The following is a 166,026-nucleotide window of genomic DNA, read 5'->3' on the forward strand; positions in this document are numbered from 1 at the left end:
CTTTGTGGAGGCTGCCACCGGTGAGCGCCAGACGGTGACGGGCTATCAGCTTAACTCGGGGATTTTTTGATGATGACGTTCAAGAAGACGCCGCCCGGCGCGGCAATCGAGGTTGTGATGCAGACGTTCAACCCTCTGGCCCCGGCGCTTGCGGCGCTGGTGCTTGCGCTGATGACCACGGGCTGCGGCCCGATGGAGCCCCAGCCCTGGACCGAGGTCCGGAGTACCTTTGGTCCGCTTCAGGTCGGCGAGCAGTTGGTCTATTACGATGCGTCTCGCGCGGAACTGATCAGGGTGGAACCGACCCGAGAGGCGCTCGCCGGCGAGCTCACTACCGAGCGGGTGAAGACACTGAGCCAGGTCTATGTGCTCGATACCCCTGGCGATGATGAGAGCGTCTATGTCCTCGGCGGCGGCGCAACCCCGCAGCTTCGTCTGCATAACCTCGTCGAGGGCGGCACCCGCACGATCGCGCTCAATAGCCCTTACGACCGCGCCCACAGCGATCCTTACGGGGAGTTCATGGTGCTACGCCACTCCGGCAACCAGAGCGGCGATGAGGCGCGTAACCTCAATGAGGTCGCGGTTGTGGATCTTCGCGAGGGGGCCGACGAGAGCGCCGAAGTGCTCACGCTCTTTAGCCGCGCGAACGCTGTGGTTTTTGCGCCGCCCTTTGAGCTTGAGGGCCAGGAGTACCGCATCGCGCTGGGGCTTTCGACCAGTGAGATCACGCTGATGGATCTCGACGCCGAACAGTCCGCCGACAAGCTGCGCGCCATTCCGCTGACGGTCAGCCAGGCCGACACCCCTCGCACACCCGTGCAGGTGGAGGTGGTGGTTGAGGAAGACCCGCAGATGCCGGGCGCGGTGAGCATCTTTGTACTGACCGATGTGGGCAGCGACATTACCCAGATCATGGTGCAGCCGGCGGCGCGCGCCGACAGTAACCGTCGTCTGGATATTGCGATCAATCAGCTTTACGCCGGCGCGCGACCCGTGAGCTTTGAGGTGCTGGATCTGGAGGGGGTGGGGCGGAGGCTCTTTGCCATCGATGGGGCGCAGCCCCGCTTTACGATGGTCGATGTGCTCAGCGGGGAGTCCGATACCTTTGCGCTACCGTTGGGGCGCGCGGCCACGGACCTTGTGCGCTTTGAGACGCCGGCCGAAAGCGGTGCGGGCAGTGAGGCGCGCTTGATGGCGTACAGCGCGAGCGATGCGCTGGTGGCGATGATTCGTCCGGAGCTCATCACGTTGAGCAGTGAGACCCCGACGGTCGGGAAGAGCGTCGAGGCGATTCGCCTGCAAGCAGCGCCGCAGCATGTGTGGGTCGATGAGGCCGAGCGACTCCAGCGGGTACTTGTGGCGCATAACGCCGGGTTTTCGCTGATCGATTTGAGCGTGAGTCGGGCCAGCTACATTAGCGGCGCCGGTACGCTCAGCGGGGTGGTGGTGCATGAGGGGGAGGCCTTCGGGGTCTATGAGAACGCCGCAGGGGTGGTGCGGTTGGAGATTGAGAGCGGTCGCACCAGCAGCGCGAGTCTCGATCTTGCGGCGCGCTCGGTGGCGCTGATGCCCTCCCGGGATCTTCTGGTGATCGATCACGGTGGTGCCGGCGGCACGCTCACCGTGATTCCCACTGACGATCTGCAAACATCGCAGGCGCGCTCGTTCTTTGAAGTTACGCGCCAGCGCGTGCTCAGCCGATGAGCCTGACTTCTTTTGAAGTAGAGATGAGGTTGATGATGAGAGAGACGACGAAGAGCGTGCTGACGCTGGGGATGCTGGTGGCCGGAACGCTGGCTGTGGGCATACCGCAGGCGCAAGCGCAGGAGGTGCAGGCGCAAGCAGCTCCGGGGTACGAGGCACCGGCCTATCAGGCTCCGGCGGTGGCCGATGGACCGCGCTACAGCGTGAGCTATGCCGGGCGTTTTATGCCGGCCACCGACGATGCGGTGGCGATGGGCGTGGGCGCCGGTCCGGCCCTGCGTCTGGGGGTGGAGGGCCTCGGTATCGAGGAACTCGGCCTGGGCGTTGTGGTGCACAGCGACGCGCGCAGCGCCACGCCCTTTGAAAACACCATGAAGTTGGACTGGAAGCGCACCGCGGTGATGGTGGAGCTCGATTACGGGATGCGCTTCGCCGACGAGCGCTTACGCCCGGCTGCTCGCCTGGGGCTTGGCTATATGCACCACAGCCTCGACCTTTACGCCGACGGGGGCACTTCCGCCGATTGGAGCAACCGCTTCGAGGGCAGCGCCGGTTCGTTTGCGTTTACAGCGCAGGCGGTCCTGGATCTGACCCTCTTGCGAAGCTCCAGCCGGGCCTGGGCCTTCGGGGTGTACGGAGCCTGGGGCCTTGCGGGCCACACACGCGCCAACTTCGATGCGATGGAGCCGGTCTACGCGGATGGCGAGCGGGTGGAGCGCGCGCCGATCGATGCCGGTTCGGCCGGGGCTCTTCGCCCGGGCGGGGAGATTGGTTTTTCGCTGGTCTGGCAGCCCCGATGAGGGCCCGGTCAGGTGGCAGGTCTCGCCGCGGAGCGACGGCCTGCACACTTGACACTTAGCCTCGAAGTTTTCAGATTGTGCGGGCCGGACTCGCCGCCACGACATCCTGTGGTGAGTGTGGACTCGGAGCGCGGTTACGGCCCGCCGCGCCATCTTTTTTAATCTGGAACTTTTTGAGGAGTCCACACCCCATGGCGAGCGCAGAGAACGTCCCCACCCCTGAGAAAGCCCCGAAATCCCATGCCGCACCGCCCGCCGAGCGTAAGGCTCGCCCGCCGGTCGATCCCTCGGTGCTCCGTCACCGTGAGCTCAAAGGTGGCGAGTTCTGGCGGGAGATCCCGGCCTTTGCCAACGTGAGCGAGGAGGAGTTCCTCGACTACAAATGGCAGATGAAGAACTCGCTTTATGGTGAGGATAAGCTCCTTGAGTTGATGGAGGGGCTGGCACCCAAAGCGTTCGTCGACGATGTGCTGCGCGGCTTTCATCTGGCGCCGATGGCGGTGCGCGTCACTCCGTATCTGTTCAGCCTGATCGATTGGAACGATCCGCTGCATGATCCGATTCGCACCCAGTTCATTCCGGTGGCCTCGCGGTTGACGATGGACCACCCGATGCTCACGCTGGATTCGCTCCATGAGCAGGCCGACGCGCCGGTTGAGGGGCTGACCCACCGCTACCATGATAAGGCGCTCTTTCTGCCGCTGGACACCTGTCCGGTGTACTGCCGTTTCTGCACGCGAAGCTACGCCATCGGCGTGGACACCGACGTGGTCGAGAAGGTCAGCCTGAAAGTCAGCCCGAAGCGCTGGGAAGAGGCGTTTGCCTACATTGAGAGCCGCCCGGAGCTTGAGGACATCGTCATCAGCGGGGGCGACGCCTACAACCTGGCGTTTAAGCATATCGAAGCGATTGGCATGCGCCTCCTTGAGATCCCCAACATCCGTCGCATTCGTTTTGCGACCAAGGGGCTGGCGGTGATGCCGATGAAGATCTTGAGCGATGAGCGCTGGCTCGATGCGGTGACCCGGGTGGCCGAGCACGGGCGTAAGCTGCACAAGCAGGTCGCCATTCACACCCACTTCAACAACCCCAACGAGATCACTGAGATCAGTCGCCGGGCCACCAACACGCTTTTTGAGCGGGGAATCACCGTGCGCAACCAGTCGGTGCTCCAGCGCGGGGTCAACGACGAGCCCGAGACGATGCGTCTTCTGGTCAAGCGCCTGGGTGAGATCAACGTCGAGGCCTATTACGTCTACCAGCACGATATGGTGCAGGGGGTTGAAGATCTGCGCACGTCGCTGCAGACCAACCTCGATATTGAGAAGTTCGTGCGCGGATCGACGGCCGGCTTCAACACCCCGACCTTCGTGGTGGATGCCCCCGGTGGTGGCGGCAAGCGTGAGGCGCACTCCTATGAGCATTACGATCGGGAGACGGGCGTGAGCGTCTACAGCGCGCCTTCGGTCAAGCCCGGCCAGCTCTTCACGTACTTCGATCCGCTTCACAGCCTCAGTGACGCGGCGCGTGCCGACTGGAAGGACGCCGATAAGCGCGAGCAGATGGTGCAGGATGCGCTTTCGGCGGCGCGCAGCCATCAGGGACAGCGCTAAGCCCTACGCAGCGCCTCGCCAGAGGTTGACGTGGCGAGGACGGCGATAAGATTTGAGGAGACGGCGCGGGGAGATTCCCCGCGCCGTCTTTTTTTGTGGCGACGCAGCCCGGGCGGTATCACATCAGAGTGTGCTAAGTGCGCGTTGGATTGATTAAAACGTGCGCCGGGTGCGTCGAAGCAGTCCGAGCGGTTGAAGCGTCGCGCCGCTGGCGAGTTTATCTTTCGAAGCTCTGGCGAGTGAGAGGTCGGTATGCGTTGGATTCAGGTGTGGTTGGCGACGGTGGTCACGACGGCGGTGCTGGTGGGATCGGTCACAGACGCGCAGGCGGTCGTGCGCGCCGGGGTCGACGTGCGCTGGATGCCGGTGGCCCTGGAAGACACCAAACTCGAAGAGGTGGAGTTGGGCGGCAGTCAGCGCCAGCTGGAAAGCCTGGGGGCCGGCGCCAGGTTGATGCTGGGGTTTGATGCCTTTGCGATCGGGGCCAAGGTCAACATTGCGCGTCACACCTTTGCCGACCCCGACCTTAGTTACACGCAGGTCGATACCAACCTGCAGGCGCGCTTCATCCTGCCGAGCACCCGTCTGGCGCTCTATGTGGAGGCCGGGCCTTCGATCGCGCTGGACCTTGCCAGTACCGGCTACAACGCCGGGATAGGCGCGGAGGTCGATGTGCTGGGCTGGCCGCTGGTCGACCTCAACTTAGGGATCGGGGCTCAGTACGCCCGGGTGCCGGTCAACGCAGGCCCGGGGTTGGAGCGGATCAACGAGGGATTGAGGGCTATCGTCTACGTGGGCTTCGATTTTTCGATGTGAGGCGGTCGGAGCGCCGGGCTGCCGGGTGGCGAGCGCGGCCTCTTTTCTGCTAATTTCTTGCGGGCGTCCCCGCTGCGATCAAGGCTCGTGCGTCCAGAGCCGGGAGACACGATGTCTCCGTGACCGCAGCATCAGACACGGACGCCTTGCATGCAGCGAGAGTGGTATTTGATCGACGATGAGGGGATTCATCGTCTGGATTTAGGGGAGCAGAACCCAGTGGAGTTCTGGGACGGCGCGAGCATCCGGGATGAGGAGAGCGGCCAGTGGCCGGGCTTCTCCCAGGTGGTCTTTGACGCGTCGCCATCGCGGGTGGTCGAGGCGCTTAAGCGCACCGCTCCGATGATGGAGATCGGATTGAAGGAGGTCACCGCCAGTCCGAAGCATTGGGAGGGCGGGGTGCTTGTGGCCACCGATGGCACGCTGACGCTGGTGGCGGAGCCGGGAGTCGACCTGGATGAGCGTTTTTTAGGCGCGGAGTGGGCCGAGGAGCTCTTTAGCGAGCTACGCTGCAGCGGCGCCTTCTTTGGCTATGAGCCGCATCTGGGAAGCCTGCACCTGACGATGTACGAGGAGGGGCACCCGCGCTTTGCCTGGTGCGACTCGTTGTTGCCCGGGCCCAGTTATGCGATGGTCTTCGAGTCCGACGGGCGGTGCACCAACGAAGACCCGCGTCAGTTTGCGCTGCGCGAGTTGGAGCTGCCGCCGACAAGTCCCCTGCTGGATCGCTACCACTTTGTGTGGGCGAACCTTCGCGCGCTGGGCGTTGAGGAGTTACGTCCAGAGCTCGAAGATCTGCCTATTGTGGCGGCAATGCAGATTCGAGAGAGCGATGAGGAGAGCGCATGATCAAGCGTATGTTGAGCGTGTCGGCCCTGATGGTCAGTGTGATGATGGTCTCGGGCTGCGGGAACTTCGGCGGTGCCGTGGTGGGTGCGGAGTGCCGCGACGATCGTGACTGTGACCCGGATAGCCGCTGCCTGCGTGGCGACAACTACCCCTTCGGGATGTGCACCTACTCCTGCAACCGCCACGACGAGTGCCCGCCAAACACCGCCTGTGTGGACCGCAGCGGCGGGGTGTGTCTGCCGATGTGCGAGCGCTCGCTGGATTGTCGCGAAGACTACTACTGCGATGACGTACGCGATGAGCGTGGCGACCGACGCTCCAACGTGTGTGTGGGCGACTGAGCCTCCAACACATTAAAAGCCTTTGAGCCGGCCTCCTTTTAAAGGAGGCCGGTTTTTTTGTGGGCGCTCCCTTGTCGCTCAACGATCTGGGAGTAAGGTGTCGACGGTCGATCCCCCCCGGGTCGGGCGGCCGCGCCGGCCCTCGCCCCCCGTTGTCCCCCTCCCTGAAGCGAGTGAACCCGATGCATCTTTATATTAGCCCGCGAATTGAGCAGCTCATCGATCTGGCGATCGATGAGGATGAGATCGGCTTTGATGTGACCTCTCAGGCGTTTTTTGCCGGGGAGTGGGGTAAGGCGGAGTTGGTGGCCAAGCAGGACTTTGTGTTGGCCGGTGCGCCGGTGGTTCGCGCCGTTTTTGCTCGGGTGGACCCGAGCATCAAGGTTGAGTTCGAGCGTGAAGATGGCGCGGCGTATCAGAAGGGCGAGGTGGTCGCGCGACTTCAGGGGCCGACCGTGTCGCTGTTGAGAGGGGAGCGCATCGCATTGAACTTCATGCAGCGCATGAGTGGCGTGGCCACGCTCACCGCCTCGTTCGTCGCGGCGTTGGGAGACTCGCCGACCCGGGTTGTGGACACGCGCAAGACGCTGCCCGGCTGGCGTGCCCTCGATAAGTATGCGGTGCTCTGCGGGGGCGGGGCCAACCATCGCTACAACCTGGCCAGCGGGGTGATGATCAAAGACAACCACATCGCCGCGGCCGGCTCGGTGGCTGAGGCGGTCAAGCGGGTGCGCCTGCAGGCACCGCATTCGGTGCGTGTGGAGGTCGAGATCGACGAGGTTGAGCGCGTGACTGAGGCGCTGGAGGCCGGCGCTGAGATCATCATGCTCGATAATATGAGCCGTGAGCAGATGGTTGATGCGGTGGCGATCATTCGTCGTCATGAGCGCGGCGCGCATGTTGTGATTGAAGGCAGCGGGAACATGACCCGCGAGCGCCTCAAGGGCCTGGGTGATGTCGGGTTGGATATCATCTCGGTGGGCGCGCTGACGCATTCGGCCAGCGCGGTGGACGTCTCGATGAAGTTGCGTGAGAGCAGCGGGAGCAAGGGATGAACGGCCAGGAACAACCTCCTATCGTGGTGCACGCTGAGGTGGGCTCAACCAACGATGAGGCACTCACAGCGCTGCGCCAGGGGGCTGCCCACGGCAGCGCTGTGGTCGCTGAGCAGCAGCTTGCCGGGCGCGGCCGTCGCGAAGATCGTGGTGAGCGTCGGGTGTGGTACTCCCCGGCCAACGCCAACGTGTACCTCTCGGTGGTCTTGCGGCCGCAGCTCGACCCGTCGCGGGTTTCGGGCATCACGCTGGCCTGCGGCGTGGAGATCGCCCGGGCGTTGCGAGCGCTGGGCGCGGGCGATGTGCAGCTGAAATGGCCCAATGACCTTTATATTGGCGAGCGAAAGCTAGGCGGAATCTTAAGCGAGGCGGCCACCGGCGCAGGCGGGTTCGAGGGCGTGGTGGTGGGGGTGGGAATCAACATCAATGTGCCTGCCGACGCGTTTCCCGAAGATCTTCGCGGGCAGGCGACGAGTCTTTTGCGGGAGACGGGACGAACCTTTGATCGTCTCAGGATCATTCAAGAGGTGCGCGAGGCGATGTTGAGCGCATGCGCCCGTCTGGAGGCCGGGGGACTGAAGGACTTCGCCGAGGCGTTTGACGCGCTGGATGCCACCCGTGGACGCGAGGTTCGTTTTGAGCAGGAGGGCGTGGCGATGCGGGGCATGGCCGATGGCCTCTCGTCGCAGGGGGGGCTCTGGGTCAAGCGCGATACTGGCGAACGGGTGGAGGTGATGGCCGGTGAGGTCGTGATCTGCGGGCTGGGTCGGGGGAAGGTGGCCGGAGGCCCCGCGCCTGCGGCGCGGCCTGCCGCCGAGATTGAGGCCCATGTGGAGCGGCTGCTCACCGCCCAGCCCGGTTCACCGCCGCAGGCACGCCGGGTAAGGCGGCGTTTTGCGCTGCGCGCCAATGAGCGCGTTGGCGCACGCTACTGCCGGCTTGAGGTGGAGGTCGACGCCGAATTTGAGTCGAGCTACCTGCGCCCGGGCCAGTACATTACGCTGGGGCTTGCGGGGCATCCTCCCAACTTCTACGCGATCGCCGGGGTGCGCGGGCGAGTGTGGGAGTTTCTGATCGAGGCGGAGGGGGACCTGGGCAGTGCGCTCTCGGAGCTGGAGGTGGGGGCCGAGGTGGAGGTCAGTCTGGTGGAAGGCGGAGGCTTTGAGCCGGCCACGGGGCAGGGAAAGACCGCGTTGCTCTTTGCGAGCGGAAGCGGCGTGGCCGCGGTGCTTCCGCTGGTGGATCGCTGGCTCTCGGAGCCGGGCGGTCCCGAGCGGATCGCGCTCTTTTATGGCGAGCGTCAGGAGGAAAACCGGGCGTACGCCGAACGTTTAAAAAGGCTTGAGGAAGCGGGCGTGGCGGTCTACCTCGCCGCCGAAGAGGGGGGAGCGTATCGCTACGTCCAGGATGCCTTTGAGGCCACCGGGTTGCCGGTGCATGATGCCGTGGTGTACGTGAGCGGCGCGGCGGTGATGCTCAAGGCGGTGACCGAGCGGATGATGGCCGCCGGCGTTGATGCCAGCCGCGTGCATATCAACATCTGAGCGTCGGCGCTGGTCCGTGCTGTGTTCGCTGGCCCATCTTGTGGAGGTGGGGGGGCTGGGCTATGCTGGCGCGCCCGTTCGGGGCAACTTTCTTGAAGATTCGTGCGCCTGTCGCACACCTGCTTGAGTGAGGAGATGTCATGTCGACGCCCGTATACCGTTTGATGGCGCATGCCTTTGTGGCGACGCATACCTGGGAGGCGTATCCGGATGTGCGCGAGGCGATGAGCAAAGCGGGTCTGAACAAAGACGGGGTGGAGCGCGGCAGGGCGCTGCTGGCCGAGGCGGAGGCGCTGGTCGCTGCGCGCAAAGAAGAATCGGCCGAAGATCGCATCAGCGAGCACGCCATCCATATGGCCGTGGCCGAGCTGGAGATGTGGTTGCAGACGGTGCGCGTCTCGTTGCGTCATAAGGTCAAAGCCGAGGAGGTGATCAAGCGCGCGCTGGATCATCACCTGCACGCCAGCGAGCACACTCTCAGCGCCGTGGCCGGTGCGCTGCGTACGCTGGCGGTGCTCCGAACCGACCCGCGCGTGGCCGAAGGGTTTGCCTCAAAGCGCGCGCTTCACGACCTGTTGATTCATGGTCAGACGCTCTTGACCAAAGTCTTTACGCTGACGCGCCAGCGCCTGGAGCCGGGTCTGGGCACCACGGTGGCCCCGGCCTACGATGCGCTCGAGGTGCATCGAGGAAAGCTGCTCGACTGGTTGATGGAACTGGATCGGGCGGTAAGCAACGTCGGCGACCGCCCCGATGTGGTGGGTCTTATCGCCTATGTGCCAGCGGGCGTCGGGCTGCCCCTGGGGGGTGCCTCCTTTGCTGTCACGCTGCACCAGCGCGCGCAGCAGAACCCGCCGGATCTGACCTCGGCCAGCGCCGATTGTGCCGGGTGGTCGCTGGGGCGCCAGGGGCGCAACCGCGAGAACCTGGGGCCGGGCTTTATCGAGCCCTCCTTCGACTGAGCGTGTGTGAGCGGGGGGGATGTCGTGGTGTGGAGACGGGCTGACCTGTGAACCTGAACCTGTGGTGGCGATGAAAGACGATCTTTACGGCATCCTGGGCGTCTCGAAAAAAACGGACGCGGCCACGATCAAAAAGGCGTATCGGAAGCTGGCACGGGAGAATCACCCGGACGTCAACCCGGGGGACGCCGCCGCTGAGGAGCGTTTTAAACGCATCTCGGCAGCGTTTGACGTGCTCAGCGATCCTAAAAAGCGCAAACTTTACGATGAGTTCGGCTTTGAAGGGCTTCGCGAGGGCTTTGACGCCAAACGTGCCCGGGCCACCCGTCGGCGAGGCGGGGCGAGCGCGGCGGGGTTTGAGGGGGGCGCGAGCTTTGAGGATATTTTTGGCTCGATGTTCGGTGGCGGGGCCGGTCCGGGTTTTGGAGGGGCTGGTTTCGGGGGCGGAGCCGTCAACCCGCTCAAAGGGCGGGATAATGTGATGCCGGTGGAGCTCGACTTTATGCGCGCGCTCAAGGGCACCGAGCTGACCTTTTCGGAAGGGGAAACCAAGACCTTTAAGGTGCGCGTGCCGGAGGGGACCGGCACCGGGGATCGCCTGCGAGTCAAGGGTAAAGGCGGCGCCGCGCCTCGTACCCGGCAGGGAAAGGGGGAGCGGGGCGACCTCCTGCTGGAGTTTAAGGTCTTGCCGCATCCGAAGTTGCGGCGCGAAGGGCTCGATCTCTATCTGGACGTGCCCATCACCGTTCCCGAGGCGGTGTGCGGTGCTTCGATCTCGGTGCCCACGCCCCACGGAGACTACACGGTGAAGGTGCCCGAGGGGGTGAACTCCGGGGCGAAGTTGCGACTGAAGGGTCAGGGGGTCAAACGCGGCACCCACCAGGGTAACTTCTATGTGGTCTTGCAGGTCCACACCCCCGACCGCATCGATGATGCAACGCGCAAGGCGGCCACGCAGCTGGCCGGAGGCTACAGCCAGGATGTGCGCGCCGGGCTGAAGCTGTAAAGGCGGGCGGCGGCGCTTAGGTTTAGATGGGTACGCCGTGAGCTAGTGTTGCTGCCGTGTTGGTCTGCGGCGTTGAGGGCCGCAGCGGCTGCGTTGCAAAGGCTTGACGATGCGAAGCCATCGCCTTGCGTTTTGCGCCTTGCCCGTGCTGCCCTCAACGTCGCGGCCATCGACATCAACATCTGCTCTCGGCGTCGTAAGGGCGCCGCTGAGGCGCCGTATGCGAATCGACAACCCGGGGGGGAGCGATGAGACGCTGGCTGGTGGCGTGCGCCTTGTGGGCGTGTGTGTTGACGCAGATCGGCTGTCAGACGGGGCCGGCCTGTGGAACGTTTCCGCTCGATGCCGATACCCGACGCTGTATGGTCTCGACGATCGACACGATGGTGCGCGAGCATTACCCCTTTGCGGAGCAGAAAGGGGTCGATATGACCATGTTTTTCAAGGGGTTATGGTCTTCTCTTGATGAGCCTGAGCTTGACGACGAGTCGTTTGTCCTCTCCCTGGCGCAGTCGTTGGCGATGCTTGAGGACGGTCATACCCGGCTGGAGCGTTTTCGCCTGGACGAGGTCGGTGCCCCGCCGGTGAAGCTGGCATTACGAGAGGGGCAGGTGGTGGTGCGCAGCGCGGCACCCGGGGCGGGGCTAAAGCCCGGGGAGGTGATTGAGACCATCGACGGCAAGCCCGCCCTCCCGGTGCTTCGCAGCGCTTTGGCTTCGGCCGAACGCGGCTCCGCTGGTGAGGTCTTGCTTCTCGGCGCTGACGCTGCGCTCGCCGGCGAGGTGGGAAGCGATGTGAGGCTTGAGACGGCTTCGGGGCGCGTGGTGCAGCTGACCCGCCAGACGGTGCTTCATGAGCCTTTCATCCGCCGCTTTGGCGAGATCGGCTACCTGCGCGTCAAAACTTTCGGCTTTATCGATGATCTCGACCGTCTCGACCGCCTTATGAACGAGTTGATGGACACCCGGGGGTTGATCATTGACCTGCGCGACAATGGCGGGGGCTACCCCTCTGTGAGTGACGGGCTCTTCGGGCGACTTGTTACCGAAGACGGCGCGCTCTTCGCGCTGGTCGATCGCCAGGGGCGCGTGCATCGCCATATGCAGGCTCACTCTCGTGGAGAGACCTACACCGGCCAGGTGGTCGTGCTTGTGAATGAGGGCACGTTCTCCGCCGCCAACTACTTCGCGCACCGTATTCGCGAAGAGCATCGCGGTGTGCTCCTGGGAGGGCGCACCGGCGGCGGCGCGGCCTCGCCAGACCGCGGGTTGATGCTGGTCGATGGACTCTGGTTTCAGGTCTCGACCTATGTCGTGGAAACCTTAAGCGGGCATAACACCGAAGAGGGGATGGCGCCCACAATACGCCTGGATGATGTCGGTGCCTGGTACGAGGTGCCACCGGAGCAGGGGGCGTTGAGCGAGGATAACGATAGGATGCTGCGCCGCGCGCGCCGCTACCTGGAGGGGGTGCAATGAGCCTGCGACACGCAGTGGCCGCGAGCCTGATGTTGGGGCTCTCTCTGGCAGCGGGGGAAGCGCAGGCCGGGGAGCCAGAGCGCCCCGCATCCGAGCTCACGCAGTCTTCAAGCGCCAACGACCAGGAGGGCGCAGAGGAAGGGATGGGGTCTGAAGGACAACGTGCGCGCCTCTTCGGCCTCGGGGTGTTTACGCGCGGGGGGATGGCGGCGTACCGCTCGATGGGGTGCGCATGTATCGATCGAAAAACCTGGCGAGCTGGCCTGGGTGCCAGGCTGCATGTGGGGCCCTACCTTGCGGCTGAGATCGGTGTGACTGTGGGCATGATGATGCTCGGCGGGAACTTCCCGCTTAACGGCTGGGAGGTGGCTGCACGCTGGCAGCCGGCCCCCCACGCCGACGCTCGCGCTGTGGCCGGGCTCTACACGCGTCTGGGTTATACCTCGATGCAGGTCATGGGCATGCGCTCGGTAGGCGCGCCCGGAGTGAGCGCGGCGTTAGGCTGGTCGATGCAACTTGTGCCCATGCTCTCGCTGGAGGTCGAAGCCGGTGCTCAGCGCCATTTCGGTGCGATGGCGCACTGGCAGCTGGGGGGGCAGCTGGGGCTGGCGACGCGTTTTTAAGCACGTTAACGCAAAAAGCCGCCCCTTGCCGGGCGGCTTTTTTAGCTCATCGCGGTGATATCACATCACCGCGATGTCTTTGCGCGTGACTCTTAGAGGGGCAGGCAAGCCGAGGCGTCGGCCACCGCGCCAAAGAAGTCTTCGCCGGCGCTGCCGCTGATGTTCAGGCCGGTGCAGCCCACAAGCTCGCCGCCAGTACCGACGAATACGCCGTGGAGGCCGCTGCCGGTGACGGTCACGTCGGTGACCGTGACACGAGAGTCGCCGTCGATGAAGAGCGAGGCCTGGTGATCCGAGTTGCCGGTCCAGCGGTCGGAGCCAGCGTTGATCAGCTCGACGTTGATGAGCTTGTTGTCGGGGAAACGACTGTCGGCAAAGCGCAGGCCCTGCCAGTAGCCGGAGAGCTCTTCGGTACCCTTGAAGACAATCGCGTCGCCGCTGGAGGCGTCTGCGGTGAGGCGGCCACCGGAGACGTCGATGTTCCGGTCGCTCTCGGCTTCAAACGTCGAACCCGGGCTCAGCGTGAGGTGGCCCTCGACGATGATGTCGGCACTCAGGCGTACCGGAACCTCGAACGCAGGCCAGGTCTGGTCGCGGGTCAGCTTGGTGACCGCGCCGGTGCTGTTGTAGAAAACCGTTACAGCCTGGCGATCGTTGTCGACAAACGCCAGATCAGCGCTGAAGCCGCCGATCTGATTGGGGCGCGTAAGCAGAGGATTGGCGTTATTGCTAAACGTCGATCCGCTTACGTTGACTTCTCCCTCGCGGGTCGCCGCGTGGAGCGCGGCGTAGTCGTTGTTGTCGAAGGTCGTGTTCTCGATGGTCAGGCGCGAGGCGTCACCATCAATAAAGACCGCGCCCCGAGCATCACCGTTACCGCTGTAGGCTTTCCCGCCACCGTGAGCGATGAGCGCATAGCTGATCCGGTTGTTAGCTGAGGACGCATCCGAGAAGTGAATTCCACCCCAGCCGCCACGCTCCCCATTGACGGCTTGAAGGGTAACGCGGGCGCTTTCGGTGCCGGCGATATTCAGAGAGCCGGTGTCATCAGCGATGGTGATCCGCACATCCTGAGCAAGCTCCAGCGTGGCACCGGCAGCAATGGTGATGTCGGCGTTCATCGAAATGTCGTATGGAATGCGGTAGGCGTAGCCCGGCCAGGTGCCCGAGATGGTAGCGGTCGCCTGGGTGCCCGTCATCAAGATATGATCCGCGTCGTTCTCGCTGATCGTCAGATCGCCAGCGAGCGCCGCGAAGTGGTCGGGGCGCAGGCGCAGCGGGAGCTCATTGTCGGTAAAGGAGGTGGTCTCGACGCTAAGGGTGCTCGAGGCGCCGTGGGCGTGAATGCCGGCGAAGGCGTTCTGTTCAAAGGCGCAGTTCGACACGCTCAGACGCGACTCCCCGCCCACGTAGACCGCCCCTTTGGATTCGCTATTGCCGGTGAACCGATCGCCACCGGCGTGGCGGATCGTCACGTATTCGAGCACGTGGTTGGAGGTGCCCGTATCGTTGATGTAGATGCCGGCCCAGTAGCCGCGCTCTTGTTCTTCGCCGCGGATGAGGATTTCTTTTCCTTCCTCGCCCACCGCCTCAATCGTGCCGGTGCCGCTGAGTTGGATGGAGCTGCCCGCGCCCATAAAGACGGTCGTGCCTGCCTCAATGACCAACTTGCCCGAGGAGACATTGAGGCTACCGTCGATCTTGTAGCAGCTATCGCTCGAGAGCGTCGCGCCACTGGAGACCTCACCGCTGTTGATCTCCTCACAGACATCGGGGTTATTGGGGCGATCCTGAGGCTCATCGTCGGGCCCAACACAGCCCACGCCTACGCTGAGGCAGACGCCGCCGACAAGAGTGAGGTTGGCAAGTCGTTTGATCAAGGCGTTCATCGTACCCTCCCAAAACATCAAGGTAGAGAAAAAAGTCACCCACATGGGTGAAGGACAATAGCGATGTTGCGCGCTTTAGACGGGGTCGCAAGCGCGATATTCAACGATTGGGAGGATGTATCAAGACTTTCTGTACGAAGCAAAAACAAAGTGCTTCGCCCTGCGCTCAGGTGTCTGCGTCGAGTTTGCGTGCGCAGGCGGCGATGGCCGAAGCCAGTGTGGCCGGCGGATGCAGCAGCCTGGCAAGTTCGGGGAGCGTGAGCCCGGAGCGGAGGGCGACGGCCAGCTCCATGATGGCGTTGGCAGCCCCGGGAGCCAGCAGGCGCGCGCCCAGAAGCTGGTTGGAGCGTCGGTCGCTCACCAGGTGGATAAGCCCGTCGGGGGCGTCACTGAACGAGCCCGGGGGGTGTTCACGAAGATCGAGGGTGAAGCAGCGCGCGTCGAAGCCAGCCTGGCGCGCCTGCGCTTCATCCCAGCCCACCCCGGCCAGAGGTGGGTCGGTGTGGATGACAAAAGGAACCGTGGGGGTGTAACCGGCGGTGCGCGAGGGCATCACCGCGTTTTGGGCGGCGAGTATGGCGTCGCGGGTGGCGGCGTGGGTACGGGTGCCCCGGCCGATGATGTCGCCGGCGGCGAAGATCGCGTCGTGGGTGGTGCGGAAGGACTCATCGACACGCACAAACCCGCCCGGGTCGCGCTCAACCCCGAGAGCTTCCAGGCCCAGGCCCTCGGTGGAGGGTCGACGATGATCGACGATCACCACCCGGGCAGCGCTCCAGTGGGTGGGCGAGCCCTGGTGGGTGCCCAGGGCTCGGGTCTGGTCTTTGCGCCGCTCCAGGTGGGTGACCGTGGCGTCGAGCACCACTCGGATGCCTTCAGCTTGCAGGGATTCCAGAAGGCGCGATTCGAGCGCCGGGCTGTGGTCGGCGTCGAGGAGCCGGTCTTCTTCGTGCAGGATGGTGACCTCGGCACCCAGTCGTGCGAAGGCCTGGGCGTAGGTCAGGCCGATGTCGTGGATGCCTGCGAAGATCAAAGAAGAGGGGAGCTCCGTGCAGGCGATGAGGTCGCGCAGGCTCCAGGTTTCAGCGTCTTCGATGCCTTCGATCCGGGGGGGCTGGGAGGTCGCGCCGCAGGTCAGTAAGACCCGGTCGGAACGCCAGCTACGCTTGCCGACGACGACGTGCAACGTCTCGCTGCTGGCGGCGTCGGAGCGGCTGGCGAGACTGGCGCGGCCGTCGATGAGCTCCAGCCCGCGCCGCCGGCGAAGTGCCGAGACCAGGCTTGTATGTGCGCGTTCAATGCACTCCTGCACATGCGCGCTCAGTGCCTTGAGGTCCACCTTGAGCGCGGCACCGCTCAGCCCCGGCAGGGTGGGATGAGCGGCGCGGTGGCGAAGCGTGGCAGCGCGCATGTAGAGGCGCGCTGGAAACACCCCCACGTGCAGCGCGTTGCCGCCCAGGGGCAAGCCGTCGTTGACCAGGGTGACGCGCGCGCCGTGGTCGGCCGCCCACATCGCCGCGGCGCAGCCCGCCGAGCCGCCGCCGATAATCGTCAGATGAAGAGGAGCTTCCTGCGGATCGTCTGTCGCCATGATTCGGGGCCCCCGACCCCCGGGGCCACCCGTCGCGCCGAGCTCACGAGATACCGCTCGTCACCCGGCGCGCACGCCCCCTCGAAGATGGTTGTTTGCGATGATGCGTCGGCCCCAACGGACCGCCGCGATGCTGCCCCGAGCTCCGCGGACTGTCCTGAGTTCCGAAGCGCATAAAGGCCCCCAAAACAAGCGCACCCGAGCCCTGTTTTCAAGGCACCCTGAGCAAGATCCGATCGATGGCCGCGGCCTGATCCTGGCGGGCCATGCTCAGCCACTGGCTGCGCGCGATCTGCAACGCGCGCCGCGCCCGGCCATGTTCGCCAGCGCGCAGCGCCCGCTCCCCGGCGTCGCGTGTGATCACCGCCAGATCCGCGTCCACAAAGCCCGTGCTCTCCAGCAGCGGCTCACCCTGGGCCAGGTGGTGGTCCCACTGCTCCCAGCGTCCGTGATGGGCGGCCGCCGAGAGGTTCGCCAGGTGCGCAAAGGCCAGATACCCCCCGCGCTGGGAGCCCTCCACAAGCGTGAGCACCTTGCGAAAGAGCGGCGCCGCATCGTCGACGTGGTTCTGCACCAGGCGCACCATCCCTAAGTTGACCAGCACCACCACGTCGTCGGCCATGCCGATGCGCTCAAGCATCGCCAGTGACTCCAGATAGGCCCGTTCGGCCTGGTGCAGATTCCCCACCTGACGATGCACCTCGCCGAGGTTATTGAGCACGCTGGCGACCTCGCCGACGTCGCCGTAGCGCTCGAAAACTTCGCGGGCATGCAGAAGCATGGCCGTGGCGCGCTGGGGGTTGCCCAGCGTGGTGTAAAGTGCGCCGAGCGCCATCTCCACACGCGCAAGCTCCAGATCCTCGCCGGCCTTGCGAAAAAGCTGGCGGGCGCGGCGGAAATGCTGTTCGGCCTCGTAGTACTCTCCGGCCCAGTAGCGCAGCTCGGCCAGGATCTGGGAGGTGCGGGCCTGGCCGATGACTTCCCCGGTAGCCTCAAAGATGGCGCGGGCTTCTTCAATGTAGGTGAGTCCCTCAGGGATCTGGCCGCGGCGGTTGGCCACGTCGGCGCGCAGCTGCATCGCCCAACCCACCAGGCGCTGATCGGCGCGGGTTTGTCCCACGGTCACGGCCCGCTCAAGGATCTCGTCGGCTCCGGCGAGCTCGTCCTGTCGGATGAGGATCATGGCACGCTCCAGCCAGCCCTCGGCGCGGCGCACGTCGTCGTGGGGCACGCACAGCTCGTCGAGCAGCGCCTGGTGGCGTTGCAGGTGGGCGTGGGCCAGCTCAAATTCGCAGCGCACCCGGGCCTGGCCAGCAGCCTGAAGCATCGGGCCGAGCGCCTCCTCGGGAAGTCCCGCAGCGATGAGGTGGCGTGCCCGACGCAGCGCCAGACCGGGCTGGGCAGTTGGATAAAGCTCCTCGAGAGCCCGGGCGCAGTGGGCGTGATGGGTGGTCAGACGTCCCTGCTCCTCGGCCAGGCGCACGAGCGTCTCGCGCAGAGCCTCGTGGGTGAAGCTCCAGCCCTTGCCGGCAAGGGTGGCCAGATCGGTGGCGACCATCTGATCGACGGCCAGAAGCGGCAGCGGCACGCCTTCCTTGCGGCAGACCGCCTTCCACTCTCGCCGGTGCACCTCGGTGCCGAGCACCGCGGCCAGCTCCAGCCCCAGCAGTGCGTCGGAGGGGGGCTCGCGCAGATCGTGGCGCACGATCTGACGCAGGCGCTCGCGAAAGACCTGATGCAGATCGGTGGGCATCGCGCTCGATTCCCCCTCGACCAGGCGAAAGCCCCCGGGACCCAGCTGGAGCACGCCTCGCTCTACCCAGTCGCCGACCAGCTGCACCGCATAGAGAGGGTTTCCGCTGGTACGGTCGGTGACCTGCTCAATGAGCGCGGCATCCAGCCCCAGAAGCTGGCTGACCAGCGCGCGTTGATGCGGGTCGCTCAGCGGCCCGACCTCGATGGTCGAGATAGGCTCCTGAGCGGTGAGCTCACGCAGGCGCTGGCGCGCCAGCGGCCGATCCAGAAGCGCGTCGGTCTGCACCGTGCCCACCACCAGCAGGGCCAGGTGTCTGGCCTCCGAGGAGCGCATAAGGTGCTCCAGCCAGGCCAGCGCGTCGTTGCCCCATTGCAGGTCATCGAGCACGACCAGCAGCGGGCGAGTGCGAGCAAAGCGACGCAGGAATCGCTCGATCACCACATAGCGCTCCGCCGGGGTGCGAAAGCGAATACGCGCCTCATCCTCGCGGTAATCGGGCAGGGTGGCCGCGCAGATGATCTCGGTGAGTGCCAGGCAATCGTGCAGATCGTCGGGGCCCAGCGCGGTGTCCGAGACGCTCTGGCGCACCCGCTCCAGCACCCGCTCGCGGGGCAGCCCGACGCAGCGCAGGTGGTTGGCCATCATTCCGCCCAGGCCGTCGGCCGGACCCTCCAGCGGGCTGTGGGTGGCGATGAGCGGGGTGGCCGCGCCCAGCTCGTGGGCGCGCTCGGCCATCCAGCTCGCCAGGCGGCTCTTGCCGGTGCCGGTGCCTCCGCGCAAAAGCGCCACCCGGGGGTTGCTGTGGTGGGCGACCTGGCGCAGCGATTCCCAGAGCGCGTCGCGCTCGGCGTCGCGGTTGACCAGGGGAACCTGGCGCAGCCCGAAGAGCCCCAGCCCCACGCCGACCATCTCCAGAGAGAGGGGCGGGGCCTCCTTGCGGTGCCAGGTGCGCGGCACGTTGTACGCCGCCCCCACTGCCCGGTGGCGCGGTGAGGAGGGCGGGCGCTCCAGCGCACGCAGCTCGGGCACCGAGGGCGGGGAGTTGATGACGTCGCTGATGATCTCGGTCATCCCCAGGTCGTCGATGCTCGGTGAGGGCGCAAGCGTGGGGTTCAATGGCACCACAAAGCCCAGGGGGCTGGGCTGGACGGGGCGCTCCTCGCCATCGGGCTCGCCAAGCGCGAAGAGAGCCTGGGCGGCGTCGGCCGCACGCTGAAAGCGGTCCATGGGACTTTTGGCCAGAAGCTGCCCCAGCCACACCCCGAACTCCCGCGGCACCGCAAAGGGCGCGCGCAGCGGCGGAAGTACTCCCTGGAGATGCCCGCGCAAGATCGCGTCGGTGTCCCCGTCTCGAAAGGGCGGCTCGCCGTCGACCAGCCAGTAGGCCAGGCACCCCAGAGCGTAGAGATCGGTCCAGGGGCCGTGATCGCGCCATTGCCCGGTGATCTGCTCCGGCGACATAAAGCGCGGGGTGCCCGAGATCGTGCGTGGGGTCTCCTCGTTCTCCATGTGCTCATCGTCGAGCGCGTGGGCCAGGCCAAAGTCCGAGAGCTTGAGCTGGCGGCCCTGGGCGCCGTCGACAAAGAGCACGTTGGCCGGCTTTAAGTCGCGATGGATCACCCCGCGGGCGTGGCTATGCGCCAGCGCGTCGAGGATGCGCACCAGAATGTTGCGCACATGCCACCAATCCAGAGTGCTGCGGTTGAGATCCTGGAGGCTGTAGCTGGCAAGCTCCATGGCCAGCCAGGAGGAGCCGGCTACAAAACGACCGCCGGTCTCCTCTTCGATCTGCGGGCTGACCTCCCCGCAGTCAAAGACCATGATGATGCCCGGGTGGTGCAGCCTTGCCACCGCGCGCACCTCCGCCCGCAGCGCCGAGCTAAAATGCGGGTCGCGGGCGCGTCGGGCGGACATCACCTTGACGGCCACCTCCACCTCCCGATCCAGGTGCACCGCACGAAATACCTCTCCCATGCCACCCTTGCCGGCGCTGGCAAGAATGCGAAAGGGGCCAAAATGGGTGGGATCTGCGGCAGAAGGCAAGGCAAAGGTCCGCGGCGAGGTGGTTCGTGGCATCGAGTGGTGGAGAGCGGGCAGTGTAGACCAGGAGGGCAGCGATGGGAAAAGGGAAGGTGCTTCATGACGAAAATCATGCGCAGGTCGTCCCGCACCCCCGATGCCATGCCAGAAGTGTGCCAGACTCCCCACAGGAGTCGGGAGACGAGCCTCACCTCCCCGTATCACTCGCCGCGCCGGCCTTCGGTGGCCTCCCGGGGCGCGATGGCGCGTCGGGTGAACGAGGGGCAGATGGGCGATCGTTGAGCGTTTATGCGCTTCAACGACCTTCATTTAAAATGAAATTTTGATTGCGAAGCCTTCGCCTCACGCCGGGCGAGGCGCGTGCGCGTCGCGAAGGCTTCGCAGCGTGTCGGGGGGCGGGTCATGCGCTTGCGAAACGTTGATCATGGCGATCGCCCGCCAGACATGGCGAGCGAAGCGGCTCGCTACGTGCTCGCGCGTTAAAACCCGGCCGACAAAGGCTTTGTTGAAGGTGTGGGATACAAAAAAAGCGCCGCGAAGGCTTCGCGGCCTCCCGACGGCCGCCAGATGGCGAGGCGAAGGGTAAGGCCGGGGCGTTTGATGCGGAGAAACGCTCTCGAACGCCTGTTGCGCGGCGCGTGGACGGGTTTCATGCGTCGCAAGAGCGTTCGGGCGGGACGATGGGAGTGCTGGCTCGCCACGGCGACCGAGAAAGCCCGGGCACGCAGCTCGCCACGACGCCAGAGGGGCGGTTCAGCCCTTCTCCAGAAAGTCGCGGCCCGAAAAACGCATCGGCAAGAGCGCGTCGAGGGTGGTGAAGCGACGCTCCCCGTGGGGATTGATCATCAGGATGGGGAGGTCGTCGCAGAACTCGGCCAGCACCTGGCGGCAGATGCCGCAGGGGGCCGAGGGCTCCTCGACGTCGGTGACGACGCAGAGGGCGATAAACTCGCGCTTATCGGAGGCGACAGCCGTGCCGATGGCGTTTCGCTCGGCGCAGACGGTCGCTCCGATCGTGGCGTTCTCCACGTTGCAGCCCACCACGATCTCCCCCTCGGGGGTGAGCAGGGCGGCGCCCACCGGGAAGCGGGAGTAGGGGACGTAGGCGCGCTCGCGCACGGCGATGGCCGCCTCCTCCAGTCGCTGCCAGTCCTTCTCAGAGATGGCGTTCAAGGGTTCGTCCTGCTCTCGCATGCTGCCTCCTCCCGTCGGTGGGTTTTGAGCCGCTGGTTTTGAACCGCCGGGGGCTCAGAGGGTTTTGCCCAGGGCTTTGACAAGCCCGCGCACAAGGCCGGTGAAGGTCTCGCGGACGCGGTCGGCGGTCTCTTTGACCTCGTCGTGGTGGAGTTTGGTGTCGCTCAAGCCGGCGGCGAAGTTGGTGATGCAGCTGATGCCGGCGACCTTCATGCCGCAGTGGTTGGCGACGATGACCTCGGGAACCGTCGACATGCCCACGGCGTCACCGCCCATCGTGCGCAGCATGCGCACCTCGGCCGGGGTTTCGTAGCTGGGGCCGGCCACCCCGGCGTAGACGCCTTCTTTGACCTCGATGCTCTCCTGGCTGGCCACCGCGCGCAGAAGCTCACGGAGCTCCTTCGCATAGGGATCGCTCATGTCGGGGAAGCGCGGACCGAAGGCGTCTTCGTTGGGACCGTGCAGGGGGTTCTGGCCGGTGAAGTTGACCTGATCGCAGATGATCATCAGGTCGCCGGGGGCGTAGTCGGCGTTGATGCCGCCGGCGGAGTTGGTGACCACCAGGTGATCGATGCCCATCAGGTGGAAGGCGCGCACCGGGAAGGTGACCTCCTGCATCGTCCAGCCCTCGTAGAAGTGCGAGCGGCCCTGCATCACGACCACCGGCACGCCTTCGAGCGTGCCGAAGACCAGGCGACCCTTGTGGCCTTCGACGCCGGAGACGGGGAAGTGGGGGATCTCGCTGTAGTCGATGGCGATGGCGTCGTCGAGCTGGTCGCCGATGGCGCCCAGGCCGCTGCCCAGGATCATGGCGATGCGGGGGCTCTCGGTGATGCGGGACTTGAGAAAATCAGCGCTGGCCTGAGCGCGCCGGGCCAGGTCGGAGGTATGCGTTGCCATGGTCGATCTCCAGTGAATTCAAAGGGGCTATCAGGGGGCCTGGCGAGGGGCTCTAAGAGGGGCGCTCGCCAGATGTAGCGCGGGAAGCGCTCGCCAGGCCCGAGAGAGGGGAGGGCCTGGCGAGCGACGACGTGATGCAAAAGAATCAGATGAGAATACCGGCGATGGTCGCGGTCATGAACGCGGCCAGGGTGCCGCCGAACATCGCGCGCAGCGCGATGCGGGCCAGGTCACCCTTGCGCTCGGGGGCGATGCCGCCGATGCCACCGAGCTGAATGCCGATGGAGCCGAAGTTGGCAAAGCCGCAGAGCGCGTAGGTGGCGATGATGATGGAGCGCTCCGAGAGCACGACGTTCGGATCCAGGAGCAGCTGCTGGAGGCTTCCGTAGGCGACGAGCTCGTTGATGACCATCTTCTCACCGAGCAGGCGCGCGATGGTGTAGCAGTCCTCGGCCGGCACACCCATCACCCAGGCGAAGGGCCAGAAGATGTAGCCGAAGATGTCCTGCATCGTGACCACCGGGGCAATCCAGGAGGCGGTCATTCCCGGGGCGGCCTGCATCGTCTCGATGCAGCCCACGACCGCGGCGTCGGCGACGGTGGCCGGGTCGCAGCCCTCGGGCAGCGCCATGTTGCCGGCGGCGAAGGCCTCGGCCAGCGAGCCCAGGGTGGAGGCGTTGATCATCAGGCTGGGCCAGGTGATCAGGTAGTTGACGAGCTCCATCAGCGCGATGAAGGCGAGCAGCATGGCGGCGACGTTGAGCGCGAGCTTCATGCCTTCGGCGGCGCCGCGGCTGGCGGCGTCGAGCACGTTGACGTCCTCACGCAGGTCCTCCATCTCGAGCTTGCCGGCGGTCATGGGGTGGTCGGTTTCCGGGTAGATGATCTTGGCGATCACCAGGGCGGCCGGGGCGCTCATCACAGACGCGGCCAAAAGGTGGCCGGCGATATCGGGGAAGGAGGGCTCCATCATGCCCACGTAGATGGCCAGCACGCCGCCGGCCACCGTGGCAAAACCGCCGGTCATCACGACCATCAGCTCCGACATCGTCATGTTTTTGACGAAGGGTTTGACCACCAGCGGGGCCTCGGTCTGGCCGACGAAGATGTTGGCGGCGGCCGACATGCTCTCCGCTCCGCTGATGCCCATGGTGCGCTGCATCACCCAGGCAAACATGTGCACGAGCTTCTGCATGATGCCCAGGTGGTAGAGCACGGTCATCAGGGCGCTGAAGAAGATGATGGTGGGGAGTACGGCGAAGGCAAAGTTGATAAGCCCGCCCTCGACCGAGCCTGTGACGTAGCTGGAGAAGATGAAGTCGGCGCCGGTGTTGGTGAACTCCAGGAGCTTGCTGACGGCGACGGTGGCGACCTCAAAGACCTTCTGTCCGCCGGGGACGTAGAAGATAAAGAGGGCGAAGACCAGCTGCAGGCCGGTGCCGATGCCCACGAGCTTCCAGTCGATTTTGCGGCGGTTGGTCGACATCAGCCAGGCCACGCCCAGAAGGGCGAAGATGCCAAAGAAGCTGACGAACTTTTCAAGAAAGCTCGACTTTTCGCCTTTCATGCGGCTGAGCTCGAAGGTTTCCTGCTCAGCGGCCTGGGCGTCGACCGCGTCAGCCGCGGCGTTTTCCGGCGCGCTCTCTTCGGCGGCCTCGCCATGAGCGGCGGCGACCGGCTCGGCGGGATCCTCGTCGAGGGCCTCTTCGAGCTGAGCGGCCTCGGCGGGGGGCGGGGAGGCCGCCGCCTCATCGAGGGCGGTGGGGCCGCCATCGCTGGTATCGGCCCGCTCACCGGATTCGTCTGCGACGGAATCGGGCTGCGCGATTTCCTGAGCGACCGAGGGAGAGGTGCGCCCGACGACCATGCCGGTGGCGATGACCGATGAGCAGAAGAGAAAGACGAACCACGCCATCGCGTAAAGGATGCGACGCTGCGCCAACTGGCGGGGGCTATGCATAGGTGCTGCTCCACGAAAAGGGGCCGAGAGACGCGCCACTCTATGCCCAAAGTCTTCCCTGTGACAAGGCAGCCTGTGCGGGCAGGAATGTTGGCAAAGGCGGTCTCGTTGGCTATACCGAAGCCGGCCGGAAATCCCGGGCGCGCGGGCGCCTTCGATAAGGCGGCGGCCTCCTGCAGTCGGGGAGGGTGATCCCGGAAGCGATGCCTCAGACGATGTTTTTTAAGCGGAGTTGCGACGATGCGACGACAGATTCAGAAACTTATCGACGAAGAGATCAACCCCTTTGTCGCCGGACACGGCGGGCGCATCGAGCTTGTGGACTACCTCGATCGCAATGTCTACATCCAGATGATGGGCGGCTGCCAGGGGTGTGCGGCTTCCTCGGCCACGCTCAAGCAGGGGGTGGAGCGCCTGCTGCGCGAGGCGTTCAACGAGGAGATCGCTCAGATCATCGACGTGACCGACCATGGCTCGGGTGATAACCCTTATTATACCGAGAGCCCCTTTTAATCCGGGGGAGCTGCGCCCTTTGGAGCGGGCGCACGACACGTCGAGGGCGCGCGACCGGTTGCGGTCCGCGCCCGTTTTTGTTGGCGCATCGCGATGGTGTTGGATGATGGGATGAAGTGCGGGAGGACGGCGTCGGGTGATTTACCGCGCGCTCCCGATGGTGTGCGGCGCCCGGTGGCGTCGCCGTGTCTATGTCTGCTTGCCAGGTGACCTGGTGAGAGGCCGCCGCCCGGGTGAGACGGGGGGCAAGGAGTGGTGGGATGGAAGAGTCGAAAGTCGGCGGAGTTGAGGCGGCGCTCAAGGAGCGCATTCTGGTGCTGGACGGGGCGATGGGAACGATGATCCAGCGCCACCGCTTAGAAGAGGCCGATTTTCGGGGGGAGCGTTTCGCCGACCACCCGAGCCCCTTGCAGGGCAATAATGACCTTCTGGCGATGACGCGGCCGGATATCATCGGCGCGATTCACCGGGAGTATCTGGAGGCCGGCGCCGACATCATCGAGACGAATACGTTTAACGCCCAGCGCATCTCGATGGCGGATTACGACCTGGAAGACATCGTCTATGAGCTCAACGTGGCCGCCGCAACGCTCGCGGTGGAGGTGGCCCGGGAGGTGAGCGCGCGGCCGGGGGAGCGCCGGCGTTTTGTGGCCGGATCGGTGGGACCGACCAACCGGGCGCTCTCGATGTCGCCGGATGTGAACCGCCCGATGTACCGCGCGGTGAGCTTTGACGCGATCCGCCAGGCCTACGCCGAGCAGATCGAGGGGTTGATGGACGGGGGCGTCGACCTGCTTTTGGCCGAGACGGTCTTTGATACGCTCAACCTCAAGGCCTTCATCGTAGCGATGGAGGAGGTCTTTGAGCGGCGAGGGGAGCGGCTTCCGCTGATGATCTCGGTGACGATTACGGATCGCAGTGGGCGCACCCTCTCGGGGCAGACCATCGAGGCCTTCTGGACGTCTGTGGCGCACGCGCGGCCTTTAAGTGTGGGCATCAACTGCGCGCTGGGCGCCGAAGAGATGCGCCCCTTTATGGGGGAGCTCGCGCGCATCTCGCCGATCTATACGAGCTGCTACCCCAACGCCGGGCTGCCCAATGAGTTCGGGGAGTACGAGCAGTCGGCCACGCAGATGGCGACCATCATTGAGGAGTTTGCTCAGCAGGGCTGGCTCAACGTGGTGGGGGGCTGCTGCGGGACGACCCCGGAGCATATCGGCGCCATCGCGGAGCGCGTGGCCTCCTACGCCCCGCGTGTGCCGCCGGCCGGCGATACGCTGACGCGTTTCTCGGGCCTGGAGCCCTGCGTGCTGCGTCCCGACGCCAATTTTACGATGGTGGGTGAGCGCACCAACGTCACCGGCTCGCGTAAGTTTGCGAGGCTGATCCGCGCCGAAGATTACGAAGAAGCCCTCTCGGTGGCCCGCCATCAGGTCGAAGGCGGTGCCAATATCCTGGACATCAACGTCGACGACGGGATGCTCGACTCCGCAAAAGTGATGACGGACTTTTTGAACCTCATCGCCACCGAGCCGGAGATCAGCAAGCTGCCGATCATGATCGACTCCTCGCGTTTTGAGGTGATCGAGGCCGGGCTCAAGTGCGTGCAGGGCAAGGCCATCGTCAACTCCATCAGTTTGAAGGAGGGCGAGGAGGTTTTCAGGCGTCAGGCCGAGACGATAAGGCGTTACGGGGCGGCGGTGGTCGTGATGCTCTTTGATGAAGAGGGGCAGGCTGTGACGCTTGAGCATCGTCGGCGCATCGCGCACCGGGCCGTGGGGATTCTGCACGATGTGGGCTTCGCATCGCAGGACATCATCTTCGATGCCAACATCCTCACCGTGGGCACCGGCATGGCCGAGCACGACGACTATGCGGTGGGCTTTATTGAGGGCGTGCGCGCGATCAAGACGGAGATCGAGGGGGTCAAGACCGTGGGCGGGGTGAGCAACGTCTCCTTCTCGTTCCGGGGGCAGGACGCGGTGCGTGAGGCGATCAACGCGGCGTTTTTGTACCACGCGATCAAAGCCGGTCTGGATATGGGCATCGTCAACGCCGGGCAGATCGAGGTGTATGACGAGATCAACGCCGAGCTCTTAGAGCTGGTCGAAGATATGCTGCTGAACCGACGTCTCGACGCCACCGAGCGTCTGGTGGACTTCTCGGCGCGCTACACCGCCGACCCGCGGCGCGCGGCCAGTGAGGCCAAATGGCGCGAGGGCACGGTTGAGGAGCGTCTCAAGCATGCGCTGGTCAAGGGCATCGTCGATTATGTGGACGTCGATGTGAATGAGGCGCTGGAGCTCTATCCGCGGGCGCTCGACATCATCGAAGGTCCGCTGATGGCGGGGATGGGCGTGGTGGGCGATCTTTTCGGGGAGGGCAAGATGTTCTTGCCCCAGGTCGTCAAGAGCGCCCGGGCGATGAAGAAGGCTGTGGCGATCTTGTTGCCCCGGATGGAGGCCGAGAAAGAGGATGGCGAGGCCGAGGGGCGCGGCACCATTGTGATGGCCACGGTCAAAGGCGATGTGCATGACATCGGTAAAAACATCGTGGGCGTGGTGCTGGGGTGCAACAACTACAAGGTGGTGGATCTGGGGGTGATGGTGCCCGCCGAGCAGATCCTGGATGCGGTGGAAGAACATAAGGCCGACATCCTGGGCTTGAGCGGGCTGATTACGCCCTCGCTCGATGAGATGGTGCATGTGGCCAGCGAGATGGAGCGGCGCGGCATGAAGGTGCCGCTGCTGATCGGAGGGGCGACCACGAGCCGCAGGCATACCTCGATCAAGATTTCGCCCAATTACAGCGGGGCGGTGGTGCATGTGGTGGACGCGTCGCGGGTGGGCGGGGCGGTGGGAGGGCTGCTCGGCGACGATAAGGAGGCGTACATCGAGGAGAACCGCGCCCAGCAGGCCCGAGACCGTGAGATCTACAAGCAGCGCGGCCAGCGCCCGCTCTTAAGTCTTGAGGAGGCGCGCGCCCGGCGTACGCCCATTGCGTTTAAGCCTGAAGATATCGCCACACCGAGTTTTCTGGGCGTGCGCCAGATCGACGATCTCTCGCTGGAGGCGCTGATCCCCTACATCGACTGGACGCCCTTCTTTGTGGCCTGGGAGATCCGCGGGGCGTATCCGCAGGTGCTCGACGATGAACGCTACCGTGAGATTGCGCGCGAGACCTTTGATAACGGTCGGCGGATGCTCGATCAGATCGTGGCCGATCGCTCGTTGCGCGCCAGCGCCGCCTGGGGCTTCTTTCCGGCCAATGCCGAGGGCGACGATATTTTGCTCTTTGAGGATGAGACGCGTCAGAGGGTGCAGGAGCGCCTCTGCATGCTGCGTCAGCAGCGAAAGCGCCACGGGGAGGAGCAGGCCAACCGCTGCCTCTCTGACTACGTCGCGCCGGTGGAGAGCGGGCTCAACGACTATATCGGGGCGTTTGCGGTATGCGCCGGCCACGGCGTCGACGAGCTGGTGGCGCGCTATCACGCCGATCACGACGATTACCGCGCGATCATGGTCAAGGTTCTGGCCGATCGCCTGGCCGAAGCGTTTGCCGAATACCTTCACCGTCAGGCCCGTGAGGCCTGGGGCTATGGTCGCGGGGAGTCGTTGAGCAATGAGGAGCTCATCGCCGAGGCGTACCGCGGGATTCGACCGGCGCCGGGCTACCCGGCCTGCCCGGATCATACCGAGAAGGCCAAACTCTGGGAGCTGCTCGACGTGGAGCGGCGCGCGGGGCTCAAGCTCACCGAGAGCTTTGCGATGTGGCCGACGGCCGCGGTCAGCGGCTGGTATTTTGGCCACCCCGAAGCGCGCTACCTGCGCGTGGGAGATGTGGGCGAAGACCAGATCAAAGATTACGCGCGGCGAAAGAAGATGAGCGTGGCCGAGGTCGAGCGCTGGCTTGCGCCCAACCTCGGCTATTGAGGCCGATTCGGCCGGCAGGCTTTATTCTCCGGCCTCGACCTGAGCGTCGAGGTCGGAGGCAGCTTCCAGATTGAGGCCCACGGCCAGGCGGTCGGCCTGCAGGCCGTGCACATCGATCTGAGGATCGCCGATGCGCATCCACTCAAGCTCCGCCCCGCTCTGTACGTTTAAGTTGGAGGCGGCCAGGGAGGGAATGAGCTCAATGAGCTCGGTGATAAGCCCGGTGACGCGCGCGGCGTTGAGGTCGAGAAGGGGGGAGTCGGCCAGATCGCCCTCGGCCTCAATGTCGAGGTCGAACTTCAGGGTATCGGCCTCGACCGTGGGCACCACATCGAGATTGATGAAGAGGGCGATGGTTACCACCAGCTCGCGGGGCTTGTCGGCGTGCAGCAGAAAGATGTCGATCATGAAGTCGCCCATGCCCACTTCAATCGAGCCGCCGACCTCTTCGTCGGCGTCGACGAGCTCGGCCACCGGCGGAAGCAGGGGACGCAGCCCCAGCCCCACCGGGGTGCCCGGCGCGGCAAGATCGCGAATGCGCTGATCGGAGAGGAGGGCGGCCAGTCCGTCGACGGTCAGGTCAAAGGGAAGGGCGATGGCATCGAGATTGTCGCCGCCGATCACCTGGTGAAAAAGGCCGCTTCGCCAGACCCCGTGAAGCGCGCGGTCAAGCGCGGTGTTGTTGGTGTGCATGCGCAGCGGGCTGGCCAGGTTGGAGCCCCCCGTCGATCCAAGCTCGCGCATCAGCACCCCGGCGACATCTTCCACGTCTGCGTGAGCGTCGGGCGGAAAGACCATCGAGACGTCCACCAGCATGCCCTGCGGGGTCACCAGCAGGGTCTCAAATCCCAGGGTCAACTCCACGCTGCGCCCTAAGAACTCAAAGTTCTGGGTGAGGATCGCCGGGTCGTAGAGGCTCTCCACGATGAGATCACCCACAAACTCGGCGAAAGCCACCTGCAAAAGGTTGCCGACGAGGTTGCGCAGGGTGTCGTTGTCTTCGATGAGGTTGCTGGTGATGTCGCTGTTCTCCAGCACCAGCTCGGAGTTGAGGATGCGCAGCTCCAGGCTGTTGTCTTCGCGCGGGCTGAGCTCGATTTGCAGGTTGACGCCGACGGTGGCGATCGCGACGTAGCCCGCAAGAGGCTCGTTACCGTTGATCGAGAAGAGGCCATCGAGGCGAAGCGCGTCGAGTTGCATGGCGATGTCGAAGTAGCCGTCCTGCGGGGTGATCGCCAGGTCGAGGTTCTCAAAGGCGACGTCGGTGATCTCGACGTTCCCGGGGAGCTCAGCTCCGGCCACAAAGGTCATGATGCGCTCGGGGGTCACAAAAGCCTCAACCACCTCGCTGATGCGCTCAAAGCCGGTGCGGCTGACTTCCACGCGCAGGGCATCCTCAATGATCGCATCGGGCTCGCCGAGGGGGCCGAAGTTGATGCCGCGGCGCGTGGCGCTCTCGTTGCCGGCGCGGTCGATGGCGGTCACGGTGACCACGTTGAGCCCCGGCGTCAGCGCCAGCTCGTAGCTGAAGTTACCCGCCTCATCGACGTCGATGATCTGCTCGCCAACCTTGACCAGAAAGAGCCCGGTGCCTTCCTCCACGACGTTGCCGTTGACCATCACCGAGGTGGTTGTGGTGGCGTCGAGCACCGTGGCGCGCTGCGGGCTGCTTAAGGAGAGCTGTGGGGCGAGGGAGTCGACCCTGAAGTCGACCTGGTCCTCCTGGCCGCCGCCGCTGACCGTGACGCTGGCCTCACCCTCGGCGAAGGGAAGGAGCACCTCCCAGCTGCCGCCGGTGACGTCGACAGGCTCTCCATTCACGTTGACCTGGTCGATGTTCTCGGCCGTGCCGCGCACGCGCACGTTGCTCGTCGAGACGATTTCGCCGGCGGTGGGAGAGGTGATGCTCAACGAGCGCTCGGTGGTCTCGGCGGGTTGATCGTCGCCTGAGCAGGCCAGGGGGGAGGCGCAGAGGGCGCCAACAAGCGCGAGAGTCCCGAGGGCGCGGCCGTTAAAGAAGGTCATCGGTGGTGCTCCAGAAGAGATGGTTCGAGGGGAAGACATCGTGCGGGTGTTCAACCCGCTGGTGATAGCGAGTTTGGACGGCTGAATCAATCAGGGGGGAGGGGGGGAGACGATGTGCCACAATGTCGCGCCGCGTGGGTCTGTGTGCCTCAGGTGTCTACATCGTCCTACATCATGGGGGCCGGATCGGTGGCGTCATCGCGCAGGTGGTATGAGCTAGCTCTCGTTAAATAAGGGCTCGCTCATTGCGGATCGTCGAGGTCGGTTGGCATCACCGCCGATGATGGCCCGGAACTTGAAGTGAGGTCGTCGCGAACGAAGCGCGTTTCTCTGTTAATCTGCGAGAATTGCTGGCCACAAGGGCGCTCCAGGGCCATACTTCGGGCGCGGCAATCCTGCGATAATTTAGAACGCGGTGAGCTATCGATGATGTGGCATCCAGCGATATCACGTTCTGCTCACGGCGTTGAGATGAGGCGATGCATGTTGAATCGGGCCAGTGCGAAGTGGGTGATGTGGGCGTGTGCGATGATGTTGGGCGCGAGCGGCTGCGCCGGTGAGGATGCGGCAGAGGCCGCCAGCGAGCGCGGAGCGTTGGAAGAGGGCGCGAGCCTGCCTTCTGAGGGGCGCGAGCTGGTTGACGGCCATCACGCTGACCACCGCCACCACAGCTCGGTGGTGCTGGCAACGCCTGAGGCTGTCGCCGAGGTCTTCGACGAAGAGGCCAACCTCGCTCGCCTGGAGTATCCGGACGCGTTTCAGCAGGTCGGCTGGATGATGGACGCCGACAGCCTGGCGGGCATGGAGTATCGCGTGGCCCGCGCCGACGGCAGCTTCTCGAAGTGGGAGCCGGTGGAGGTCTACTGGAACGAAGGGCGCATGTTTAACGCCCGAGTGCGCCTCAACTCGCCAGCGCATGTGATGGAGCTGCGCGGCTTTGAGGGTATCACCTTTGCCGAGATCGAGTTTTTTGAGGAGGTCGTTGCTCCCGAGCAGCTCCAGCGCCCGGAGCGTCCGCTGCCGCCGGAGGCTGGCGATAGCGGTCCGATCGGCACGCGCCGGCAGGCCTCGGTGGCGCCGAGCAGCCTGGTGATCCCGCGCTCGGAGTGGGGCGCGATCAACCCGGGTAAGATCTGCGGCAGCGTGGTCGCGCCCTACCGTGCGAGTATTCACCATACCTATGCGCCATCCGGTGACGGCGGTGATGCTGCGGCGCGGGTGCGCCAGATGCAGAGCTACCACATCAACACCCGGGGCTGGTGCGACATCGGCTACCACTTCATCGTCAGCCAGGCCGGCAACATCTACCAGGGGCGTTCGCGCTCCGATCGCCCCGGCGCGCACGTTGGTAACCAGAACTCGGGTAATGTGGGCATCAGCTTTATTGCCGACTTCACCACGCAGACTCCCAGCCAGACCCAGCTCAACGCCGGCGCGCGCATGCTCAAGTGGGTTCATGAGACACACGGGGTGCCGATGACACGCACCGCGGTCAAGGGTCACCGCGAGTGGCCGGGGCAAAGCACGAGCTGCCCGGGCGGCAACATGATCAGCAGCCTGGAGACGCTGCTTCAGAAGACCCGCGACCTGATCAACCCGCCGGCGCCGCAGACCTATGAGGTGGCGCTGGATGTGACGCTTAAAGGCGGAGAGGCGATGGTCGACCAGGGCTCCAGTGAAGGGGTGGTCGATGCGCTTCCTGGAGCCGAGTTCAGCGCGGAGATCCTGTTGAAGAACGCCTCCTCCTCGGCGATCCGCGGGGTGCGCCTGGGCTATGCTTTTGATGAGCTGGGGCTGACGCCTTTGAGCTACACCATCGAATCGGATCACCCGGGGCTGGATCAGAGCAGCTGGAGCACCAACGATGCCATGCAGGTCGAGAGCAACCCGGAGCCCGCGCAGATGGGCAGCTCGGGTGAACTCGTGATGAACGCGTTTTCGGCCGGTGAGTCCAAACGGGTGGTGGTGACGCTGCGAGCTGATTCGTACAGCTTCGCGATGGCACCTTTTGGCGGTGTGCGCGCCTTTGTGACGCATATCGACGATGTGTATGCGCAGAGCACGTTTGACGCTTCACCCGGCGTCAACCGCACCGGCACGACGCTGCGCGCGCATGCGGGGCTGGATATCTTCGCCACCGATGCGTGGTTCTTTGAAGGGCCCGAAGGGCCGGACGTCGAGGGTTGGACGGCCGAAGGCGTGGACGCCTTCGATGAGTTTCGGCTCAACACCTCTCACGGCTTGCTTGCCCTGCATCTGGTCGGCGAGGGAGCCACGGTGAGTTCGCCGGCATGGACTGCGATTGATGCGGATGCCTTCCCCGAGCTTGTGTTGCGAGCGCGCTCCCACGATGGCGAGCACGTCAAGGCGGTGTACTGGTCGCGAGAGGGCGAGGCGTTTAGCGAGGAGCGCAGCGTACGATTTGAGGCTTCGGGCGACGGTGAGTACCACGACCTTATCGTCAACCTGAGCGAGCATCCGGAGTGGTCCGGGGAGGTCAAGGCGCTGCGCATCGCGCTGCTGGCCGAAGGTGCGCCGGGCGAAGAAGCAAGCGGTTGGTACGACGTCGACCACATCTACTTCCAGAATCGCGCGGCCGGGACGACGACCACCGAGTTTGGCCCCGTGATCGATCAGGCGGCGGTGGCGCTGCTTCCTGAGGGGGGTGGGGGCGAAGCGGAGCCCGACGGTGAGGGCGGAGGTTCTCCGGGGCTCGGCGCGAATGATGGGGAGCAGCCCGGCGTACGCACCGCCTCGGGTTGCGCGACCACCGGGCAGCAGGGCGGTGGAACGCCGGCGGCGATCCTTCTGCTGCTGGGGTGGGTGCTGGCCTCGTGGCGGCGTCGCGCGACTTAAGACGCCGTGGGCTCTATGGGCATCAGCGTTTGTCTACGGCGCCGTAGGGCTATCGGAGCGCCGGGGGTGAGGCAACACCCTCGGCCTCGCGCTTACTACGCCCTGAGCCAACGTTGACGCCATGTTTGTTGCATTGAGAGCACCCTGAGCAGCGTTGCAAATCCTCGATGATGCCAGAGCATCGCCTGCGCTTTGCGCTTTGCTCCGGTCACGTTCAATCTCGCATCTAAAGGCGTCAATATGGCCTCAGGTGTTACAGGTGAAGATGTTCTAAGTTCCTGAAAAGACATCGAAAAAGAAAACCGCCCCCTTGCGAAGCAAGGGGGCGGTTTTTTGTTGCCAGATCTGCGGCACGAGTATTGTTCGGCCTGTGAATCGGGCCGCGTTATTCGGCGACCGCCAACGCGGCAACCCGTGCGGCGTCTTCCGGAGCCAGGTTTTCAAAGCGGGTATAGGGTCCGAAGAAGCGCATATGCACCGTCCCGATCGAGCCGTTACGGTGCTTGCCGATAATAAACTCCGCCAGCCCCTTGGCCTCACTTTCGGGGTAGTAGACCTCATCGCGGTAGATGAAGCCGATGAGGTCGGCGTCCTGCTCGATGGCGCCGGATTCACGGAGGTCGCTCATCATCGGGCGCTTATCGGCGCGCTGCTCGACGCCACGGTTGAGCTGGGCGAGCGCGATGATGGGTACGTTGAGCTCCTTGGCCACGCCTTTGAGTCCGCGGGAGATCTCACTGATCTCCTGCTCACGGGAAGCGGACTTGCTGCGCTGGGAGCCCGACATCAGCTGGAGGTAGTCGACGAAGATCATGCCGATGTCGTGCTCGGCTTTAAGCCGGCGGCATTTGGAGCGGAACTCCATAATGGAGAGTCCCGGGGTGTCATCGAGGAAGATCTTGGACTCGGAGAGGGTGCCGGCGGCCTTGATCAGGCGTGCCCATTCCTGCTCGGTCATCGAGCCGCGGCGCAGGTTAGACTGGTTGATGCGCGCCTCGCTACAGAGCATACGAATGGCGAGCTGCTCGTTACTCATCTCCAGGCTGAAAAAGACCGCGGGAACCTTGCGCATGATCGCGGCATGGGCGGTCATGTTCAGCGTAAAGCTCGTCTTACCCATGGCGGGGCGCGCGGCGACGATGATGAGGTCGGAGGGCTGCCAGCCGGCGGTGATCTCGTCGAGGTCAATAAAGCCGCTGGGTACGCCGGTGATCGTCTCGCTCTTCTGGTAGAGCTTCTCGATCTGGTCAAAGGCGCTTTTGACGACCTCGCGCATCGAGGTGTAACCGCGCTTCTGCCCGCTCTGGGTGATGGAGAAGAGACGCTGCTCGGCATCATCCATGAAGGTTTCGACGTCGTTGACGTCGTTATAGCACTCGCCGACCAGCTCATCGGCGGTAGCGATGAACTGGCGTAGCGCCGACTTTCGGCGCACGATCGCCGAGTACTGACCCACATTGGCCGCCGAGGGGACCTCGCCGGAGAGCCGCGTGAGGTAGGTGGCCCCTCCGGCAGCTTCCAGGTTGTCTTCGGCGCTTAAGAAGTCTGCGAGGGTGAGCACGTCGACCGGCTCGGAGCGGCCGTGCAGCGCACTCATCGCCCGGAAGATGTGTCGGTGGGCCTCCCGGTAAAAGTCCTCCGGCTTGAGCGTGCCGGAGAGCTCGTCGAGGACGCGATTGTCGAGAAGAATCGCACCGAGCACGCTGCGCTCGGCGTCCTCGTTATGGGGAGGCACCCTTAAGGGCGCCTGGCTCATCCTTCAGTGCTCACGTAGTCGTTGCGGATCAGGTGCAGAAGTCCTTGCATCGTCTCGAGGTCGCCGTGGCTGCTCTTGTTGAGCACCATTGAGACCGAGCCGTTGTTGAGCACCAGCTGGAAGGTGTCGAGTTGCTCGGGGTTGAGCTGACTCAGGGGAGCGATAAGCGGGCTGGGGATACTCAGACGCGCGTGAATCTGGGGGACATCGGGGCCCAGGTTCTGAATTTCGTCGAGGATGCGCATCCCCTCCATCATCAAGGACTCGATCGACTCGTCGATCTCGTTCTCAAAGCTCTCGTCGGTGGGCTGCTCCAGCGAGAAGGTACCTTCGCGCCAGGCGATCAGCCGGTAGAAGGCTTTGTAGGGATCGAGCTCGTGGTCGTCGTTGATGGTGGCGAAGTAGACACGGCCCTGACGCAGGTAGATCTTGCCGATGTCGTCGCCCATGATCACCAGCACGCCGGATTTTCGGCTGGTGCTGAAGAGCTGGAGAAGATCGGGGAGGGGGACCTCTTCGATCAAGCCGGAGATCGAGCCTGTGAGCGTGCCGCCCATCGTGCGGTTGACCGCGGGGGATGCCATGGTGCGGTTGGGTTGCACCGGCGGGGCGGTCGGGGAGTGATGATCATCGCCGGCCATCGGGGTGCTGAGCTCAGGGCCGGTGTCCTCGGTGCCGCTGTCGCGGTGGACCAGCTTGATGATGTTGGTGCCGATGAGGATGCGGTCGCCCTCTTTGATGCGCGACTTCGAGATCTTCTCACCGTTGACAAAGGTGCCGTTGGTGCTGCCGAAGTCCTCGATCATCAGCTCGCCACCATAGCTGGTGATGCGGGCGTGACGACGCGAGACCATATCCTCGACCAGGACCATGTCGAGTTCGCTGCCACGGCCGATCTCGATCTCGGAGTCCAATTCGAGCGGAAATTCACCGCCCTGGTACTTGCCAGAGATGAACTTCAGGACGTAGCCGCCTGTATGGGAACGATTCAAGATGACCTCTCCTCAATCACCAGCAATCGAGGCGCGGGAAGTGCGTGAAGTAGGGGACCAGGCTGAGAATGGTCGACGGATGCGCCTACGTTACGAGACGTAATGAGCGACCGTCAACCGCGGGTCCGCGCGCCACGGTGCGAAGCCGCGCCCCTGTTCTATCAGAGGGTTGTTTCAGGGCGCAACGTCCAAGGTGGGGTGAATCGACCTCAGCCCCCATGCGAATGAGGTTCTGAGGTGGACCGACCTCGAACGGAGGCGATGGTACGCCAGAGAGCGGCGGGAGCAAATAATTTCAGGGAGATAAGGGAAAAAAGAATCACCCCGCCCGGGCGCTGCGGCCCGGGCGGGGTGATTGGTGTGGGCGGGGGCCCGGGCCGAGGGATGGGCCCGTCTCAAAGCGGTGGTGCTTAGAAGTAGAAGGAGGCGTTGAGCCCCAGCGACTCCGAGCGCGCGCTTAAGCCGTCGGAGAAGGAGAGATCGTTGCCGAAACCATAGACGTTGTAGAGGTAGCGCAGGCCGAGCCCAAAGCTGTTGAAGCGAAGGTCGAGGCCGCCGCCCAGGCGTACCGCGCCGCCCAGGGCGGTTTCCTGGAGGATAGCGTCCTGATAGTGGTAGCCGCCCAGACCCGCCATCACGTAGGGCTCAAAGATGCCCAGCGAGGGCTGCAGCTTGAGATCGCCGCTGAGGCCCATCACGGCGATGTTGGTGCCGGAGACGCCCGGGTCGAAGGAGTAGCCACCCGCGTGGAAGCCCAACTCGAAGCCCAGCAGTTCACCGCGCACCCCCAGGCCCAGGTTGAATTCGTTGCCGGGCAGGGCGCTTTCCGAGAGCTGGTTGGCATCGAAGCCGCCTACGCCCAGTCCCAGCGTGAGGTAGCCGTCGAGAGGAGAGGCCGATGGTGAGCGCGGTGAGGCCGGCTCGTTGTAGTGGCTTCGAGTGTCGCTGGCGGAGGTGTGGTGGATGTGGGTGGTGGAGCGCACCGAGGTTGTGTGCCGCGTGGAGTGTCGGGTGCGCACATGGGTGCGCGTGGTGCGTGTGGTGCCGGGGCGCGTGACCACACGAGGCTGGCCGACCGGTCGCGCGCCCGGCCGTGCTGCCGAGGGGCGCGGACTGGTGGAGCGCGGGCGAGTGGTGCGGGTTGTGCGTCTCTCACTGCGATCGCGTTGTCCCTCACTGCGATCGCGTTGTCTCTCACTGCGATCGTTGCGCGAGCGACGGCGGTCGCTTCGTGATTCCCTCCGCTCATTGCGATCGCGGCGCTGCATCCGATGAGAGCGAGGCGCATCCTCATCCCGCGACTCCCCAAGGATGCTACCGGGGCCAGCCTGGGCCTCGCCGATCACGCTGATGTGAGCCAGGGGCACGCTGAGCATGAGCGCCAGGGCGAAGGTCATTGGCTTTAGCAGGGTCGCGTTCATGGGGAAGCTCCAGGTAAGTGCGTCGTCTCATCGTCATCGCCCATGGGGCGCTTGAGTCATGCCCGCGCTACTGAGGTGGCATCATGCTCGAGAGTACTGACGTGGGGTCCTGCGGAGTATTCAAGAAAGGTGGGGCGTTGGGTGTGGCGGAAAACGCGAGACTTGCGCGTGTCTGTGTAGAAGTGTAGGTGGGCCCCCGCCCCCGGTGCAAATACCGTAGTCGGGCGAGAAAATACGGTGCCGGGCAAAAACTTGGCACGACGCTCTTTGCGTCGACAATGGCGATGAATCTTTTGAAGGGGTCTTCCGTCCCCTTCTTGACGCTGGTGAGTCATTATGCCATACCACCGCAGTTTCAAGCGGGCCCTGTTGGCCGGCTTGGTTGCTGGTCGAACTGAGGTTACCAGCGATGGTTGAGGGACGTATGTCGAATGCCAATTTGGACTTTCGCATGGTGGATGTAGCGAGCAAAGAGGGTGAGCGAGAGACGCAACGGTTGCGGGCGGTGCCCCAGCCTGCGGCTCGTATTGATGTCGCTCCCACCATTCAGGCGCTGACCCCTTACGAGGCGGTGAGCAGCCAGGCGGCCATTGAGGCGCAACCCGATCATCGCACGGTGTTCAAGCTCGACTGGAACGAGTCGACGATTGAGCCCAGCCCGCGGGTGACGGCTGCGATTGCGCAATACCTGACCCACGGTCGGGGGCTGAACTGGTATCCGCGCCTGGGAAGCGTCGAGTTGCTCGACGCGCTGGCCGAGTACACCGGCGTAAGCACCGACTCGCTGCTCGTGACCAACGGCAGCGACGACGCCTTGCACTTGATCTGCTCGACGTATCTGGATCGGGGCGATGACGTGGTCATTCCCGTGCCCACCTACAATCACTTCATGGTGTTTGCGCAGAGCCGCGGCGCCAACGTGATCACGGTGCGCGGAGAAAACGCGTTTGATCCCAACCTGGAGGGCATCCGGGCTCAGATGACGCGTCGCACACGTCTGCTCTACCTGGTCAGCCCCAACAATCCGACCGGGATGGTCTTCGATCCGGAAGTCGTGGCGGCGTTCTGCCGTGATTTCCCCGAGACGATCGTCATGTTGGATGAAGCCTACTTCGAGTTCAGCCAGGTCACCGGCGTGAACCTGGTACGTGAGTTCGACAACCTGATCGTGACCCGGACTTTCTCCAAAGCTTTTGGGCTGGCGGGGCTTCGAGTGGGGTATCTGGCGGCGTCGCCAGCTCTGGTCGATGGTTTGCGTCGGATCTACAACCCCAAGAGCGTCAATTCGCTCGGGCAGATCGGCGCGATTGCTGCGCTGGGCGACCTCGACTATCTCAACGCCTTCCTCGATGAAGTGCGTGAGTCCAAGCGGCTGCTCGGCGAGTTCTTTGAGGCCCGCGGGGTTGAGGCGTACATCACCTCTGCAAATTTTGTGGTGGTGCGTGTGGGCGATATCGCTGGCACCCTCGAAGCGCTGGAGTCGCGCGGCGTGTATGTGCGTGACCGTTCCAGCTACCCGGGGCTGGAGGGCTGCCTGCGCATGAGCGTGGGCACCGTGGAGCAGACCGAACGCCTTCTTGAGCGCATCGACGATCTCTTCTGACCAGCTCGTGCCAGACGATGCGTCTGGCCGATATGTGTTTTAAAGAAAGAAAGCGCGGCCCCGTAAAGGGGTCGCGCTTTTTTTGTGTTTCGAGCCGGTGGCGCGCCCCCGAAGGGGGCGCGTAGCGGCGTTGATCAGCTCCTGAGTAGGTCGGGATCGATCTGGACCTCGGAGGGGTGGGTGATAGCGACGATCATTTTCGCCGGATCGAGGTAGGTCTCGATGACGTGGTTGAGATCTTCGGCGCTCAGCGCGCTGAGTCGGTCGCCGTAGTCGAGCGAGCGGCGGTAGCCCAGACGGTAGAGCTCATCAAGTCCAAAGGTCATCGCGCGGGCGCTGTTGCGTTGCAGGCCGATGTCGTGGTTGCCGATGAGGTAGCGTTTGGCGCGCGCGATTTCATCGTCAGTGGGCGGCTCGGTGCGCAGGCGTTCGATCTGCTCGCGGATGCCCAACACTGCCTGTTCGATCTTCTCGGGGCTTGTGCCAATGCGCACAGTGAAGGCGCTGGCGTCCAGGCCCACGATCGCGCTGGCAAACACGCTGTAGGCCAGACTCTGGCGGTCGCGAAGCTCATAGAAGAGGCGGCCGCCCTGGCCTGAGAGCACCGCGTCGATGAGTTCAAGCGCGTCTGCCTCCGGGGTGCCGAGCAGCGGAGCGGGGAAGCCGGCGATGATGTGGGCCTGCTCTTTTTCGAGCGGTAGACTCACAAGCATGGGGCGCTCAACGGTGGGGGCAGGCGCAATCGCGGGCATGTTCACCGAGGGGCTATGCGGGCGCACAAAATAGCGCTCGACCAGCGCCACGGTGTGGTCGATGTCGACATCGCCGACCACCGAGATCACCAGCTGGCCAGGATTGCGACGTTCTGCCAGGTAGTCGCGGAGCTGTTGTGCGGTGAGCTGACTCAAGCTCTCTTCGGTGCCCAGGATGGGGTAGGCGTAGGGGTGATCGCCAAAAAAGGTTCGGGCGAAGAGCTCGTAGTTGACCGCGCCGGGCTGATCCTGGCGAGCGCGCAGCTTCTGAAGCTGAAGTTTACGCACCCGCTCAAACTCCTCATCGGGGAGGGTGGCACCGTTGAGCACGTCGGCGAAGATGTCGAAGCAGCGATCAAAGAAGCGAGTCAGCCCGGTCATGCCCAGGCCAAAGGAGTTGCGTCCGGCGAGCCCGCCGATGGAGGCGGCCATCGACTCGACCTCTCGGGCCAGGGCCAGCGAGCTGCGTTCCTCGGTGCCCTCGGTGAGCAGCTCGGCCAGGATCTGGTTGAGGCCGGTGCTCTCGGGCGTCTCGTAGCGCAGGCCCCCCAGGGTGAGTGCGCGCATCGAGAAGGTCTCCACGCTGCGATCGACCTGCACAATGAGCGTGGGACCGTCGGGGATTTCCAGGCGCACAAAGCCCTCTTCGTCGGCGCTGGCGCCAGCGTCGACGATCTCGCGTTGCACCCGGGCGTGAGCCTCTTCGGCGCTTTTGACGAGCGCTTCCTGGCTGACTGCCGGCTCGCTGCCGGGGCTGAGCAGAGCTACGGAGGTGTTTTCGAGGCGCAGGTAGGTCGTAGCCACGCGCTGCACGTCGGCAGGGGTGACCTGGCGCAGGCGCTGGTAGTAGAGCTGCTCGAAGTCCGGATCGCCGGCGACCATCTGGTAGTGGCCGATCTTCATGGCCAGCCCCTCGATGGTTTGCTTGCCGTAGATGGCCTGGCTCTCCAGAAGCGTGCGGGCGCGCTCGACGTCCACCTGATTCGGTACGACCTCGCCGAAGCGGTAGGTCTCTTCGAGCACGCGTTTGAGCACGTGGGCCGGGGCGGTTTCGGTGCGCTCGGCATCGAGTTGGAAGTCGGCGCCGATAAAGAAGAGCCCGGCTTCGCGAGGGCTGTAGGCGCTGGCGTAGATGGCGTTAACCAGCTCTTCTTCGCGCTCAATGACGCGGTAGAGGTGGGCGGCGTCACCGTAGCCCAGGATGATGCTGAGCACGTCGAGCGCGGGAATGTCTTCGTGGGCGGCCTCCGGGATGTGGAAGGCCACGCGCAGGTGGTTTTGCTGAATATCACGCTGGCGCGCGCTCGCCCGCACGCCTTCTTGCACAGGTTCGGAGGGGCGGACCACGGCGCTGTAGTCGGGGCCCTTAAAGTCTCCGAAGTAGCGATCCACAAGCGCCTTCGCTTCTTCGATCTCAAAGTCGCCAGCGAGCACTACGGCCATGTTGGAGGGCACGTAGTGCTTTTTGAAAAAGGCGTGGACGGCATCGCGATCAAAGGAGTCCACCGATTCCGAAGTGCCGATTACGGGAAGGCGGTAGGGGTGGGTGGTGTAGGCGGTTTCAAAGAGCTGCTGGGTGGCCACGCGGGAGGGGTTGTCTTCGCCGCGTTTGATCTCTTCCTGAATGACCTCCAGCTCGCGTCCGAGCTCCTCGGCGTCAAACGAGGAGTTGCGGATGGCGTCGGAGAGGATGTCGAGGCCCGTCTCCATGAAGCGGCTGCTCATGACGACGTAGTAGCAGGTTTGATCGAAGGAGGTGAACGCGTTGATGTGGCCTCCGGCCGACTCGATCTCTCGGGCCAGTTCGCCCACGCCGCGGCGCTCGGTGCCTTTGAAGAGCATGTGTTCGTGCACGTGGGCCAGGCCTGCTTCAAAGGGCTCTTCGTCGGCGCTGCCTACGCCCACCCACACGTTGCAAGCAACCACGGGCGCGGTGGCGGTGGGCTGGAGAAGGACGGTCAGGCCGTTGTCGAGGGTATATCGGGTAAGTTCCACCGGGAGGCTCCTGAAAGTAGAGGGCGCGTACATACGCCGTGAGCTATCGTTGCTGCCGTGTCTGCTTCGTTGAGGGCATCCCGGGCTGCGTTGCAAAGCCTCGACGATGCCAGAGCAGCGCCTGCGATTTGCGTCGTAGCCGTGCCGCCCTCAACGTCGCAGCCATCGTCATCACCATCTGCTCAAGGCGTCATGACAGAAAGGGGCGCGAAAGCCTGCAAGTTCTAATCACGATGTCCGTCGGTGGCAATCATGCTCCGGCGGTGGGGGCCGGGGAGCCGCCCGGGGCGTTGTCGGAGGGGCGCCCCCCGGGGTGGCCCCACTTATGGGGTGGGGTATTGGGCGCTGCGGCGCAGGCGTTCGCGTAGCCGTTGCTGGCGCTCGCGTTCGGCCTGGCGCTCCTGACGGTAGCGTTCACGCTCGAGTTCGACGCGGGCCTCGGGCCAGCTGATGACGTAGGGGGCCAGCGCAGCGGCCTGGGCGGGGGTTAAGTAGTTGTAGTCAACCAGGCGTTGGCCGATTTCGGCGGTGCGTTCAATCCACCAGCCTCCCTCCGGGGTACGGGTGCGGCGAATAAGGCGCGGGCCCTCCCAGGGGGCGGGCTTGAGGTTGGCCAGGAAGATGGCTTCGAGCGGGGTGAGTTCGCGGGCGTCTTTCTCAAAGTAGAAGCGGGCCGCCGGACCGATGCCGTAGACGTCGGGGGCAAACTCGATGACGTTGAGGTAGAGCTCAAGCACCCGTTCTTTGGGGACGATTTCGTCGATGCGCCAGCCGATGAGGACTTCCTGAATCTTGCGCGAGAGGGTTTTGTCGCGGGTGAGGAAGAGGTTTTTGACCAGCTGCTGTGTGAGGGTTGAGCCGCCGTAGACGTAGCGTGAGCGCGAGATGTTCATGCGGAGCGCCCGGTTGATCAGCGCGGTGGAGAGGGCGCGGTTGGAGTAGAAGAGCATGTCTTCGCTCAAGTACATCGCACCGCCTACATAGCCGGGGAGTTCATCCAGCGGGACGTAACTCGAGGTGCCCGGGCCGACGCGGATGTTGGCGTCTTCGCTGACGCCCTCTTCGACCTTTTTAATGAAGGGGCCGTTGAGCCAGCCTACGTCGCGGCGGTAGCGGTGCCAGTCGGGGAGGGGGGCGTCCTCGGTGGGTTGGGGTGTTGGGCCAAAGAGTAAAAAGTCTCCGACGAGTTCGTGACGTGCTGGCGGCACGCTCTCGGGGACGGGGTTGTCGTCGGGGCGCGCGATCAAGGTGCGGCGCGCGGGGAAGATGCGGGCGCGGTCCATATTAAAGGCGACCTGGGCGCGTTTGGCGTAGGGGATGCGCAGACCGGTGAAGCGGCAGGGCGCCTCTTCGAAGCCGCTGATACGCACGCGAACCTTTGCGAGTTCTTCGGCGAGGATGAGGTCGAGGGCGGGAGTGACATCGCCTTCGATTCGCGCGTTGGCGACGACGCCGAGCAGGGCTTCGGGGACGGCACCCAGAAGGCTCTGGCAGGCGATCTCGCGGGGAGATGAGAGTTTCAGGCTCAGCGCGCGTTCTCCGGGCATTAAGTCGAGGGAGGCGTCGAGGCGAGCGTCGACGCCGCGGAAGCTCACCCGGGCATTTTCGGTGGAGAGGGCGGGGCGGTCGATGTTGAGCCAGCCCAGGCCGTGGGCGTCGAGGTTGAGTCCTTCGAGGCGCTCGTCGGCCAGGGCTTCGGTGTCGATCCAGCCCTCCGAGAGCGAGAGGGCTGCGCGAAGGGTGTAGCCACGCTCCAGTTCCAGGGCGTCGGGGAGGGCGTCGAAGCCGGCGATCGCTTCCACAAAGACATCAAACTTGCCTCCATACTCACCTCGGAAGCCGCGTCGCGGCAGGGTGCGTTGGGTGGTCAGGCCGGGGAGCGCATCAAGGCTGACCCCTTCGAGGTGCACGCGGGCATAGCGCGGCAGGAGCGAAGCGGGGTGCAGGATGAGTTGTGCCAGTGCGCGGCCACGTTCGGAGTCGGCAAACGCGTCGAGCTGGCCCTGGTGCCAGCGCAGCGTGGCGTTTTGCAGGAGTGTCTGGGGTGTGGCGTCGCCGGTGACGTCGGCGTCGGCGGGCGGCGGCAGCTCGATGGCGCCATCGCTGGCAAGGAGCTCGGTGGCCCAGGCCGCAGCGCGCAGAAGGTCGATAAGGCCGCCGCGACGTGTCTCCGGGGTTGCGCTCGCGTCTGGTCCCCCGGCGTCGGTTTCCCCTTGAGAGGCGCGCAGCAGCGTGACGCGCGGGCGCTCCAGGCTGGCGAGTAGAGGCGTTGTGGAGCCCGGGCTCAGACGCAGGACGGGCAGCTCGGCGCGGGCTGCAAGGGGCCCGCGCGAGAGGGTGGCTTCGACCTCGTTTAAGGTCAGGGTCTGTGAGCTCCCGTCGAGAGAGATCTGCGCGACATGGACGGTGGAGCCTGCGGGGCCGGCCAGCTGAAGGGCTGGCGCGTTGGTGCTTCCGGCATCGAGACGAGCCTCGCGACGCGCTGGTGAGAGTGTTCCGGTAATGGGTAGGGCTGCGTCTTTGGCGAAGGAGCGCAGCAGCAGGGGAAGTTCGCTTGTAGCGCTCACCTCCCAGCTGTCGCCGTGGCTTTTGAGCGCGATGTCAGTGAGCGTGACTGAGAACGCGGGGTAGGCGTCGCCGGCATCCAGTGAGATCTGGTCGACCGCGACGTCGGGCAGGTTTTTTAGCAGATGCGCCACGCGGGGGTCGGCGCTCAAGGCCGTTGTGGCGTCGGCGGTGGCGTTGGGCGACGGGCGGCTCTCTGCCGACGAGCTAAGCGAGCTCAGACGCTTCTGGAGCCATCTGCGAAGAGCCCCCGGGTCGTCGATCGTGAGCGCGGCATTGCGCACCTGCAGGGAGGTGAGCTCCGGCGTTTTGGTGAGTAAGGAGAAGGGGCGAGCCTTCAGGGTGGCCTCTGTGGCCTGGAAGCGGCTTGCCAGGGCCTGGTGTTCGAGCCGGACATCGCGCAGAGTGACGCGACCGGTCCAGCTTAGCTCAAGCGCGCTCCATGAGGCCGTGGCTCCGGCGCGAGCCAGAGTGGCGGGAAGCGCGCGCTCGATCATGGGCACGGCCAGGCGCGGCAAGAAGAGCGCGCTGCCGAGCAGAGTGGCAACCAGAAGCGACAGGGTAATAAGGGTGATACGGCGTCTCAAGGGCTCTCCTGCCCATCCTGCAGTCCAACGTGCGGGCCTTCGTTGGCCCGATTAGCCCCAACCCCCCCTGTGTTGTCAACGATTGGAGGTTGGAATTCACGAGGTATTACGAAGCGGCTACTGAGTTGCCGTGCGCACGAGGGGTGTTCGAGCGTGCGTCGACGTGTCGGTCGGCCAGGAGCCATGCGGTCGCGCATGCAGCGGGGAGTTGCCAAAACAAAAGAGGTGAGTACGCGCGTGCATCAAGGTGTTTTCGGGTTAAGGTCGAGGTGTACGCGCGTGCAGCGAGGTTTTTGGAGGTTGAACACGTGTCGCTCGCGCGCGGGTTGGGATTGCGGCGAGTGAGAGGATGGTTGAGCGCTTGTCGAGCGAGGTGTTTTGGGGTTGAGGGGGGGGGCGAACCTGCGCTGAACGCGCTGGTTTCGCAATGGAGGGGGGCTCAGCGTGTGACCAAGTCGACTTCAAACCAAACATCGCTCGCCCATCACGTGATCGCGGGTGTGGCAAACCAACGACTGCTCGACCAACACCGGGTTACGCGTCTCCGCGCGGCGGAGAGAGGAGAGCAGAAGCGATGGGTGCGTGCTTCAATCTCGGGAAGGGTCGAAGAGCAGTTGATCTGACGCGTTTCAGAGCGAACACGAGGAGCTCAGCAGCTGAACTGGCGAGTTTCATGTTGAATGAGGGCCGATCAGGCGCACGGGATAAGGTCGTTCGCCAGAATGATCAGCCGGAGCGCGGCGAGTGGGGTAGCATGTCTCCTCCTTCCCTCCCAAGGGGCGGGGAGCGGGCGAGCGGGCTCGCTCGCCTTGACGCCCGGGGGCCCCGCAGTGAAGGTTAGGCAGAATTTTCAGGGTCGAAGCTTGACGCAAAGGACAACGGCCCTTCGCACGAAGCAGTCGAGGACGTATGCGAGGACGCTGGCCAAACCAAGAGATGCTGTTGCACCCCCGACGTCGTCGCCGGCGCGGGAGGCCCTGGTTAACGGGGTTGCTGGTGCTGCTGGCCGTGGGGGCGTTGGTTTATATGGTCGTTGGTGGCGAGGATGAGCCCGACGAGCAGGAACTTGTTCGGGGGCTGGCCTTTGCCGAGGCGTACATGCGGGTCAACAGCGCGGTTGCACTCTCGCAGGCGACGCTGACCAGCGGTGCTGCTGAGACGATTTTAGCCGAAAAGGCCGAAGAGGCCGCGCTTAGTGCGAGCTTCACCGAGGGGCAGGCTGCGGTGATTGCGGGGGAAATCAAGCCAAACCAGTCGGTCTTTGTGAGTCTGCAGGCGCGTAATATCTCGGCCGGTGCGATTCATGAGGTGGTCACGGCCACCGAGAAGGAGTTCGATTTTCGGCGCAGCCGCCCCGGCGATCAGTGGCGGGTGGAAACGGATGGGAGCGGTAGCATTGTGGAGTTTCGCTACCAGACTTCTCCGGAAGACATCTGGGTGACCACGCGTCAGGACGACGGCACCTATGTGGCTGTCAAGCAGGAGGTTCCCATTGAGACGCGGCACGAGGCGGTGGCGGGCTCGATCGCGTCGAGCTTCTGGCTGGCGTTGGAAGCCACCGGAGAGAGCGGTGCGCTTGCGCATCGTTTTATGGAGATTTTTCAGTACACCATCGACTTCAACACCGAGACGCGCGCGGGGGATCACTTCGCGATGATTTTTGAGAAGGTCTATCTCGATGGAGACTTTCTGCGCTACGGGCGAGTCCTGGGTGCCAAATACATGGGGGAGCGCGGCACGTACTGGGCGTTTTACGATGAGGAGCGTGGGGAGGAGCCAGGGTACTATGATGAAGAGGGAGAGAGCTTGCAGCGGCAGTTTTTGCGCAGCCCGCTTCCCTTTACGCGGGTGACCAGCCGATATGGTCGGCGAGTGCACCCGGTGCTTGGTGGAACGCGTATGCATAACGGGGTGGATTATGGGGCTCCGATCGGTACACCGGTGCAGGCGGTAGCGGATGGCACGGTTGTCTTTGCGGGACGAGCCGGTGGTTACGGCAATCTTATTAAGATTCGACATAGCGGCGGGTTTGAGACGCGTTTTGCGCACCTCAACAACTTTGCACGCGGGATTCGCGCGGGGGTTCGGGTAACTCGCGGCCAGCTTGTGGCCAAGAGCGGCAACACCGGGCGCTCCACCGGCCCGCACCTCCACTACGAGATGCTGCAGAACGGTCGGCATATCGATCCCCTGAGCGTGGATACGGCGCGCGGTGAGGCTCTGAAGGGCGGGTCGCTGGCGTCGTTTAAGAGCGATATCGTGGTGCCCTGGCGGGCCAGGCTCACCGAGGCGTTGCGCGAGGCAGCCCCCCGTGCGTTGGCCCAGCGTGAGGCAGCCAGCGGTCCGGATGAGCAGCTCGACACGATTCAGACCGAACCCTGAGCCGAAGTTTCACATCTCTTTCTTTGACCTGATAGACCGACGAGAGCCCCATGGCCGCAAGTGCCCCCCGTGAAGAGCGTCCCAACCTGGCTGTGCGAGTGCTCGAGAAGATCGCCGCTGCCGGCAACCGTCTGCCCGATCCGCTGACCCTCTTTGTGATTATGGCAGGGTTGGTGGTGGTGGCCTCGGCGATCTTTGCCGGTGCCAGCGCCGAGGTACGGCAGCCCTCCGGTGAATTAAGCACGCAGACGGTGCAGAGTCTTCTGAGCTGGGAGGGCATCCGGTGGATGTTTTTGAGCGCCATTGACAACTTCATGGGCTTTGCGCCCCTGGGGCCGGTGCTCACAGTGATGATCGGGATCGGGGTGGCCGAGCGCACCGGCTTTATTACGATGGGCCTGCGGGTGCTGGTGGCCTCGGTGCCCAAAAGTATGATCACGGCCACGCTGGTCTTTGCGTGCGTGATGAGCTCGATGGTGGCGGATGCGGGTTATGTGGTGCTTACGCCGCTGGGGGCGCTGCTTTTTGCGGGGCTCGGGCGCCACCCGATTGCGGGGTTGGCTGCAGCGTACGCCGGGGTCTCTGGCGGGTTTAGCGCCAACCTGCTGATTACCGGTCTCGACCCGATGCTCGCCAGGCTGACGGGTCAGGCGGCGGCGACGTTGAACCCGGACTATGCGGTCAATGCCACGGCCAACTACTATTTTCTGGTGGTCTCGACGCTTCTGGTCACCGCGGTGTGTACCTGGGTGACCACGAAGATCGTCGAGCCGATGCTCGGGGAGTGGAACCCCTCTCAGGCCAGCGACGAATACAGCGGGGATGAGCAGGCCGAGGTGCCCGGCGAGAAGGAGCGTCGCGCGTTCTTCATCGCGTTGGGCGTGGGGGCGGTGGTGGCTGCCGGTATTGCCTGTCTGGGCATCTGGTCGGGGTCGCCGCTGCGCGATCCGGTGGAGCCGGGGGGCCTGGCAGTTGACGCGCTGCACTCCTACTTTGAGGCGGTGGAGGTGCTTATCGCGCTGCTCTTCATCTTCCCGGGGATTGTCTACGGGGTGGTGATGAAGTCGATCAAAAGCGACAAAGATGTGGCGAAGATGGCCAGTGATACCATGGGCACGATGGGGGCGTATGTGGTGCTGGCCTTTGTGGCCGGGCAGTTCGTGGCCTACTTCAACTGGACGAGCCTGGGAGCGATCACGGCGGTGCGCGGTGCCGAGGGGCTGGAGGCGATCGGTCTGACGGGCATGCCGCTCCTGCTGGCCTTTTTGGTGGTCTCGGCGGCGATGAACCTCTTTGTGGGCAGCGCCAGCGCGAAGTGGGCGTTTATGGCGCCGATCTTTGTGCCGATGATGATGATGATGGGCTTTAGCCCCGAGGTGGTGCAGGCGGCCTACCGAGTGGGGGACTCGATCACCAATATCATCACGCCGCTGATGCCTTATCTGCCGATCATCATCGTGTTTGCGCAGCGTTATGTGAAAGACATCAAGATCGGCACGATCCTCACCACGATGCTTCCTTACTCCGTGGCGCTGGGGATCACCTGGACGATCTTGCTGATCGTCTGGGTGCAATTTGAGTTGCCGCTGGGACCGGGGGTCACCTCGACTTACGTGATGCCGGGTGGCTGAGGGTCGCGGCTTCGTTCAGAAGCGGGATAACACTGTATGAAAAAAGCGCGCCGGCAGGCGCGCTTTTTTTTGTGGTGTGTTGCCTCCAGGGCGGGCCTGGCGTCGTGCGATGGCGTCAGCGTACCTGCTGGGTCAGAAGCTCGCGGGCGGCGTCGCGGGTGGTGGTTGTGACCCGGGCGCCGCCGAGCATGCGCGCGATCTCCTCGATGCGCTCCTCGTCGCTTAAGGGGCGGATGATGGACTGGGTGCGTTCCTCGACGAGCATCTTCTCGACCAGGTAGTGGTGATCGCTGCGCGAGGCAATCGAGGCGAGGTGAGTGATGCAGAGGACCTGGTGATCGCGGGAGGCGTTCTGAATTTTCTGGCCGACCACATCGGCGGTGGCGCCACCGATGCCTGTGTCGACCTCATCGAAGACGTAGGTGTCGATGGAGTCTCGTTCGGCGAGCACCGTCTTGATGGCCAGCATGATACGGGAGAGTTCGCCGCCGCTGGCGATTTTGGCCATGGGGCGGGGCTCTTCGCCGACGTTGGGGGCGAGCAGGAATTCGAGGCGGTCGAATCCGCGTGCGTCGAGCGTGATGCTCTCGTCAGCCTCGGAGGCCTGGGCCGGCGGAAGCTCTTCGGGGCTGAAGTTGGGGACAAATTGGGTGCGGGCCATGTTGAGATCGCCGAGCTCAGCCTCGACGCGGCGGCGAAGCTCGATGGCGGCCTCGCGTCGCGCCAGGCTGAGCTTACGAGCGATGACCCAGGCTTTCTGGCGGGTCTTCTCCAGGCGGGCTTCGAGCTCCTGGCCGTGTTCCTCGGCGTTGTCGAGGCGGTGGAGCTCCTCGCGCATGAGCGCGGCGTTTTTGAGGATGGCGGGGATGTCGTGGCCGTACTTGCGACGAAGTTTCTTGATGACTTCCAGGCGCTCGATGACGCTGTCGAGGCGGTTCGGGTCGTTGTCGACGTCGAGGTCATGATCCTGGAGGTCGCGGGCGGCCTCTTCGGCGGCGATACGGGCCTCTTCGAGGCGTTGGGCCAGGGATTCCAGGCGCGGATCGTACTGGGAGGCGCGCTTCAGTGCGTCGACGGCCTCACCGAGGCGCTCCACGGCCGAGTCGTTGTCAGCGTAGGTGTGACGCACGGCGCTTCGGACGGCGTCGTTGATCTTCTCGGCATAACGCAGGCGGTCGACTTCGCCCTCGAGCTCCTCTTCTTCGCCGGGTTCAAGCTCAGCGGCGTCGATTTCAACGAGCTGAAAGCGCAAAAAGTCGGCGCGGTGGAGGCGGTCACGCACGTTTTCGCGCATCGCCTTGAGCTCGCGGCGGATGGCGTTAACCTCGCGGTAGGCCTCGCTCATCTGTTCGACGTCGCCGCTTAAGTTGGCAAAGGCGTCGAGCAGGCCAATATGCTCTTCGGGGCGCAGCAGGCTGTAATGTTCGTGCTGCCCGCTGATGTCGACCAGGCCGCGGGCGATCTCCGCGAGGTTGGTGACGGTGGTGAGGCTGCCGTTGATGAAGACCTTGTTGCGCCCGGCGCGGCTGACAATCCGGCGGATAATCAGCTGGCCTTCAAACTCAATGCCCTGCTCGCCGAGGCGTTCGCGTAGCCGTTCGGCTGTTACTTTGCCGGGCTCAAAGACGCCCTGAACAACGGCTTCGTCTTCATCGGTGCGAATCACCTCGGTGGTGGCGCGCCCGCCGAGAAGCAGGTTGAGGGCGTCGATGATGATGGATTTACCAGCGCCCGTTTCCCCGGTGAGCACGGTGAAACCTGAGCGCACCGGGATCTCCAGGTGTTCGATGATGGCGAAGTTGCGAATGACGAGGTGGGTGAGCATGGTCAAGCCCCCGAGAACATTGAGAGAGCGCCCGAAGCTGGGCACACGAATCATGGAGTCAAAAGAAATAACCCTGAAGCGCTCTTCCTGCGCATAAGTTCAGGAAATAAACGTTCCGGGTTCAGGTTTCAACCCGAGTGAGCGCAATTTCGTTTCGCAGGCCGATTGAGATGAGGATGAGGCGCGAGAAAACGACCGAGAGGACCAGGCCATGAACGAGCACAAGGATGTGGAGGGCGGGCAGGTGATCGATCCGAAGCAGTGGCTGGAAGTGCGGGTGGAGTCGTTGATTGAGCGGGAGCGTCACGAGGATGCCGTCAGCTACCTGCGGCGACTCTTTGAAGGGCTGGAGGAGGCCGAGGCGCGCAGTCGCTGCGCGACCTTTCTGGGGTACCTCTACCTTGTGGAAGATGATGTGGAGCGCTCCCAGGAGTGGTTGGAGCGGGCCCGGGAGTTTGATCCGGACGATCCCCATCTGAGCTATGCGCTGGGGCATGTGGCGATGGTCAGGGGGGCGCCCTGGCGAGCGGCGCTGCGCTTTCTGGAAGCCTTTGTGGAGGCGGAGGAGGCGCATGATGCCGCGGAGTTTTTGCGAAGTGCGGCGCTGGCGGTGCGCGCCGGCGGGCAGAGCGCGCCGGCGGTGAGCATGCTGCTCGGCGCGCTGGATCGTGACCTGGGCAACCCCTGGATCCTGGATGGGCTGGCGCGCGTCTACCAGGACGATGAGCGCTGGCTGGAGAGTTTGGATGCCCTCAAGCGTCTTGGTGAAGTGGTGCGCTCGGCGACGAGCTCGCTGACGGTAAGGCGCTCGCCATCGGCCCGATATCTGCTTCGGGAGCGGCTGATCCGGCGCTCGGTAGAGGTGGGCGATGTTGTGGAGCGGGCCCGGGAGATCAATAAGAAGTTGCGCCGTCAGTTCGAGGTGGTGCTCGATGGCAGTCAGCGCCGTGGGCCGACGGGACTTGCGCCGCTTCGTTTTCCGCAGGCGCTGGGACATCTCCTTGATGTGCTTGGCGCTGAGGAGCGGGGGCTGGAGCTGACGGAGACGGCGCTGAGGCTTTGGGCGCAGGCCAGCCATGAGCGTTTCGGGGATTATCTGGGGGCGGAGAGCCTGGCGGCGGCCGTGCACGTGCTGGTGGAGCGGTTGCACTGGCGCAAGGGGTCAACGCCCTCGGCGATCGCCCGGGCTCATGGTTGCGATGAAGATCGGGTGGGGCCGGCTGCGCGGGTGGTCGCCGGCAAATTGGCGTTGCAGCTCTTTGATACGCGCCAGCTCTACGGGGAGCTTCGCCCCGGGGAACGCACGCGATTTGAGGCGTTGAGTCGTGCGTTGCTCTTTGGCGAGGGGCTCAGTCAGGCGCGCTCCACGGGGCATAGTCTGGGAGGCAGATGATGCGCCGAGCCGATATGGTGCTGCTCGATCTGGATGGGACGGTCATCGGGCCCGATGGGACGGTCGCCAGGGAGGTCTGGGAGGCGGCCGATCGCGCGCGCGAGGCAGGTGTGCGCATCGCGGTTTGTACCGGGCGTGCGGCCTGCGGAGTGGCGCTGGAGGTGGCCCAACGCCTGGACCCGGGTGCGCCCCATATCTTTCATAACGGCGCCTTGATGCTCATGGGTGATGAGGTGCTGCATTGTGAGGAGCTGCCCGCCGAGCCGCTGCGGGCGGTGGTGGAGCACGCCCGCCACCACACGCTGAGGGTGGAACTTTATACCACGCACGACATCTTCGTGGATGGCATCTGCGAGCGTTGCGCGCACCATGCCGAGGTGTTGGGTCAGAAGGTCGTGGAGCGTGATCTTATGGAGGTGTTGCGGTCGGAGCGTGTGGTGCGCGCCCACTGGATCGTGGCGCCGGAGGATATCGATCGGGCGATCGCCCTTGAGCTTGCTGGCTGTGAGGTAGGCCAGGCGTCGTCACCGGCGCTTCCCGAGAGCCTCTTTGCCAGCGTGACTCGCCGGGGCGTCTCCAAAGGCAGCGCCGCCCGGAGGGCGGCGCTGCGCCTCGGCGTCGATCTTCGGCGCACGATGGCGGTGGGCGACAGTCCGGGGGATCTTCCGATGTTGGACGTAGTGGGCCTGCCCCGGGTGATGGCCGACGGTCACCCCGAGCTTGTCGCGCGCTATGCGAGTGTGCCCGGAGTGGATGCGCACGGCGCGGTGCGCGCCCTGGAGGAGGCCGCAGGGCTGATGCGCTGAGGTGTCCCGGTGTCCCGCGGATTAGAAGCGCAGCCCCAGCCCGCCCACCCAATCCAGGCCGCCGCGCGAGACACCGTCATCCTGGGTGTAGACCGTGCCATTGCTGTCGCGGAAGGTGATGGTGTTGTAGCCAAACTCCATCAAAAAGCGCGCCTCGCCAAAGAGGAAGAAACCGCTATCCTCATTGACGGTAAAGCGTGCCCCGAAGAGTGGGCCGAGCAAGAAGGTCGTCTCGCTGAAGTTGCCCTGGGCCGGATCGCCGTCGACGCTGAGCGTGAAGCTGTAGAAGGAGGGGCCCGCGGTGAACCCCGCGTAGGTGTCGAGCTGGGGAAGTTCGACGGCTTTGGCGATCGCGTCGAAATGCAGCGTGGCGCGGGCCAGCGGGTTGACGTACCAGGCGCTGACGTTGAGCGGGGTCAGAGCGGTGACTCCTGCGCAGAGCAGGCACCAGCCCAGGTTGACCGTACCGCCAAGTCCCAGGGTCAGGCCCTCGCCAAGGGGAATCAGCCCCAGGTCGGCACCGGGCTCAAGGAAGAGGTAGAGCCCGCTGCTCAATCCCCCGGAGATGGTCACGTCCAGCGTGCCCAGGCCAAAGCCCAGATCGGGGGTGTCGGTGATGGCGACATCCCCCTCGGGCGCGAGCACTGACTCGGAAGACGTCGGAGCTGGTGAGTGTGGCTCCTGGGCGGTGGCGGTGCCGGCGAAGAGAAGCAGCATTGTGGCGAGTGCGGCGATCATGAGGGTGATGTGGCGCATCGAAGTTTCCCCTGGAAAATGAACCATCAGCAAGCGTGGTGAGCCCGGTAAGAGGCTCAACCTCAAAGGACAGAGTGAAGTAAAGGGGAGGTTAGCCGGACGCCGGGCCAAGTCAATGGTCGAGCGACGAGGAGCGTGTGTGTGGAGGCGTCGTGCGTGAACAAAAAAAGCCCGCCCCACCTTGGGAGGTGGGGCGGGCTCTTGTGTTTACGCACGACCTCAGGAGGGCGTGATTCGAATCGAACGCTGGCACTGTCGCGCAGCGGTTGCTCCGCCAGGGACGCTGGCAGCGCTTTAGTGCTTCCGCGGGCCGATATCTTCCATGACGTCGCCGGAGACATCGTCATCGTCGTCGTTGACGCTCGGGCTAACGCTCGGGGGTTCGGGCTGATCGCGGGCCTCGCGCGCCGGGTCGTCGGCAGCATCCGAGGCCGTTGCCTCTTCGGGCGGAAGCGTCTCGCCGACCACCTGACGGTAGAGGTAGCGCGCGCCCAGTGAGGCACCCATCCCGGCGACGAGCGCGGCCGGGCCCATGGTGCCCGTGATCATGTAGGCGGCGAGTGTGCCGGCGGTGCCCGACGAGCTGGTTAAAAAGCCGCAGCCCGCCTCGGAGCCAGCGTGAATGACGGCCTGCTTGCCATCGATGCGTCCCTGATTCATCGCGCGCAGGGCGTTCATTCCGCCCAGCGCGCCGTCGACCACCGCGCCGGCTACGCCGGCTCGGCCGCAGATCAACGCCAGGTCTTTGATGGGCCCGGAGGTGATGACAAAGCGCGCGCTCTGCACCATCGGCGCGTGAGCGACCATGGAGGCGGTCTGTACGGCGCCCTGACGCGTGCTCACCACCGAGGTGCGCAGTGCTCGCAGCGATGCCTCACCGGTCGCGCGACGCGCCACCCGGCGCGCCTTTCGTCCCAGCAACTTCAGGCCCTTCTCTAAGCGATCAGCCATTCCTTCCTCGCGGCAACATGGTGGGGTCGAAGTGCGCCTGCGTGCTTGCATGCGCCCGGGCAAAGGTTATGCTCCACCCATCAATGTAAGCAACGCCTGTGACGCTGACAAATTCCCTCCCTTTCTATGGCGAGCCGCCTGGCGGCCGCCCCAATTTCCCGTGCTGGAGCGATGCGATGATCGTATTGCGCGATGTGCACACCGACGATCTCGACCAACTCGAGCGTCTGGCCCATCACCTCAACACCCTCAACTTACCGGCCTCCCGCGACAAACTCGCCGCGATCATCGAGGAGAGCCGGCTGAGTTTTGCCGGGGCGCTGCCTCATCATGAGCGCCAGTACGTGTTTGTGATGGAGGATGTGGCCGCAAGGCAGTTGATCGGCACCTCCATGATCATCGCTCAGCACGGTAGCTTCGAGCGACCCACGGTCTATTTTGAAGTGCGTCAGGAGCAGAAGTACTCGCAGACTCTGGCCAAGTACTTCGTGCACCAGGTCCTTCAGCTGACCTTTAACTACGACGGCCCCACCGAGATCGGCGGCCTGATCCTCGATCCCGCCTATCAGGGGCATCCAATGAAGTTGGGTAAGTTGCTCAGCTTTATGAGGTTTTTGTTTATTGGGAGGCATCGCGACTGGTTTCGCGAGGCGATCATCGCCGAGCTGCTTCCGGAGCTAAACCCCGATGGGACAAGCGATCTGTGGGAATGCCTGGGGGCCAACTTCACCGAGCTTGCGTATCGGGAGGCCGATCAGCTCAGCCGGCAAAACGTGGAGTTCATTCGCAGCCTCTTTCCGCAAACGCCGATCTACACCGCGCTCTTGCCCGAGCACGTGCGGGATAAGATCGGGGTGGTCGGCGGGCCGACGCGCCCGGTGGAGAAGATGCTGCGTTCGATCGGTTTTGAATGGGATCGCAGCATTGACCCCTTCGATGGCGGCCCCACCTTTGTGTGCCCTACGGACAGCTGCCGGTTGATTCAGCGCACGCATGAGGCGCACTTCGCTGGCACCTTTGACCAGGCGTCGCAGGCCGAGGGGGAACTTTTGGTGAGCGTGGAAGAACCCGGCGAGCGGGCGTTTGCGGCCACGATCGCGCGCTACCGCCGGGTGCCGCGTGGCTATGAGCTTTATCAGCCGGACGCCGCGTTGTTAGGCTTAACGCCTGACGCGTCGATCGGTGTGATGATTTTGAGCGGTGATGAAATTGAAGATGTCTGGCGAGGTCAGCGTGTGAAGCCGTCGGAGGTCCGCTAGATAGCGTCGCAGCAGTGGTTTCGTGGGGGGGATTGATGGTGGTTGGGAGTACCATGAGTGAAACAATCGCGGAGGCAGAGGCTTCCGCCATATGCCCGGGTGACGAGCTCGCCGGGCGCTATGTGTTGGGGCATCGGCTGGGGACCGGTGGATTTGGGGCGGTGTACGCGGCGCGTGATCGCCTGCTTGATGAGCAGGTGGCCGTCAAGATTCTCGATACCCGGGAGCCTGTCATCGAGCAGCGCCACGTCTGGCGCGAAGCGGCGATTTTACGCGTGCTTGATGTGCCCGGGGTGGTGCAACTTCGCGATGAGGGCATCCATCAGGGCCGCTACTTCCTGGTGATGAACTACATCGACGGGCGCCCCTTTCCCGGGGCCGGCGTCTATGGCTGGGAGGGGCTTGCGGTGCGGGTGCGCAGCCTGCTTAAGGTGCTTGCGCTGGTGCACAGTCAGGGGGTGGTCCACGGTGACCTGAAGCCGGGCAATGTGCTGGTTGACGAGGCCGGACGCGTCACGCTGCTCGACTTCGGTGTGGCCTCTTCCCAGGGCTTAAGCGTGCAGGCTGGCGGGGTGGTGCGGGGCACGCCGGTGTATCTGGCGCCGGAGCAGTGGCGCGGAGAGGCTCCCAGCCCGCAGAGTGACCTGTATTCGGTGGGGGTGATGATCTATGAGGCGCTCGTCGGTCAGCGCCCCTACCAGGCCGACTCGGTCTCGAAGTTGATGAAGGCGGTGCTGCTGGAGCCTTTGCCCGCCTGGGAGCCGCGGGTGCGCGGGGTGCCCGATGAGGTTGAGGCGCTGGTCTACCGTCTGCTGGCGCGTTTTGCCGAGCGTCGCCCGGCCAGCGCCCAGCACGCCCTCTCGATGTTTGCTGCCGGTCGCCAGCGCTACCAGGAGGTTGAGTGGCCGATGCTGGGGCGAGAGTCCGCCTTTGCAAAGGTGGAGCTGGCCATTGAGCAACGCCAACCTATCGATGTGGCGGGGCCGCCCGGCTCCGGGCGCTCGCGCCTGCTTGACGCTATCGAAGAGATCTACCGCGCCCGCGGTGATCGACCTGTGCTGCGCGTGGTTTCGGGGAGTCGTCCGCTGGAGAGCCTGTGGGCGTTTGGTACCTCCGACGTTCAGAGTGCGGGCGGGTTTGAGGAGGTTTCAGCGCTCGCGAAGCAGCGCGTTGGCGAGGTGTTGCAGGCGGGCGGGGTGGTCTTGGTCGATGACCTGGAGCAGGTCGACCGCTGGTCGCGCAAGGTACTCGATGCGGCGCGTTCGCTGGGGGCGATGGTGCGGGCGGTGAAGCCGCACCAGGCGGCGGCACCGCGGGTGGAGCTGGGCGATCTTACGCCTGTACAGCTGCAGGGGCTTTTTGTAGGCCACGAGGAGGTCTTCAGGCTTCGTAGTGGCGGCGCATACGAGCTGTGGCGACGCACGCTGGGCAGGCCCGCGCGGGTCGCCCAGGAACTCGACGATTGGATTCGTGTTGGCGTGGCCCGCGCGGTCGGCGCGCGCGTGCAGTTGGAGCCCGCCGCCCTCGGGAGGCTGCGCGCCGGCACCCGGGTGAGCGCCCAGCGCGAAGAGCTGGCCGCCCCCCTGCCTCCGCGCGGCCCCCGGCGTGATCTTCTGGCCTGGCTGAGCCTCGCCCATCCCTTGCGGGAGGCCCCGGTGCTGGCCGAGCTGATGAAACGACCGCTCTGGGAGGTTGAGGCCGAGATCGAGGTCCTGGTTCAGGAGGGGCTTCTCCCCGAGGAGAGGCAGAGCGATGTGATTGTGCCGCTTTTTGATGCGCTCTTTGCCGACTGGAAACTCGACGATCGACGCGATGCTCATAAAAAGATCGCCGGGGCACTGCCCGCCGGACATCCTCAGCGCTTTTTTCACCTGGTGCAGGCCGGAGAGTCGGCACACGCGGCCGAAGAAGCCTGCCTGCGCGCCCAGAACCTCGACCGCGACGGGGAGCTCGGTCGGGCCATTGCCCTGCTTGAGGAGGGCTGGGCAGCCCTGCGCCTGAGCCCCGATGAGCGCGGACCCCAGCGCGATCGCCTGCTGCTGACCTGGGCGAAGATCGCCCTCTCCAATGGCTCACCGCGCGAACTGGAGCGTTTCCTCGCTGCGATGGAGCGTGCCGGTGAGCCCGATGCGCACCGCCGCAGCATCGAGAAGCTGGTGCGCGCAGCCATCCTGAGCATGCAGGTTCAGGGGCCTACAGCCCTGGCCACCATGGACGAGGTCGCGCCGCTTGATGACCCTGAGCTGGAGCTTCGCCGCCAGCGCTTTCGTCTGCAGGCCTCCTGGGGGTGCGAACGCGAGGTCGGTCAGCGGGTCATGGCTGAGATCGAAGCCTGGGCCAGCGGGCATAGCTGCGGAGAGATACAGGGTACGGTTCGCGGTTGGATGGGGCTGATGTTTTACCGCCAGGCGCGCTTTGAAGACGCCGCTCGCCTGCACACCGAAGCGGCGCGACTGAAAACGCGTGTCAGCGCTCGCCTCTCCTCGGCCCTCAACGCTGCAACCTCACTCCTGGAGTGCGGTGAGTTGGAGAGCGCCGAGCATCTGATTCTCAAAGCTCGAACGTTGGCTGAACGCCGCCACCAGCCCGTGTACGTGGTGCGTTCCCGTATCTTGCAACGGCGCCTGGATTACCGTCGCGATCACCCCGGCGCCCCGGATGAGGCGTTCATTGCAGCGTCGCGAGAGCTGGCGTTGCCCGAACTCGATGGCCTGCTGGGCCTTGTTGAGGCGGCGATGGCCTTCCGCATGAATGAACATGAAACCGCGCGCACTATGGCGATGGCCAGCTACCAGGCCTGGAGCCGCACCGGAAATGTCTGGGGAGCGAAGCTGGCCCTGGCGCTGGCGGTTCGCTGCGGTCGCCAGGTCGACTGGATTGAACTGGCCGAATTGATGGAGAGCGCCACGACCTGTCACCTGACCAGTATCGGTGCGCAGATTGTCGGTCTTCTTGTGCCTGTCGTCGATGGGGTGCCCGACGAGGCGCAGCGGTACGTGAGGCAACTCGCTGACACCCTGACCCCGGAGCAGCTTCGGGCGCGCCGCGAGGTCTTGAGCGTTCAAGAAGCACTCGACGCGCTCAACCTCGAATGTTGAGCGCGTCGACTGTGGTGCAGATTTATCTTACTGAAGTGCTGCTTCGTTAACGAGGAGGGTGCTCACCGAATCAGGCCCCGTTCCAGGCGATCAGCGTCTCAATCATGCAGTGGAAGTCTGCTGAGCCGCCGAGTTGAGCATCGCCCCACTTGCCGAATTCACCGGGCGATTTGAAGTCTTCTTTGATGCGGGTGAACGTCAGAGACTGACTCAGGCTCAAGACAAAGGGGAATGTGGTGCCACCCGGAAGCGCAAAGTATGCGGTGCGATTACCAAAGGTATCGATTGTGAACCATGCAAAGCCTGCGTTGGTTCCGTTGAGCGAGATTTCGTAGCTTCCTGAATCGATTTCTTGAATGGCGGGATGATTAAACATGAAGTACTCCTCCACTACGCATCATTATGATCGTGAATACTGCATTCCCCTCCGCACCGCCTCTCGGTGTGAAGGAGAACACCATAGCGAGTGGCGTTACATATGTTAAGCTTCAGCGGCCCGGTAATCGCGACCAGATCACTTCAATGTCCCGGATGGCCTCTGGCGAGTCGACAAAAGGATCGGCTGAGAGCGCGATGACATCGGCCAGGTAGCCCGGGTGAAGCGCGCCGAGCTGGTGCTCACGGTGTGAGGCAAAGGCCGCCCCGAAGGTGTAGGCTCGGATGGCCTCGTGGCGGGTCAGCGTGTGTTCGGGGCCAAAGGACTGCTCGTCGTAGCCCTGGCGAGTGAGGGCGGTGGCGATGCCATGCCAGGGGTTGGGATCGTCGATGGGGTAGTCGCTGCCAGCAGCGAGTGTGGTGGGCAGAAGATCGCGCCAGGGGAAGAGACGTTGGAGCTGAGGCTCGAAGAGGCGGCGCGGTGCCCAGGGGACATCGCTGCGCAGGTGAATGGGCTGGATGCTGGCGATGACGCCGAGCTCAGCGAAGCGAGGGCAGTCGTCGGGGTGAACGATCTGGGCGTGCTCAAGTCGGGGGCGAAGCCGCGCTCGGAGCTCGGGGGGCACTGCCTCAAAGGCGTCGAGGACGTCGCGCGCGGCCGCATCGCCGATGGCATGCACGGCCACCTGCCAGCCAGCGCGCATCAACTCGGGGATGCGTGCTTTGAGGTAGCCCACAGGTTGGGTTTGCAACCCCTGGCCGCCGGTGCGGTAAGGCTCCAGAAGCCAGGCACCGGCCGATCCGAGCGCTCCGTCGGCAAAGAACTTGATGGTGCCGACCCGGTGGCCAGCAGCATCGGCCTGGCGAGGGCCGCGTTCTAAAAGCCGGTCGATATCTGGAGAGGTGCCGTCGATCCAGAAGTCGACGCGGGAGGGAAGTTCGCCATCGGCGATGAGCTCATCGACCAACTGCAGGCGTTCCATTGAGGTAAAGGCCATCGACGAGAAACTCACCCCGTGGCTTACGAGTGTGTTTGCGGTGTGGGTGAAGATCAGGCGGTCTTCTGCGGCGTTAGCCGGAGGTAGCGCGCGCAGGACCGGCTCCATGGCATGGTCGATGAGTACGCCGGTCAGCCGCCCGTCGGGACCGCGCTCGGCAAGGCCGCCGCTCAAGTCGTGGACCCGCCCGTCGAGCCCGGCGCGACGCAGCGCCTCGGAGTTGACCCAGAGGGCGTGCGCATCAACCCGGTGAAGACACACCGGCTGGTTGGGAAAGAGCTGGTCGAGGAGCGCCAGGTTGAGCGGGTGATCGTCGGCGAAGTTGTTCTCGTTCCAGTTCGTGCCCACGATCCAGCCGTCCTGGCGGGGGGCTGCCAGGCGAAGCTCATTGAGGATCTGCGCAGCGCTCATTCCCCGAAGGTCGATGGTGTGGGCTCGCAGCCCGGCCCCCCACAGGTGGATATGCGCATCGCCCAGCGCGGGCATGACACATGCCGCCTCCGGCCGAACCACCTCCGCGCTCCGACCGGCCCGCCGGCGCGCTTCTTCACCGATGGCGACCACGTGGTGACCGTCGATGAGCAGAGCGTCGGTGATTGTACCGCGGTAATCGAGGTAGATGCGTGGATGTAAGATCAACATCACTAGACCGCCTTTAGGACGCCCTGAGTTATCGGTGTGGTCGCGTCTGCTGCGCTGCGCGCCTCTCGGCCGGGCGTTGCCAGGTCTCGACGGCGAAAGCACCGCCCGACGTGTTGCGCCTCGTTCCGGTGGTTCGCAACGTCGTGTCCATCGGCGCTAACGTCTGCTCGCAGCGTAGCTTTTCAGAGCAGGGCCGGGGGGATGACCTCCCCAAAAAACACAAATTGCCGCTTCTTCGCAATCGTGTCACGGTTCCGGGGGTTACCCTCCGGTGCGCTGCCCCCCCTTGAGACGACTATGATCATCGACGCCCATGTCCACCTGATGGGGATTAATCCCCGGAATGGCTGCTACGTAAGCCCGAAGCTCTCCGGCGGATGGGCCTTTGCCTGGCTGAGCCGCGCGCTGGGGCTGGCCGGCGTCTCGCGCGAGGATCTCGACCAGGCTTACGCCGCCCAGGTCCTCCGTTGGGTTGAGGAGAGTGAGCTCGACGCGGCCGGTCTGCTGGCTTTTGACGCCATCTACGATGCAGCCGGCCACTACGATCATGAGCGCACCCGCGTCTACATCTCCAACGACTACCTCTTTGAGGTGTGTGCCCGCTCCGAGAAGTTGTTGCCGATCGCCTCGGTCAACCCGCAACGTCGCGATGCCATCGATGAGTTGGAGCGCGTCGTCGAGCGAGGGGCGGTGGCGATCAAACTTTTGCCAAACTCCCAGGACATCGATCTTGGTCGCGAGAGCTACCGCGGCTTCTGGGAGAAGATGGCCGCGCTCAACATCCCGCTGCTCACCCACACCTCCTTTGAGCACACCATTCCGCCGGTTAATCAGGCCTGGGGAAAGCCCGAACGGCTGCGCCTTCCCCTGGAGTGCGGCACGCGCGTGATCGCCGCACACTGCGCGGGCAGCGGCGTGGTGCACCCCTTTCGCGAAGATTACGACCAGTGGCGCCAGATGCTCGACGACTACCCCAATCTCTACGGCGACATCTCGGCGATGGCCTCACTTTCGCGCTTTCCCTACATCCACAAAGTGCTCGGCGATGCCACCGCGCGCAGCCGCGTGATTATGGGCAGCGACTTTCCCGTGCCGGCCAACCCCTGGGTCTTTGCCAACCAGATCGGCTGGGCGCGCGCCCGGGAGCTTCACGCGATGGAGAACCCCCTGCAGCGCAACCTGGAGATCTTCCGCGCGCTGGGCGTCGATGACGCGATGCTCACCCGCGCCGCGTCGGTGTTGTGCCTTCCAGAGGCGGCTGCGGCCCATACCACGCGAGGAGCGGGGGAGTGAGTCCGATGGATGAAGTCAACTCCTCGCCGCCACTCGTGCTGACGATCGCCGGCACCGACCCCAGCGGGGGGGCCGGCATTCAGGTCGATCTGCAGGTGATGCGCGATCTGGGCTGCCACGGGCTAAGCGTGATCAGCGCGCTCGTGTGCCAGAACACCCGGGGCGTGCGTGGCTTCGAAGCGGTGAGCCCGGGCACCTTTCGCGCCCAACTCGACGCGATCGCTGAGGATTTTGATCTTCAGGCGATCAAAATTGGCATGATCCCCGGGCTGGAATCCTTTCACGTGCTCGGCGCGTTCTTAGCCGAGCTCGATCCGGAGGTCGACGTCGTGCTCGACCCGGTGCTCGCCAGCGGTGACGGCCGCCGCGCTTTGCACGCCGAGGGGTGGTTTGAGGGGCTTGAACTCGTGCGAGAGCGCGTCGATCTTCTGACCCCCAACGTTCCCGAAGCCGCGCAGATCCTGGGGTTTGATGAGCCCGGCAGCGACGCGCTTCTGCTGGCCCGAGAGCTGCGAGATGCGGGCTGGTCGCGGGTGCTCGTCAAAGGAGGCCATCTTCCGCACGCCCCCGGACAGGGCGTCGTCGATGTACTTGCCGATGAGGCCGGCGAGCGCAGTTTTGAGCCACTTTCGCGCGTGGAGGCCGATGTTCGGGGCACCGGCTGCCAGCTCTCAAGCGCCATCGCCTGCCAGCGCGCCCGGGGGCTGAGCTGGGAGGCATCCATCACGCGCGCTCGCCAGTATCTCAATACACTGCTCCACCATAAAGCGCAGCGTATTGGGCGAGGACGCCCGGTTATTGTGCGCGCCCATCCCGAGCCCGATTAAGGGGCAAAAAGACCGCGAATTCGCGCTCAGGGCCTGCTTTATTCGAGCCGGGCGCTGTGTTAGAAGAGCGCGATTCAGGTGGTGATTTTCCAACCTTTTGTACTGCTAAGGAGTGCCGCTGTGGGCAAGGACTACAAAGATACCCTCAACCTCCCTTCGACCGACTTTCCGATGCGGGCCAACCTGGCTCAGCGCGAAGAAGAGCGCGTGAGCTGGTGGCGCGACGAAGGCATTTATGAGGCGTGGGTCGAACGCGGCAAAGCCGAAGGCTGGCCGCGTTTTATTCTTCATGACGGCCCTCCCTACGCCAACGGCAACCTCCACCACGGGCATATCCTCAACAAGACGCTCAAAGACTTCGTGGTGAAGTTCCGCAACATGGCCGGCGAGCTCTGCGAGTACGTGCCGGGCTGGGATTGCCACGGGCTGCCCATTGAGCACCAGGTCGACAAAGAGCTCGGCAAGAAGAAGCGCGAGATGACCAAGGTCGAGATTCGCAAAGCCTGTCGCGAGTACGCGCAGCGTTTTGTGGACATTCAGCGCGAGGAGTTTCGCCGGGTGATGGGGTTTGGGCAGTGGGATGACCCCTACCTGACGATGTCCTACGACTACGAGGCGACCACGGTGCGGGAGCTCGGTCGTTTCTTTGAAAAGGGCATCGTCTACCGCGGCTTTAAGCCGGTGCACTGGGACTGGGCCGCGCAGACCGCGCTGGCCGAGGCCGAGGTGGAGTACGACGCGTTCACCACCGAGCACGTGTATGTGAAGTTCCCCATCAGCGAGCTTCCCGGGGCGATCGGGGAGGCCGCCGGCGACAAAAAGACCTTCGTGGTGATCTGGACGACCACCCCCTGGACGCTGCCCGCGAACCTGGCGATTGCGCTCAACCCGGAGCTCACCTACCAGCTGGTGGCCGTGGGCGATGAGGCCTATGTGATGGCCGAAGGCCTTCGCGATGAGGTGCTTAAAGCCTGCCGCATCGAAGAGCACACGGTGCTCACGAGCTTTGAGGGCCGCGAGCTCGTCGGCGAGCTCGGCGAGGGTAAGGGACTCAAGGCGCGCCACCCCTGGATGGAGCGAGACTCGGTGCTGCTTCCGGCCGATTACGTCACCCTGGATCAGGGCACCGGCTGCGTGCACACCGCTCCCGGCCACGGTCAGGAAGACTTCGAGCTCGGGCGCCACTTCAACCTCGGCATCGTCTGCCCGGTCGATGATTACGGAAAGTTCCGCGGCCCGGATGTCGAAGAGTTCGCCGGCACCCAGGTCTTTAAGGCCAACCCCATCATCCAGCAGAAGTTGGCCGATATGGGGCTCCTGCTCAATACGCCGGGCGACAAGGTCACCATCGATCGTTACCCGCATGGTTGGCGCAGTAAAAAGCCCGTGATCTTCCGCGCCACCGAGCAGTGGTTTGTGGCAATGGAGCCCGAGGGCGCCGGCCTCGACGAAGGCTTTGAGCTTCGCAAAGCGGCGCTCGAAGAGATCGAGAAGGTCAACTGGGTTCCCGGCTGGGGCCGCGACCGTATCCACGGAATGGTTTCAGGCCGCCCGGACTGGTGCATCAGCCGCCAGCGTAGCTGGGGTGTGCCGATCACCGTGATGTACTGCCGTCATTGCAACGAGGCGCTGGCCACCCGTGAGATCGCCGAGCACGTCGCCGATCTGGTCGAAGACCATGGCGCCGATGTCTGGTTTGAGCGCGACGCGAAAGAGCTCGTGCCCGAGGGCACGGTCTGCCCGGCGTGCGGCGGCGACGACTTCCGCAAAGAAGAAGATATCCTCGATGTGTGGTTCGACTCCGGGGTGTCCTGGTCGGCGGTGCTCGACCGTAAGATGGGCGTGGGCACCCGCGCCGACCTCTACCTTGAGGGCAGCGACCAGCACCGCGGCTGGTTCCAGTCCAGCCTTCTGGCCGGCATTGTCTCCCGCGGCCACTCGCCCTACAGCACCTGCCTGACCCACGGCTTTGTGACCGACGAAGACGGCCGCAAGTACTCCAAGTCCAGCAAGAACTTCGAGCCGCCCCAGCGCATGCTCGATCAGTACGGCGCCGAGATCTTGAGGATGTGGGTCGCAGCGGTCGACTACCGCGGCGACATCACCCTCTCCACCGAGATCCTCAAGCGCATCTCGGATGCCTACCGCAAGGTGCGCAACACCTTCCGCTTCTTGCTCGGCGGGCTGGAGGGCTTTGAGCCTGCGCAGGCGTTGCCGCTCGATGAGCTCGAAGAGATCGACCGCTGGGTGCTGCACCGCACCGCCGAGGCGATCGAGCGCATTGAGGAGGCCTACCGCGGCTACCAGTTCCACACCATCTACCACACGCTGGTGCAGCTGGTGACGGTGGACCTCTCCAATGTCTATATGGACGTGACCAAAGACCGCATGTACTGCGAGGCTCCGGGCTCGCGCGAGCGCCTCAGCGGTCAGACCGCCTACTGGCTGGTGGTCGACGCGCTGGTGCGCGCGGTCGCGCCCATCCTCTCATTCACCTGCGAAGAGGCCTGGGAGCATCTTCCCCACGGCGAAGCGGCCGAGAAGAGCGTCTTCCTGGCGGGCTTTCCCACCCACACCGGCGCCTGGAAAGACGCCGAACTCGGTGAGCGCTGGGAGCAACTTCTGGAGGTGCGTCAGGAGGCCCAGAAGGCCATGGAAGCCAAACGGGCCCGGAAGGGCGAGCGTAAAGAGGGGCAGATCGGCAGCAGCCAGGAGGCGCACCTGACGCTCAAAGCCTCCGGCGCCACGTTGAGCCTGCTGCGCAGCTGCGAGCAGAACCTGCCGGCTTTCTTCATCGCCAGCGCGGTGGAGGTCGAAGAGGGCACCCCGGCCGAAGGCAAGCTCGTGGAGGTCGGCGTGGTTCCGGCTTCCGGGCAGAAATGTCCGCGTTGTTGGAACTTCTGGATCGAGGCCGGCAGCGAGGACGAGGTCTGCCCGCGCTGCGCCAGCGTGCTTGAGGTGATCGAAGGATGAAGAACGCGTCGCTTATGAAATACGGGCTCTTCGCGCTGATCGTGGTCATTGGCGTGGCGCTCGACCAGTGGTCGAAGTGGTACGCCGAGAGCTGGCTTGCCACCGAGCGCCCGGGCTTCTTTTCGCACCCCATCGTGCTGGAAGTGCCCGAGCAGGCCGAAGGCACCACGGTGGAGGCCTACCTCACCGAGACCTTCGAGGCGAATAGCCCCGAAGAGGTCAAAACCATCGCGCAGCTCTACACGCGCACCGAAGATGGCCAACACCTTCACCCGGAGAGTGAGCTTGAGGCCGGGCAGGTGATCGAGGTGACCAACCGCGAAGTCACGGTCATTGAGGGCTACTGGGACTTTCAATACACCCGCAACCCGGGCGCGGCCTTTGGTATTTTTGCCGATAAAGACAGCTCGTTTCGCGAGCCCTTCTTCCTGGCTGTCAGTCTTCTGGCGGTGTTCATCATCCTGGGGCTTCTGCGCGGGGTTCAGAACGATCAGCGTCTGCTGCTCTGGGCGCTGGCGCTGATTGCCGGTGGCGCGTTGGGCAACTTCATCGACCGCGCGCGCTACGGCTATGTCACCGACTTCATCGTCTGGAAGTATACCGATGCCCACCGCTGGCCGACGTTTAACATCGCCGACGCGCTGATCTGTGTGGGGGTGGCCTTTATGGTCATCGAGATGATCCGCGACGTGATGCGCGAGCGTGGCGAGAGAGCGCAGGTCGAAGAGGTCTGAGTTCCCCCGGTGTTAGAGCATGGTTTGAACGTCAAAAAAGCCGCCCCGAGTCTCGGGGGCGGCTTTTTTGATGAGAGGATATCGAAAGGCGGTGGCGGGCCGGTTTCAGCCCAGCTGATCGAGGAAGTCGAGCTTGACCTCGTCACCCAGGCGGTCGAGCAGAAAGCGGCGGAAGTCGTCACGGATCTGCACCTCGACCTGGCGGATACGTTCTTTGGAGACGCCCCAGTATTCGCCAAGGTCAACCAGGCTGCGGGGCTCCTCGGCGATCATGCGATCAAACCAGATGGTCATCTCGCGTTCGTCTTCGAGGTTCTCGCCAAAGGCATTGATGGCCTCACGCAGGCGAGTGGCCAGGTCGTAATCGGTGACCAGCTCTTCGGGGTCGGCCGTCTCCGAGTGCATCAACTCGCCGACGGTGGTCTTTTCGTGGCCGGGAGCCTGGGCGTCGAGGTAGACCGGCGGGGCGTCGAGCTGGGCGGCCACGCGCACCACCTCGCTCTCATCGACATCGAGGTAGTCGGCGATAAGCGCCGGGGTGGGGTTGGGGTGGCCCTGACGCATCAACTCGCGGCGAGCTTTTTTGAGGTTGTAGAAGAGCTTGCGCCCGGCGCGCGAGCTCCCAATTTTGACCGGGTGGAGATGATTCATCAGGTAGTTGAGAATCATCGCCCGAATCCAGTACTGGGCGTAGCTTGTGAATTTGACGCCGCGGTACGGATCGTAGCGGGTGACGGCTTCGGCCAGTCCCACGTTGCCCTCCTGGATCAGGTCGAGGAGGTTGGTCCAACGTCGCTGGTACTCGCGGGCCAGCTTCACCACCAGACGCAGGTTGGTGAGGATGAGCATCTTGCCGGCGTTACGGTCGTTTTCGTTGACGTAGCGCTCGGCCAGCTCCTGCTGTTCATCAGCGGGCAGGGGCTCGATGTAGTTGAGGCGGGCCAGGTAGGCAGTCAGCGGATCGGCGCTGGCGGGCAGATTGAGGTTGGAGCCACGCATCATCGGCAGGCTCAAGTCGCCAAAAAGTTCGGAGGCGTCATTGAGCGAACCGGCATCAAGCCCCATCTCCTGATCGGTGCCCTTGAGCTTGACGCTGCTGTGCTTGCCCTTGTCGACGAGCACTTCAACTTTCGAGGTGGTCGATTCGTTGGGTTTGGGATGTTGGGTAGTCATAAAGTCGATACCCCCTTCACGGAAGTTGTCCGACTTCGAACGTATCGAAGATCCGAAGCGGACCAGAATGCGAACTCACCAGCAGAGATGCTGCGGTGAGGATCGACGTTTCAAAGATCTCGCAGGCAAAACACCACGGTCGGTTGTTCTATTCGACCTCGTGGTGTCGCCACGGCCGGGAGACCTGGACGGCGATCAAACTAGAAATCTAGGCACCGCGTTCGTCCGGACACACCCCGGCGAGCACAACGCTGCCTGTGCGCGGTGATAGGACGCGGTATGAGGCGGTCGTCTTACACCTGCGATGAGGTGGACGACCTACAGCTACGGCAGGGTGGAATGAACGCAGGGTAGAGCAGAGCGGCCCGGGCGTCGATCGAAAGTTTTCCCCAGCGCCAGCCGGAACGTTGAGTGCCGACCGAGCTTAGAAGAAGACCGAGAAGCCGCCGGCGATGTAGCCGAACTTCGAGCTCTGGTTGAGGTCGTGACGATAGGAGATATCCAGGCCGGCGGCCTGAGAGCGCCATCCGAAGCCGGCGGTGATCAGGTTGCGGTCGAAGAAGCCGCGTCGCTCAAAGCCCAGGCGCAGCGGGATGGCGTTGGCCGCCAGGTACTCCAGGCCCACTCCGAAGTCGAAGACCGGATCGTCGGCGGAGGTGATATCCACCATGGCCTGGCCGGTGAACTGAAAGGTGGTCGCCGTGCCCAGACCAAAACCTCCGCCGATACGCGTGGGCACCGAGCCGCGACAGCGCGCGTTGTCGCGGCAGGGATCGATGAGGTTCTGACCGGTCACTCCCAGATGCACCATTTCACCGACGCGAAACATGGCGCCCACATCGACGCTGAAGCCCTTAAAGAGCACCTGGCTGTCTTCGTCGTCGGGGTCCTCCGGCAGGGAGGTGTCGCTAAAGTGCATGTAGCGTCCGCCCACGCCGATCGAGATACGCTCGGGGATCACGGGCACCGCCGCGGCAAAGCGCACGTCGTGTCCGGAGAGGTCGGCGTGATCTTCGGAACCGAAATAGTAGGAGTAGGCCACGCCGGCGGCGATCTGCGGGTTGGTCTTGCTGTCGGCGATGCCCGCGCTCAGCAGCCCCCCCTGGGGGGTGTAGGTAAAGGCACCGTCGAGGATGTACATCTCACCGCGGGCCAGCCCGGCCGGGTTATGGTAGAGGCTGTCAACGCCGGCGGCGATGGGGGTAAGGGCGTTGCCCATACCGGCAGGCCGCACGCCGGAGAAGGTCTCCGGCAGGGGATCGGATTGCTGGGCTGCGGCGGTGGCCGCCGAGGAGATCGTGAGCAAAGTAGCGATCAAAAACGTGGCGCGTTGATGCGTCATGCGTGTGCTCCCGGAGAGCCAGAAATCCAGACCAGTTCGTCAATAAGGGGGGCCCGACTATGGGCATGTTGGGCCGCGGGCAGTGATACCCGAAAGGCTGCCCCGGCGGCAACCGCGCGCGCCGATCGGCAGGCTGACTACCCGCGCCGTAGAAGTTGACGCACAGCCGGGTGCGGATCTTCACCGCGCATCATCGCGCTGACGGACTGCGCGCTCAAAGGCGCCAGCAGAATGCCGTTTCGGCCGTGGCCCAGCGAGGTAAAAAGTCCCTCGATGGAGGTGGGGCCGAGCGCCGGGAGGTTGGCCAGGGATACGGGCCGAAAGCCCACCCACTGGTCGAGGATGGGCGCGTCGTAGATGCCGGGGAGGGTCTCCCAGGCACCACGCAGAAGTTCGAAGACACCGCCGGCGGTCAGCCTGGCGTCAAAACCTCGTTCCTCGCTGGTGGCCCCCACGACAAGCTGGCCGCCGGCCTCATCGCCGGCGCGCGGGACGAGGTAGGCATCGGGTGCGCGGATGACATGCTGGCACAGAGGTGGGTCTCCAAGCCCCAGCACCAGGACCTGGCCGCGGACGGCCCGGATGTGGGGGAGGATGCCGCGGGGGAGGCCCTCGAGTTTACGGGCCCAGGCGCCGTTGGCCACGAGCACGTTTGGGGCGTCGAGCTCACGACCATCGTCCAGGGTAATGCCGCGCACCCGCCCAGCCGCGTCGTCGAGGCGGACTGCGCGAACCCCGGTGTGGGTATGTAACCTACCGCCGCGCGCCTGAAACGCCCCGGCCAGAGCTTCCATCAGCCGCTGGGGATGCACCTGGTGATCGGAGGGGCAAAAAAGCCCCATGGTGATGGTGGGGGAGAGCCCCGGCTCGATCTGGCGCGCCTGATCGCCTGTGAGCTGTTCTACGGGCAGCTCCAGCTTACGGTGGTAGCGGTGCATATGGGCCAGGGCCTCGGCATCGTCGCGATCGATGCCGACGACGAGCGTGCCCCGGCTGCGGTAGTCCACATCGACGCCGCTCTCCTCCTGCAACTCGCGGACAAAGTCCGGGTAGAGTGAAAGGCTTGCCTGGCCCAGCCCCAGCTGAAGCTCTTCTTCAAAATGGGCCTCGGCTGCCGGCGCGAGCATGCCAGCGGCGCGGGTGGAGGCGCCAAAGCCCGGGGTATGGCGGTCGAAGACGTCGACCTCCCAGCCTTCCTGGACCAGGCGCCAGGCCGCTCCCAACCCGGCAACCCCCCCGCCGATGACGATGGCATGTTGATTGTCGCTCATAGAAGTGAGTCACTCATCCACAGGCGAAGTCCCTCGAGCCACAGCGGCCAGCCGGCGTATGCGTCGGTCAACGCCAGGAGCACCCCGAAGAAGATCGGGATGGCGAAGGGCAGATAGGCTCGCTCATCGGTCTCCATCTTCACACCCAGGTTGGTGCGCGAGGTGATGCTGAAGAACATCGCCTTCATCACCAGCCACAATCGCTTGATGAGCTCCGTGATGTAGCCATTGGCGACCGAGAGGATAATGCCCATCGCCAGCCCCACAAGAGTCGCATAGAAAAAGACCTCGTAGAGTCCGGAGAAGCCCACAAAGGCCCCGATCATGGCTAACAGTTTAATGTCGCCACCTCCCAGCCAGCGAAAGGGCAAGATCAGGATCCCCACCACCAGCACCGTCAGCGCTGCCAGCAGTCCCGAGCCCAGCCCCGCCCAGCCAAAGGCCAGGGTATGGGCCACAAGCCCGATGATCACGCCCGGGTAGGTGAGCTTGTTGAACACCTTGCGCTGTTGAAAGTCGGTGATGGCCGAGATCAGGCAGATCACAAAGAGAGGCACCATCACAAGGAGCTGGGCCCAGAGGGGAAGTTCGGTAAAGGGTTGCATGAAGCTAGCCTCATCAGAGAGCAGGAGAGGTCTTCGGGCACCTCGGCGGTGGTATGTGACCATGGAACGCACACCACATAAATCGTGACATGATGGCGCACCGTGGCCACTTCCGGCACCGCATCAAAATCCCATGGCAACGCTTAGAAGATCCACAGGCCGTTGACCGCCGCGTGATTATCCGTCCAGGTGACCGCCGGGCCGGTGTAGGTTTGCCAGCGCGGATCGAGGGCCTCAAGCGCCTGTGTCTTTTTGGCGTCTCGGGTGAGCACGCCCCAGGTCGAGGCAACCCGACCCTCGGCGATCTCCTGATCGCTTAAGTGCACATCATCCACCACTCGAAACTCCAGATCATGGGCGTCGGCAAGCCCGCGTAGCACCGGGATCAGGTCGAAGTAGCGGTTGGAGATATGAACCGCGATCAATCCGTCATCTTCGATGCGCGAGAGGTAGAGCTCGATCGCCTCGACGGTCAGCAGGTGAATGGGAATGGCGTCCGAGCTGAAGGCATCAATGATGAGCATGCCGTAGGGATCGCCGGATTCGCGCTGCTGGAGCTGAATGCGCGCATCACCGGCGACATAATCGAGTTCGGCCGTTGGCGATCGGCCCACGTTGCCAAAGCCTTTGGCCGCCTCGATCACCGCCGGGTCGAGCTCGTAGAAGGTCAGCGAATCTACGGGCTCGGCGTAGCAGGCATGCGAGCCCAGCCCCAGGCCAATCACTGCCATGCGGCGCGTGGTGACGTGGTTGCGGTAGAGCTCAAAGAGGCTGCCCATCGGCCCGCGCAGATCGTAGTAGTTCTGGGGCGTGCAGCCCTCATCCTCGATCAGGGCGTGGCCGTGGAAAGTGCCCCCGTGGATCATGCGGTACTCTGTATCCGACTTCAGGATCTCGACAACCCCGTAAAAGGTGCGCTTTTTGAAGACCGTGTCGTACTCCACGCTGACCAGTGAGGCCGCCATAAAGATGCCCAGCAGTCCCAGTCCGAAGCGGGCCGGGCGCTCGACCTGGCTGTAGGCGATGACCGCCGGGACGGCCAGCAGCATAAAACTAAGGACGTCGGTATGGACGAACTCGCTGCGCTTGAGCAGCCACACGCTCCCCAGCATCAAGAGCGTGGCTACCAGCGGGGCGGCGCGCTTCCAGGGCCGGTCCGGATCGGCCAGATCTGCAGCCGATTGTGGCCGCAGCGCGCAGGCAAGGATCAGCACCAGGGGGTATTCCCAGATGCTGGTAAAGAGCAGCGGGGCGAGCAGGGTATTGAAGACCCCGCCGAGCAGTCCGCCGATCGACATGTAGAGGTAAAAACCGGTCAGGTACTTCGCCGAGGGGCGACTGGCGGCCAGGCGGCCGTGCAGCACCAGGGTGACCAGGGCAAAGAAGAGCACATGCAGAGGCAGGAGCAGCCAGGCAGGGTTGGTTGCCCCCATCATCCAGCCGATTAAGAGTACCGTGCCCAGCAAGCTCATCACGCGGCCCAGTAAGGGCAGGTTGAGCTTGAGCGAGGAGAAGACCACGATGAAGGAGGCGATGAAGATCGCCAGCGGAATCACCCAGAGCAGCGGAAAGGCGGCTACATCGGTGGTGATGTACGTGGTCACGCCGAGCATCAGGCTCGAGGGCACAAAGGCGTAGAGGATCCACAGGCCTTTCTGGCGCGAGGTGGGGGCGGGCGCATCATCGGCGCCGGCGGCCTCGCGCGGGAGGGAGGTTTTGCCTTGATAGTCTGGCGAGGCTTTTAGAGTCATGACCCCGCAGATGCCCATTAAGACAGCCAGAGCTACAAAACCTCCACTCCACCCGGTAGCCTGCTCGCGTACCCCGAAGAGGGGCTCTACAAGCAGCGGAAAGGCAAGAAGCGCCAGCAGGCTTCCGGCGTTGCTGGCAGCATAAAGAAAGTAGGGGTCATGGGCGCGAGGGTGGTCCTGGCGCGCGAACCAGGCCTGGAGCAAGGGGGAGGATGTCGATAGGGCCATAAAAGGCAAACCCACACCCAGTCCCAGGGCGGCGACGAGCCAGAGCACGGGCTGATGCACCAGCCAGTCGCTGGAGAAGTCCATGCGGTTCATGCTCAGCGGCAAGGCGACCACTGCGGCGATGAGCAGCCCGACGTGAAGAATGAGCTGAGGGCGTGCCCGGAGTTTGGAGATGCCGTGAGCCCAGAGGTATCCGAGCAGCAGGATGGCCTGAAAAAACATCATGCAGGTGTTCCACACCCCGGGAGTCCCACCCAGAAAGGGAAGGAGCATCTTGCCGGCCATCGGCTGCACCCCGAAGAGCAGCAGCGCGCTCAAGAAAATCGTTAGCGTGAACACGACGACCATAATCACCTCAATCGTGGGCATTGCCCGCTCGCCGGACATCCCTGTCTTCTTGCAAAAGCCTGCGTCCTCTCAGGCTGGACCACGTCCTGCGGGTTCGCCGGGCGATGGGGCCCTGGCGGCCGGGGGGGCCGGAGAGGCCGGAGAGGCCGTGATCCTAACACGCGCGTTACCGGCGATGAAGCGCTCCGCGCCGCGCTCGATCGGCGCTGAAACAATAAGAGCCCGCCACGAATGATGGCGGGCTCTCTGCCCGGAGCACCGAGGTGCTCCAGGTCACGATCAGACGTCGATCAGCCGGTCGGGCGGCTGGAGAAGTCGACGTTGGTCTTCACATCGGTGTTCGCTTCCTGGAACTTCTTGGCAACGGTGCCACCGAAGGCCTTCACGATCATGATCACGAAGCAGGCGATGAGCACGAGCAGGATGATGTACTCGGTGGCGGTGGCGCCGTCTTCGTCGTTGTGCAGCGAGATAAGCAGGTTCTTAACGTTTTCCATCGGGGTGCCTCCCAGGGGTTTGACCTGTGTGTCGACAGGCCGGTTTGTGAAGATTCACTCGACGCGCTGTTTGGGCGCTTCGGGTGAAGATTACAGCAACGAGTGTGCCAGGTGTTGAAAAAAAGTGAAACAGGGTGATTCCGCGTAACTTTGAGCCTGAGGTGTGCCAACCTGGCACGATCCTCGGGATCGAGTCCCCACGACCTCAGACCGCAGGGTGGGCCAGCCACCATACGAGGAAGTCGCGGTAGGCCTTGACGTAGACCGCCGTCGAGATCAACGCGATGGTCGCGCCAATGGAGATCAGCGAGAAGATGATCAGGTACTCGGTGTAGGCCACGCCGCTATCTTCGTGATGAAGACGCGCCAGGGCATCGACCAGCCTACCTTTGATGTGAGTCATCGCGTTCATGGGATCCTCATTCGGTGATCCAGTCAGGCCATCGCACCTTCTAAAAACGCGCCAGCCGGCAGCTTTTTATGGAGGTGCGGAGTGCGGGGACGATCCAGACGTTACGTATGTGGCGAGTCCGGGTCAAGCTGGCCTGCGATCCTGGCCAGCGAGGTGTGAAGACCGGTGAGTTGCCACACCGCAGGACTTTGTTTGCAAGGAGTGGGCCAGTCTCTGTCCGGTGTGAAATCTCATCGGAGGTGGGCGTGTTTGACAGCGGCAAGGCGCGCAGACTACACCCGCCGGGCTTCATGCGCCCGAACCGGTGAGATGCGTGTGATGGTAGAGACAAGCGAGGGTGAAGGTGTCCGACGAGTTCGCAGTGGCCATTCAAGAGGGGCAAAACGATGAGGCGCGACCGCAGCGCGAGGAGCGCTACCCGGTCGATCGACTCTCGGAGCTGGTGGGGACAAACCATCCGGTGGAGGTGCAGGCTGGCGCCGGGGCGTTGATGTCGGCGGTGCTCTCGCACCTCTCAACCAGGGTAAGGCGCCCGGTGGTGGTGCTCACCGCCGAGGAGCGGGAGGCCGAGCGGCTGGCCACCGATCTGCGCCTCTTCTGCGGCGCTGACGAGGAGCCTGACGAGGTTGTGGGGCTGGCCCCCGAAGACGAGCGGCTGGAGGAGGCGGTGGTTCACTTCCCCTCCTACGATGTGGGGCCTTTTTACCAGGCTACGGCCGATCGACGTGTCACGATGGCGCGCCTGGCCGCACTGCATGCGCTGCGCGCTCAGAAGCCGCCGCGCTACACCGTGGCTTCGGTGGGCGCGGCGATGCGACGCACGTTGGCCCCTGCGGTCTTTTCGCAGCATACGCACCGCCTCACCATCGAAGATGCGCTCGATAACGAGCGGCTGCGCGAGATGATGGCGCATCTGGGCTACTCGGAGGTGCCGGTGGTCGAGGATGCCGGCACGTTTGCTGTGCGCGGCGACATCGTCGACATCTTCTCACCCCACGAAGAGCATCCGGTGCGCGTGGAGCGCTGGGGCGATGAGATCGCCGAGATCCGCCAGTTTCATAAAGAGACTCAGCGCAGCCTTCAGGAGCGAGGCCACTGCGAGATCTTCCCGGTGCGCGAGGCCATCCTCAACAAAGAGGGCGTGGCCCGCGCCATCGCAAAGCTGCGCGCGCTCAGCGCGGAGATGGGCAGGCCCTCGAGCGATCTTCGCGATCTGATCGCCGATCTTCAGGCCGGGCTGCATGTGGTCGGCATGGAGGCGTTGCTTCCGGCGCTTTATGAGGAGATGGGCGATCTTCTCGACTATGTGCCCGCCGATGCTGTGGTCGTGGTGCTGGAGCCTTCGGCGTTTATGGCCAAAGCCCGCACGCTCTTTGAGAAGCGTCTGGGCGAGTTTGAGGCCTCCCGCGCCGAGGAAGACTACGTCTTTGAGGTCGACGCCTACTATCGCCGTCCCGACGCAGTGGGCGAGTGGCTCGGAGCGCATTCGCCTGTGGAGTGGCGGCGCGTCGCGATGATCGAAGATGTGCAGGAGCGGGGCTGGCCTGTGCCTGAGGAGCACCTGGAGTTTCGGGTGCGCGAGAACAACGACATCATCGCGTTGCGCAAGCACTTTCAGGGGGTGGAGCAGACCGTTAAGGCGCTCAGCGAGAAGCTCGACGCGTGGAAGGAGCGCTACGGGCGCATCTGCTTTGCGTGTCGCACCGGCGCGCAGGCGGAGCGCCTGGTGGAGCTCTTAAATAGCTATGGTCAGGATGCGATGGTGCTCAGCGCGCCCCTCGACATCAGCGAGCCGGTGCCTCCGCCAGCTGATGTTCTGGAGGTCTACGCCGGGGAGCTCAGCGCCGGGTTTCGCTCCGAGCTCCTGGGGGTGGCGCTGATCTCCGGGGTGGAGCTCTTTGGTCAGCGGGTGGTCACGCATCAGCAAAAGTCGATCACCGAACACGCCGCCATCACCCACTTTAAGGATCTCAACGACGGCGATCTGGTGGTGCACGTCGACTTCGGGATCGGCCGCTACCGGGGTATTGCCCACCTGGATGTGGAGGGGATCGGCAACGACTTTTTGCACATCGAGTACGCCGGCGGCGATAAGCTCTATCTGCCGGTCTACCGCCTGGGGCGTGTGCAGAAGTACATCGGTGGGGGCGATAACGTCGCGCTCGATAAGCTCGGGGGCACCCGCTGGGATCGCACCAAAGAGAAGGTCAAAGAGAATATCCGCGAGCTTGCCGGCGATCTTCTGGCGCTTTATGCCAAGCGGGAGCTGACCAAAGGCATCAAGTTCAGTCCGCCCGACGCCTTCTATGAGGAGTTTGAGCAGGCCTTCCCCTTCGATGAGACCCCCGATCAGGCTCGCGCCATTCACGAGGTGCTCAACGATATGTCGAAGTCGCGGCCGATGGACCGGCTCATCTGTGGCGACGTGGGCTTTGGCAAGACGGAGGTGGGCATCCGCGCGGCCATGAAGGCGGTGATGGACGGCAGGCAGGTGGCCGTGCTCGTGCCCACCACGCTCTTGAGCGAGCAGCATGCGATCTCATTTGAGAAGCGCGTCAAGGCGTTCGGGGCGCGGGTGGCGGCGATCAACCGCTTTCGCTCGGCCAAAGAGGTCAAGGACATTCTGGCCGATACCGCCGCCGGAAAGATCGATGTGCTCATCGGCACCCACCGCATACTCTCCCGTGACGTAGAGTTTGCCGATCTGGGGCTTCTGGTCGTCGATGAGGAGCAGCGCTTCGGGGTGGCGCATAAAGAGAAGATCAAGAAGATGCGCGCCAACATCGACGTGCTCACGCTCTCGGCCACGCCGATCCCGCGCACCCTGCAGATGAGTATGCTGGGGATTCGCGACCTCTCGATCATCGCCACTCCGCCGCATAACCGTCTTTCGGTGCGCACGCATGTGGCCAAGTTCAGCGACTCGGTGGTGCGCGAGGCGATCATGCGCGAGCTGGGCCGCGGCGGGCAGGTCTTCTTCGTGCATAACCGGGTGCAGACCATTGAGGAGATGGCGCGGCATCTGCGCGAGATCGTACCCGAGGCGCGCATTGGCATCGGGCATGGGCAGATGGCCGAGGGTAAGCTCGAAGAGGTGATGTACGCCTACATCCGCGGTGAGATTAACGTGCTCTTGTGCACGAGCATCGTCGAGAGCGGGCTGGATATCCCCAACGCCAACACGATCATCGTCAACCGCGCCGACATGTTCGGCCTCTCCCAGCTCTATCAGCTGCGGGGGCGAGTGGGGCGCGGAAGTCAGCGCGCATACGCGTATCTGCTGGTGCCGGCCAGGCGCACGCTTCCCGATGATGCCCAAAAGCGTCTGGAGGTCATTCAGACCTACACCGACCTTGGCAGCGGGTTTCACGTGGCGAGCTACGATCTGGAGATCCGGGGGGCGGGTAACCTGCTCTCCGACGATCAATCCGGCCATGTGGTGGCCGTCGGCCTCGACCTCTACACCGAGCTTCTGGAGGAGGCGATCGCCGATATCCGCGGCCAGGAGCTCGAAGATGAGCTTGAGCCGGAGGTCAACATCCCGGTGGAAGCGTTTATCCCCGACACCTACATCCCGGCGACAAGCCTGCGCCTGATGTTCTATAAGCGCTTCTCGCTGGCGCGCTCGGGCGATGAGCTGGCGATGATCTTTGAGGAGCTCGTCGATCGCTTTGGCGAGCCGCCAAATTCAGTGCGAAACCTGCGCGATCTGATCAGCGTGAAGATCGATCTCCGTCGTCTGGGCGCAGCGCGTCTCGACGCCGGGATGAGCGCGATTGCCATGGAGCTCGACCCGCGCACCCCGCTCAACCCGGCGGCTGTGCTCGAGCTGGTGAATGCGAGCGGCGGGCGCTGGCGCCTGACCGCCGAGATGAAGTTGATCTACAAGCTCAAGGTTGATGAGTCGGCTCAACTGATGCGCACCGCGCGCAGCATTCTCAATCAACTGCTGGCGTTGTAGGGTGGGGTCGAGATGATGATGATGAAAAACGCAACGATACAGCTCGCGGGGATGGTGCTAAGCGGGGCGCTTCTTGTGGCGTGCGCGCCGCAGAAGCCCTCCGCCGAAGGGGATGCTCCGCGCCCGGAGCGCGCTGACGAGGGCGCTCCGGGCCAGGATCAGGTGGTCGCCCGGGTCAACGGTGAGGCCATCACCCGCGCCGAGTTCGAGCGGCGCATCGAGAGCCTCGCGCCGCACGCCCGCGCCCGATTGCAGTCGCCGGAGCAACGCGAAGACTTTTTAAAAAGCGTGGTGCAGTTTGAGGTGATGGCCGACGCCGCCGAGGAGGCCGGCCTTGGCCAGAGCCCCCAGGTGCGCCACGCCATGCGCGAGGTCATGGTGCGCCTGATGCTCGCTGAACACCTTCGCGAAGAGGGCGGCGCGGCGGTGGGCGAAGAGGAGCTGCAGGCCTATTACGACGCCAATCGCGAGGATTTTGCGCGGCCTGCCCGCCGCATGGTCTATGAGCTTGTGACCCAGACCCGCGAGGAGGCCGAGCGCCTGCGCCGCCGTTTTGTCGAAGAGGCCCACCCCACCACCGAGGAGGCGCTGGGCGCCTTCGCCGAGCTCGCCGGGCAGTACTCCTTCGATCGCAGCACCGGCGATCGCAGCGGGGCGCGGGGTTGGGTGGAGGCAGGCCAGCCGGTGGCCGGCGCCGACGCAGTCTTCGAGACACCCGTGGGCCAGGCTTCAAACCCCTATGAGGATGATCGTGGCTGGGTGGTGGTGTTTGTCGCCGAGGAAGAACCGGCGCGTCAGCCGATGTTGAGCGAGGTGGAGCGCGAGCTGCGCACGCGTCTGCTCGAAGAGAAAAAGCGTCGGTTGCGCACCGAGCTGGTCGAGGGACTGATGGCTGAGGCCACCATTGAAATCGACGAAGAGGTGCTGGCCGACGTTCAGGCTCCCGAGCCCCGGCTTCCCGCTCGTCTTCGCGATCTTCCGCGCCTTCCGGTGCGCGATCAGGGCTCCGGCGATTGAGTCGCCTGTGCCCTCGCCAGGATTGTCGATACCTGTCAGGTTTTACCCATTGAGAGCATGTATTATGAGTCGATTCACCCTGCTGCGATCCTTTTTGCTGGCCGTGCTGGCCCTTGGCAGCGCCGGAGCCCTCAGCGCGGCGGCACCCTCGACGGCTCACGCCGCCATCATCGACCGGGTGGTGGCGCAGGTGAACGATGAGATCGTCACCCTCTATGAGCTCGAGAAAGAGGCGCGCACCTACCTTGTGCAGCAGGGGCGCAGCGCGCGGGTGCTCGAGGACCCGGAGCGTCGCGAAGATGTGCTGCGCGAGGTGCTCGACGACCTCGTGGAGCGCCTGCTGATCAACCAGGCCGCCTCCGAGGTCGGGGAGGCGGTCAGCGACGCGGAGGTCGATGAGTGGATGCGGACGCTGCGCCAGCAGCAGGGGCTCGACGAGCAGCAGTTTATGCAGATGGTCGCCCAGTACGGCATCGACTTTGAGACCTACCAGGAGGTCGTGCGCGATAACCTCTTGCGCATGCGCATGGTCAGCTTAAGTGGTCGCAGCGCCACGGTAGCCGACTCGGAGATCGACTCGATCTACCGCCGTCGTCACGGATCGTCAGGGAAAGAGCGCTTTATTCGCGTGCGTCATATCCTGGTCGAGGTTGACGGGGAGAGTGAGGCAGCCGAGGAGGCCGCGCGCCAGCGCGCCTCCGAGCTCCGGGCGATGGTGGATCAGGGCGCTGACTTTGCCGAGGTTGCCCGCCAGCACAGCGAAGGTCCGGGCAAGGATCAGGGCGGCATGCTCGGGGAGTTTCGCCGCGGGCAGCTCGAAGCGACCTTTGAACAGGCCGCCTTTGCCATGGAGCCCGGCCAGATCTCGGAGCCTGTGCGCACGCCCTTTGGCTACCACATCATTGAGGTGGTCGAGAGTGAGGAGCGCGTGGCCCAGGCGTCCGCCGAGCGGCGTGCCCGCATCCGTGCCGAGCTTCAGGAGCAGGCGATGAATCGCCAGATCGAGGCCTACCTTCAGACCCTTCGCGCCAAAGCCTATGTCGACATCCGCTACTGAGTCCTCTGAGGCGTCCGAACGCATGACCTCATCCAAAAAACCGGTGCGCCTGGCGCTGACCATGGGTGATGCTGCCGGCATCGGACCGGAGGTCATCGTCAAGACCCTGGCGCATCTCGACGCCACCGATAGCCCGATGGAAGCGGTGGTCTACGGAAGCGGCGAGGTGATGCGCCAGGAGGCCCGCGCGCTCGGGTACGCTGGCGAGTTCGAGGTGGTGGAGGTGGGGCCGGAGCTCGATTTTACGAGTCGCCCGGTGGGTCAGCTTGATCGGCGCGCGGCGCTTGTGCAGTGGCGCGCGCTGCAGCGCGCGATGGAGGACGTGGATCAGGGGCTGGCCGACGCGATCGTGACCGCTCCCTGGAACAAAGCCCTCTTTGAGTTGGTGGAGATGCCGGTGGTGGGCCACACCGAGGTCTTGCAGGCCCATTACGGCCGGGAGCGCGTGGTGATGATGCTCGGTGGCGAGCGTCTGAAGGTGGCGCTGGTGACCACGCACGTGGCGCTCTCCGAGGTCAGCCAGCGCCTCAACGCTCCCCTGCTTCGGGAGATCTGCGCGGTGACGCTGGCCGGGCTGCGCGAGCGTTTTGGCATCGATTCGCCGCGCCTGGCGGTCTGTGGTCTTAATCCCCACGCTGGCGAGCGCGGCCATATGGGCGACGAAGAGCTCGTGTGGATCGACCAGGCGGTCGCCGAGCTGGACCGGGAGTTTCTCGCCGCCGAGATCAGCGGGCCCTGGCCTGCGGACACCCTCTTTGCGAAGTTCCGTGGCGAGCGAACCCCCTTTGATGCCGTGATCTGCATGTACCACGACCAGGGGCTTATCCCCTTGAAATTGTTGCATTTCGGGGAGTCCGCCAACATCACTCTGGGGCTTCCCATCATCCGCACCTCGGTCGATCATGGCACCGCCTACGACATCGCCGGAGCGGGAGTGGCCGACGCCGGATCGATGATTTACGCCACCGAGTTGGCTGCCACGATGGTGGCGCGAGCACGTCAGAGGGCCTCTTGAACTCCCGATCGTCGAGCGCGGAGGGCTTCGAAGCATCGATAGCTCGCGGCGTGCAGCGCGGCCCCGAAGTTTGAGCCGGGCCATCCCGCGATTAGATCTGAAGCAGAGTCGGGCGCGGCTCGCCATGCTGGTCAGTGAGGCCTGGCGAGGAAGTTTCGAGGGCAGATCGCGGTTGGTTGAAGTGCCATGTGCGCCGCAGAGCGCGGGCACGGCCCCGGGCATGGCGAGATGTTCGCGACCCGTGAGTTCCACTCGCCAGGCGCGTTGATTTTCTAAAAGGCAAAGACGTATGGCGCAGCAATCGAGCGCATTTGAGTTGGAAGACCGCATCCGTGGCGCATTGAAAAAGCGCGGCGGTGTGGCCACCGTGGGCGATGTCGCCGCCGAGACCGGCCTCCCTTATGAGGAGACCGAGATCGCCATGCGCAAGATGCTCGAGCGCTACCAGAGCCATCTCGACGTCGATGATGAGGGCAACCTCCTCTACCGCTTCGACCCCGGGCTCAAAGCGCGTGGCTACCAGAAGGGGCGGCGCTGGTACGACTTTAAAAAGAAAGCCTGGGCGGCGTTCACCTGGATCTTCAAGGTCTCGATCATGGTGGTGCTCGTGGGGTACACGGCCACCTTCATTCTGCTCTTGCTGGCGCTGGCGATCGCGGGCATCGCCGCGGCCACCTCGCAGGATAATGACGATGTGGGAGACGTCTTTTTGCTGCCGGTCTATCTGATCGCGCGCATCCTGGAGACGGTCTTCTGGATCAGCTGGTTCAGCGGCTTCGACAGCCCTTCGAGACGGCGCCGGAGGCGCCCGCGACGAAAGGTGGAGCGCCCCGAAGTCCCCCTCTACAAGCGCATCTTCCAGTTTGTCTTTGGTCCCGAGCTTACGCGCGATGAGCTGGCGGCGGAGCGCGCCTTTGCGCGTTTTGTGCGGGCGCGCCAGGGGCGCATCACCGCCGCTGACTGGGCCTCCCGCACCGGCCTGAGCCTGGAGGAGGCCGACCAGGCGCTGACCGCCGCCACGATGCGTTTTCGAGGCGATATTGATGTGGCCGCCGATGGCACGCTGATCTACCGCTTTGATGATTTGCGCGTGACCAGCGAGGCCGGTGCCGACGACCGTCTGCAGCCGCCCAAACCCATCTGGACGCGCAAGGTCACCGTGCCGCCGCTCACCGGTAATAAGGGCTCGACCAACACCTGGATTGCGATCTTCAACACCTTCAACCTGATCATGGGCGCGTTCATCCTGGGCGGTGTCACCGGGCTGAGCACCGGGGTGTCGGTGGTGCTCGGGGTGATTCCGGTGATCTTCAGCCTGATGTTTTTTGCGATCCCGCTGGCGCGACGTTTTGCCCGCGGCGGCAAGCTCAAGCGCGCCAAACGCGAGAACGAGCGCCGCGAACTCATTGAGGCCGTCTACCTCTCGGCCGCCACCGACGGGGTGGCGCGGCCGGTCGACGCCCGAATCTTCGAGACCCATCCGCGCGGCGATGATGTGTTTGCCGATTTCAATGGTGAGATCCGGGTCGAGGATGACGGGCGCACCCTCTATCTCTTTCCCGAAGTCGCCCGCCAGCTGGGAGCTGCCGAGAGTGCGCGCCAGCGCGCCGCGAGCGAGGTGGTTTTCGGCCAGACGATCTTCTCCAGCGATGAGGAGACCTTGAGCATGGCCGAGGCCGAGATGTTGGAGTTCGACCGCAGGTTGGCTCGCGAGCTTGGCGGCGACTCCATGGTGGAATTTGACTGGGAGTCGCTGGAAGAGAGCGCAACGGTAGGTGCCTCATGAGCTCGGCAGATGAGTGGGAAGAGACCGCGCAGCCTGCACGGCGCAAACGTTTTGAAATGCTGCGCTCCTTTGCGCTGGCCGACGTCATCACCATGGCCAACGCCGCCTGCGGTGTGGCGGCGATCTTCTGCTGTCTGAACTACATGGACGAGAAGATCGAGCTCTATGTGTGGTGGGCGTTCGGGCTTTTGCCCCTGGCGCTGGTCTTCGATCTTTTTGACGGCGCGGTCGCGCGCTGGCGGCGCAAGCATTCCGCGCTGGGAGCCGACCTGGACTCCCTGGCCGACATCGTCTCCTTTGGCGTCGCGCCCGCCGTGCTCGCCTACACCCTGGGCATGCGCGGAGGCTGGGACGCCGTCGTGCTCATCTACTTTGTGGTCTGCGGCATCGCGCGCCTGGCCCGCTACAACGTGACCGCGGCCGAGCTCAGTCAGGGCACCGGCAAGGTGCCCTATTATGAGGGCACGCCCATTCCCACGAGCCTGGTGCTGGTGCTTGTGATGGCCGTGGCTTTTGATCGCGGTGCCTACGGCACCGCTCTCTGGGGCGGGGAACTGCAGCTTCTGGGCTGGGGCTTTCATCCCCTGGTGCTTCTCTTCGGCTTAAGCGGAAGCGCAATGATCAGCACGCACCTGCGCATCAAAAAGATCGGCTGAACGACGCTCCCGGGGCTCCCTGTCAGACATAAAAAAACGCCGAGACGATTGCGATCGTCTCGGCGTTTTTTCGTCCCTTATCGGGCGGCTTAGAGGTGGGCCACGTACTTGCTGATCAGAATGATCGCGGCCACACCAAAGCAGATACCCACGGTGACCACCGGAACCCAGGGCGCCTGGTGGATGGGGCCATCATGTTCGTCGTGATTTTCAGCCATGTTGTGCTCCTTTATCGCGCGATGCCCTCATAAGGGGCGAAGTGAATGGATGCGGCTCAGGCGGCGGCATCTTTGCCAGAGGCGTCAGGATTGTAAAGGAAAATCCGGCCCCGGGCCTGCGGCAGATCCGCGCGCTCCGTCGGTTCAGATGGAGTGATCATCGCCGATGCGATCAGGGACGATGAACCTGCTGCGTACGGAACACCTCTCTTACCGACGTGAGACGCATGGGGCGGAGTCCGGAGGGGAGGGGCACGATGGCATGCGTCTCGGTTGAGTATGCGCGGTGTTTCTGTCAACGTCCGGTCTATCAGGGGCATGAATGTGCGGACGACCCGGGCAGCGCGGAGCGTGCAACCAGGGGACGGGGCGAACGAAGGGAAATAGAGCATGGTAGATATTCGGCCGTCGCAATCGGTGTTTCGTCTCTATCAACGCGTTGTCTGGGGATTCTGTTTGGTGACCGTGACGCTCACCGCGATCATCGTCACCAAGATCCTCATCGGGCATGGCTTTCTTAACCGAAACGAGCCGCTCCCCACTGAGCTCATTCCAGGCAATCATCGATTTAACAATTTTGTGCTGGGGGTACACATCCTCTCCGCCATACCGCCCCTGGTCATCGGACCGTGGAGCTTTGTTCGCCGCCTCCTTCGCACGGCGCTGCATCGATGGCTGGGGTGGATCTATGTCGGGATGATTTTTATCAGCAGCGTGACAGGCTTTGCTCTCGCTGCTGCGAATACGTACGGGATCTTCGCCAGGCTGGGGTTTGGGACGCTGGCCATCGTCTGGTTTTCCACAACCTACATGGCGCTGATAACCGCTCGCCGCCGGCGCTACAGGGAGCATCGGGATTGGATGATTCGCAGCTACATGATCACCCTGGCCGTGGTCACCGTTCGCGTGTTGCCCGCGCCTGAGCATCTGACTCGGGCAGAGTGGTACCCCTTGATGACCTGGTTGTGCTGGGTTCCCAATATCATCCTGGCCGAGATCTACGTGCGGGCGACCACATTCAGGGGGCGGCTAAAAGCACGGTTCGCCCGGGGAGCCTGACGTCGTTTAAGACGCAAGGGCTAAGCATGTCGACGAGGGGGAAAGGCGGAGCGCAACCACGTCCCCGGCCCCCCGGCCGGCGCTGACGTCAGAATGGTGCCAGGGCCCGGTAAGAGCGCGACGTTAAGCACTCTCATATCAGGATATCTTGCAGAATTCGCCGGCGTTCGAGGGGCCGCCTTGTACCGGCCGGGCGCTGGTAGTACAAGGCGACCTCCCGCCGGTGCGCGCCCCTCTGGCCCGCGCCCTTATGATGTGACGACTGCCTGGTGAAGTGAGGTTGGAGATGGATCTGCTAAAAGTACTCTCGGAGATGCCCGGTGCCCCGGGTCGTGAAGAGCTGGTTCGCGAGTTTATCGAATCCAAGGTCAAAGGCCTGGCCGATGAGATCACCACCGACGCCATGGGCAACCTGATCTGCCGCAAGAAGCCGGTCGAGGGTGCCACCGACGTCCAGAAGGTGATGATCGCCTGCCATATGGACGAGATCGCCTTCTACGTGCGACTGATCGACGATAAGGGCTTTATCCGTCTGCATAACGCCGGGGGCTTCGACAACCGCAACCTCTTCGCCCGTCGCGTGCGCATTCAGACCCGCGACGGTGAGGTGATCGAGGGCGTGATGAACCCCGGCGGTCGCCCGATCCATATCGCCTCGCCAGAAGACCGCACCAAGATCCCGAAGATGGCCGAATTCTTCGTGGACACCGGTCTTGATAAAGAGACGGTCACCGCCAAAATCCGCCCGGGCGACCCGGTCACGCTGGTGCAGGAATTCACCGAGCTCGGCGAGATGGTCACCGGCAAGTGCCTGGACAACCGTGTGGCGTGCTGGGTGGGCGTTCGCCTGCTTGAGCGCCTGCAGGCCAGCGACAAATACGACGTCTACGTGGTCTTCACCGTGCAGGAAGAGGTCGGTCTTCGCGGCGCGATCACCAGCGGCTACGCCATCGAGCCGGATATCTCCATCGCGATCGACACCACGCTTGCCGTGGACACCCCCGGGGTGCCCGGCGAAGAGCAAATCACCGAGCTCGGCAAGGGCGTGGCCATCAAGATCCTCGACGGCTACGCCATCAGCAACAAAGAGCTCGTCGACACCTTTGTGGACCTGGCTGAAACCGAAGGCATCACCCACCAGTACGAAGTTCTGCCGATGGGCGGCACCGACGTCGGTGCGATGCAGCGCGCTCGCGCCGGCAGCCGCGCCGTCGCTCTGAGCGTGCCCACCCGCTACATTCACACCGTCACCGAGATGGTCCACAAAGGCGATTTGCGCGCCACCCTGGACCTTCTGGCTGCCTACCTCAGCAAGTGAGTCTGTCGATGAGTACTCAGGATTTTCGCAGCGAACGCATTGGCTTTTTGCAGCAGTCCGAGATCCGGGCGATGACCCGCGAATGCAACCGTCTGGGCGGAATCAACCTGGGGCAGGGCGTCTGCCCCTTGCCCTCGCCGCCCGAGCTTCTGGAAGCCGCAGCGCAGGCGGTGCGCGAAGACCTGAGCACCTACAGCCGCTTCGACGGCGTGGACGAGCTGCGCCACGCCGTCGCCAGAAAGCTCAAGCGTTATAATAAGATCGAGGTCGATCCGGAGACGGAGCTCGTCACCACGATCGGCTCGGCCGGGGCCTTTATCTGCGCGCTTCAGGGGCTCTTTAACCCGGGCGATGAGATCATCGTCTTTGAGCCCTTCTACGGCTACCACGTCAACGCCATTCGCGTGGCGGGCTGCGTGCCGAAAGTCATCACGATGAAGGCGCCGGACTGGTCCTTTGACCCCGAAGATCTGGAGCGCCTGCGCACCGATCGCACCCGCGCCGTGCTGGTCAACACCCCCGGAAACCCCAGCGGCAAAGTCTTCAGCCGAGACGAGCTCGGGGTCATCGCTGATTTCTGCAAGACCCACGACCTGCTCGGCATCACCGACGAGATCTACGAGTACCTGGTCTACGACGGTCAGGAGCACGTCAGCCTGGCGACCTTGCCGGGGATGTTCGAGCGCACGATCACGATGTCGGGTTTCTCCAAAACCTTCGCCATCACCGGCTGGCGGCTGGGCTATGTGGCCGCGCCTGCGCACCTGGCCGGCCCGATGGGCCTTGTGAACGATCTCTTCTACATTTGCGCGCCCACGCCCCTGCAACATGGTCTGGCCCGCGCGCTGGAGGTCATCGGCGACGATTACTTCGACGAGATCCGCAAAAAGTACAAAGCCAACCGCGACCTTTTCTGCGACGCGTTGGTGGAGGCCGGTTTAACGCCTCATGTGCCCGAGGGCTCCTACTACATCCTCACCGACGTGACCCGCTTCGGCCTTAACGACGCCCGCGCCTCGGCGATGCATATTCTCGAAAAAGCCGGCGTGGCCTCGGTCGCCGGATCGGCCTTCTTCGCCAGCGATGGCGGCCGCAACCTGGTGCGCTTCTGCGTCGCCCAGCCCCGCGAAGTGGTCGAGCAAGCCGCCGAACGCATCCAGGTTTTTAAATGATGTTTTCGACCATGGGTTGGGAGTAGCTTGCCGCCCGGGCGGCAGAAGAGATGGCGAGTCGAGAGACTCGCCATTTTTTTCGGCCATGGGTTGGGTGGAGGTTGCCGTCCGGGTGGCTGAGCTGGCGATCTGGTCAGGTAAAAGGGGAGGTAAGGGGTCTGAGTCGGCGATTTGCCTGAGTAGATCGGCAGGTAAGGGGTCTGAGCTGGTGATTTACCTGAGTAGAACCGCAGGTAAGGGGTCTGAGTTGGCGATCTGACCAGGTAAAACGGAAGGTAAGGAGGCTGAGTCGGCGATTTACCTGAGTAAAAGGGGAGGTAAGGGGTCTGAGTTGCCGATTTACCTGAGTAAAAGGGGAGGTAAGGGGTCTGAGCTGGCGATTTACCTGAGTAAAAGGGCGGCTAAGAGGGCTGAGTCGCCGATCTGTTGAGAACAGAACGCGAGCTAAGGGGGCTGAGTCGGCGATCTGTTGCGAACAGAACGCGAGCTAAGGGGGCTGAGTCGGCGATCTGTTGCGAACAGAACGCGAGCTAAGGGGGCTGAGTTGCCGATCTGTTGCGAACAGAACGCGAGCTAAGGGGGCTGAGTCGGCGATCTGTTGCGAACAGAACGCGAGCTAAGGGGGCTGAGTTGCCGATCTGTTGCGAACAGAACGTGAGCGAAGGGGACGGAGCCCTGCCCCTGAATGAAAAACCTGATCAAAAAAACAGCAAAAGACTCGCCGCGGGAGGGTTGGTGTTGAGAGTTGGGGGCATGACGCGACGCGTCGGGTGGGCTATGGTCTGGGGGAGTTTTACAGAGACATGGGTAGGCGCGTTCGTGCGGCGTTTTTGCTGAATGAGACTCCTTTTTGAGTGAGGTTGTGCGGCTATGGCGAGAGAGATTCGGAATGTGTTGGCGGCGAACCGTGGCGAGATCGCGGTTCGAATCTTTCGGGCGTGCACGGAGCTGGGGATCGCGACGACGGCGATTTACAGCGCGGAGGATCGGCTGGCGATCCACCGCTACAAGGCTGATCGGGCCTATCAGATTGGCGAGGAAGGCAAGCCGGTGGAGGCGTACCTGGACGGGGACGCGATCATTGAGCTGGCGCTGGCCAAGGGAGTCGACGCGATTCACCCGGGCTACGGGTTTTTGAGCGAGAACGCCGATTTTGCGCAGAAGGTGATCGAGGCGGGGCTGGTGTGGATCGGTCCGCCGCCGGAGGTGATGCGGGCGCTGGGCGACAAGCTGGCCGCGCGGGAGGTGGCAAGGCGCGCCGGGGTGCCGGTGGTGCCCGGAAGTGGCGGGGCGGTGCAGAGCGAGGAGGAGGCCCTGAAGGCCGCGGCCAGCATTGGCTATCCGCTCCTTGTGAAGGCGGCTCACGGCGGGGGCGGCCGCGGGATGCGCGTGGTGAACAAAGAGAGCGAGCTTGTGGAGGCGGTGCGCTCGGCGCGCAGCGAGTCACAGGCGGCCTTTGGCAGCCCGGCGGTCTTTTTGGAGCGCTATGTGGTCAACCCGCGCCATATCGAGGTGCAGCTCTTAGGCGATACCCACGGAAACGTGGTGCATCTCTTTGAGCGGGACTGTTCGGTGCAGCGCCGCATGCAGAAGATCGTGGAGCTGGCGCCGGCGCCCAACCTGGCCGAGGAGGTGCGTGAGAAGCTCTACGCCTACAGCCTGCGCCTGGCCGAGGAGGTGGGCTACAGCAGCGCGGGCACCGTGGAGTTTCTGGTCGAGGAGCGCGAGGGCGGCTTTGAGATCTACTTCATTGAGGTCAACACCCGCATTCAGGTGGAGCATACGGTCACCGAGATGATCACCGGGCGAGACCTGATTCAGGCGATGATCCGGGTGGCCGAGGGCGCGCAGTTGAGTGATGCGAGCATCGGCATTGAGGGGCAGGAGGCCATTGAGCGCAAAGGACAGGCGATTCAGGCGCGGGTGACCACCGAGGATCCGGAGCGAAACTTCGCGCCCGACTCCGGGCGAATCATCACCTACCGCTCGGCGGCCGGCCACGGCATTCGTCTGGACGCCGGGGTGGGGGGCTCGGGCTCGGAGGTGCTGCCCTTCTACGACTCGATGCTCGTCAAAGTCTCGGCCTGGGGGCAGGACCTGGGGGAGGCGGCGCGGCGTCTGGATCGCAGCCTGGCGGAGTTTCGCATTCGCGGGGTGAAGACCAACCTCCCCTTCCTTCAGCGGGTGGTGCGTCACGAGCAGTTTTTGGCCGGGGCCACGCATACGCGCTTTATCGACGAGACGCCGGAGCTCTTTGTGTACGCCCCGCGGCGCGACCGGGGAACCAAGGCCCTGATGGCGCTGGGCGATATCACGGTCAACGGACCTCCCGGGAGCACCACGCGTTTTAGCAGGCCGCAACCGCTGATCGTGCCGAAGGCGCCGAAGGTCAAAGGCAAGCCGCCCACGAGCCCCGCCTACGCGGTCTTTGAGCAGGAGGGGGCCGAGGGGCTCTCCAAATGGATCCGCAACCAGGAGACGCTGCTCGTCACCGACACGACCTTCCGCGACGCCCACCAGTCGCTGCTGGCCACGCGGGTGCGCACCAACGACTTGCTGGAGATCGCACCGGCAACCGCCCACATGCTCCCGGGCCTCTTCTCGTATGAGATGTGGGGCGGAGCGACCTTTGATGTGTGCATGCGCTTTCTGCAGGAAGATCCCTGGGAGCGGCTCGCGCGTATGCGCCAGGCCATCCCCGGGGGGCTCTTTCAGATGCTGCTGCGCGGAGCCAACGCGGTGGGCTACACCAACTACCCGGACAACGTGGTGCGCGCCTTCGTGCAAGAGGCCGCCCAGGCCGGCGTGGACGTCTTTCGGGTCTTCGATGCGCTCAACTACGTGCCCAATATGGAGCTGGCGATGGAGGAGGTCGCCCGCGCCGGCAAGATCGTGGAAGCCTCGATCTGCTACACGGGTGACGTGCTCGATCCTGACGAGACCAAATACACGCTCGACTACTACACGAACCTCGCAAAAGAGCTCGCCCGACGCGGGGCGCATATCCTTAACATCAAGGATATGGCCGGTTTGCTCAAACCCTACTCGGCGAAAGTGCTGGTGGAGGCGCTCAAAGAGGCCGTCGATCTGCCGATTCACCTGCATACCCACGACACCTCCGGCAACGGGGTGGCGATGTATTTGATGGCCGCCCAGGCCGGCGTCGATGTGGTGGATTGCGCGCTGAGCTCGATGGCCGGTCTGACCAGTCAGCCTTCGCTTAACGCGGTGGTCAGCGCGCTGGAGGGTCAGGCGCGCCGCCCCGATCTCGACAGCCAGGCGTTGGAGCGCCTCTCGGAGCATTGGGAGCTCTTGCGTGAGATTTACTACCCCTTTGAGTCGGGGCTCAAATCCTCGACGACGGACGTCTACAACCACGAGATCCCCGGGGGCCAGTACTCCAACCTGCGGCCGCGGGCGATTCAGCTCGGGCTTGGCGAGCGCTGGACCGAGGTCAAGCAGACCTACCGCCGGGTCAACCAGGAGATGGGCAACATCGTCAAGGTCACGCCGACCAGTAAGGTGGTGGCCGACTTTGCGATGTTCCTCGTGCAGAACGACCTGAGCTTTGAGGCGATCTATGAGATGGCCGAGCGCGGCGAAGACATCGACTTCCCGCAGTCGGTCATTGACTTCTTCTACGGCAATATGGGCCAGCCCTACGGGGGCTTCCCTGAGAAGCTGCAGTCGATCGTGCTCAAGGGCCGTAAACCCTTAACCGGCCGGGCCGGCGAGGGCATGGCGGATTATGACTGGGGCGCGAAGGAGGATGAGCTGCGCGAGCTTCTGGGTCGAGAGCCCACGCGCCGCGAGGCGATCAGCTACGCGCTCTACCCGAAGGTCTTTGCCGGGTTTGCGCGCACGATCCAGGAGTTTGGTGAGTACCGAATTCTGGAGACGGTGCCCTTCCTCTACGGCATGGAGGTCGGCGACGAGACGATGGTGGAGCTTGAGGAGGGCAAGACCCTCGTCATCGAGCTCAAGGCCATCAGCGATGTGCGCGATGACGGTACTCGCCGCGTCTACTTTGAGCTCAACGGGCAGCCGCGGGATGTGGCGATCATCGACGCGTCGGCGGAGCTCAGCTCCGGGGCGCGGCCCAAAGCCGACAAGTCAAAGCCCGGTGAGGTCGGGGCGCCGATGCAGGGTAAAGTGCTCACCATCGCGGTGAGTGTGGGCGATACGGTCAGCCGCGGCGACACGTTGCTTTCCACGGAAGCGATGAAGATGGAGACGAACATCACCAGCCCGGTCGACGGGACGATCACGGCGATCGAGGTGAGTGAAGGTGATTCGGTGGCCGCCGGCGACCGCGTCGTGCTCATTGAGCCGAAGAGCTAAAAAAACGCCGCCCCCTCCTGGCGAGAGACGCGAGGAGGGGGCGGCGAGGTGGGAGCGTGAGGGTCATCGTCCGGGTGGGACGTCGATGAGGTATCAGGCGCGGCTGGCGTCCAGGCACTGCTGGAAGTCACGGGAGAAACTTGTGGCTTCACTGCAGGCCCGGATGACCGGGGCGGGGCGATGGCGGAAGCCCGCAGCGGTCGAGATGCAGCTGCGGAAGTCGCGGGAGAAGGATGTCGCCTCACCGCAGGCGCGGATCGCCGGGGCTGGAGGGGTGCGGTAGGCCGGAGCGGTGGTCATGCAATGCTCGAAGTCTCCTGCAAAGGTGGTGGCGTCGCCGCAGGCTCGAATGGTCGCCACGGCAGAGTTCGGGGGTAAAAGTACGGCGCTCTCAATGCACTGGGCGACCTGACGGGGGAAGGGGCTCTCGTCGCCACAGGCCTCAATGATCTGAGCTCGGGACGCGCCGGGGCGAGGGCGAGGCGGAGGCTGCGGGAATTCGGTGTGCGGAGGGCGGTGATCGTGGTGGTGATCACAGGTGTGATCATGCTCGTGATAGTGGTCATCGTGGTGATCGTTACAGTTGCCACGGTCGGGACGGCAAGGGCGGTCGGGGCGGTCAGGACGCCCCGGGCGATCAGGACGGTCAGGACGCCCCGGGCGATCAGGACGGTCAGGACGCCCCGGGCGATCAGGACGGTCGGGACGATGCGGCGGGCGACGCAGTTCGACGATGGGCATCCGAAGGGTCTGGGCGGGCCGACGGCCCTCAAGGCGCATGGTGGTGATGGTGTGCTGGCCCTGGGTGCCGACCAGTCGGAGTTTGGCGTGGGAGGCTGCGGCGCGGCGGCCCAGATTCATCGTGGCCTGGCCACGGGGGGCGTCGATACGCAGCGCCTGCACGAACTCAAAGTCGCGGGAGGAGCCTTCGGGAAGGTACACGTTGAGGCGAGGTTGAATACGGGCCTGTTGCAGCGCGCGCCAGTCGCGGGCCTCGATCTGGTAGGTGATAATAAGTTGCCCGCGGTCGCGCTCCACGCTCAACGTGTTGAGCTGAACATCGTAGCCGCGCTCCCGGGCCGAGGCGTTAAGCGAGAAGAGCAGAGTGGCACACATCATCAACACAGCGATCATGGTCGGGGCGAAGGGGCTCGGGGGCAGGCGCTTCATGGGGTACTCCGGGAGGTTCGTCGCGCCGCGGGCCGCCCTGACGGCCCGCGGCGCTGGAGGAGAGATGCAGCGGCCGGGTGTATGTGGCGTAAGTTCCCCGGTCGCAGTGTTGAGACGCCATGCCCCCCGGGGTATTCATCAGAGCGACGAAGTTCGCCGGATTCACGTTTTCGATGCATGAGATGCACGAGGAGCAAGAGATGAGTGACGATCGCCGCCAGAGCCGCGGCAGCAAGTACACCCGAGAGCAGCGCGGCCCGCGCCGTAGCCAGCGCGACGCGAAAGATGCGGCATCGTATAAGGCCGATCTGGAGAAGTTCTTTACCGCCGGCGGCAAGACCCCCGAGCGTTTTGAGAAGCTCGCCAAAGGCCTCGCGCCCAGAGAGGGGAGCGCCGAGGCGGAGTATCTGGAGGCGGTCGATACCCTGCGAAAAGCCGGGGGGTTGCCGGATCTGGTCAAGGCGATCAACGACTTCGTGGCCGCCGGCCACCCCTGGCCCGACGATGAAGAGGTGCTGATCAAGGCGCTTGACCACCCTCGTGAGCGCACCTTGCATGGGGTGCTCGATCACCTGATCGATTTGCAGGCGCGCAAAGGGATCAAACGAGGGGTCGCAATAAAGGCCCGGCTCGGGACGCTCAAAGTCGTCTCCGATGATCCGGGCCTTTTGAAAAAGGTCGACGCGCTGGAGGCGCTGCTCTAACGCGCCTCGCTGAGTCGAGGGCTCCGTGAGCCGCCAGGCTCAGGGGGCGCTGTCTTGCGCGGAGGCCGGCGCCAGGTCAAAGACCTGGTCGAAGCAGGCGACGATGTCGGCGCAGACGCCGTCTTCGATGCGCGCGGCGCAGGCGTCGCTGTACTCCCAGAAGACGTCGCTGCGGGTGCGGGCCATCTGGTAGCAGGCTTTGCGAAGCGGTTCGGTCGACTCACCCGGGCGGCACTCTCCGCGGGCGGTCACAAAGACGTCGCAGCGGGTCTGGCGATCTTCGGGAAGGTCCAGGCGCTCGTAGCAGAGCTGGTGCGCTTCGGCCTCGCGGGTCTCCTCACAGGTGAGTTCGTCGACGATGCAGCGGCCGAACTGCTCGACGGCGTCGAGGCTCCACTGACGGATGGTGTTCTCGCAACGCACGCGACAGTTGGATTCGGCCGCCTCACAGGTGTCGAGCTTCTCGCACATGGTGCGGCAGTCGTAGCCTTCGACGCCCAGGGGGTTGCGGCAGACCGACTCGTCGCAGACCAGCGGCGCGCGGCAGTCGTCATCAAACCCGTTGCAGAACTCGCTCTCATTGCCCTGCTTGATGCTGTCGGAGGCGCGGCAGGCGCCGAGCACCGAGCTCAGGAGAAGGAGGGTGACGAGGGCGATCGGTGCGCCGAAGCGGTTGGAGAGCTTTAGCATAACGCTGAATTCCCTGGGCATTCGCGCGCCAGGCGCGGGCCGGTGAACGAGAAAAGTCGAAGGTGGGAATTAGCATAGGGAGGGGGCTTTGACAAACTTTGTAGAGCGCGGGCGGTTTGCCGCTGCAGGCTGGCCGGTGGTAGAAGAGGCCGACAGACCTGCGACATAACTTCAAGGAGGAGATGATGAGCTCGACGGCGATGAAAGCGGTAGATGCAACTCAACTCTCTGCGGCGCTCGATCCGCATCGGCGGCACTCGGTGGCGCGTGCGCTGTCTGAGGTGCTCACGGGCAAAGAACGTGTGGCGCTGGTGGGCTGGCAGGCGGCGACCTACATCGGCGAGGCCGCCGGTGAGGCGTCGAAGGTGGTGGTGGTTCTGGAGGAGGAGGCGCAGTGCGCGCAGGCCAGGGAGGCGGCCGCGACCCTGGGAGTTGCTTCAAAGGTCGAGGTGGTTCAGGGCGCACTCACTGAGGTGGAGCTTGAGGCGCGCGCCGATGTGGCGATGTACCTGCCGGGCTCGACCTGGATGATGGAGGGGCCGGATGCGGCGGTGCTGCGCAATACGGCGCTGAGCGTACTCAAGGCGGGCGGGCGACTGATTCCCTGGCGGGTGGCGCAGCTGATGGAGCTGGCCTCGGTGCCTGTTTCGGTCGGAGCGTTGGAGGCGCGGGCTGCCCGGGTGGGGCGGCCGGGCGAGCCGGTGGCGATTTTGAGTGAGTCCAAACATTTTCTGACCACCGAGTTCGCAAGCGCCGGGCCCCATGAGGCAGGCATCGACGATACGATCTTCATCAACGCGCTGCTCGGCGGGCTGGCCAGTGGCCTGCGCTTGAGCTCGATGGTGGAACTTGTTCCCGGCGTGGCGCTCGTGAGCTCCCAACAGGCATCAAGCGCCATTCTCGCCCCCTTCAAAGAGGACGTGCGCGTGGAGGCCGGCCAGACCTTGAGCGTGCACGTGCGCTACCAGCCTGGCGAGGGGCTCGCCACGGCGAAGTTCAGCGCGCGCCTGGTCGAGAGCAGCCGCGAGGTCGGCGAGCTCCCTGACGATCATAACGTGGTGACCGAGTTTAAGGAGAAGGTCGCCGCGATGCTGCGCGAGGTCGACGCCATGGGGCGAGGCTCGGATCTCGATCGTGTGGTCAGCTACACCCGCCAGCCTCACGGCGATGTCTCGCGGCTGACCGCGATGTTTTGGACGGTGGATGAGGCCTTCCACAGACCGCTGCGCGAGTTGATTGAAGGCGTGCGCCGTGCCGGCGCCGAGGCCAGCGGCCATACCCCGGAAGATGACACGATCTACCAGTGGATGCTTGAGGTGTATCAGGGCGTGCGCGCCGAGGGCTGAGACACGTTGCGCCCCAACGAAAAAAAGGCTCCCCGCGATGGGGAGCCTTTTTTCTTGCCTGATTCGGTGACCCCTGCGGGGCCCCTAAAGCCAACGACCGGATTTGAACCGGTGACCTGCTCATTACGAGTGAGCTGCTCTACCAGCTGAGCTACGTTGGCGCGCTCAAGCGGCACTTTGTCTATCCAAGAAGGGGGTGGACGTCAAGAGGTCGTGGTGCGAAAAGATGCGGGTGTTTTGTGATCGATGCGGGGTTAATTCATAACAAAGCTCGACCCGAGATGTCGGGTCGCAACAATCCTGGTGGAAGATGTGCGCGGATGGCGACGCGCCAGTTTGGAGTAGGAACATGATGGCGTTGAGTCGAACGACGAGGTGGACGGCAGGGAGCGCGGCGCTGCTGGCAGCGCTGTTGGGGGTGAGCACGACCGGGGCCGCTCAGGAAGCGGGCGGGTTTGACGCGCAGACCTTTCAGCCAGCGCTGAGCCCCTCGGCGGTCTTTTCGGTCGATGGCTCGCGCACCTTTGAGCATCGCCAGATATACGGCGGCGTGATGTTCAACTCGGCCAGTAGTCCTCTGGTTCTTGAGTATGAAGACGGCGGTAGGGAAGAGGTGATCTCCAATCAGATCGCCGCGCACCTGAGCGCGGGCATCGGGCTTTTTGACCGTTATCAGGTCGAGCTTGCGCTGCCTATTTACCCCATAAACTGGGGCTACGATCAGGAGCGGGAGTTTCGAAAATTTGGGGTAGGGGATCTGGTGGTCCGAGGCAAAGCGCATCTTCTGAGCGGGGCTGACGATCGTTTCGGTCTGGCCGCCGGGTTGGATTTGAGCGTTCCGACGGGCGACCAGGATGTGTACCTGGGCTCGCGCACCGTCACGGCGACCCCGCGGGTGATGGCTGATTATCGCCTGGATACGCCGGCTGGCGGGCTTTTGCTCGCTGCAAACCTGGGCGCGCGCCTGCGCGGCACCGATGACGTCCACGATACGCGTATTGGCCCCAACCTAAGCTACGGGGTGGGCGCGGAGCTTGAGGCGATCGCCGAGGTGCTCTTTGTAGGGGCGGAGCTTTATGGCTCGGCGGTGCTCACTGAGCCGGCCCGAGCGAAGTCGCCGCTGGAGGCGCTGGTCGGTGTGCGTTGGGCCGCCACAGAGACCTGGTCATTCACCTTCGCGGCCGGCGGCGGTCTGGTCGGCGGGATCGGAAGTGCGGCACAACGCGGGTTGATCGGCGTGAGCTACCGGACTGCACCAGAAACCGACGATGAGGTTGTATCCAGCGAAACCATCGTCTGTGAGGTCGATGCACCGCCCGGCTATGAGGGCCCCCGTGATGCGCAGGGATGCCCGATGGAGGAAGAGCAGGGCTGTGCCAGCCTCAGCGAGGACTGGCAGGGGGCCGTCGATGACGAGGGCTGCCCCATCCTCGATCAGGACGGCGATGGCATCCCCGACAGTGAAGATGCCTGCCCCACCGAGCCTCAAGACTTCGATGGGTTGGGGGGAGCCCATGGCTGTCCGGTTGAAGACGTCGACAGCGACGGCGTTCTCGATGTTGACGATCGCTGCCCCACCGAGCCCGGATTACAGCTGCACCAGGGTTGCCCCCCGCCGGTGAAGAAGGCGGTGCGCGAGGGCGATGAAATCCGCATTCTCGACAAGGTTTATTTTCAGACCGACAAAGCAGTTATCCTCGACGATTCCTTTGAGCTTCTCGATCAGGTCGCGTTGGTCCTGCGCACCAACTCCGACATCATGCTGATCGAGGTCGCAGGCCACACCGATAGCCGTGGTGACGCTGACTACAACATGATGCTCTCGGAGGAGCGCGCTAAAGCGGTGCGCGAGTACCTGGTCAATCAGGGGCGGATCGATGCTTCGCGGGTGGTCGCCCGCGGCTATGGTCAGACCCAGCTGCTGATTGACGAAAGCACCGACGAGGCCCACGCGGCCAATCGCCGCGTGGAGTTCCGCATCCTGGAGCAGGGCAGCGAGGATGCGGTGAGCCCCGAGCTCCCCGCCGCTCCTTAACCGGGAGTCGACCCCCGGGGTCTGGAGGGGGGAGCTTCGCTTCGTGCCAGCAGACTGCTCTGGCGCATCAGGTCCACAAAGGCCTGGGCGGCTGCCGGTAGCGTGCGATCGCTGCGGTAGCATACGGCGAGTGTGCGTTTGAGAGGGTTGGCCCTGGCCATCAACCCGTGCTCGCTGCCGGTGAGCGCGTGCTGGCTGACAAAGGCAGCGCCGATGCCCTGGGCGACCATCTGTTTGAGCGACTCGATGGAGCGCAACTCCATGACGATGTCAGCGTCGACGCCGGCCTCCAGGATGCGCGCGTCGATGAGGTTTCGCACCGCGGAGCCCGCCTCAAAGAGCACGAGGGGGACGCCGGCCAGGTCTTCCCAGCCAAAGTCGTTCTGGCGGCTGAGTTCGAATCGGGGTGGCACGAGCAGGCGAAGCTCATCGTCGATCCATTGCTCGACGTGCAGCTTGCCGGCGCCGGTATCACCGCTGGGCTGACGCACCGGCAGGGTCACCACCCCCAGATCGAGCACCCCGGAGAGCACATCTTCGACCACCGACTGGGAGGGTTGTTCGCGCACGAAGAAGCGAATCGCCGGGTTGGCCTCATGAAACCTCGCCAGCAAGGGCGGTAGCAGAAAGGTCGTCGCCGTGGCTCCGCCCCCGATCGCGAGGGCGCCGCGTTGCAGCCCGCTGAGCTGATCCAGCGCGCTTCGGGCGTCCTCCAGGCGAGAGAGCGCCTCCTGCGCGTAGGGCAAAAAGGTTTCGCCAGACTGCGTGAGCACAAGCCCCGAAGAGGTGCGGTCGAAGAGGCGCTGGCCCAGGGACTCCTCCAGGCGCGCGAGCTGCGCGCTGACCGCCGGCTGGGTCAGGTGCAGGCGGGCGGCCGCGCGGGTCATGTGGCCTTCGTTTGCCAACATTAAAAAGGTGCGTAAATGGCTCAGCTCCATCGTTCTCCTCGGAGTGAAGACGTCCCCGGCCAGGCGAAAGGGCGAGCGTCGTGGCGGATGACGATCGATGTCGGGGTGATAAGCATAATCAATCGAAATCATAGAGTGAATCAATTTTACTTATCTGCTAGTCGTTCTTAGCATCCCCGATGATGTAAATGACGGGATCGTGAGCAGACATCCGCAACGCCAACCCCAGAGGATTTCACCATGACGAATTCGGATCGTTTCGGCGCGAAGACTACTTTTGAGACCAGCGCGGGCACCTATACCGCTTACCGCCTCGGGGCTCTCAAGGACAAAGGGATCGGGCACGTCGACAAGCTGCCCTACTCCATCAAGATTTTGCTGGAGAGCTGCCTGCGCAACTTCGACGACCACGTGGTCACCGAGGAGCACGTGAAGGCGTTGGCCGGCTACGACGCCAGAGATGTGGGTGAGCAGGAGATTCCCTTTAATCCGGGGCGCGTGGTGTTGCAGGACTTCACCGGGGTTCCTGCGGTGGTCGACCTGGCGGCGCTGCGCAGCGCGATGGAGCGCATGGGCGGCGACGTCAGCCAGGTCAACCCGCTGGCGCGCGTCGATCTGGTGATCGACCACTCCGTGCAGGTCGACGCCTTCGGTAGCGCGAAAGCCATCGCGATCAACGCCGAGCGCGAATTCGCCCGCAACCAGGAGCGCTACGAGTTTTTGAAGTGGGGCCAGCAGGCCTTCGATAACTTCTCGGTCGTACCGCCGGAGACGGGCATCGTGCACCAGGTCAACCTGGAGTACCTGGCCGACGGCGTGCTCACCCAGGAGCAGAATGGTGAGAAGGTGGCCTACCCCGACTCGCTGGTGGGCACCGACTCGCACACCACCATGATCAACGGTCTGGGCGTGATGGGCTGGGGCGTGGGCGGCATTGAGGCCGAGGCCTGCATGCTCGGTCAGCCCATCTACATGCTGATCCCGGAAGTTGTGGGCTTTAAGCTCACCGGCAGCCTGGCCGAAGGTGCCACGGCCACCGACCTGGTGCTCACGGTCACCGAGATCCTGCGTAAGCAGGGCGTCGTCGGTAAGTTCGTCGAGTTCTACGGCCCGGGTCTTGATGAGCTCAGCCTCTCGGACCGCGCCACCATCGCCAACATGGCGCCGGAGTACGGCGCGACGATGGGCTTCTTCCCGGTCGACGAGAAGACGCTGGAGTACATGGAGCTGACCGGTCGCGACGCCGAGACGATCGAGCGCGTGAAGGCCTACACCCAGTTCAACGGCCTGTGGCGCAATGATGACGCCGGCGTTGTCTACTCCCAGGATGTCAGCCTGGACCTCGGTGAGGTTCAGCCCTCGCTGGCCGGTCCGAAGCGTCCGCAGGACCGCATCCTTCTGAGCGATATGAAGGGTGAGTTCAACCTGGCGCTCGAGAAGACCTTTGGTAAAGAGCCGGGCAAGACGCCGGCGGTGGAGACGACCTTCCAGGATGAGACCTTCGATCTGGAAGAGGGCGCGGTGGTGATCGCGGCGATCACCAGCTGCACCAACACCTCCAACCCCAAGGTCATGATGGCCGCCGGCCTGCTGGCCAAGAAGGCCAACGAGCTGGGCATCAAGGCCAAGCCCTGGGTCAAGACCTCGCTTGCGCCGGGCTCCCGCGTGGTCACCGACTATTACGAGAAAGCCGGTGTTCAGGAGCACCTCGAAGCGGTGGGCTTCTATACGGTGGGCTACGGCTGCACGACCTGCATCGGGAACTCCGGTCCGCTGCCCGACGCCATCCGCGACTCCATCGTCAAGGGTGACCTCGTGGCCGCGTCGGTGCTCAGTGGTAACCGCAACTTTGAGGGGCGCATCAGCCCGCATACCCGCGCTAACTACCTGGCGTCGCCGCCCCTGGTCGTGGCTTACGCGCTGGCGGGTAACGTCAATATCGACATCTACAACGATCCGATCGCTCAGGATCGCGACGGGAATGATGTCTACCTCAAGGACATCTGGCCCTCGAACCAGGAAGTCGACGAGGCCATCGCGCATGCGGTGAGCAAGGAGCAGTTCACCAGGCAGTACGCCAACGTCTTCGAAGGCCCCGAAGCCTGGAAGACGCTGGAGGCACCCACCGGCAAGGTCTACTCCTGGTCGGAAGACTCGACTTACATTCAGGAGCCGCCCTTCTTCGTGGACATGCCCGAAGATGCCCCGGCGATCACCTCGATCACCGGCGCGCGCGTGCTGGCGAAGCTGGGTCAGTCGATCACCACCGACCACATCAGCCCGGCCGGCGCCATCGCTGTGGACAGCCCGGCGGGTCGCTACCTTCTGGCCCGCGGCATTGAGCGCGGCATGTTCAACAGCTTCGGCTCTCGCCGCGGCAACGACCAGGTGATGACGCGCGGAACCTTTGGCAACATCCGCATCCGCAACCAGATCGCGCCGGGCACCGAAGGCGGCTACACCACCTACTTCGGTCCCGACGAGACGCCGGCCGGTCCCTTTGATGGGCTGAACTACGAGAGCGATGTCGATCCGAAGCATGGCGAGGTCTGCTTCATCTACGATGCTGCGGTGAAGTACCAGAAGCACGGCATTCCCCTTGTGGTGCTCGCCGGCAATGACTACGGCATGGGTTCGAGCCGTGACTGGGCCGCCAAGGGCACCTTCCTGCTGGGCGTGCGCGCGGTCATCGCCGAGAGCTACGAGCGTATTCACCGCTCCAACCTCATCGGCATGGGCGTGCTGCCCCTGCAGTTTGAGAGTGGCCAGAGCCACGAGTCGCTCGGGCTGACCGGTGAGGAGAGCTTCGATATTGAGCTCAGCGATGATCTCAAGCCCCTTTCCACCGTGTCGGTGAAGGCGACCCACCCCGAGACCGGTGCAACCACCAGCTTCAACGCCAAGGTGCGCATCGATACCCCGGTGGAGGTCGACTACTACCGCAACGGCGGCATCCTCCACATGGTGCTGCGCCGCCTCTTCAAAGGGCAGTGAGGTTGACGCTCCCGCTCGCCAGGTAGGTGATGGCGGCGAGTGCTGAGATTTAGAAGCCGCCCCCGACGCGTTCGCGTCGGGGGCGGCTTTTTTGGATCTTGGGATGGTGAGGTAGGTGTGCGAGGATGTGTGATAGCACTTGAATTGAAGCCGTCGATTCATTAATAAGTCGGCGAATTCGTTTCATAACGTCACATGTGCGGGCGCCCGAAGGGCGCCTGCCGAAGATAGCTTGAGGGATGCGATGAGAGAGCAAATCACCAGGTGGATGGTCGGCGGCGCGATCGGTGCGCTGGCGCTGGGTGCTGCGGCCTGCGGCGAAGATCCGGTAACCGGCGGCTTCGGACATGGCAGCCCCTGCCAGATTGATGAGGACTGCGGCCCGGGCCTGGTATGCAGCGCGGGCGTCTGCGCTGCAGATCCCAACGGCAACATCGATGAAGACACCGGTGATGATCCGCTCAATCCCGATGATCCCGATGGTGGCGACGACACCGATACGGGCAATAACCCCGACACCGGAACGGATACCGGCACGGACCCCAATCCGGATACCGGTACCGATCCCATCGACCCGGTGGACCCGGGTGTCGACCGCCGCGACGACCGCCCGGTGAACCCGCAATGCGTGTATGGCGAGCGCGGGGACACCTTCGTGCCCGATGAGACCTGGTCCTTCCGCGTGGAGGGCTCCATTCCCTACGCCACCTACGATGGCCACGGGAGCGCCGGCTCGTTTGCCGGCCATGCCATCAACCAGGTCATGATGACGCCGGCGGTGGCCAACCTCACCGACGACAACGATGACGGCGTCATCAACGAGCAGGACATCCCGGAGGTCATCTTTACGACCTTCCTGACCAACGAGAACAGGAGTGGCAACGAAAGTTGGGATACGCTTATCACCGGTGTGTTGCGGGCGGTCTCAGGCGATGACGGCAGTCACCTCTGGAGCGTGGGTTACCGCGAGATCGAGGCCTTCCGTGGTAAGAGTCCGGCCGATTACCGCGTGAGCGTAGGCTTTCAGCCGGCGGCCAGTGTGGCCGTGGGCGACATCAACAACGATGGCAAGGCCGAGATCATCGCCGCGCTCTTTGACTACCAGAGCTTCGGGCATCTGGGCTTTGCGGCGCTCTCCAATGAGGGCGAGATCCTGTGGATCTCGGATGATGTCGCCCCCACGCTCAATAGCTGGTGGGGCGGCCCCTCCATCGCGGACATCGATGGCGACGGCGAGCCCGAGATCGTGGTGGGTTCGGTGGTTTACGACAACCAGGGCCGCGTGATGTGGGACGGACGTGAAGCCCCCGGGCTCAGCGTAACCGACACTCTGGGCACCAACCGCAACCTCGGCCCGCTGAGTGTGGTCGCCGACCTCGACCTGGTCGACGACTCGCCGACCGGCACGCGCACCCAGGAGATCATCACCGGCAATGCGGCGTTCACCCACGATGGGCAGAAGCTGTGGGAGAGCCCGATGGGCGACGGATTCCCGGCGGTGGCTGACTTCAATGGCAGCGGCTTCCCCGAGGTCGTCGTGGTCAGCGATGGTACGGTGCGCATCCACGACGGTCGCACCGGCACTCTGGTCTGGGGTCCGGTTACCGTGGGCGCCGGTCGCCTGGGGGCGCCGACGATCGCGGACTTCACCGGCGACGGGCGCAACGAGATCGGTATCGCCGGAAGCACCAAATACGTCGCGCTGCGCGTGGACTACGGCCTGCCCGGTGCCGACAACACGCCGACCTACAGCGAAGCGCGCCTGTGGGAGCGCACCACCCAGGATCAGTCCAGCAACGTGACCGGCTCCAGCGTGTTCGACTTCAACGGTGATGGTCGCGCGGAGGTCGTTTACAACGATGAACTCTTCCTGCGCGTCTACGACGGTCCCACCGGTCAGGTGCTCTTTGAGGCGGCCAACCCCTCGTTCACCGCGCTGGAGAACCCGGTGATCGTGGACGTGGATAACGACGGCACGGCCAACATCGTCGTGGCCACCAACGATTTTGAATGCGGCGATCAGATCAACTGCACCCCGGGTATCGCCGGTGTGCGGGTCTTCTCCGACGCGAACGACAACTGGGTGGCTACCCGTCGCATCTGGAACCAGCACGCCTACAGCATCAACAACGTCAACGAAGACGGCTCGATCCCCGCCGAGCCCACTCCGAGCTACCGCGACCACAACACCTTCCGCCTGAACAGCCTGACGACCATCGATCCGCAGGCCGCCCCCGACCTGTTGGCCGAGGCGCCCGAGGTCGTCGCCGATGGCTGCGATATGGCGGTGAGCGTGTGGGTTACCAACTCCGGCGCGGTGAACGTGGGCCCGGATATGGCGGTGAGCTTCTACGTGGTGCGCAACGGCAACCGCCAGTACCTCGATACCGGCTACACCACCCAGGGGCTTGAGCCCGGGCAGTCTGAGCGCGTGCGGCTCGGCTTGAACCTTCCCTCCGGGAGCTACGACATCATCGCGGTGGTCGATGATGTCAACGGCACCGGCTCTCGCAACGAGTGCAATGAGGATAACAACACCATTCTCATCGAAGGCGGCTACTCCTGCTGAGCGCGTGGGGTGGCGAGGAGGCTCGGACGTCGTTCGACCCCCTCGACCCCCACCCCTGGCTCTCGCGAAGGTTTTTTGACCCCCTCGATCGACTCCAGGGGGCGTTCGCGAGCGTGTTTCGACCCCCTCGACCCCCTGGCAAGAGGCAGGCAGAGCGTCTCGCGACCCCCTCGACCCCCTGGCAAGAGGCAGGCAGAGCGTCTCGCGACCCCCTCGACGCCCCGTTCGGGGTATATGGGTGGGGCAATGGGAGCCAAAAGAGAAGCCCCGGCCACTGGCCGGGGCTTTTTTTCGTCCGGGAGCCTCCGGGCGCGGAGGGCTCAGGTCAGATGTGCCAGCTTTCGGGGGTTGCGGAGAATGTAGATCTGCGTCACGCGGGCGTCGGCGACCTCACATTGAAAGAGGGTGGGGAGGCCCTGCGCATCGTAGAAGAGCATCGCCATACGTCCGTTGATCTCCAGGGCGGTGCCGGCGCCCGAGCCGGCGTGCTTGCGGGCCAGGCCGTGGAGGAAGCGGGCGACGGGGTCGGCTCCGACGATGGGTTTTCGGGCGGTGCTGACGTGTCCTCCCCCGTCGGAGAGCACCACGACATCGGGGGCCAGGACGTCCATCAGCGTCTGGATATCGCCGTCGATCGTCGCCTGGAAGAGTCCCTCGACGGTGGCGCGGTGGGTGTCGTCATCGACCAGGGTGTGGCGCCTTCCGGAGCGCACCCGGGTGCGGGCGCGGTGCACGAGCTGCCTTACGGCCTCTGGCGATTTTCCCAGCGCCCGGGCGATCTCCGGGTAGTCAAAATCAAAGACCTCGCGCAGCACGAAGGCCGCCCGCTGCTCGGGGGTGAGGCTCTGGAGCATCACCAGCATGGCGGTGGAGACCTGGTCGGCCAGCAGGAGGGCCGACTCCGGGGAGCGCGCCGCCGGCTGCTCGGGCTGCGCGGCGGTGGGCAGGGGCTCGGGAAGCCAGACGCCGGGGTAGTCTTCGCGCTGGCGGTTGCGCTTGCGCAGGGCGTTTAACGCCTGGCGGGTGGCGATCTGCGCCAGATACGAGCGCGGGTGCTCCACCGGGGTCTCCACCGCTCGCCAGCGCAGGTAGCACTCCTGGACGACGTCTTCGGCATCGCTGACGCTGCCGGTGAGGTTGTAGGCGATCTTAAAGAGGAGCGCGCGGTGCTCGGCAAAGGCGCTATCGGGTTGGGCAGACATCGTCGGGCTCCGTACGTCAGGCCGCGGGTTCGTCGTCGGCTTGCGGGCCAAGCTCCGCATGTTGCGACCAGGAGAAGGTGCCGGGGTGGCGGGCTTCATTGCTCAGCGAGCGCAGGGTCATCCGGCAGATCGATTCCTTAAAGATGCCCCCGGCAAGCCCTCCCATGTGGATGCTACGGGGGCGGTCATCCGGGTGAACGAACTGTACCAGGGCGTTTTTGGGGCCGAGCGCGATGTTTTGAACGATGTATCCGCCGCGGTAGGGCTCCAGAGGGCGCTGCTCAAGGTAGCGCTGCACGTTGTCGGCCACATGCGCCCCCAGGGGCAAGGCCGAAGCACAGCCCATCCGCAGGTAGGCGTAGCCGGGGTGATCGATGGCGATGGCGTCGCCGGCGCCGAAGATGGAGGGGAAGCCCGGGACCTGAAGCTCGGGGGTAACCTGCAGGCGCCGCCGGGTATCGTGGGGCAGGCCACTGGTCATGGCCAGCGAGGGGGTGGAGAAGCCGGCACACCAGATCAGCAGGCCATCGCCCAGGAGCGCGCGGCGCGCGTCGTGGTCACGCATCGGCACGGGCTGATGGGTATGGACGATGACCTTTAAGCGCTTGAGTCGGCGCAGGATCGCCGCGCGCGCCCGCTCCGAGACGCTCGGGGCGATGGCGCCGGCGCAGTGGAGGTGGATCTCGATCTGGGGATGCTCGCTGGCGATCTCCCCGACGAGCTCCAGTCCGGTGTGCCCGCCTCCGACGATGTGCACCGGGCCCGAGGTGTGCTCTTGAAGTCGGCGGCGAGTCTCTTCGGCGCCGGCCAGCGTCGAGATTTGCAGGGCTTCGGGGGGGGCGGCGCCTTCGGCAGAGCCGGCCGCGTAGATGAGCACGTCGTAGGACAGAGACTCCCCGCCGGCCAGCGTGACCCTCCGGGCTTCGGGCTCAATGCTCTCGACCGAGTCGACCCGCACGTCGACCTGGGGATGCAAAAGAGTGGCGAGGGGATGGGAGACGCTCTTAAGGGTGGATGCCGCGTAGCTATGCAGGCGAATGCGCTCGATGAAGTGGTCTTTCGGGTTGATCAGCGTGACGCGGGGGCGACTCGGCCCCTCGGCGGAGCACAGGCGATTGGCGGCCATAATGCCGGCGTATCCGGCGCCGATGACGATGGTATGTGGGGTCATAGCAAGCTCCTTACTTCGGGATGAAAAGGACCAGACAAACGTGCTACATACCCGACACCGCCCGGGACGAGGTTGTGACAGAAATTTCTAAGATGAGGGTGGGTTGACAAGCCCGCCTTCGCTGCACATCCTCCACCGAAGTTGAGATATGGCCGGCACGGGTGCCGGTTTTGAAGCGGCACATCGCAACGTGGAGTGCGCATGAACACCTGCCCGAATTGCGGCAAAGAGGTCGACGATAACGCCCGCCATTGCGGGCATTGCGGCCATAAGCTGCAGATCGATCAGAAGAAAACCATGCTCGGCATGGCTGCTATCGATCCTCACGAGCTTCAAAAACGCATCGCCGAGGCTCGCCCCGCCCAGAAGGGGGAAGAGCGAGTGTCGGAGAAGGCTGGGCCTCAGTCCTCCGAGAGCGCCGGGCCGGATCCGGAGATGGCTCTGACGGAGGTGATGGAGCCGGTACGTTTTCCCAGGCCGGAGGATGCACACGCCCGGGCTGAGGCTTCGGTCGCGTCCGATGATGCTCAACCCGAAGGTGAGCAGGACGATATCGCCATCGGTCCCACCGAGGCGATGCCCGCGCTCACGCTTCCCACGCCGGCAAGCGATGGACCTGAGGAGCGTGCCGACGGCGAAGACCAGCTCCCCCATCAGCCCACCGGACCGATGGAGGCGCTCCCCACCGTGGCACCTGCCGATGAACGCGGTGAGTGGGACGCGAGTTCCTTGCCGGACCCGCTTGCGGCCACCGAGCTGGAGATGTCGCCGGTCGATCTCTCAAAGACCGGCCCGACGTCGACACCGGCCGCCGAGCCAGAGTCCGAGTCCGCGCCAGGCGCACCGCAGGCCGCTCCTGGCGATGCGCCTGAGGCCTCCACCGATGCGCCGGTGGTAACACCCACCCCGGCGCAGGGGCTCGCCGCCCAGCTCCCCGATAACCTGGCGCAGCTGGCCGGAGATCCGGAGAACAAAAAACGCCTGATACTCTTTGTCGGTGCAGTCGTCGTGGTGCTTCTGGGCTGCTGCATTTTGAGCGTGGTGCTCTCCTCGATGGTCTGACCATCTGCCCGCTGGCGTCGCCGAGCGTGGCAGAAAAAAGCCCCGCACGCGTTCGCGTGCGGGGCTTTTCTTTTGGAGCGTATCGCGGTCGCGATGCTTTAGAAGATCTGCGAGTCGTAGAGCCGGTCGATGGCTTTGTCGGTCCAGGCATCCAGGGTGCCAAGCTCCCAGGCCAGGTGCAGGATCGTGTAGCGGTTGCGGATGTCTTTGGAGTGCGCCACGGAGCGCCAGGCCCGCTCGCGCGCCACGTCCAGCTCGGCAAAACGCACCGGACACTTCGCCTCGACGAGCTCCTCTTCAAGCGAGTTGCAGGTGCGCAGCGTCGAGCCCACCTTCTGGCGCAGCACCGACCACTCCGACTTCAGGGTGGTGAGGCGAGCGCGAAGTTCGTCGGCGGAGGGGTAGGCCTTTTCGGCGTGTTTGACCACCGCGTCGTAGAGGGGGCCGAAGCGCTCTTTGAGCACCGCAGCGTACTGCTCCCAGGGTTGGAGCGCGGCCACGCGCGCCTCCACATTGATGGTGTCCGGGTCCATCGCCATAAGCTGCTCGTAGAGGTAGGCGGTGGTCAGCGTGCCCACGCCCACCTGGCAGCCGTGAAAATCATGCGGCTCATCAAACGCGATCGAGGTCATGTCGATAAAGTGGCTGATCAGGTGCTCGCCACCGGAGGCCGGGCTCGACGAGCCGGCCACGCTCATCGCCAGGCCGCTGAGCATCAGGCTGGCGCTCAAGTCGCCGACGGCCTGGCGGTCGCGGGCGGGCAACTTCGGAGCGACTCCGTCGAGAAGTTTCGCGCCGGCCTCAATGATCTCCATGGCCTCGGCGGAGTGGAAGGTGCCGTTGAGCCAGGCCGAGAGTTGCCAGTCGGCGTTGGAGACCGGCTTCGACATCAAATCACCCAGACCGCTGCAGATCATGCGGTAGGGCGACTCGGCCAGCACATCGAGATCGGCCACCACGACCCGCGGCGCGCGGCAGGGGATGGTGGTTTTGACGCCCTCGGAGAGCACCGCGGCAATCGCCGAGGTGTAGCCGTTCATGCTCGGGGAGGTCGCCACGCACGCCATATAACGGTCGACGTTGAAGCAGGCCTGCTTGACGATGTCGTTGATGGTGCCGGCACCCACGGCCACGCCAGCCACCGCGCCCTGCTCGCCAAGGGCCGCCTGGTAGGCGGCGATGGAGGCATCATCACAACGCGGCACCTCCTCGCCCTCGCTGGCGAGTACCTCAAAGCGCTCCCAGGCTTGACCCACCCGATCGAGCTCGGCGGCCAGGGCCTTTCCGGCCACCTCCCAGGTGTTTTCGTCAAAGGCCACAAGCCAGGTGCCCTCGGGAAGATGCGCCTGCATCTGGCGCACACCCTCGGCGATGGCGTCTTTCTGGAGCACGATCGCGCGGGTGTCGAGGTGCTCGGCGTAGCGGGTCAATAGCTCGTCGATGAGCGTGGTCATAGCGTGCCTCAGGGGAAAAGAGGGTCGTCAACATATCGGGCATCACCATGCCCGGATCGCACCATTCTTCAAGCTCTAGCAGATGGCGCGCTGAGAAATTCCGGGAAAAATTTGCCCGGGATCGGCCCGCCCCTTATAACATAGCTGCAGGTACGCCGTAGGCCGTTGTTGTTTGTCGACGTGAGATGCATGGGTTACTCGGTCTGCGCCGAGCTAAACCTGGCTTATGATGATTCGGTGGAGGATTGAGAGTTGAGTAACCCTACAAATAAACAGCAGAGCGGTTCGGTCGTCACGACCACCGAGACCTCGCGCTCCAAGAGCGACACCCGGCTCGATGTGCTCTCGCCACAGGAGGAGAAGGTGTTGCGCATGTTGCACGGGCTCGGTGAAGAAGACACCCACGAGCTCAAGTTTGCCCTGGGCGCCGACGAAGAAACTCGCCTCAAGCTGGCCATGATGGAGCGCGAACTCCACGAAGCGCTGGCCCCCAACGGTCCGATCGCTGCAGGTGATCTGGATGAGGGTGATGAGTGATAAGGTGTTGAGATCCCGAAAGATTTCGAAGAGAAGAGGTCCGCGTCGCGGGCCTCTTTTTTTTGCCCGACGTCCGGGGTTGAGGCCGCTAGACCGCACATGTGGGCTTTGATAACGTCGCGGCGCTTAGGAGGTCGGTTCCAGCCAGCTGGTATGAGTCCCAGGAGGAGCGATGTTTAAGAAGGTGTTGATCGCCAACCGTGGCGAGATTGCGGTTCGAGTGATGCGCAGCCTGCGCGAGATGGGAATCGCGACGGTGGCGGTGTACTCGGAGGCCGACCGCAAGGCGCTGCACGTGCGCATGGCCGATGAAGCCTACTGTGTGGGGCCTGCGCCCAGTGCCGAGAGCTACCTGCGCGCCGAGGTGATCCTGGACGTCGCTAAGAAGAGCGGCGCCGAGGCTATTCATCCCGGCTACGGTTTCTTGAGTGAAAACGCCGACTTTGCCCGCGCCTGTGAGGCTGCCGGCATCACCTTCATCGGTCCCAAACCCTACGCCATTGAGGCGATGGGCGAGAAGACCCGGGCCCGCCAGCTGATGGAGAAGGCCGGGGTTCCGCTTGTGCCCGGGACCAAAGATGCTGTGGAGGATGCTGCCGAGGCTCTGGCAATCGCCGAGAAGATGGGCTTTCCGGTGCTGGTCAAAGCGTCGGCAGGCGGCGGGGGCAAGGGAATGCGTCGGGTCGATGATCCGGCGGAGTTCGTGCAGTCCTTTGAAGGGGCGAGGCGCGAAGCGCTGAGCGCGTTCGGCAATGGCGATGTGTATGTTGAGAAGTACGTGCTCAACCCGCGCCACGTCGAGATTCAGGTGCTGGCCGACGGTCACGGTAACGTCGTGCACCTCTTTGAGCGCGACTGCTCGGTGCAGCGTCGCCACCAGAAGATCATTGAGGAGACGCCCTGTCCGGTGCTCAAAGAGGAGACGCGCCAGCGCATGGGCCAGGTGGCCTGTGATGCGGCGCGCGCCGTCGATTATATCGGCGCGGGCACCGTGGAGTTTTTGCTCGACGCCAACGGCGACTTCTATTTTCTGGAGATGAACACCCGGCTGCAGGTCGAGCACCCGATCACCGAGATGATCACCGGCATGGATCTGGTGCGCTGGCAGGTGAACATCGCCGCGGGCCGTCCGCTCGATGTCGACCAGAGCCAGATCACTCGCCGGGGCGCGGCGGTGGAGTGTCGTATCTACGCCGAAGATCCCGAGAATAACTTCATGCCCTCTCCGGGGCCTCTGCACGTGCTGAAGACGCCATCGGGCCCCGGTGTGCGCGAAGATGGCGGCGTGTATGAGGGCGGGGAGGTCACGGTGCATTACGACCCGATGATCGCCAAGCTCATCACCTGGGGAGAAGATCGTCAGCACGCCATTGAGCGGATGCGCCGGGCGCTCTCCGAGTATGTTGTCGGGGGAATCTCCACCAACATCGCGTTTCACCGTGAGGTGCTCGATCATCCCGATTTTGTCAGCGGGGAGTACACCACCGACTTTGTGCCGCGCTGGCTTAAAGAGCGCTCAAAGCCCGCGCCGCGCTACGTGCTTGATGCCGAGCTGGTGGCCGTGCTCAGCGCGCATCGCCGCGATGAGGCGTTGAGCCAGGGCGCCGGCGTGCAGGGGGGTGCCGGGGCCGCGAAGAGTGGGCCTGGAAGCCGCTGGAAAGAGCTCGGTCGGATGCGTGCGCTGGGGCGTTGAACCCGGGGCGCGCCACCACCTCCACGACATCTTTGCGAACGATTGAGGACGAGAGTATGAGCGAGCGCGTGTTTTATTTTGTGGGTCAGGGCGATGAGCAACGCACCTGGCAGGTCGAGACCCTTCAAGCTGATCTCTACCGCGTCACCTCCCCGGAGGGGACGACCTTTGAAGTCAGCGCCTTTGAGGCGGACGCCGCCGGGCTGAGTCTTTTGACCGGCGATCGGGTCATTGAGGCCGACGTGCTGCGGGAGGACACCGTCTACGAGGTGCAGATCGACGGGGAAACCCACGCCGTCGAGGTGCTCAACGAGCGCCAGAAGCGCATGAAGGCCGCCGGCGTGGGCGCGCGCGGCTCGGATAGCCCCGAGCTCAAGAGCCCGATGGCCGGCAAGGTCGTCGCGATCGCGGTGGAGGTAGGCCAGGAGGTTGCGCCTGGCGAGACGGTTGTCATCGTTGAGGCGATGAAGATGGAGAACGACCTCAAGGCACACCGTCCCGGTGTGATCACCGAGGTCGCGGTAAGCGCAGGGCAGGCCGTCGAGATCGGCGACGTGCTGGTCCGTATCGACGATGTGCAATGAGACAGATCGGGCGCGCCTGATGAGCACGCCGCGGGAGTGAGCATGAGCGAGGAGTCACGCGAGGAAGAGTTCTGGGCGGCGCTGCACGAGGCCGATGCCCGCTGGCGCGATGAGGTGTTGCAGCCTCTGCTGGAGCGCTTTGGCGAGCGTCGCGAGCGCTTTGTGCGCAGCGACGGTGAGGAGGTCGAGGCCGTCTATGGCCCGCACCATCAGCGTGGTCAGGATTTCCTCAACGACCTGGGCTTTCCGGGGAGCTATCCCTTCACCCGAGGGGTGCAGCCGACGATGTACCGCGGTCGACTCTGGACGATGCGTCAGTACGCCGGCTTTGGCGACGCCGCCCAGTCCAATGAGCGCTACCGCTACCTGCTCTCGCAGGGAACCACCGGTCTGTCGGTGGCCTTCGATCTGCCCACGCAGATGGGGTACGACTCCGATAGCCCCCGCGCTCGCGGTGAGGTCGGTAAAGTAGGCGTGGCTATCGACTCCATCGCCGATATGGAGGTGCTTCTCGACCAGCTGCCCCTGGATAAGATCTCGACCTCGATGACGATCAACGCCACCGCCTCCACCCTGCTGGCGCTCTATGTGGCGGTGGCCGATGCTCGCGGCATCGATCGGGGTAAGCTGCGCGGAACCATCCAGAATGACGTGCTCAAGGAGTACATCGCCCGGGGGACCTACATCTATCCTCCGCGGCCGAGCATGCGCATCATCACCGATATCTTTGGCTTCTGTCAGGCGGAGGTGCCCAAATGGAACACGGTGAGCATCTCCGGCTACCACATCCGCGAGGCGGGCAGCACGGCGGTGCAGGAGGTCGGGTTTACGCTGGCCAATGGCATCGCGTACGTCGAGGCTGCTCAGGCCGCCGGGCTTGATGTCGATGAGTTCGCCGGACGCCTCTCCTTCTTCTTCAACGTGCATAACAACTTCATCGAAGAGGTCGCGAAGTTCCGCGCGGCGCGCCGTCTGTGGGCGCGCATCATGAAAGAGCGCTTCGGGGCGAAGAAAGAAAGCTCCATGCGTCTGCGCTTCCACAGCCAGACGGCCGGCTCCACGCTGACCGCGCAGCAACCCCAGGTCAACATCGTGCGCGTGGCGATGCAGGCGCTGGCCTCGGTGATGGGCGGCACGCAGTCCTTGCATACCAACTCCTGGGATGAAGCCCTGGGACTTCCCACCGAGGCCTCCGCGCTGATGGCGCTGCGCACCCAGCAGGTCATCGCCCATGAGACGGGGGTGGCGGATATCGTCGACCCGCTGGCCGGAAGCTACGCGGTGGAGGCGCTGACCGACGCGATTGAGGAGGGAGCGCGCGACTACATCGCCCGTTACGACGCGATCGGCGGGGCGGTGCAGGCCATTGAGGCGGGCTTTCCGCAGAGTGAGATTCAGGAGGCCGCCTACCAGGCCCAGCTCGCTCAGGAGCGCAGTGAGCAGGTGATCGTGGGGGTTAACCGCTATAAAGCCGAGGAGGAGGCTCCGGTGGCGATCCATCAGATCGACCCGGAGGTGGAGCGCTCCCAGGTGGCACGACTGCGCGAGCTTAAAGCGTCGCGGGCGGCCTCCGAGGTCGAGCGTTGTCGCGCCGGGCTGGCGAATGCGGCGCGGGGCGGCGACAACCTGATGCCTCATATTGTGGAAGCCGTCGTGCATAAGGTGACCCTGGGTGAGGTCGCCGACACTCTGCGCGAGGTGTTTGGGGAATACGTCGAGAATGTTGTCTTTTAATGGGGCATCGACTCGCCGCTGGCGAGCGGTCGAGCCCCTGGCACCCTGAGCGGTGCGCCGGAGCGCCCCCTGACATGTGGCAGGGGGCGTGTTTCGTGGCGCCCCGGTGATGTTCATATCCCGAGAAGGTCTAAGATGTCTGAGCAGCACGATGTGCGCATGTTGCGCGACCACTTCAAAAAAGCGCTGATTCTGGAGAACCCCCACCCATCCCTCGACCGCTATCTGACGGCGATGGGTATTGAGGTGGAGCGCCTCGATGAGTCTGTGACCCTCAATGAGGATGAGGTCGTGCGAATCCTGGAGGAAGGGCAGCACGACCTGCTCTTTAAGCGTAGCCGCTTTGAGGTCAACGAGCGCGTACTTAAGGCGTCGAAACACCTGGCGGCGGTGATGCTCTGTTGCATCGGCGATGACTCGGTGGACCGGGATGCCTGCGCGCGTGAGGGCGTGCTGGTGATGAACGACCCGGTGAGCAACGGGCGCTCGGTGGTGGAGATGGTGTTGGGCGAGATGATCTGTCTGGCGCGGCGAATCTTTGATGCCGATCGCGACGGGCGCAGTCATCTGTGGACCAAAAACAGCAAGGAGCGCTACGAACTCAAGGGCAAGAATCTGGCGATCATCGGGCTTGGCAACATCGGCAAGCAGGTCGCTCAGGTGGCCGAGGCCTTTGGCATGCGTGTCTTCTTCTACGACACCCGCGAGCTGGCCCGGGAGGTGGGCATCGCGCTGGGATGGACGAGCTGCGCGACGCTCTCGGAGGCCTTCCGCGTGGCAGATGTGGTGACGGTGCACGTGGGCGCCGAAGATCACCGCGGGCGCAGCAACCGCGATATGCTCAGCTACGAGCATCTTTCGAACTTCGGGGCCGACCGCGAACCTTCGAGCCCGCGCATCTTCATCAACGCGGCGCGCGGCTTTTTGTACAATCCCGACGATCTCAAGCGCGCGGTGGAGGAGGGGCATGTGCGCCGCGCGGCGGTTGACGTCTTCCCCGAGGAGCCCGGCAGCAGCGACGATCCCTGGTCGAACCCCTACGCCGAGTTTGCCAGTGTGGTCACCACCCCGCATATCGGGGCGGCCACCGAGGAGGCTCAGCCGCGCATCGCGCAGCATGTGGCCAACACCACGCAGCTCTTTTTGGAGCAGGGCCTTGTGCGTGATTGTGTGTTCAGCCCCGGTCAGACCATCGGGGTGGAAACCGACGGGGCGTGCACGATCCTCACGGTCATTCACAGCGACCAGCGTGGCACCAAGAAGGCGGTTGATGACGCGATCTTTGAGGCGGGTTTGAACAACCTGCGCTCTTCGCACCGCGACTTCCCCGAGTACGGTTTTGCCTACGAGGTGGCGGCCATCGATCGGCCTCTCGACGAGAAGCAGCTCCGTGAGCTTGTGGCCCATGCCCAGGCGATTACCGGGGATGTGAGGGCGGTGCGCGCGATCCGCCAGATTCCGCTTCGCAGCGAAGGCTGCAAGGAATGAGGTGGTGGGTCAGCCTCGGATCATCAGCGTCATGAAAAAACGCGCAGCCGGAGCTCCGGCTGCGCGTTTTTTGGATCGTGAACACCGGGTTCGCCCGGCCTGACCTTGAGCAGTGACGTCATGACGTCGGCTCAGCCCCCCGGAGCGCCATATCAACGCTGCCGGGCCGGGGCATCCTCGACGCTCAGACCATGAAGGTGTCTTTGAACTGGGTGGTCAGCGTCAGCAGCAGTGCGGTGATGATCGCTGCGGCGATCAACATGCGCGCACCATAGACAAAGGTCGCCATTAACGCTTCAAAGGCTTCATCGGCGCGCTCCTCGTAGCGCTCGGCCAGCGATGCCAGGCGTTCCTCCAGGCGGCCGGTCTCCTCGCCCACGTCCACGTTCTCCAGGATGTCGTCGGGCAAGACCTTCATCATGTAGAAGCCCTTGGCCAGGCTGCCCCCCTGCTCAATGACGTCCTGGGCGATGGGGATCTTGCGCTCGATATCGGAGTTGTTGGAAGCCTCCGCGGCAAGCTCCAGGGCCTTGTGCACGGTGAGTCCGCTGGAGATCGACTGCTCGGTGTAGCGGCAAAAGACCGAGTAGGTGTTGAAGAGGCTGGCGCGGTTTAAGATCGGAACGGCCAGCCAGAGGCGGTAGCCGAAGCTGCGCAGGCTCAGGTCCACTGGCAGGTTGAGGTAGGCGTAGGCCCCAAAGCCCACGACGAGCAAAAAGATCGCGCCCTGTAGAAGACCGCCCACCATCAGCTCGCCGATCACCGTCCAGGTATCGTGGCGCATGGTGATCTCGCCGAGATCCGCACTAAAAAGCGTCATGGCGATAAAGAGACCGAGCACCACCAGGAGCACGGGTTCGGTAAAAGAGAAGACGAGCTTCTTTCGACGCCTGGCGCGTTTACCGTAATGCTTGGCCAGGTGGCGAAAGGTGCGCGGGAGCTTACCCTGTTCCTCGGCCACCAGGATGAGCTTTCGCGCGGTGGAGTCGAGCAGGCCGTAGCGAGCAAAGGCCTCCCCGAGCATGTCACCGCGCTCCATCAGGGAGTGGCGCATCCGGGTGACCATTTTGCCGTCGTAGCCCTGGCGTTCCATCATGTCGATGATACGCGCATAGCTCATGCCGCTCTCCAGGCCCTCAAAGAAGATCGTGCATAAGGAAGCCGCCTCCGCGTCTGTAAGGTAGGTGGAGGATTCACGGACCACCGGCTCGCGATGAGGCGACGTGGAGTAAGGTGCGACCATCAGGAAGACTCCCTGCAGGCGGCCCGTTAAAAGGCCGGAGGATGTGCGACAACGATGGACGCGTTACAGGTATAAAGGCAGCGTCGCATCCCGTCTTAAGCAGCCCGGCCACCTTAACGTATGACCTCCCGAAGATAAACGTTCCACCCGGTCAAAAAGGAGCAACGATGGCGTTCGATCAAGAGAAGATGGTCAGTCTGATGCGCGAGATCCTCCAGGAGAATTACCTCACCCTGGCAGTCAAAGCCTACAGCCTGGAGGAAGACTTAAGCCGAGGGGAGTGCCTGATGCGCTTTCAACTCGCCCAACGTGAAGAGAACCCGGTGGAGGTCGAAGGGCAGGGCGTGGGCACGATTGATGCGCTCTTCAACGGGCTGCGTCAGCACCTGGCCCATGACTACCCCTCGCTGAGCTCGATCGCGTTCTCGCAGTTTGCCATCCAGGGATTGCTCAACAGCGCCGATGCCCGGGAGTCGTCGAAGGCGTGGGCCGAGGCGACCGTGGGGATCATCAACAGTGAGGGGCGAGAGTTTGTCTTTCAGGCGCGCCAGCCCTCGGTCAGCCGCGCCGGCATTGAGGCGACGGTCAAAGCCGCGGAGTACTTTGTGAACAGCGAACGCACCTATGTGCGCCTCCATGAGATCCTGGAGCATTACCGCAGCGAGGGGCGAACCGATCTTGTGGAGAAGTACACCGACCTGATGACGCAGGTCGTGCAGAACACCTCGTATTCGGAGGTTGTGGAGCGCATTCGCGCGCAGCTCAAGGGGTGAGCGCGAGCGGCCGCATAGGTCAGCGGCAGCTGGCCGGCGTGGGCTGACCCGGGGAGCCGAAGAGAGGGCCCTCGGAGAGCAGCTCGCGGTGGTAGCACCAGGCGGTGGGCTCTCGTCCCGAGATCTGGCCGGGGCGCAGCCCGAAGGCGACGTTTTCGCGAAGCTCGCGCCCGGTGCCGATCTCGCCATCCGGGTCGACGAGCGCGCCTTCGCGCCAGGCGACCTCATCGTGGATCACAAAGCCGAACTCCCCCTCAAGCTCAATCAGGCGCATGGAGCGGGTGAAGTTTGACAGACCCACCGGCCGGCTCCAGCGGCCGTACTCGTAAGAGGCCGTCGGGTCGAGGTTTTCCTCAATGACGTAGTGGTCGTTGGCGCGACGGTAGAAGAGAAAATGCTCCCCGGGGGCGATGGGCTCGAGTGCCTCGACCACCGCGCGCTCTTTGGGAGAATCGAGCAGGCGGTCGATTTCGATGCGCTCGTTGGTTTCAAGGAGCTCGATGACCACGCCGCGCGGATCGATGGGAGCGTCGCCCAGATTGACGATCTCGATGTATTCGCCAAGTTCCTGGGATTCGCCCGGGGGCGGCTCCACGCGGATCATCAGCTCGGAGAAGGCCAGCGCGGGCCGGGCCAGGGGGTCGGCGTCCGGGATGTCTGGTGAGTCGGTGTCTTCAACCGGAGCGTCGGCGCCGGCGTCGGCGGGGAGGTCGGTATCGGGCTGTAACGCCGTGTAGGGGTAGGCTTCCAGGTCGATCGCCAGATTACACCCGGTAGCCCAGGTGAGGCTCAGGCAGAGCACCAGCCACAGCAGCGGGCGGAAGGCAGGTGCGATCAGAGCTGGAAGATGGGGCTGGCGCATGACAGGTAGGCGGAGACAAGGGGCGCCGAAAAGGGCGATGGGCACACCGTAAAACGTATCGAGAGGGCTCGTGTCGAGAGGTGACCGCAGCTAGTGGTACGAACTTTGCGGGGAGTTGTCAGCCTAATTCAGATGCGCTAGAGTGTCGAGGAGAGCCGGCGCGCGAAAATGGCACGTGCGCGGCTTTATCCCGAAACGAACAGGGCATCGAGCACGATCTGGGAGCGCATTCCGCAGCGGCGGTCAGCGCCCTTCATCCCGGGCTTTTTGGCCAGGATGGCGTGGTGACTCGGCATCGGTGAGTACATTGAGGACCAGGGAGCCCATGTCTCCAGGGTCGATGAGGAGAGCGCGCTCCGACCGTCCGACATCCTTGTGGGACGTCGACGCGAGTGCCGGGCCACGAAGGTCCGCGGCACACGAGAGATCCGGGGAGGTTCGTCACGCCGCGCTCCGCGGCGCGAGCAACCCTTTTCGGCGAACAGGTATTAAACGAGCGACATACCGCCAGATCGATGCGTGTGGGACGGGCTGCCAACGGGCAGCCTGGAGGTCCCCGGGCAGTCGATCGTCAGTGACCTTTCAGGCTCAGCACCGAGGAGAGGATGAGCGAAGAGGCCAACCAGAGCGCCCAGGACAACAACCCCGAAGGTGGCGGCAGCAAGCGCCGTCGTCGCCGTCGCCGCCGGCGCTCGCGCAGCAGCAAGGGCTCCAGCCAGACCACCCAGAACACCGCCAAGAGCGAGTCGGGTGAGTCCGAGGAAGGGGTCAAGCCCTCCGGCGGCAAGAAGAAGAGTCGGGAGGGGGCCAAGAGCAAGAATCGCCGCCAGAGTTCGCGGCGCTCCCGCGGAAGTTCGCGGCGAAAGAGTCGCAACCGCAGCTCCGGTAAAAGGCGTCAGCGCCGCAAGACGCCGGTGCGTAAGCTCAAGACCCCCGAGAGTAAGCTCGGCGGGCGTGAGCCGGTGGTTGATCTTTCGGCCGCCCAGGAGTCGCGCCGCGGCCCGGTGGAGTTGACCCCCTTTGAGGTCTTCTGCGCCTACCACTGCGGGATCACCGAGAATAACAACTACCGCCAGCAGTCTCTGCGCGAAGTGGCCAGTCGCTTCAACATGCAGACCCACGAGTTGGAGAAGGCGTTGCGGGAGTTCGGCCTGGATAAAGAGACCGTCAAGAGCTCGCGCTTTGATATCTCCCTTTGCCAGCTCGACATGAAGGTGGCCCCCGAGGGCATCGACAAGCGTGAGCTGGCGCGGGTGCTCTTTGATGAGTTTCTCGACGAGACGCCGCGAGCCCGTGAACGCGTGGAGGCTTTTGAAGCCTCCAGCCAGGCGCAGCCCGATGAGGCAAGCGGCGAGTGATTCAGGTCGGTGTTTTCGGTGGCAGGTCGGGGCGATGTGTGTAGGATTGCCCCTGCCCCCTGATAGACCCATCGAGATCACGATTCCGAGGTAGATGCATGGACCCCAACGAGAAGAGCGCTGCAGAGTCGATCGACGCGATCGCCGATGATGACCTGCCCTTCGGTGCGCCGACCACCCGTGAGCGCCCGCTGATCCTTCTGGCCGATGATGACGGAGAGCTGCGCGGGATGCTCAAGGCGCATTTCTCCCGTCGAGACTGCGACCTGCTGGAGAGCATGGATGGCGCGGAAGCGCTGGAGAAGATCATTGAGCACCGCCCCAATCTGGTGGTGCTTGATGTGATGATGCCTGAGCTCACCGGTTGGGAGGTATGCAAATACGTGCGTCAGCACGAGATCTACGAGCAAACCGCGATCATCATGCTTACGGGCATCGGTCCGACTAACAACGAGTTGACCAGCCCGCTCTTTGGCGCGGACGACTATATTGACAAGCCCTTCGACTTCGAGGAGTTGAAGGTCAAGGTGGCCAAAGTACTGGAGCAGCGGCAATCACCGCCTCTGCGCTGAGACCGGCCACCGGTCGAGTTTGAAACACGCCAAAGCCCCGATGAGAGTACTCATCGGGGCTTTGGCGTGTGTGCGTCTGCGCTTTTTAGTCGCCGGCCGCGGGGGGCGGTTGCGGCGTCCGGGTGTCAGGGGAGTTCTTCGAGCATCAGGCGGGCGCGGCGGTGGTTGTCGCTGGAGGGGGGCACCATGGTGAGGATGGTGCGGCAGAGCTCGGCGGCTGCGGCGGGGTCGGCGGCGCGCTGACCGGCTGCCAGGATGTAGAGGCTGTTGGCCTCGTTTTCCAGGGCAAGGGCAAGTCGACGTGTGGTGGGATCGCTGCGTGAGAGGGCCTGCGCGCGCGTCAATAAGGAGTAGGCGCGGGCGTAGCTGTCGGAGGCCAGGGCCGCCAGGCCCTGGCCGGCCAGCGCGTGGGCCATGGCCGTGGAGGTCTGTTGTTCGAAGTGGCCGCGACCGCCGGCCAGAGCTGCGTCGGCTTTGCGGGCGCGCTGGATCAGCGTCAGTGCGCGCTCAAACTCGCCGGATTCCAAAGCCTGTCGGCCCTGCTGCAAACTCTGGCGGAAGGTGCGCACGTCGTCGGCGGTACGCGCGGCCCGCTCGCCGATGGCACCGCTGGAGGCTCGCTGGATGGACTCGAAGTGGGCGATGGCCCCCTCAAAGTTCTCGTCGCGGTAGAGGTTAAAGCCCTTGGTGAAGTTGATCGAACCTGTGGAAGACGCCGCCGAATCTCGGGAACCGGCGCTTGAGGCAGTGGAACCCGAAGCGGGCAACTCGGCAAAGGGGTTGTCGAGCTCGGGCTTGTCGCGTTCGGAGGAGGGGCGGGCCGACGGTCGGCGAGAGCGGCTTGTGATCTCGCGCTGGCGTGCTTCTTCGGCCTGACGCTCTTCGGCCTGACGCTCTTCGGCCTGGCGAGCGGCCACCGCGTCGAGATCCTCCAGGAGACGGCGGGCACCTTCATGTTGCGGAGCGATGCTGAGCAGATCGTCGACGGCTTCGCGGCTGGCGTCCCAGTCTTCGGCCTCAAAGGAGCGTTGAGCGCGCTCAAAGATCCCGTGAACTTCGCTCTGTCTCGCCAGCCTGATGAGCGACTGCGCTTCGCTGTGATAGACGCTCTCGCGGGAGACGGCGCTGAGTTCGGCCAGAAGTGGTGGATCGATGGCGTCGACCCGCTGGCGGGCGCGTTCGACGGTGGCGCGGGAGCGCCGCTCCATGGCGATGCGCTCGAGCTGTGCGTCAACTTCCCCGAATTCCGGGTCGGCGGCGGACGCCTGTTTGAAAAGGCTCTCGGCGCGCTCCCACTCCCGGCTCTTGATGGCTTCCACACCTTCGAGATAAAGCCCGCGCGCGTCGCTGTCGTGGATGGCCAGGGCCGTTGCGCCGGCGTCTTCGGGCGTCTCGGGTGAGAGGGCCAGGTGCACGATCAAAGCGATCAGCGGCAGGCAGAGCAGAGCGGCGCCGATGGTCACGCCCATCAACATGCGATCGAGGCGGCGCGGCGGGGCCACCGAGGGGACCGCGCCCAGCTGGCCCTGCTTCAGGGCGGTGGCGGTCTGGGTGGAAGCCGCCGGGATCAGCCGTCGCTGGCGACTCTCGGTGGGGCGGCCGCCGGGGATCACAAACTGAAAGATGGTCTGCCCGGACTCAATGCGATCGCCGTGAAAAAGATCGGCCTCACGGACTTTGACGCCGTTGAGGGCGGTGCCGTTGATCGACATCAGGTCGCGGACCATGAAGCTGTCGTCGTGCTGTTGAATGATCTCGAAGTGTTTGCGGCTCATCGAGAGGTCGGGCACGACGATCGAGTTATCGGTGCCGCGTCCTACGGTGCTGCGGATGCGATTGACCAGAAACTCCTGCCCGAGGGTGGGGCCGCTCAGCGTGGAGATGCGCGGGCAGATCGGGTCGGCTTCAAAGGGGCTGGAGAAGACCTCGGTGGCCTGGGCAGCAAAGTCGTCTGCGCCAGGTGTCGCCGCCGGCGCGATGCCGGCATCAGCACCTGTACGCTGGCGATCGCCACGTGTGAGCTCCTCGACCGACGCGATCTGAGTGGCTTCAATGGAGTCGGAGTCCGTTGCGGCCGGAAGCTCCATGGAGATGCTGCTGCGGTCGACCGGAGGTGGAGCCTCATTGGCGGTGTCGAAGATGCTGCGGGCGATCTCGGTGCGCTCAGGTTGAAGATCGTGAGGGGAAGCAGCATCGAGAAGTCCCGGCGAGATCTCGGTGCGCTCGGCCTGAAGGTCGGCGTCGGGTAGCGCGCTGGCGAGGCCGGGGGCGATTTCGGTGGCCTCCCCGACGAAGGGTTCCTCGACGGTGAGCTCCCCGGGACCTTCGGCGGAGGGCTCGCTCAGCGAGGATGCATGCGCTGCTGCCGGCTGGGAGACCTCCTCGATGTTCGGGGCGGAGGTCTGAATGTCGGCGCTGTCGGAGGCACCGTCCGGGGCGACGCCGGTGGGGTCGATGGTATGGCTGAGCATGGTGGCCCGCGCAGCCGAGGAGCGAGATGGGGCGACTTCCGCGTCAGATACCTCGTCCTCGTCGTGTGCTTCACCAACGTCCGGTTCATCGTCGAGATCCTCGGGGAGCATCTCGATGGTCGTCGGAGCGTCGTCTTCGGGAGGTTCGGGCGCAGCGCCCGGCACGCTCAGCTTCTTGAGGCGCTCTGAGAGGGAGAGCCCCGTTCCGGGACTTGACGCAGTGCGCAGCCCGCCCAGGCCCTGGAGGGTCTTTCTGGGAGCGGGCTCCTGCTGTGGGGCCGAGGGGGCCTCTGCCTCCGGGAGCCTCGATGGGGCTCCCTCGGCGGAGACACTCGTCTCTTCGGGTGGCTGCTCGCCAGCCGAAGGCTTGTTCTCCGCGTCGTTCATGGGTCCTCAGGTCGTGCTGGCGATTGATCTTCCGGGCGTGCCGAGGATAGCGTTGGCGCAAGAAAGGTGTCAATCAGGCGGTCTTTTGGCCCGGCCCCCCACTGCGAGAAAAGATCCGTGAGAGTTCGAGCTTCGTTGCGCACGCAGATGATCGCGGCGTTTGTCGTGCCCACTACTCTGATCATCGTGGCGATGATCGCGCTGGCCTGGGAGAGCGCGCAGCGCGGCCTGGAGGAAGAGGTGGGCAGGCGCTTAAGCGCGATTGGTGGTGCGCTTAGCGCCGAACTCAGTGAGGGCATTGATGCCTCCCAGCTTGCGCGCATGGACGCCTCCATGGAGCGCGTGCGCGCGCGCCTGAGCGAGCGTCTGGAGGCGACCCGAAAGGCCACCGACGCTCGCCGGGTGATGATCGTCGATGCTGAATTGAAGAGCCTGGTCGACACCGATGTCGCGGTTAGTTTTGGGCAGCCCGTTTTCTCGCTGGAGGCGGACAGGCTCGAGATTGGGCGAAGTTTTGCGGATGGGCTTCCCCGTACAAGCCCGATGTATCGCACCGACGACGGTCAGCGCCATAAGAAAGCATTTGTGCCGGTGTGGCTGGATGAGAAACCGGTGGCGATGATCGTGGTCATTGCCAGCGCCACCCATTTTGAACTTCTGGGAGATTTCGGTGGCGCGCTGGTGGCGCTGGGAGTTGTGGGGGTGGCGGTGGTCGGTGTGGTCGCGGTGCTCTTTGCGGCCGGGCTTCTTCGGCCGGTAAGACGGCTGGTCCGCGGGGTGGAGCGCGTGGCCCAGGGAGCGATGAAACGCCCCCTGGTCAGCGCCGAGCAGCCCGCGGCCGGGCCCGAGGAGATCGCCTTTTTGATGGGGGCATTTGAAGAGATGCGCCAGTCGGTCGTGGCGCGTGATGAGCGCATGCAGATGATGCTCGCCGGCATCGCCCACGAGGTGCGAAACCCGCTGGGAGGGATGAAGCTCTTCTGTGGCCTGTTGCACGAAGAGCTGCGCGAGGCGGGTGACGATGAGCAGGTCGTGATGGTCGAGAAGATCGCCCGGGAGCTCAACTATCTGGAGCGGGTGGTGACCGATTTTCTGGCCTACGCCCGCCCCACGGAGCTGGTGCCGGAGCGTTTTCAAGCCGCCCAACCACTCACTGCGATCGAGGATCTTTTGCGCGGGGAGATGGCCGAGGTGGGGTGCGTGCTCAAGGTCGAGGGGGCTGAGGAGGTGGAGTGGACGGGGGATGTCAGCCGGTTGCGACGCGCTATCCTCAATGTGGTGCGCAACGCCTATCAGGCCAGCCCCCCTGGCGAGTGTGTGCGGGTTGCGGTGCAGGGGAGCGAGTCGATGTGCCGGGTTGAGGTGAGCGACCGGGGGGCTGGAATCGCGGCGGAGAAGTTGGCAGAACTGAGCACGCCCTTCTTCACCACCCGGGAGAAGGGCAGCGGTCTGGGGCTGGCGCTGACGCGCCAGATCCTGGAGGAGCATGGCGGCAGCCTGCATATCGAGAGTGAGCCGGATACGGGCACCCGTGTGGTGCTGAGCTGGCCCTTTGATGCATCGCTGCCCGAGGTGCCCCGGGCGCAGGCCGTGCCCGAGGGGTGGTTGGGCTGAGTCCATTGGTGGGTTGACGCGTCAGGTCAGGGAGTCAAGGTATGGCGAAGGTGTTGGTCGTTGAAGACAATGAGACGCTGCGCGAGGGCATCGTGCAGGTGCTTAAGCGGATGGGGCATGCCGCGCTGGCCGCCGAGGGAGGGCGTCAGGGTCTGGCTTGTTTTCAAGAGTCGCGTCCCGACCTGGTGATCACCGATCTGAAGATGGACGAGGTCGACGGGATGCAGGTGCTCGCCAGTATCCGAGCGCAACGCCCGGAGGCGATGGTGATCATGATCACGGCTTTCGGCAGCATTGAGACGGCGGTCGAGGCGATGCAGGCAGGCGCTTTCGACTTTCTGCCCAAGCCTTTTCCGCCGGAGCTCCTTCGCGCCAAGGTCAGCCGCGCGCTGGAGGTGGGCGCGGAGCGGGCGCGTGCGGAGCGTCTGGTCGAAGAGAACGCGATCCTTCGGGAAGATGTCGCCGGCAGCTTCGATGAGGCGATTGTGGGCGACTCCCAGGCCATGGCGACCATCCTGGAGCGGGTGCGGCGCGTGGCCGGCAGTGAGAGCACGGTCTACATCCACGGGGAGTCGGGGACGGGCAAAGAGCTTGTGGCGCGGGCGATTCATAAGGCCAGCCCGCGCGCCAGCGGACCTTTTGTGAAGGTGAACTGTTCGGCGCTGGCCGAGGGGCTGCTCGAGAGCGAGCTTTTCGGGCACGAGAAGGGCGCGTTTACCGGCGCCCATAAACGTCGACTCGGCCGGTTTGAACTTGCGGAAGGGGGGACGATCTTTCTCGATGAGATCGGCGACATTCAGCCCTCCACCCAGCTGAAGCTCTTGAGGGTGCTTCAGGAGCGGGAGTTTGAGCGAGTGGGCGGAGAAGAGACGTTGCATGCCGATGTGCGCGTGGTCACCGCGACGCACCGCAACCTGCATGAAGAGGTGGCCCGGGGACGTTTTCGTGAAGATCTCTTCTACCGGTTGCATATCATTCCGGTGGAGTTGCCTCCTTTGCGAGAACGTCGCGAAGACGTGCCGGCTCTGGCGCGGCATTTTGTGGAGAAGTTGGCTGAGCGCACGCGCTCTCAGGCCCGTCGTATGGGTGAGGAGGCGATGGCCCTGCTCACCGGCTACGAGTGGCCGGGCAACGTACGGGAGCTGGAGAATGTGATCGAACATGCGCTGGTCTTTGCGCGGGGGGAGTCGATCGGGGTGGAGGATTTGCCACCGGCGTTGGGTGGTGGAACACGGGCGCTTGAGGGCATGGATCTGAGCGCGGTGGAGGCGTCGAGTCTTCCGGAGGTGCTCGAAGCGCTGGAGCGCTCGTTGATTGTGGCCGCGTTGGAAAAGGCCAGGGGAATCAAGGCGGAGACCGCACGGCTGCTGGGGATTAAGTCCAGCGCGCTCTACTACAAGTTGGAGAAGTACGGGGTGGAGGCTCCCGATGAAGAGACTTCAGATTAAGGAAAGTTAAGCCCGGAGGGCTTACTTGACCGGTGCGGGGGGCGGTGATTAGTGTGCGGCCAGCCGTCGCCCGGCGGTGACAGGGTGTGGGTGAGATAATTCTCAAAAGGTATGCAGAACTCAAAGGTGACTTTATGAGCAAGGTCGACTTGAAAGGGTACGGCATCGACGGCCCCGAGGTGTTGCGTAACCCCAGCGTGGCTCGCCTCTATGAGATGGCGATTCTCAACGATCCGGGGGCAGCGATCGCCTCCAGCGGAGCGTTGATCGCCTTCTCCGGGGAGAAGACCGGGCGCAGCCCGAAAGATAAGCGGGTGGTGCGCGAGCCCTCCAGTCAGGACGACATCTGGTGGGGTGATATCAACATCGCCATGGAGCCCGATGAGTTTATGCAGAACCGCCAGACGGCCATTGAGTTTCTCAATGACCGTCCGGTGCTCTACGTGATCGACGGCTTTGCTGGATGGGATAAGGAGCATCAGCTCAAGGTTCGTATCGTGTGCGCGCGGGCCTACCATGCGCTTTTCATGCACAATATGCTGATTCGTCCTACGGCCGAGGAGCTGGAGAGCTACGGGGAGCCCGATTATGTGATTTTCAACGCGGGCAGCAGCGCTGCCGATCCGCAGCGCGTGAAGTCGGTGAGCTCGAAGACCAGCGTGGCGTTGAACTTCGATCGTGGCGAGTTCGTGATCCTGGGCACCGATTATGCCGGGGAGATGAAGAAGGGCGTCTTCACGATCATGCATTACCTGATGCCCAAAAAAGGTGTGCTCTCGATGCACTGCTCGGCCAACCAGAGCAACGAGAAGGGTGACGTCTCGCTCTTCTTCGGGCTCTCGGGTACGGGCAAGACGACCCTCTCCACCGACCCGCACCGGGCTCTGATTGGCGATGATGAGCATTGCTGGACGGATCGGGGCGTCTTCAACATTGAGGGAGGCTGCTACGCCAAGACGATCGACCTGTCGAAGGAGCAGGAGCCGATCATCTACGACGCGATCCGTTACGGCTCGGTGCTCGAGAATGTGGGGTTCGACCAGGAGTCCCGCGAGGTGGATTACAGCGATAACGCCATCACCGAAAACACCCGTACGTCCTACCCGATTGAGTATGTGCCCGGGGCGCAGATTCCGTGTGTGGGCGGTCATCCCAACAACATCATCTTTTTGACCTGCGATGCCTACGGGGTCTTACCGCCGGTGAGTCGACTTACCCCGGAGGCGGCCATGTACCACTTCATCAGCGGGTACACGGCGAAGGTGGCGGGCACCGAGATGGGCGTGACTGAGCCCAGGGCGACCTTCTCGGCATGCTTCGGCGCGGCGTTTCTGGTGTGGCACCCGATGCGTTACGCCGAGCTTCTGGCCGAGAAGATGCGTCAGCATGGCGCCAAAGCCTGGCTGGTGAACACCGGGTGGACCGGCGGCGCGCATGGTACCGGCCATCGCATGAAGCTCAAGTACACCCGTGCGATCATCGACGCCATCAACTCCGGGGAGCTGGCCGATGCCCCGACCGTGAGCGATCCGCTCTTCAAGGTCGATGTGGTCACCGAGGTTGCGGGGGTTCCCTCTGAGGTGCTCGTGCCTCGCAAGACCTGGGCGGATGCCGATGCCTTTGAGGCGACGGCGCGCAAGCTCGTGGGTCTCTTTGAGGCGAACTTCGAGCAGTACGCCGACCAGGCCGGTGAGGCCATCCTGAAGGCGGCGCCCTCGCTAAAGGGTTGAGTTAAGGTGTTGAATATGTTGGCTTAAGTGCCGGTTGAGGGCGCGGTCTCCGATGAGGAGATCGCGCCTTCGACGCTCTGGCGGGTCGCCTCCAGCGCGTCGCGGATGGCGTCGGCGTTGAGACGTGGGAGGCTCTCGGCGATGAGGTGATCGCGGTGGGCGCGCAGCGCCTCGGCGGAGCCCGCCGGCTGGGAAGCGATCTGAGGGGCGTATTCGTCAATCAACGCAGCGACGCGCTCCATCTCCACGGGGGTCATCGGACCGACGCGCGCCAGCGCTCGGGCTTGAAGCAGAGGAAGTTGAGCGCGCACCTGGTCGGGCTCCCAGTCGCCGACGCTCTTTTGAGCAAGGTGCGACTCCAGTGCGATGATGGCGGGATCAAAAGGATCGAAGTTGGCTTCAGCACGAGGGCTCTCATGCTGAATGGACATGTCGACCCGGGGGAGAACAATCGAGAGGAGGATCAACAGAGCGCAGGCCGTCCAGATCCAGCTGGCTTTGATACGTACGGGCATAGACGAAGTTCGATCGGCAAAGGGGTTCAACGCTGGCGCGCCTCCCAGCGATTCACAAGCTCACGTTGGTGGGCCAGCATCGCGCCCAGGCTCTTGCGTCGCAGGTGGTCGAGGCGCTCGCTGGCCTCCTGCCACTGGGCGGTGTAGCGGTTGAGCCACTGGTGGTTGAGTTCGCCGCGGAGCAGAGGGGCCGCGTCGACCAGTGGTGCGTCGAGCAAACGCTCACCGAGGCTTTCTTCATCCTCAAAGCCGTGAAGTGCCGGGATGTTCGGCCCCAGGTAGAGCGCCTGATGGAAGGTGGCGTGGGTGCCCATCAGGCTCTCGAAGATCCACTGAATCGCGTCGTCGTCAAGCTCGGCCTCGGCCACAAGGTGGGTGACGCGGGCCAGGGCCGGGCTGTGCTTGCGCATCCAACGGGCCAGACGTTGGAGGTGATCGTGGAAGCGGTAGCGCTCTTGAAGTTCGTTGAGGGCGTCGCCGCCCTGGCGAGCGGCGATGACCAGGTGGGCGTGCATCAGATCGGCGTCGAGCTGTGCGAACCAGCGCTGCTCGGTCTGCGGGTCGCGCTGGCAGTCGGTTGCCGGCGGACAGGGGCGCGTGCTGACGCTGCTGCGCAGCGGGCGGGCGTTTCCGTGGGCGTTCGCCGGCTGGGCGGTGAGCTGCGGGAGTTGCGCGGCCAATCTCTCGGCGGCCTGGTCGAGGGTGGGGCCGATGAGATCGTGCAGCCAGGCGGTGATGGCCTGGTCATCGCTCTCTTCGGCACCGGCGGCTTCAAAAACATCTTCAAGTTCCCCGAACTCGACGTAGCGGTGGCCGAAGACGATCTTCTCGCGCGGGTTGAGCAGGATCTCGGCGTGTTCGCCATCGAGGAATTCCTGCAGGTCCAGGGCGTGATGGGTGGGCGCGGCCTGTCCGAACTCCACCGCATTGATGCTGCGGCTCAGGGCGAGGCGAAGGCTCGGCGGATCATCGAAAAGCGTCCAGGCGGAGCGCTCGTCGAAGTCGGTGCGCACGTAGTGGTGGCGAGCGTGGGCCTCGCGCACATGGTGCGGCGGGTGGGAGTCGAAGAGATCGGCGCGCTCGCCAGCGTCGGACGGGTCGAAGACCCACTCGAAGTGTTGCGGATCTGCGGGAAGTGCCGGTGGTTGACCGAGGGTGGCATCGCCCAGCCGCTCTCGCATCGAGCGCATCAGGGCCTCATGGTGCAGAAAGAAGTCGTCGGTGCGAAGTCCCTCGCGGGAGGCCTGCTCCAGGTCGTAGCAGGTCTGGGCGTAACAGCGATCCGCCCAGTCGGCGCGCTTCAGCGCGTGGACAAGCGCGTCGCTGCCGGTGAGGCGCACGGCGATGCGGTCGGCATGCAGCTCCATCTGCCGGCTCACCGAGGCATCCAGGCGCTCCAGCGCCGAGAGGGCCTGGCGAGCGATGCCGCGCACAAGTGCGGTGATCGTGTTGAGCAAAAGCGGCAACCCCAGGCCTCGATGCCAGCGGGTCTTCCAGCGGGCCAGTGCCTGGTCGATCGGATCGCGCTCCTCGACCAGCTGACGCAAGATCTCGGCGACGACGTACACATAGTGCGTCAGGCGCATGGAGCGCTGTGAGAAGTGGCCCAGCTCGTGGGCGAGCACCGCTTCGAGCTCGGTGCGGTTGAGGGTATTGATGAGCCCCAGGCCGATGAGCAGGTTCTTGCGCACCGGGAAGATCAGGTTGAGCAGGGAGGTGTCAAAGAACACCCCGGCGTTGACCTGGGGACAGGCGTAAACGCGGTGCGGAAGCGGTGCCCCGGCCCGCTGGCAGAGATCGATGAGGTAGTCGAAGAGCTCCGGCTCGGATTCCGCGCTAAGCTCGATGAACTCGGAGCGGTCGACTTTCTGGCGGTGGAAGAGTCCTTTGAGCAGGACAAGCGCCAACGGCAGAAGGAGCAGAGCGGTGAACGATCCCAGAAGGATATCACCGAGCTGAACGGGGCCACTGAGCATGTGCGTGACGACTACGACGGTGGCCGCCACACTGAGGACCAGTGCGCCGAAGTACATGGCGAGCAGTCCCACCAGGGCCAGAGCCAGGAGCCCCACGCGCAGCAGGTAGGCGCCGTTAAGTTGAAGGGCGTGGCGGGGCACTGAGACCGGCGAGGAGCCGGCGGCCGAGCCGACAGCAGGAACGAAGCGGTGGAGCCAAGAACGATACATGAAGACCTCCCAAGGGCTGACGAAACGTCCCACCTGGGAAAGCCCACCTGATACTACCTGGACTTCAGGGCTTTCGAGCTAGCTCGTCGACGTACACGAACCAGGAGTGGATTACACTATGACTGGAAATTTTCCAGTCTGCCTGAAGTATAAAACGAATTACCCTGAGGTCAAAATTTTTGCTGAAATCGTGTCTCTTCCGGCGCAAGAAGAGAAGATGCCGCCCGGTGAGGGGCGGCAGTCCTGGAATGATGGGTGGGGCTAAGTGCTTGTCTTTGCGTGTTTTTATGTTTCGAGAAGGGGGCGTTTTCTTAGCTCTCGTCGGCAGGCAAGGGCAGGTAGGCCACCGCTTTCATCTCGATCGCCAGGTTGGGATGCGGCAGCTGGTGGACGGCCACGGTGGTGCGTGTGGGGCCGGTCTCGGCGTCGAAATAGTCGTTGTAGACGGCGTTGTAGCCGGCAAAATCATCCATATCGATGAGGAAGGTCGTGATGTCGACCAGGTGCTCAAGTCCGGCACCGGCCTCTTTTAAGATGCGGCCGATATTCTCAAGGACCGCGCGGGTTTGTGCGGCGATGTCGCGGTGGATGGTGCCGTCCTCGTCGATGCGTACGCCGACGTGGGTGTTGTCGGGGCGGCGACTGGAGACGCCGCTGACAAAGATCAGATCGCCAACGCGGCGCGCGTGCGGGTAATGCGCCAGCGCCGGAGCGCGGCCGTCGATGGTGTAGGCCCGGGTGGTCATGACGCTCCTGAAAAGCGATGAAGGTCAGAGTTTGATGCAGATGTTTTTCGTCTCGGTATAGAAGTCGAGCGAGTGGGTGCCGCCTTCGCGGCCGATGCCGCTGAGTTTGACGCCTCCAAAGGGGGTGCGCAGGTCGCGCAGAAACCAGGTGTTCACCCACACAAGGCCCACGTCCATGCGGGCCGAGACGCGATGGGCCCGGCGCACGTCGTTGGTCCAGATGGCGGCGCAGAGGCCGTAGTCGGAGTCGTTGGCCAGCGCGATGGCTTCCTCTTCGGTGTCGAAGGGCATCACGTGGCAGACCGGGCCGAAGACCTCTTCACGCAGGATGCGGGCGTTCTGGTCCAGGCCGGTCCAGACGGTGGGCTCGACAAAGGCACCTCTTGCGAGAGAGCCACCGAGCTCGGGGATGCCACCGCCGGCAACCACTGTGGCTCCTTCGCTCTGTGCGAGCGCGAAGTAGCTCAACACCTTCTCGCGATGGGCCTGGCTTATCAGCGGCCCCATCTGAGTGGATTCATCGAAGGGGTCGCCCACCTTCAGGCCCCGGGCGCGGGCGGCCAGGCCCTCGACGAAGGCGTCGAAGATGGGGCGCTCGACGTAGACGCGCTCCGAGCAAAGGCAGACCTGGCCTGTGTTGGAGAAGCTGGAGCGGGCGGTGCCGTCGATGGCTTCTCGAAGATCGGCGTCGGCGAAGACGATCGCGGCGTTTTTTCCCCCGAGCTCAAAGGAAATGTCGCGCACATGCGGGGCGCAGGCCTCCATGATCGCGCTGCCGGTGCGGGACTCTCCGGTAAAGGTGATCGCGTCGACGTCGGGGTGGCGGGTCAGCGCCTCACCGGCCGCGCCCGGCCCAAAGCCGTGGACCACGTTGAAGACGCCCGGCGGGACGCCGGCGTCGCGAAAGACCTCACCGAGGAGCGCGGCGGTCGTGGGGGTCTCCTCGCTGGGTTTGGCCACCACGCAGTTTCCCGCAGCGAGCGCCGGGGCGACCTTCCAGGTGAGCAGCAAGAGCGGCAGGTTCCAGGGGCTGATCACACCCACGACACCGAGAGGACGGCGGATCGTGTAGTTGAGAGCGCTGCCACCGCCGGGCGTCTCCGTCTCGAAGGCGGCGGTGTGCTGGGTGCGCATCAGGTTGGCAAAGAACTTAAAGTTCGCGGCACCACGTGGGATGTCGATGCGTCGGGCGAAGCTCGCCGGCTTTCCGGTATCGAGCATCTCGGCTTTGAGGAAGTCGTCGAAGCGCGCCAGGATACCGCTTGAAACCCGGTCGAGCGCATCGAGGCGCTCGGAGAGGGGCATGGTGCCCCAGGGGCCGTTGAAAGCACGGCGCGCGGCCTCAACGGCGCGGTCGATGTCTTCGGCGCTGCCTTCGGCGACCTGGGAGATGAGGGTGCCGTTTGCCGGGTTGGTGTTGGGAAAATATGCGCCGCGTGCGGGCTCCACAAACGCGCCGTCGATGAAGTTGAGGATCTTCTTCACGCTGAAATGCCTTAACGATCAAAGGGTTAGGTGCGTTACTCGTCGAGCAGGCTCATCTGGCCGGGCGGATCGTGTTTTTTGCCGCCGGTTTCCTCGTTTGCTTTTCGCGACTTCTGGCGAGGCTTCTCGGGCCAGCCTCCGACCGGGTGCAAGTCTCCGATGCGGCTCAGCCGGAAGACGCGCTCATCGCGGCGCAGGTGGCAGTAGGCGTGGAGGTAGGTTTCGGCCTCCAGGCTGATTGGCGTGATGCGTCGGCGGGTGAGTTCGCCTCGACCGCGGCTGTAGTAGTGCATCTCCAGGTCGACGCCGCCGTGAATGGCCCAGCGCACAAGGTCGGTGCGGCTAGCGGTGGGATCGAGTTCGCCGGGATTTGCGGTGCGCTCAGGGCTCCACTCCGGGTCGATGGCGCTGCCGATCCACAGGAGGATCTCGTAGGCCTCGACCTCAATGTCCATGACCTCTTTGGGGCCGAAGGTGTCGAGGACTTTGCGCAGCACCTGGTCCAGCGCACGGGAGTTGACGCGGGTGGCGCCATGCTCGCGCAGGTTCTCCAGGAGGAGGCAGGCCAGGGCGACCGCGCCGCGTTCCTCGGAGGTGCGCAGCAGGACATCGCCCGGGGACTCCGGGAAGCTGAGCGGATCGTCGTCGTTGTTGCGGGCCGGGGCACGAGCCAGTCGCTCGGCGATGCGGCCGCGGATCGTCGGGATCTGAATGGGACCATCGCCCACAGCACAACTCCTGGCGGATGGGGATTGAGGCCGGCGCAAAGGGGGCACCGGCGGACGTTGAGCGGCACTCTATCAGGGGTTGTCGTCTTCTTCGAGGGGCGGCGAAGCGCTCTCGGAGGGGGGATTCGGCGATGGTCGACCCTCGCCGCGGGCCAGACGACGAAACTCCTCTTCAAGGGAGGCCTCGTCCGGGTCGATGAGGCCGCCCTGGCGGACCTCTTCGAGCAGTGCCTCGGCGCGCTCAACCTCCGCGCCGTCGGGGCGGCGGGCCTGCCGGATGAGCAAACGCTTCTTCGACGCGATAAGTTCCAGCTCTTCGCGGGTGGCGTGGCCGCGGGTGCGGAGCTCGTCGACGCGCTCGGTGGCCTGGGCGGCCAACTCCGGGTGGCCCTTTTCTTCGGCCAGGGCGACGCGGCGCTTCCAGGTGGAGAACTCCTCGCGGAGCTTCTCCAGCTCTTCTTCGAGGCGCTTCTCTTCGCGGATCAGATACGCCATCTCATGGCGGTAGGACGGGTCCATCGCGTCTCCGGGACGTTTGCAGCACGTGCTGCGGCTAAAGTTAAGCACCTGCCGTGGGGAGGCGTGTTTGCATCGGTGAGCCGGCTTGCGGTGGTGGGGCACTTTTACTAAAAGGACCGGCGCGCGCGCCCTGAGATTGCGCCCCGACGCAAGCGCGTCGATCGAACACACACCAACTCGCACCCGAGTCTATACCATGAGCGTCTCCGCTGGCATCGTCGGACTTCCGAACGTGGGCAAGTCGACCCTTTTTAACGCTTTGACCCGCGCCGAAGCGCAGTCGGCGAACTACCCCTTCTGCACCATCGATCCCAACGTGGGCATCGTGCCGGTGCCGGACGCCAGGCTCAAGACGATTGAGAAGTATGTGCCGGCCCAGAAGATCATTCCGGCGGCGGTGGAGATCCTCGACATCGCCGGTCTGGTGCGCGGGGCGTCGCAGGGCGAGGGCCTGGGCAACAAGTTTCTGGCGAACATCCGCGAGGTGGACGCGATCCTGCATGTGGTGCGTTGCTTTGAGGATGAGAACATCACCCACGTTGAAGGTGGCGTGGACCCGGTGCGCGACGTCGAGATCATTGAGACCGAGCTGATCCTGGCGGATATGCAGACGGTGGAGCGTCGTCTGGATAAGGCGCGTCGTGCGGCCAAGGCCGGCGATAAGACCGAGGTGGCGCGCGTGGCGGTGCTGGAGAAGGTGCTGGCCGAGCTCAACGAAGGCAAGAGCGCCCGCGCTATCAAGCTCACCGACGATGAGCGTCAGCTCACCCGCGACAGCCATATGCTCACCGATAAGCCGGTGCTCTACGTGGCCAACGTGGCCGACGACGACCTTGAGGGCCAGAGCCCCTATGTTGCGAAGTTGCGCGAGCTGGCCGATTCGCAGGGCAGCGATGTGGTCGTGGTTTGTGGTGAGATTGAGGCGGAGCTTGTGGAGCTGGACGAGGAAGAGCAGCTGGAGATGCTGCAGGGGCTGGGCATCGACGAGCCAGCGCTCAATGTGCTGATTCGCGCCACCTACGCGCTGCTGGGGCTGCAGGCCTTCTTTACGGCTGGCGAGCAGGAGATCCGCGCGTGGACGATTCCGGTGGGGGCGACCGCGCCGCAGGCTGCCGGTGTGATTCACTCGGACTTTGAAAAACGCTTTATTCGAGCGGAGGTCTACACGGTCCAGGATCTGGAGACCTATAAGGACGAGGCCGGGATTCGCGCCGCGGGCAAACTTCGCCTGGAAGGCAAAGAGTACGTGGTCGTCGACGGCGACATCCTGCACATTCGCCATAACGCGTGAGTTCGGGGCGACTCGAGGATCGGGCGGCCAGGCTGTTGGCGCTGGCCGCCGCCGATCTCACCACGCGCGAAGCTCTGCTGGCGCGCGGCGAGCTCTTTGAGGGGTATCACCCCGAGATGCGTGCGGTGCATGAGGCGAACGCGCTTGAGCTTGAGGCGATGATCGACGCCCGGGGCTGGCCGCGTACCTCCGAGGTGGGTGAGGACGCGGCGCAGGCGGCGTTTCTGGTGGCGAGCCACGCCATCAGCCTCCCGGGCCTGCAGCGCAAGGCGCTCCGGTTGCTCGAGGCGCTCGCCGGCAACGATGCGCGGCCGCGCGAGGTTGCGGTGTTGGGCGATCGTATTCGATTTAATGAGGGGCGACCCCAGCGCTACGGCGCGATCATCGACTGGGACGCGGAGGGAAACCTGGGCCCGGGGCCGCTGGAAGAGCCCGACGAGGTTGAGGCGCGGCGCGCTCGGGTGGGCATGGAACCGCTTTGTGATGTTGTCGCCCGGCTGGAGCGCCGGGCCAACGAAGACGGGGAGCGTCCGCCCGGGGAGTGGGTGGCGCGGCGTCGAGCGATGCACGCGTTTTTTGTGAGTGTGGGCTACAGGCGTTGAGGGGTGACCGTAGATCAACTTCTTCGGTCGATTCAGGGTGACCGTAGGTCAACTTTTTTGGTCGGCTCAGGGTGACCGTAGGTCAACTTTTTTGGTCGGCTCAGGGTGACCGTAGGTCAACTTTTTTGGTCGGCTCAGGGTGACCGTAGGTCAACTTTTTTGGTCGGCTCAGGGTGACCGCGGCTCAGGGTGACCGAGGGTCAACTTTTTTGGTGGTGGGAAGGTGACCCAGGGTCAGCTGTTTTCGGCGTTGAAAGGTGACCGCGGGTCACCTGTTTGTAGCGTGTTTAGCCGCGATGGCGTGAGGAAGGGGAGCGTGACGCGATAGAAAAAGCGCCCGGGCTGAAGCGGCCCGGGCGCTTTTTTTACGTGCATGGGGCTCAGTGGCGGGGCTGGCCGCAGTCGGCCATGTTTTCGTGCAGGCCTTCCAGGGTGTAGGCAGGTTTACGTTCGAAGTCGTGGGTTGCCTCAATGGTGCGTACGGTGCCGGATTTGGAGCGCATGACCAGCGAGTGCGTCTCGCAGCCACCGGCAAAGAAGCGCACACCTTTGAGGATGCTGCCGTTGGTGACACCGGTGGCCGCGAAGACGATCTCCCCGTGGGCCAGGTCGTGCATGGACAAGAGAGCCTCAATGTCGCGATCGCCCATGATACGGCGAGCGCGTTCGCGCTCTTCATCCTTGTAGAACATCAGCCGGCCCTGGATCTCCCCACCGAGGCACTGCATGGCGGCCGCGGCGAGCACGCCCTCAGGGGCGCCACCGATGCCGAACATGATGTCGATGCCGCTCTCCGGGCGGCAGGTAGCGATGGCTGCGTCGACGTCGCCGTCTTCGATCAGCCGAATGCGCGCGCCGGTCTTGCGGATGGCAGCGATGACCTCTTCGTGGCGGGGTCGGTCGAGGATCATGGCGGTGAGTTCTTCGACGCGCACGCCCTTGAGTTCGGCCAGGCGGTGGAGGTTCTCCGCCGGGGAGGCGTCCAGGTCGATGGCGCCGCGGGCGATGGGGCCGGCGGCGATCTTTTTCATGTAGATATCCGGCGCGTTAAGAAAGCAGCCGTGGGGAGCCATCGCGATAAGCGCCAGCGCGCCGGGGCGGCCGTAAGCGCAGAGGTTTGTGCCTTCGAGGGGGTCAAGCGCGATGTCCATCTTCGGGTCGTGGGGCGCGCGGCGGCCGACCTCCTCGCCAATGTAGAGCATCGGCGCTTCGTCGCGCTCGCCCTCCCCGATGACGACGGTGCCGTTGATGTGCATGGTGTCGAAGGCCGCACGCATCGCGCTCACCGCCATCTGGTCGGAGTAGGTCGGATCGCCCTGACCCATGGAGCGGGCCGAGGCGATGGCGGCAGCTTCGGTGACGCGCGCGAGCTCAAGCGCGAGGTTGCGATCATCCACAGAAGTCATAGGAGTCATCCTCAAAGTGGGGGAGGCCGAAAGGGGCTTTACTACTCCGCGAGCCAACGTTGACGCTATGTCTGCTGCATGGAGAGCACCCTGAGCCGGGTTGCACATCCTCGACGATGCTAACGCATCGCCTGTGGTTTGCGCCTTGCTCAGGTCACCCTCAATCTCGCATCCAGAGGCGTCAACATGGCCTCACGGCGTTATACCAGGCGCGCCGGTCTGGCCCGGGGCACCGCTGCTGGTCACGGTGAGTGCGATCATGGACACCGTCTGCCCCGATGCCATAGCGAAGTTGAGCGCTGATTAAAAGTGCAGGCGCTCGGGAAGCACGGCGTTCTGCATCGTGGTGAGTTCGCTGATGCCTTTCTCCGCCAGGTCGAGCAGGGCGTTGAGTTCGGCGCGGCTGAAGGTGGCTTCCTCGCCGGTACCCTGGACCTCAATGAGACGGCCGGAGCCGGTCATGACCACGTTCATGTCGACGTCAGCGGCGCTGTCTTCGACGTAGGGAAGATCAAGCAGGGCGCGGCCCTCAACGATGCCGCAGCTGATGGCGGCGACCGAGTCGGTCAGGGGAACCTGGTCGATGAGGCCGTCTTTCAGGAGTTTTTCGCAGGCCAGGGCCAGGGCCACGTAGGCACCGGTGATGCTGGCGGTGCGGGTACCGCCGTCGGCCTGGAGCACGTCGCAGTCCAGGTAGATGGTGCGCGGTCCGAGTTTTTCGAGGTCGGTGACCGCGCGCAGGCTGCGACCGATCAGGCGCTGGATCTCCTGGGTGCGGCCGCTTAAGCCTCCGCGGTGCACTTCACGACGAAAGCGAGGATCGGTGGCACCCGGGAGCATCGCGTATTCGCCGGTGACCCAGCCTCGGGTATTGCCGGGCTTATCCATCCAGCGGGGCACGTTTTTATCGACGCTGGCGGTACACATGACTGTGGTGCGGCCGAAACGTATGAGCACCGAGGCGGCGGGCATGTCAGTGAAGTTGGGGGTCAGCGTGACAGGGCGAAGTTCCTCAGGGGCGCGGCCGTCAAAGCGCTCGGTCATCAGAGGCTCCAGGAGATGGGGAAGGGGGGGTATAAAAGAGCCCGCACACGGCGGGCTCTCGAAGTGAGGAAGTTGGGATAGGGCTCAGGGCTGGTCGTCGAGGACGTGCTCAAGCTCTGCGTCGAAGTTGACGATGGCGTCGAGCAGCGCGTTGACCACGCGCTGACGGTGGGCCCGCTCGATGAGCCGGCTGCCCTCGTCGGGATGGGTCAAGAAGCCGGCTTCGACGACGACCGCAGGCATATGAGCGCCGCGGAGCACCCCGAAGTTGGCCTGTTTGACGCCGCGGTCGATGGAGTCGAGGTGGCCGCGGAAGCCGTTCTGAACGCTGTGGGCGAGGCGCGCGCTGAGCTCGTGCTGGTGGGCACGGATGAGATCGCGCTGGATGAAGACCAGGTCATCGTCGTGCTGTCCGACCAGGCGCGCGCCCTCAATAGGGGAGGCGTCGTGGTGGTCGGTGTGCTCCTCGACGGGCGCAGGCTCCGGGGTGACGTCCTGGGGGCGCAGATAGAAGGTTTCGTAGCCCACCGCACGGTTATGAACGGCGGCGTTATAATGCAGGGAAAGGAAGACGTCGGCCTGGGCCAGATTGGCCAGGTGTACGCGTTCCGGGAGCGAGAGGGAGGTATCCCAGTAGCGGGTCATGACCACGCGCACATCGGGGTAGCGCTCCTGAATGGCTTCGCGCAGATGGTAGGCGAGCTCAAGGGTGAGATGCTTCTCGCGGATGCCAGCCACGCCGATGGCGCCGCTGTTGTCGCCGCCATGACCCGGGTCAAGCACGATGGTGCTCACGCGATTGAGGCGTTCGCCAGGGGCACCAGCGCTTCTGTAGGCCGCAATGCGGGCCTGATCGCGAAGGGCGACCACGCTGGAGAGATCGATGCCCCAGAGCGATCCGGGGTGAGCGATGGCGGTCTGCGAGATGAGGAGCAGCGCGAGGCCGAAGGCCAGCGCGCTCAGGCGTTGAATGGATCGAGGGTACACGTGAAGACTCCCTGAAAACGTCACCGTCCGTGGTTCCGAGTTCTACAGGGGGGGAGCGTAACAGTGTGTTTTCAGAGCGCAAAAAAAAAGAGGCCCGCTCCCCCTCGGGGGGCGGGCCTCGTTCTGAGGATCGTATCTCTCAGGTTCAGATGCGGAAGCGGAAACCCAGGTTGACGTCCACGTTGATGGAGGTGTCGGGGAAAAGAACCATCACGTAAGTGTCGGTGACAAAGTCGAGGTGGGAGGAGAGGGGCACGTAGAAGCCGCCCCCAAAGCCGAAGTGGGCCCAGCCGGTGCGCACGGTGTCGCGGATGTAGCAGAAGGGCACGCCGGACTGCTGGTCCTGGAAGATCTCGCGGTTATCGCAGACCCCGTCGTTAAGCGAAGCACTGTGTTTGAGACGCAGCCAGTTGCGCACGCGTCCGATGCCCAGCCCCACCGAGGAGTAAAAGCGAGGGGCACCGGTGGAGATGTCGCGCTGGTACTTAAAGCCCAGCATACAGTCGCCGGGGAGACCCAGGCCGAAGCACTCCTCTTCGTGCTGCCAGAAGGGGGCATCGCGGTCGATGCTGCCTTCGACCAGACTGTCGAAGTCCTGGGGCGGGGAGAACTGCCACCGCCAGTACATGCCAATGCTGTTGCGCTCGGTGAGGCGCCACCCGAGGTCGAGCTTGGCGTGGGCGAAAGCGGCGACAAAGCCCGGGGTGACCTCGCGGTCGACCTGGGCGGTGGGTGCTGTGCCGCTGGTCAAAAAGCCCACGTCGGTGCCGCCGAGCAGCGTGGCGTAGAAGCCACGGCCCGGCTTCTCGTCGTGCTCAAGGCCCGGGTCATCTTCAGCGGGAGGCGTGATGTCAGCGACGTCGCGTTCCTCGGGGGCTTCGACGACGTCACCGCTGCCGAGCACAGTGATACGGTGAGGGTTGCTCGCGCGCCCGCTTGATGCGAGCGGGTCGCCGGTGCGGTCGACCGCCTCAATGTAGTAGTCGACCTGGCTTGTACGAACGTGTCGGGCATCAAGCGAGAAGGCAAAACGGGTGTTGCTTGAGGGCATCATCTCCGAGCGGGTGAACTCATCTTCGCCGAAGCGGCGGTGGTTCAGGAAGACGCGGAAGACGGGCACGCTCTCGGAGACGTTGGCCTCAAAGAGGATGGCCTGTCCGGCGTTGGCCCGCGGGATCGGGCGGTGCTGCAGCGGGGAGGCTTCGGCCTGAGGTGTGTCGGGAGCGGGGGTGGTCTCTTCGACGGGCTCAGGTGGTTTGGCGCGCTGGCGAGCGCGCTCAAAGATCTGGCTGAGCTCCGGGGTCTCGTAGACGGGGAAGAGCACCGAGCCGGGGTCGGTCTCCAGGGCGGCGACGAAGGCCTCCTCGGTGAGCGCCTCATCGCGGGTGGCAGCAAAGCGCACGATGCCGAGCATCACGTAAGCGCGGGCGACCGCCGGGGTACGCAGGTTGTTGCGCGCGGCCAGCACGACGGCCTGCTCCAGAGCCTCCTCGGCCTCCTCAATCATGAGCATGTCGTAGTCTTCCATCGCCTGGTCGAGAAGCGTGGAAACCTGGGAGTCGGCCGAATCCTGGGCGTAGGCGGCGGTGGAGGTGGCCAGGGTTGTGGCACCGAAGGAGGCCGCGGCCAGAAGGGCGCAGATGGCGAGCGCCGAGGGGCGCAATAAGAGCGAGCGGAGGTTCATGAGGGCTTACCGGGTACGGCGCACGCGGTGCGGCCGGCGTTTTCACGCCGGCCGCACCGGAGGTGATCAGCGGCTGGTGATGTGGATCTCGACGCGGCGGTTGTTAGCGCGGCCTTCTTCGGTCGAGTTGTCATCGATGGGGCGCGCCTCGCCGAAGCCTACGGCTTCCATGCGCATCGGATCGATGCCGCGGTCAATCAGGAAGGTGCGCACGCTGGCAGCGCGTTCCTGGCTCAACTGCTGGTTATAGCTGTCGCGACCGCGGCTGTCGGTATGACCTTCAACGCGGATGGTGATGTTGGGGTAATCGCGCAGGATCTGAGCGACCTGGTTCAGAAGCGGGAAGCTCTGCGGCAGAATATCGGACTTGGCCGTAGCGAAGAAGACACGCTGGTTAAGGCGGATCTGGTCGCCGTCGACTTCGGCCAGTTTCGGCTCTTCGGGCTCGTCGACCGGGCAGCCGGCGTTTTCGATCGGACCGGGCTCAAAGGGGCATTCATCAAGGATGTTGGGGATGCCATCGTTGTCGACATCTTCAACCGGGCAGCCGGTCTCATCCTGGAAGCCGATGAATTCGACGGGCTGCGTGGGGCACTGGTCGTTGATGTTGAGGATGCCGTCACCATCGAGGTCGAGCATCGGGCAGCCGCGCTGACCGCTGAAGCCGTCGACGTCGCCGGCGATGTTGGGGCAGAGGTCTTCGGAGTCGGGGATGCCGTCGTTATCGTTGTCATCCTCGCGGCAGCCATCTTCATCTTCAAAGCCGTCAAAATCTTCGGCTTCAAAGGCGCAGCGATCGCGCTCATCGGGGATGCCGTCGCCGTCGGAGTCGAAGCTGAAGTCCACCGGAGCCTCGACCACATCGATGGTCTCGGTGAGGTCGACGTCAAGGGCCAGATCTTCGACCAGGCATTCGTCGTAATCGGAGAGCTTATCGGCTTTGCGCGCGTTGGCTTCGGCCAGCTTGAGATGGCGGTCGGCGCGGGTGAAGTCGCCGCGACTGAGCTCATAGAGGCCGAATTCAACCTGGGCCTGAGCGGTGGCGATCTCCTCGGGAGCGCAGTTGTACGCGCGCGGGTAGATCGATTCGTTGATGGCCTGGATCTCTTTGGCCTGACCACGCAGCTTGGCGCCGGTGGTGCAGCCGGAGGAGGCCAGCATCATCACACAGCCACCAAGGAGCAGGGCGAAACGCATCGTCGACTTCTGGGGGTTCATCGAGCACGACCTCGTTGGACCGGCGCGCCGCCATCATCAGCTCCCTCCTGCAAAACCAATCTCAAGGGGAGGGCGGAGAGCGAAACGGCCATAAAACAGCTATCGGGTGCCGACCTCTAAGGAGGGGGCACCCGCACAATCACACAACGTTATTCAGCGAGCTCCGGGGCGGGCACGTCGGCCTCGGCTTCGGAGTTGCCCTCGAGCGGGGATTTCTCGCGACCGAGCACCGGGTGACCGGGCCAGGGAGCTTCCCGGGCGTTGATCAGCGCGGATTCGGCTGCGCGACGCGCCTGAGTGGCGTAGTCATAGGCGGCCTCAAACTGGGAGTAGCCCCACTCCTCTTTGGCTTTGTAGAGGTAGTTTGCCGCGCTGGTGTACTCGTAGGGCGAGTGCTGGTCGGCGTCGGCAACCCGGGCGCGCTCCATGGCGACCTCGGCCTCGCTGATACGCTGGGTGGCCTGAATGGGGCCGCAGCCCACCAGCAGAGCACCGAGGGCGACGAGCGCCATCGCGCGGCAAGCGATATGAGCCAGTGGCGAGAGCGCGTTCGATCGATGTGGGATCATAGCTCAGTCAGTTGGTAAGGCGCGCTGCAGACAGGCCCCGAACCAGCGGGAGAGCCGGTGCGATGCGGGCGCGCGATCAGGTAAACGGACGTCCAATGCACTACCAAAGGGGGCGAATCAGTGTCAAGGCGGGGGGCGGCGGTCATCCGGGTGACCGAGGGTGGGGTGAGGTGACCGAGGGTGGGGTGAGGGGACTGTGGCTCGGTCGGGTGTTGGTGCGTAGAGACGCCGTCGATCAGACGGGAGCGTGGACTTGAGGTTGCGCTGAAGGACCGTGTCCCGTGGGATAGGGTTGGAGTAGACGGGGGGCGAGGCGCCGTGATGGTGGGTTTGCCTGGCTATGTGCTGAGACGTTAGAGTTGTTTAAATGGAAGGTTTAAATCTCAGGGTGTGAGATGCGTATGTTTCGAGTGGTGTGTTGTGTTTTGTGTGCTGTCGCTTTGGGGGCGTGTGCGACGTCATCATCTGAGTCGTTGGCGGGGGCTGAGAGGTCTTCGTCCCCCGAGTTGGCTCTACCGTTAAACACGTCGACGGAGCGCTCGGACTTGTTGGATGCGAGTCTTGAGTATCATACGCCGGCGTTGAGGCGATGTTATGAGGCCTGGGAGGCGGCACTGGATGAGGACGAGCGTCCGCGAAACGAAGTTGTGCTCTATTACAGGGTGAACATTACGCGGGCGGGGCGAGTGACAGAGTTGGAGTCTGTGTACGAGACGGAGAGTTACGAGGAGTTACATCGATGTGTGAGTGGGACATTGGGAGAGGCTTGGGTGACGGCGGAAGATGCTGTGGCGTATCAGTTTTTGCCGGTGACGGTGCATTTTCGGAAGAAGCATGTACGGGGCGGCTACGAAGAAATCGACTATCTGCAGAGATCGGAGGCGTGGGCTGATGATCAGTTAGCACCGCTGAAAGTTGCGGATGGGTCCGGAGACTTTTGTAGACCCTACAACATCGGTGCCACCGTTCTTGCGGGGCGATATGGGATATTAGATTGCTATGAACAGAGGGTGTCCGAGGTGATGCCTCCTTTTCCGCATGGGGAATTGATCACGCACTTCCGAGTGCAAGGCGACGGAACAACCTCCAATGTTGGTTTTTTCGGGCAAAAGGCGTTTGGTGAGACTATGCAGCAGTGTATTCGCGATGTGATCGCGGAATTGGAGTTCGATGAGCCGGTAGGGGGTATCTGCGTCATCACTTACGCGTTACGTTTTCGTACGACAGAAGCGACAGGTGTTATGCACGTGGAGATTGAGGATTGATGTTGGGAAGGGAGGGGGCCGGAGCTTACGCTGAGGGAAGGATGGTCGGTGTGATCCCGTAGAATGGTCGGAGCCAAGGTCCACGAGGCTGATGGTCGACGTAGAATTTGGAGCATTGAATCGTCATTGGTCAGGTCGTCGCGGGTTTTGAGCATCATTGCAATGGTTCGGTCAGGTGAGGTGACCGAGGGTCGCAGGAAGTCTAGTTATGCGGTCTGTGGCGGATCCGGTGAGGCGAAGGGGGGAGTGCGCGAACACGTGTTTGCGGCACTTTTTTGCACATCTCCGGCAACATGTTGCGCCAGCGCTCGATAACGATCGGGAGAGGTATCACATCCCCTCCTTATCGGAGCGTCTTATGACCCGTCTTCGTCGCCATCTTCCCGGTCAGGTTGCTGCGTTGACCCGTCGTACGCACGGTCGTTGCTTTTCTCTGCGGCCCGATGCGCCCATGAACGCCATCGCGGCCTACGAGTTCGCTCGCTCGGCGGAGCGAAGTGAGGTTGAGATGTATGCCGGGGTCGTCATGTCCAACCACGTGCACCTGGTGGTTCACGATAGGCGGGCAAGACGAAGCGACTTTATGCGCGACGCGATGAGCGGCATTTCGAGTGCACGCAATAAAGGGCTGCGTACTGGCGACGGGTTATGGGACCGCCGCCAGTACGGCGATACAGTGTTGCTTGACCGGGAGGCGTTGGAGAATCACATCCTCTACGTGTTGCTCAACCCGGTGAAGGCCGGGCTTGTAGAGCGCGCCAAAGACTGGCCGGGGTTTAAGATCATGCCGGCCGACTGGGAGAAGACGATCAAAGTGCCGCGTCCGGAGAGCCACTACGGCGATGATCAGCCCGAGACCATTGAGTTTACGCCCCGGCGCCCGCCGGGCTACGACGACATGACGCTCGATGAGGTCGTAGCGCATTTTGAGAGGCTGTTGAAAAAGGGCGAGAAGAAGATTCATCGTGAGATGGCACGTCAGAATCGCACGTTTCTGGGTGTTGAGGGTGTGCTTTTGATCGACCCTTCGAGCAGCCCCGATACGCCAGCCCGCCGCGGCGAGACAGCGCCCAGATATGCGGCCTGCGAGCCGACGCTACTGGAAGAGGCCCAGGTGCGGGAGAAGGCGTTTCGCGATGCTTACGCCCGGGAGCGCAAGCGCTGGGTTGAGGGGAAAAAGCGCTGCGTCTTCCCCTGTGGCACATTATGGTTGCGACGAAACGCGCCGATCGCATGTCGGGAGCATGATCCCTGTGAGGCGGGGCTGGCGGCGAACTTCCAGGTCTACCAGGCGCGAGGTGCGCCCGGGCGAGACGTTGCTTAGGGAGCCTTGAGTGAAGTTACGCTCAGGTGAGGGGCCGGGCGCGTCGCGTTGTAATCGGCACCGGGGTTGAAGTATCGGGTCGTCGACAGGTCGGGGGAGTTCTACTCATTGCGCGTCGAGGATGCGTTGAGGCGCGGCTCTGTCTGGCGTTTGGCAGGAGGGCGGCACTCCGGGGTCACAAAGAGCGTGAATAGGCGCAGAATGTGTGCGGACGCGTATGGGGGGGCGGCCGTTGGGTGTTCGGGGGGCGGTCTACAGGGTAACTAGAAGGCGAGGGAGCAGGTAACGAGGCGAACTGTGCGGTAAGTTCGCTCGTTGCGCGCGTATGGTCAGTGCGCGATCGGGCGCATAAACACAGGGCTTCGAGTGACTGTAGGTCGCGTGAGCGTGACTGTCGGTCGTGTGTGGGGGACTGTCGGTTGGTTGGGTTGGGGTGTGGTTGTGGAAATGCAAAACACCCACCGAGCCGAGGTTGGCAGGGTGGGTGCGTGGTGTGAAGCGCTGCTTAAGGCCCGGAACGAACCGGCTCTTCGGCTCTTCGGCGAGTGTGAGTGGACGTTACGCGCTCGGTTGCGTGATCTGCAGTCCGGTCGCGGTAAACTCATAGTTCTTCTGCTCACCCTCGACGTTCTCCACCGGCTCGCCGGTGGCTTCGGCCTGATCTTCGGCGTAGTGCTGGGCCATCTCTTCGCTGATGACGGTGGCCTTTAGGGTGCCTTCGACGATGACCTCGGCGCCGTCGGAATTGCGCGAGACAAAGAAGCCGTAGTCTTTCATACGCACGCGGACCGGCTCCTCGACCTGGTCAGTCTTGAGCGTAAACCAGCAGCCTTTCTTCTTGCAGACCTGCTCGATGTTGGCGCTGACGCGGATAGTGCCCTCGGGAGACGCTTCTAGCGCCTTGTCAAGGGGCATCGGTTCACCATCAAGGGTGAAGGGGGCACCGAAGTGGCGGGTCTCGCCGGGCTCCAGATCGTTTGCGAGTTCCTGAGCTTTTTCGCCTTCGGCCGGGCCGTCGGTGACCTCCTCGGCCGCTTCTTCAGTGGGGGCTTGCTCGTCGGTGTTTGCGACCTCGGCTTCTTCGGCGGTGGCTTCCGCCGTCGGCTCGGCGGTGGCGTCACTGGAGGAATCGCAGGCCAGGGGAGCTGCCAGAAGTAGGATCAAGAGCAGGACAGTGTGCTTCATGGGAGGGGCTCCGGTGCGTATGAAATTATGAGGTGCCATGGTGAACGCGATCGTATTATGCGGCGGCAGTGTAGCAGGATTGTTGCATGACGCCAGTGCGCGACGTACGGGAGCTGTGCGCTTGTCGCTGGGGGGAGATCGGCGGTAGAAGCGCATCGACGACATGCGGAACCTTCGAGAGCATCTCAGGAGAGGTTGTGGACGAGCAGGAGAAAGCGACACTTTTAGCGATTTGCGATGAGCAGGGTGTGGATGCCATCGATGTCAGGGTACGTGGGGCTGTGCTGGTCGTAGAGCCACCGGAGCGAGGAGCGTTGCCGTCGGTGGAGGTGCTGCGCGGGTTGGCTGCGACGTTGGCCGAGCGAGGGTATCGTTATGTGACCGTGGACCTGGCCAGCTGGACGCGTGGGGGGGATGAGCAATGAGCGAAAAAGGGCTGAAAATAAAGGGGGAGGTGCGACTGTCGGTCGGGGAAGGACGACTGTCGGTCGGGGAGGTGTTGGGAGCGATCGAGGATGAGATGCGCCAGGCCGGCAGGCTCGTGGTGGCGTTTAGCGGCGGTGTGGATTCGGCGGTAGTTGCCGCGATTGCGCAGCGCGCTCTTGGCGAGCGCGCCTGGGCGGTCACCGCCGTCAGTGAGACGCTGGCCGGCCGGGAGCTGGAGGAGGCGTGCGCGCTGGCCGAAGAGATCGGGATTCGGCATGAGCTCATTAGGTTCAGCGAGCTCGATGATGCGCGTTTTCGGGAGAATACGTCGGCGAGGTGTTTTTTCTGCCAGTCGATGCGCTTCGATCAGATCGCGACGATTGCCGCATTGCTGGACTGCGATGTGCTGGCCTCGGGGACCAACGCCTCCGATGTGGGGGATCATCGGCCGGGGCTGGAGGCGATGGCCGAGCGCAAGGTCTATCAGCCCCTGCTCCAGTACGGGGTGACCAAGGAGCAGGTGCGCGAGCTTGCACGCGAGCTCGGGTTGAGCGTGTGGGACAAGCCGGCGATGGCGTGTCTCTCATCTCGGATCCCGCACGGACTGGAGGTGACGCGCGAGAGGTTGCGACGGGTGGAAAAGGCTGAAGAGGTGTTGCACGCGCTGGGCTTTAAGCAGTTTCGGGTGCGGGCCCACGGGGAGCTGGCCCGGGTGGAAGTCGCCGTCGACGAGATGTCGCGGGTACTTGATCCGCAGGTTCTCGGGGAGATCGCTCGCGGGGTCAACGCAGCGGGCTTTGAAGAGGTGACGCTGGATTTGATGGGCTTTCGTTCGGGAAGTCTCAATCCGGTTCGAGCAGCAAACGCAGAGAGAGACTCAGAGAAGGAGCAAGACGTTGAGTGATGTTGTGCGGGAACTTCTGCGAGCCTATCGCGATGGCGAGGTTGCAGAAGATGTGGTCGTGGAGCGCCTGGTAAAGCAGCCCTTTGAGGAGCATCTGATTGGACGTTTCGATCATATGCGAGAGGCGCGCACGGGCATCCCGGAGGCGATTCTGGCCGAGGGCAAAGATCCGCTGGCGGTGGCCGAGATCTTCGAGCGCTACGCGCGCTCAGGCGATCAGCTCATCGCCACCCGGGTGACCGCGCCGGTGCTCGATGCGCTTCGGCCGCAGCTCGACGGTTTGCAGCACTATAAAGTCGCGCGTATCGTCTCGACGCGTCCACCTGAGATCGACAACGATCGGGCGACGGTCTGTGTGATCAGCGCCGGGGCGCTCGACCGTCCCGTGGCCGAGGAGGTCGCTGTGACCAGCCGACTTCTGGGTAATCCCACCCGCGAGATTTTTGACGTGGGCGTGGCAGGGCTTAACCGCCTGGTGGTTGAGCTGGGCACCATCGAAAAGGCGGGAATCCTGGTGGTTGTCGCCGGTATGGATGGCGCACTCCCCAGTGTGATTGGCGGATTGGCCTCCCAGCCGGTCATCGCCGTGCCCACAAGCGTGGGGTATGGCACGAGCTTTAAGGGCGTGGCCGCGCTTTTAACCATGCTCAACGCCTGTTCGCCGGGAACCGGTGTGATGAACATCGACAACGGCTTTGGAGCGGCGGTGCTCGCCACCAAAATCAATCAGTTTGGCCAGCGCGTCAGCGCTGGCTTAAGGGAGTAGGTATGGCGACGCATATTCATCTCGATCTGCTGGGCGGGCTGGCCGGCGATATGTTTCTGGCTGCGGCCATCGATGCGGGTCTGGTCGATGTGGCGGGCCTGCAGCGGGAGCTTCAATCGGTGGGGCTTGGGCCGGTACGCGTTATCAGTGAGCGTGTGGTGCGCGGGGCGATCGAGGGCGTTCACGTGCGCTTTGAGGGCTGGGACCCGGCCATGGAGAGTGATCACCGCCATCTGAGCACGATCGAGGCGATGATCGCCGAGAGCTCCTTAAGCGATGGGGTCAAGCGCCGGACCACGGCGATGTTTCGCATTCTCGGTCAGGCCGAGGCCACCGTGCACGGGATCGCGCTTGAACGGGTGCATTTTCATGAGGTCGGTGCGGTCGATTCGATCCTCGACTTTGTCGCAGCGGCCTGGGTGATTGAGGAGGTCGATGCCACCTTCTCCTTCGGTGAGATCCCGGTGGGCAGCGGCACCATTGAGACAGCCCACGGCACGATCCCTGTGCCCGCGCCGGCAACCGCCAAGCTCCTGGAGGGCTTTGAACTCACCTACCAGGACGTGGCCACCGAATTCGTCACGCCCACCGGTGCGGCGATCCTGGCGACTGTGGCCGCGCAGCCCGGAAAGCGTCAGGGGCGGCTGAAAGCCACGGGCTTTGGCTGCGGCACGCGCGACTTCAAGTCGCACTCCAATGTCGTTCGTCTTGTCGTCATGGAGCAGGGGGCTGGCGAGCAGCCCTCGGCACCATCAAGCGAGGCCGCCCGCTGGGAGCGCGATGAGGTTGTGCAGCTCATCTGTGAGATCGACGATCTGCAGCCGGAGTTGATGGCTGCGGTCGAAGCGCAGCTCTTTGATGCCGGTGCGCTCGATGTGGTGCGTGAGCCGGTACTGATGAAGAAGGGGCGCAGCGGGGAGCGTCTCTCGGTACTCTGTGAGACGGAGCTCTCCGAGGCGCTTCTGCGCGTGATCTTTGTGCACACCACCACCTTCGGGGTTCGCGTGGTGCCGGTCTCCCGGGTGAAACTTCGGCGCAGCCGCCAGCTGGTGGAGACGACCCTGGGTCAGGTGCACGTTAAGGTCGGCTGGCTGGGCGACGAGGCCATCAAAGCCACCCCCGAGTTTGAAGACTGCCGTCTGCTGGCCGAGCGCCATCACCTGCCGGTGCACACGGTCTATCTGGAGGCGCAGCGCGCAGCGGCAGCGTTACTGACCGAAGGGCAGATATAACGCAATCATCCGATCGAATCATCGAGGTGATCCCCCGCGAACGAGCCCGAGTGCGATCATCGAGCATCTCCCTCGGCACCGGTTTATGCGGTGGTCCGCCAGTTGCGAAGATGAAAGTGTGACGAATTGAACTGTGTTGTTGAAACGCTCAATTTCACGTGGTAGGTAGCGCTCCCAACGGAGGGTCCGGTGCCGAGAGGCTTCCAGAAACTCTAGAAAATCGTGAGTTTAAGCCAGGTTGGCTTTCCAGAGGTCTGGCGCTCGTTGGGTGCTCCGCTCAGGTGAGACGGAGCAAAACGTGACCACACAAAGCAGGAAACGAACATGTCGAAGCGAAATCTGTTGGCGTTGATGTTCTGTTCAATGGCTCTGGCCCTTGCGCCGCTTACGGCCTGCGGCGGAGCCGAGGATCCCAGCGATGATGACACCGTCCAGGATACCGGCGGTGATCCCGATGCTGGCGGTGAAGACACCGACGACGAAGACACCAACGTCGAGCCCGATGTCGATACGGAGCCGGACACGGACACCGAGCCTGATACCGGCCCCAACCCGAACTCCTGCGTGAAGAACTCTCTCTTCGCCGGCCAGGTCGGTGACTTCGAAAACGACGACCACAGCGGCGGCACCCCCTCGACCACGGTTCAGCTTGAGGACGCCGGTCTGGGCGCCTACCTCGACCTGCTGGAGCCTACTCCTCTTAGCGGCGAGACGTTCCCCGACGGCAATCCCAAGCCTTCCTCCGTGATCATTACGCTGGATACCCCGGTGGAAGTCACCGGAGCGACCATCATCGCCACCAGCTTTAAGACGGGTAATGCTGACCAGGGTCAGCAGCGCTTCTGGGTTCAGGACGCCAATGGCGTGGCCAAGTTCTACCTGAGTGAAGCCATTGTCGAGCCGATTCTGGTGGGGCAGAAGATCAACTTCACCATCGAGTCGTATCAGTACTATAGCGGTCAGGCGCAGATTAAGTCGGTAAGCGGCTTTGAGATCGTCAGTGCGGATAACGACGTGCCCTACATCGACCTGGACGGCGAACTGACCATGGACCACTACGAGCGCCTGGTGCGCGTCGGTGGTGAGCTGGTTGGTGCCCCCACCGAGTGTGGTGGTTCCAGCAAGTGCTACACCATGGTCTACGGTGAGAACGATGAGTTCTCGGTGACGCTGCGCTCCTCCTCGAACTTCCTGGCCGAGGGAGATTGCGTGACCTTCATGGGTCCGGTCGTCGCCCACCCGCATCCCTACGATGCGCGCTACGTGGCAGATCCGGCGGCCACTCCGCAGCCCTCGCCGCAGCTTGATACGATCAACTTCAGCTGGCTCTTTGATCCGCCCAGCTTCGAAGACTGATCGCCTTCGACGAGCCGGCCGCCCCCTCAAGGGGGAGGCCGGCTCGTCGTCTTTTGGCTCCTGTTTTGGGGGCCAACGCGAACCGAAAGACACTTCTTTTCTTCCCGAGATACGATGATGACGCGAAGCCGAAGTACGGGCTCTCGCCAGCTGCCGGTGGGTGCGCTTGTCGCGCTGACGCTGGTGGGCGCCACTGCGTGTGTGGAGCCTGAGCTGGGTGAAGATCCGGCCGACTACTTCTCCGATGGCGAGTACGGGCAGGTCCAGGACCCGATCGCTTTCTCGACGACGCCCTACGATTTCACCGGCGAAGTGCCGATCGAAGATGTCAAAGCCCTTTACCCCGACGAGGTGGTGTGGTTCGGGTTCAGCCCCGGCGAGCCCTACCCGGTCTCGGGAGACTGCGATCCGGAGCGGGATTGGGATCAGACCGTTCCGGCCACGCTCAACGAGCTCCCGGCGGTGATCGAAGGCGTGGTGACCACGCACCCCCGTTATTTCCAGAAGGTCACGGTGTGCGGGATCGAGCAGCGCTACTACGGCAGCTACACCCTTGAGGACGCCAGCGGCGGGATCCTGGTGCTCAAAGACTCGCGTCTGGCCGAGTTTGATATCGGCGATCGGGTCCGCATCAAAGTCCGCGGCATCATGAAAAACTTCGATTCCCTGGCGGTCCTCTCCTACAGCGAAGAAGAGGTGATTAACACCCCCGATGCGCGCATTCCGGTGCACTTTGAGGAGGTGGAACGCCACTTTAGCGCCAGCGAAGATGTCTACCAAGTGCGCCGGGTGACCGGCCGCGTGGTGCTGGAGCCGACGAACCAGAACTTCAACGAGATGCGGCTGCAGTCGTTGGAGGATCCGAGCGTGGAATGGCTGGTCAGTCTGGACGCCGAGCTGGGTCGACGCGGCGTGGGCCCGAAACTCGGGGAAGTCGTGCAGGTGACGGCCCCGGTGATCAACAGCTTCGGGGTACGCCTCCTGATTACGGCCCTGGGCCAGCTGGAGCGCATCGAAGAGTAAACAGGCGCTCTCCTACACCGAATCCTTAGAAATTGTCTCGCCGGAGACCCTCGCCCGCGATGCGAAGGTCTGGCGCAGTAAAGTCCGAGCAAAAGACGAGAAGAAGATGAAGATCAATGCAGGTCGCGCGGGTGCGTGGATGTTGTTGGGTGCAATGGTGGTGCCGTCGACGGCGCTGGCTCAGGAACTCTCTCCGGAAGAGGCGGTCAGCACCGGTAAGGTGCAGGCTCCCGAAATCGCCCCGGTTGAGGTGGAAGAAGAAGAGGATGAGCGCCTGGAGTGGGATTTCCGTCTGACCAGCGAAGTGCACTCCTCGGATAACGCCGGGTTCCGTCAGCTGGACGAAGAAAACGGCAACCAGGAGCGCATCGAGACCGACGATCGCCACACCTTCGCCTACACCTCGATCGCGCTCGGCGCGAACTACCGGGTGCTCGACGATACTCGCCTCAACTTCAGCGCGAGCCACTCCGGACTCTGGGGCAGCGACCAGATCGGTGGCACCAACGAGTACGGCGGGTTCTTCTACGTCTACGACCTCAACGTGGACTGGACCGCGGTGGACGTGGACGGCTTTGAACTCAGCGCGAAGTTTGGTCGCCAGGCCCACACCATCGGTGGCACCCCGCGTGACTACTTCTTGCGCGACAACGTCGACGGTCTGACGCTGACCCTGGACATGGAAGAGGCCGGTCGGGTTCGCATCCTGGCCTTTGACCTCTACGCCTCCCAGGGACGCCCGGATACGGTGAGCTTCCTGCAGTGGCACTCCGGTCGCGACCTCGTCTACAACATGCGCGGTGAGACCAACACCTTCCGCTACGGCGGGGTCTACGAGAACACCGACCTGGTCGAGGGCCTGGAGGCGCGCGCCTTTGGTTACTTCGCCTCGATCGGCGGCGCGGGAACCGGCGCCGACCGCACCCACGAGGGCACGCTGGGGAACTTCTCGGATAACGACTTCTCGTGGCTGGCCGGTGCCCGCGCGAGCTACTTCCTGGAGCTGGATGCCGCGCGTCTGGGCGTCTATGGCGAGTACGCCTACTCCGGTGGCATCGACCGCAAAGAGGTCAACATCGGCGTGCACGACGTGGCCATCGACGGTCAGGCCTTTGGCGCCGGCTTGAGCGGCGACATGGACCTGGGCCCGGCCGGCCTCTCGCTGGCGCTGCAGTACTTCCGCGCTGACGGCGCGCAGTACGGCGCCGACGGCCTGCAGTACAACCACGGCTTTGTCTCGATGGGCGGCTCCTACGCCGGCGGCCTGAACATGGGCCGGTACAACGGCTGGCGCCCCTCGGCGTACGTCAGCCGCGACGGCATCGCTCACGGCGAGCATGACATCCGCCGCGAAGGCGGCACCCAGATCCTGCACGCCGGCCTGGGCGCCACCCTGGAGCAGGGCCTTCGCCTGGACCTGGGCGCCTGGATGTACCAGGACACCGGCTCGACCAACCTTGATTTTGACCGTCTGGACGCCGCCGGCGACCGTCTTCCCTCGGGTTACTCGCGTGACCAGCTCGAAGCGCAGCAGCGCCTGGGCAAGTCGCTGGGAACCGAACTCAACGCGAGCCTGAGCTACCAGGCCAACGACGCGCTCTCGCTCTACGGTGTCGGCGGCATCTTCCTGCCGGGTGAGTTCTACGAGATCGAGATCACCCGCAACGCCGGTAGCGCTCGCGGTAGCGTGGACAACCTCCAGCAGTTCTGGGCTGTCTCGGCCGGTGCGACTCTGGTCTTCTGAGACCGCGTCGACGATAGGTGTGGGTTGAGATTTGGAGCGGCGCCTTCTGGCGCCAGGGAGAGAAGATGAGAGCGCGATGGTTAACAGCGGGGCTGCTGGTGGCAGCCGCCGCAGGGTGTGTAGACACCTCCGACCCGGGGGCCTCCTCCGAGCAGGTGCTCTACCGCTGGGAGACCGATGGCGAGCCGACCACCGGTGAGCGCGGCAACATGTTGGTCAATGAGATCAACTGGGCCGGGAGCGTCTCCGACGATAAGTCCTACGACCCGGACGACGTCTTTATTGAGCTGCTCAACAAGAACCCCCGGCCGGTCAATGTCTCGGGCTGGAACCTGGAGATCGGCGGCGATTACTCGCGCAGCTTCCGTCTGCCGAAGATGGAAGAGCCGATTCAGCCCAATGAATTCTTTGTGATCGCGGCCAAAGCCGACGGCGCCTTCGGGGCCGAGGCGGATGTGATCCTCGAAGGGCTGAAGCTGGGTAAGCGCGCGGTGTACGTGAACCTGCGCGACGCCGACCGCCGCCTGATGGATTCGGGTGGCTCTCGCGAGGAGTACATCTTTGCCGGGAGCTACGACCTGGTGACGACGCGCTCGATGGAGCGCACCCAGGTGCTCTTTGGCAACCGCGGCAACCAGGACCGGGCCTGGACCTCGAACATCGATGATGTGATGGGCACCGGCGGCGAGCGCAAGATCGCCGAGGGTTGGCGCACCTACACGATGGCCAGTCCGGGTCAGGCCAACAGCGCCGACTACACCGGCAGCAACACCAGCGGGGGCTTTGAGTGATGAGAGCGAAGATGCGACGCACAATCCCCTATCTTACGCCCCTGGCGCTGGCCGGTGTGCTGGCGCTGGCGGCGCCCACCACGACCACCGACTGGGTGGAGCCGGCTCGGGCTCAGAGCGACGACTACGAGGGCTGGTTCACCTACGTGGACTACTACGTGGGCGACGACGTGCAGGCTGACGTCATCGCCGGGATGGTCCGGGACATCGACCGGGCCAGCGAGCAGGTGGAGGCGGCCTTCGGCATGCTGGAGGAGCCGGCCATCGTCGACGCCCTGGAAGCCGCCGCGGCCCGCGGAGTCGCGGTGCGCGTGGTCAGCGACAGCGAGAGCAGCTCGGTCAGCGGCATTCAGGCGCTTTTGGGCAACCCGGACATCGACACGGTGCTGGGCGATGGGCCGATCTCCTATCTGCCCGACCCCACGCTGACCACGGTTCTGGGCTATTGCGACGACCATAGCTCGGGCGATTACATCGTGTGCACCGCGGCCAGTGGCGTGCCCAGCAACAACGACAACATGGTCAATCGTCCCGACGCCTATAACGTGATGAGTCACAGCTTCGTGGTGGTCGACACCACGACGGTGTGGAACGTCAGCGCGCCGATCAACGATGCGCAGCCCATGTGGCTGGCGTTTCGGGCGATGAGTGAAGATCTCGCGCGCAGCTTCCGCCGCGAGTTCAATCAGATGCACGGCGGGGTCTTCTCGACGACGCTCAGCGTGTACAACGGCCCGCTCAAGTCGATCACCCAGAACGTGACCCTGCGCCAGACCAACCGCGGTCAGATGCGGGTGACCTTCAACCCTCAGGAACGCCTGGTTAAGAACATCATCGACGAAGTCTACCGCGCCAAAGGCTCGGTGTGGTTGATGACCAACGACCTGCAAAACGGCGACCTGATCAACGCGCTGCGTTACAAGCGCGATGCCGGGTTCGATGTGCGGGTGCTGGTGGGGTCGACCCAGGGTACCTCGGTCGATGCCGACCTGGACGCCATCGGGGCCGTACGCGCGCCGGCGTCGATGGGGCAGCTGCCGACCTTTATTATCAACGACGCCGGTCGCGGCAGGGACGGGCGGAACCACCCGCGGCTGGTGCAGATGCTCAGCCATAACCTGTGGGAAGGTGCCCCCCTCAACGTGATCAGCCGCGTGCCCAACGACCGGGTACACATCTACAAGTCGGACACCTTTGTCGACGGGGCGATGTGGGAAATCGTGGAGTTCGGCTCCGATCGCTACGACGCGGTGGAGAGCTTTGTGGACGCCTGGCAGCAGCTCTGGAGTGAGGCTCAGTGATGGAAACGACGACCAACGTTTTTGAGCAATCTGGCCGGGAGCACACGATGGTGATCCGAGGTATGGCAAGCATGGCGCGAACTCTGGTGCTGGCGGCGCTCGCGCTGAGCGCCGCGGCCTGCGGCCTCAACGATCCGGGCGATCTGGACACTCTCGATACGCCCAGCGTCGAGGTCTTCTTCAACTCCCCGGGCTTTAAGCGCGGCACGGAGTTCAACCGTAAGCCCAGCGAATTCATCACCGAGCGCATTGATGCGGCGCGCGTTTCGGTGGATGCGGCGGTGTACGGCTTTAACAAGCAGAACATCGTCGATGCGCTGGTGCGCGCCCACTACCGCGGGGTGCGTGTGCGCCTTGTGGCCGATGCTGGCGAGTACAGCCGCGGGTCCTACGGCTACGACATTATGGAGCAGCACAAGGTGCCGATTCAGACCGGCAACCAGTTCCATATCATGCACGACAAGTTCTTCGTGGTGGACAACCGCTTTGTATTTGTAGGGACCGGGAACATCTCCAACTCCGAGTTCACCTACAACAACAACAACTGGGTGTGGTTCGATAACGTCGCACACGCCGAACTCTACACCGCGGAGTTCGAGCAGATGTTTGACGGACGCTTCTCGGCGGCCAAGCACCCGACCACGCTCCCCAACGTCTTCCAGATCGGGGATACCGAGGTCGAAGTACTCTTTTCGCCGCAAGATGACGCGATGGGTAAGATTCTGGAGGAACTTAAGAACGTCGATACCTCGATTTACTTCACGATCTTTGCGTTCACCAAAGATCAGGTGGCCAGCGAGTTTATCGCCCGCCAGCGGGAGTTCGAGGCGTACAACGAGGCCAACGGGTTTGATACGCTGCCGCCGCTGGAGCGTCCCAAAGGCGTGGTGGGCGTGCTGGACCGCTCGCAGCTGCACGGTAACGGGCAGTACCACCAGGGGTATCGCCTGGCGGCCAACGGCATCCCGATGAGGCTTGACGGCAATGAGAACTCCGGGCTTCCCGGTGACTATCAGGCCGGTGGCGGGCGCCTGCACGCCAAAACGATGATCCTGGACGCCGGTACGCCCAACGCGCGGGTGATCACCGGGAGCTTCAACTGGTCTTCGGCAGCGACGATCTCCAACGACGAGATCCTGATCATCTTGCGTGGTGAGCGCATCACCAACCAGTACCTGGAGGAGTTCTACAACATCTGGAATACCGGTAAGGACATTTCCACGGCGATGTGCACGCTGATGAAGGATAGCGACGCGTTGACCTGCGATGATGAGGTTCGGCCCGGTGATGTGGTCTTCAGCGAGGTGCACTTCGACGGATGGAACGGGGAGCGCGATCCCTCCGACCACAACTGCGGTGGTGGAAACGATCTGGACTGCCGTCGTCGGGTGACCAACGACCAGTTTGTCGAGCTCTACAACACCACCGATAAGCCGATTAACCTCTCGATGTGGACGTTGAGTAACGGTCAGGACGTCACCATGGGCTTTACGCCCGGTACCGTCATCGATCCCGGGGAGTACTTCCTGGTGCTCGATCACAACACGGTGCCTCTCTCCGAGCGTGATCCGCAGCGGGGTGAGCATGCGTTTACCAACCCGGACTTTGTGCTGAACACGGCCAACGATCCGCGTTTCCGCCGCCTCAACCTCAAGAGCGGCTCGATGCAGCTGCAGCTTCGCAATACGCGCCAGGTCGTCATCGATCGCGCCGGCGATGGATCTCCGGCCTATTTTGGCGGGCGAGAAGGTGATACAAACTACTCGATGGAACGCATCATCGGTGCCGACGGTAACGTGGGTGCTGGCGACGCACGCTCGAGCTGGAAGCAATGCGCGGCCGGTCAGGGCGGGGAAAACGTCAACGAGGCGTTCCGCAGCTTTATCATCGCCACCCCTGGTGAGCCCAATTCTCCGTGATTGTATGGGAGTGATGATGCCTGATTGGGGGGCTATCCGGCCCCCTCTCGCTACCACTGGTTGATGTGTGGAGCCCTGAAGAACGCCGCCCCGGGAAACATCCCCGTCGGGCGGCGTTTTTGTGTCCGGGGGAAGACAGGGCGGAGGAGCCGCCTTTTTTTTGAGCCTTGAGTGCAGTAGAACACAGGCCGGTGTGCCGGGCGGGCGGTCTGCGCGGGCACCCGAGCAACCTTTTGGCGTAGGGAAGTCGATGTCGTACAAGGTGTTGGCCAGGAAGTGGCGCCCCGAGCATTTTGAACAGGTCGTAGGTCAGGGCCATGTCGCCCGCACGCTCAAGAACGCCATTGAGCAGGACCGGGTGCACCATGCCTACCTATTCTGCGGGGCGCGCGGGGTGGGCAAGACGTCTACGGCGCGCATTCTGGCCAAGGCGCTTAACTGCGAGCAGGGGCCCACGGCCACGCCCTGCTATCAGTGTGCCTCCTGTCAGGAGATCTCGAAGGGGCAGTCGGTCGACGTTTTTGAGATCGACGGGGCGTCGAACCGCGGCATCAACGAGATCCGTGAGCTGCGTGAGGGGGTGCGCTATGCCCCCAGCCGTGATCGCAACAAGATCTACATCATCGACGAAGTGCACATGCTCACCACCGAGGCCTTCAACGCGCTGTTGAAGACCCTGGAGGAGCCGCCGGACCACGCGCGTTTTATTTTTGCGACGACCGAGCCGCAGAAGATTCCGGTGACGATTTTGAGCCGCTGCCAGCGCTTTGACTTCAAGCGCATCGGGCAGAACGACATCGTCGAGCACCTGGAGCACCTCTGTCGGGAGGAGGGCATCGACGCGGAGCGGGCCGCTTTGCAGATCGTAGCCCGCCAGGCGGCCGGTGGGATGCGCGATGCGCTCAGTCTGCTCGATCAGATCATCAGTTTCAGCGGCAAGAGCATCAAAGAGTCGGAGATCGCCGAGGTGCTCGGGGTGGCCAACCGCCGCCATCTCTTCGATCTTTCGGAGGCGGTGCTCACCCACGATGCCGAGCGCGCCCTGGTGGTGGTCGACGAGGTCAACCGCTACGGCTACGACATGCAGCAGTTTGCCTCGGAGCTGGTCACGCATTTTCGCGACCTGATGGTCACCTCGGTGGTCCAGGATCCCGAACTGGTGACGGAGCTGACTGAGAGCGAACTGCAGGTCGCTCGCCAGCAAATCGCCGGACAGCCTCAGGAGCTTCTGCACCGCTGCTTTAGCGTGATGGTGGAGGGCGCCCAGAAGATGCATCGCTCGCCATACCCGCGGCTGATCTTTGAGATGACACTGGTACGCCTGGCCGCGCTTGAGCCGATGGTCGGCCTGGATCTGCTTGTCGATCGCCTCGGTCTTCTCGAAGAGGCCCTCTCCGACGATATCGGCGGGGAGATCGCATGGCCGGAGCGTCCCGCACCGCCCGTGGTGGCCGCCCGTGTTGCGTCTGCTGCACCCGTAGAAAAAAAAACTCTGAGTGAGGTCGCGCCGGCGACCGGGGGTCATGTTGAGGTGACCGGGGGTCATGTTGAGGTGACCGGGGGTCATGTTGAGGTGACCGGGGGTCATGCTGAGGTGACCGAAGGTGAGGTGACCGGGGGGCATGTTGAGGTGACCGGGGGTCATGTTGAGGTGACTGAAGGTGAGGTGACCGGGGGTCATGTTGAGGTGACCGAAGGTCAGGCGACCGAGGGTCAGGTGTCGGCGACCGAAGGTCAGGTGACCGAGGGTCATGTTGAGGTGACCGAGAGTGAGGCGACCGGGGGTCATGTCGAGGCGATCGAGGGTCATGCTGAAGTGACCGAAGGTCATGTTGAGGTGACCGAGAGGCATGTTGAGGAGACCGAAGGTCAGGTGACCGAGGGTCATGCTGAAGTGACCGAAGGTCATGTTGAGGTGACCGAGAGGCATGTTGAGGTGACCGAAGGTCAGGTGACCGAGGGTCATGTTGAGGTGACCGAGGGTCATGTTGAGGTGACCGAGGGTCAGGTGTCGGCGACAGAAGGTCAGGTGACCGGGGGTCATGCTCCGGCGACCGAGGGTCAGGTGACCGAAGGTCATGTCGAGGCGACCGAGGGTCATGTTGAGGTGACCGAGGGTCAGGTGACCGAAGGTCATGTCGAGGCGACCGAGGGTCATGCTGAAGTGACCGAGGGTCATGCTCCGGCGACCGAAGGTGAGGTGACCGAGGGTTATGTTGAGGTGACCGAAGGTGAGGTGACCGAGGGTCAGGTTTCGGTGACCGGGGGTCAGGTCGAGGTCGAGAGCCAGGTTGAGGTTGAGCCCGAGCCCAAACCCGAACTCGAACTCAAGCCGGAGCACGACGTTGCAGTCGCCGCCCCTCCCAAACCGCGGATCCCCGAACGCCTCACCAAGGTTGATGTCGATGCGCTGGAGGTCCCGGACACTGCTCCGCTCAAGACGCCGGAGCAGCGCTGGAAGGCGGTCGTGGAGTTCGTGCGGCAGAGCAACGCGCCTGTGGCCGCGGCCTGTGAGTATGCCTACGTGCAGCGTTTTGATGAGGGGGAGGTTCGCCTCAACTTCACCGAGGCCTTTGCCGATATCGCCCAGGAGGACGCCCGTAAAAGGACGATCGAAGACGCCGTGGTTCGCATCTTCGGGGAGGGCTGGCGGGTGGTGGTGGAGAAGATCGACGAGGAGGCCGCCCGCGGGGTCACCAACCTGGCTGAGGAGCGCGAGGAGGATATCCGGCGCCGCCGCGCGGAGTTGGTCGAAGAGGTGCGCACCGATCCAGTCGTCGCCGAGGCCCAGAAGCTCTTCGGCGCGGAGGATGTGCGCGTCAGCGTCAAACTTTTTGACGAGTGAGGCGTTCGGCCCGGCGAGTGTCGGGCCACGTGTTCGGGGTTAGAAGGTCACGCTCAGGCTCAAACCCCAGGTGCGCGGGGCGCCCGGGGCGAGGGCGGAGGCGCGGTCGAGCTGCAGGCTCTGCTGGAGCTGAAGGTTGTAGCGGCGCACGCCCTGGTAGCTGGTGATGAGCCCGCCGCCGTAGGCCAGGCCCGCCACCCCGGCGCCCAGCCCCACCAGATCGTTTCGCGAGAGGCTTAAGCCGTAGGCCAGAAAGATGCCCGCGAAGACCGTCAGCGACATCGCCACGGTGCCCAGCATGTACTGCTCGACGTAGAAGTTCCCCAGTCCGGGAAGCAGAAGTGTGTAGAGGGCGGCGCGGATGTGGCTTAAGCGCCCCTGCTCATAGATGCGCTGGCGGTGGTTGGCGTCGAAGAAGGTCGACCTGGGGGGGGCGACGCGTTCTGCGGTGGTGTCTTGTCCTGCGTTGGCCTCGTGTTCGACCGTGGCCTCGTGCTCCGCGGGGGGGGCATCGGGGGCAGGCGCCTCTTGCGTCTGAGCGTTGACGATGCCTCCCAGACTCATCATGAGAAAAAAGCCAAATGCGGCGATGTGTCGGAGCATAGCAGACATCCTGGGGTGGGGCTTCGATGTGAAGGGTGAGCCAGCATTGTTGACACGAGCCGGTTTTATGCCACAACCGCACCTGTCGATCGACTGAAGATACGAGGCGAGATGAGCGCGCAAGAGAGAGACGCCGAGAAGGCGCGGCCCATGGACGAGGCGTCGGTCAAACAGGCTGGCCGTGGGTTTTTGATCATTACCGCAGCCAAGGTCTGGTTTCTGGTGACCAGCGCGGTGATTCAGCTGGGGCTTCCCATCATGCTGGGAAGCGCCGAGGCTTTTGGGGTCTTTAAAATCATCACCGAGTCCATCGGGCTCATTAATATGGTGATGATCACGGGCACGCTCAACGCGGTCAGTAAGCTGGTCAGCGAGCAGCCCGATCAGGCCGGCCGCCTGGTCAACATGGCCGTGCGCATGCAGCTGATGTTGGGTGTGCCGGTGGCCGCGCTCTACGCGCTGGGTTCGCCCTGGATCGCTGCGAGCTTCAACGACATGACCCTCGTGCCGCTCTTGCGGCTCTCAGCGCTGATCATCTTCTTCTATGCGTTCTACGCGATCTTTGTGGGCTACTTTAACGGGCTCAAGGAGTTCGCGCGTCAGGCCAGCCTGGATTTCGGGTTCTCCACCTTAAAGATGCTCGGGATTGTCGGACTCGTGCTGCTGGGCTTCGGGGTGGGCGGGGCGGTGGCGGGCTTTGTGGGCGCGGCGGGCATCATCTGCACCATCGCCGGGGTGTGGCTGTTTCGGCGAGAGCGGGTGCGGCGTGCCGCCGGGGTGGGCCAGGGAGGGCTCGATAAGGCGCAGACGCGCCAGGCCTTTAAACGCCTGCTCAACTACCTCGTGCTCATCATGCTCTACACCTTCGCGCTTAACGGGCTGATGCGTGCGGACTTCTTTGTGCTCAAGGCCATTGCCTCCGGGGTGCCCGAGCACTTAAGCGGCATGGAGTCGCTCTTCTCGCTGATGAGCAACAAGTTCGCCGGCTTCTACGGGGCGGTGCTCAACGTGGCGCGCATTCCCTACCAGGGCGTGATCGCGGTGACTTTCGTGATCTTCCCGATGATCAGCCAGTCGACCTTCAGTGATGATACGGACCAGACGCGGGCCTATGTGCGCAGCACGCTGCGCTACTGTTCGATGCTGATCGCGGCGGTGGCGATGGTGCTGGCCTTTAACGCCGACTCGATCATCGGGGCGCTCTACTCCTCGGATTATCAGGCGGCGTCGGTGGCGCTCTCCATCTTGAGCGTGTCGATCATCTTCTTTGCGCTCTTTTATGTGGCCACGACGATGATCATCGGGTCGGGGCATCCGCTGGCGGCGGTGGTGATCATGGGGGCCTCGCTGGGGTTGAGCGCGGTACTCAACTACGTGTTTCTGACCCGCACCCACGCCGAGGCGATGGCCGGGCTTGTGCCCGTGGCGCCGGTCAGCCCCACAGGTGACGCGTTGAGTGTGGTGGCCCAGGCCCAGGCCCATGCCGAGGCCTCGGCGAATTTTGCGGCACCCTTTCTTCTGCAGGCCACCGACTACATGCAGTCGGCGGCCATCGCCACCACCATCGCCATGGTGCTGGGCTGTCTGCTCAGCGTGGGATGGCTGTGGCGTGCCTTCGGCGCGGCGCCCCCCTGGGCGACCCTGGGTCGCTTGTTGCTGGCCGCCGGCGTGCTCTGGGGCATCGATATGGCCGTGCCCCTGGGGGTGGAGCTTGTGGCCTCCCAGGGCAAAATTGTGTACCTCGCGATGGTCGTCGCTAAGATGGCCTCGATGGGGGTGGCGCTGCTGGCCACGCTCTTCTTAACCCGTGAGTTCACCGCGACCGACATGGCTCGCCTCAAGGCGGTGATCAGCAAGAAGACGAGGAAGGCATGAAGATCGAGAAAGGCCTGAGATCGTGGCTGGCCGCAGCGCTGGTGTTGCTGGGGACGGTGCTCCTGGTGGGCGCGGGCTGCTCGGCGGCCCAGGTGGCCGAACGTCCCGCCGATCCGGCGGCGCTGGATATGGCGGCGCGCAACTTCCATAAAAACATGCGCTGGGCGCGTTGGGAGGAGGCCTCCCAGCAGGTGCATGAGGCCGCCCGCGAGGGGTTTCTGGGGCGCTACGAGGAGCTCGGCGTCGACTACCGCGTGGTGGAGCTGGCGCTGCGCAAGGTGGAGTTCTCCGAGGATGGTTTCGAGGCCACCCTGGAGGTCGAGCAGGAGTGGTATGAGCTGCCCGATACCACCGTGCGCCAGGAGCGTTTCGTAGAGCGCTGGGTCTCCGAGGAGGGGGTATGGTGGATGCGCGAGCGCATCACTCGCGAGGCGTTTCGCGCCCGCGAACGGGAAGAGCGCGACGCACCCGGGACGGCCGATCCTACTGGGGACGAGGCGTCCTCCCTTGATGAGCGGACCCCGGAGGCGTCGCCCTCCGATGAGGGGCTTCCGACCGAGCCTCACGAGTAGGATGGGGCGATGAGTCATCTTCCTCCGGGGCAGCTCGGGTTTATCGAGCAGGTGCAGTACTTCTTCACCGCGCTCAGCGGGCGCACGTACATCCCCAGCCCCAAAGACCTGGCGTATCTCCTGCCGCTTAAGGAGCAGGGGGCACCGGCCGCCGCGGTGTGCCGGGGCATCGAGGAGGCGTTTCGAGCCTATGGCGAGGCCGACAGGCCCCGCTCGGTGCGTCAGTGCTGGCCTTTCATCGAAGCCGAGTTAGAGCGACTCGCCGAGTCCGGTATGCATCTGGCACCCGAGGCCGGTGAGGGCAGCGGTAGCGGGCAGGGCGCTGAGGTGTCGTCATCGCCGCCGCCCGCGTCCTCCTCGCAGAGCCGGGGAGAAAGCGGCGACCCGGAGCTGTTGCGCGAGACCCTCGACGCGATCGAGGAGGCCGGGCGAGCCAGCGCCGAGGAGCGCTGGCGGGAGGCCTACCGGCAGGGGTGGCGGCGAGCGCGGGAGCTCAGTCAAGAGCGCGGGGACTTTGGTTTTGAGGAGCTTGAGGCTGCCGATCGCGCGCTCATCGAGGCCTACTGGGAAGCCCTGAAAGCCGCCGAGCGCGAGGAGCTCGAAGCGGCCATCGCCGCGCAGCTCGCCGGTGAGCTGCGCGATATGAGTCCGCGGGCGCGGCGAGAGCATCAGCTGGCCAGGCGTCGAAAGGCGCTGATCGAGCGCTACGGCCTGGTCGACCTCCTGCGCCTGATCGGCTGGTAGGGCCTTTTGTGGGCGGGGTTAACGTAGTTGTGTCTACGGTGGGCGCGCTGTTAGTGTTCGCACACTGATTCATGCTCGCATGTGTTGTTTTCACCCACCCCTATCTTTAGCTCGATTGGAGGATTTGATGCCCATCTTTCAGATGATTGCTAACAAGCTCACCGAACGTCGTTTTGCCAAACTCACCCAGGAGCAAAACGAGGCGCTGATCGACACTCTGGTCGCCACCAAGGTCATCGACGGCAAGATTCTGCCCGAAGAGGAGCAGGAGCTCACCGAGGCCATCGGCATGCTCAAGTGGAATGGCGGCCAGTCCCCCGAGGGCTTTGTGCAGGCCTCCATCGCCCGGGCGCGTCAGATGCAGCCCACCCCCGGCGTTCTCTCGGAGCTCTTTGTTGCCCTGGGCGCCAAACTCGGCGACGAATGGCTGCGTGAGGAGGCCTATTACCTCTCCTCGCTCGTGGCGATCTCGGATCAGGAGGTGCACGAGGATGAGCGGATTCTGTTGCAGCAGATGGTGCAGTCCTTCGGGATCAGCGCCGAGACGCAGTCGTTGATCATCCGAAAGATTTCCCGCGAAGAAAATTTTTAACATGTAAGGCAGGTTATCGACGCTTGAGCGTTGTTTGCGCCCCGGGAGCGATTCCGGGGCGTTTTTTGTGGTTGTGTGGTTGAGGGGCTCTGGTGGTGCGCGAGGGTGGGGAGGTACGTGAGGGCGTTGGGGGGCTGTCGAGTTCGAGCTGGTGCTCGTGCTGTCACTGGTTTTCGTACTCGCGCTCAGGTGACCGAGGGTCGCCTGAGCGTCAGCATTTATGCGGGTGGGAGGTGACCGTGGGTCATCTGGCGTGGTGACCGAGGGTCGCCTGATCGTCAGTATTTATGCGTGTGAGGGGTGACCCCCGGTCATCTGGGTGCGATGTGACCGTGGGTCATCTGGCGTGGTGACCGAGGGTCACCTGAGCGTCAGCGTTTATGCGGGTGGGAGGTGACCGTGGGTCATCTGGCGAGGTGACCGTGGGTCATCTGGCGAGGTGACCGTGGGTCATCTGGCGTGATGACCGAGGGTCACCTGAGCGTCAGC

121 protein-coding genes and 1 tRNA gene (1 of these 122 running past the window's edge) are annotated in these 166,026 nt (G+C 64.0%); 73 read left to right on the forward strand and 49 right to left on the reverse strand.

From position 1 onward, the window contains the following. From EA187_RS12125 to EA187_RS12185, 13 genes are all read left to right on the forward strand, one after another. On the forward strand, positions 1-70 hold the end of the coding sequence (locus EA187_RS12125; RefSeq protein ID WP_127780413.1) for a YncE family protein. It extends 1,628 nt beyond the left edge of the window; only the last 70 of its 1,698 coding nucleotides appear in the window; its start codon lies beyond the left edge, outside the window; it ends in the stop codon at positions 68-70. After that, positions 70-1,707 carry a hypothetical protein gene (locus EA187_RS12130; protein WP_127780414.1) on the forward strand — a complete coding sequence of 546 codons (1,638 nt, stop codon included), beginning with the start codon at positions 70-72 and terminating at the stop codon, positions 1,705-1,707. Before EA187_RS12125 ends, EA187_RS12130 begins: the two co-directional genes overlap by 1 nt. Before the next feature lie 35 nt (positions 1,708-1,742). Beyond that, positions 1,743-2,507, forward strand: a complete 765-nt coding sequence (locus EA187_RS12135) for a hypothetical protein (RefSeq protein ID WP_127780415.1) — start codon at positions 1,743-1,745, stop codon at positions 2,505-2,507. A gap of 191 nt (positions 2,508-2,698) precedes the next feature. After that, a complete protein-coding gene (locus tag EA187_RS12140) occupies positions 2,699-4,120 on the forward strand; it encodes a KamA family radical SAM protein (RefSeq protein ID WP_115605025.1) in 1,422 nt (473 codons plus the stop codon). Positions 4,121-4,372: 252 nt separating this feature from the next. Continuing rightward, positions 4,373-4,936 carry a hypothetical protein gene (locus EA187_RS12145; protein WP_115605023.1) on the forward strand — a complete coding sequence of 188 codons (564 nt, stop codon included), beginning with the start codon at positions 4,373-4,375 and terminating at the stop codon, positions 4,934-4,936. Between the two features lie 150 nt (positions 4,937-5,086). Further along, complete coding sequence (locus EA187_RS12150) at positions 5,087-5,785, forward strand: hypothetical protein (RefSeq protein WP_127780416.1); 699 nt, start codon at positions 5,087-5,089, stop codon at positions 5,783-5,785. Continuing rightward, a complete protein-coding gene (locus tag EA187_RS12155) occupies positions 5,782-6,126 on the forward strand; it encodes a hypothetical protein (protein ID WP_115605019.1) in 345 nt (114 codons plus the stop codon). The genes EA187_RS12150 and EA187_RS12155 overlap by 4 nt, the downstream gene beginning before the upstream one ends. Positions 6,127-6,308: 182 nt before the next feature. Further along, positions 6,309-7,181 carry a carboxylating nicotinate-nucleotide diphosphorylase gene (gene nadC / locus EA187_RS12160; protein ID WP_115605017.1) on the forward strand — a complete coding sequence of 291 codons (873 nt, stop codon included), beginning with the start codon at positions 6,309-6,311 and terminating at the stop codon, positions 7,179-7,181. Continuing rightward, complete coding sequence (locus EA187_RS12165) at positions 7,178-8,725, forward strand: biotin--[acetyl-CoA-carboxylase] ligase (protein WP_127780417.1); 1,548 nt, start codon at positions 7,178-7,180, stop codon at positions 8,723-8,725. Before nadC ends, EA187_RS12165 begins: the two co-directional genes overlap by 4 nt. Before the next feature lie 140 nt (positions 8,726-8,865). Then, the gene (locus EA187_RS12170; protein WP_115605014.1) at positions 8,866-9,687 is read left to right on the forward strand and encodes a hypothetical protein; all 822 of its coding nucleotides are present in this window, start codon (positions 8,866-8,868) and stop codon (positions 9,685-9,687) included. Positions 9,688-9,706: 19 nt separating this feature from the next. Further along, complete coding sequence (locus EA187_RS12175; RefSeq protein WP_206524301.1) at positions 9,707-10,693, forward strand: DnaJ C-terminal domain-containing protein; 987 nt, start codon at positions 9,707-9,709, stop codon at positions 10,691-10,693. A gap of 248 nt (positions 10,694-10,941) precedes the next feature. Then, positions 10,942-12,171 (forward strand): S41 family peptidase, encoded by a 1,230-nt coding sequence (locus EA187_RS12180; RefSeq protein ID WP_127780418.1) that lies wholly within the window; start codon positions 10,942-10,944, stop codon positions 12,169-12,171. Then, entirely contained in the window at positions 12,168-12,794 is a 627-nt protein-coding gene (locus tag EA187_RS12185) for a hypothetical protein (RefSeq protein ID WP_115605010.1), read from the forward strand. The genes EA187_RS12180 and EA187_RS12185 overlap by 4 nt, the downstream gene beginning before the upstream one ends. Before the next feature lie 92 nt (positions 12,795-12,886). Here EA187_RS12185 and EA187_RS12190 read toward each other — a convergent pair whose 3' ends face one another. From EA187_RS12190 to EA187_RS12215, 6 genes are all read right to left on the reverse strand, one after another. Then, positions 12,887-14,683 carry a hypothetical protein gene (locus tag EA187_RS12190; RefSeq protein WP_127780419.1) on the reverse strand — a complete coding sequence of 599 codons (1,797 nt, stop codon included), beginning with the start codon at positions 14,681-14,683 and terminating at the stop codon, positions 12,887-12,889. Positions 14,684-14,849: 166 nt separating this feature from the next. After that, a complete protein-coding gene (locus EA187_RS12195) occupies positions 14,850-16,274 on the reverse strand; it encodes an FAD-dependent oxidoreductase (protein ID WP_127780420.1) in 1,425 nt (474 codons plus the stop codon). Positions 16,275-16,485: 211 nt separating this feature from the next. After that, positions 16,486-20,073 carry a serine/threonine-protein kinase gene (locus tag EA187_RS12200; protein ID WP_164856228.1) on the reverse strand — a complete coding sequence of 1,196 codons (3,588 nt, stop codon included), beginning with the start codon at positions 20,071-20,073 and terminating at the stop codon, positions 16,486-16,488. 750 nt (positions 20,074-20,823) lie between these two features. Next, positions 20,824-21,264: a cytidine deaminase gene (locus EA187_RS12205; protein WP_115605004.1), complete on the reverse strand. Its 441-nt coding sequence runs from the start codon at positions 21,262-21,264 to the stop codon at positions 20,824-20,826. A gap of 54 nt (positions 21,265-21,318) precedes the next feature. Further along, positions 21,319-22,164, reverse strand: coding sequence for a purine-nucleoside phosphorylase (locus tag EA187_RS12210; RefSeq protein ID WP_115605002.1), 846 nt, complete (start codon positions 22,162-22,164; stop codon positions 21,319-21,321). A 145-nt stretch (positions 22,165-22,309) separates the two neighbouring features. After that, the gene (locus EA187_RS12215) at positions 22,310-24,124 is read right to left on the reverse strand and encodes a NupC/NupG family nucleoside CNT transporter (protein ID WP_127780422.1); all 1,815 of its coding nucleotides are present in this window, start codon (positions 24,122-24,124) and stop codon (positions 22,310-22,312) included. A gap of 240 nt (positions 24,125-24,364) precedes the next feature. Here EA187_RS12215 and EA187_RS12220 point away from each other — a divergent pair, with 240 nt between their 5' ends. Together EA187_RS12220 and metH are read left to right on the forward strand one after the other, a co-directional pair. Then, positions 24,365-24,637, forward strand: coding sequence for a NifU family protein (locus EA187_RS12220; protein WP_115604999.1), 273 nt, complete (start codon positions 24,365-24,367; stop codon positions 24,635-24,637). Positions 24,638-24,897: 260 nt separating this feature from the next. Continuing rightward, positions 24,898-28,569, forward strand: coding sequence for a methionine synthase (gene metH / locus EA187_RS12225; RefSeq protein WP_127780423.1), 3,672 nt, complete (start codon positions 24,898-24,900; stop codon positions 28,567-28,569). A 21-nt stretch (positions 28,570-28,590) separates the two neighbouring features. Here metH and EA187_RS12230 read toward each other — a convergent pair whose 3' ends face one another. Next, positions 28,591-30,594: an Ig-like domain-containing protein gene (locus EA187_RS12230; protein ID WP_127780424.1), complete on the reverse strand. Its 2,004-nt coding sequence runs from the start codon at positions 30,592-30,594 to the stop codon at positions 28,591-28,593. A 483-nt stretch (positions 30,595-31,077) separates the two neighbouring features. Here EA187_RS12230 and EA187_RS12235 point away from each other — a divergent pair, with 483 nt between their 5' ends. After that, a complete protein-coding gene (locus EA187_RS12235) occupies positions 31,078-33,450 on the forward strand; it encodes an N-acetylmuramoyl-L-alanine amidase (protein ID WP_164856229.1) in 2,373 nt (790 codons plus the stop codon). A 385-nt stretch (positions 33,451-33,835) separates the two neighbouring features. Here the strand turns inward: EA187_RS12235 and dnaB are convergent, their stop codons facing one another. The 3 genes from dnaB to EA187_RS12250 form a co-directional block, all read right to left on the reverse strand. Beyond that, complete coding sequence (gene dnaB / locus EA187_RS12240; protein ID WP_115604994.1) at positions 33,836-35,206, reverse strand: replicative DNA helicase; 1,371 nt, start codon at positions 35,204-35,206, stop codon at positions 33,836-33,838. Further along, positions 35,203-36,198: a DUF4388 domain-containing protein gene (locus EA187_RS12245; RefSeq protein ID WP_115604993.1), complete on the reverse strand. Its 996-nt coding sequence runs from the start codon at positions 36,196-36,198 to the stop codon at positions 35,203-35,205. The genes dnaB and EA187_RS12245 overlap by 4 nt, the downstream gene beginning before the upstream one ends. Before the next feature lie 410 nt (positions 36,199-36,608). Then, positions 36,609-37,619: a porin family protein gene (locus tag EA187_RS12250; protein ID WP_127780426.1), complete on the reverse strand. Its 1,011-nt coding sequence runs from the start codon at positions 37,617-37,619 to the stop codon at positions 36,609-36,611. 424 nt (positions 37,620-38,043) lie between these two features. On the opposite strand from EA187_RS12250, the gene hisC reads away from it, so the two are divergent. Then, entirely contained in the window at positions 38,044-39,222 is a 1,179-nt protein-coding gene (gene hisC / locus EA187_RS12255) for a histidinol-phosphate transaminase (protein ID WP_164856230.1), read from the forward strand. 134 nt (positions 39,223-39,356) lie between these two features. On the opposite strand, the gene EA187_RS12260 is transcribed toward hisC, so the two are convergent. Next, entirely contained in the window at positions 39,357-41,969 is a 2,613-nt protein-coding gene (locus EA187_RS12260; protein ID WP_164856231.1) for a M16 family metallopeptidase, read from the reverse strand. Positions 41,970-42,292: 323 nt separating this feature from the next. Continuing rightward, the gene (locus tag EA187_RS12265) at positions 42,293-45,121 is read right to left on the reverse strand and encodes a biosynthetic peptidoglycan transglycosylase (RefSeq protein ID WP_127780429.1); all 2,829 of its coding nucleotides are present in this window, start codon (positions 45,119-45,121) and stop codon (positions 42,293-42,295) included. 942 nt (positions 45,122-46,063) lie between these two features. On the opposite strand from EA187_RS12265, the gene EA187_RS12270 reads away from it, so the two are divergent. Both EA187_RS12270 and EA187_RS12275 read left to right on the forward strand, forming a co-directional pair. Next, positions 46,064-47,503, forward strand: a complete 1,440-nt coding sequence (locus EA187_RS12270) for a M23 family metallopeptidase (RefSeq protein WP_164856232.1) — start codon at positions 46,064-46,066, stop codon at positions 47,501-47,503. Between the two features lie 50 nt (positions 47,504-47,553). Further along, positions 47,554-49,134, forward strand: a complete 1,581-nt coding sequence (locus EA187_RS12275) for an AbgT family transporter (protein ID WP_127780430.1) — start codon at positions 47,554-47,556, stop codon at positions 49,132-49,134. Between the two features lie 115 nt (positions 49,135-49,249). On the opposite strand, the gene recN is transcribed toward EA187_RS12275, so the two are convergent. After that, positions 49,250-50,959, reverse strand: a complete 1,710-nt coding sequence (gene recN / locus EA187_RS12280; protein WP_164856233.1) for a DNA repair protein RecN — start codon at positions 50,957-50,959, stop codon at positions 49,250-49,252. Between the two features lie 211 nt (positions 50,960-51,170). Here recN and EA187_RS12285 point away from each other — a divergent pair, with 211 nt between their 5' ends. Both EA187_RS12285 and EA187_RS12290 read left to right on the forward strand, forming a co-directional pair. Continuing rightward, a complete protein-coding gene (locus EA187_RS12285; RefSeq protein WP_115604980.1) occupies positions 51,171-52,352 on the forward strand; it encodes a tetratricopeptide repeat protein in 1,182 nt (393 codons plus the stop codon). Then, complete coding sequence (locus EA187_RS12290) at positions 52,349-53,158, forward strand: HAD family hydrolase (protein WP_127780431.1); 810 nt, start codon at positions 52,349-52,351, stop codon at positions 53,156-53,158. Before EA187_RS12285 ends, EA187_RS12290 begins: the two co-directional genes overlap by 4 nt. 21 nt (positions 53,159-53,179) lie before the next feature. On the opposite strand, the gene EA187_RS12295 is transcribed toward EA187_RS12290, so the two are convergent. Together EA187_RS12295 and EA187_RS12300 are read right to left on the reverse strand one after the other, a co-directional pair. Then, the gene (locus tag EA187_RS12295) at positions 53,180-53,914 is read right to left on the reverse strand and encodes a hypothetical protein (RefSeq protein WP_127780432.1); all 735 of its coding nucleotides are present in this window, start codon (positions 53,912-53,914) and stop codon (positions 53,180-53,182) included. Positions 53,915-54,208: 294 nt separating this feature from the next. After that, the gene (locus EA187_RS12300; protein WP_127780433.1) at positions 54,209-54,865 is read right to left on the reverse strand and encodes a hypothetical protein; all 657 of its coding nucleotides are present in this window, start codon (positions 54,863-54,865) and stop codon (positions 54,209-54,211) included. Between the two features lie 176 nt (positions 54,866-55,041). Here EA187_RS12300 and EA187_RS12305 point away from each other — a divergent pair, with 176 nt between their 5' ends. Further along, entirely contained in the window at positions 55,042-56,124 is a 1,083-nt protein-coding gene (locus EA187_RS12305; RefSeq protein WP_127780434.1) for an arginine N-succinyltransferase, read from the forward strand. A gap of 53 nt (positions 56,125-56,177) precedes the next feature. Then, positions 56,178-59,222: a serine/threonine-protein kinase gene (locus tag EA187_RS12310; protein WP_164856234.1), complete on the forward strand. Its 3,045-nt coding sequence runs from the start codon at positions 56,178-56,180 to the stop codon at positions 59,220-59,222. A 70-nt stretch (positions 59,223-59,292) separates the two neighbouring features. Here EA187_RS12310 and EA187_RS12315 read toward each other — a convergent pair whose 3' ends face one another. Beyond that, entirely contained in the window at positions 59,293-59,598 is a 306-nt protein-coding gene (locus EA187_RS12315) for a hypothetical protein (RefSeq protein WP_115604971.1), read from the reverse strand. A 112-nt stretch (positions 59,599-59,710) separates the two neighbouring features. Then, complete coding sequence (locus EA187_RS12320; protein WP_127780436.1) at positions 59,711-61,237, reverse strand: amidohydrolase; 1,527 nt, start codon at positions 61,235-61,237, stop codon at positions 59,711-59,713. 297 nt (positions 61,238-61,534) lie between these two features. Between EA187_RS12320 and EA187_RS12325 the strand changes: the two genes are divergently transcribed. The 4 genes from EA187_RS12325 (at position 61,535) to lspA (ending at position 67,064) form a co-directional block, all read left to right on the forward strand. After that, a complete protein-coding gene (locus EA187_RS12325; protein ID WP_164856235.1) occupies positions 61,535-62,530 on the forward strand; it encodes an amidohydrolase family protein in 996 nt (331 codons plus the stop codon). 5 nt (positions 62,531-62,535) lie between these two features. Continuing rightward, positions 62,536-63,357 carry a hydroxymethylpyrimidine/phosphomethylpyrimidine kinase gene (locus EA187_RS12330; RefSeq protein WP_241250197.1) on the forward strand — a complete coding sequence of 274 codons (822 nt, stop codon included), beginning with the start codon at positions 62,536-62,538 and terminating at the stop codon, positions 63,355-63,357. 120 nt (positions 63,358-63,477) lie between these two features. Beyond that, the gene (ileS, locus tag EA187_RS12335; protein WP_127780439.1) at positions 63,478-66,330 is read left to right on the forward strand and encodes an isoleucine--tRNA ligase; all 2,853 of its coding nucleotides are present in this window, start codon (positions 63,478-63,480) and stop codon (positions 66,328-66,330) included. Beyond that, positions 66,327-67,064 (forward strand): signal peptidase II, encoded by a 738-nt coding sequence (gene lspA / locus EA187_RS12340; RefSeq protein WP_127780440.1) that lies wholly within the window; start codon positions 66,327-66,329, stop codon positions 67,062-67,064. The genes ileS and lspA overlap by 4 nt, the downstream gene beginning before the upstream one ends. A gap of 105 nt (positions 67,065-67,169) precedes the next feature. Here the strand turns inward: lspA and EA187_RS12345 are convergent, their stop codons facing one another. The 7 genes from EA187_RS12345 to EA187_RS12375 all read right to left on the reverse strand — a co-directional run bounded on the left by EA187_RS12345 (position 67,170) and on the right by EA187_RS12375 (position 74,691). Further along, positions 67,170-68,237, reverse strand: a complete 1,068-nt coding sequence (locus EA187_RS12345; protein ID WP_115604959.1) for a sigma-70 family RNA polymerase sigma factor — start codon at positions 68,235-68,237, stop codon at positions 67,170-67,172. A 424-nt stretch (positions 68,238-68,661) separates the two neighbouring features. Next, the gene (locus tag EA187_RS12350) at positions 68,662-69,579 is read right to left on the reverse strand and encodes a PorV/PorQ family protein (protein WP_127780441.1); all 918 of its coding nucleotides are present in this window, start codon (positions 69,577-69,579) and stop codon (positions 68,662-68,664) included. A 137-nt stretch (positions 69,580-69,716) separates the two neighbouring features. Continuing rightward, positions 69,717-70,850 (reverse strand): glycine oxidase ThiO, encoded by a 1,134-nt coding sequence (thiO, locus tag EA187_RS12355; protein WP_127780442.1) that lies wholly within the window; start codon positions 70,848-70,850, stop codon positions 69,717-69,719. Beyond that, entirely contained in the window at positions 70,847-71,455 is a 609-nt protein-coding gene (locus EA187_RS12360; protein ID WP_164856236.1) for an A24 family peptidase, read from the reverse strand. The genes thiO and EA187_RS12360 overlap by 4 nt, the downstream gene beginning before the upstream one ends. A 143-nt stretch (positions 71,456-71,598) precedes the next feature. Continuing rightward, entirely contained in the window at positions 71,599-73,803 is a 2,205-nt protein-coding gene (locus tag EA187_RS12365; protein WP_127780444.1) for a fused MFS/spermidine synthase, read from the reverse strand. Positions 73,804-74,072: 269 nt separating this feature from the next. After that, a complete protein-coding gene (locus EA187_RS12370; RefSeq protein WP_115604950.1) occupies positions 74,073-74,279 on the reverse strand; it encodes a Flp family type IVb pilin in 207 nt (68 codons plus the stop codon). Positions 74,280-74,484: 205 nt separating this feature from the next. Then, positions 74,485-74,691, reverse strand: coding sequence for a hypothetical protein (locus tag EA187_RS12375; protein WP_127780445.1), 207 nt, complete (start codon positions 74,689-74,691; stop codon positions 74,485-74,487). 343 nt (positions 74,692-75,034) lie between these two features. Between EA187_RS12375 and mfd the strand changes: the two genes are divergently transcribed. The 6 genes from mfd to pssA all read left to right on the forward strand — a co-directional run bounded on the left by mfd (position 75,035) and on the right by pssA (position 84,183). After that, on the forward strand, positions 75,035-78,652 hold the full coding sequence (gene mfd, locus EA187_RS12380; protein WP_127780446.1) for a transcription-repair coupling factor: 3,618 nt from the start codon (positions 75,035-75,037) through the stop codon (positions 78,650-78,652). Between the two features lie 18 nt (positions 78,653-78,670). Beyond that, the gene (locus tag EA187_RS12385; RefSeq protein WP_164856237.1) at positions 78,671-79,669 is read left to right on the forward strand and encodes a peptidylprolyl isomerase; all 999 of its coding nucleotides are present in this window, start codon (positions 78,671-78,673) and stop codon (positions 79,667-79,669) included. Between the two features lie 64 nt (positions 79,670-79,733). Beyond that, complete coding sequence (locus EA187_RS12390; RefSeq protein ID WP_127780448.1) at positions 79,734-80,726, forward strand: peptidylprolyl isomerase; 993 nt, start codon at positions 79,734-79,736, stop codon at positions 80,724-80,726. Positions 80,727-80,748: 22 nt separating this feature from the next. Further along, a complete protein-coding gene (gene pdxA / locus EA187_RS12395; RefSeq protein ID WP_164856238.1) occupies positions 80,749-81,741 on the forward strand; it encodes a 4-hydroxythreonine-4-phosphate dehydrogenase PdxA in 993 nt (330 codons plus the stop codon). Between the two features lie 289 nt (positions 81,742-82,030). Further along, on the forward strand, positions 82,031-83,527 hold the full coding sequence (locus tag EA187_RS12400; protein WP_127780450.1) for a hypothetical protein: 1,497 nt from the start codon (positions 82,031-82,033) through the stop codon (positions 83,525-83,527). Next, entirely contained in the window at positions 83,524-84,183 is a 660-nt protein-coding gene (gene pssA, locus EA187_RS12405) for a CDP-diacylglycerol--serine O-phosphatidyltransferase (protein ID WP_115604939.1), read from the forward strand. Before EA187_RS12400 ends, pssA begins: the two co-directional genes overlap by 4 nt. A gap of 89 nt (positions 84,184-84,272) precedes the next feature. On the opposite strand, the gene EA187_RS20975 is transcribed toward pssA, so the two are convergent. Continuing rightward, on the reverse strand, positions 84,273-84,401 hold the full coding sequence (locus EA187_RS20975) for a hypothetical protein (RefSeq protein WP_283808550.1): 129 nt from the start codon (positions 84,399-84,401) through the stop codon (positions 84,273-84,275). Positions 84,402-84,791: 390 nt separating this feature from the next. Here EA187_RS20975 and EA187_RS12410 point away from each other — a divergent pair, with 390 nt between their 5' ends. From EA187_RS12410 to EA187_RS12425, 4 genes are all read left to right on the forward strand, one after another. After that, positions 84,792-85,460, forward strand: coding sequence for a DUF2306 domain-containing protein (locus EA187_RS12410; protein ID WP_127780451.1), 669 nt, complete (start codon positions 84,792-84,794; stop codon positions 85,458-85,460). Between the two features lie 286 nt (positions 85,461-85,746). Continuing rightward, a complete protein-coding gene (locus tag EA187_RS12415; RefSeq protein WP_127780452.1) occupies positions 85,747-86,778 on the forward strand; it encodes a M42 family metallopeptidase in 1,032 nt (343 codons plus the stop codon). Positions 86,779-86,786: 8 nt separating this feature from the next. Further along, positions 86,787-87,950: a pyridoxal phosphate-dependent aminotransferase gene (locus EA187_RS12420; protein WP_127780453.1), complete on the forward strand. Its 1,164-nt coding sequence runs from the start codon at positions 86,787-86,789 to the stop codon at positions 87,948-87,950. An 870-nt stretch (positions 87,951-88,820) separates the two neighbouring features. Next, positions 88,821-92,291 carry a pyruvate carboxylase gene (locus EA187_RS12425; protein WP_127780454.1) on the forward strand — a complete coding sequence of 1,157 codons (3,471 nt, stop codon included), beginning with the start codon at positions 88,821-88,823 and terminating at the stop codon, positions 92,289-92,291. Positions 92,292-92,384: 93 nt separating this feature from the next. On the opposite strand, the gene EA187_RS20420 is transcribed toward EA187_RS12425, so the two are convergent. After that, positions 92,385-93,461, reverse strand: coding sequence for a hypothetical protein (locus tag EA187_RS20420; protein ID WP_164856221.1), 1,077 nt, complete (start codon positions 93,459-93,461; stop codon positions 92,385-92,387). A 200-nt stretch (positions 93,462-93,661) separates the two neighbouring features. Here EA187_RS20420 and EA187_RS12435 point away from each other — a divergent pair, with 200 nt between their 5' ends. After that, on the forward strand, positions 93,662-94,165 hold the full coding sequence (locus tag EA187_RS12435; protein WP_127780455.1) for a hypothetical protein: 504 nt from the start codon (positions 93,662-93,664) through the stop codon (positions 94,163-94,165). A 39-nt stretch (positions 94,166-94,204) separates the two neighbouring features. Here EA187_RS12435 and EA187_RS12440 read toward each other — a convergent pair whose 3' ends face one another. After that, the gene (locus EA187_RS12440; RefSeq protein WP_127780456.1) at positions 94,205-94,855 is read right to left on the reverse strand and encodes a hypothetical protein; all 651 of its coding nucleotides are present in this window, start codon (positions 94,853-94,855) and stop codon (positions 94,205-94,207) included. 185 nt (positions 94,856-95,040) lie between these two features. Here EA187_RS12440 and EA187_RS12445 point away from each other — a divergent pair, with 185 nt between their 5' ends. Then, positions 95,041-96,201 carry an SAM-dependent methyltransferase gene (locus EA187_RS12445; RefSeq protein ID WP_127780457.1) on the forward strand — a complete coding sequence of 387 codons (1,161 nt, stop codon included), beginning with the start codon at positions 95,041-95,043 and terminating at the stop codon, positions 96,199-96,201. Positions 96,202-96,289: 88 nt separating this feature from the next. On the opposite strand, the gene EA187_RS12450 is transcribed toward EA187_RS12445, so the two are convergent. Beyond that, positions 96,290-96,362, reverse strand: a tRNA-Thr gene (locus EA187_RS12450). A 188-nt stretch (positions 96,363-96,550) separates the two neighbouring features. Here EA187_RS12450 and EA187_RS12455 point away from each other — a divergent pair. Continuing rightward, on the forward strand, positions 96,551-98,236 hold the full coding sequence (locus tag EA187_RS12455) for an OmpA family protein (protein ID WP_164856239.1): 1,686 nt from the start codon (positions 96,551-96,553) through the stop codon (positions 98,234-98,236). On the opposite strand, the gene EA187_RS12460 is transcribed toward EA187_RS12455, so the two are convergent. Continuing rightward, positions 98,233-99,276, reverse strand: coding sequence for a LysR family transcriptional regulator (locus EA187_RS12460; protein WP_115604906.1), 1,044 nt, complete (start codon positions 99,274-99,276; stop codon positions 98,233-98,235). The two genes, EA187_RS12455 and EA187_RS12460, sit on opposite strands and share 4 nt — an antisense overlap. A 108-nt stretch (positions 99,277-99,384) precedes the next feature. Here EA187_RS12460 and acnA point away from each other — a divergent pair, with 108 nt between their 5' ends. Together acnA and EA187_RS12470 are read left to right on the forward strand one after the other, a co-directional pair. Beyond that, complete coding sequence (gene acnA / locus EA187_RS12465; protein WP_127780459.1) at positions 99,385-102,138, forward strand: aconitate hydratase AcnA; 2,754 nt, start codon at positions 99,385-99,387, stop codon at positions 102,136-102,138. A 244-nt stretch (positions 102,139-102,382) separates the two neighbouring features. After that, positions 102,383-104,707 carry an FG-GAP-like repeat-containing protein gene (locus tag EA187_RS12470; protein WP_127780460.1) on the forward strand — a complete coding sequence of 775 codons (2,325 nt, stop codon included), beginning with the start codon at positions 102,383-102,385 and terminating at the stop codon, positions 104,705-104,707. Positions 104,708-105,027: 320 nt separating this feature from the next. Here EA187_RS12470 and sigJ read toward each other — a convergent pair whose 3' ends face one another. After that, positions 105,028-105,909 carry an RNA polymerase sigma factor SigJ gene (gene sigJ, locus EA187_RS12475; RefSeq protein WP_127780461.1) on the reverse strand — a complete coding sequence of 294 codons (882 nt, stop codon included), beginning with the start codon at positions 105,907-105,909 and terminating at the stop codon, positions 105,028-105,030. A 16-nt stretch (positions 105,910-105,925) separates the two neighbouring features. Beyond that, a complete protein-coding gene (locus EA187_RS12480; protein WP_127780462.1) occupies positions 105,926-107,080 on the reverse strand; it encodes an NAD(P)/FAD-dependent oxidoreductase in 1,155 nt (384 codons plus the stop codon). A gap of 201 nt (positions 107,081-107,281) precedes the next feature. Between EA187_RS12480 and EA187_RS12485 the strand changes: the two genes are divergently transcribed. Then, a complete protein-coding gene (locus tag EA187_RS12485) occupies positions 107,282-108,142 on the forward strand; it encodes a zinc ribbon domain-containing protein (protein ID WP_115604896.1) in 861 nt (286 codons plus the stop codon). Positions 108,143-108,240: 98 nt separating this feature from the next. On the opposite strand, the gene EA187_RS12490 is transcribed toward EA187_RS12485, so the two are convergent. Next, a complete protein-coding gene (locus tag EA187_RS12490) occupies positions 108,241-109,596 on the reverse strand; it encodes an iron-containing alcohol dehydrogenase (protein WP_127780463.1) in 1,356 nt (451 codons plus the stop codon). 252 nt (positions 109,597-109,848) lie between these two features. On the opposite strand from EA187_RS12490, the gene EA187_RS12495 reads away from it, so the two are divergent. The 5 genes from EA187_RS12495 to EA187_RS12515 all read left to right on the forward strand — a co-directional run bounded on the left by EA187_RS12495 (position 109,849) and on the right by EA187_RS12515 (position 115,632). After that, the gene (locus EA187_RS12495) at positions 109,849-110,133 is read left to right on the forward strand and encodes a hypothetical protein (protein WP_127780464.1); all 285 of its coding nucleotides are present in this window, start codon (positions 109,849-109,851) and stop codon (positions 110,131-110,133) included. A 172-nt stretch (positions 110,134-110,305) separates the two neighbouring features. After that, the gene (accC, locus tag EA187_RS12500; RefSeq protein WP_127780465.1) at positions 110,306-111,826 is read left to right on the forward strand and encodes an acetyl-CoA carboxylase biotin carboxylase subunit; all 1,521 of its coding nucleotides are present in this window, start codon (positions 110,306-110,308) and stop codon (positions 111,824-111,826) included. Positions 111,827-111,882: 56 nt separating this feature from the next. Continuing rightward, positions 111,883-112,410: an acyl-CoA carboxylase biotin carboxyl carrier protein subunit gene (locus EA187_RS20640; RefSeq protein ID WP_206524303.1), complete on the forward strand. Its 528-nt coding sequence runs from the start codon at positions 111,883-111,885 to the stop codon at positions 112,408-112,410. Positions 112,411-112,452: 42 nt separating this feature from the next. Next, positions 112,453-114,144 carry an acyl-CoA mutase large subunit family protein gene (locus tag EA187_RS12510; protein ID WP_127780466.1) on the forward strand — a complete coding sequence of 564 codons (1,692 nt, stop codon included), beginning with the start codon at positions 112,453-112,455 and terminating at the stop codon, positions 114,142-114,144. 135 nt (positions 114,145-114,279) lie between these two features. Beyond that, entirely contained in the window at positions 114,280-115,632 is a 1,353-nt protein-coding gene (locus EA187_RS12515) for an NAD(P)-dependent oxidoreductase (protein WP_115604884.1), read from the forward strand. A gap of 184 nt (positions 115,633-115,816) precedes the next feature. Here the strand turns inward: EA187_RS12515 and EA187_RS12520 are convergent, their stop codons facing one another. Then, entirely contained in the window at positions 115,817-116,875 is a 1,059-nt protein-coding gene (locus tag EA187_RS12520) for a type II secretion system F family protein (protein ID WP_127780467.1), read from the reverse strand. Positions 116,876-117,042: 167 nt separating this feature from the next. Between EA187_RS12520 and EA187_RS12525 the strand changes: the two genes are divergently transcribed. Next, positions 117,043-117,648 carry an alpha-isopropylmalate synthase regulatory domain-containing protein gene (locus tag EA187_RS12525; RefSeq protein ID WP_164856241.1) on the forward strand — a complete coding sequence of 202 codons (606 nt, stop codon included), beginning with the start codon at positions 117,043-117,045 and terminating at the stop codon, positions 117,646-117,648. Between the two features lie 19 nt (positions 117,649-117,667). Here the strand turns inward: EA187_RS12525 and EA187_RS12530 are convergent, their stop codons facing one another. Further along, on the reverse strand, positions 117,668-118,510 hold the full coding sequence (locus tag EA187_RS12530) for a hypothetical protein (protein WP_115604878.1): 843 nt from the start codon (positions 118,508-118,510) through the stop codon (positions 117,668-117,670). A gap of 605 nt (positions 118,511-119,115) precedes the next feature. Here EA187_RS12530 and EA187_RS12535 point away from each other — a divergent pair. Together EA187_RS12535 and EA187_RS12540 are read left to right on the forward strand one after the other, a co-directional pair. Continuing rightward, complete coding sequence (locus tag EA187_RS12535; RefSeq protein ID WP_115604876.1) at positions 119,116-119,868, forward strand: hypothetical protein; 753 nt, start codon at positions 119,116-119,118, stop codon at positions 119,866-119,868. A 98-nt stretch (positions 119,869-119,966) separates the two neighbouring features. Beyond that, positions 119,967-120,440 (forward strand): response regulator, encoded by a 474-nt coding sequence (locus tag EA187_RS12540; RefSeq protein WP_115604874.1) that lies wholly within the window; start codon positions 119,967-119,969, stop codon positions 120,438-120,440. A 125-nt stretch (positions 120,441-120,565) separates the two neighbouring features. On the opposite strand, the gene EA187_RS12545 is transcribed toward EA187_RS12540, so the two are convergent. Then, complete coding sequence (locus EA187_RS12545; protein WP_127780469.1) at positions 120,566-123,298, reverse strand: FHA domain-containing protein; 2,733 nt, start codon at positions 123,296-123,298, stop codon at positions 120,566-120,568. A gap of 135 nt (positions 123,299-123,433) precedes the next feature. Between EA187_RS12545 and EA187_RS12550 the strand changes: the two genes are divergently transcribed. The 3 genes from EA187_RS12550 to pckA all read left to right on the forward strand — a co-directional run bounded on the left by EA187_RS12550 (position 123,434) and on the right by pckA (position 128,090). Then, entirely contained in the window at positions 123,434-124,912 is a 1,479-nt protein-coding gene (locus EA187_RS12550; protein WP_115604870.1) for a sensor histidine kinase, read from the forward strand. A gap of 41 nt (positions 124,913-124,953) precedes the next feature. Beyond that, positions 124,954-126,360 carry a sigma-54-dependent transcriptional regulator gene (locus EA187_RS12555; protein ID WP_127780470.1) on the forward strand — a complete coding sequence of 469 codons (1,407 nt, stop codon included), beginning with the start codon at positions 124,954-124,956 and terminating at the stop codon, positions 126,358-126,360. Positions 126,361-126,494: 134 nt separating this feature from the next. Further along, positions 126,495-128,090, forward strand: coding sequence for a phosphoenolpyruvate carboxykinase (ATP) (gene pckA, locus EA187_RS12560; protein ID WP_127780471.1), 1,596 nt, complete (start codon positions 126,495-126,497; stop codon positions 128,088-128,090). A gap of 23 nt (positions 128,091-128,113) precedes the next feature. On the opposite strand, the gene EA187_RS12565 is transcribed toward pckA, so the two are convergent. The 6 genes from EA187_RS12565 to EA187_RS12590 all read right to left on the reverse strand — a co-directional run bounded on the left by EA187_RS12565 (position 128,114) and on the right by EA187_RS12590 (position 134,269). Further along, a complete protein-coding gene (locus EA187_RS12565; RefSeq protein WP_127780472.1) occupies positions 128,114-128,605 on the reverse strand; it encodes a hypothetical protein in 492 nt (163 codons plus the stop codon). A gap of 26 nt (positions 128,606-128,631) precedes the next feature. Continuing rightward, entirely contained in the window at positions 128,632-130,791 is a 2,160-nt protein-coding gene (locus EA187_RS12570; protein ID WP_127780473.1) for a M48 family metallopeptidase, read from the reverse strand. 311 nt (positions 130,792-131,102) lie between these two features. Continuing rightward, entirely contained in the window at positions 131,103-131,537 is a 435-nt protein-coding gene (locus EA187_RS12575; protein ID WP_115604861.1) for a RidA family protein, read from the reverse strand. Positions 131,538-131,561: 24 nt separating this feature from the next. Continuing rightward, positions 131,562-133,022, reverse strand: a complete 1,461-nt coding sequence (locus EA187_RS12580; protein WP_127780474.1) for a 2-hydroxymuconic semialdehyde dehydrogenase — start codon at positions 133,020-133,022, stop codon at positions 131,562-131,564. 35 nt (positions 133,023-133,057) lie between these two features. Then, positions 133,058-133,750: a WYL domain-containing transcriptional regulator gene (locus EA187_RS12585; protein ID WP_115604857.1), complete on the reverse strand. Its 693-nt coding sequence runs from the start codon at positions 133,748-133,750 to the stop codon at positions 133,058-133,060. A gap of 72 nt (positions 133,751-133,822) precedes the next feature. After that, positions 133,823-134,269, reverse strand: coding sequence for a hypothetical protein (locus EA187_RS12590; protein ID WP_115604855.1), 447 nt, complete (start codon positions 134,267-134,269; stop codon positions 133,823-133,825). A gap of 196 nt (positions 134,270-134,465) precedes the next feature. Here EA187_RS12590 and ychF point away from each other — a divergent pair, with 196 nt between their 5' ends. Then, positions 134,466-135,560, forward strand: a complete 1,095-nt coding sequence (gene ychF / locus EA187_RS12595; protein WP_127780475.1) for a redox-regulated ATPase YchF — start codon at positions 134,466-134,468, stop codon at positions 135,558-135,560. Further along, positions 135,557-136,162: a DUF6624 domain-containing protein gene (locus EA187_RS12600; protein WP_127780476.1), complete on the forward strand. Its 606-nt coding sequence runs from the start codon at positions 135,557-135,559 to the stop codon at positions 136,160-136,162. The genes ychF and EA187_RS12600 overlap by 4 nt, the downstream gene beginning before the upstream one ends. A gap of 380 nt (positions 136,163-136,542) precedes the next feature. Here EA187_RS12600 and glpX read toward each other — a convergent pair whose 3' ends face one another. The 6 genes from glpX to EA187_RS12630 form a co-directional block, all read right to left on the reverse strand. Beyond that, the gene (gene glpX, locus EA187_RS12605) at positions 136,543-137,568 is read right to left on the reverse strand and encodes a class II fructose-bisphosphatase (protein WP_115604849.1); all 1,026 of its coding nucleotides are present in this window, start codon (positions 137,566-137,568) and stop codon (positions 136,543-136,545) included. A 303-nt stretch (positions 137,569-137,871) separates the two neighbouring features. Next, entirely contained in the window at positions 137,872-138,612 is a 741-nt protein-coding gene (gene rph, locus EA187_RS12610; protein WP_115604847.1) for a ribonuclease PH, read from the reverse strand. 84 nt (positions 138,613-138,696) lie between these two features. Then, the gene (locus EA187_RS12615; RefSeq protein WP_164856242.1) at positions 138,697-139,599 is read right to left on the reverse strand and encodes an N-acetylmuramoyl-L-alanine amidase family protein; all 903 of its coding nucleotides are present in this window, start codon (positions 139,597-139,599) and stop codon (positions 138,697-138,699) included. Positions 139,600-139,744: 145 nt separating this feature from the next. Continuing rightward, positions 139,745-141,283 (reverse strand): hypothetical protein, encoded by a 1,539-nt coding sequence (locus tag EA187_RS12620; protein ID WP_127780478.1) that lies wholly within the window; start codon positions 141,281-141,283, stop codon positions 139,745-139,747. A gap of 66 nt (positions 141,284-141,349) precedes the next feature. Beyond that, positions 141,350-142,501 (reverse strand): OmpA family protein, encoded by a 1,152-nt coding sequence (locus EA187_RS12625; RefSeq protein WP_127780479.1) that lies wholly within the window; start codon positions 142,499-142,501, stop codon positions 141,350-141,352. 149 nt (positions 142,502-142,650) lie between these two features. Then, positions 142,651-143,070, reverse strand: a complete 420-nt coding sequence (locus EA187_RS12630; protein WP_115604839.1) for a DUF4398 domain-containing protein — start codon at positions 143,068-143,070, stop codon at positions 142,651-142,653. A gap of 743 nt (positions 143,071-143,813) precedes the next feature. Between EA187_RS12630 and EA187_RS12635 the strand changes: the two genes are divergently transcribed. Then, complete coding sequence (locus EA187_RS12635; protein WP_164856243.1) at positions 143,814-144,335, forward strand: hypothetical protein; 522 nt, start codon at positions 143,814-143,816, stop codon at positions 144,333-144,335. Between the two features lie 358 nt (positions 144,336-144,693). Further along, positions 144,694-145,659, forward strand: coding sequence for a hypothetical protein (locus tag EA187_RS12640; protein WP_127780481.1), 966 nt, complete (start codon positions 144,694-144,696; stop codon positions 145,657-145,659). Positions 145,660-146,217: 558 nt separating this feature from the next. Here the strand turns inward: EA187_RS12640 and EA187_RS12645 are convergent. Further along, a complete protein-coding gene (locus tag EA187_RS12645) occupies positions 146,218-146,844 on the reverse strand; it encodes a DUF4920 domain-containing protein (RefSeq protein WP_164856244.1) in 627 nt (208 codons plus the stop codon). A 197-nt stretch (positions 146,845-147,041) separates the two neighbouring features. On the opposite strand from EA187_RS12645, the gene EA187_RS12650 reads away from it, so the two are divergent. From EA187_RS12650 to dnaX, 11 genes are all read left to right on the forward strand, one after another. Next, positions 147,042-147,269, forward strand: a complete 228-nt coding sequence (locus tag EA187_RS12650) for a hypothetical protein (RefSeq protein ID WP_115604831.1) — start codon at positions 147,042-147,044, stop codon at positions 147,267-147,269. After that, on the forward strand, positions 147,266-148,174 hold the full coding sequence (gene larE, locus EA187_RS12655; RefSeq protein WP_206524312.1) for an ATP-dependent sacrificial sulfur transferase LarE: 909 nt from the start codon (positions 147,266-147,268) through the stop codon (positions 148,172-148,174). Before EA187_RS12650 ends, larE begins: the two co-directional genes overlap by 4 nt. Beyond that, a complete protein-coding gene (gene larB, locus EA187_RS12660; RefSeq protein ID WP_115604829.1) occupies positions 148,167-148,940 on the forward strand; it encodes a nickel pincer cofactor biosynthesis protein LarB in 774 nt (257 codons plus the stop codon). The genes larE and larB overlap by 8 nt, the downstream gene beginning before the upstream one ends. Positions 148,941-148,942: 2 nt before the next feature. Continuing rightward, positions 148,943-150,172, forward strand: coding sequence for a nickel pincer cofactor biosynthesis protein LarC (larC, locus tag EA187_RS12665; protein ID WP_127780483.1), 1,230 nt, complete (start codon positions 148,943-148,945; stop codon positions 150,170-150,172). Between the two features lie 324 nt (positions 150,173-150,496). Next, positions 150,497-151,528 (forward strand): hypothetical protein, encoded by a 1,032-nt coding sequence (locus tag EA187_RS12670; protein ID WP_127780484.1) that lies wholly within the window; start codon positions 150,497-150,499, stop codon positions 151,526-151,528. 114 nt (positions 151,529-151,642) lie between these two features. Then, on the forward strand, positions 151,643-152,551 hold the full coding sequence (locus tag EA187_RS12675) for a hypothetical protein (protein ID WP_115604824.1): 909 nt from the start codon (positions 151,643-151,645) through the stop codon (positions 152,549-152,551). Between the two features lie 106 nt (positions 152,552-152,657). Beyond that, positions 152,658-154,295 (forward strand): hypothetical protein, encoded by a 1,638-nt coding sequence (locus tag EA187_RS12680; RefSeq protein WP_127780485.1) that lies wholly within the window; start codon positions 152,658-152,660, stop codon positions 154,293-154,295. A gap of 65 nt (positions 154,296-154,360) precedes the next feature. After that, on the forward strand, positions 154,361-155,086 hold the full coding sequence (locus EA187_RS12685; RefSeq protein WP_127780486.1) for a lamin tail domain-containing protein: 726 nt from the start codon (positions 154,361-154,363) through the stop codon (positions 155,084-155,086). An 11-nt stretch (positions 155,087-155,097) separates the two neighbouring features. Next, the gene (locus EA187_RS12690) at positions 155,098-156,387 is read left to right on the forward strand and encodes a phospholipase D-like domain-containing protein (RefSeq protein WP_127780487.1); all 1,290 of its coding nucleotides are present in this window, start codon (positions 155,098-155,100) and stop codon (positions 156,385-156,387) included. Positions 156,388-156,434: 47 nt separating this feature from the next. Continuing rightward, complete coding sequence (locus EA187_RS12695) at positions 156,435-158,306, forward strand: phospholipase D-like domain-containing protein (RefSeq protein WP_164856245.1); 1,872 nt, start codon at positions 156,435-156,437, stop codon at positions 158,304-158,306. Between the two features lie 250 nt (positions 158,307-158,556). Continuing rightward, positions 158,557-161,151, forward strand: a complete 2,595-nt coding sequence (dnaX, locus tag EA187_RS20425; protein ID WP_164856246.1) for a DNA polymerase III subunit gamma/tau — start codon at positions 158,557-158,559, stop codon at positions 161,149-161,151. Between the two features lie 39 nt (positions 161,152-161,190). On the opposite strand, the gene EA187_RS12705 is transcribed toward dnaX, so the two are convergent. After that, the gene (locus tag EA187_RS12705) at positions 161,191-161,754 is read right to left on the reverse strand and encodes a hypothetical protein (RefSeq protein ID WP_115604812.1); all 564 of its coding nucleotides are present in this window, start codon (positions 161,752-161,754) and stop codon (positions 161,191-161,193) included. A 111-nt stretch (positions 161,755-161,865) separates the two neighbouring features. On the opposite strand from EA187_RS12705, the gene EA187_RS12710 reads away from it, so the two are divergent. The 4 genes from EA187_RS12710 to EA187_RS12725 all read left to right on the forward strand — a co-directional run bounded on the left by EA187_RS12710 (position 161,866) and on the right by EA187_RS12725 (position 165,537). Further along, positions 161,866-163,629 (forward strand): oligosaccharide flippase family protein, encoded by a 1,764-nt coding sequence (locus EA187_RS12710; protein ID WP_115604810.1) that lies wholly within the window; start codon positions 161,866-161,868, stop codon positions 163,627-163,629. Then, a complete protein-coding gene (locus EA187_RS12715; protein ID WP_127780488.1) occupies positions 163,626-164,201 on the forward strand; it encodes a hypothetical protein in 576 nt (191 codons plus the stop codon). Before EA187_RS12710 ends, EA187_RS12715 begins: the two co-directional genes overlap by 4 nt. 9 nt (positions 164,202-164,210) lie before the next feature. Continuing rightward, positions 164,211-164,945 (forward strand): hypothetical protein, encoded by a 735-nt coding sequence (locus EA187_RS12720; protein ID WP_115604807.1) that lies wholly within the window; start codon positions 164,211-164,213, stop codon positions 164,943-164,945. Positions 164,946-165,072: 127 nt separating this feature from the next. Continuing rightward, complete coding sequence (locus EA187_RS12725) at positions 165,073-165,537, forward strand: tellurite resistance TerB family protein (protein ID WP_115604805.1); 465 nt, start codon at positions 165,073-165,075, stop codon at positions 165,535-165,537. The last annotated feature ends 489 nt before the right edge of the window (positions 165,538-166,026 follow it).

This window comes from Lujinxingia sediminis (assembly GCF_004005565.1).
GTDB classification, from domain to species: domain Bacteria; phylum Myxococcota_A; class Bradymonadia; order Bradymonadales; family Bradymonadaceae; genus Lujinxingia; species Lujinxingia sediminis.

Excerpts from the sequence above, each read along its gene's own strand:
- EA187_RS12130 (WP_127780414.1), top strand. The coding sequence starts at position 70 with ATGATGACGTTCAAGAAGACGCCGCCCGGCGCGGCAATCGAGGTTGTG.
- EA187_RS12135 (WP_127780415.1), top strand. The coding sequence starts at position 1,743 with ATGAGAGAGACGACGAAGAGCGTGCTGACGCTGGGGATGCTGGTGGCC.
- EA187_RS12140 (WP_115605025.1), top strand. The coding sequence starts at position 2,699 with ATGGCGAGCGCAGAGAACGTCCCCACCCCTGAGAAAGCCCCGAAATCC.
- EA187_RS12145 (WP_115605023.1), top strand. The coding sequence starts at position 4,373 with ATGCGTTGGATTCAGGTGTGGTTGGCGACGGTGGTCACGACGGCGGTG.
- EA187_RS12150 (WP_127780416.1), top strand. The coding sequence starts at position 5,087 with ATGCAGCGAGAGTGGTATTTGATCGACGATGAGGGGATTCATCGTCTG.
- EA187_RS12155 (WP_115605019.1), top strand. The coding sequence starts at position 5,782 with ATGATCAAGCGTATGTTGAGCGTGTCGGCCCTGATGGTCAGTGTGATG.
- nadC (WP_115605017.1), top strand. The coding sequence starts at position 6,309 with ATGCATCTTTATATTAGCCCGCGAATTGAGCAGCTCATCGATCTGGCG.
- EA187_RS12165 (WP_127780417.1), top strand. The coding sequence starts at position 7,178 with ATGAACGGCCAGGAACAACCTCCTATCGTGGTGCACGCTGAGGTGGGC.
- EA187_RS12170 (WP_115605014.1), top strand. The coding sequence starts at position 8,866 with ATGTCGACGCCCGTATACCGTTTGATGGCGCATGCCTTTGTGGCGACG.
- EA187_RS12175 (WP_206524301.1), top strand. The coding sequence starts at position 9,707 with ATGTCGTGGTGTGGAGACGGGCTGACCTGTGAACCTGAACCTGTGGTG.
- EA187_RS12180 (WP_127780418.1), top strand. The coding sequence starts at position 10,942 with ATGAGACGCTGGCTGGTGGCGTGCGCCTTGTGGGCGTGTGTGTTGACG.
- EA187_RS12185 (WP_115605010.1), top strand. The coding sequence starts at position 12,168 with ATGAGCCTGCGACACGCAGTGGCCGCGAGCCTGATGTTGGGGCTCTCT.
- EA187_RS12190 (WP_127780419.1), bottom strand. The coding sequence starts at position 14,683 with ATGAACGCCTTGATCAAACGACTTGCCAACCTCACTCTTGTCGGCGGC.
- EA187_RS12195 (WP_127780420.1), bottom strand. The coding sequence starts at position 16,274 with ATGGCGACAGACGATCCGCAGGAAGCTCCTCTTCATCTGACGATTATC.
- EA187_RS12205 (WP_115605004.1), bottom strand. The coding sequence starts at position 21,264 with ATGCGAGAGCAGGACGAACCCTTGAACGCCATCTCTGAGAAGGACTGG.
- EA187_RS12210 (WP_115605002.1), bottom strand. The coding sequence starts at position 22,164 with ATGGCAACGCATACCTCCGACCTGGCCCGGCGCGCTCAGGCCAGCGCT.
- EA187_RS12215 (WP_127780422.1), bottom strand. The coding sequence starts at position 24,124 with ATGCATAGCCCCCGCCAGTTGGCGCAGCGTCGCATCCTTTACGCGATG.
- EA187_RS12220 (WP_115604999.1), top strand. The coding sequence starts at position 24,365 with ATGCGACGACAGATTCAGAAACTTATCGACGAAGAGATCAACCCCTTT.
- metH (WP_127780423.1), top strand. The coding sequence starts at position 24,898 with ATGGAAGAGTCGAAAGTCGGCGGAGTTGAGGCGGCGCTCAAGGAGCGC.
- EA187_RS12230 (WP_127780424.1), bottom strand. The coding sequence starts at position 30,594 with ATGACCTTCTTTAACGGCCGCGCCCTCGGGACTCTCGCGCTTGTTGGC.
- EA187_RS12235 (WP_164856229.1), top strand. The coding sequence starts at position 31,078 with ATGTTGAATCGGGCCAGTGCGAAGTGGGTGATGTGGGCGTGTGCGATG.
- dnaB (WP_115604994.1), bottom strand. The coding sequence starts at position 35,206 with ATGAGCCAGGCGCCCTTAAGGGTGCCTCCCCATAACGAGGACGCCGAG.
- EA187_RS12250 (WP_127780426.1), bottom strand. The coding sequence starts at position 37,619 with ATGAACGCGACCCTGCTAAAGCCAATGACCTTCGCCCTGGCGCTCATG.
- hisC (WP_164856230.1), top strand. The coding sequence starts at position 38,044 with ATGTCGAATGCCAATTTGGACTTTCGCATGGTGGATGTAGCGAGCAAA.
- EA187_RS12275 (WP_127780430.1), top strand. The coding sequence starts at position 47,554 with ATGGCCGCAAGTGCCCCCCGTGAAGAGCGTCCCAACCTGGCTGTGCGA.
- recN (WP_164856233.1), bottom strand. The coding sequence starts at position 50,959 with ATGCTCACCCACCTCGTCATTCGCAACTTCGCCATCATCGAACACCTG.
- EA187_RS12285 (WP_115604980.1), top strand. The coding sequence starts at position 51,171 with ATGAACGAGCACAAGGATGTGGAGGGCGGGCAGGTGATCGATCCGAAG.
- EA187_RS12290 (WP_127780431.1), top strand. The coding sequence starts at position 52,349 with ATGATGCGCCGAGCCGATATGGTGCTGCTCGATCTGGATGGGACGGTC.
- EA187_RS12295 (WP_127780432.1), bottom strand. The coding sequence starts at position 53,914 with ATGCGCCACATCACCCTCATGATCGCCGCACTCGCCACAATGCTGCTT.
- EA187_RS12300 (WP_127780433.1), bottom strand. The coding sequence starts at position 54,865 with ATGGCTGATCGCTTAGAGAAGGGCCTGAAGTTGCTGGGACGAAAGGCG.
- EA187_RS12305 (WP_127780434.1), top strand. The coding sequence starts at position 55,042 with ATGATCGTATTGCGCGATGTGCACACCGACGATCTCGACCAACTCGAG.
- EA187_RS12310 (WP_164856234.1), top strand. The coding sequence starts at position 56,178 with ATGAGTGAAACAATCGCGGAGGCAGAGGCTTCCGCCATATGCCCGGGT.
- EA187_RS12315 (WP_115604971.1), bottom strand. The coding sequence starts at position 59,598 with ATGTTTAATCATCCCGCCATTCAAGAAATCGATTCAGGAAGCTACGAA.
- EA187_RS12320 (WP_127780436.1), bottom strand. The coding sequence starts at position 61,237 with ATGTTGATCTTACATCCACGCATCTACCTCGATTACCGCGGTACAATC.
- EA187_RS12325 (WP_164856235.1), top strand. The coding sequence starts at position 61,535 with ATGATCATCGACGCCCATGTCCACCTGATGGGGATTAATCCCCGGAAT.
- EA187_RS12330 (WP_241250197.1), top strand. The coding sequence starts at position 62,536 with ATGGATGAAGTCAACTCCTCGCCGCCACTCGTGCTGACGATCGCCGGC.
- lspA (WP_127780440.1), top strand. The coding sequence starts at position 66,327 with ATGAAGAACGCGTCGCTTATGAAATACGGGCTCTTCGCGCTGATCGTG.
- EA187_RS12345 (WP_115604959.1), bottom strand. The coding sequence starts at position 68,237 with ATGACTACCCAACATCCCAAACCCAACGAATCGACCACCTCGAAAGTT.
- EA187_RS12350 (WP_127780441.1), bottom strand. The coding sequence starts at position 69,579 with ATGACGCATCAACGCGCCACGTTTTTGATCGCTACTTTGCTCACGATC.
- thiO (WP_127780442.1), bottom strand. The coding sequence starts at position 70,850 with ATGAGCGACAATCAACATGCCATCGTCATCGGCGGGGGGGTTGCCGGG.
- EA187_RS12360 (WP_164856236.1), bottom strand. The coding sequence starts at position 71,455 with ATGCAACCCTTTACCGAACTTCCCCTCTGGGCCCAGCTCCTTGTGATG.
- EA187_RS12365 (WP_127780444.1), bottom strand. The coding sequence starts at position 73,803 with ATGCCCACGATTGAGGTGATTATGGTCGTCGTGTTCACGCTAACGATT.
- EA187_RS12370 (WP_115604950.1), bottom strand. The coding sequence starts at position 74,279 with ATGGAAAACGTTAAGAACCTGCTTATCTCGCTGCACAACGACGAAGAC.
- EA187_RS12375 (WP_127780445.1), bottom strand. The coding sequence starts at position 74,691 with ATGAACGCGATGACTCACATCAAAGGTAGGCTGGTCGATGCCCTGGCG.
- EA187_RS12385 (WP_164856237.1), top strand. The coding sequence starts at position 78,671 with ATGATGAAAAACGCAACGATACAGCTCGCGGGGATGGTGCTAAGCGGG.
- EA187_RS12390 (WP_127780448.1), top strand. The coding sequence starts at position 79,734 with ATGAGTCGATTCACCCTGCTGCGATCCTTTTTGCTGGCCGTGCTGGCC.
- pdxA (WP_164856238.1), top strand. The coding sequence starts at position 80,749 with ATGACCTCATCCAAAAAACCGGTGCGCCTGGCGCTGACCATGGGTGAT.
- EA187_RS12400 (WP_127780450.1), top strand. The coding sequence starts at position 82,031 with ATGGCGCAGCAATCGAGCGCATTTGAGTTGGAAGACCGCATCCGTGGC.
- pssA (WP_115604939.1), top strand. The coding sequence starts at position 83,524 with ATGAGCTCGGCAGATGAGTGGGAAGAGACCGCGCAGCCTGCACGGCGC.
- EA187_RS20975 (WP_283808550.1), bottom strand. The coding sequence starts at position 84,401 with ATGGCTGAAAATCACGACGAACATGATGGCCCCATCCACCAGGCGCCC.
- EA187_RS12410 (WP_127780451.1), top strand. The coding sequence starts at position 84,792 with ATGGTAGATATTCGGCCGTCGCAATCGGTGTTTCGTCTCTATCAACGC.
- EA187_RS12415 (WP_127780452.1), top strand. The coding sequence starts at position 85,747 with ATGGATCTGCTAAAAGTACTCTCGGAGATGCCCGGTGCCCCGGGTCGT.
- EA187_RS12420 (WP_127780453.1), top strand. The coding sequence starts at position 86,787 with ATGAGTACTCAGGATTTTCGCAGCGAACGCATTGGCTTTTTGCAGCAG.
- EA187_RS12425 (WP_127780454.1), top strand. The coding sequence starts at position 88,821 with ATGGCGAGAGAGATTCGGAATGTGTTGGCGGCGAACCGTGGCGAGATC.
- EA187_RS20420 (WP_164856221.1), bottom strand. The coding sequence starts at position 93,461 with ATGAAGCGCCTGCCCCCGAGCCCCTTCGCCCCGACCATGATCGCTGTG.
- EA187_RS12435 (WP_127780455.1), top strand. The coding sequence starts at position 93,662 with ATGAGTGACGATCGCCGCCAGAGCCGCGGCAGCAAGTACACCCGAGAG.
- EA187_RS12440 (WP_127780456.1), bottom strand. The coding sequence starts at position 94,855 with ATGCTAAAGCTCTCCAACCGCTTCGGCGCACCGATCGCCCTCGTCACC.
- EA187_RS12445 (WP_127780457.1), top strand. The coding sequence starts at position 95,041 with ATGAGCTCGACGGCGATGAAAGCGGTAGATGCAACTCAACTCTCTGCG.
- EA187_RS12455 (WP_164856239.1), top strand. The coding sequence starts at position 96,551 with ATGATGGCGTTGAGTCGAACGACGAGGTGGACGGCAGGGAGCGCGGCG.
- EA187_RS12460 (WP_115604906.1), bottom strand. The coding sequence starts at position 99,276 with ATGATTTCGATTGATTATGCTTATCACCCCGACATCGATCGTCATCCG.
- acnA (WP_127780459.1), top strand. The coding sequence starts at position 99,385 with ATGACGAATTCGGATCGTTTCGGCGCGAAGACTACTTTTGAGACCAGC.
- EA187_RS12470 (WP_127780460.1), top strand. The coding sequence starts at position 102,383 with ATGAGAGAGCAAATCACCAGGTGGATGGTCGGCGGCGCGATCGGTGCG.
- sigJ (WP_127780461.1), bottom strand. The coding sequence starts at position 105,909 with ATGTCTGCCCAACCCGATAGCGCCTTTGCCGAGCACCGCGCGCTCCTC.
- EA187_RS12480 (WP_127780462.1), bottom strand. The coding sequence starts at position 107,080 with ATGACCCCACATACCATCGTCATCGGCGCCGGATACGCCGGCATTATG.
- EA187_RS12485 (WP_115604896.1), top strand. The coding sequence starts at position 107,282 with ATGAACACCTGCCCGAATTGCGGCAAAGAGGTCGACGATAACGCCCGC.
- EA187_RS12490 (WP_127780463.1), bottom strand. The coding sequence starts at position 109,596 with ATGACCACGCTCATCGACGAGCTATTGACCCGCTACGCCGAGCACCTC.
- accC (WP_127780465.1), top strand. The coding sequence starts at position 110,306 with ATGTTTAAGAAGGTGTTGATCGCCAACCGTGGCGAGATTGCGGTTCGA.
- EA187_RS20640 (WP_206524303.1), top strand. The coding sequence starts at position 111,883 with ATGAGCGAGCGCGTGTTTTATTTTGTGGGTCAGGGCGATGAGCAACGC.
- EA187_RS12510 (WP_127780466.1), top strand. The coding sequence starts at position 112,453 with ATGAGCGAGGAGTCACGCGAGGAAGAGTTCTGGGCGGCGCTGCACGAG.
- EA187_RS12515 (WP_115604884.1), top strand. The coding sequence starts at position 114,280 with ATGTCTGAGCAGCACGATGTGCGCATGTTGCGCGACCACTTCAAAAAA.
- EA187_RS12520 (WP_127780467.1), bottom strand. The coding sequence starts at position 116,875 with ATGGTCGCACCTTACTCCACGTCGCCTCATCGCGAGCCGGTGGTCCGT.
- EA187_RS12525 (WP_164856241.1), top strand. The coding sequence starts at position 117,043 with ATGGCGTTCGATCAAGAGAAGATGGTCAGTCTGATGCGCGAGATCCTC.
- EA187_RS12530 (WP_115604878.1), bottom strand. The coding sequence starts at position 118,510 with ATGCGCCAGCCCCATCTTCCAGCTCTGATCGCACCTGCCTTCCGCCCG.
- EA187_RS12535 (WP_115604876.1), top strand. The coding sequence starts at position 119,116 with ATGAGCGAAGAGGCCAACCAGAGCGCCCAGGACAACAACCCCGAAGGT.
- EA187_RS12540 (WP_115604874.1), top strand. The coding sequence starts at position 119,967 with ATGGACCCCAACGAGAAGAGCGCTGCAGAGTCGATCGACGCGATCGCC.
- EA187_RS12545 (WP_127780469.1), bottom strand. The coding sequence starts at position 123,298 with ATGAACGACGCGGAGAACAAGCCTTCGGCTGGCGAGCAGCCACCCGAA.
- EA187_RS12555 (WP_127780470.1), top strand. The coding sequence starts at position 124,954 with ATGGCGAAGGTGTTGGTCGTTGAAGACAATGAGACGCTGCGCGAGGGC.
- pckA (WP_127780471.1), top strand. The coding sequence starts at position 126,495 with ATGAGCAAGGTCGACTTGAAAGGGTACGGCATCGACGGCCCCGAGGTG.
- EA187_RS12565 (WP_127780472.1), bottom strand. The coding sequence starts at position 128,605 with ATGCCCGTACGTATCAAAGCCAGCTGGATCTGGACGGCCTGCGCTCTG.
- EA187_RS12570 (WP_127780473.1), bottom strand. The coding sequence starts at position 130,791 with ATGTATCGTTCTTGGCTCCACCGCTTCGTTCCTGCTGTCGGCTCGGCC.
- EA187_RS12575 (WP_115604861.1), bottom strand. The coding sequence starts at position 131,537 with ATGACCACCCGGGCCTACACCATCGACGGCCGCGCTCCGGCGCTGGCG.
- EA187_RS12590 (WP_115604855.1), bottom strand. The coding sequence starts at position 134,269 with ATGGACCCGTCCTACCGCCATGAGATGGCGTATCTGATCCGCGAAGAG.
- ychF (WP_127780475.1), top strand. The coding sequence starts at position 134,466 with ATGAGCGTCTCCGCTGGCATCGTCGGACTTCCGAACGTGGGCAAGTCG.
- glpX (WP_115604849.1), bottom strand. The coding sequence starts at position 137,568 with ATGACTTCTGTGGATGATCGCAACCTCGCGCTTGAGCTCGCGCGCGTC.
- rph (WP_115604847.1), bottom strand. The coding sequence starts at position 138,612 with ATGACCGAGCGCTTTGACGGCCGCGCCCCTGAGGAACTTCGCCCTGTC.
- EA187_RS12620 (WP_127780478.1), bottom strand. The coding sequence starts at position 141,283 with ATGAACCTCCGCTCGCTCTTATTGCGCCCCTCGGCGCTCGCCATCTGC.
- EA187_RS12625 (WP_127780479.1), bottom strand. The coding sequence starts at position 142,501 with ATGAACCCCCAGAAGTCGACGATGCGTTTCGCCCTGCTCCTTGGTGGC.
- EA187_RS12630 (WP_115604839.1), bottom strand. The coding sequence starts at position 143,070 with ATGATCCCACATCGATCGAACGCGCTCTCGCCACTGGCTCATATCGCT.
- EA187_RS12640 (WP_127780481.1), top strand. The coding sequence starts at position 144,694 with ATGACCCGTCTTCGTCGCCATCTTCCCGGTCAGGTTGCTGCGTTGACC.
- EA187_RS12645 (WP_164856244.1), bottom strand. The coding sequence starts at position 146,844 with ATGAAGCACACTGTCCTGCTCTTGATCCTACTTCTGGCAGCTCCCCTG.
- larE (WP_206524312.1), top strand. The coding sequence starts at position 147,266 with ATGAGCGAAAAAGGGCTGAAAATAAAGGGGGAGGTGCGACTGTCGGTC.
- larC (WP_127780483.1), top strand. The coding sequence starts at position 148,943 with ATGGCGACGCATATTCATCTCGATCTGCTGGGCGGGCTGGCCGGCGAT.
- EA187_RS12670 (WP_127780484.1), top strand. The coding sequence starts at position 150,497 with ATGTCGAAGCGAAATCTGTTGGCGTTGATGTTCTGTTCAATGGCTCTG.
- EA187_RS12675 (WP_115604824.1), top strand. The coding sequence starts at position 151,643 with ATGATGACGCGAAGCCGAAGTACGGGCTCTCGCCAGCTGCCGGTGGGT.
- EA187_RS12680 (WP_127780485.1), top strand. The coding sequence starts at position 152,658 with ATGAAGATCAATGCAGGTCGCGCGGGTGCGTGGATGTTGTTGGGTGCA.
- EA187_RS12685 (WP_127780486.1), top strand. The coding sequence starts at position 154,361 with ATGAGAGCGCGATGGTTAACAGCGGGGCTGCTGGTGGCAGCCGCCGCA.
- EA187_RS12690 (WP_127780487.1), top strand. The coding sequence starts at position 155,098 with ATGCGACGCACAATCCCCTATCTTACGCCCCTGGCGCTGGCCGGTGTG.
- EA187_RS12695 (WP_164856245.1), top strand. The coding sequence starts at position 156,435 with ATGGTGATCCGAGGTATGGCAAGCATGGCGCGAACTCTGGTGCTGGCG.
- dnaX (WP_164856246.1), top strand. The coding sequence starts at position 158,557 with ATGTCGTACAAGGTGTTGGCCAGGAAGTGGCGCCCCGAGCATTTTGAA.
- EA187_RS12705 (WP_115604812.1), bottom strand. The coding sequence starts at position 161,754 with ATGCTCCGACACATCGCCGCATTTGGCTTTTTTCTCATGATGAGTCTG.
- EA187_RS12710 (WP_115604810.1), top strand. The coding sequence starts at position 161,866 with ATGAGCGCGCAAGAGAGAGACGCCGAGAAGGCGCGGCCCATGGACGAG.
- EA187_RS12715 (WP_127780488.1), top strand. The coding sequence starts at position 163,626 with ATGAAGATCGAGAAAGGCCTGAGATCGTGGCTGGCCGCAGCGCTGGTG.
- EA187_RS12720 (WP_115604807.1), top strand. The coding sequence starts at position 164,211 with ATGAGTCATCTTCCTCCGGGGCAGCTCGGGTTTATCGAGCAGGTGCAG.
- EA187_RS12725 (WP_115604805.1), top strand. The coding sequence starts at position 165,073 with ATGCCCATCTTTCAGATGATTGCTAACAAGCTCACCGAACGTCGTTTT.